Source organism: Pseudomonas sp. CP-1 (genome assembly GCF_021213715.1).
In the GTDB taxonomy this organism is placed as follows: domain Bacteria; phylum Pseudomonadota; class Gammaproteobacteria; order Pseudomonadales; family Pseudomonadaceae; genus Pseudomonas; species Pseudomonas aeruginosa.
Map to the genome: position 1 here is coordinate 1 of NZ_JAJQKY010000010.1, position 220,283 is coordinate 220,283.

Annotated in this window: 211 protein-coding genes, 2 tRNA genes and 11 pseudogenes; 106 read left to right on the forward strand and 118 right to left on the reverse strand. The window is 62.1% G+C overall.

Annotated elements, in window-relative coordinates; genetic code table 11:
- Nucleotides 1-249: 249 nt before the first annotated feature.
- The 13 genes from LT948_RS19610 to LT948_RS19670 form a co-directional block, all read right to left on the reverse strand.
- On the reverse strand, nt 250-570 hold the full coding sequence (locus LT948_RS19610) for a RebB family R body protein (protein ID WP_003108983.1): 321 nt from the start codon (nt 568-570) through the stop codon (nt 250-252).
- A gap of 62 nt (nt 571-632) precedes the next feature.
- Nucleotides 633-953: a RebB family R body protein gene (locus LT948_RS19615; protein WP_003108980.1), complete on the reverse strand. Its 321-nt coding sequence runs from the start codon at nt 951-953 to the stop codon at nt 633-635.
- Nucleotides 954-1,103: 150 nt separating this feature from the next.
- On the reverse strand, nt 1,104-1,649 hold the full coding sequence (locus tag LT948_RS19620) for a hypothetical protein (RefSeq protein WP_003090901.1): 546 nt from the start codon (nt 1,647-1,649) through the stop codon (nt 1,104-1,106).
- A 53-nt stretch (nt 1,650-1,702) separates the two neighbouring features.
- The gene (locus LT948_RS19625; protein ID WP_023097435.1) at nt 1,703-1,942 is read right to left on the reverse strand and encodes a hypothetical protein; all 240 of its coding nucleotides are present in this window, start codon (nt 1,940-1,942) and stop codon (nt 1,703-1,705) included.
- Nucleotides 1,943-1,965: 23 nt separating this feature from the next.
- A complete protein-coding gene (locus LT948_RS19630; protein WP_003090898.1) occupies nt 1,966-2,160 on the reverse strand; it encodes a hypothetical protein in 195 nt (64 codons plus the stop codon).
- Between the two features lie 10 nt (nt 2,161-2,170).
- The gene (locus LT948_RS19635; protein WP_034049159.1) at nt 2,171-4,312 is read right to left on the reverse strand and encodes a hypothetical protein; all 2,142 of its coding nucleotides are present in this window, start codon (nt 4,310-4,312) and stop codon (nt 2,171-2,173) included.
- 50 nt (nt 4,313-4,362) lie between these two features.
- A complete protein-coding gene (locus LT948_RS19640; protein WP_003108962.1) occupies nt 4,363-4,995 on the reverse strand; it encodes a hypothetical protein in 633 nt (210 codons plus the stop codon).
- Between the two features lie 30 nt (nt 4,996-5,025).
- Nucleotides 5,026-5,268, reverse strand: a complete 243-nt coding sequence (locus tag LT948_RS19645; protein ID WP_003090893.1) for a RebB family R body protein — start codon at nt 5,266-5,268, stop codon at nt 5,026-5,028.
- A gap of 68 nt (nt 5,269-5,336) precedes the next feature.
- Entirely contained in the window at nt 5,337-5,930 is a 594-nt protein-coding gene (locus LT948_RS19650; protein ID WP_003090892.1) for an RNA polymerase sigma factor, read from the reverse strand.
- Nucleotides 5,931-5,995: 65 nt separating this feature from the next.
- Nucleotides 5,996-6,721, reverse strand: a complete 726-nt coding sequence (locus LT948_RS19655) for a Crp/Fnr family transcriptional regulator (RefSeq protein ID WP_003108957.1) — start codon at nt 6,719-6,721, stop codon at nt 5,996-5,998.
- A 263-nt stretch (nt 6,722-6,984) separates the two neighbouring features.
- Nucleotides 6,985-7,395, reverse strand: coding sequence for a PA2817 family protein (locus tag LT948_RS19660; RefSeq protein ID WP_058150443.1), 411 nt, complete (start codon nt 7,393-7,395; stop codon nt 6,985-6,987).
- A 58-nt stretch (nt 7,396-7,453) separates the two neighbouring features.
- Entirely contained in the window at nt 7,454-7,834 is a 381-nt protein-coding gene (locus LT948_RS19665) for a PA2816 family glutamine-rich protein (RefSeq protein ID WP_003090889.1), read from the reverse strand.
- A 128-nt stretch (nt 7,835-7,962) separates the two neighbouring features.
- A complete protein-coding gene (locus LT948_RS19670) occupies nt 7,963-10,410 on the reverse strand; it encodes an acyl-CoA dehydrogenase (RefSeq protein WP_003108955.1) in 2,448 nt (815 codons plus the stop codon).
- A gap of 152 nt (nt 10,411-10,562) precedes the next feature.
- Between LT948_RS19670 and LT948_RS19675 the strand changes: the two genes are divergently transcribed.
- The 4 genes from LT948_RS19675 (at nt 10,563) to LT948_RS19690 (ending at nt 13,753) form a co-directional block, all read left to right on the forward strand.
- Nucleotides 10,563-11,234, forward strand: coding sequence for a transglutaminase-like domain-containing protein (locus tag LT948_RS19675; protein WP_015502725.1), 672 nt, complete (start codon nt 10,563-10,565; stop codon nt 11,232-11,234).
- 114 nt (nt 11,235-11,348) lie between these two features.
- The gene (locus LT948_RS19680) at nt 11,349-11,969 is read left to right on the forward strand and encodes a glutathione S-transferase family protein (RefSeq protein WP_023091619.1); all 621 of its coding nucleotides are present in this window, start codon (nt 11,349-11,351) and stop codon (nt 11,967-11,969) included.
- A gap of 75 nt (nt 11,970-12,044) precedes the next feature.
- Nucleotides 12,045-12,977, forward strand: coding sequence for an ABC transporter ATP-binding protein (locus LT948_RS19685; RefSeq protein ID WP_023875151.1), 933 nt, complete (start codon nt 12,045-12,047; stop codon nt 12,975-12,977).
- Nucleotides 12,974-13,753 carry an ABC transporter permease gene (locus LT948_RS19690; RefSeq protein WP_003119886.1) on the forward strand — a complete coding sequence of 260 codons (780 nt, stop codon included), beginning with the start codon at nt 12,974-12,976 and terminating at the stop codon, nt 13,751-13,753. The genes LT948_RS19685 and LT948_RS19690 overlap by 4 nt, the downstream gene beginning before the upstream one ends.
- A 50-nt stretch (nt 13,754-13,803) precedes the next feature.
- On the opposite strand, the gene LT948_RS19695 is transcribed toward LT948_RS19690, so the two are convergent.
- Both LT948_RS19695 and LT948_RS19700 read right to left on the reverse strand, forming a co-directional pair.
- Nucleotides 13,804-15,135, reverse strand: coding sequence for a sensor histidine kinase (locus LT948_RS19695; RefSeq protein ID WP_023099448.1), 1,332 nt, complete (start codon nt 15,133-15,135; stop codon nt 13,804-13,806).
- On the reverse strand, nt 15,132-15,812 hold the full coding sequence (locus LT948_RS19700; RefSeq protein WP_003098784.1) for a heavy metal response regulator transcription factor: 681 nt from the start codon (nt 15,810-15,812) through the stop codon (nt 15,132-15,134). Before LT948_RS19700 ends, LT948_RS19695 begins: the two co-directional genes overlap by 4 nt.
- Nucleotides 15,813-15,937: 125 nt before the next feature.
- Between LT948_RS19700 and ptrA the strand changes: the two genes are divergently transcribed.
- The 3 genes from ptrA to queF all read left to right on the forward strand — a co-directional run bounded on the left by ptrA (nt 15,938) and on the right by queF (nt 17,866).
- Entirely contained in the window at nt 15,938-16,129 is a 192-nt protein-coding gene (gene ptrA, locus LT948_RS19705; RefSeq protein WP_003090881.1) for a T3SS anti-activator PtrA, read from the forward strand.
- A 171-nt stretch (nt 16,130-16,300) separates the two neighbouring features.
- Nucleotides 16,301-16,918, forward strand: coding sequence for a copper-resistant cuproprotein CopI (copI, locus tag LT948_RS19710; RefSeq protein WP_073657460.1), 618 nt, complete (start codon nt 16,301-16,303; stop codon nt 16,916-16,918).
- Nucleotides 16,919-17,035: 117 nt separating this feature from the next.
- Nucleotides 17,036-17,866, forward strand: a complete 831-nt coding sequence (gene queF, locus LT948_RS19715) for an NADPH-dependent 7-cyano-7-deazaguanine reductase QueF (protein ID WP_003090879.1) — start codon at nt 17,036-17,038, stop codon at nt 17,864-17,866.
- A gap of 66 nt (nt 17,867-17,932) precedes the next feature.
- Here the strand turns inward: queF and LT948_RS19720 are convergent, their stop codons facing one another.
- The 3 genes from LT948_RS19720 to LT948_RS19730 all read right to left on the reverse strand — a co-directional run bounded on the left by LT948_RS19720 (nt 17,933) and on the right by LT948_RS19730 (nt 19,591).
- Nucleotides 17,933-18,196 (reverse strand): DUF4404 family protein, encoded by a 264-nt coding sequence (locus LT948_RS19720; protein ID WP_003090878.1) that lies wholly within the window; start codon nt 18,194-18,196, stop codon nt 17,933-17,935.
- Between the two features lie 73 nt (nt 18,197-18,269).
- Nucleotides 18,270-18,851 (reverse strand): phosphonate degradation HD-domain oxygenase, encoded by a 582-nt coding sequence (locus tag LT948_RS19725; RefSeq protein ID WP_103119320.1) that lies wholly within the window; start codon nt 18,849-18,851, stop codon nt 18,270-18,272.
- Nucleotides 18,848-19,591 (reverse strand): HAD family hydrolase, encoded by a 744-nt coding sequence (locus LT948_RS19730; protein ID WP_003108944.1) that lies wholly within the window; start codon nt 19,589-19,591, stop codon nt 18,848-18,850. Before LT948_RS19730 ends, LT948_RS19725 begins: the two co-directional genes overlap by 4 nt.
- 133 nt (nt 19,592-19,724) lie before the next feature.
- On the opposite strand from LT948_RS19730, the gene LT948_RS19735 reads away from it, so the two are divergent.
- Nucleotides 19,725-20,444, forward strand: coding sequence for a UTRA domain-containing protein (locus tag LT948_RS19735; protein WP_033994969.1), 720 nt, complete (start codon nt 19,725-19,727; stop codon nt 20,442-20,444).
- A 1-nt stretch (nt 20,445) separates the two neighbouring features.
- Here the strand turns inward: LT948_RS19735 and LT948_RS19740 are convergent, their stop codons facing one another.
- Nucleotides 20,446-20,850, reverse strand: coding sequence for an acyl-CoA thioesterase (locus LT948_RS19740; protein WP_003108942.1), 405 nt, complete (start codon nt 20,848-20,850; stop codon nt 20,446-20,448).
- 102 nt (nt 20,851-20,952) lie between these two features.
- On the opposite strand from LT948_RS19740, the gene LT948_RS19745 reads away from it, so the two are divergent.
- The gene (locus LT948_RS19745; RefSeq protein WP_003090872.1) at nt 20,953-21,657 is read left to right on the forward strand and encodes an MlaA family lipoprotein; all 705 of its coding nucleotides are present in this window, start codon (nt 20,953-20,955) and stop codon (nt 21,655-21,657) included.
- Between the two features lie 57 nt (nt 21,658-21,714).
- On the opposite strand, the gene pilZ is transcribed toward LT948_RS19745, so the two are convergent.
- Nucleotides 21,715-22,014: a cyclic di-GMP-binding protein PilZ gene (gene pilZ / locus LT948_RS19750; protein ID WP_003104055.1), complete on the reverse strand. Its 300-nt coding sequence runs from the start codon at nt 22,012-22,014 to the stop codon at nt 21,715-21,717.
- A 246-nt stretch (nt 22,015-22,260) separates the two neighbouring features.
- Between pilZ and rssB the strand changes: the two genes are divergently transcribed.
- Together rssB and rssC are read left to right on the forward strand one after the other, a co-directional pair.
- On the forward strand, nt 22,261-23,445 hold the full coding sequence (gene rssB / locus LT948_RS19755; protein ID WP_003090870.1) for a two-component system response regulator RssB: 1,185 nt from the start codon (nt 22,261-22,263) through the stop codon (nt 23,443-23,445).
- Nucleotides 23,442-23,924, forward strand: coding sequence for an anti-sigma factor antagonist RssC (gene rssC, locus LT948_RS19760; RefSeq protein ID WP_003104052.1), 483 nt, complete (start codon nt 23,442-23,444; stop codon nt 23,922-23,924). Before rssB ends, rssC begins: the two co-directional genes overlap by 4 nt.
- An 85-nt stretch (nt 23,925-24,009) precedes the next feature.
- Here the strand turns inward: rssC and tal are convergent, their stop codons facing one another.
- The 4 genes from tal to LT948_RS19780 form a co-directional block, all read right to left on the reverse strand.
- Entirely contained in the window at nt 24,010-24,933 is a 924-nt protein-coding gene (gene tal, locus LT948_RS19765) for a transaldolase (protein ID WP_003090868.1), read from the reverse strand.
- A gap of 79 nt (nt 24,934-25,012) precedes the next feature.
- On the reverse strand, nt 25,013-26,011 hold the full coding sequence (gene dusA / locus LT948_RS19770) for a tRNA dihydrouridine(20/20a) synthase DusA (RefSeq protein WP_003138780.1): 999 nt from the start codon (nt 26,009-26,011) through the stop codon (nt 25,013-25,015).
- A gap of 591 nt (nt 26,012-26,602) precedes the next feature.
- Nucleotides 26,603-27,196, reverse strand: coding sequence for a cysteine hydrolase family protein (locus LT948_RS19775; RefSeq protein WP_003104048.1), 594 nt, complete (start codon nt 27,194-27,196; stop codon nt 26,603-26,605).
- Between the two features lie 27 nt (nt 27,197-27,223).
- Nucleotides 27,224-28,438, reverse strand: a complete 1,215-nt coding sequence (locus LT948_RS19780; RefSeq protein ID WP_003090864.1) for an MFS transporter — start codon at nt 28,436-28,438, stop codon at nt 27,224-27,226.
- A 104-nt stretch (nt 28,439-28,542) separates the two neighbouring features.
- Between LT948_RS19780 and LT948_RS19785 the strand changes: the two genes are divergently transcribed.
- The 4 genes from LT948_RS19785 (at nt 28,543) to LT948_RS19800 (ending at nt 31,556) form a co-directional block, all read left to right on the forward strand.
- On the forward strand, nt 28,543-29,199 hold the full coding sequence (locus LT948_RS19785; RefSeq protein ID WP_003116580.1) for a GntR family transcriptional regulator: 657 nt from the start codon (nt 28,543-28,545) through the stop codon (nt 29,197-29,199).
- Between the two features lie 266 nt (nt 29,200-29,465).
- On the forward strand, nt 29,466-30,506 hold the full coding sequence (locus tag LT948_RS19790) for a hypothetical protein (protein ID WP_003138782.1): 1,041 nt from the start codon (nt 29,466-29,468) through the stop codon (nt 30,504-30,506).
- 69 nt (nt 30,507-30,575) lie between these two features.
- Nucleotides 30,576-31,172 carry a hypothetical protein gene (locus LT948_RS19795; protein ID WP_073657459.1) on the forward strand — a complete coding sequence of 199 codons (597 nt, stop codon included), beginning with the start codon at nt 30,576-30,578 and terminating at the stop codon, nt 31,170-31,172.
- A gap of 93 nt (nt 31,173-31,265) precedes the next feature.
- On the forward strand, nt 31,266-31,556 hold the full coding sequence (locus LT948_RS19800; protein WP_073657458.1) for a hypothetical protein: 291 nt from the start codon (nt 31,266-31,268) through the stop codon (nt 31,554-31,556).
- Nucleotides 31,557-31,644: 88 nt separating this feature from the next.
- Here the strand turns inward: LT948_RS19800 and LT948_RS19805 are convergent, their stop codons facing one another.
- Nucleotides 31,645-32,130, reverse strand: coding sequence for a hypothetical protein (locus LT948_RS19805; protein WP_073646331.1), 486 nt, complete (start codon nt 32,128-32,130; stop codon nt 31,645-31,647).
- Nucleotides 32,131-32,564: 434 nt separating this feature from the next.
- Nucleotides 32,565-33,644 (reverse strand): hypothetical protein, encoded by a 1,080-nt coding sequence (locus tag LT948_RS19810; RefSeq protein WP_015502729.1) that lies wholly within the window; start codon nt 33,642-33,644, stop codon nt 32,565-32,567.
- A gap of 243 nt (nt 33,645-33,887) precedes the next feature.
- On the opposite strand from LT948_RS19810, the gene mcpN reads away from it, so the two are divergent.
- Complete coding sequence (mcpN, locus tag LT948_RS19815) at nt 33,888-35,483, forward strand: nitrate chemoreceptor McpN (protein ID WP_003090853.1); 1,596 nt, start codon at nt 33,888-33,890, stop codon at nt 35,481-35,483.
- Between the two features lie 21 nt (nt 35,484-35,504).
- On the opposite strand, the gene LT948_RS19820 is transcribed toward mcpN, so the two are convergent.
- The 6 genes from LT948_RS19820 to bamI form a co-directional block, all read right to left on the reverse strand.
- Nucleotides 35,505-36,743, reverse strand: a complete 1,239-nt coding sequence (locus LT948_RS19820) for a M20/M25/M40 family metallo-hydrolase (protein ID WP_073657457.1) — start codon at nt 36,741-36,743, stop codon at nt 35,505-35,507.
- Nucleotides 36,744-36,809: 66 nt separating this feature from the next.
- A complete protein-coding gene (locus LT948_RS19825; protein ID WP_003130919.1) occupies nt 36,810-37,277 on the reverse strand; it encodes a GAF domain-containing protein in 468 nt (155 codons plus the stop codon).
- A 114-nt stretch (nt 37,278-37,391) separates the two neighbouring features.
- Nucleotides 37,392-37,610 (reverse strand): helix-turn-helix domain-containing protein, encoded by a 219-nt coding sequence (locus tag LT948_RS19830; protein WP_003108924.1) that lies wholly within the window; start codon nt 37,608-37,610, stop codon nt 37,392-37,394.
- Between the two features lie 8 nt (nt 37,611-37,618).
- A complete protein-coding gene (locus LT948_RS19835) occupies nt 37,619-38,176 on the reverse strand; it encodes a DUF2975 domain-containing protein (protein ID WP_073657456.1) in 558 nt (185 codons plus the stop codon).
- A gap of 171 nt (nt 38,177-38,347) precedes the next feature.
- Nucleotides 38,348-40,156 carry a metalloendopeptidase Mep72 gene (mep72, locus tag LT948_RS19840; RefSeq protein ID WP_073657455.1) on the reverse strand — a complete coding sequence of 603 codons (1,809 nt, stop codon included), beginning with the start codon at nt 40,154-40,156 and terminating at the stop codon, nt 38,348-38,350.
- A gap of 77 nt (nt 40,157-40,233) precedes the next feature.
- On the reverse strand, nt 40,234-40,893 hold the full coding sequence (gene bamI, locus LT948_RS19845; protein ID WP_011666614.1) for a biofilm-associated metzincin protease inhibitor BamI: 660 nt from the start codon (nt 40,891-40,893) through the stop codon (nt 40,234-40,236).
- 154 nt (nt 40,894-41,047) lie between these two features.
- On the opposite strand from bamI, the gene LT948_RS19850 reads away from it, so the two are divergent.
- Nucleotides 41,048-41,695 carry a flavodoxin family protein gene (locus tag LT948_RS19850; RefSeq protein WP_071534319.1) on the forward strand — a complete coding sequence of 216 codons (648 nt, stop codon included), beginning with the start codon at nt 41,048-41,050 and terminating at the stop codon, nt 41,693-41,695.
- Nucleotides 41,696-41,709: 14 nt separating this feature from the next.
- Here the strand turns inward: LT948_RS19850 and LT948_RS19855 are convergent, their stop codons facing one another.
- Nucleotides 41,710-42,054: a helix-turn-helix domain-containing protein gene (locus tag LT948_RS19855; protein ID WP_003115217.1), complete on the reverse strand. Its 345-nt coding sequence runs from the start codon at nt 42,052-42,054 to the stop codon at nt 41,710-41,712.
- Nucleotides 42,055-42,459: 405 nt separating this feature from the next.
- Between LT948_RS19855 and LT948_RS19860 the strand changes: the two genes are divergently transcribed.
- The 3 genes from LT948_RS19860 to LT948_RS19870 all read left to right on the forward strand — a co-directional run bounded on the left by LT948_RS19860 (nt 42,460) and on the right by LT948_RS19870 (nt 44,855).
- Nucleotides 42,460-42,855, forward strand: coding sequence for a PA2779 family protein (locus LT948_RS19860; RefSeq protein ID WP_023081419.1), 396 nt, complete (start codon nt 42,460-42,462; stop codon nt 42,853-42,855).
- A complete protein-coding gene (locus tag LT948_RS19865) occupies nt 42,840-43,817 on the forward strand; it encodes a PA2778 family cysteine peptidase (RefSeq protein WP_009313934.1) in 978 nt (325 codons plus the stop codon). Before LT948_RS19860 ends, LT948_RS19865 begins: the two co-directional genes overlap by 16 nt.
- A gap of 81 nt (nt 43,818-43,898) precedes the next feature.
- Nucleotides 43,899-44,855 (forward strand): formate/nitrite transporter family protein, encoded by a 957-nt coding sequence (locus tag LT948_RS19870; RefSeq protein ID WP_073657454.1) that lies wholly within the window; start codon nt 43,899-43,901, stop codon nt 44,853-44,855.
- A gap of 50 nt (nt 44,856-44,905) precedes the next feature.
- Here LT948_RS19870 and LT948_RS19875 read toward each other — a convergent pair whose 3' ends face one another.
- On the reverse strand, nt 44,906-46,189 hold the full coding sequence (locus LT948_RS19875; protein WP_034035426.1) for an NAD(P)/FAD-dependent oxidoreductase: 1,284 nt from the start codon (nt 46,187-46,189) through the stop codon (nt 44,906-44,908).
- Nucleotides 46,190-46,372: 183 nt separating this feature from the next.
- Here LT948_RS19875 and LT948_RS19880 point away from each other — a divergent pair.
- From LT948_RS19880 to LT948_RS19895, 4 genes are all read left to right on the forward strand, one after another.
- Nucleotides 46,373-46,449: transfer RNA gene (locus tag LT948_RS19880), tRNA-Val, on the forward strand.
- Nucleotides 46,450-46,640: 191 nt separating this feature from the next.
- The gene (tsi4, locus tag LT948_RS19885) at nt 46,641-47,078 is read left to right on the forward strand and encodes a type VI secretion system immunity protein Tsi4 (protein ID WP_003099162.1); all 438 of its coding nucleotides are present in this window, start codon (nt 46,641-46,643) and stop codon (nt 47,076-47,078) included.
- A gap of 4 nt (nt 47,079-47,082) precedes the next feature.
- Nucleotides 47,083-47,670, forward strand: a complete 588-nt coding sequence (gene tse4, locus LT948_RS19890) for a type IV secretion system toxin Tse4 (protein WP_003138819.1) — start codon at nt 47,083-47,085, stop codon at nt 47,668-47,670.
- Between the two features lie 267 nt (nt 47,671-47,937).
- Nucleotides 47,938-48,459 carry a hypothetical protein gene (locus LT948_RS19895; protein WP_003119901.1) on the forward strand — a complete coding sequence of 174 codons (522 nt, stop codon included), beginning with the start codon at nt 47,938-47,940 and terminating at the stop codon, nt 48,457-48,459.
- A gap of 92 nt (nt 48,460-48,551) precedes the next feature.
- On the opposite strand, the gene LT948_RS19900 is transcribed toward LT948_RS19895, so the two are convergent.
- Nucleotides 48,552-48,722 (reverse strand): hypothetical protein, encoded by a 171-nt coding sequence (locus LT948_RS19900; protein WP_003099153.1) that lies wholly within the window; start codon nt 48,720-48,722, stop codon nt 48,552-48,554.
- 263 nt (nt 48,723-48,985) lie between these two features.
- Between LT948_RS19900 and LT948_RS19905 the strand changes: the two genes are divergently transcribed.
- On the forward strand, nt 48,986-49,207 hold the full coding sequence (locus tag LT948_RS19905; RefSeq protein WP_024946937.1) for a hypothetical protein: 222 nt from the start codon (nt 48,986-48,988) through the stop codon (nt 49,205-49,207).
- Nucleotides 49,208-49,213: 6 nt separating this feature from the next.
- On the opposite strand, the gene LT948_RS19910 is transcribed toward LT948_RS19905, so the two are convergent.
- Nucleotides 49,214-50,239, reverse strand: a complete 1,026-nt coding sequence (locus LT948_RS19910) for a diguanylate cyclase (RefSeq protein WP_073657452.1) — start codon at nt 50,237-50,239, stop codon at nt 49,214-49,216.
- 330 nt (nt 50,240-50,569) lie between these two features.
- On the opposite strand from LT948_RS19910, the gene LT948_RS19915 reads away from it, so the two are divergent.
- The 3 genes from LT948_RS19915 (at nt 50,570) to LT948_RS19925 (ending at nt 52,122) form a co-directional block, all read left to right on the forward strand.
- Nucleotides 50,570-50,809 carry a hypothetical protein gene (locus LT948_RS19915; protein WP_003099145.1) on the forward strand — a complete coding sequence of 80 codons (240 nt, stop codon included), beginning with the start codon at nt 50,570-50,572 and terminating at the stop codon, nt 50,807-50,809.
- Between the two features lie 101 nt (nt 50,810-50,910).
- On the forward strand, nt 50,911-51,690 hold the full coding sequence (locus LT948_RS19920) for a PhzF family phenazine biosynthesis protein (protein WP_003108892.1): 780 nt from the start codon (nt 50,911-50,913) through the stop codon (nt 51,688-51,690).
- 21 nt (nt 51,691-51,711) lie between these two features.
- Nucleotides 51,712-52,122, forward strand: coding sequence for a nucleotide triphosphate diphosphatase NUDT15 (locus tag LT948_RS19925; RefSeq protein WP_021264938.1), 411 nt, complete (start codon nt 51,712-51,714; stop codon nt 52,120-52,122).
- A gap of 149 nt (nt 52,123-52,271) precedes the next feature.
- Here the strand turns inward: LT948_RS19925 and LT948_RS19930 are convergent, their stop codons facing one another.
- Together LT948_RS19930 and LT948_RS19935 are read right to left on the reverse strand one after the other, a co-directional pair.
- Nucleotides 52,272-52,754: a DUF6632 domain-containing protein gene (locus LT948_RS19930; protein ID WP_073657451.1), complete on the reverse strand. Its 483-nt coding sequence runs from the start codon at nt 52,752-52,754 to the stop codon at nt 52,272-52,274.
- A 5-nt stretch (nt 52,755-52,759) separates the two neighbouring features.
- Complete coding sequence (locus tag LT948_RS19935) at nt 52,760-53,728, reverse strand: enoyl-CoA hydratase/isomerase family protein (protein WP_033939294.1); 969 nt, start codon at nt 53,726-53,728, stop codon at nt 52,760-52,762.
- An 87-nt stretch (nt 53,729-53,815) separates the two neighbouring features.
- On the opposite strand from LT948_RS19935, the gene LT948_RS19940 reads away from it, so the two are divergent.
- Together LT948_RS19940 and LT948_RS19945 are read left to right on the forward strand one after the other, a co-directional pair.
- The gene (locus LT948_RS19940) at nt 53,816-54,397 is read left to right on the forward strand and encodes a TetR/AcrR family transcriptional regulator (RefSeq protein ID WP_003090825.1); all 582 of its coding nucleotides are present in this window, start codon (nt 53,816-53,818) and stop codon (nt 54,395-54,397) included.
- Between the two features lie 341 nt (nt 54,398-54,738).
- Complete coding sequence (locus LT948_RS19945) at nt 54,739-55,638, forward strand: Dyp-type peroxidase (protein WP_073657096.1); 900 nt, start codon at nt 54,739-54,741, stop codon at nt 55,636-55,638.
- A gap of 47 nt (nt 55,639-55,685) precedes the next feature.
- Here the strand turns inward: LT948_RS19945 and LT948_RS19950 are convergent, their stop codons facing one another.
- Nucleotides 55,686-56,381: an alpha/beta hydrolase gene (locus LT948_RS19950; protein ID WP_003090823.1), complete on the reverse strand. Its 696-nt coding sequence runs from the start codon at nt 56,379-56,381 to the stop codon at nt 55,686-55,688.
- Nucleotides 56,382-56,729: 348 nt separating this feature from the next.
- On the opposite strand from LT948_RS19950, the gene LT948_RS19955 reads away from it, so the two are divergent.
- Nucleotides 56,730-56,921 carry a hypothetical protein gene (locus LT948_RS19955; protein ID WP_003099127.1) on the forward strand — a complete coding sequence of 64 codons (192 nt, stop codon included), beginning with the start codon at nt 56,730-56,732 and terminating at the stop codon, nt 56,919-56,921.
- 14 nt (nt 56,922-56,935) lie between these two features.
- Here the strand turns inward: LT948_RS19955 and LT948_RS19960 are convergent, their stop codons facing one another.
- A complete protein-coding gene (locus tag LT948_RS19960; RefSeq protein ID WP_003090821.1) occupies nt 56,936-57,124 on the reverse strand; it encodes a hypothetical protein in 189 nt (62 codons plus the stop codon).
- 270 nt (nt 57,125-57,394) lie between these two features.
- Here LT948_RS19960 and LT948_RS19965 point away from each other — a divergent pair, with 270 nt between their 5' ends.
- Both LT948_RS19965 and LT948_RS19970 read left to right on the forward strand, forming a co-directional pair.
- Entirely contained in the window at nt 57,395-57,604 is a 210-nt protein-coding gene (locus tag LT948_RS19965) for a hypothetical protein (RefSeq protein WP_003090820.1), read from the forward strand.
- Nucleotides 57,605-57,715: 111 nt separating this feature from the next.
- Nucleotides 57,716-58,060, forward strand: a complete 345-nt coding sequence (locus LT948_RS19970) for a cupin domain-containing protein (protein ID WP_003090818.1) — start codon at nt 57,716-57,718, stop codon at nt 58,058-58,060.
- 42 nt (nt 58,061-58,102) lie between these two features.
- Here LT948_RS19970 and LT948_RS19975 read toward each other — a convergent pair whose 3' ends face one another.
- Together LT948_RS19975 and LT948_RS19980 are read right to left on the reverse strand one after the other, a co-directional pair.
- Nucleotides 58,103-58,474 carry a hypothetical protein gene (locus LT948_RS19975; protein ID WP_218035180.1) on the reverse strand — a complete coding sequence of 124 codons (372 nt, stop codon included), beginning with the start codon at nt 58,472-58,474 and terminating at the stop codon, nt 58,103-58,105.
- A gap of 156 nt (nt 58,475-58,630) precedes the next feature.
- Nucleotides 58,631-59,908: an OprD family porin gene (locus LT948_RS19980; protein ID WP_003099122.1), complete on the reverse strand. Its 1,278-nt coding sequence runs from the start codon at nt 59,906-59,908 to the stop codon at nt 58,631-58,633.
- A gap of 364 nt (nt 59,909-60,272) precedes the next feature.
- Here LT948_RS19980 and LT948_RS19985 point away from each other — a divergent pair, with 364 nt between their 5' ends.
- Nucleotides 60,273-60,587, forward strand: coding sequence for a hypothetical protein (locus tag LT948_RS19985; RefSeq protein ID WP_003090814.1), 315 nt, complete (start codon nt 60,273-60,275; stop codon nt 60,585-60,587).
- A gap of 210 nt (nt 60,588-60,797) precedes the next feature.
- Here the strand turns inward: LT948_RS19985 and LT948_RS19990 are convergent, their stop codons facing one another.
- On the reverse strand, nt 60,798-61,685 hold the full coding sequence (locus LT948_RS19990; RefSeq protein ID WP_073657094.1) for a LysR family transcriptional regulator: 888 nt from the start codon (nt 61,683-61,685) through the stop codon (nt 60,798-60,800).
- Between the two features lie 102 nt (nt 61,686-61,787).
- Between LT948_RS19990 and LT948_RS19995 the strand changes: the two genes are divergently transcribed.
- Nucleotides 61,788-62,231 (forward strand): PACE efflux transporter, encoded by a 444-nt coding sequence (locus LT948_RS19995; RefSeq protein ID WP_003090812.1) that lies wholly within the window; start codon nt 61,788-61,790, stop codon nt 62,229-62,231.
- Between the two features lie 186 nt (nt 62,232-62,417).
- The gene (locus LT948_RS20000; protein WP_003160516.1) at nt 62,418-62,804 is read left to right on the forward strand and encodes a hypothetical protein; all 387 of its coding nucleotides are present in this window, start codon (nt 62,418-62,420) and stop codon (nt 62,802-62,804) included.
- Nucleotides 62,805-62,856: 52 nt separating this feature from the next.
- Here LT948_RS20000 and eco read toward each other — a convergent pair whose 3' ends face one another.
- Nucleotides 62,857-63,327, reverse strand: coding sequence for a serine protease inhibitor ecotin (gene eco / locus LT948_RS20005; RefSeq protein ID WP_003090808.1), 471 nt, complete (start codon nt 63,325-63,327; stop codon nt 62,857-62,859).
- 348 nt (nt 63,328-63,675) lie between these two features.
- Nucleotides 63,676-63,906, reverse strand: coding sequence for a DUF2789 domain-containing protein (locus LT948_RS20010; RefSeq protein ID WP_003090806.1), 231 nt, complete (start codon nt 63,904-63,906; stop codon nt 63,676-63,678).
- A 178-nt stretch (nt 63,907-64,084) separates the two neighbouring features.
- On the opposite strand from LT948_RS20010, the gene LT948_RS20015 reads away from it, so the two are divergent.
- Nucleotides 64,085-64,282, forward strand: coding sequence for a hypothetical protein (locus tag LT948_RS20015; protein WP_003090804.1), 198 nt, complete (start codon nt 64,085-64,087; stop codon nt 64,280-64,282).
- Between the two features lie 65 nt (nt 64,283-64,347).
- On the opposite strand, the gene LT948_RS20020 is transcribed toward LT948_RS20015, so the two are convergent.
- The gene (locus LT948_RS20020; RefSeq protein WP_003090802.1) at nt 64,348-64,677 is read right to left on the reverse strand and encodes a DUF883 family protein; all 330 of its coding nucleotides are present in this window, start codon (nt 64,675-64,677) and stop codon (nt 64,348-64,350) included.
- A gap of 110 nt (nt 64,678-64,787) precedes the next feature.
- Nucleotides 64,788-65,162: a DUF5064 family protein gene (locus LT948_RS20025; RefSeq protein WP_003090800.1), complete on the reverse strand. Its 375-nt coding sequence runs from the start codon at nt 65,160-65,162 to the stop codon at nt 64,788-64,790.
- Nucleotides 65,163-65,297: 135 nt separating this feature from the next.
- Here LT948_RS20025 and LT948_RS20030 point away from each other — a divergent pair, with 135 nt between their 5' ends.
- Both LT948_RS20030 and LT948_RS20035 read left to right on the forward strand, forming a co-directional pair.
- Nucleotides 65,298-65,741, forward strand: a complete 444-nt coding sequence (locus tag LT948_RS20030) for a YqaA family protein (RefSeq protein ID WP_019485078.1) — start codon at nt 65,298-65,300, stop codon at nt 65,739-65,741.
- 155 nt (nt 65,742-65,896) lie between these two features.
- Nucleotides 65,897-66,214 carry a hypothetical protein gene (locus tag LT948_RS20035; protein ID WP_003108875.1) on the forward strand — a complete coding sequence of 106 codons (318 nt, stop codon included), beginning with the start codon at nt 65,897-65,899 and terminating at the stop codon, nt 66,212-66,214.
- On the opposite strand, the gene LT948_RS20040 is transcribed toward LT948_RS20035, so the two are convergent.
- Complete coding sequence (locus LT948_RS20040) at nt 66,204-67,103, reverse strand: YihY/virulence factor BrkB family protein (RefSeq protein ID WP_003090797.1); 900 nt, start codon at nt 67,101-67,103, stop codon at nt 66,204-66,206. The genes LT948_RS20035 and LT948_RS20040 overlap by 11 nt on opposite strands.
- Nucleotides 67,104-67,325: 222 nt before the next feature.
- Here LT948_RS20040 and LT948_RS20045 point away from each other — a divergent pair, with 222 nt between their 5' ends.
- Together LT948_RS20045 and LT948_RS20050 are read left to right on the forward strand one after the other, a co-directional pair.
- A complete protein-coding gene (locus LT948_RS20045) occupies nt 67,326-67,559 on the forward strand; it encodes a DUF3509 domain-containing protein (RefSeq protein WP_003090796.1) in 234 nt (77 codons plus the stop codon).
- Between the two features lie 65 nt (nt 67,560-67,624).
- Nucleotides 67,625-67,855, forward strand: a complete 231-nt coding sequence (locus LT948_RS20050) for a hypothetical protein (protein ID WP_073657093.1) — start codon at nt 67,625-67,627, stop codon at nt 67,853-67,855.
- Here LT948_RS20050 and LT948_RS20055 read toward each other — a convergent pair.
- Together LT948_RS20055 and LT948_RS20060 are read right to left on the reverse strand one after the other, a co-directional pair.
- Nucleotides 67,830-68,348, reverse strand: coding sequence for a thermonuclease family protein (locus LT948_RS20055; RefSeq protein ID WP_023099461.1), 519 nt, complete (start codon nt 68,346-68,348; stop codon nt 67,830-67,832). The genes LT948_RS20050 and LT948_RS20055 overlap by 26 nt on opposite strands.
- An 18-nt stretch (nt 68,349-68,366) precedes the next feature.
- On the reverse strand, nt 68,367-69,080 hold the full coding sequence (locus LT948_RS20060) for an endonuclease (RefSeq protein ID WP_003099106.1): 714 nt from the start codon (nt 69,078-69,080) through the stop codon (nt 68,367-68,369).
- A gap of 156 nt (nt 69,081-69,236) precedes the next feature.
- Here LT948_RS20060 and LT948_RS20065 point away from each other — a divergent pair, with 156 nt between their 5' ends.
- The 4 genes from LT948_RS20065 to LT948_RS20080 all read left to right on the forward strand — a co-directional run bounded on the left by LT948_RS20065 (nt 69,237) and on the right by LT948_RS20080 (nt 71,010).
- On the forward strand, nt 69,237-69,458 hold the full coding sequence (locus LT948_RS20065; protein ID WP_003114412.1) for a ParD-like family protein: 222 nt from the start codon (nt 69,237-69,239) through the stop codon (nt 69,456-69,458).
- Nucleotides 69,455-70,237 (forward strand): type I methionyl aminopeptidase, encoded by a 783-nt coding sequence (gene map, locus LT948_RS20070; protein ID WP_003108868.1) that lies wholly within the window; start codon nt 69,455-69,457, stop codon nt 70,235-70,237. The genes LT948_RS20065 and map overlap by 4 nt, the downstream gene beginning before the upstream one ends.
- A gap of 53 nt (nt 70,238-70,290) precedes the next feature.
- Nucleotides 70,291-70,524, forward strand: coding sequence for a hypothetical protein (locus LT948_RS20075; protein ID WP_033937582.1), 234 nt, complete (start codon nt 70,291-70,293; stop codon nt 70,522-70,524).
- 198 nt (nt 70,525-70,722) lie between these two features.
- On the forward strand, nt 70,723-71,010 hold the full coding sequence (locus LT948_RS20080) for a DUF3509 domain-containing protein (protein ID WP_003090684.1): 288 nt from the start codon (nt 70,723-70,725) through the stop codon (nt 71,008-71,010).
- 326 nt (nt 71,011-71,336) lie between these two features.
- Here the strand turns inward: LT948_RS20080 and LT948_RS20085 are convergent, their stop codons facing one another.
- On the reverse strand, nt 71,337-71,513 hold the full coding sequence (locus LT948_RS20085) for a hypothetical protein (RefSeq protein ID WP_003099098.1): 177 nt from the start codon (nt 71,511-71,513) through the stop codon (nt 71,337-71,339).
- Nucleotides 71,514-71,597: 84 nt separating this feature from the next.
- Entirely contained in the window at nt 71,598-71,924 is a 327-nt protein-coding gene (locus tag LT948_RS20090) for a hypothetical protein (RefSeq protein WP_003090681.1), read from the reverse strand.
- Nucleotides 71,925-72,115: 191 nt separating this feature from the next.
- On the opposite strand from LT948_RS20090, the gene LT948_RS20095 reads away from it, so the two are divergent.
- From LT948_RS20095 to istB, 13 genes are all read left to right on the forward strand, one after another.
- Nucleotides 72,116-72,979 carry an alpha/beta fold hydrolase gene (locus LT948_RS20095; protein ID WP_003090679.1) on the forward strand — a complete coding sequence of 288 codons (864 nt, stop codon included), beginning with the start codon at nt 72,116-72,118 and terminating at the stop codon, nt 72,977-72,979.
- Between the two features lie 249 nt (nt 72,980-73,228).
- Nucleotides 73,229-75,151 carry a threonine--tRNA ligase gene (gene thrS / locus LT948_RS20100; RefSeq protein ID WP_003090677.1) on the forward strand — a complete coding sequence of 641 codons (1,923 nt, stop codon included), beginning with the start codon at nt 73,229-73,231 and terminating at the stop codon, nt 75,149-75,151.
- Nucleotides 75,151-75,702, forward strand: a complete 552-nt coding sequence (gene infC, locus LT948_RS20105; protein WP_003119938.1) for a translation initiation factor IF-3 — start codon at nt 75,151-75,153, stop codon at nt 75,700-75,702. Before thrS ends, infC begins: the two co-directional genes overlap by 1 nt.
- A gap of 61 nt (nt 75,703-75,763) precedes the next feature.
- Nucleotides 75,764-75,958 carry a 50S ribosomal protein L35 gene (rpmI, locus tag LT948_RS20110; RefSeq protein WP_003090673.1) on the forward strand — a complete coding sequence of 65 codons (195 nt, stop codon included), beginning with the start codon at nt 75,764-75,766 and terminating at the stop codon, nt 75,956-75,958.
- A gap of 23 nt (nt 75,959-75,981) precedes the next feature.
- On the forward strand, nt 75,982-76,338 hold the full coding sequence (gene rplT, locus LT948_RS20115; RefSeq protein WP_003099086.1) for a 50S ribosomal protein L20: 357 nt from the start codon (nt 75,982-75,984) through the stop codon (nt 76,336-76,338).
- Nucleotides 76,339-76,435: 97 nt separating this feature from the next.
- Nucleotides 76,436-77,452 carry a phenylalanine--tRNA ligase subunit alpha gene (gene pheS / locus LT948_RS20120; RefSeq protein ID WP_003090666.1) on the forward strand — a complete coding sequence of 339 codons (1,017 nt, stop codon included), beginning with the start codon at nt 76,436-76,438 and terminating at the stop codon, nt 77,450-77,452.
- A 34-nt stretch (nt 77,453-77,486) separates the two neighbouring features.
- The gene (pheT, locus tag LT948_RS20125) at nt 77,487-79,865 is read left to right on the forward strand and encodes a phenylalanine--tRNA ligase subunit beta (protein WP_023118044.1); all 2,379 of its coding nucleotides are present in this window, start codon (nt 77,487-77,489) and stop codon (nt 79,863-79,865) included.
- A 3-nt stretch (nt 79,866-79,868) separates the two neighbouring features.
- Nucleotides 79,869-80,171 carry an integration host factor subunit alpha gene (gene ihfA, locus LT948_RS20130; protein WP_003090661.1) on the forward strand — a complete coding sequence of 101 codons (303 nt, stop codon included), beginning with the start codon at nt 79,869-79,871 and terminating at the stop codon, nt 80,169-80,171.
- Nucleotides 80,152-80,508, forward strand: a complete 357-nt coding sequence (locus LT948_RS20135) for a MerR family transcriptional regulator (RefSeq protein ID WP_003090655.1) — start codon at nt 80,152-80,154, stop codon at nt 80,506-80,508. The genes ihfA and LT948_RS20135 overlap by 20 nt, the downstream gene beginning before the upstream one ends.
- A gap of 89 nt (nt 80,509-80,597) precedes the next feature.
- Nucleotides 80,598-80,674 (forward strand) — tRNA-Pro (locus LT948_RS20140).
- Between the two features lie 370 nt (nt 80,675-81,044).
- Complete coding sequence (locus LT948_RS20145) at nt 81,045-82,190, forward strand: sigma 54-interacting transcriptional regulator (RefSeq protein ID WP_200928550.1); 1,146 nt, start codon at nt 81,045-81,047, stop codon at nt 82,188-82,190.
- A gap of 69 nt (nt 82,191-82,259) precedes the next feature.
- Nucleotides 82,260-83,759 carry an IS21 family transposase gene (istA, locus tag LT948_RS20150; protein ID WP_166525001.1) on the forward strand — a complete coding sequence of 500 codons (1,500 nt, stop codon included), beginning with the start codon at nt 82,260-82,262 and terminating at the stop codon, nt 83,757-83,759.
- The gene (istB, locus tag LT948_RS20155) at nt 83,752-84,552 is read left to right on the forward strand and encodes an IS21-like element helper ATPase IstB (RefSeq protein WP_200928549.1); all 801 of its coding nucleotides are present in this window, start codon (nt 83,752-83,754) and stop codon (nt 84,550-84,552) included. The genes istA and istB overlap by 8 nt, the downstream gene beginning before the upstream one ends.
- Nucleotides 84,553-84,706: 154 nt before the next feature.
- Here istB and LT948_RS20160 read toward each other — a convergent pair.
- The 8 genes and pseudogenes from LT948_RS20160 to LT948_RS20190 form a co-directional block, all read right to left on the reverse strand.
- Nucleotides 84,707-85,138: pseudogene (locus LT948_RS20160) on the reverse strand (IS5 family transposase); the annotation flags it as partial.
- 108 nt (nt 85,139-85,246) lie between these two features.
- Nucleotides 85,247-85,516 (reverse strand): hypothetical protein, encoded by a 270-nt coding sequence (locus LT948_RS20165; RefSeq protein WP_012274344.1) that lies wholly within the window; start codon nt 85,514-85,516, stop codon nt 85,247-85,249.
- 250 nt (nt 85,517-85,766) lie between these two features.
- Nucleotides 85,767-87,458, reverse strand: a complete 1,692-nt coding sequence (locus LT948_RS20170; RefSeq protein WP_232197113.1) for a putative bifunctional diguanylate cyclase/phosphodiesterase — start codon at nt 87,456-87,458, stop codon at nt 85,767-85,769.
- A gap of 36 nt (nt 87,459-87,494) precedes the next feature.
- Nucleotides 87,495-88,613 carry a methyl-accepting chemotaxis protein gene (locus LT948_RS20175; protein ID WP_371918259.1) on the reverse strand — a complete coding sequence of 373 codons (1,119 nt, stop codon included), beginning with the start codon at nt 88,611-88,613 and terminating at the stop codon, nt 87,495-87,497.
- A gap of 168 nt (nt 88,614-88,781) precedes the next feature.
- Nucleotides 88,782-88,964 (reverse strand): annotated as a pseudogene (locus LT948_RS33355) (PAS domain-containing protein); the annotation flags it as partial.
- A gap of 494 nt (nt 88,965-89,458) precedes the next feature.
- The gene (locus LT948_RS20180) at nt 89,459-90,262 is read right to left on the reverse strand and encodes a sulfite exporter TauE/SafE family protein (protein WP_041167218.1); all 804 of its coding nucleotides are present in this window, start codon (nt 90,260-90,262) and stop codon (nt 89,459-89,461) included.
- 27 nt (nt 90,263-90,289) lie between these two features.
- A complete protein-coding gene (locus tag LT948_RS20185; protein ID WP_232197114.1) occupies nt 90,290-91,960 on the reverse strand; it encodes a bifunctional protein tyrosine phosphatase family protein/NAD(P)/FAD-dependent oxidoreductase in 1,671 nt (556 codons plus the stop codon).
- Nucleotides 91,961-92,011: 51 nt separating this feature from the next.
- Complete coding sequence (locus LT948_RS20190) at nt 92,012-92,890, reverse strand: MBL fold metallo-hydrolase (protein ID WP_014753621.1); 879 nt, start codon at nt 92,888-92,890, stop codon at nt 92,012-92,014.
- Between the two features lie 235 nt (nt 92,891-93,125).
- On the opposite strand from LT948_RS20190, the gene LT948_RS20195 reads away from it, so the two are divergent.
- From LT948_RS20195 to LT948_RS20235, 9 genes and pseudogenes are all read left to right on the forward strand, one after another.
- The gene (locus LT948_RS20195; protein ID WP_070087346.1) at nt 93,126-94,451 is read left to right on the forward strand and encodes a sigma-54 interaction domain-containing protein; all 1,326 of its coding nucleotides are present in this window, start codon (nt 93,126-93,128) and stop codon (nt 94,449-94,451) included.
- Between the two features lie 67 nt (nt 94,452-94,518).
- Nucleotides 94,519-94,809, forward strand: coding sequence for a cytochrome oxidase putative small subunit CydP (cydP, locus tag LT948_RS20200; RefSeq protein WP_070087345.1), 291 nt, complete (start codon nt 94,519-94,521; stop codon nt 94,807-94,809).
- A complete protein-coding gene (locus LT948_RS20205) occupies nt 94,806-96,377 on the forward strand; it encodes a cytochrome ubiquinol oxidase subunit I (RefSeq protein WP_014753617.1) in 1,572 nt (523 codons plus the stop codon). The genes cydP and LT948_RS20205 overlap by 4 nt, the downstream gene beginning before the upstream one ends.
- Complete coding sequence (gene cydB, locus LT948_RS20210) at nt 96,370-97,506, forward strand: cytochrome d ubiquinol oxidase subunit II (protein WP_070087344.1); 1,137 nt, start codon at nt 96,370-96,372, stop codon at nt 97,504-97,506. The genes LT948_RS20205 and cydB overlap by 8 nt, the downstream gene beginning before the upstream one ends.
- Nucleotides 97,507-97,528: 22 nt before the next feature.
- On the forward strand, nt 97,529-97,651 hold the full coding sequence (gene cydX, locus LT948_RS20215) for a cytochrome bd-I oxidase subunit CydX (RefSeq protein WP_014753615.1): 123 nt from the start codon (nt 97,529-97,531) through the stop codon (nt 97,649-97,651).
- On the forward strand, nt 97,648-97,935 hold the full coding sequence (locus tag LT948_RS20220; RefSeq protein WP_070087343.1) for a cyd operon YbgE family protein: 288 nt from the start codon (nt 97,648-97,650) through the stop codon (nt 97,933-97,935). Before cydX ends, LT948_RS20220 begins: the two co-directional genes overlap by 4 nt.
- 138 nt (nt 97,936-98,073) lie before the next feature.
- A pseudogene (locus LT948_RS20225) lies at nt 98,074-98,577 on the forward strand (IS5 family transposase); the annotation flags it as partial.
- A 521-nt stretch (nt 98,578-99,098) separates the two neighbouring features.
- Nucleotides 99,099-100,366: pseudogene (gene ltrA / locus LT948_RS20230) on the forward strand (group II intron reverse transcriptase/maturase).
- A 59-nt stretch (nt 100,367-100,425) separates the two neighbouring features.
- Nucleotides 100,426-100,896, forward strand: a pseudogene (locus tag LT948_RS20235) (IS5 family transposase); the annotation flags it as partial.
- Between the two features lie 339 nt (nt 100,897-101,235).
- Here the strand turns inward: LT948_RS20235 and LT948_RS20240 are convergent.
- A complete protein-coding gene (locus LT948_RS20240; RefSeq protein WP_099774192.1) occupies nt 101,236-102,183 on the reverse strand; it encodes a YagK/YfjJ domain-containing protein in 948 nt (315 codons plus the stop codon).
- Nucleotides 102,184-102,664: 481 nt separating this feature from the next.
- Here LT948_RS20240 and tnpB point away from each other — a divergent pair, with 481 nt between their 5' ends.
- On the forward strand, nt 102,665-102,973 hold the full coding sequence (tnpB, locus tag LT948_RS20245; RefSeq protein WP_232197115.1) for an IS66 family insertion sequence element accessory protein TnpB: 309 nt from the start codon (nt 102,665-102,667) through the stop codon (nt 102,971-102,973).
- A gap of 182 nt (nt 102,974-103,155) precedes the next feature.
- Here the strand turns inward: tnpB and LT948_RS20250 are convergent, their stop codons facing one another.
- The 6 genes from LT948_RS20250 to LT948_RS20275 all read right to left on the reverse strand — a co-directional run bounded on the left by LT948_RS20250 (nt 103,156) and on the right by LT948_RS20275 (nt 109,220).
- Nucleotides 103,156-104,715, reverse strand: a complete 1,560-nt coding sequence (locus LT948_RS20250; RefSeq protein ID WP_070087264.1) for a GGDEF domain-containing protein — start codon at nt 104,713-104,715, stop codon at nt 103,156-103,158.
- Nucleotides 104,716-105,025: 310 nt separating this feature from the next.
- Entirely contained in the window at nt 105,026-105,523 is a 498-nt protein-coding gene (gene radC / locus LT948_RS20255) for a RadC family protein (protein WP_099774193.1), read from the reverse strand.
- A gap of 49 nt (nt 105,524-105,572) precedes the next feature.
- Complete coding sequence (locus LT948_RS20260; protein ID WP_099774194.1) at nt 105,573-106,487, reverse strand: recombination directionality factor; 915 nt, start codon at nt 106,485-106,487, stop codon at nt 105,573-105,575.
- A 77-nt stretch (nt 106,488-106,564) separates the two neighbouring features.
- On the reverse strand, nt 106,565-107,569 hold the full coding sequence (locus LT948_RS20265) for a YqaJ viral recombinase family nuclease (RefSeq protein WP_232197116.1): 1,005 nt from the start codon (nt 107,567-107,569) through the stop codon (nt 106,565-106,567).
- A 76-nt stretch (nt 107,570-107,645) separates the two neighbouring features.
- Nucleotides 107,646-108,614 (reverse strand): DUF932 domain-containing protein, encoded by a 969-nt coding sequence (locus LT948_RS20270; protein ID WP_232197117.1) that lies wholly within the window; start codon nt 108,612-108,614, stop codon nt 107,646-107,648.
- A gap of 129 nt (nt 108,615-108,743) precedes the next feature.
- Complete coding sequence (locus LT948_RS20275; RefSeq protein ID WP_315529983.1) at nt 108,744-109,220, reverse strand: hypothetical protein; 477 nt, start codon at nt 109,218-109,220, stop codon at nt 108,744-108,746.
- Between the two features lie 475 nt (nt 109,221-109,695).
- Between LT948_RS20275 and LT948_RS20280 the strand changes: the two genes are divergently transcribed.
- From LT948_RS20280 to LT948_RS20290, 3 genes are all read left to right on the forward strand, one after another.
- Nucleotides 109,696-109,905 (forward strand): helix-turn-helix domain-containing protein, encoded by a 210-nt coding sequence (locus LT948_RS20280; RefSeq protein ID WP_080634907.1) that lies wholly within the window; start codon nt 109,696-109,698, stop codon nt 109,903-109,905.
- Between the two features lie 313 nt (nt 109,906-110,218).
- Nucleotides 110,219-110,476 carry a helix-turn-helix transcriptional regulator gene (locus tag LT948_RS20285; RefSeq protein ID WP_232197118.1) on the forward strand — a complete coding sequence of 86 codons (258 nt, stop codon included), beginning with the start codon at nt 110,219-110,221 and terminating at the stop codon, nt 110,474-110,476.
- Nucleotides 110,477-110,479: 3 nt separating this feature from the next.
- The gene (locus LT948_RS20290) at nt 110,480-111,958 is read left to right on the forward strand and encodes a YfjI family protein (protein ID WP_232197119.1); all 1,479 of its coding nucleotides are present in this window, start codon (nt 110,480-110,482) and stop codon (nt 111,956-111,958) included.
- A gap of 194 nt (nt 111,959-112,152) precedes the next feature.
- Here the strand turns inward: LT948_RS20290 and LT948_RS20295 are convergent, their stop codons facing one another.
- The 5 genes from LT948_RS20295 to LT948_RS20315 form a co-directional block, all read right to left on the reverse strand.
- A complete protein-coding gene (locus LT948_RS20295) occupies nt 112,153-113,148 on the reverse strand; it encodes a DUF4351 domain-containing protein (RefSeq protein ID WP_232197120.1) in 996 nt (331 codons plus the stop codon).
- Between the two features lie 126 nt (nt 113,149-113,274).
- Nucleotides 113,275-114,639 carry a site-specific integrase gene (locus LT948_RS20300; RefSeq protein WP_200929464.1) on the reverse strand — a complete coding sequence of 455 codons (1,365 nt, stop codon included), beginning with the start codon at nt 114,637-114,639 and terminating at the stop codon, nt 113,275-113,277.
- A 726-nt stretch (nt 114,640-115,365) separates the two neighbouring features.
- Complete coding sequence (locus LT948_RS20305; protein WP_033866958.1) at nt 115,366-118,863, reverse strand: DEAD/DEAH box helicase; 3,498 nt, start codon at nt 118,861-118,863, stop codon at nt 115,366-115,368.
- Complete coding sequence (locus LT948_RS20310) at nt 118,850-119,632, reverse strand: HamA C-terminal domain-containing protein (protein WP_033866960.1); 783 nt, start codon at nt 119,630-119,632, stop codon at nt 118,850-118,852. The genes LT948_RS20305 and LT948_RS20310 overlap by 14 nt, the downstream gene beginning before the upstream one ends.
- 504 nt (nt 119,633-120,136) lie before the next feature.
- Nucleotides 120,137-120,901: a hypothetical protein gene (locus tag LT948_RS20315; RefSeq protein ID WP_124166492.1), complete on the reverse strand. Its 765-nt coding sequence runs from the start codon at nt 120,899-120,901 to the stop codon at nt 120,137-120,139.
- A gap of 572 nt (nt 120,902-121,473) precedes the next feature.
- On the opposite strand from LT948_RS20315, the gene LT948_RS20320 reads away from it, so the two are divergent.
- Together LT948_RS20320 and LT948_RS20325 are read left to right on the forward strand one after the other, a co-directional pair.
- Nucleotides 121,474-122,151 carry an inovirus Gp2 family protein gene (locus tag LT948_RS20320; protein WP_079380323.1) on the forward strand — a complete coding sequence of 226 codons (678 nt, stop codon included), beginning with the start codon at nt 121,474-121,476 and terminating at the stop codon, nt 122,149-122,151.
- Nucleotides 122,152-122,185: 34 nt separating this feature from the next.
- Nucleotides 122,186-122,377 (forward strand): AlpA family transcriptional regulator, encoded by a 192-nt coding sequence (locus LT948_RS20325; protein ID WP_033866961.1) that lies wholly within the window; start codon nt 122,186-122,188, stop codon nt 122,375-122,377.
- A gap of 186 nt (nt 122,378-122,563) precedes the next feature.
- Here LT948_RS20325 and radC (LT948_RS20330) read toward each other — a convergent pair whose 3' ends face one another.
- The 3 genes from radC (LT948_RS20330) to LT948_RS20340 all read right to left on the reverse strand — a co-directional run bounded on the left by radC (LT948_RS20330) (nt 122,564) and on the right by LT948_RS20340 (nt 124,666).
- Nucleotides 122,564-123,058: a RadC family protein gene (gene radC / locus LT948_RS20330; RefSeq protein WP_033866962.1), complete on the reverse strand. Its 495-nt coding sequence runs from the start codon at nt 123,056-123,058 to the stop codon at nt 122,564-122,566.
- A 119-nt stretch (nt 123,059-123,177) separates the two neighbouring features.
- Nucleotides 123,178-123,645, reverse strand: coding sequence for a hypothetical protein (locus tag LT948_RS20335; RefSeq protein ID WP_033866964.1), 468 nt, complete (start codon nt 123,643-123,645; stop codon nt 123,178-123,180).
- Between the two features lie 7 nt (nt 123,646-123,652).
- Nucleotides 123,653-124,666 carry a hypothetical protein gene (locus tag LT948_RS20340; RefSeq protein ID WP_033866965.1) on the reverse strand — a complete coding sequence of 338 codons (1,014 nt, stop codon included), beginning with the start codon at nt 124,664-124,666 and terminating at the stop codon, nt 123,653-123,655.
- Between the two features lie 175 nt (nt 124,667-124,841).
- Between LT948_RS20340 and LT948_RS20345 the strand changes: the two genes are divergently transcribed.
- Nucleotides 124,842-125,189, forward strand: coding sequence for a helix-turn-helix domain-containing protein (locus LT948_RS20345; protein WP_033866967.1), 348 nt, complete (start codon nt 124,842-124,844; stop codon nt 125,187-125,189).
- A gap of 345 nt (nt 125,190-125,534) precedes the next feature.
- Here the strand turns inward: LT948_RS20345 and LT948_RS20350 are convergent, their stop codons facing one another.
- The 9 genes and pseudogenes from LT948_RS20350 to LT948_RS20395 all read right to left on the reverse strand — a co-directional run bounded on the left by LT948_RS20350 (nt 125,535) and on the right by LT948_RS20395 (nt 138,059).
- Nucleotides 125,535-126,428, reverse strand: a complete 894-nt coding sequence (locus tag LT948_RS20350) for a recombination directionality factor (protein ID WP_033866968.1) — start codon at nt 126,426-126,428, stop codon at nt 125,535-125,537.
- Between the two features lie 92 nt (nt 126,429-126,520).
- Nucleotides 126,521-127,126: pseudogene (locus tag LT948_RS20355) on the reverse strand (YqaJ viral recombinase family nuclease); the annotation flags it as partial.
- An 11-nt stretch (nt 127,127-127,137) separates the two neighbouring features.
- Nucleotides 127,138-128,514 (reverse strand): IS30-like element ISPa37 family transposase, encoded by a 1,377-nt coding sequence (locus tag LT948_RS20360; RefSeq protein ID WP_076611796.1) that lies wholly within the window; start codon nt 128,512-128,514, stop codon nt 127,138-127,140.
- Nucleotides 128,492-128,980, reverse strand: a pseudogene (locus LT948_RS20365) (lambda-exonuclease family protein); the annotation flags it as partial. The pseudogene LT948_RS20365 and the gene LT948_RS20360, both read right to left, overlap by 23 nt.
- Nucleotides 128,981-129,055: 75 nt before the next feature.
- Entirely contained in the window at nt 129,056-130,024 is a 969-nt protein-coding gene (locus tag LT948_RS20370; RefSeq protein WP_033866971.1) for a DUF932 domain-containing protein, read from the reverse strand.
- Between the two features lie 550 nt (nt 130,025-130,574).
- Complete coding sequence (locus LT948_RS20380) at nt 130,575-130,766, reverse strand: hypothetical protein (protein WP_124166586.1); 192 nt, start codon at nt 130,764-130,766, stop codon at nt 130,575-130,577.
- 139 nt (nt 130,767-130,905) lie between these two features.
- Nucleotides 130,906-132,117 (reverse strand): phospholipase D family protein, encoded by a 1,212-nt coding sequence (locus LT948_RS20385; protein ID WP_033866972.1) that lies wholly within the window; start codon nt 132,115-132,117, stop codon nt 130,906-130,908.
- Nucleotides 132,118-132,171: 54 nt separating this feature from the next.
- Nucleotides 132,172-135,348, reverse strand: a complete 3,177-nt coding sequence (locus tag LT948_RS20390) for a UvrD-helicase domain-containing protein (protein WP_033866973.1) — start codon at nt 135,346-135,348, stop codon at nt 132,172-132,174.
- Nucleotides 135,345-138,059, reverse strand: coding sequence for a PD-(D/E)XK nuclease family protein (locus LT948_RS20395; RefSeq protein WP_224031595.1), 2,715 nt, complete (start codon nt 138,057-138,059; stop codon nt 135,345-135,347). The genes LT948_RS20390 and LT948_RS20395 overlap by 4 nt, the downstream gene beginning before the upstream one ends.
- Before the next feature lie 670 nt (nt 138,060-138,729).
- On the opposite strand from LT948_RS20395, the gene LT948_RS20400 reads away from it, so the two are divergent.
- Nucleotides 138,730-139,788 carry a hypothetical protein gene (locus tag LT948_RS20400; protein WP_058150871.1) on the forward strand — a complete coding sequence of 353 codons (1,059 nt, stop codon included), beginning with the start codon at nt 138,730-138,732 and terminating at the stop codon, nt 139,786-139,788.
- Here the strand turns inward: LT948_RS20400 and LT948_RS20405 are convergent.
- The gene (locus LT948_RS20405) at nt 139,782-140,657 is read right to left on the reverse strand and encodes a WYL domain-containing protein (RefSeq protein WP_033867015.1); all 876 of its coding nucleotides are present in this window, start codon (nt 140,655-140,657) and stop codon (nt 139,782-139,784) included. The two genes, LT948_RS20400 and LT948_RS20405, sit on opposite strands and share 7 nt — an antisense overlap.
- A 343-nt stretch (nt 140,658-141,000) precedes the next feature.
- Here LT948_RS20405 and LT948_RS20410 point away from each other — a divergent pair, with 343 nt between their 5' ends.
- From LT948_RS20410 to LT948_RS20435, 6 genes are all read left to right on the forward strand, one after another.
- Nucleotides 141,001-144,720, forward strand: a complete 3,720-nt coding sequence (locus LT948_RS20410) for an ATP-binding protein (RefSeq protein ID WP_058176956.1) — start codon at nt 141,001-141,003, stop codon at nt 144,718-144,720.
- Nucleotides 144,717-145,379: a hypothetical protein gene (locus LT948_RS20415; RefSeq protein ID WP_033867014.1), complete on the forward strand. Its 663-nt coding sequence runs from the start codon at nt 144,717-144,719 to the stop codon at nt 145,377-145,379. Before LT948_RS20410 ends, LT948_RS20415 begins: the two co-directional genes overlap by 4 nt.
- Nucleotides 145,376-146,620, forward strand: a complete 1,245-nt coding sequence (locus tag LT948_RS20420) for a hypothetical protein (RefSeq protein ID WP_033867013.1) — start codon at nt 145,376-145,378, stop codon at nt 146,618-146,620. The genes LT948_RS20415 and LT948_RS20420 overlap by 4 nt, the downstream gene beginning before the upstream one ends.
- Nucleotides 146,621-146,623: 3 nt before the next feature.
- Nucleotides 146,624-147,454 (forward strand): DUF7281 domain-containing protein, encoded by an 831-nt coding sequence (locus LT948_RS20425; RefSeq protein WP_218816331.1) that lies wholly within the window; start codon nt 146,624-146,626, stop codon nt 147,452-147,454.
- Nucleotides 147,455-147,878: 424 nt separating this feature from the next.
- Complete coding sequence (locus LT948_RS20430) at nt 147,879-148,931, forward strand: hypothetical protein (RefSeq protein ID WP_004350171.1); 1,053 nt, start codon at nt 147,879-147,881, stop codon at nt 148,929-148,931.
- Between the two features lie 55 nt (nt 148,932-148,986).
- On the forward strand, nt 148,987-150,363 hold the full coding sequence (locus tag LT948_RS20435; RefSeq protein WP_224031555.1) for a hypothetical protein: 1,377 nt from the start codon (nt 148,987-148,989) through the stop codon (nt 150,361-150,363).
- A gap of 312 nt (nt 150,364-150,675) precedes the next feature.
- Here the strand turns inward: LT948_RS20435 and LT948_RS33360 are convergent.
- Nucleotides 150,676-151,117 (reverse strand): annotated as a pseudogene (locus LT948_RS33360) (IS66 family transposase zinc-finger binding domain-containing protein); the annotation flags it as partial.
- 246 nt (nt 151,118-151,363) lie between these two features.
- Between LT948_RS33360 and LT948_RS20445 the strand changes: the two are divergent.
- The 6 genes from LT948_RS20445 to LT948_RS20470 all read left to right on the forward strand — a co-directional run bounded on the left by LT948_RS20445 (nt 151,364) and on the right by LT948_RS20470 (nt 163,730).
- A complete protein-coding gene (locus LT948_RS20445) occupies nt 151,364-154,459 on the forward strand; it encodes a BPTD_3080 family restriction endonuclease (protein WP_121498069.1) in 3,096 nt (1,031 codons plus the stop codon).
- Nucleotides 154,456-157,482 carry a site-specific DNA-methyltransferase gene (locus LT948_RS20450; protein WP_224049935.1) on the forward strand — a complete coding sequence of 1,009 codons (3,027 nt, stop codon included), beginning with the start codon at nt 154,456-154,458 and terminating at the stop codon, nt 157,480-157,482. Before LT948_RS20445 ends, LT948_RS20450 begins: the two co-directional genes overlap by 4 nt.
- A gap of 47 nt (nt 157,483-157,529) precedes the next feature.
- Nucleotides 157,530-159,599 (forward strand): 3'-5' exonuclease, encoded by a 2,070-nt coding sequence (locus LT948_RS20455; protein WP_033867001.1) that lies wholly within the window; start codon nt 157,530-157,532, stop codon nt 159,597-159,599.
- A gap of 291 nt (nt 159,600-159,890) precedes the next feature.
- Entirely contained in the window at nt 159,891-161,558 is a 1,668-nt protein-coding gene (locus tag LT948_RS20460) for an AAA family ATPase (protein WP_079380325.1), read from the forward strand.
- A complete protein-coding gene (locus LT948_RS20465; protein ID WP_124166587.1) occupies nt 161,551-162,417 on the forward strand; it encodes a hypothetical protein in 867 nt (288 codons plus the stop codon). The genes LT948_RS20460 and LT948_RS20465 overlap by 8 nt, the downstream gene beginning before the upstream one ends.
- Before the next feature lie 62 nt (nt 162,418-162,479).
- Nucleotides 162,480-163,730: a hypothetical protein gene (locus LT948_RS20470; RefSeq protein ID WP_209392489.1), complete on the forward strand. Its 1,251-nt coding sequence runs from the start codon at nt 162,480-162,482 to the stop codon at nt 163,728-163,730.
- Nucleotides 163,731-164,036: 306 nt separating this feature from the next.
- On the opposite strand, the gene LT948_RS20475 is transcribed toward LT948_RS20470, so the two are convergent.
- The 12 genes from LT948_RS20475 to LT948_RS20530 all read right to left on the reverse strand — a co-directional run bounded on the left by LT948_RS20475 (nt 164,037) and on the right by LT948_RS20530 (nt 180,827).
- A complete protein-coding gene (locus LT948_RS20475; protein WP_033867000.1) occupies nt 164,037-165,422 on the reverse strand; it encodes a tyrosine-type recombinase/integrase in 1,386 nt (461 codons plus the stop codon).
- A 270-nt stretch (nt 165,423-165,692) separates the two neighbouring features.
- Nucleotides 165,693-167,549, reverse strand: a complete 1,857-nt coding sequence (locus LT948_RS20480) for a DUF2075 domain-containing protein (protein ID WP_033866997.1) — start codon at nt 167,547-167,549, stop codon at nt 165,693-165,695.
- 27 nt (nt 167,550-167,576) lie between these two features.
- A complete protein-coding gene (locus LT948_RS20485) occupies nt 167,577-167,957 on the reverse strand; it encodes a nucleotide pyrophosphohydrolase (protein WP_003155927.1) in 381 nt (126 codons plus the stop codon).
- A gap of 395 nt (nt 167,958-168,352) precedes the next feature.
- Entirely contained in the window at nt 168,353-168,577 is a 225-nt protein-coding gene (locus tag LT948_RS20490; protein ID WP_042169143.1) for a SymE family type I addiction module toxin, read from the reverse strand.
- Between the two features lie 164 nt (nt 168,578-168,741).
- Nucleotides 168,742-170,091 carry a hypothetical protein gene (locus tag LT948_RS20495; RefSeq protein ID WP_209364701.1) on the reverse strand — a complete coding sequence of 450 codons (1,350 nt, stop codon included), beginning with the start codon at nt 170,089-170,091 and terminating at the stop codon, nt 168,742-168,744.
- The gene (locus LT948_RS20500; RefSeq protein WP_073657525.1) at nt 170,088-176,384 is read right to left on the reverse strand and encodes an AAA domain-containing protein; all 6,297 of its coding nucleotides are present in this window, start codon (nt 176,382-176,384) and stop codon (nt 170,088-170,090) included. Before LT948_RS20500 ends, LT948_RS20495 begins: the two co-directional genes overlap by 4 nt.
- A gap of 14 nt (nt 176,385-176,398) precedes the next feature.
- On the reverse strand, nt 176,399-177,037 hold the full coding sequence (locus LT948_RS20505) for a 4Fe-4S single cluster domain-containing protein (protein ID WP_012613975.1): 639 nt from the start codon (nt 177,035-177,037) through the stop codon (nt 176,399-176,401).
- A gap of 1 nt (nt 177,038) precedes the next feature.
- Nucleotides 177,039-178,922, reverse strand: coding sequence for an AAA family ATPase (locus LT948_RS20510; protein WP_004350147.1), 1,884 nt, complete (start codon nt 178,920-178,922; stop codon nt 177,039-177,041).
- Nucleotides 178,923-178,998: 76 nt separating this feature from the next.
- The gene (locus LT948_RS20515) at nt 178,999-179,541 is read right to left on the reverse strand and encodes a hypothetical protein (RefSeq protein WP_033951738.1); all 543 of its coding nucleotides are present in this window, start codon (nt 179,539-179,541) and stop codon (nt 178,999-179,001) included.
- A 74-nt stretch (nt 179,542-179,615) separates the two neighbouring features.
- Nucleotides 179,616-179,894: a hypothetical protein gene (locus LT948_RS20520; RefSeq protein WP_003119461.1), complete on the reverse strand. Its 279-nt coding sequence runs from the start codon at nt 179,892-179,894 to the stop codon at nt 179,616-179,618.
- Between the two features lie 29 nt (nt 179,895-179,923).
- Nucleotides 179,924-180,316, reverse strand: coding sequence for a GFA family protein (locus LT948_RS20525; protein ID WP_003090602.1), 393 nt, complete (start codon nt 180,314-180,316; stop codon nt 179,924-179,926).
- A 31-nt stretch (nt 180,317-180,347) separates the two neighbouring features.
- Nucleotides 180,348-180,827, reverse strand: coding sequence for a VOC family protein (locus tag LT948_RS20530; RefSeq protein ID WP_003090600.1), 480 nt, complete (start codon nt 180,825-180,827; stop codon nt 180,348-180,350).
- Between the two features lie 168 nt (nt 180,828-180,995).
- Here LT948_RS20530 and LT948_RS20535 point away from each other — a divergent pair, with 168 nt between their 5' ends.
- The 3 genes from LT948_RS20535 to LT948_RS20545 all read left to right on the forward strand — a co-directional run bounded on the left by LT948_RS20535 (nt 180,996) and on the right by LT948_RS20545 (nt 183,540).
- Nucleotides 180,996-181,535 (forward strand): sigma-70 family RNA polymerase sigma factor, encoded by a 540-nt coding sequence (locus tag LT948_RS20535; protein WP_003131039.1) that lies wholly within the window; start codon nt 180,996-180,998, stop codon nt 181,533-181,535.
- A 2-nt stretch (nt 181,536-181,537) separates the two neighbouring features.
- The gene (locus LT948_RS20540) at nt 181,538-182,473 is read left to right on the forward strand and encodes a FecR domain-containing protein (protein WP_023517743.1); all 936 of its coding nucleotides are present in this window, start codon (nt 181,538-181,540) and stop codon (nt 182,471-182,473) included.
- A 428-nt stretch (nt 182,474-182,901) separates the two neighbouring features.
- Nucleotides 182,902-183,540: a DUF6348 family protein gene (locus LT948_RS20545; RefSeq protein ID WP_003090593.1), complete on the forward strand. Its 639-nt coding sequence runs from the start codon at nt 182,902-182,904 to the stop codon at nt 183,538-183,540.
- 205 nt (nt 183,541-183,745) lie between these two features.
- Here the strand turns inward: LT948_RS20545 and LT948_RS20550 are convergent, their stop codons facing one another.
- Nucleotides 183,746-184,432 (reverse strand): type 1 glutamine amidotransferase domain-containing protein, encoded by a 687-nt coding sequence (locus LT948_RS20550; protein ID WP_003131041.1) that lies wholly within the window; start codon nt 184,430-184,432, stop codon nt 183,746-183,748.
- Nucleotides 184,433-184,531: 99 nt separating this feature from the next.
- On the reverse strand, nt 184,532-185,020 hold the full coding sequence (locus LT948_RS20555; protein WP_003110523.1) for a MerR family transcriptional regulator: 489 nt from the start codon (nt 185,018-185,020) through the stop codon (nt 184,532-184,534).
- 232 nt (nt 185,021-185,252) lie between these two features.
- On the opposite strand from LT948_RS20555, the gene LT948_RS20560 reads away from it, so the two are divergent.
- Together LT948_RS20560 and LT948_RS20565 are read left to right on the forward strand one after the other, a co-directional pair.
- Nucleotides 185,253-186,083 (forward strand): alpha/beta fold hydrolase, encoded by an 831-nt coding sequence (locus LT948_RS20560; RefSeq protein ID WP_003101542.1) that lies wholly within the window; start codon nt 185,253-185,255, stop codon nt 186,081-186,083.
- Between the two features lie 126 nt (nt 186,084-186,209).
- Nucleotides 186,210-187,445, forward strand: coding sequence for an NADH:flavin oxidoreductase/NADH oxidase family protein (locus LT948_RS20565; RefSeq protein ID WP_033995194.1), 1,236 nt, complete (start codon nt 186,210-186,212; stop codon nt 187,443-187,445).
- Nucleotides 187,446-187,459: 14 nt separating this feature from the next.
- On the opposite strand, the gene fdxA is transcribed toward LT948_RS20565, so the two are convergent.
- On the reverse strand, nt 187,460-187,798 hold the full coding sequence (gene fdxA, locus LT948_RS20570) for a ferredoxin FdxA (protein WP_003090580.1): 339 nt from the start codon (nt 187,796-187,798) through the stop codon (nt 187,460-187,462).
- 16 nt (nt 187,799-187,814) lie between these two features.
- Nucleotides 187,815-190,124 (reverse strand): molybdopterin oxidoreductase family protein, encoded by a 2,310-nt coding sequence (locus LT948_RS20575; protein WP_073657339.1) that lies wholly within the window; start codon nt 190,122-190,124, stop codon nt 187,815-187,817.
- Between the two features lie 353 nt (nt 190,125-190,477).
- Here LT948_RS20575 and LT948_RS20580 point away from each other — a divergent pair, with 353 nt between their 5' ends.
- Entirely contained in the window at nt 190,478-190,957 is a 480-nt protein-coding gene (locus LT948_RS20580) for a winged helix-turn-helix transcriptional regulator (RefSeq protein WP_003090577.1), read from the forward strand.
- Between the two features lie 47 nt (nt 190,958-191,004).
- Here the strand turns inward: LT948_RS20580 and LT948_RS20585 are convergent, their stop codons facing one another.
- The 4 genes from LT948_RS20585 to cysK all read right to left on the reverse strand — a co-directional run bounded on the left by LT948_RS20585 (nt 191,005) and on the right by cysK (nt 195,225).
- Nucleotides 191,005-191,868 carry a DMT family transporter gene (locus LT948_RS20585; RefSeq protein WP_003090576.1) on the reverse strand — a complete coding sequence of 288 codons (864 nt, stop codon included), beginning with the start codon at nt 191,866-191,868 and terminating at the stop codon, nt 191,005-191,007.
- A 419-nt stretch (nt 191,869-192,287) separates the two neighbouring features.
- A complete protein-coding gene (locus tag LT948_RS20590; protein ID WP_003090575.1) occupies nt 192,288-193,379 on the reverse strand; it encodes a polyamine ABC transporter substrate-binding protein in 1,092 nt (363 codons plus the stop codon).
- Nucleotides 193,380-193,577: 198 nt separating this feature from the next.
- Nucleotides 193,578-194,192, reverse strand: a complete 615-nt coding sequence (locus LT948_RS20595) for a LysE family translocator (protein WP_003090574.1) — start codon at nt 194,190-194,192, stop codon at nt 193,578-193,580.
- Nucleotides 194,193-194,250: 58 nt separating this feature from the next.
- Nucleotides 194,251-195,225: a cysteine synthase A gene (cysK, locus tag LT948_RS20600; protein ID WP_023091657.1), complete on the reverse strand. Its 975-nt coding sequence runs from the start codon at nt 195,223-195,225 to the stop codon at nt 194,251-194,253.
- A 120-nt stretch (nt 195,226-195,345) separates the two neighbouring features.
- On the opposite strand from cysK, the gene LT948_RS20605 reads away from it, so the two are divergent.
- The 5 genes from LT948_RS20605 (at nt 195,346) to LT948_RS20625 (ending at nt 200,262) form a co-directional block, all read left to right on the forward strand.
- Nucleotides 195,346-196,431, forward strand: coding sequence for a DUF748 domain-containing protein (locus tag LT948_RS20605; protein WP_003090572.1), 1,086 nt, complete (start codon nt 195,346-195,348; stop codon nt 196,429-196,431).
- A gap of 162 nt (nt 196,432-196,593) precedes the next feature.
- A complete protein-coding gene (locus LT948_RS20610; protein WP_003090571.1) occupies nt 196,594-197,439 on the forward strand; it encodes an AAA family ATPase in 846 nt (281 codons plus the stop codon).
- A 64-nt stretch (nt 197,440-197,503) separates the two neighbouring features.
- Nucleotides 197,504-197,899 carry a GFA family protein gene (locus tag LT948_RS20615; RefSeq protein WP_003131045.1) on the forward strand — a complete coding sequence of 132 codons (396 nt, stop codon included), beginning with the start codon at nt 197,504-197,506 and terminating at the stop codon, nt 197,897-197,899.
- 48 nt (nt 197,900-197,947) lie between these two features.
- On the forward strand, nt 197,948-199,129 hold the full coding sequence (locus LT948_RS20620; protein WP_003090569.1) for a vWA domain-containing protein: 1,182 nt from the start codon (nt 197,948-197,950) through the stop codon (nt 199,127-199,129).
- 113 nt (nt 199,130-199,242) lie between these two features.
- Nucleotides 199,243-200,262, forward strand: coding sequence for an AraC family transcriptional regulator (locus LT948_RS20625; protein ID WP_003101519.1), 1,020 nt, complete (start codon nt 199,243-199,245; stop codon nt 200,260-200,262).
- A gap of 39 nt (nt 200,263-200,301) precedes the next feature.
- Here LT948_RS20625 and LT948_RS33365 read toward each other — a convergent pair.
- The 6 genes and pseudogenes from LT948_RS33365 to LT948_RS20655 form a co-directional block, all read right to left on the reverse strand.
- A pseudogene (locus LT948_RS33365) lies at nt 200,302-200,412 on the reverse strand (DUF6434 domain-containing protein); the annotation flags it as partial.
- Between the two features lie 131 nt (nt 200,413-200,543).
- Nucleotides 200,544-200,777 (reverse strand): type IV secretion system immunity protein Tsi2, encoded by a 234-nt coding sequence (tsi2, locus tag LT948_RS20635; protein ID WP_015502771.1) that lies wholly within the window; start codon nt 200,775-200,777, stop codon nt 200,544-200,546.
- 9 nt (nt 200,778-200,786) lie between these two features.
- Nucleotides 200,787-201,263, reverse strand: a complete 477-nt coding sequence (tse2, locus tag LT948_RS20640) for a type VI secretion system effector Tse2 (RefSeq protein WP_003090565.1) — start codon at nt 201,261-201,263, stop codon at nt 200,787-200,789.
- Between the two features lie 146 nt (nt 201,264-201,409).
- Nucleotides 201,410-202,999: an MFS transporter gene (locus LT948_RS20645; protein ID WP_003101515.1), complete on the reverse strand. Its 1,590-nt coding sequence runs from the start codon at nt 202,997-202,999 to the stop codon at nt 201,410-201,412.
- Between the two features lie 2 nt (nt 203,000-203,001).
- A complete protein-coding gene (locus LT948_RS20650; protein WP_003090563.1) occupies nt 203,002-204,309 on the reverse strand; it encodes an OprD family porin in 1,308 nt (435 codons plus the stop codon).
- A 48-nt stretch (nt 204,310-204,357) separates the two neighbouring features.
- Entirely contained in the window at nt 204,358-206,196 is a 1,839-nt protein-coding gene (locus LT948_RS20655) for an amidohydrolase (RefSeq protein ID WP_003110530.1), read from the reverse strand.
- Between the two features lie 607 nt (nt 206,197-206,803).
- Here LT948_RS20655 and LT948_RS20660 point away from each other — a divergent pair.
- The 5 genes from LT948_RS20660 to LT948_RS20680 all read left to right on the forward strand — a co-directional run bounded on the left by LT948_RS20660 (nt 206,804) and on the right by LT948_RS20680 (nt 210,509).
- Nucleotides 206,804-207,484 (forward strand): hydrolase, encoded by a 681-nt coding sequence (locus LT948_RS20660; RefSeq protein WP_003090561.1) that lies wholly within the window; start codon nt 206,804-206,806, stop codon nt 207,482-207,484.
- Nucleotides 207,485-207,540: 56 nt separating this feature from the next.
- Entirely contained in the window at nt 207,541-207,822 is a 282-nt protein-coding gene (locus LT948_RS20665; protein ID WP_003090560.1) for a XapX domain-containing protein, read from the forward strand.
- A 169-nt stretch (nt 207,823-207,991) separates the two neighbouring features.
- Nucleotides 207,992-208,885 (forward strand): helix-turn-helix domain-containing protein, encoded by an 894-nt coding sequence (locus LT948_RS20670; RefSeq protein WP_073657337.1) that lies wholly within the window; start codon nt 207,992-207,994, stop codon nt 208,883-208,885.
- 113 nt (nt 208,886-208,998) lie between these two features.
- The gene (locus tag LT948_RS20675; protein WP_003119474.1) at nt 208,999-210,102 is read left to right on the forward strand and encodes a DUF1615 domain-containing protein; all 1,104 of its coding nucleotides are present in this window, start codon (nt 208,999-209,001) and stop codon (nt 210,100-210,102) included.
- A gap of 80 nt (nt 210,103-210,182) precedes the next feature.
- On the forward strand, nt 210,183-210,509 hold the full coding sequence (locus tag LT948_RS20680) for a thioredoxin family protein (protein ID WP_009313971.1): 327 nt from the start codon (nt 210,183-210,185) through the stop codon (nt 210,507-210,509).
- A 27-nt stretch (nt 210,510-210,536) separates the two neighbouring features.
- Here LT948_RS20680 and LT948_RS20685 read toward each other — a convergent pair whose 3' ends face one another.
- Both LT948_RS20685 and LT948_RS20690 read right to left on the reverse strand, forming a co-directional pair.
- Nucleotides 210,537-211,037 carry an acyl-CoA thioesterase gene (locus LT948_RS20685; RefSeq protein WP_003090555.1) on the reverse strand — a complete coding sequence of 167 codons (501 nt, stop codon included), beginning with the start codon at nt 211,035-211,037 and terminating at the stop codon, nt 210,537-210,539.
- A 170-nt stretch (nt 211,038-211,207) separates the two neighbouring features.
- Nucleotides 211,208-211,732: an RrF2 family transcriptional regulator gene (locus LT948_RS20690; protein WP_003090553.1), complete on the reverse strand. Its 525-nt coding sequence runs from the start codon at nt 211,730-211,732 to the stop codon at nt 211,208-211,210.
- Between the two features lie 268 nt (nt 211,733-212,000).
- Between LT948_RS20690 and LT948_RS20695 the strand changes: the two genes are divergently transcribed.
- Entirely contained in the window at nt 212,001-213,206 is a 1,206-nt protein-coding gene (locus tag LT948_RS20695) for an NAD(P)/FAD-dependent oxidoreductase (protein WP_003122579.1), read from the forward strand.
- A gap of 212 nt (nt 213,207-213,418) precedes the next feature.
- Here LT948_RS20695 and pfeE read toward each other — a convergent pair whose 3' ends face one another.
- The 4 genes from pfeE to LT948_RS20715 all read right to left on the reverse strand — a co-directional run bounded on the left by pfeE (nt 213,419) and on the right by LT948_RS20715 (nt 218,748).
- Nucleotides 213,419-214,333, reverse strand: a complete 915-nt coding sequence (pfeE, locus tag LT948_RS20700) for a ferric enterobactin esterase PfeE (protein ID WP_073657336.1) — start codon at nt 214,331-214,333, stop codon at nt 213,419-213,421.
- A 19-nt stretch (nt 214,334-214,352) separates the two neighbouring features.
- Entirely contained in the window at nt 214,353-216,593 is a 2,241-nt protein-coding gene (gene pfeA / locus LT948_RS20705; RefSeq protein ID WP_096068085.1) for a siderophore enterobactin receptor PfeA, read from the reverse strand.
- A gap of 98 nt (nt 216,594-216,691) precedes the next feature.
- Nucleotides 216,692-218,032, reverse strand: coding sequence for a two-component system sensor histidine kinase PfeS (gene pfeS / locus LT948_RS20710; RefSeq protein WP_073657334.1), 1,341 nt, complete (start codon nt 218,030-218,032; stop codon nt 216,692-216,694).
- Nucleotides 218,032-218,748, reverse strand: coding sequence for a response regulator transcription factor (locus tag LT948_RS20715; RefSeq protein ID WP_003101494.1), 717 nt, complete (start codon nt 218,746-218,748; stop codon nt 218,032-218,034). Before LT948_RS20715 ends, pfeS begins: the two co-directional genes overlap by 1 nt.
- A 264-nt stretch (nt 218,749-219,012) precedes the next feature.
- Here LT948_RS20715 and LT948_RS33190 point away from each other — a divergent pair.
- Nucleotides 219,013-219,627: pseudogene (locus LT948_RS33190) on the forward strand (type VI secretion system Vgr family protein); the annotation flags it as partial.
- Nucleotides 219,628-219,635: 8 nt separating this feature from the next.
- A pseudogene (gene vgrG, locus LT948_RS33195) lies at nt 219,636-220,283 on the forward strand (type VI secretion system tip protein VgrG); the annotation flags it as partial.

Sequence of the window (220,283 nt, forward strand, 5' to 3'; positions counted from 1 at the left end):
AAGGTCGGGGTCGCGAGTTCGAGTCTCGTTTCCCGCTCCAAACATGATCCAGGTTTCGGCATGGGTCGAAGAGAAAAGGGCCTTCGGGCCCTTTTTTCGTTTCTGCGATCCGCACCGCCCTGGTGCTTTTCCCGATTCCCCCCATGTTCCCCTCGGCAGGCCGCTGTCCCGCCGCATCTGCTCGCTCGATCGTCGAGACGAAAAAGGCCACTCGTGGAGTGGCCTTCTCTGGTGTAGCGACGGCGGCGATCAGGGCAGCGCTTTGAGCACCGTCAGCAGGCTGGTGAGGTTGTCGGCCACGCCCAGCTGGCCGATCTTCTCGGTGGCGCCGCCGGCGGCGCTGGTATCCAGACTGTAGATCTGCATCACGCCCATGTTGGAAGCGGCCAGGGCCAGGGCGTTCTGCTGTTGCTGGGCAGCTACCGAATTCTCGAACAGGATGCCGGTGGAGTGGGCCATGGTCTGGAAGATCGAACCCAGCGCCATGGCCGGGGCTTCACCGATCACCTTGACGTTGGACTGGGTGACGGCATCGGTGATCTGGTTGTTTACTGCGGTTGGGAAGCTCATGGTGATTCTCCTGAATCATTGCGAAGGATGTACGGCGATTGCTTGGACCCGGCGGGTCAGGCTCAGGTGAAGGATTTCAGTACGGTCAGCAGGCTGGTGAGGTTGTCGGCCACGCCCAACTGGCCGACTTTCTCGGTGGCTCCGGCATCGGCGGCGGTGTCGAGGCTGTAGATCTGCATCACGCCCATGTTGGAGGCGGCCAGGGCCAGGGCGTTCTGCTGTTGCTGGGCGCTCACCGCGTTCTCGAAGAGAATCCCGGTGGAGTGGGCCATGGTCTGGTAGATGGTGCCCAGCGCCATGGCTGGCGCCTCACCGACGACCTTGACGTTGGACTGGGTGACGGCATCGGTGATCTGGTCGTTGACTGCGGTCGGAAAACTCATGATGTGACTCCCTGTGAGTGAACGGCACGGCTCATGTCGTGCTGTCTTGATGAACGCTCCAGCCAGGGAGTTGTGAATCCGTCGGCGCCAGGCCTGGCGGGCGGCGAAAATGCAAGCGCCCCGCGAGGCGGGGCGCTTGTCGGTGCGGTCTCATGCGGCGGGCGGGTCGGGCTTGTCCGGCGGCGGTGCGGACGTGTTGTGGTTGCTCTGGTTGAAGATGGCGATAGCGTTCTCCAGTTGCTGCTTGAGCGAGCCGAAGTTCTGCTCGAAGCACAGGCGTACCTCGCTCTTCACTAGGTTGGCCAGGCGGTCGGCAATCTGCGACATCACCAACTGGTTGGCGCTTGCCTGGCCGCTCTGCAGGTGGCCGGGACGCAGTTCGGCCAGGCTGCCGGCGGCATTGACCGCCTCGAGAATCGCCTGCTCGCCGCTGTCCTGGGCGCGGAGGGCCTGGGTCGAGGCCTGCTGGACGTTCTGCAGGATCTGGCGGATGGAGCCTTCGGAACGCTGCCGGCCGTTCTCGATCACCTGTTCGGCCTGCTGTCGCGCGTGCACGGCCGGATCGCTGCTGGCGTCGTTGCCGAGGCCGAGCTGGAACTGTCTCAACTGCTCGTGTTCTTCGCTGGTGAGGGGGCGTTTCAGCCAGCGTTGCGCCAGCTGGACCAGATTCCTTCCCAATTCTTCCGAGATCGACATGCGCGGACTCCTCTGCGATGGACGCGCGGTGCGCGGGGTGTCGTGGCGAGGCTTCAGTACTGCGGCGTGCCGTCCGCCGAGGGGGCCTGCGCGCTGCTGCCAGTATCGCCGGGGTAGGCGGCGGCAGCGGCCTGCAGGGTGCTGTAGGCGGTGCTCAACTGCACCGCCAACTGTCCGAGGCTGGCCGGGTCGTCCACGCTGTCTCCCTGGGACAGGGCCTGGAGCCAGCCTTGCAGGCATTCGGTGAGGAGTGCCTTGACCTGGGTGACGAGGGTTTCGAGTTCTTCCTTCATGACGCTTCTCCTGGGGTGGGTGCTCATCCGAGCAGTTTCAGCACGGCCAAGAGCTTGGCCGCATCGCTGTCCGATATTTCCAGCAGGCGCTTTCCGCTCGCCGGCCTGCTGGGGGGCGGTTGGTCCCGTGCCTCCTCGCTGGCGTCCGGCGAACGCTGCGCCGGGCGGTCCGCGGCGGCGAGCGCGCGGCGTCTGATGTAGCGTGCGTAGGCGCTCATCGGTCGCTCCTCAACTGCTGCGGGTGGAGATGCGCACGACCGAGGCGGGGGCGGCGAATCCTTCGAAGCGCTGCAGCTCTCGGTCCCGATGGGGCGCGCCGGCCAAGTCGACGGCGCCGATGGTTTCCTCCCAGTAGGCGCTGCCCAGTTGCACCAGCAGGCGTTGGGCATTCTCCAGCGAAGCGGCCGGAACCCGGCCGTGGCGGTCCGCGGCGGCATAGTTGAGCAGGAGCGCCATGCGGATCGCTTCATCCTGTACGTTGGAGTGCTCGACACCCTGGCCGTCGGCGCCCAGCAGATAGGAGCGCCAGTTGAGGACCTGGGCGAAGAGGCGCCGGTAGGCTTCGAACTGGAAGTAGCGATCCTCCTCGGAGCGGTAGAGCGCGCACTGACTTGCGAAGAACTGTTCCAGCGCGGGTTTCGCCCAGCCGGGTGTACCCGGGAGGTGTTCGCCCAGTTCGTCGAAGCCGCTCTGGCTTTCCGCCAGGGCATGGACGTACTGCATCTGTTGTGGGTCCAGGCGCTGTTCGCCCTGGTAGGCGATGGCCAGACTGAGTTCCTTGAGCTGGTCGGTGCCGACGTATCCATCGAGATGGCGCAGGCCACGGTTCAGGCGGTATTCCTGCAGCGAGTCGAAGAGGCCGGAGGCGCCGGTAATGAAATTGCTTCCCAGGTTGGTGTCGAAGCACAGCTCGGGGAACTTGCTGGCTAGATAGTTGCGGTAGTAGTAGGCATGGCCGATGCGCAGGCTGAACAGATCGCTCTCCAGCAGGCGGCGGTAGTAGCTGTTGCCGTCGGCGTCGCGGCTGGCCAGCGCCTGGCAGAGGTTCACGACGTTGGTGCGGGCGTAATAGGCGACCAGGGCCTGGGTAGTCCCGCTGGTGATGTCGAAGCGGCGTAGCCGCAGGCCGGAGGCGGTCAGGCTGTTGCCGAAAAACAGTTCGTCGAAAAGGCCGGCGAGGGCGCTGGGCGCCTTGTCACGGTCCTGCAGGTTCTCCCGTTCGCGTAGCCGCGCCTTGCCCTGGCGGATGGTGTTGCCATAGCACTTCCAGGCATAGGCGGAGAGCGCTGCGTAGAAATCGTCCAGCGCGTTGGCGTTGCGCAGGAAGTAACCGCACAGCGACCGGTTGTCGTCGGACACCCCGGTCCCCTCTCCACAATGGATGTGCAGGACCACCTTGCGGGTTTCCGGCTTGCCGTCCAGGTAGCGGCGAAACACCGCGGCCTGTCCGAGGAGGAAGTCGAAGAACTGTCGGTACAGGCCGGTAGCAGTCTCCATGCCGAGCAGGTCGATGCCGACCAGCCGGGCCTGCGGTGGCTGCCCATGCTGTATTTCGAAATGACGGAGGATCCTGTGCAGCTCGGCATCGAAGGCGGCTTCGCTGGCATAGCCATGCGCGGTGTGGGCGAGCAGGCGGTAGGCGGTCTTCTCGGAGGCGTTGAATTGCTCGAACAGGGAATCGAGGACGGCCACCTCGTCTTCCCCCGTCGCCGTCTGGGTATGGCTGATTCCTTCGTGGAGGAGGAACCCCAGCGTCAGGCAGGCGAATTCGCCCGGATGGCGATCGCGGATGGCGCCGCGGGCCCAGTAGGCGTCGTCGAACGGCGTGTACTTGTTGCCGCTCCAGATCTTGCGGTTGAAGTAGCGGACGAACTGGTCCGTCTCGCTGTCGCGAACCGCGCTCGCACCGAGCAGTTCCAGGGTGCCGAGGTAGATCGCTGGCTGGTCGATGGCCGCTGGCGGCGAGGTCCGGCCAAAACGTTGCGCCAGGATGAGGCAGGCGAGATAGATGTTCTCCGCCGCGCATTCGCCGCGCAGGTAGCCCTGACGGTCGGTCGCGGCGAACGGATTGCGCCTGACCATCCGCTGCAGAGCCAGTTCGAACAGCTCATAGTGCGCGGCCTGGCGAGCCTCCTCCAGCGCCTTGCCGTCGACGTCCGGGGCGACGCCGCGGGCACTCATCAGCAGCCCGATCAGGGAAAGCTCCTGGCCTTTCTCCAGGCTCACTTGCCGCTCGCCGACGCGGAAGACCCGGCGGTCGCGCGTCCAGCGGCTGTTGCTTTCCACCGGCAGGATGCCGGCGAAGTGACTATGGAAGTCGAAGGGATAGCGATGGAACCTGACCGGTTCTTCCAGCTTGAAATAGGCCATGACGGCTCTCCTGTGCCAGGGCCGGACGCCGCCGGCCCCGCCGGTGGTGGCTACGATTGGGTGTCCTTGCCGCCGCGACTGGCGAGGGTCTCGCTGTACTTGGCGATGCTCTGGTCGATCTTGTCGATGGCGAAGCTGGCCGATTCCGCCTCGATCGCCCCGGCCGCCGCGGCTACCGCGGCGGCGGCGCCCATCAGCAGGTCGGTGGCGAGGGCGCCGAGCGCGTCCTCGGCAGCCTGGGCCAGCTTGTTTTCGGCGATGTTCTGGGTCATCTGCCGGAGCAGGATCGCCTGGCTGGCCAGGGCGATCTTGCTGACTCCGTCGAAGTAGCTGGCGGCGGATTGCGCCACCAGCCCGGAGGCCTGGCTGATCATCATGTTCGGCGCGATGGCGATCTGCGACGGCGCATAGCCGGCGGTTTCGCTGTTGCTCATCTGCACCGCCTGCACGACTTGACTGTTCAGGGCGCTGGTGTCCGGCGGCGGCGCCTCGGTCTGCTTGAGCAGGCGCTCGCTCATGCCGGCCAGCGGCGAAGGGCGCGACGGCAGCTTCACGTCGCCGTTGGCGGACGCCCTGCCGCCGCTGGCTGGCGTCTGCCGGCCGGCCTCGCCGGGGGCGGCGGCTTGCTCGCTGTCGCCGGATGGCGCGGGCGCGGGCGCGGATTTCTTGCCGAAGCCGAACATGTCTGGGCACTCCTGGGATCAAGGGGCGGGTCAGATACCTTTCTTGTCTTCTATCGCCATGATCATCGACACCGCCTTGGAAACCACCGCGGTGGAGATCTGGTTCAGGGCCTGCTGGCTGTAGACTGCGTTCTGCAGGGACAGGCCGGCGGAATGGCTGGCGATCTGGTAGAGCGCGGCGATGGCCTGGGCCGGGGCTTCGGCGACCACCTTGACGTTGGTCTGGGTGACGGCATCGGTGATCTGGGCATTCACAGCCGTGGGGTCAGCCATGGGACTCTCCTTGAATGGGCAGGTGCTCGTCGGGCAGGGGGCCGGTCGCACGGGCCTCGACTCGCTTGTCAGGAATGAACGCGGCTGCGTCTGTCTTGTGAAACGTCGCCGGCGAAAAAGTCGGCGCTCAGCCGCGAGCGCAGCAACTGCACGCGCTTGCGCACCAGCGGCGGGGCGATGCCGAGCTGGCTGGCGATGTCGGCATAGGGCAGTTCCTCGATGAAGCGCAGTTCGAAGAGCTGCTGCTGTTGGCGCGACAGCGAGGCCAGGGCCTTGTCCACCTGGTCGAGACGTTCCAACTGCTCCAGGCGTTCCAGCGGCGAGCCGACGGCGGCGAAGCGCTCCAACTGGCCATCGTGCAGGTCGATGCCGCGGTCGATGAGGCGGTCCTCGCGGATCTGGTGGCGCGCGCTGTCCAGGTAGACGTGTTCCAGGACCAGGAACAGGAAGCCCTGGGGGTCGCGTACCCGCTCCGGTGACTGGCGCAGGAACAGCAGCGCCTTGACCGCGGTGCTCGACAGCCATTCTTCGGCCCGATGGCTGTTGCCGCGCGCAAGGCGTTGTGCGCGTTTGCGCAGGCCAGCCTGCGCGGCACGCCAGCTTTCCTCGAACAGGCGATCGGAACCGGTTTCGTTGCCGCCTGGCTGATTCGGACGATCCATAACCGCTACCTCCCTGGTTGCTCGTGTCGGCGAGCAGTCTGTGAGGCGGGCGGTGGGCGAGGCTGTTACCTGGGTGACAGGGGCGCGGCTGGTAGTTCGGCCTTGCGTCGCAGGCGACCGAGGTCGTTGATCAGGATCCGGTCGTTGCGGCAGCTGATCAGCCCTTCGCGTTTCCATATTTGCAGTTGCGCGTTGAGCTTCGGCCGGCTGGCGTTGAGCATCGCTGCTAGGATGCTCTGGTTGGTCGGTAGCGTCGCGCAGGCTCCCTCGGGTTGTTCGCTCGCCAGGCTGGCCAGGAGATGGCGCGCCAGGCGCGACTCCAGGCGATGCAGGCAGACCCTCTCGACGAAACCGGAGGCTTCGCGCAGGCGCGAACAGAGGAGGGCCAGCGCGCGGTTGAGGAATTCCGTGTCGGCGATCAACGGGGCGAAGTGACGTCGGTGGAGGATCAGCACCGACGCCGCGCCGGAGGCGTAGGCAGAGGTCTCGCGGCGGTTCGGCTGGATCAGCGCGGTTTCTCCGATCACTTCGCCAGGACGGATATCATTGACGATCAGCTCCCGCCCGTCCGGCCCGTAGAGCACGGTATAGAGGTGTCCGCCGAGGACCAGGCCGATGAAGTCTTCAGGGTCGTGCTTGAGGAACAGGACGTCCTTGTCGCGCAACCGGCGCTCCGACGCATGGGTCGCCACGTGCCGCAGCAGATCGGGCAGCCCGTGCAGCAGCGGGCACCGTTGCAGCAGGGTGTAGTGGCGTGAACAGCGGTCTTCCGTTGACTCGTTCGAGTGCATGCCTGCGCCTTCGCCAGATTGATCGGCAGCTCCGGCGAGGTACGACATGCTCGCTGCAGAGCAATCAGTGGGGACGTGTGCGGCGAAGGGGTGTGAAGCTCCGGCTACCCGGCAGAACTGCTAGGTACGGACTCGGCGCGCTCCGGCAATCGGGCGGGCGGTCCGTTTTTTATTCGGAAAGGGTAGCGAGGTTTGGGCTGGCGGGAGGCGGCCCCGAGCGCACGGATGGCGGTCGGGGCGGGACGGCCGGTGGCCGTGGCGATTCAGTGCCGCGGGCTGTCCTCGGGCAGCGCGAGCAACTGCTTTTCGCGGTTCCAGTCGAACGTTTCGCCGCGCTCTTCGGCTTCGTAGCGGCGCTCGTCGAGGCGCTGGAACAGGTCGATCTCTTCGTCCGGCATGAAGTGCAGGCAATCGCCGCCGAAGAACCACAGCAGGTCGCGCGGTACCAGGTGGGCGATCTGCGGATAGCGGTGGAAGACCTGGGAAATCAGGTCCTGGCCGAGGTATTGGGCGCCTTCCGGGTCGCGCGGCAGTTCGTCCATCAGTTCGTCGAAACGCTCGAGGAACAGCCCGTGGTTTTCTTCCGGCACCTGCTCGGCCTCGCCCAGGGCGCCGAGGATGTTGCGCAGGTGCTGGAGCAGGGTGAGGTGGTGCTCGAGGTAGGAGTTGGCCATGACGGGTCCTCTGGAAAAAAGCTGGGCAGTATAAAGGGTTTCGCGGCGCCGGCCAGTTTCAGCGGATCGCCGGGGACTGGCTCTGGCGCCGGCGGTTTTCCAGTTGCCGGCGTTCGCTGTCGAGGCGCCGCTGGTCCTGCTCCAGGCGCCAGCGCTGCTGGTCCAGTTGCTGCTGGCGGATCAGGTTGTCCTGCATCTGTCGCTGCTGCCGTTGCCGCTGCAGGTTCTGCTGCTGGCGTTGCAGTTGATCCTGCTGCAGTTGCAGGCGTTGTTCGTCGAAGCGCTGGCGCTGTTCCTGGAGCTGGCGTTGGCGCTGTTCGCCAGCGCGCTGCACCGCCTGCTGGTGCGGCTGCACGCCATAGGGCGCAGGCGGTGCGGCCTGCGCCGGGGGCAGGAGGAGAAACGAGGCTGCCAGGCCGGTGGCAAATAGCTTGAGCATGATGGCCTCCCGTACGTCAGGGATGTGCCCGTCGATTCTAGCCAATCGCCCGGGTTTGGGTGGGTGAAGACGACAAAGGCGCCGGAAGGCGCCTTTGTCGGTTGCGACCGTCGCTTTACCGCGGAGTGTCAGCGGATCCTGCCGTCGGCCAGTTGCAGTTCCTCCTTGGCGAAGTCGTCGACGTCGATCACCTTGCGCCGTGCCGCTTCGGCCTGGTGCAGGGCTTGCGCCTGCTCGGCGCTCAGCACGCCGGCGGCGGCGCCGGCATCGATCGGGTTCTGCCCCGCTTGCGGCTGGACCCTGCCTTCCTTGATCGCCTTGTGCAGGGTTTTCTCCAGCGCGGCGCTTTCGCGTACCGCGTCGAAGGCGTGGGCGAGGGCACCGACCGGGTCCTGCGGGTCCTTCGGCAGGAACGCGCCGGCGAGGATCGCCTGCAACGCCGGGTCGTCGTCCGGACGGCCGAGGATTTCCGCGATCTCGGCGTCCAGTTCGTCGCCCGGCCCTTTGTGCCGGCGGCCGAACGGCAGTACCAGGACCTTCAGCGCGCAGCCGAAGAAGCGGCTGGGGAAGTTGTTCAGCAGGTCCTCCAGCGCCGCCTCGGCCTTGCCGAGGTTTTCCTCCATGGCCCAGCGCAGCAGCGGATGCAGGTAGTCCGGGTTGCCCAGGTCGTGGTAGCGCTTGAGCGCCGCCGAGCCCAGGTAGAGATAGCTGAGGACATCGCCGAGACGCGCGGAGAGGCGTTCCTTGCGCTTCAGTTCGCCGCCCAGCAGCATCATGCTGAAGTCGGCGAGCAGGGCGAAGGACGCCGCCAGGCGGTTCAGCGCGCGGAAGTAGGGACGGCTGATGCGGTCGCCGGGCGCGTTGCCGAGGTGGCCGCAGCTGAGACTGAGGAGGAAGCTGCTGGCGGCGTTGCCGACGGCGAAGCCGATGTGCTTCACCAGCAGCGCGTCGAACTCGCGGGCGGCCTGGTCCTTGTCCTCGCGCTGGGCCAGTTCCATTTCCTTGAGTACGTACGGATGGCAGCGGATCGCGCCCTGGCCGAAGATCATCAGGTTGCGCGAGAGGATGTTCGCGCCTTCCACCGTGATGAAGATCGGCGCGCCCTGCCAGGAACGACCCAGGTAGTTGTTCGGGCCCATGATGATGCCCTTGCCGCCATGGATGTCCATGGCATGGGCGATGCACTCGCGGCCGCGCTCGGTGAGGTGGTACTTGAGGATCGCCGAAAGCACCGAGGGCTTCTCGCCGAGGTCCACCGCGTTGGCGGTGAGGATTCGCGCGCTGTCCATTAGCCAGGCGTTGCCGCCGATGCGGGCGAGCGCCTCCTGGATGCCTTCGAAGGCGGCGATCGGCACGTTGAACTGCTCGCGGACCTGAGCGTAGCGACCGCTGACGTAGCTGCTGGCCTTGCCAGCGCTGGTGCCCACCGCCGGCAGCGAGATGGAGCGTCCGACCGACAGGCAGTTCATTAGCATCATCCAGCCTTTGCCGATCATTTCCTGCCCGCCGATGATGTACTCCAGCGGCACGAACACGTCCTTGCCGGAGTTCGGACCGTTCATGAAGGCGGCGCCCAGCGGCACGTGGCGGCGGCCGATCTCGACCCCGGGGGTGTCGGTGGGAATCAGCGCCAGGGTGATGCCCAGGTCCTCCTCGTCGCCCAGCAGATGGTCCGGGTCGTGGCACTTGAAGGCCAGGCCGAGGAGGGTGGCCACCGGGCCGAGGGTGATGTAGCGCTTTTCCCAGGTCAGGCGCAGGCCGAGCACCTCGCGACCTTCCCATTCGCCCTTGCAGACGATGCCGACGTCGGTCATTCCGCCGGCATCGGAGCCCGCGTAGGGGCCGGTGAGGGCGAAGCAGGGGATGTCGTCGCCCTTGGCCAGGCTCGGCAGGTAGCGCTGGCGCTGCTCGTCGGTGCCGTAGTGGAGCAGCAGCTCGGCCGGGCCGAGGGAGTTCGGCACCATCACCGTCGAGGCCAGGTCGCCGCTACGGGTGGCGAGCTTCATCACCACCTGCGAGTGGGCGAAGGCGGAGAAGCCCTTGCCGCCGTACTCCTTGGGAATGATCAGGCCGAAGAAGCCGTGCTGCTTGATGAAGGCCCAGGCTTCTTCCGGCAGGTCCATGCGCTGGCCGATGTCCCAGTCGCTGACCATGGCGCAGAGTTCTTCGGTCGGGCCGTCGACGAAGGCCTGCTCTTCTTCGGTGAGTTGCGCCTTGGGGTAGTCGAGCAGTTTCTGCCAGTCCGGGCGGCCGCTGAACAATTCGCCATCCCACCACACGGTGCCCGCCTCGATGGCCTCGCGCTCGGTGTCGGACATCGGCGGCAGGACTTTCTGGAACCAGGCGAACAGCGGACCGCTAAGCACGCGCCGGCGCAGGTCGGGCAGGGCGAGGGGAAGCGCCACCGCCAGCCAGAGCAGCCAGAAGACCAGCAGCAGCCAGCCGGGCGCGTGGCTGAACACGCCCATCAGGATCAGGTAGGCGGCGCTGATGCCGAGCGCGGGAGCGGGTGGGGTACGCCGATGGGCGAGGTAAGCGACACCGAGTACCAGTACGACTAACCAGAGCAACAACATGCGGAATCCTCCATGAAGACGCCAGGCGGCGTCTCGAGCTTAGCCCGTTTGCCGCCGTTTGGCGGCAGGGCCGGTCAGCTTGGCCGGTTTGTCACGTTATAGGCGAAAACTTCCCGTTTAGACTGGGACAAATTGCCCGCCGGGAGCCCGCCATGCAGTCCTACCTACAATCCGGCCGCTTCGTGGATAGTGACCACCCCGTGGTGGTGGAGTTCGCGGAAAAATCCCGGGGGAATTCGGCGAAACCGCGTGACCAGGCGGTCGCGCTGTACTACGCGGTACGCGACGGGGTGCGCTACAACCCCTACGTGTTCAGCCGCGATCCGCAGACCCTGAAGGCCAGCCACGCGCTGCAGCAGTGCGAGTCCTATTGCGTGCCCAAGGCCATCCTGCTCGCCGCCTGCGCCCGGCATTGCCGGATTCCGGCGCGGATCGGCCTGGCCGACGTGCGCAACCACCTGGCCACGCCGCGCCTGCTGGAAGCGCTGCGCAGCGAGGTGTTCGCCATGCACGGCTATACCGAGCTGTACCTCGAGGGCCGCTGGGTGAAGGCCACCCCGGCGTTCAACCGTGCCTTGTGCCGCGCCTTCGACGTCGCTCCGCTGGAGTTCGACGGCGTCGCCGACAGCGTCTTCCATCCGTTCAACCGCCAGGGCGAGCGCTACATGGAATACCTGGCCGATCACGGCCAGTTCGCCGACCTGCCGGAGGAACTGTTCTTCTCTCACCTGCAGCAGCACTATCCGCACCTGTTCTCCGGCCGCCCGCTGGCCCTGGGCGGCGATTTCCAGGCCGAGGCCGGACAAGATGAAGGGCGTCGATAGTCACCATCAGCCGGCGCGTCTTCCTTCTTCGGTCCATCCTCGGTAGGGTGCGGCATGTCGTCCGGGCGCTCCGGCGACCCATCCGCCGCATCAACCGAAGAGGGAACGCAGAGTATGTTGACCATCTGGGGCCGGAAGAACTCGAGCAATGTGCGCAAGGCGCTGTGGTGCGCCGAGGAGGCTGGCCTGGAGTACCGGACGGTGGATGCCGGCGGGGCGTTCGGCCTGGTGGATGAGCCGGCGTTCCGCGCGATGAACCCGAACGGTCGGGTACCGGTGATCGAGGACGACGGCTTCGTCCTCTGGGAGTCCAACGCCATCGTCCGCTACCTGGCCGCCCGCTATGCGCCGGGCGACCTCTATCCGCAGGACCCGGTGCGCCGCGCCGACGCCGACAAGTGGATGGACTGGACCACCTCGACTCTCGCCGGGCCGTTCCGCGACCTGTTCTGGGGAACGCTGCGTACGCCGCCGGAGCAACGCGACGAGGCCCTGATCGCAAAGGCGCTGCAGGCCTGCGGCGAGTTGCTGCGGGTGCCGGACCAGACCCTGGCCGGCCAACCCTGGCTGTCCGGCGAACGCTTCGGCATGGGTGACATTCCGCTGGGCTGTTTCATCTACGCCTGGTTCGAGATGCCCATCGAGCGCCCGCCGCTGCCCCACCTCGAGGCCTGGTACCTGCGCTTGCGCGAGCGCCCGGCGTTCCGCACCGCGGTAATGACCGAACTGACCTGAGCCGGCTACTGTTGCATTTTGTTACCCGTAGCCTTATCTAGCTCTTCCTCTTTACCTTCCGACACGGGAAGCCTAATGAGTTCCGCCCTGTCCATCCGTCAATTGACGAAAACCTACGGCAACGGTTTCCAGGCCCTCAAGGGCATCGACCTGGACGTCGCCGAAGGTGATTTCTTCGCCTTGCTCGGCCCCAACGGCGCGGGCAAGTCCACCACCATCGGGATTCTCTCGACCCTGGTGAACAAGACCGGCGGTTCGGTCTCGGTGTTCGGCCACGACCTCGACAAGGACCCGTCCGGCCTCAAGCGTTGCCTCGGCGTGGTGCCGCAGGAGTTCAACTTCAACCAGTTCGAGAAGGTCTTCGACATCGTCGTGACCCAGGCCGGCTACTACGGCATCCCGGCGAAGATCGCCAAGGAGCGCGCCGAGCGCTACCTGACCCAGCTGGGGCTGTGGGACAAGCGCAACGAAGCCTCGCGGATGCTCTCCGGCGGCATGAAGCGACGCCTGATGATCGCCCGCGCGCTGGTCCACCAGCCGCGCCTGCTGATCCTCGACGAGCCCACCGCCGGGGTCGACATCGAGTTGCGCCGTTCGATGTGGAGCTTCCTCACCGAACTCAACCAGGAAGGCATCAGCATCATCCTCACCACCCACTACCTGGAAGAGGCGGAGCAGCTCTGCCGCAACATCGCCATCATCGACCACGGCGAGATCGTGCAGAACACCAGCATGCGCGACCTGCTGATGACCCTGCATTCGGAAACCTTCCTGCTCGACCTGAAGAACGTCCAGGCCCTGCCGCCGACCCTCGACGGCTATCCGACGCGGCTGGTCGACGACCACACTCTCGAAGTGCAGGTGGAGAAGAGCCAGGGCATCAACGACCTGTTCGCCCAACTGGGTGCACAAGGCATCGAGGTACTGAGCCTGCGCAACAAGACCAATCGCCTGGAGGAGCTGTTCGTGTCGCTGGTGGAGAAGAACCTGACGAGGATCGCCCGATGAGCAGCGAACTGAGCGCCAACCTGGTCGCCCTGAACACCATCGTCTACCGCGAGGTGCGCCGCTTCACCCGGATCTGGCCGCAGACCCTGCTGCCGCCGGCGATCACCATGGTCCTGTACTTCGTGATCTTCGGCAATTTGATCGGCCGGCAGATCGGCGACATGGGCGGCTTCACCTACATGGAATACATCGTGCCCGGCCTGATCATGATGTCGGTGATCACCAACGCCTACGGCAACGTGGTGTCGAGCTTCTTCGGCAGCAAGTTCCAGCGCTCGGTGGAGGAACTGCTGGTGTCGCCGGTGTCGCCGCACACCATCCTCCTCGGCTACACCATCGGCGGCGTGCTGCGCGGCCTGGCGGTGGGGGTGATCGTGACCCTGCTGTCGCTGTTCTTCACCAAGCTGCAGGTGCACCACCTGGGCATCACGGTACTGGTGGTGGTGCTTACCGCGACCATTTTCTCCCTGGGCGGTTTCATCAACGCGGTGTTCGCGCGCAACTTCGACGACATCTCGATCATCCCGACCTTCGTGCTGACGCCGCTGACCTACCTGGGCGGGGTGTTCTACTCGATCAACCTGCTGCCGCCGTTCTGGCAGACCGTGTCGCTGGCCAACCCGATCCTGCACATGGTCAACGCCTTCCGCTACGGCATCCTCGGCGTCTCCGACATTCGCATCGGCGTGGCCATCGGCTTCATGCTGCTGGCCACCGCGGTGCTCTATCTCGGCTGCGTAAGGCTGCTGGTGAGCGGGCGCGGCATGCGCCAATGAAACGCTCGAAGGCATGAAGCACGAAGCCCCCGTCATGGGGGCTTCGCGTTTCATCGGCGCGGGCGAGCGAAATCGATGACGAAACGGGTCCAGCCGTCGGCAGACTCGCAGCGGATCTCGCCGCCGTGGGCCTGGACGATGGAGCGGCAGATCGCCAGGCCGAGCCCGGCGTGTTCACCCTGGCCTTCGCGGCGCGCCGGATCGGCACGATAGAACCGGTCGAACAGGCGCGGCAAGCGCTCGGGAGGAATCGCCGGACCCTGGTTCTCCACGCTCAGGCGTCGGTCGCCGAGACGGATACGTATCTCGCCGCCATCGGCGGTGAAGCGCAGGGCGTTGTCCAGCAGGTTGGCCAGCACCCGCCGCAGCATGCCGCGGTCGCCGGGCAGGCTCAGGCTGCCTTCGCGCAGCAGGCGGATATCGTGGTCTTCCGCCAGCGGCTGGTAGAACTCCAGCAGCGAGTCGACTTCCGCGCCCAGGTCCAGGGCCTGGCGGCTGGGCGCCAGCAGGCCGTGGTCGGCCTTGGCCAGCAACAGCATGTCGTTGACCATCGCGGTGAGCCGTTCCAGCTCCTCGAGGTTGCCGTGCAGGGCCTCGCGATAGTCCTCCAGCGAGCGCGGGCGGGACAATACCACCTGGGTCTGGGTCAGCAGACTGGTGAGCGGGGTGCGCAACTCGTGGGCGATGTCGGCGGAGAACGCCGAGAGGCGCTGGAAGGCTTCTTCCAGGCGCGCCAGCATGGCGTTCAGCTCGCCGGCCAGGCCGCGCAGCTCCTCCGGCATCCGGCTGGCGTCGAGGCGGGTGGTGAGGGAGTTGGCGGAAACCCGCGCGGCGACCTCGCGCATCCGTCGCAGCGGCGCCAGGCTGGCGCCGGTGGCCCAGGCGCCGAGCAGCGCGGTGGCCAGCGCCGACAGGCTCATGGTCAGCCAGATCAACTGGCGCATGCGTTGCAGGAAGTGCTGGTGATGACTGATGTCGAGGATCACGGTAAGTCGCGGCGAAGCGTCGTTGCCGGGCTCCAGCGGGGCGCCGAGTTCGCGGTTGGCGGGCAGGCCGGGATGCGCAGGCTGCGGCAGGCGCTCGAACCAGAGGTTGCCATCCGGGCCGTTCAGGCGCAGGCCGAGGTCGGGGTGGCGTGCCAGTTCGCGCAGCAGTTCCGCTTCGCGGCGGCGCATCTGCTGTTCCGAGCCGAGGCCGCGCAGCTCATCGCGAAACACCGCGAGCTTGGCGGACATCGCCATATGGTCGAGCTCGACGAAATGCTCGTCGATGGCCCTGCTGAAGATCAATCCGGCGATCAGCGAGACCGCCGCCGTGCAGGCGGCGAACAGCAGGCTCAGGCGGACGCCGAGGGACATCCGCGAGCCGAACCCGGCGCTCATTCGTCGCGCTCTTCGAGAACGTAGCCCATGCCGCGCACGGTATGGATCAGGCGCTGCGGGTAGTCGTCGTCGACCTTGGCGCGCAGGCGGCGGATGGCCACCTCGATGACGTTGGTATCGCTGTCGAAGTTCATGTCCCAGACCTGCGAGGCGATCAGCGACTTGGGCAGCACCTCGCCGCTGCGCCGCAGCAGCAGTTCGAGCAGGGCGAACTCCTTGGCGGTGAGGTCGATCCGCTTGCCCTGGCGTTGCACCCGGCGGCGCAGCAAATCGAGTTCGAGGTCGGCCAGTTGCAGGGTGGTCTCCTGCAACTGCTGGCTGCCCCGGCGCAGCAGGGTGCGCACCCGGGCGAGCAGTTCGACGAAGGCGAACGGCTTCACCAGGTAATCGTCGGCGCCTTGTTCGAGGCCGCGCACGCGGTCCTCTACGGCATCGCGGGCGGTCAGGAACAGCACCGGTACGGTCATCCCGGCGTCGCGCACGCTGCGCAGGATCTGCCAGCCGTCACGGCCGGGCAGCATGACGTCGAGGATCAGCAGGTCGTAGTCGCCGCCCAGGGCCAGTTGCTCGCCCTCGTTGCCATCGTCGCTCAGGTCGACGGCGAAGCCTGCCTCGGCGAGCCCCTGGCGCAGGTACTGGCCGATGCGCGGTTCGTCTTCGACGATCAGCAGTTTCATGTTCATCCCTCGTTACATTTGCCGGCCATGCCGACCTGTTTCTGACAGCATCGTAATCAGTGGGTAACGGGGGCGACAGTGGCCCCCGCGCAGACTACAGGGGAACTCATTCGAGGAGACTTCCCATGCGTACCTTCACTGCCTCCACCCTCGCTTTCCTGCTGGTCCTCGCCCCGACCGTTCCGGCCATGGCCGACAGCGGCGGCGACATCGTCTTCGAGCGCATGCAGGCCCAGGCCGCCAAGGCTCGTGCCGCGCACCAGGAAAAACTGGCGAAGCAGGCCGAAGCGACGAAGAAGGACAAGGAAAACTGCTGATCGCCAGTTCTTCCACCCCCGGCTCCACACGGGATGACGGAGGGCTCCGATCCCGTCTTCACCCGCCACCGGTTCCCTGGTTTCCGGTCGGCGGGTTTTTTATGCCCGTCGGTGGCGCTGGGCGATCTTAGCCTTCGCGGTCCGCAACGGCGGCAAGCTGACAAAGATGTAATGCTCCCGACAGCCAGCCGGCAGGCGCAGCGACACAGGATAGGCGACATCAACCCGATGGAGATTCCCCGTATGTTTCCGCGCCGCCTGCTTCCCGCTTCCCTGATCGTCCTCGGCGTGCTTTTCGGTGCCAGCGCCCAGGCTTCACCGGCCCACGGCCAGGCCTTCGGCAAGCCGGCCCAGGCCGCGCAGGCCAGCCGCAGCATCGAGGTGGCGCTCGGCGACATGTACTTCAAGCCGCGGGTGATCGAGGTCAAGGCCGGCGAGACGGTCCGCTTCGTGCTGAAGAACGAAGGCAAGCTGTTGCACGAGTTCAACCTGGGAGACGCGGCGATGCATGCCGAGCACCAGAAGGAGATGCTGGAGATGCAGCAGTCCGGGATGCTCACCCCGACCGGCATGGCGTCGATGGACCATAGTCAGATGGGCCACGGCATGGCCGGCATGGACCATGGCCGGATGATGAAGCACGACGACCCCAACAGCGTGCTGGTCGAGCCGGGCAAGAGCGCCGAGCTGACCTGGACCTTCGCCAAAGCCACCCGGCTGGAGTTCGCCTGCAACATCCCCGGCCACTACCAGGCCGGGATGGTCGGTCAACTGACCGTGCAGCCCTGAGCCGGCGGACGGCCGGCGTGAAGATGCCGGCCGATCCGTATACACTTGCCGCCGCCCGCCAGTGCGGCGCGGCGCGCGGGGAAGGGCCCTGCGCGATTCATCCAGCAGGTTTCCCGCATGCAGCATCCCGCCGAACATTCGCCGCTGGGCAAGACCAGCGAATACGTCTCCAGCTACACGCCGTCGCTGCTGTTCCCCATTTCACGCACGGCGAAATGGGCCGAGCTTGGCCTGAGCGCCGAGACTCTGCCTTATCGCGGCGTGGATATCTGGAATTGCTACGAGCTGTCCTGGCTGACCCCGGCCGGCAAGCCGGTGGTGGCGATCGGTGAGTTCTCGATCCCGGCGGACTCGCCGAACATCATCGAGTCGAAGTCGTTCAAGCTCTACCTCAATTCCCTCAACCAGTCCGCCTTCGACAGTCGCGAGGCGCTCCGTACGGTGTTGGAGAAAGATCTCTCGTCCGCTGCCGGGGCGCCCGTGGGCGTGCGCCTGCGCAGCCTCGACGAGGTGGCCGAGGAGGGCATCGGGCGTCTGCCGGGGCGCTGCATCGACGAGCTGGACATCGCCGTCGACGGCTACGAGCAGCCGCGCCCGGAACTGCTGCGCTGCGACGCCGGGCGGATCGTCGAGGAGCAGCTCTACAGCCACCTGCTCAAGTCCAACTGCCCGGTCACCGGCCAGCCCGACTGGGGCACCCTGGTGGTCGACTACCAGGGCCCGGCGCTGGACCCGGCCAGCCTGCTGGCCTACCTGGTTTCCTTCCGCCAGCACCAGGACTTCCACGAACAGTGCGTCGAACGCATCTTCCTCGACCTGCAGCGCCTGTTGCAGCCGCAGGCGCTCAGCGTCTACGCGCGCTACGTACGCCGTGGCGGCCTGGATATCAATCCCTACCGCAGCCTGGCGGAGGTCGCACCGGACAACCGACGCCTGGTGCGCCAGTAACGCCTCGCAACACGCGGATACGAAAAAGCCCCGGCCATGCCGGGGCTTTTCATTTCGGCAAGTCGTTCAGATACCCATGTTGGCCAGGCTCTGCACGATGGAGCGGAGCGTGCCGGCGAGGGTCGGGTGGCTGACCTCGAAGCGCTCGACGGCGAGGTTGACCCCATCGACCAGGCTGCCTTCGTTGAGGGCGTCCTCGTTGGCCAGTTTCAGTTCGATGTCCCTGATCAGGAGTTCCAGTTCGGCGCGCTGCTCTTCGTTCAGCGGCGGTTGTTGCTCCAGTTGCTCGCGCAGGGCGGACAGTTCGCGCAGCAGACTCTCTTTCGGCATGGTATTTCCCTCGACGTACAAGTCTTCGGTGGACCTCCGGCGGGCGCCGAAAGGTCCGTCCATGCCGAACAGATTAACCTGTCGGGCGCAGATGTGCGCGATCCGGATCAATCCGCAGCAGGCGTTCCAGCAGCGGGAAGAAGTGCGTCAGTTCGGGGGTGCGCATGGCCGGGTCCTTGGCCAGGTCGTCGAGGCGGCGCAGGGTCAGGCCGTCCTGGGCATAGGGCGCCTTGATATAGGCCGCGGCGGCACGCTCGTCGAACGACCCGCCTTGCAGCACCAGGCTGTGCCGGGAGGCCGGCGACAGGCTGGCGTGGTAGCTCGGGTCCACCGCGCAGAGGAAGCGCTTGGCCGATACGTGCAGGCGCACCGGCTGCCAGACCGACTCTGGGAACAGCTCGCGCAGCAGGCGTGCGCCGAATTCCTCGTGGCGCAGGTCCTCCTCGTCGATCTGCGCCGGGTCTTCGTAGAGGTGGCCGATATCGTGCAGCAGGGCGGCGACTACAAGGCTGTCCGAGCAGCCGGCGCGCTCGGCCAGGGTCGCACACTGCAGCGCGTGCTCGGCCTGGCTGACTGCCTCGCCATAGGGCTCGGCGCCATGGCTGGCGAAGCGTTCGGCCAGTTCGTCGAGAAAGCGGTGACGGGCGCGGCTCATGGTTTTTCTCCTTTCAGGCGGCGGACGGCGAGGTCGTGCAGGCAGGGTTGCAGCTCGCCCAGGTGATCGATCACGGAATGCACGCCCAGGCGGTACAGTTCCAGGGTGGCGTCGGCGCGCAAGCGGTCGCGCTCGGTGTGTCCGAGAGCGTCCCAGTCGGCCGGCGAGAGGCCGCACGACGGCCCGCTGGCGGCCAGGCCGATGGTCCATAGCCCGGCATTGAGTCCGGCCTGGAGTTGACGCGGTTGGGCGCTGACCAGCACGCAGCCGTCGAGGCGCTCGATGCCCAGCCGGGCGAGGGCCTGCCAGCAGCCATCGGGGGCCGGCCAGGGGCGCGCGCCGGCGAGGGGGATCAGGGCGTCCGCTCGGCCGAGCGGCGCGGCAAGGCGCTGGCAGACCGATTCCGGTAGCTCGTCCTGCCAGGCGTAGGGAATCCGTTGTTCGTCCAGGCTCTCCAACAGGGCCACGGCACCGGCGATAGCTTCGGCCTGTTCCCCGGCGGCTTCGTCGAGGGCTTGCTCCAGGCGCTGGCGCTCGCTCTTGTTCGGTTTGCGCCGCAACAGGAAGCTTTGTGCCTCGGCGAAGGGCAGCAGACTGGCGTCGCGGAGGTGTTCGGCAGGGCTATGCGGATGGCTGCGCAGCAGCGCCAGGGACAGGGTCCGGGCGCCGAAATCCACCAGGCCGCCGGAGAGTCCGAAGAGCAGGGCGGTGAAGCGCGGGAGTTGGTCGGAGCTGGGCATGCGAAAGGCGTCTGGCAAATGGTCTAGGCCAGCCTAGAGGGGTTTTGTGACGCCGCCGTGACGTTTTCGTGGCAGTGGCGATAGGCCGACGGGCTGCCGTTATAATCGGCCGGTCTGAATCAGCGAGGCCGTCATGCCGGTCGATCAATCTCGTCAGTACCTGCGCATCCGCGACCAGCTCGCCGCGGATATCGCCCAGGGCGTGCTGCAGGTGAAACTTCCCCCCGAGCGGGAGTTGGCCGAGCGCTTCCTGTGTACCCGCATCACCCTTCGCGAAGCCCTGCAGCAACTGGAAACCGAAGGCCTGGTCTATCGCGAGAACCGCCGCGGCTGGTTCGTCGCGCCGCCGCGGATCCGCTACAACCCGACCCGTACCACCGGCTTCATGGAATACGTCAGCGCCCAGGGACGCCAGCCGCGTACCGAGACGTTGCACGCCGAGCGGCGAGCAGCCGGCGCCTGGCTGGCCAAGCGGATGGGGCTGGAGGACAGCGCGCCGGTGTATTTCCTGCAACGGCGCCGCTGGGTGGACGAGCGTCCGGTGCTGATCGAACTGATCGCCCTGGATGCCGGGTGGTGCCCAGGCCTGCTGGACCACGACCTCGATACTTCGCTGATGAGCCTGCTGCGCGAGCGTTTCGGCCTGCAGCCGACGCGCTGCCAACTGGCGATGCACCCGACCGCGCTGAACGCGGCCCAGGCCGAGCCGCTGCAACTGGCGCCGGGTTCGCCGGCGCTGTACCTGGAGCGACTGAGTTACGCGGAGGGGCAGAGGGTGGTCGAGTTCGACCAGGAGTTCTGGCGCCCGGACGCCCTGGAGATCGTGCTCGACGCGGCCTATCCGGGCGCCTGAGTCAGGCGATCGCGGCGCGTATGCTGTCCGGCACGGGCGTCGAGCGGTTTTCCGCGTGGCGCACCCAGACCAGCTTGCAGTGGCCTTCGCCATAGGTGCCTTGCGGATCTTCCAGGGTGCTCAGGCGATGTTCCAGTACCAGGCTGCTGGTGCCCAGCTTGCCGGCGTACAGTTCCACCACCACGGTGGCCGGATGCACCACCGGCTTCAGGTAGGTGTGCAGGCTTTGCAGCACCACCGGCCCCTCGGCAGCGCCTTCCAGGTCGATGCCAAGGGTTTCGAACCAGGCCACCCGGGCTTCTTCCAGGTACTGGAAATAAAGGGTGTTGTTGACGTGCCCGTAGCTGTCCATGTCGCCCCAGCGCACCGGGATATGGGCCGTGTGTAGCAATTGTCTGTCAGCCATCTCGTAACTCTTCTAGTCTCAAAATCAATGCGAGCCTATATACTGCGCGCACGCTGAAGCCGCGCTGGCGGCCAAGACTAGTCATGCAAAGGAGATACAGCAATGCGCGCCCGCGGCGTGAACTGGATCGAACGTAGTGCCCGAATCCTGGCTTGCGCCAGCCTCGCATTGGCACCCACGCTGTCCCTGGCGGCCAGTGAAGAAGACCCTTGGGAAAGCATCAACCGTCCCATCTTCACCTTCAACGACACCCTGGACACCTATGCGCTGAAACCGCTGGCCCAGGGTTACCAGAAGGTCACCCCGAACTTCGTTCAGGACGGCGTGCACAACTTCTTCAACAACCTCGGCGACGTGAAGAACCTGGCCAACAACCTGTTGCAGGCCAAGTTCCACAATGCCGGTGTGGACACCAGCCGCCTGCTGTTCAACAGCACCTTCGGTCTGGCCGGCTTGATCGACGTGGCGACCCCGATGGGCCTGCAGCGCAACGACGAGGACTTCGGCCAGACCCTGGGCTACTGGGGCGTCGGCAGCGGCCCGTACGTGATGCTGCCGTTCCTCGGCCCGAGCACGCTGCGCGATGCCCCGGCGAAGATCCCGGACATCTATGTCGGTCCCTACCACTACATGGACGACGTACGCGCGCGCAACGTGATGTTCGGCATCAACACCGTCGACACCCGTGCCAACCTGCTGAAGTCGGAAAAACTGATCAGCGGCGACAAGTACATCTTCATCCGCAACGCCTACCTGCAGAACCGCGAATTCAAGGTCAAGGACGGCGAGGTGGAGGACGACTTCTAAGTCGACCCGCTTCGTGCGACACCTGGAAAGGCGGCCCTTGGGTCGCCTTTCGTCGTTTCAGTGGATCGCGACGATGCTCAGCCCCAGGCTATGCCGCCCCGGGCCGAGCCGTTCGCAGCGCACCACGCGGGCTTCCAGTTCCAGGCCGGTGAGGGTCTCGTGGGTGGACGGGATGCTCACCCGCAGGTGGTCGCCCGGAGCCAGCTCGCTTTGCGCTTCCAGCAGCAGCCCGCTGGCGGACAGGTCCCGGCACAGGGCCACCGACTCGCGGCCTTCGCAGCGGATGGTGACCGGGGTGTCGAGCTTCATGCGGATGAAGTCGCGCTTCTCGCTGTAGTTGTGCTCGATGGGCTGCATGGGCTGATCCTCATGGTCGGGGCGATGGGGGGGCGACTGGCAATCCTGGCGATTATCGTCAAAGTTTATACCGTGCGGACGGGATCGGACGGACAAAGGCGGATTTTCCGGCAAAGGTCAACGGCTTGAACTGCTCAACGGATGGGAGTACCGTCTGCGCCTTGTCGAACCCCGTAGCCGCGCTGTTGTCACTTACAATAAGCGCCTAGGACCCACTGTTTCCGGCGCCGTTTGCCTGGATGACCCATGCATAAAGTCAGTGCCACGCTGCTGATCATCGATGACGACGAGGTGGTGCGCGAAAGCCTCGCTGCCTACTTGGAAGACAGCAACTTCAAGGTGTTGCAGGCCCTCAACGGTCTGCAGGGCCTGCAGATCTTCGAAAGCGAACAGCCGGACCTGGTCATTTGCGATTTGCGCATGCCGCAGATCGACGGCCTCGAACTGATCCGCCGCATCCGCCAGACCGCTTCGGAAACGCCGATCATCGTGCTTTCCGGAGCCGGCGTGATGAGCGATGCGGTGGAAGCCTTGCGCCTGGGCGCCGCCGACTACCTGATCAAGCCCCTGGAAGACCTCGCGGTGCTCGAGCATTCGGTGCGCCGGGCCCTGGATCGCGCCTACCTGCGGGTCGAGAACCAGCGCTACCGCGACAAGCTGGAAGCCGCCAACCGCGAATTGCAGGCCAGCCTGAACCTGCTCCAGGAGGACCAGAACGCTGGACGCCAGGTGCAGATGAACATGCTTCCGGTGACGCCGTGGAGCATCGAGGGGCTGGAGTTTTCCCACCGGATCATTCCGTCGCTGTATCTCTCTGGCGACTTCGTCGACTACTTCCGGGTCGACGAGCGACGCGTGGCGTTCTACCTGGCCGACGTTTCCGGCCATGGCGCTTCCTCGGCCTTCGTCACGGTGCTGCTGAAGTTCATGACCACGCGTCTGCTCTACGAGTCACGGCGCAACGGCACGCTCCCGGAGTTCAAGCCGTCCGAGGTGCTGGCGCACATCAACCGCGGCCTGATCAATACCAAGCTGGGCAAGCACGTGACCATGCTCGGCGGGGTCATCGACCTGGAGAAGAACTGCCTGACCTACAGCATCGGCGGCCACCTGCCGCTCCCGGTACTGTTCGTCGACGGGCAGGCGAGCTACCTGGAAGGCCGTGGCCTGCCGGTGGGCCTGTTCGACGATGCGAGCTATGACGACCGGGTCATGGAGTTGCCCCCTTCCTTCAGCCTGTCGCTGTTTTCCGATGGCATCCTCGATGTGCTGCCAGGAGCTACGCTGAAGGAGAAAGAGGCTTTGCTACCGGAGCAGGTGGCAGCCGCCGGAGGCACCCTCGACGGGCTGCGCCAGGTCTTCGGGCTGGCCAACCTGGCGGAGATGCCGGATGATATCGCCTTGCTGGTGTTGAGCAGGAACCTTGCATGAGTACCGGTAAAATCCAGTTTGCCGAACAGAACGGCTCCTTCGTTCTGAAATTCGTCGGTGAGGTCCGCCTCACCCTGTGCTCGGCCCTGGATTCCACCATCGAAAAGATCTTCGCTGCGCTGAATTTCTCGGCGATCATCATCGATCTTACGGAAACCCAGAGCATCGATAGCACCACGCTCGGCCTGCTGGCCAAGCTGTCCATCCTGTCGCGGCAGAAAATCGGCCTGTTGCCCACGCTGGTGACCACCAATCCGGACATTACCCGTCTGTTGCAGTCGATGGGTTTCGATCAGGTGTTCAATATCGTCGATCGTCCGATTCCGTGTCCGGAGTGCCTGTCCGACCTGCCGCCGCAGGACCAGTCGGAAGATGTGGTGCGCGACAAGGTCCTGGAGGCGCACCGCATCCTGATGGGCCTCAACGAATCCAACCGCGAAGCCTTCCACGACCTGGTCAGCGCCCTGGAGCGCCATTAACCGGTCGATCCCTTCCCTAACTCCTGCTGAATTCCGCAGCGCCGGAACGGGACGCCCTGCATGCGCGTCCCGCCGGCAGCGGCGATCAGTGGCGGGTCGCCAACTGGTATTCGAGCTTTTCCTGGTCGCGTGCGAACAGGCGGATGCCTTCGGCCAGCTTTTCGGTGGCCATGGCGTCCTCGTTCATCTGCCAACGGAAAGCGCTCTCGTCGAGCACCTGGCGCGGCTCGCCTTCGCCCGGCAGCAGCAGGCGCGGCAGCTCGCCCTGGGCGTCAGCCAGTTGTTGCAGCAGGTCGGGACTGATGGTCAGGCGGTCGCAGCCGGCCAGTTGCTCGATCTGGCCGAGATTGCGGAAGCTGGCGCCCATCACCACCGTCTTGTAGCCGTTGGCCTTGTAGTAGCGATAGATGCGCGAGACCGACTGCACGCCGGGATCCTCGGCGCCGGCGTAGTCGCGGTTCTCGCTCTTCTTGTACCAGTCGTAGATGCGCCCGACGAACGGCGAGATGAGGAACACCCCGGCGTCGGCGCAGGCCACCGCCTGGGCGAAGGAGAACAGCAGGGTCAGGTTGGTCTGGATGCCTTCGCGTTCCAGAATCTCGGCGGCGCGGATTCCTTCCCAGGTGGAGGCGATCTTGATCAGCACCCGCTCGCGGTCGATGCCCTGTTCGTCGTACAGCTCGATCAGGCGGTGGGCGCGGGCGAGGGTGGCCTCGCTGTCGAACGACAGGCGCGCGTCGACTTCGGTGGAAATACGTCCGGGAATGACTCCGAGGATGTCCTTGCCGACTGCCACGGCGAAGCGGTCGCAAGCCAGTCCGGCGTCACCGCCGCTACCCGCGGTAGCCTGTCGAAGGTGCTCGGCGTAGCGCGGCAGGGCAGCAGCCTTGAGCAGCAGCGACGGGTTGGTGGTGGCGTCCACCGGCTTCAGGCGGGCAATGGCATCGAAGTCGCCGGTGTCGGCGACCACCGTGGTGTATTGCTTGAGTTGTTCCAGCTTCGAAGTCATGGCGAGGTCTTGTCAGGTGGGTTCTTGGGAAGAAGAATCCCCCGACCTTACCCGAGCCGCAGGCGCGGCTCAATGGGAGCTATCGCCCCGCCAGAAGTTCCAGCGCCTGGTCGAAAACCCGCAGCGGATCGGCGGCCTTGTGCACGTCCACCGAGAGCAACTGGCGGAATCGCCGGGAGCCGGGGAAGCCCTGGGCCAGGCCGAGGATATGGCGGGTCACGTGATGCATCGCGCCGCCTTCCGCCTGGTGTCGCTCGATGTACGGACGCAGACGGAGCAAGGCCTCGCTGCGACTGAGCGGCGGCGCTTCGCTGCCGAACAACTGGCTGTCCACCGCGGCCAGCAGGTAGGGGTTGTGGTAGGCCTCGCGACCGAGCATCACGCCGTCGAAGGTCTGCAGGTGCTCGCGGCAGGCCTCAAGGGTCTTGATGCCGCCGTTGAGGACGATCTCCAGGTCCGGGAAGTCCTTCTTCAATTGCGCCGCGACCTCGTAGCGCAGCGGCGGCACCTCGCGGTTTTCCTTGGGCGAGAGCCCTTCGAGGATGGCGATCCGCGCATGCACGGTGAAGCTCCGGCAGCCGGCCTCGCGCACCTGGCCGACGAAATCGCAGAGCTCGGCATAGCTGTCGCGCCCGTTGATACCGATGCGGTGCTTCACCGTCACCGCTATCTCCACCGCATCCAGCATCGCCTTCACGCAGTCCGCCACCAGCGCCGGATGCCCCATCAGGCAGGCGCCGATCATGTTGTGCTGGACCCGGTCGCTGGGGCAACCGACGTTGAGGTTGACCTCGTCGTAGCCGGCCTCTTCCGCCAGCCGCGCGCAGGCCGCCAATTCCGCCGGCACGCTGCCGCCCAGCTGCAGCGCCAGCGGGTGCTCGCATTCGTCGTAGCGGAGGAAGCGCTGGCGATCGCCGTGCAGCAACGCGCCGGTAGTGACCATCTCGGTGTAGAGCAAGGTGTGACGGGACAACTGGCGCAGGAAGAAGCGGCAGTGGCGATCGGTCCAGTCCATCATCGGCGCAACGGAAAAGCGGCGTGAGAGGGTGGCGGGGGTGGTAGTCGGTTCTGGGCGCATCGGGACTTCGGTAGGGGGAGCGGAGCAGGGCGGGGATTTTATCAGGGATGGGGCCTTTGCCATATCGTCGGTAATGAGCAGTTCCACCCGCCCAGCGTCGGTGTCCGATAACCCGAGGCTTTCCAGCACGGCTGGTAGGCTGTCACCAGTACTTCGATTCGGATGATGTCTCCATCAGCCTCTCGACCTGGGCCGCCACCGTTTTTCAGTCACTGACCAGAATCTCCGCCCCTGGTACATCTTTCGTGGGGATGGACTCGATCGCCATTTTCTGGGGCGCTGCCAGGCAAAATGGTTGCCAGACCCGAGGAGGTAGTCGTTACCCTCCACTGGGCCTCTCTACATGCGCTCGACGATAGTATCGAGCTCCCGGATCTTGAAAGCCTTTTGGCAGGGAGGCGGGTTCCAGCCCAAAGAAGCGTTCCCGGTGAGTGGCCTTGACGCTACTGATGGTCAGCTTCGATAGCCCCGAGGAGTCGCCGAGCACATCGCCGATGCTTTTATCGGAGGTGGGATCGAGCGAGGGAAGTTGCCAAGGGTCTGGGCGGCGGTACTCGGGAACGACCGTTGCTTCTGTATGGCTGGCGCACTCTACATGCGTAGAGTTTTCGCCACTTCATCGATTTCGGTGATCGTGGCGTGGTCGGAAATGACTCTGGCCATGAGGTAGTCATGCAACTCTGCATCGCCATCGACACAGCCGTCTCTGAGCACAACCAACTGGTAGTCCAGATCGAACGCCTGGCGAACCGTCGTCAGCACTACGCCTGAGGTAGTGGCTCCAGCGATGAGCAATGTTTCAATATCATGCGCCCAGAGAAGCTCGTCCAGTTCCGTACCCGTGAAGGCGCCGACGCGACTCTTCGTAATGACCGGTTCGCTTTCGATCGGCTGCAAGGCGGCGGTGATCGCCAACCCGGGGCTTCCCGGTTCGATCAAGCCACTTTCACGTAGCTCGCGGAATAGCCTGTTGCGCCTGTCCATTGGCGGACCATCGGGCGGGCAGCCCACCGTTACATGAACTACAAGCATATCGGTTTGCCGTACCCTGGAAAGAAATCTGGAGGTGCGGGCCACTACCTCGGCTGCGCGAGGTGCGGGCACGAAGTTGTTCAGCACGAATTCCTGGAAATCCATCAGCAGCAGGGCGGAATTAAAGGGAGATTCAAGCACGAGCTCAGTCATGACGACCTCTGGGTGGTGGAAAACCGTCTAGCGGGTGGAGTGCCCAAGGGCTCGCCAGTTGAATAGCGCCCCTGCCAGCATCAACAGGCTGGTTACCAGGAAAACGCTGCGCATCCCGAACTGGCCACCGACGAACCCTCCGATTACCGGCCCGATTACCTGGCCGGCGAATTGCGCGGATAGCGACCAGCCCATTGCCGAGCCGACGAATCGCTCCGGGACGCTATGGCGGATTACAGCGGCCATGCACGGAAGCAGGCCGCCAAGCGCCATGCCCATCAGGAAGCGCAGGGCGATGAGTTGCCACCCCGCATATACGAAAGCCTGGGGAATCAGCAGGACGGCCGCGACGCTCAGCGCGGCTATCATGATGACGCCGTAGCCAATCCGGTCGGCCACCTTACCCAGATAGGTCGCGGAGATGATGCTTCCGAGCGCTGCCGCCGACATGGCCAGACCCGCCACAGACGTCACCCGCCTCGAGTCCTCGAGCAGCGTTTCGATATAGACGGTGATAATCGGTTCGACCGACATGTTGGCAATCATCAGCAGCAGGCCTGTCGCCAGCATGGCGAGGATCACCGCCTTGTTGGGCATATTCGACCAACCGACCTTGGGAGGTTCTTCGACGGCGGGGACGGAGGGGCGTGCAGTCTCGCGCAACATGAAGGTCGTGAAGACAAACGCAATGAAGATCAATCCACTGGCGCCCCAGAATGTGGCTCGTATGCCGATCAGAGGAGGCAGGAAGCCGCCAACCAGCGGCCCTAACAGATTGCCGGCCATCACGCCCGAGGAAAGAAGACCCAATGCCCATGCCGAACGGGATTTCGGAGCTTGCACCGCGACCAGGATCGTTGCCCCCGACGAGTACCCGCCGGCGATTCCCGCCAACAAGCGCAAGCCGATGAATTGCCAGATATCGGAGGCCAGCCCCATCAGCAACATGGTGATCGCCATTCCCAGGCTAGCTCGGACCAGCATGGGCTTGCGACCGTAGCGGTCGCCAAGCATCCCCCAAAGCGGTGCTACCAACCCGGCGGTGACGAAAGTGGCGGCGTAGGCGATACCCGACCACTGCACGATTGCAGCGTGGCCCGATACCCCGAGTTGACCTATGTAGACCGGGAGGAACGGCAGGATAAGTGTCATGGCGAAGACGGTGGTGAAGGCTCCGAACAAGCACACGGCGAGGTTGCGTTGCCAGCAGTCGATAGCGGGTTCGTTCATGTTGCCTTGCATCAGCAGACTCCGATCAGAGACACTCGATACCACACAGTCAATTTGGTATACCAATTTGGTATACATTGACGTTGGCCAATGGATCTGTCAATCGGAGGCACCTAATGACGGTCATTCAGCAGGCTGAAGAGCGGCTGCGCCGCTTGATTCTGGATATGGAGATCGGCCCTGGAGAGCGCCTGACGGAGCGCTGGCTCGAAGGGCAGACAGGGGCCTCGCGAAGCTCTATCCGCACGGCACTGGTTCGTCTTGAGGCTGAAGGTCTCGTTGCGAGGGAGGGCCGGGGATGGCTGGTGCCGCCCATCGATCTTCAGGAAATAGAACAATTGTTCGTATACCGGGAGATGCTTGAGGTAACGGCAGTTCGCCTCGGTGGAAAAGAGGCGGAAGAAAGCTATCTCCGGGAGGGGGAGGCCATACTGGATGCGGTGCCGATAAATGCCTCGGCAGAAGAGACCGAGTCTGCCGGACGCCAATTCCACCTTTGGATTGCCGGTTTGGCCCGCAATGAATTCATCAGTCGGGGGCTCGGCGAGGCCCTGACGCGCCTCCAGCGTGTCAGATGGTTGGAGAGCCAACCGGAACATCACGGCTGGGCCGAGCATCGCGCCATCATCGCCGCCTTGAGGGCATGCGATATCGAACGCGCCGCGGGGATGGTCGAATCGCACGTCCGGGAGACAAGGGACCGGTTGCTGGAAACTCTCCGAAAAGACCGGCGCAGTCTCAGGGCACGCGGAATCACCATTCTTCCTGAGTGATGCCGGCCGGGCAGGGCGATTCGGTCTCGTTTCCCGAGGAAGGGCATGCCAGGCGGCGCCGATTCCGACGCCTGAAGGTCTGCAGCCGGTTGTGGGCAGTCTGATCGGGAGGAGCCGAACCAACGAGGGCCGGCGGGCCGTGGCAGCTCCTGGCCCTGCCGGTGTGCCCCTGCCGACCTAGTTCATTTGAAATATTGCGATCCAGGCTGGGGCCAGTAAGATGGGCCGTTCGACGACCCGCACCAGCCTCTATCAAGGATCGATACATGAGACTGTCCCGCCCGCGTTTTACCCTTTCCGCCGCCTTGCTGCTTTCTCTTTCCCTTTCCGGTTGCGTGTCGGAACTCGATTCGGGCGCCTATGGCAGCATGGACGATCCGCGCAACGCGCAGATGTTGGACCTGGTGGACCAGGCGCTGAAAGGGAACATGGCCGTGGTACTGGTGGCCGACGTGATGCCGCACAAGTCCCTGAGCGATGCGCTGACCATGACCCAGTGGACGCCAACGGCGATCTGGGAGTACGAGAAGGACCCGAAGGTGACCTTCGGTCGCAAGTTCCAGACCAACGCGCTGCAGCGGAAGCCCGACGAGACCTATCTGTTCAAGGCCTTCGAGGTGCATATCCTGCCGCCCGGCAAGTACCTGCTGACCGGCGGCGACGACTACCAGATCCATGGCTTGCTCGACCAGGTTGGCGCCCGCGGCGGTCCGCCCGGTTCGGGCCATGGCGCCAACGGCACCGCGTACCTGTCCCCCGAGCTGTATCGCGAGTACTACCGGGAAGAAGTCTGGAAAGATGCCACCTATGGCAGCGAGATCAAGACCGAGAAGGTCTGCACCGCCGTGCATGTGGCCTCGGGCGCCTGCGTGAGCTGGGGCGAGCAGCAATACACGCAAACGACCCAGGGCTCCCAGGCCGGCTATTACCAGCAGACCGACTCCCGCGACGTACCTTCGATCAAGATCCAGGCACGCTTGCCGGTCGACAAGGCGCTGGCCAGCTTCAGCGTGCAGGGCGGGCAATTGCTGCTGGCCCCGCGCATGCACCTCAAGACCCCCGGCTACAAGTACCAACAGTCGAAGTGCCGGGCGATCGATCCGAAGAAGATCGAATGCCCATTGGAAAACCTGACCGTCTACACCTGGCCGGCGCCGATGGACTTCAGCCAGTCCCTGATCGCCCAGCGGGCCCTGAGCGACAAGCACCGGCAACTGCTGTCCAGGCTGCAGCCCCTGCAGATCACACCGCTGCGCAAGCAGGGCATGGAAGACCCGGTCTGGGGCGTGCCGCTGTCATTGAAATAGCGGGTGTTCGCTCAGGGGCGCCGGGTGTCGCCCTTATCCACGGAAGCATTTCCCCACAAGGAAGGTGACATGAACGTCTATCGCAAGGTTTCCCGCAGTGCCGCGACTTGGCTGTGCTCCGCGCTGCTGGCCGCATCCGGCCATGCCTGGGCCGAAGACTGGTGGGTGGTACACAAGGGCGACGACCCTGCCGAGCTTGACGTGTTCCTGGCCGATGCCGATTCGCTGGCACCGGTGCCGGGTATCGAAAACGCCTGGCAGGTGCAGATCGCCATGCTGTTCGACTCCTTCCATCTGCTCAGCGCGCACCAGTACCGCTGCGATACGCGAGAGGTGAAGGTGGTCAACGCCAAGACCTTCTCCAACAACGGGCAACCCACGAACCTCCAGTTCACCTTCGCCAAGGGCTGGACCCCGCTGCCCAACGAAAGCCATGAGGCTGTCCTCCAGTTCATCTGCGCGCCGCAGCAACGCGAACGCAACGGCATGCGCTCCACCGGCAGGGGCGTGCCATTGCAGGCGGTGATCACCGCCGTCGGCATGGTCGAGATGGAGCGCGCCCAGGCCAATCTCGCCGAGGCCCGGCGCAAGCTCGAAGAGGCCAAGAGCGATCGCGTCATGGGCGAGCTCGATCGTCTGCTCGGCAACGAGCCCCGGAAGCCCTGAGCCGCTCTGACTGAAGCAGGGTGAGGCGAGGCGGTTCGGGCTGTTTTCCGGAACGATCGGCGTAGGTCCGGAAGGCGCGCCGGGAGGGTATCGATGAAGTGGTATAGCCGCATCAGCCTGGGACTCAGCCTCGCGGTCGCGAGCACTTTCCTGGTGGCGTACTGGCGATCGCTCGTCAGCCATAGCTATCCCAATATGAATGCGCCTGGGCTGTTCGCCTACCTGCTGGTCTTTCCTGCCTGCGCCCTGTTGCTGCATTCCACTGCGTTGGCATTCGTGCTCCAGCAGCGAAAGCTGGGGAGCGCTCGCGAAAGAGCGCTGCAATGGACGATCAACCTGGCGCTGTGGATGGCGCCGCTTTGTTTCATATTTTCCAGTCTTTAATCAGGCACTCGCGGTTGTGTAGCTCGAGTAAGCGGCCTGCTTTGACATCTCCTGCTGCGGCGGAATACAGGTGCGTCCTTTGAGTCGCTCAGCGCTTCGGCGCAAAGACCATCTTCACCGGCGCATCGTGCTTCAGGCGCGAGCCGTCCGCTTGGTTTCCGGGCTCGAAGCTAGGGTGCCAGGCCCTGAGTTCCGTATCGGACAGCCACTCCAGTTGCAATTGGTCCGCGGATGCGCGCAGGTCGAATTGCGCCAGCGACTGCACGACTGAATGGCACTTTTCCGATTTCCCGGTTTCGAGGAGGGAGACCTGTATTTCTTCGCCCCAGGTGATCGAACCTTTCTCCGGGCATTTCCGAACCTCGACGTGGTATTGCCCGTTCGGCGACGGCAGGTCGGAAATCAGCTTGTCGGGGCCGCAGGCGGCGAGGAGTACGCTCAGTATCAGCAGGGGGCTTTTTTTCATCCATGACCTCTGTGGAAATCTCGGAAAGGAATTCCTTTCTTTTCCTGGCGGAAAATGGGCAGGAAGCGTGCCTGCCCATCCTACGCGCGGACTGCTCGATCTGCCCATGGGCATCCACAGCTTCGTAGATGAGCGATATCAGATGGCACTGAGCGATTTCAGGATCAGATAGGTGCAGATGAGCACCCCTGCCATGGACAACAGGCCCAGGGCGACAATGCTGAGTTTCATCGGGTTTCCTCGTTGAACTGCGATGGGCTGCTGTATCAAGGAGGGGAGAGGCAGCAGGTGAGAGGGAAAGCCCCGGGGGGATGAGCGGCCCCCGGGGCTTTGGTGACCACCATAGGAGAAAGTCACCTTGATAAGACTAGCCCTGTTTCGCTGTGCGGCAAGCGAAGCGGCATCGCTTTTCCCGCGGGATCGGGAAAATGCCTAGCCATACCGCAGTGATGGCCACGGAGGGTCCATGCGCCTCGTCCATTTCCTGATTGCCCTTCCCGCCGCGCTGCCGGCTGAGCCTCAGATAACCGCGAGGCGCGGGTTCAGCGGTCGTCGCCGATCTCCAGTTCGATGAAGTCGATGACTCCTGCCGCGCGGTTGTCGAGGCGCTCGAGTTCCTGGCCGTCCAGCGTCTGCAACAGCGAGGTGCCGTGTTCCAGGCGCTCGCCGGAGGCATGCGAAGCGGCTTCGCGGGTAGGACTGAACAGCCAGGCGTGCGGATGTTGCGCGCGCCAGGCGGCGCGGGGCGAAAGGCTGACCTCGGTACCCGCCGGGTAGTGCCAGGCGCCCAGTTGCAAGGCCTCGGCGAGGACCGTGCCGCCGAGGCCGTACAGGCGGCGGTCGCGGTCGAAGGCCAGGGCGCCGCCGCTCAGCGCGATGCCGCGCACCGACACCTGTTGCCCGGTTTCCGGCATTACCCGCCAGCGCTCGGCGTCGCGGTAGCCGTCGGTGTAGGCCATGCCGTCGCTGGCGAACAATCGCGCACCGGCGGGGAAGTCGATCTCGTCGGCGCGGTTGCCGGTCGCCAGGCTACAGCCTTCGAAGGCGGCGGGACGCCCGTCGCGCTCGCTGGCGAAGGCGATTTCCTGGCTGGCGTCGCAACGCCAGCCTTCGATCTCGGCGACGCCCTCGCCACGCAGGCGCAGCGAAGTGGGATGGACGCCGGTGGTTTTCCATGGGTCCTGCGGGTCGTCCTGCTCGCTCTGCAGCCAGCGTTGCAGGTGGCGGGTGGCGACGCCGCGGATCGTCACCGGGGTGGGGAATTCGGCTTCGCGGAAGCTTTCTGGCTGGTGCTTGAGTTCCAGCTTCAGCCGGGTGCCGGCAGGCATCTCGATGCCTCCGAGGCGCGAGGGGCGCTCGAGCACGGCGCTGTGCGCGGCTTCCTCGCGCGCGCGTTCGCGCTCGTACTGCCAGAGACCGATCTCCAGCCAGGCGCGCAGTCCCAACGGGATCAGCAGGAGCAGCATCAGCAGGCCGCGGCTCGGCCAGCGACGGCGCAAGCGCTGGCGCGCGCGCGGGCTGAAGGCCAGGAGCGATAGCCAGACCAGCAGCCAGATGCCGGCGACGAACGACGACAGGTAGATAAGCGGGACGATCAGGGGAAGAGGGGCGACGGGGATCACGCGGGCGTCCTTGCGGGCTGGGTTCCATGACGTCTCCGGCGCGGCGTGCCGGGTACCTGCCAGAGTTTACAGGGCGCGTCCCGATGCCGCAGCGGCAAACTGTCTTCAGGCCTTGCCCGCCGGGGGCCACGCTCTGGAGAGGGAGGCGCTCGGGGACGGAATCGGCGAAGTGACGATTCAAGCCCAGGCGCGACGGGCCGATGGGGTGGTTATCGGTTTCTGCAGTCCAGTGGGGAAAAGCCAATGAACGAAAGCGTCGCCAGGGTGTTCGATCGGATTCTGCGGGGGCTCGGGTTGAAGACCCTGAACGCCCAGTTCCTACTGTCCTATGCACTGATGTTCGGCCTGGCCGCCTGCGCCTCGGTGGCGTTGTACCTGAGCATGTCGATCTCGCCGGAAACCATCAACGTGGCCGGTGCGCAGCGCATGCTCAGCCAGAAGATGGCCCGCGAGGCGCTGCAATTGCGACTCGGCGCCGGAGACCCAAAGGCCCTGGCCGCGACCATCGCCCAGTACGAGCGCTCGGCCGCCGACCTGGATGCGGGCAATGCCGAGCGCAACGTGAGCCGGATGGGCGCGCCGGAGATCGCCGCCCAGCGGCAGAAGGTGGCGCAGATCTGGGGCCGCTATCGGGCCATGCTCGACCAGGTGGCACAGCCTGCCAGCCAGGTCGACCTGCGCGGCTTCTCGCAGTATTCCACCGAGCTGTTGGGCGAGCTGAACAAACTGGTCTCGCTGATGAGCGCGCGCGCCGACAGTGTCCAGCACACCCAGATGTGGATCGCCTTCGGTTGCCTGTTGGCGATCCTGGTGCTGGTGGTGCTCGGCCGGCAGTTCGGCCTGGCGCCGCTGATGCGGCAGTTGCGCGGGTTGGAGGTGGCGCTGACCGAGGTCGGTGCGGCTAACTTCACCCATGCCCTGGCGGCGGGCCATGCGGACAACGAGATCGGCCGCATCGTCGCCGGCTACGAGCGGATGCGCCAGGACGTCAGCGGTCTGCTGGCGAACGTCAAGCGCAGCGCGGCAGAGACCGACAAGGACGTGGCCGAGGCCCTGGAGCAGGCGCTCGGTGCCGGCGACCAGGTGGCGCGCCAGCACCAGGACCTGGACCAGGTGGCCACCGCGATGAACGAGATGAGCGCCACCGTGGCCGAGGTCGCCCGCCACGCCAACCATGCGGCGCATTCCACCCGCGACGCCGCGGCCCTGGCCCACGAGGGACGCCGTCTGGTGGAGCACGCCAGCAGCCAGACCGGTGCCTTGGCGGAGGAACTGGAACAGACCGCCCTGGCGCTGAACACCCTGCACCAGCACGCCGGCAGCGTCGGCCAGGTGCTTACGGTGATCAGCAGCATCGCCGAGCAGACCAACCTGCTGGCGCTCAATGCCGCCATCGAGGCGGCGCGGGCCGGGGAGGCCGGGCGCGGCTTCGCCGTGGTGGCGGACGAGGTGCGTTCGCTGGCCAACCGTACCCAGCAGTCGACCCAGGAGATCCAGGGGCTGATCGAGCAGTTGCAGGACGGCGCCAACGATGCGGTAGCCGCCATGCGCGGTAGCGCCAGCCATGCCCAGAGCAACCTCGCCGAGGCCGACAGCGCGGCCCAGGCGCTGGGGCGCATCGTCGCCACGGTGGAAGAGCTGGACGGCCTCAACCAGCAGATCGCGACCGCCGCCGAGGAACAGAGCCAGGTGGCCCAGGACATCGACCGCAACATCACCAACGTCTCCGGACTCTCCGAGCAGGCCCACGAAGGGACCGCCGCAGTGCTTTCGGCCAACCAGAGGGTCAAGGAGCACATGGCTGGCTTGCGCGTGGTGCTCGGTCGCTTCCGCACCTGAGGCTGGCTGCGGGCGTCGGCGCTAGTCGGCGGACAGGTTGCGGATTAGCGCCACTGTCAGGTACAGGCGCGGGGCGATGCTGGACAGTTCGAGGTATTCCGCCTCGCTGTGCAGGCCGGCGCCGACCACGCCGAGGGTTTCCAGCACCGCCGGCTTGTCGCTGCCGGGCACGTAGGCGTAGCCGGCGTCCGTGCCGAAGCGCATGGCGATCGGCTCGATGCGCTTGCCGATTCGACCGTAGAGCGTCTGCGCGGTTTCCGCCAGGCGCTGCGAGGCGGGGTTCTTCACCAGGGGTGGACGACCCTTGTCGAGACGCAGACTGACTTCGGTATCGGCGATCAGGCGTTCGCCGGTCAGCTTCCGGGCGTCGGCCAGTACCCGCTCGCTCTCGGCCGGGTCCGAGTAGCGCATGTCGGCTTCCGCCGAAGCCTCGGCGGGAATGATGTTGCGCTTCTCGCCGCCCCTGGCGAGGGTCCAGTTCAGCGTGGTGCCTTTCGCCGGATCGCCGAGGTCCTTGAGACGCAGCAACTGGTGCGACAGTTCGAGAATGGCGTTGCGGCCTTGCTCGGGTGCCGAGCCGGCATGGGACGAGCGACCCTTCACCTCGAGCAGCAGGCCGTCGATGCCATTGGTGGCTACCGTTACTGCGTCCCGGTCCGGCGGCTCGTAGGAGAAGACGTAGTCCTGCTGCCGGGCCAGCTCGGCGATCAGTTGCTTCGAGCCGGCGGAGCCGGTTTCTTCGTCGGGATTGAACAGCACGGTGATCCGTCCGTAGTCCCTGAAGCCTTGCTGCCTGAGCAGCGCCAGGGCATGCAGCACCATCGCCACGCCGCCCTTGGCGTCGGCCACGCCGGGTCCGTAGGCGCGCTCCGCGTCCTCGCGGAACGGACGCTTCGCCGCGCTGCCGGCGGCGAACACGGTGTCGTAGTGAATCATCAGCAGGAAGCGCTTGCTGCCGGTGCCATCGAGGGTGGCCACCAGGTTGTCGCCGGCCGAGGGCGTCGCCGGTGCGCTGCGGACTTGCGCGCCGAGCGCCTGCAGGCGTTCGGCGAGCAGCGCGGACAACTGGCCGAGGCCTTCGGCCTGGCCGGTACCGCTGTCCACCGCGACCAGTTGCCGGAGCGTGTCGAGGTAAGCCGGGCGTTCGGCTTCGGCCTGGCGCAGCAGCTCGGTGGCTGGCGTGTCGGCAGCGAAGGCGGCGGGCGAAAGCAGGAAGGCGAGGGCGAGCGGCAAGAGGTGGGGCAGGCGGCGGGCGTGCACGGAAGGTCCTCGTCTGGTGGGCGGAGGCGGCGCGGTTGTGCGCCGCGGTATCCGATTGACCTTAGGTCATGAGACGGTTTCCGCCAGCAGCGCCTCGACCTTGCGCCGCAATTCTTCCAGCAGGGCCCGTTCCTCGGCCGAATAGTCGCGCGGTCGGCTGTCGAGTACGCAGACGGTGCCGTACGGGGTGCCGTCGGGCGTATGAACCGGATAGCCAAGGTAGTTGCTCAGGCCGAACTCGACTTCATCCTCGTTGCCGGCCCATTCCGTCTCCTGGCGCGAGTCGCGCACATGCAACGGGGCGTCGCGGTCGACCACGCGTTCGCAGTAGAGGGGTTGGGCGCCGTCTTCATGGACGCTCTTGCGGCCTTCGGCGCCGATCGGGTAGGTGTCCTCCAGGCGTCCGGCGGAGGCCTCGACGCGCATGTGCCGGGGCAGGGAACGCATGATCAGCACCGACGGCACGTCGAGCCGGCGGGCCAGTGCGTCGATATCCCGGCGCAGGGATTCGAATCGTTCGGAGGATTTCGCCATGCCCGGCCTAGCCCATGTCTGGTGGATAAACGGCGACTGTAGTGGCGAAAGGGGGCTTGGCCTAAATACCCTTTGGTGCGCTCCCCCTCGCTCGAGCGCATAAGCGCCCGGCTGTCACTCCTCGGTCGGGCCGGGCAGGTACTCCAGCAGGTCTCCCGGCTGGCACGCCAGGTAGGCGCAGATGGCCTCCAGGGTAGCGAGGCGAATGCCCTTTACCTTGCCCTGCTTGAGCAGCGACAGGTTCTGTTCGGTGATGCCGATGGCCTGGGCCAGGTCCTTGGACCTGGCCTTGCGCAGGGCGAGCATGACGTCCAGCCTGATTTCGATGGGCATGGCGGACCTCAGACGAACTGGCGGTTTTCCTCGGCGAGCAGGGCGGCCTTGCGCTGGATGCGCGCGATCACCATCACCGAGGCGGCGGCGAACAGGCTGACCAGTTCCGCCGAACCGAAGCTGAGACTGACGATGCGTTGCCCCTGGGGTTGGAGGAAGGTGACCCAGACCGTCAGCAGCGGCTCCAGCAGGAAGTTCGCCAGCACCCAGCAAGCCAGGCACAGGCTGACCTTGCCGAGCAGCGCCGCGGCCTCTTCGCAGAAATACTCGCCGCGCCCGTAGTGCTGGAACAGCCGCCGCAGCGCTTGCAGTCCGCTGGCCAGGACCAGTAGCGGCAGGCTCGACAGGAGGATGCCGCCGAGGGCCTGCCAGAGCGGCATGTCCCGCGCCACAACGCCGAGGTCGCCGGCGACACCGGTGGCGGTGAGAGCGAAGCCGAGGCCGTGCTCGCTGGCGAGGTCGGGGAAGATCCAGCACGCGGCGTTGAGCAGCAGCATGCCGGCGATCAACAGCAGGGTCAGAGTAGCCATCAGGCGGCTGTAGCCGGCCAGGCGGTCGCTTGTCATCGGGGGTACTCCTGGGAAGGTGGGCAGGCCCCTCGGAAACGAGGGAAGCCGGAATGATCATAGTTTAATAATAAATTATCGTAAAACGATAATTTCTTGATCGCTGCATCCGGCCTGGAGCGCTCCGCAAAATCCCCTCCGTGCCCGCCGGGGGCATGGAGGGGAAGCGTCCTACTTCTGCAGCAACTGGACGTTGTCGATGAACATCGACTCCTGCTGGTTACCGCTGAGGATCATCAGTTCAGCACGCTTGATCGGCCCCTTCGGCAATTGCACCTGGCCGCGCAGGCTGGCCCAGCGGCCATTCTCGACCACCTTGTAGCCCAGGGGCAGGTATTCGCCGGGCCGACCCTGGCTTTCCAGGTAGAGGTAGGCATAGGTCATGGCCTGCGAGCCGCGACCGTCGCCGACCCGTACGTCCGCGCTGAACGCGTAGGTCCGGCCTGCTTCCAGGTTGCCCAGCAGGCTGGTGCTGGCGCCGGTGCCGGCGTAGCGCCGCTGGTAGGCTTCCAGGGCCAGCCGCCCGGCGCTGGCGACGCGCGTGGCGCGGGCGCTGGCATGCACGCCGCTCCAGCCGCCGATGCCGCTCTCGAAGTCGTAGGCGATGCGTTTCGGCGCCGGCGGTACGCTCGGCGGCGCGGCCTGGGCTTCCTGCAGGTTCATCTCGTCGACCAGCAGGCTGGCGCCGCTGTCGCTCCAGACCGCCACGTAGAGGTTGCGCTGGTCGGCGGCGGGACGGTAGTCGAAGGTCTTCTCCAGGCGACTGAACTCGTTGCCGCTGACCGACAGTTCGACGCTCTGCGCCGGGTTGTAGGCCAGGGCGCCATCGGCGCGTTCGCTGAGCAGCGCCATGCGCACGGTTTCACGGGTATTGGCGGCCTTGAGCATGACCTTGCCGCTCAGCCGGTAGCCGCTGCCGGCGCGCAGGGGGGCAATGGGGCGGACCAGCAGATCGAAGCCACGCACGTCGACCAGCAAGGCATTGTCGCGGCAGCCCTTGGCGACGTTCACCAGGCTCAGCTGGGCGTTGCCGGACCATGCGCGCCAGCCTTCCATGCTGGCGAACTCGCCATCGCCGAGCAGGCCGCCGAGCTTGGCTTTCGTGCACCATGGCAGGTCCGGCGGGGTCGGCGTGTCGCCGCCGGAGCCCGGGTTGAGCGTGCCGGGTACCTTGGTCGGGCGAAAGTCGGCGATCTGCGTGGCCATGCTGTTCAGCGCGCGTACGGCGTCGGCGTGTTCTTCGCGGCCGCAGGGCTGGTTGGCGCATTCGGCATTGACCAGGCGCGGGTTGGCGAAGAACGGTGCCTGCTTGTTGGTGCCGAAGGCATGCGGGTAGGCCATCACGGTGGCGAAGCGCCCCTGCACGCCGTAGCCGCGGCTCCATTCGTAGGTGCCGCTGTGGGCGTAGCGCGGATCGTAGTAGCTGGACTCCAGGTCCTGCTCGTAGGAGTGGCGCAGGCCCATGTTGTGGCCGGCTTCATGGGCGAAGGTGTTGAGCCCGCAGTCGACCCCGGTGAGGTTGTAGGCAATGTCCTTGGCATTGCCGTGGAAGCGCCCGCTGTTCTTATCGGCCGAGCCCATGTAGCCGATGCCGCAGGTGATGTAGCCGTTGCCGCTGTTCTGCGAGCGGTTGACCAGGCTGACCAGGTCGGCGCCGTACTGCTCGCGCAGGCGCTGCACCTGCGGGTCGCGCATGAAGCGATCGAGGTTGGTGCCGGTCACCGTCGGGTAGTCGGCCCAGTCCAGGCGCTGCTTGTGCACCAGACGCAGGCGCAGGTTGACGCCGCTCTTCTCGTAGGCGGTGTTGGCGAACTCGATGTAGCTGGCGATCCGCGCATCGATGTCGCGGCCATTTGCGGTCTGGGTCGCCGCGGGGGTGTAGAGGACCATGATGTCGACGGTCTTCGGTGCGGCCTGGGCGGCCTGGGCGGCAGAGGCTACCGCCAGGGCTAGGGTGGAGCAGAGCAGGGATTTCTTCATGGGTTGCCTGTGTTCGGACAATAGGAAGCCATGGCGCCCCGAGGGCACCGCTGGGGAAACATGCTGGGAAGGTGGGCTCAGCCCTGGGCGGGTGGCGGCATCGGTGGCAGCTCGGCGAGCGGCGCGTCGACATGATCGCCATGCGGGTCGCTACGCGCGGCGATGTCGTTCTCGTCGATCACGCGGGTCTTGCCGCTGCGGTTGTCGACGATGATCGAGTAGCTGCCGTCGAGGGTGGCGACATTGATGTGGGTTTCCAGGCTGCCGCGCACCACGGTCAGGCTTTCCGCCTCGTCGCCGTCCACCAGGCCGCCGCGCCAGACCGGCAGGCCGGCGCTGTTATGGGTGCTGGCGAGGCGTGCCTGCAAGGGCCGCTCGCGACCCGGCAGGCTCATTTCCAGCACCTGGCCGAGCGCCAGCGTGTCGAGCAGGGCGGGTTCGACCTGCGCCAGGTATTCGGGAATGCCCTGGGCGCCTTCGCGGCTGCGCAGTTCGCCTTGCCAGAGTGTCACCCGCTCACGTGGCGCGGGCGCTGCGACGGGGGCCGGGGCGAGCATGTGGGTAGCGTCCGCCGTCGGCGCCGCGAGCGCCGCTGCCGGGGCGGCGACTGCCTGGGCGGCGGGGGACTGGCGGGCCTGCGGCGGTGCCTCGGGCGGAGCCGGGTCGAGCAGCCAGCCGCCGATCAGCGCACCGCCGATGGCGGCGGCCGAGGCTGCGTAGATCCATGTCTTGGCCACGTTGTTTCTCCTCTGAGTGAACGTGGCGCGGAGTCTAGGAAGAAGCCTCTCCCGGCGTGGCGGCAACCGTTCACATTTGCGCCAGGCCGCGCGCCGGCGTGACGAAACTGCGAATCAGGCCGGAGCGCTGCGGGCGCCAGGTCACGTGCGCTCTGTGCGCTGCGGCAAGGCTGGCGTTCGGCCGCCACGCTGTTCGCGGCGGAAGGCTTCGGCGCACCTGGCCGACCTCGCGCTTGAAGAACTGGACGAAGTTGCTCGGCTCGTCGAAGCCGATGCCATCGTCTTCGGCAGCCCCACCTATATGGGCGGACCGGCCTGGCAGTTCAAGAAGTTCGCCGATGCCACCTCAAAGCCCTGGTTCGTCCAACTGGCTTCGCTGACGCCTCGCGCTGGCTATGGGGTGTCGACATCCCGGCCGACGCTGGCATGTTCGCTCATCTCCAGGCAACCCGGTACGGCCTCTAGCCGCGCTGGGGCCTCAGCCTCGCGCCAGTTGCAGGAGACGGGCGCGCTCCTGCATCAGCGGCCGGCAACTGCGGATGCCTTCGACGATGCTGTAGAGGCTTTCGATCTGCTGCTGGCTGAGGCTGTTGTTCTGGGCCCAGCCGAGCAACTGCAGCCAGGTCCAGCGGGCGATGGTCTCGCTCTGCGTCTCGGCCTTCCTGCGGTCGTCCCCGTCGCTCTGTCCGACCAGGGTCTCCACCAGCCCCGAGGCGCACAACGGCAGCAGCTCCCGGTACTGCTCCGGGTGCGTGTCGCGCAGGCGACGCAGGGCCATTATGGCGGTGGTTATCGAGTCTGAATCCAAGCTTTTGTTCACAGTTCACTCCTTGTGCGTACAGGCTGGCGGCTGGTGGATCCCTGGGCCGCGAGCAACTGTTCGATGAAACGCGTCAGCTCTTTCTTGAACTCGGGTGTCAGGCTGGACACCTTGAGGATGAGCTCGGCCAGCTCGTCCTCGGGGCAATAGAGGTAGGCCATGGGGACCTGGAGGACCATGGCCAGCTGTTCGGAAGTCCGCATGTTGGGGGAGTGCCGTTCGCGTTCGTATTGGTTCATCCGTGCGCTGGCGGAAAACTCGTCCATTCCCACCAACATGCCCAACTGCTTCTGCGAGTATCCCGCTCTGATTCTTGCGGCTTTTAGCCGGGTACCTAGCATCCATACAACTCCCGTCCCGTTGGCCCGCTCGCTCAAGGTTGGGCAAATCTGGACAAGATGGAAGCTCAGGAATCCTTAGTTTTCGCCGTGCTGGAGGCTCTGTCGTCCGGGGCGGCGCGCGGTTTCGACGCCGTGTACGAGGCTGCGGCGGGGATATGCGTCGATGTCGCCGAGATCGCGCATGCTCCGGTTTTCTCGCGGCGAGCCGGAGTATATGCGAATTGCATAAAGACGAATGCCGCTTCGTCGGCTGGGCGCGGCGGGTCGTCGTGCCGCCTGGGGCGGGCATCGGCGCCGAGGCGGCGGAAAACGGCGATCGGGACGATACTCAGGGGAGGTCGGCGACGCGGAACCAAGCTTCGCCTCCCAGGGCTGATAGTCGGGTTTCACGCAGAGGTCATTCCCATGAGAACAACAAGCATTCGCCGTGTCGCTGCCGTCCTGGCAGCGCTGCACCTGCTCACCTTCGCCGAGGTTCCGCTCGCCCAGGCGGCGATGATCGGCACCGCCGAGGTCATGCAGCAACAGCAGCACAACCTCGATCGCCAGCAACTGCTGAAGATGCTCGACGACCAGGGTGTACAGAAGAAACTGGAGGCCATGGGCGTGCCCCGCGACCAGGTGGCGAGCCGCATCAACAGCCTGACCAACGCCGAGCTGGCACAGTTCAACCAGCAACTGGACCAGGCACCGGCGGGCGGCATCATCGGCATCATCGTGCTGTTCCTGGTGATCTTCATCATCACCGACATGCTTTGCGCCACGGACATCTTCAGCTTCATCAAATGCATCAATCGGTGAGGCGGCTGGCAGGGGCGCTGCTGCTCGCCGCATTGCTCGGCGGCTGCGCGCAGCCGCCGAGGCTACCGCCGGAAAGCGCGGCGCTGCCCGCACGGGTGGAGCTGCGCGACGTGCCGTTCTTCCCTCAGGAAGCCTACCAGTGCGGTCCCGCCGCGCTGGCCACGATGCTCGGCCAGCGCGGCCTGGCGTTGACGCCGGGACAATTGAAGGACGAGGTGTTCATTCCCGGTCGCGAGGGCAGCTTGCAGTTGGAGATGGTCGCCGCGGCGCGCCGCCACGGCATGCTGGTCTATCCGCTGCAAGGCGGACTGGAGAGCGTGCTCGAGGAGGTCGCGGCGGGCAACCCGGTGCTGGTGCTACAGAACCAGGCTTTCTCCTGGTGGCCGCGCTGGCACTTCGCGGTGGTGGTCGGCTTCGATCGGGAGCGCCGCGAACTGGTGCTGCGCTCGGGCATCACCCGGCGCTGGGTCACCGACTTCACCAGCTTCGAATCGACCTGGAAGCGTTCGGGACGCTGGGCGGTGCTGACCCTGCCGGGTGACCGCCTGCCGGCCACGGCAGCGGCGGTCCCGTGGCTCAAGGCCGCCAGTGACAGCGAGGAAACCGGCCACCCCAAGGTTGCCCGGCGCGCCTACGAAGAAGCCGTGCGACGCTGGCCTGAGGACGCCTTCGCCTGGTTCGCCCTGGGCAACAGTCGCTACGCCGCAGGCGATTCCGCCGCTGCCGAACAGGCCATGCTCACCAGCGTCGAGCGTCGCGCGGATTTCGCCGCGGGTTGGTTCAACCTGTCCCAGTTGCTGGCGGAACGCGGTTGTGCGGCGCCGGCGCGCCAGGCGCAGGCCTGCGCGCGGGCATTGCAGCCTGGGGAAGCCCGCTTCGCTGCGGCCTTGCCGCAGGCCGTCGCACCCGCGGCTCGGTGCGCCGAGCTGCCGGCCTGTCCCGTTGGCGCACCGCCCCGCTGAGGCGGCCCAGCCGAAGGTTGTCGGAACCCCGTTCCAGCGAGACGGCTCTATACCTGGGTGGACCCCACTCAGGTGCAGAGCATGGCCAACGACAAGCAGACTTCGACTCCCGGCCCCCGACAACCGGCCAAGGGCGGCGCGGCGGGCAAGCGCCAGGGGCGTGCAGCGGAGGGCGCGCGCAAGCCGCGTGCGCGCGGCGAGGAGCGGAAAGAGAAACCGGCCGACGGACGTTCGGCCACGGCGCTGACCGCCAACGAGCGGCGGGAGATCGACGACAAGCAGCCACCGCGCGCCGCTGTCCTGCACGAGGTGATTCGCGTCCAGGGCGAACACGAGTTGCAGCGCACGGTGGCGGCACTCTGGTGGTCGGCGGTGGCGGCGGGACTGACCATCGGCCTCTCGTTGATGGGCATGGGCCTGTTCCGCGCGGCCCTGCCCGAGCAGGAATGGGCGATCATCGTCAGCAGCTTCGGCTATCCCATGGGCTTCCTGGCAGTGATCCTCGCCCGCCAGCAACTGTTCACCGAAAACACCCTGACCGCCGTGTTGCCGGTGATGACCGAGCCGACCCTGGAAAAGGCCTGGCAACTGTTGCGTCTCTGGAGCGTGGTGCTGTTCGGCAATATCGTCGGTACGCTGCTGTTCGCCTGGGCGGTGCTGCATCTGCCGATCTTCAATGAAGCGGCCGACGCGGCGTTCCTCGAGATCGGCCGCGAGGTGATGCACAACGACCTGGCGCAGATGTTCGCCAAGGGCATCGTTTCCGGCTGGATGATCGCCACCATGGTCTGGCTGATCCCGGCGGCGGAGGGCGCGAAGGTCTGGATCATCGCGATGGTCACCTACCTGATGGCGCTGGGCAGCTTCACCCACATCGTGGTGGGTTCGGCGGAGGTAGGCTACCTGGCGTTCGCCGGGGAAATCGACTGGTCCGAGTTCCTGCTGAAGTTCGCCCTGCCTACCCTGGGCGGCAACATCGTCGGCGGTAGCCTGATCTTCGCCCTGATCAGTCATGCGCAGATCCGTAGCGAAGGTTGAGGCGCGGATGGAAAAAACGGCACCCCGGGGTGCCGTTCTGTCGACGCGGACTAGACCCCGAGCTTGTCGCGCAGGCTGTAGTACCAGGCGCCGATGGCGGTGAACGGTACGCGGAACAGCTTGCCGCCGGGGAAGGGGTAGTGCGGCAGGCCGGCGAAAGCGTCGAAGCGCTCGGCCTGGCCGCGCAGGGCTTCGGCCAGGACCTTGCCGGCGACGTGGGTGTAGGTCACGCCGTGGCCGCTGCAACCCTGGGAATAGTAGATGTTGTCGCCGATGCGGCCGACCTGGGGCAGGCGCGAGAGGGTCAGCAGGAAGTTGCCGGTCCAGGCGAAGTCGATCTTCACGTCCTTCAGTTGCGGGAAGGTCTTGAGCATCTTCGGCCGGATGATCGCCTCGATGTCCGCCGGATCGCGAGCGCCATAGATCACGCCGCCACCGTAGATCAGGCGCTTGTCGCCGGAGAGGCGATAGTAGTCGAGCAGGTAATTGCAGTCTTCCACGCAGTAGTCCTGCGGCAGCAGGCTGTGGGCCAGTTCCTCGTTCAGCGGCTCGGTGGTGATCACCTGGGTGCCGCAGGGCATCGACTTGGCCGCCAGTTCCGGGACCAGACCGTTGAGGTAGGCGTTACCGGCGACCACGATGAACTTCGCCTTCACCTTGCCTTGCGGGGTATGCACCACCGGGCTGGCGCCGCGCTCGATGCGGGTCGCCGGGCTCTGCTCGTAGATTCTGCCGCCGAGTGACTCCACTGCCGCCGCTTCGCCGAGGGCGAGGTTCAGCGGATGGATGTGGCCGCCGCTCATGTCGAGCATGCCGCCTATATAGTTGTCGGTCGCCACCACCTCGCGGATGCGCTTGGCGTCCATGACCTCCAATTGGTTGTGGCCGTAGCGTTCCCACAACTGTTTCTGTGCGCGCAGGTGATCCATCTGCTTCTCGGTGAAGGCGGCGAACACCCCGCCGTCCTTCAGGTCGCACTGGATACCGTAGCGGGCCACGCGCTCGCGGATGATGCGCCCGCCTTCGAAGGCCATCTCGCCGAGCAACTGCGCTTCGCGCTTGCCGACGGTGCGCTCGATCACGTCGATGTCGCGGCTGTAGCTGTTGACGATCTGGCCGCCGTTGCGCCCGGAAGCGCCGAAGCCGACCTTGGCGGCTTCCAGTACGGTGACCTTGAAACCATTCTCCAGCAGGAACAGGGCGGTGGAGAGGCCGGTATAGCCGGCACCGATCACGCAGACGTCGGTTTCGACCTCGCCCTGGAGTTCCGGGCGGGGCGGCGCGGGATTGGCCGACGCGGCGTAATAGGAGGAGGGGTAGGGGGTGTGCGGCATCTTGCACCTCTGTTTTTTATTTTTTACGGATGCCCGGATGCTACCCGAGTCGAAATCGGCCGGCTAGCCTCCGTGCAAAATTTTCAACGGACCCCCTGAAAATAAAAATTCCACTTTTTCAGAGAGTTAGCGAAAAAAAAGCTTGACGGTGTTTTTGGGGTCTGTAGAATGCGCGCCATCAGCAGGCACGTAGCTCAGTTGGTTAGAGCACCACCTTGACATGGTGGGGGTCGTTGGTTCGAATCCAATCGTGCCTACCAAACAAATCCCGCACTGCTGGCGGGACAAGAAAGGCGATCCGAAAGGGTCGCCTTTTTTCGTTTGCGCCCCGAAAAAGGCCGCTCGGCCCGTGCTCGCCTGGGCTCGCGCTTCATCGCATAGCCGCTATTGACAGCGGGGGCGGTCTTTTCCGACCCTAGCGCCTTCACGGATGATTCAGGCGACAAGGCTCATGACGACCTCTTCCGGTTCGCGTATCGGCGGACTTCTTCACGCTTCCCTTTTTTCCCTGCTCGGACTCGGCCTCCTGCTCGCCGGCGGTTTCAAGACCGTCGAGCGGTACCATTTCCTGCGTACTGCGCAGGAAGCCCAGGGGACGGTCAGCGCCTTGAATGCCGGCGGTTCGCATCCGCAGATCGATTTCACCAGCGTTTCCGGCGAGCGGATTTCCTATCCCCAGGGCGGCTTCATCTTCGGCTACCAGGTGGGCGAGCCGGTTCGCGTCCTCTACGAGGCTGGGCGGCCGGCGGCCAGCGCGATAGTCGACGATGCCGGCGCGCTCTGGGGAACCAGCGCTTTCCTCTGCGGCTTCGGCGCACTCTTCGGTATTGTCGGGTTCAGGGGATTGCTGGGCCTGCGTTCTTCCCAACCGACCTCAAAAGGACATTGAAGTCATGTCGCAACTTCCCATTCCCTTGCCCCTCAACGAGAGTCGCTGGCGCTATGTGACGGCCAGCGGCGGAGGTGTGACCGTGGCCTTCCTGGCGGGCAGCGGCGGCTCCATCACGTTGCTCTCGCCGGAGGGTGAGAACGTGTCCTTCCGCTATGGCGGGGTGGGCGGCGGGATCGGACTGGGCATGCGCCTGCCGCGCTTCGGCAAGGTCAACCTCAATGTCAAGGGCAAGAGCGTTGGCGGGGCCGGTGCGCTGGAGGCGTTGCCGAGCACCGGAACCGTCTTGGTCGCGGACGGCCTGGTGGGGCGCGACCTGTCCCGCGGCGACTTCACCGGGCCCTGCATGTATGTCGAACTCGGCGCGGGAGTCATCGCCGGCGGTTCGGGCACGGCGATCCTCTTCGGCCTCGATCCCAAGCTGCTGGCGGCGGTGGCGCTGGCGAGCGCCTCGCCATTGACCGCCGCGCTGGGCGCCAGCATGTCGCGGCAATTGCTGCAATCGTCCCGTGGCGCCCTGTTGATGGCCGGGGTCAACGTCGGTGCACAGTTCGGCGGCGGCGCGGCGGCTTACCTGGGGGCGTTGTTCTGATGCAGGAGGGCGATCCGGGAGGATCGCCCTTTTTACTTTGCGCAGGCGTGCGGCGGCCAGAGCTTCGTTGAGTTCCATGGCCAGCGGGGCGGTGGCGGAAATCGTTACCGGCGTGGTGATCGTCAGTGTGCCGATCACGGGCATGCTGCGTTCCTCGCTTCGGTGCGCTCGGACGTCCGGCGCGGGGAACGGTCGTCGGAGATTCCGAACCGGCGTGGATCGGTTCTTTCCAAACAAGCCCATCCACTCGTTCGAGGTGTCGTGCTTGTGTCCAGGTTGATCATGCCCGGAGGGCCGTTGTCGCAAGAATCCGATGTCCGGATCTTCTGTTCAGCCAAGGAGCGGCTGGACTTCTACCGGCGGGAAATCCACTACGAGACGGGCCAGCTATCCAGTCGGACCAACGCCTACCTGACGGCACAGTCGTTCCTGGTCATCGCCTACGCCTCGTCGATGGCCAACCTGAACCCGGCCTGGGGCGAGCTGTTCACCCTGGTGGTGCCGGCGCTCCTGGCACTGCTCGGGATCGTCAATTCCCTGCATGCCTGGCCGGGCATCCAGGCATCCTCGGAGATCATCTGCCACTGGCAGTTCAAGCAGTCCTGCCTGCTGCACAGCGATCCGGAAATCGGCCTGGCCTACGATGATTCGCCATTGTTCAGCGAACGCGAGGTCAACCGCGGCAGCTTCGAGAAAACCTTGCTGTTCTCGCGACGCGTGCCGTTTCTGTTCGCCGGCTTCTGGTGTGCGCTGGGCGTGTTTTCGCTCTGGTTGCAACTGGCCGGTTAGCGCTGGTGGCCCATCGCTTCGGCAAGGCTTGGTGTTGGCGGAGGCTTGCCGGCTCGATAGGCGGGCGCCGTCGGATCCGGGAACGCTCGGCGTCAGGGCGCTGCCTGCTCGCAGAGATCGTTGCCGAGGAGGCGCGCGCCCAGGCCGCGAAGCAGGTAGGTCTCGACATGGCTGCCGTCCGGGCAGTCGACTCGGTAGCCGAGCGCCAGGCCGGCGGAAAGAAGAACGAACAGGAACAGGCCGATATGTTGCAGTTTGCTCATGGTGTTTTCTACGAAAGAGGCTTGAGGGCGCAGGCGCTGCGCCGGGCGATTCTAGTGCAATGAGGCAGGGGGAGGAGCCGATTTGCATGCCTAAGCGTTCTACATGGTCCAGGGCGCCCAGCGATTCGACAGTCGCCCTGCGCCGATCGACGGCGAGCCGGAGCGAATCCGGCCGCAACTGCGTCTGTACCTGGGTTGAGCCGTTGACGGGCGCTGTCGCTGCCTTTATAAGACCGCCTCACGCAGCCGGCAGGCAGTCGAAGATGAGCGACGAAGACGATATTCACGAACCCGAACACGATCACCTGCTGGATAACGATTACCTCGAGGACGTGCGTGACGAAGATACGTTCGGCGCGCTCGACGAGCCCGATGCCTGCGGAACCGCCAGGCGACGTTCCTGCGAATATTGCGACGCGGTCCAGGTGCCAGTCGATAGCGAGGGTTTCTCTATCTGCGCCGATTGCGCAGGGCTGGAGGACTAGCCCTGGTCAGACGCTGACCACCCGGTTGCGTCCGGCACGCTTGGCGTCGTACAGCGCGGCATCCGCCCGAGCGAGTGCCCGTTCCGGTTCTTCGCCGCTGCCGGCCAGGGTACAGCCGGCACTGATGGTCACCGGCACGGACGTGCCGGCACAGTCGATCGGGGTCGCTTCCATCAGTTCGCGGATGCGATTGGCGATCATGGTCAGTTCCGCGGTCTCGCGGACCCGGACTATCGCCACGAACTCCTCGCCGCCGAAACGCGCCAGGAGATCTTCCGGCCGCAGCGCCGCGCGCAGTCGCGAAGCCGCCTCGCGGAGGACGCTGTCGCCGGCCCGGTGCCCCAGGGTGTCGTTGATACGTTTGAAATGGTCGATATCGCTGTAGATGATGCCGATGCGCTGGTCGCTGGCCCGCGCCAACTCCAGTTCATGCTGGTGCAGCGCGTGGAAGCCGGCCCGGTTCCACAATTGGGTGAGGGGGTCGAGCAGTGACTTGCGCTGCTCCCGGTCGATCTCCTGGCGCAGGAAGCGGGTGTGCTCGGTGAGGCTGCGTAGCTGGAGATATCCTTCGGCCAGGATCGACAGTCGATTGAGCTGGCGTCCTTCCCGGAGATCCAGCAGCCGCGGGCTCGGGTCGATCAGGCAGAGCGTGCCGATGGCCTGGCCATTGCTGGCGTGCAGGGGCTCGCCGGCGTAGAAGCGGATGAAGGGCGGCCCGGTGACCAGCGGATTGTCGTGAAAACGCGGATCCCTGGAGGCGTCCGTCACGATCAGCGGTTCGCTGGCCAGGATGGCGTGGCCGCAGAAGGACAGGTCGCGCGGCGTCTGTTCGGCATCCAGGCCGATACGGGCCTTGAACCATTGGCGGTCGTGGTCGATCAGACTGATCAGCACGGTCTTCACCCCGAAGGTTTCCCGCGCCAGTTCCACCAGGGCGTCCAGGTAGTGTTCGGCGGGGGTGTCGACCAGCGCCATGTCGTCCAGGGCCTGCTGGCGCAGGGCTTCGTCGGGAGGGAGGGGGCAGGCGAGCATACTGGATCCTGATCACGGTGGAGACTTTCGGTATAGCTGCCGGACAGGCTGAAGGCCAGCCTGGCGTCCGCAGTCGGCGCAAGGGTGAAGGGCAAAAAAAAATCCCGGCCGCGTGGAGCAGGCCGGGAAAGGATCCAGGGATGTACAGCGCCCACAGCTTATGTCGGCGGCGGTTTCGATGAAGCTGCCGGATCTGGTAGGCGCGATTTTCGCGTCGATGTGTGACCCGCTTCGCCGACTATCCTGGCAAGTGGGGTCGCGAACCAATAGGATTTGCGGGTTTTATTCAATCTGGGTGAATGCGTGCAGGAAATCTACTCTGAAGAACAGATGCGCAAGGCGCTGGGCCTTGCCGAAACACGACCGAAAAAGGCCCGGACCGAGGCTAGCCAGCCGGTCCGCTACACCATCGTCGAACTGAGCGTGCGCAAGGACGGGGCGGGATTGCCGCTGCGTTTCGAACATCGCTCGCGCTCCATCAGCAAGGTCACCGCGCAACTGGAGGCGGAGAAGGAAGCCAAGCGCCAGGGGTACCAGGTCTGGGCGCTGCTGGATATCCGGCAGATCTGAGCGAGGCGCCTGCGCTGGCGCAACCGCGCGGGGGCGCGGCATTGTCCTGGTCGAGGTCCGGCTGCTAAGGTGCGCAGCCCATCGACACAGGAGTCCGGAACATGGAGCTGACGATCTTCCAGGTCGACGCATTCGCCGACAGTCCCTTCCAGGGCAATCCGGCGGCGGTCTGCCCCCTCGATGCCTGGCTGGACGACGAGCGCCTGCAGGCCATCGCGGAAGAGAACAATCTTTCGGAAACCGCCTTTGTCGTCGGCCGCGACGGCGACTATCGATTGCGCTGGTTCACGCCGCAGGTCGAGGTGGACCTGTGCGGCCATGCGACCCTGGCGACGGCCTGGGTGCTGATCCACAAGCTCGACGACGCTTCCCCGGTACTGCGTTTCGCCACCCGCAGCGGCGAGCTGAGCGTACGGCGCGAGGGCGACTCGCTGGCGATGGACTTCCCGGCCAAGCGTCCGGAACCTTGCGCGACACCGGACGGACTGCTGGAGGCGCTGGGCATTGTCGAGGCGGAAGTGCTGAAGACCGACGATTACCTCGTGGTGGTCGACGACGAAAAGACGATCGCTGCCCTGGCGCCTGACTTCGCCCGGCTGAAGGGCCTGCCGTGTCGCGGGGTGGCGGTGACCGCGCGCAGCCAGCGCTTCGATTTCGTGTCGCGCTGGTTCGGGCCCAACGTCGGCGTCAACGAAGACCCGGTGACCGGTTCCGCGCATACCTCCCTGGCGCCGTACTGGGCGCAGCGCCTGGGCAAGACCCGGCTGAGCGCCGAGCAGGGCGGGGCGCGCAAGGGGCGCCTGGAATGCGACGTGCGCGGCGAGCGGGTGGTCATCTCCGGCAAGGCGGCGTTGTACATGAGCGGTACGCTCCATCTCTGATCCCGAAGCAGGAGTACGACGATGCCGGTACCGCAGGTAGGCGTGGGCGTCCTGATCTTGCGGGACGGCAAGGTATTGCTGGGGCGCCGCAAGGGCAGCCACGGCGCTGGCTGCTGGTCGGCGCCCGGCGGCCATCTCGAGTTCGGCGAGGCGGTGGAGGACTGCGCCCTGCGCGAAGCCCTGGAAGAGACCGGCCTGGCGCTGAGCGAACTGCGCCACGGCCCGTTCAGCAATGACGTCTTCGAGGGGCGCCACTACCTCACCGCGTTCATCCTGGCCGGTTGCGCGGAGGATGCCGAGGCGCGCCTCATGGAGCCGGGCAAGTGCGACGGCTGGGCCTGGTTCGATTGGGCCGATCTGCCGGAGCCGCTGTTCGCGCCCCTGGCGAGCCTGCGCCGGCGGGGCTATTCGCCCTTCGATCCGGTGCGCTGAGCGACAGGCAAAAAAAATCCCGACCGCGGGGGAGCTGGTCGGGAAATACCCTTGGGGTTCGCACACACCGTGAGCATAGGCCAGTCCGCAACGGCATCAAGAGGAGCCTGTTCGAACTGCTAGGCCCCTTTGAGGCCGTTGCACCGTCGTCATCTCCGCTCGACGGTGAGCGAAGGGGCTGCCCGCTTGCGTTGCGGTATCCAGAACAGCATCAGCGGCAGCAGCGAGGCCCAGCCCAGCAGGACATCGCCGGCCAGGTGGATGTGTTCGCCGGGCATCAACAGTCCCTGCAGGAGCATCAGGCCGAAGTGCGCGGCATCGGCCGCCACGGTGAAGTCGATGAACAGCCGGTGGCGGAAGGGCTGGCTGGCGGCGCGCCAGAGGAATGCGCCCCAGACCAGGTAGATCGTCGAGATCATCAGCTCATAGTGCTGTCCGCCGCCTTGCTGGTCGCCCCAGCGAACCAGGCGGAGCAGCAGGCGCCCGGCGTCGGAGTCGAGCAGCGACTGGTCGAGCCGCAGGAGCAGCGTGGCCAGGGCCAGGCCGAAGAACAGCAGGAAGCCGCCGGCCATCAGGCGAATGCTCAGGGTCAGCCAGGGCGTGGCGGAAACCGGGGAAGAGGAGGCAGTCATGCAGATCACCTGTAGGCCATGTCGATGGCGTTGCCTTCGGTCAGGTCGTCGAAATCCGCACGGCGGAAAGGACGCTCTTCACGGGTGATGGTGCGCACCCGTTCGATGTATTCGCGCATGGCGCGGCGGGTATTGCCCTGGGAGGCGGCGGAGAGGAAGCCGGCCTTTTCGCTGGCCATACCCTCCGTCCAGTCGCGTGAAGCCGCCTGGTAGATCGAACGCTTGATCAGATGCACCGCCTGCGGCGAGCGCCGGGACAGGCGTTGCGCCAGCGCGTCGGCGGCCTCCAGTAGCTCCTCCGCTGGCGCCAGCCCGTTGACCAGGCCCAGCGCAAGAGCCTGGCGCGGCTCCAGCAGTTGTCCTTCCAGGCACAACTCCAGGGCTTTGGCCACGCCCAGGCTGCGCGCCAGCATCTGGGTGCCGCCGCCTCCCGGTATCAGGCCGATGAGTACTTCCGGTTGGCCGAGGAAGCGTTCCACCTGGTCGTCCTCGGCCATCAGGCGCAGGTCGCAGGCCAGCGCCAGCTCGCAGCCGCCGCCCAGGGCCAGGCCGTTGATCGCGGCGATGAACACCTTGTCCATGCGGCGCATGTGCGCGGTGACCTCATGGAACAGGTTCATGTCGGCGACGCCGGCCAGCAGGGTGCGCCGCAGCAGCTTCCTCGCTCCAGGCAGGTGGCGCAGGAGGCTTTCGCTTTCCAGCAGCAGGCGTGTCAGCCAGGCCGGCATGGAGAAGGTGATGGGGGCGACGGCGCGCTCGATCTCGTCGACGTCGAAGTGGGTCAGGAAGACCCCATCCGCCGCTCCGGAAAGGATGACGGCTCCGATGTCCTGGCGCTGCTCCAGGTCGTCCAGCAGGTCGGCCAGTTCCTGCATCACCGCCGTGGTGAGGAAGTTCGCCGGGGGATTGTCGAGCAGGACTTGCAGGACGCGTCCTCGTTGTTCTATGCGCAGGTGTCGCGGTGCTAGAGTCATTGCGGCTTCCTCATTGGATAACGAGCGTTATATAACGATCATTATCCAATGTGACGACATCGTCTCCCCAACCAACGGATAGTCGGCATGCGCTACAAACCGGAACAGAAACAGGCCACCCGCGCCCTGCTGTTGAGCAAGGCCGCTCCGCTGGTGAAGCGCCAGGGCTTCGCCAGCACCGGCCTGGACACCTTGATGAAGGCGGCTGGTCTTACCACCGGGGCGTTCTACTCGCAGTTCTCCAGCAAGGCGGAGTTGCTCGAAGCGATCCTGCAGCGCGAGCTGAGCGCCCAGCACGATGCCTTTCCGCTGGACAGCCTGGAGCAACTGGCCGGCGCCACCCGTCTCTACCTCAGTCGCGGTCATGCGCAGCATGCCGACATGGGCTGCCCGATTCCGGCGCTGGCCGCCGAGGTGGGCCGGGCAGGGCCCGAGGTGCGGGAAACCTTCGAACGCGCCCTGGAACAACGGCAACGGCGGCTGGCCGAACTGATGGGCGACGAGAACCGGGCCTGGGTGCTCACCTGCCTGTCGGTCGGCGCGGTGCTTCTCGCGCGTGCCCAGGCGAGCGAGGTGGCGCGCGACAAGGTCCTGGATGCGGCGCTGGAGCATGCGCTGGGCCTGCTTTCGGCGAGCGGAGCGGTTTCGCCGCAAGCGGACCGGGACTGATTGCACAACTGCAATGTTCGGCGTCTAGCGTCAGGCTTTCCCTCCGACAGGTAAGCCCATGAACGCCCATCATCTCGAACTCGCCAAGGCCCTGCTGGTGTTTGCCCTTGCCGTCGCCGGCCTGGTGGTCGGTCTCATGCCGATGGAGTTCTGAGCGACGCAGGTCCGGCTTCGCGCTTTTCCCTCGTCTTCGAGTGGTCTCTGGCGTTGCACCGGTTTAGGATGCGCGGGTATTTCGGAGCCGCTTCGCTTGGCGTCGCCCGCCGCTGCGCTCCGAGACCGAGCATTGCTCGAACCAGAACGAGATCGAAGGTGCATCGCCACGAGCGGCGCACGGCCTGATGATAGATGGAGGCAACATGAGCGCGGCTCAGCCAGGCATTCTCACCCCGATTCCGGTGGTGGGTCGCTACCTGTTTTTCAGTATTTCCCAACCCGAGCAGGTGGCCGCGACCTTGGCCAGCCTGGCCGCGGCCACCGATGGTTACCAGCTGGTGGTGGGTATCGGCCATTCGCTGATGCTCAGCCTCGGCAAGACCGTCGAGGGCATGAAGGACTATCCGGTGCTCGCCGCGCCCGGCATCGACCTGCCGTCCACGCCCTCCGCGCTGTGGTGCTGGCTGCGCGGCGAGGATCGCGGCGAGGTGACGCTGCGTTCGCACGCGCTGGAACGGTCGCTGGCGCCGGCCTTCCAGCGGACCGGCGCGGTGGATGCGTTCCTCTACGGCGAGGACCGCGACCTGTCCGGCTACAAGGACGGCACCGAGAACCCCAAGGGCGATGCGGCGCTCGAAGCCGCGCTGGTCTCCGGGCGCGGTGCGGGCCTGGATGGCGGCAGTTTCGTTGCTGTCCAGCAGTGGCTGCATGACTTCGACCGGATGCAGGCGATCCCCGGCGAGGAGATGGACAACATCATCGGCCGCCGCAAGTCCGACGATGAAGAACTGGAAGACGCGCCGGCCTACGCCCACGTCAAGCGCACCGAGCAGGAAAGCTTCGAGCCCGCCGCGTTCCTCCTGCGGCGCGGCGCGCCCTGGTCCGACGAGCACCGCGCGGGGCTGTTGTTCGCCGCCTTCGGCCGCTCGTTCGAGGCCTTCGAGGTCCAGTGGCTACGGATGATCGGCGTGGAAGACGGGGTGCTCGATGGCCTGTTCCGTTTCACCCGGCCGATCAGCGGCAGCTACTTCTGGTGTCCGCCCATGGCCGACGGCCGCCTCGACCTGTCCGTCCTCGGCCTCTGAGCCCGCCGCGGCAGCAGGCCAGGCCTGCTGCCGCGTCCTGCGCGGCGCTAGTGGGCGGTGGCCACGGCGGCCTCGTCGATCAGCGCCGCTACTTCCTTCGCTCGCGAGGCCAGTGACGCGTGGCTGGCATCGAGGGTGACGATCTTCCTCGGTGCGATCCGCGCGGCCATCCGCTCCTGGTTCTCCGGCGCAATCATGCGATCGGCGCTGGAAATCTGGTACCAGGAGGGCTTGCTCTTCCAGGCCGGGCTGCCGATGGCATCGCCAAAAGTGCTGGCCAGCGGAGCCTTCTGGGTGATGCCCATGACCAGCCCTTCGTCCGCAGCGAGATCCTGGCAGAAGCTTTCGTGGAACCTGTCCGCCTTCACCCAGAGATAGCCATCGCTGTCCGGCGCCAGGTTCGCTGCGGCCAGGGGCAAGTGCTCCTGGGTGATGCCACCGGGACTTTCGCCGCTGTCGGGGGCGAAGGCGGCGATATAGACCAGCCCGACCACATTCGGCTGGTTGCCGGCCTCGGTGATCACCGCGCCGCCATAGGAGTGTCCGACCAGCAGGACCGGCCCCTGTTGCTGCGCGATCATCTTGCGCGTCCGCTCGGCATCGTCCGCCAGCGAGGTCAACGGTAGTTCGACGGCATGCAGGTTGTCGTGGCCGAGGCGTTTCAGTTCGAGAATGACCTTGCTCCAGTGGGCGGCGCCGCCCCAGAAGCCGTGGACCAGGATGATCGCAGGCAGGTTGCTCATCGTGTTGCTCCCTTGTGGGTGAGGGTTGCTGGCATGAGGCATCGCCCGGCGAGCATACGAGGTCGCGATGGGCGGGCGATAGCGGGAGGCGAGGACGTTCGTCGAAAAGAACAACTCCTTGTTCCGGTAGGCGACGTGATATCGGCACGGCGGTATGTTGCAAGTCCGGACCCGACCGATCGGGTTGTCGCGACGGGCATGGAGGGGTGATCGGTCGGTCGGGTTCGCGTCTTTTCGGGGCACCCGAATCTGAAAAAATCTTGCTTCTCGCCATACCGGGGGAGCGGGGCGGGTAGATTTTCTTCCGAATCCTTCACTTTCTACCCGGTCATGGAAAAAGCTCTGAAATTGGCGTCATGCCTCTACGGCCTGCTGATCCTGCTCAGCCTGGCGATGGTCGCCTTCCTCAGCCAGTTTCCGTTTCTCCTCAGCTCGGGAGCGGAAAACCTCTCGATGTCGATCCTGCCGCTGCTGATCCCGCTGATGGTCGGGCTGGTCGTCTGCGAGGCGGTGCGGGCGGTGGTGCCGAAGAAGCGCTAGGCGCGGCGCCGGGATCAGCGGCCGAGAATGCGCTGGCGGCGCAGCCGGTACTGCTCGTAGGGAAGGCCCTGGCGGTTCAGCTCTTCCAGCTGGCGTTCGCTGGCGCTGCGGGAAAACGATTCCTCGACTATCGAGTCCGGCGTGACAGGCTGTGCGCAGGCGCTGACCAGCAGCACACCCAGGACCAGGGCAATGCGTGGCATGCGATCTCCATGGACTACGGCAGAAGGGAAAAAAAAGGCCATTACCAAGCGGGGGGAGGGTTGGTAATGGCCTGTACAAGGGACATTTGCCAGGCCTTGGGGATCTGGCGAAAAAGACGATATCAAGGGGGAATTTGATTAGCCAGCTAACAAAGTGGAATGAAGTTTTGCGGCAGGCGTAACAATTCTGTCCGAATCGTCATTCTTGCGTCACCGCCGGGACAGAGCGGTTTCGGCAGACTGCGGGGGAGTCGCCGAAGGAGATTCGTCGTGGACGATACGCTCAGGTTCGCCTCGCGCTTGTGCAAGTTCATCGTCGCCGCCAGCTTCCTGCTCGTGGCGGTCGCCAGCCTTTGCCTGTGGTGGACGGGCCAGGCCTACGAATACGCGGCGCTGGCGTTCTTTCCGTTCGCCGTACCCATGCTGCTGCTGATCATGGTCTGCGACCTGCTGGCAGCGCTGAATGGCAGGCGTCGCTGAGCGCCCGGGCTGCCTAGCGCTTTCAGCTAGGCCGATGTCGAACCCAGACAACCGGCGCCCCGCGCGTGGCCCTATGGTGAGGCATTCATCCACTGCCTTCCTGGAGCGACCATGTCAGATTTCATCACCGTACTGCGCGATACCTGTCCCGTACCCGTGCTGGACGCCACCAAGTGGAAGCGGATCGACGGCGATCCGCATACCGTCAACCTCAACGCATACGCCTCGGCGGACGGCAGCAAGCTGATGGGCACCTGGATCTGCACGCCGGGCAAGTGGGAGGTGAACTACGAACGCTGGGAGTTCTGCCACTTCCTCGACGGCTACTGCATCATCACCCCGGAAGGCGAGCAACCGGTGCACCTGAGGGCGGGCGACGTGTTCGTCATCGAGCCGGGCCTGCGTGGTACCTGGGAGGTAGTGGAGACGGTGCGCAAGTACTTCGTCTTCGCCTGACGGTATTGCCGCACGTCCGGGATGCCTGCCGGACGTCGCGCCTCAGTCCTGGTGGACGATGCGGCGGATGGTGCCGCCGCAGGACTGGTAGCAACTGCGGTACTCGTCCTGGCAGTCGTCGCCGAAATCGAAGTTGCGCTGCGGGTAGGGGCAGGACTTGCGCTTCTTCTTGTCGCTGTTCTGCATGCAGTAGTTGTAGGCCGTGCTCTGCACCTGGTAGAGCGCCTCGTCCTGGCGCTGCTGCAGCTTGGCGAGGGTCTTGCACTGGCGCTTCTCGGCATTGCACTGGCTCACGCAGTGCAGGCCGGCATCGCTGGTCGGCGGAATGTAGGAGTAGCTGACGCTAGGGCCGCAACCGCCGAGCAGCAAGGCAAGACCGAGGAGGGGGAGCAGAAGGTGTTTCCGGAACGGCATTGTCGATATCGATAAGCAATGGCAAGCGAGAGCGAATGCTATCACTGGCTTTCCGAAGCTGTACGGCTCTACCCGATAAGGTTGAACTGGCGCACGAAACGCAAAAAAGAAAACCCCGGGACTGGCCCGGGGTTCTCGTCGCGCTCGCAGGTTCGATCAGAACACGCTGAACGGGTACTCGACGAAGGCACGGATTTCGTTGCCGTCGTCGTTGTACGAGCGGGCGTCGTTGGAGACACGCAGGAACGAGCTGCGCAGACGCAGGGTGAGGTCCTTGGCCGGACCGCTCTGCACCACGTACTGGACCTGGTTGAAGATCTCGCGCTCCTTGCCGTTGCTGGTCTCGGCGGTCTTGATGTTGTCGCCGCGCACGTAGGCTACGCGGTAGGTCAGGCCGGGCACGCCGTACTTGGCGAAGTCCAGGGCGTAGCTGACCTGCCAGGAACGCTCGTCCTCGGCGTTGAAGTCCGACCAGTAGGAGTTGGCCAGCCAGATGGTGGTGCCGCCGTCGCCGATGCCGCCGGCGTTCTGGTACCAGCCGTAGTTGTAGCCGGTGTCGCCGGTGTTGCGCTGGTGGGCGATCATGAAGGTGTGGGCGTCGATGGTGTAGGACGCCGCCAGGCTCCAGATCTTGTTGTCGCGGTTACCGTTGAAGTTCTGGTCGGCGAAGTCGCTGTCCAGCTTGGTGCGATAGCCGTTGAAGTCGAAGTTCAGCGACTGGTCGGCCTGCAGCGGGATGGTGTAGTTCAGGTTGATGTACTGCTTCTTCAGTACGTCCTCGACGTCGGAAGCGTACAGCGAGGCGTTGAAGTGATCGGTGAAGGCGTACTTGCCGCCGAACACGTTGATGCTCTTCAGGCCGCCGCTGTCGCGCCCTTCGGCGCTCTTGCGGGATTCCGCGGTGAAGCGACCGGCGTTCAGCTCCAGGCCCTCGATCTCCTTGGAGGTGATCAGGGTGCCGCTGTAGCTTTCCGGGAGCAGGCGCGAGTTGTCGTAGCTGAGCACCGGCAGGCTGGGCATCTGGTCGCCGTACTTGAGCACGGTGTTGGAGATGCGGAACTTCACCGCCGCGCCGCCCTTGGACAGATCGTCCGCCGCGGAGCCGCTGTCGCCCTGCTTGAAGAAGTCGATACCGGCGGCGCCGCTACGACCCTTGCCGCCGTCCAGGCGTACCGCGTACAGGCCGAACGCGTCGACACCGACGCCCACCGTCCCCTGGGTGAAGCCGGAGGTGAAGGTGGCAGTGGCGGCCTGGCCCCATTCGGCCTTGTCCTGCCGGCCATGTTTGTAGTCACGGCTGATGTAGCCATTGCGGAAGAACAGATCGAGGTGGCTGTCCTCGACAAACCCCTTTGCTGCTTCTTGGTCATTGGCCATCGCCTGGCTTGCAGTCGCGATGCCCAGTGCCAGCAGGCAAATCCTTTTCTTCAACATCTTATTGTTCCTGGTTGTTGGCTTGATGTGCGCTGAAATTGAAGGAAGCGCAAGGTTCGAAGTGCACGGGAGTCATTTGTCCCATTTACCGTGCGTGGCGGTTCTGGTTTCTTGTTTCTCCCGTTGGCGGCGCAACAATACCAGAACATTGTTCGATCCAAGAAAGCTTCGAGTCATTTGCTAATAACCAAAGTGCAAGGAAAGCCCCTTCCATAGGCTCTGAATCGGGCGTTGCCGGATCGCTTCGTCATGCGCCTGCAATATCAACCTTATCGATAAGTACCATGCCGCGAAGTCGCTGCAGTTCTCGCTTTGGGCGGTGATACCGTCGAATCGTGAACGGATCGACAAAGAGGGACGTGACATGAAGATTCTTATCGCTGTATTCGCCGCCCTGGCCCTGTCCGCCTGTGCCTCGCCTCCCGCTTCGAACGCCCCGGCGCTGGCCGCCAGCACCAGCAAGGCTCCCTACGATTACGCGATGTGCGTCTTGCCCAAGTGGCAACGCCAGGCGCCCGGCGTGGCGCTGGTGGAGGAAGGCCGCGGCTATCGCCTGGCGGACGCTGGGCAGTGGCTGGAGGTGCAGCCGGCGAGGGGTGGCAGCCTGGTGCGAATCCATGATCAGCAGCCCTGGGTCACCCGCGGGGCCTTCATCGATGCGGCCAGGACCTGTTCCTGAGCCGCGAGGAAGAGGGAAGAGCTCCGGCCCCCCTAGCATGAAGTGTCCGGAGCTCTACGGCCGCAAACGGAGGATGGCCGCAGAACGATCATCTGCCTATGGCCGGCGCTGCGCTTGATCGAGATCAAGTACTGGAGGCCGGGGAGCCGGCGTGTGCGGCGATTCGCGTGACGGGTCTCGCTTTTTCTGTGAAGTGCATTGCATAACGCTTCAATCGGGACGGGTGGCCAGCATGCCAACCAGTTCCTGGGCGGCCTTGCGCAATGGCTGGTTTTTCAGCCAGATAGCGTGGACAGGCAGTTTCAGCTCGTTCTTGGTATTCCTGAAGTCCAGGCGTACCAGCCTTCCCGTTGCCAGCAGCGGCGCGACCCGGGACAACGGGAAATTGCCCCAGCCGATCCCCGCCTCGACCATTTCCAGCGCCGTGCCCAGGCTGTCGGTGCGCCAGCAGGCGCCGGCAATCAGCGAACGGGTGTCGGCCAACGGCAGGTCGCAACTGGCGACCAGGATCTGCCGCACGTTCACCAGCTCTTCCAGGTACAGCGCCTGCCCCGGCTTCTGCAGGGCGGGATGGTGCGGCGAGATGGTCGCGACCAGCGATTCCGCGCCGACATACTGGAAGCGCTCCTGCGGGTTCACGCTGATGCCGGCGAATCCGAAGCACAGGCTGATGCGGCCGCCATGGAGCAGGGCGAGGGCATCGTCCTGCGCCGCGCTGAGCACCTCGACATCGAGCAGCGGGTAGCGCTCGGAAAGGGTGCGGAGGGCGCCGAACAGCCGCCCGCTGTCGATGTCCGCAACCACGCCGAGCGACAGGCGGCTTTCCAATCCCTGGGAGAGTTCCAGCGCATGCACCTGCAACTGGGCGAGCTGCTCGGCGATCATCCGCGCTTGCGGTGCCAGGGCCCTGGCCAGCGCCGTAGGACGGGCTTCGCGGTGGGTTCGCTCGAAAAGGGCGAAACCCAGCTCCGCCTCCAGGTTGGCGATGCCCATGCTCACCGCCGAAGGCACTCGACCCAAGGCACGGGCGGCGCCGGAAAAGGAGCCGCGGTCGAGGACGGCGAGGAACAGCTCGATGGTATCGCTGGAAAAGTTCATGGCAATTCTCCTATCAGCAGATCTGAAAGCTGCTGACTTTTTCTGTCAAGAAAATTGATCCAACCTTGCCCGCCTTTCCGCTATCACGCCCGAGAGGTCCACGTGCAAGGCATCAAGCGCAAATTGGTCTACGTGACCGCCTACGAATTGATCGGGATGAGTATCTCGACCCTGGGGCTGGCCCTGCTCGCCGGTTCCACGCCCACTACCACCGGCCCCCTGGCGGTGGTGATCACCACCGTCGCGGTGACCTGGAACTTCATCTACAACTGCCTGTTCGAGTTCTGGGAGCGGCGCCAGGCCGTGCGCGGACGCAGCATTGCGCGGCGGGTGGCGCACGCCATCGGCTTCCAGCTGACCCTGGTGGTCTACCTGATCCCGCTGATCGCCTGGTGGATGGGGATTTCCCTGCTGGAGGCGTTCTGGCTGGACCTGGCGCTGATCGTCCTGATCCCGTGCTACACCTTCCTCTTCAACTGGGCCTTCGATCGCCTGTTCGGCCTCCCGACTTCCGCGTTGCCGGCCGGCGAGGCGGCCTCCGTCTGAGGATTTTTTTTCTTCAGCGCCATTCGCGCTCGCCTTGGCCGGGGCAAATCGCCTACCTTAGACGGACGTGCGCTGTGGTGCCGGTTCAGGGAGGAAGTACGACCGCAAGCCATGAAGGTCTGCCCCGGCGAGGATGGGGTGCGGCATTTCGATGAACGGATTGGGGTCACTATGCGGATTTTGGGGATGCTACTGGGGGCCGTCTTGCTGGCGGGTTGTTCGACATCGACGCCCTCGCTCGACGAGACGGACCAGGTACCGAAGGAGCGTTTGTACAACTACCAGTTCCGTGACGACGGCGACGCCTTCCTGGTGGTTTCCCGGGACCGCGAGTTCCTCGGCAGCGTCTGCAATACCCGCTTGATCATCGATAGCCGCCTGGCCGCCGAGATCCAGGCCGGCGAGAGCGCGCGTTTCCGTCTTCCGGCGGGGCTGCGGGTGGTATCCGTGCAGGGCGATGGGATCTGCCGCGGCGAGGCGCCCAAGCAGGTGGTGCATGTGCAGAACGGGCAGACCACGCATTACCGGATCACCGTGGACTCCGGCCTGAACATCGGCCTGGTGCCGGGCTGAAGCCGGCGCAACGAAAAAAGCCGCCCGTGGGCGGCTTTTTCATGCGCGGCGTTTATTCGCTGACCGCTTTCTCGACCTTTTCGGACGCCGACCAGATCCGATAGCGGACCTCCACGTCCTTCGGCGCATAGACCACGATCGGCAGCTTGCTGTTGTAGCGCAGCAGGAAGCCTTCGCCGACCACCGGGATGAAGCGCTGCTCCTTCTTCTGGCCGGGGCAGGCCATCATCGTGCTCATCGGCCCGCTGACCTTGTCCAGGCGGTAGTAGGAGTAGCCCCAGCCTTCCAGGGTGTGTTCTTCCAGCTCGCCGCCCAGGCGCTGCTGGTTGCAGTCGGCCTCGAGGGTCTTGCCGGCGATGATCTCGACCTTGAATGCGTCTTCCGCGTCCTGTTTCGGCAGGTGGATGACCTGGCGGGTGAAGCCGGCATCTGCCTTCGGGTAGGGAACCTTTTCATCCAGTTTGGCGGCCATGGCGGTGCTGGAAAGAGCGGCAACGCCGGCGGCGATCAGTAGTGCTTTCATGTCCTTGAGGTTCTCCTTACGTGGTAACGCGAGCAGGGTAAGACACCGAGGCACGGGTGAAAAGTTCAGTGGGGGACGTAACGGAATGTTCCATGTCCTGGGCCAGCCGGTCGGGGCACGGCCGAATCGCGGGCAAAAAAAAGACCATCTGCGGGGGGAGGGCGATGGTCTTCAAAGGAGCGTCGGGGACTTGGGGTTCTCCCGACGCCGCTACGATCTCACGCCGCTCCGCTGGGGAAAAATGCTTTGGGCTGATAGTGGCTATCGATGCCGGTGACTTGAAATTCCCCGCCAACTCATAGCAAGTTCCGCACGATAGAGCCGTCAGCGCATCAGTTTGCGTTTTTTTCAGCGGGTCAGTTGCAAGGCCAGTTCATCGACCTGTTCGGCCCAGTCGGAGTCCTCGGCCAGGGCCTCGCGCAGGAAGCTGGCCTGGGCAGGGTTCCAGAATGGCGCATCGGGCAGCGCCGTGCCCTCCTCGAGGTGGTGCCGGGCGAGAAAGGCGACGATGTCGTCCCGCCCAGCGGGGAGCCCCAACTGGCGGAACAGGTTGGAAAAGGTGTGCGGGCTGGTGTCCATGACGGTTCCTCCTAGACTCGCTGTTTTTCCACTATAGCCGGCGGAACGGCAGGGCCGCCGTGGGAGCCGGGGGTGGGTAATTTTGTCGCAGATGAAAAAGACTGTTGTGCGCGGCGCGCTTCATGGCGAAGGGGCGGGCGCTTATTATTAGCAAGCTAATGATAACCGGAGTCAGCCTATGTCCAGAATCGAAGTCGCCGTGCTGGTGGGGACGTCCGTTCCCGAATCGCTGCGCAGCAAGGGATTGCTGGCCTGTTGGATCCTGATGGTGGACGGCGCCATGTGGGCCGGACCCTTCACCAGTCGTGACGAGGCGGAAGCCTTGAAGGGAACCTGGGAACTGAGTTGGCCGCTGGAGGCGGCGATCTCCGCCTGAGCCAAGGCCCTTGCCTTGCCGAAAAGCCCGCCGAGCGCGGGCTTTCTGTTGCCTGCGGAAACGCCCTAGCGGCGGCCCACCAGCAAGCCGAGGAGGAAGCCGGCGCCGGCCGAGACGGCGATGGTCTGCCAGGGGTGGTCCTCGACGTATTCCTCGGTCGCTTCGGCGGCCGCCTGGCTGCGTTGCACCACGCCGCGGCGGGTGCGCTCGATGGCGTCGCGACCACGATGCAGCACGGAATTGATCTGTTCACGCAGGTTCGCGCCCTCCTTGCCGGCCAGGCTGCCGGTGCCGCTCATCAACTGGTCCACCTCGGCGATCAGGTCCTGCAGTTCGGCCATGGCCTGGTCCTGGATAGCCTGCTTGGCGCGAGCGGAGCGGGTTTTCAGAGTCATGTCGGTCTCCTTGACGAGGATGGTTACCTAGGTATGGAGTCGCCCGCTTCGCTGAAAGTTGCACGGCATGGCCTGCGTCGGGGGCTTCCGTAGCATGCGGGAGAGCCGTTTCAGGATGCCCCGGCCTCGCCGCGCAGGTAGCGGTCGAGGTCGATCGCTTCGCCGCTCTTGAGTTTCAGGCGTCGGCGCAGGTCGTCGAACATAGCGTCGTACTCGCGGCGCTGGCGCACGATCGGTCCCTGCCGCAAGCGCAGGCCGTGGCGCCGGGCCAGGCGACTGGCACGGCTGGCGAAATGCACGGCGGCGTCGCGCGGCAGTTCGAAGCTTTCGCTGAAAGGCTGGCCGTCGATCCGGCCCTCCATGTCGAAGTGTACGGCCACCGGGCGGGCCTCGGCCTCCAGGACCCGGTAGCGCAGGTGGATATCGAATGCCTGGCGGTCGACTTCGCTGGCCGAGGCGAGATGCAGATGGCCGGGAATGAACATGGCCTGCCTCCTTTTCGGATAACCGGGGAAATGCCCTTGCCTGCCAGGGTATGCTTCGCCGGCCTCGGGACGGCTGTCCCAGGTCAGTTTTTTCCGGATTGGAGTGGGGATGCGAATGGCGCTGGGAGCGTTCGGGTGTTGACTGACTGGGCCGCGTACGCCGGGCTGTTCCTCTCGGCGTTCGGTTCGGCGACCCTGCTGCCGTTGCAGTCGGAAACCGTGCTGGCCGCCTTGCTGCTGCGCGGCGGCCAGTCGGTCGCGTGGCTGCTGGCGTTGGCCATCGTCGGCAATGTACTGGGTTCCTGGGTCAACTGGTGGCTGGGTCGCTACCTCGAGCATTTCCGCGGTCGCCGCTGGTTTCCCGTGGGCGAGGCGCAGTTGCTCAGGGCGCAGCGACACTATCGCCGCTACGGCCGCTGGACCCTGCTGCTCAGTTGGGTGCCGGTCATCGGCGATCCGCTGACGCTGGTGGCCGGCATCATGCGTGAGCCCTGCTGGAGTTTCCTGCTGATCGTCGGCCTGGCCAAGACGCTCCGCTACCTCGTCCTGGCTGCGCTGGTGCTGGGCTGGGCCGGCTGAGCGCTTCGTCGGCGAGCGTAGAACTATTTTTCGCGGGGCAATGTCCATTGCTGCGAGGTGTAACTGCCGCCTCATCGCCCCCGGGGCCTTTAGTTGCCGCTGTGGTCCCGGGGGCTTCTCTTTTCCTGCCTGTTTCCGGCGATGCGAGGTGCGCAATGTCGAGGGTGGTTGCGGGATCGCTGGTCTGCCTGCTGCTCGGTTCGGCGCCGGCCTGGGCTTCCACGGCCGAGGCGTGGCAGGCGCACGACGCCATGGTGCGTGCCGCCTGCCTGAAAGCCAGCGGCTTGCGCCAGGTACGCGCGGTGGGGCAGGTACTGCCCTTCGACGATGAGGTGGGCTATTCGGCGCTGCTCCTGCAGGGCCGCTATCCGCAGCCGCACATGCAGGGCCGCCAGGGCCGCGAGCTGTGTCTGTACCGGCGCGCCACCGGCAAGGCCAGCGTCAGCGAGGCCGACGCCCTGCTCAAGCCTTGAGTTCGGGGTCGTCGTTGTCCGGAAGTTCGCGCTCGCCAGGATCCTTGCCGTCTTCCGAATGGTGCTCGATCACCGCGTTCAGCTCGGCGCCGAACAGCACCACTGCCGCCGACAGGTAGAAGTACAGCAGGAGGATGATGATCGCCCCGATGCTGCCGTACATGGCGTTGTAGTTGGCGAAGTTCTTCACGTAGAAGCCGTAGGCGAGGGACGCGGCGATCCAGGCGATCACCGAGAGCACCGAGCCGGGAGTGATGAAGCGGAAACGCTGCTCGACATCCGGCACCAGGTAGTAGAACAGCGCCACCGCGAGCATCAGCAGGAACACCGCAAGAGGCCAGCGCAGCCAGGTCCAGAGCGTCACCAGGTACTGTTCCAGACCGACCAGGCCGGCGATCCAGGCGATCACCTGCGGCCCGGTGACCATCAGGCCGGCCGCCACCAGCAACAACAGGGCGATGCCGAGGGTGTAGAGGATCGACAGGGAGAAGCGCTTCCATACCGGGCGGCTCTCCTTCACGTCGTAGGCGGCGTTGAGCGCGATCATCATCGAGCGGATGCCCGCCGAGGAGGTCCACAGCGCCACCGCGATACCGATCGACAGCAGGCCGCCTTTCTGCTGCTGCAACTGGTCGATCACCGGGTTGACCTGATCCATCGCCTCGGGCGGCAGCAGCAACGCCGCCTGCTCGCGCAGCCAGGCGAAGAACTCCGGTAGGTGCAGGTAGCCTACGAGGGTGATCAGCACCAGCAGGAACGGAAACAGCGAGAACAGCATCTGATAGGCGAGGGCCGAGGCGTAGGTCGGCATGTCGTCCTCGAGGAACTCATTCACGGTGCGCTTGACCAGGCCGAACAGGCCTATTTCCCGATAAGCCGTACGGAACATTCCATCTCCTTGCTGTGTGCGTGCCGATGACGATCGACCACCGATGGCCGCTTGCCGCCAGGCATTTTCCGTTGGGTGAAATTCGTCGCGTCCTTTCTGGGACGCCACGGCGGGCGAATTGGTTCTTCGCCGGCGTCATCATTCGGTCGCATCCGTTAGCCAGACTGCGCCTGCCCGCCGCGCGGCGGGCCTCCGTCCAACTTCTCAGAAATGGAGCGCACCATGTCTGTCGACCTGAAGAAAATCGCCGCTGCCTTTCCCGAGTTCCAGTTGTCCAGCAAGAGCCGCCACGACGGCGCGCTGTTGTTGCAGTTGCAGGCCGCCGACGGCCGCTACGTGGCTCGCACCATACCCTCGCCGCAGCTCAGCGCGCCGCCGGAGACCGAATGGCTGATCCGCAGCATCCGCCGGGAACTGGCCGTGCCGGGCATGGAAATGGCGATGGCGGCACGCTGAGTTTTTTCGCCGCGGGAACCGATGATGCGATAATTCCGCCTTTCCACACAGCTGACGGGAAGGCAATGAAGCGCGAGAAGGTTCGGGACAGGCAGGCGGCAGGGAAGATCTCGGCGACCCACATCATCGCCAATCCCACCCTGGCCAGGGAATGGATCGTGTTCTTCAAGAAGGACGGCGGGCGCAGCTATTTCCTGGTCGACGAGGGCGACGAGGTGATGTCGTTCCGCCGGCTCGACGACGCGGTCAAGGAGCTGCGCGGGCTGGGCATCAAGTTCGCGGAGATCCATCTGTAGGAGCGGCGTCGCGCGGTCCCCACTGGCCAGCCTTGCGCGCCCGTGCTTCTTCCTCGGCGAACCGGTACTGGCCGCGCGCCTCGGCCGTCTGGCCGCTGTCCGGCGCGTCGCGCCAACTGGCCAGGCCAATGGTCAGCAGGGCCAGCCCGGCATCCAGGGTATGTTCGCAGGTGGGGCAGTCGGCCGGGGTCACCCAGGCCGCACCGAGGATGCGGAAGCGCGCGTCGCGGCCTTGCTCGCGGATGGTCGCCGATTTGCCGAGCAGCATGTCTTCCAGGGCTTCCCGGGCGCGCCGACGCCAGGGCTCGGCGGCCGGTAGCTCGACGGCATTGAGCTGGATGCGTAGCGCCTTGTTCGCCCCGGGCAGGCGGCAGCCCAGGCTGGCGTCGTCGTGTATCGCCACCACCGTGCAGTCGAAGCGGCGCTCCCCGGCGTCGGCGGCGAACGCCAGGGCGGCGCAGAGCGGCAGCAGGGCGAGGGTGCGGAAGATCATGGGCTACTCCGGCGGAGGTCAGCGTCGACGCGAGGATAGGTTGCTGCAGGTCGCCAGGTCCACCGGGCCGACATAGGGATTGCCCCAGCCCATCACGCAACCGACCATGTGGTTGCGCTGGCGCTCCCAGGTCTGTGGCGGGTACTGCTTGTGCCAGGCGTTGTAGAGCTGGCGATCCTGCTTCGACAGGCGCAGGCCGTAGCGGTCGCTCATGTAGAAGTAGGTGCGGGCGATCATCCCGCGGATCTGCGGGCGTGGCATCGCCTTGCGCGCCTTGAAGTCCACCACCATCGGGCAGGCGCCGTATTGCTGGGGTTTCTGCGGCAGCCAGCCGAAGCCGAAGTTGCTGCGGTCGCCATTGACCTCGCCGATGCTCGGCACCAGGTTGTGCAGGTCGGCCTCGGCGCGCTGGTAGGTGCTGTCGTGCCTCGCGCAGTTGCTCCGCCCGCCGTTCTGCCAGCAGCGCCGCTGGTGACCGATCACCCAGGCCGGAACGATGTGTTCCCACTCGATGCGCCGCGCGCGGTTGGCGTTCTTCCTCGGCTTGTAGCCGCAACTGGCGAGGTCGACGCGATTTCCCGAGTAGCGGCAGCCGCAGTAGAACTCCACGGATTGCCGGGCGTAGAGCTTCCAGCCGATTTTCTTCGCTTCGGAGAACGTGCGCGGGGCGTTGGCCTGGCCGGCGCTGGCGAGGAGGAGGGCGAAAAGGCCTACAAACAAACGGGAAAGCATGCGGCAACTTCCAAAAAAATCCGCATGTTACTGATTTTGCAGGAGATGCCAATCGTGGCCAGTCCATGGCCAGGCGAGGGCGGACCTTCCCGTTTGCGCCGCGTCCATGCGATGGTTAGTATGCGTTACGTATATGTTTTGTAGTCGAGGTGTAGTGTGGGCCTGGTGAAGATTTCCGAGCAATTGCACGAAGAGGCGCGCATCGCCTGCAAGGCCATGTCGCGCTCGATCAATGCCCAGGCCGAGCACTGGATGCGCATCGGCATGCTGATCGAAGCCAATCCCGGCCTGACCTATGCGCAGGTGCTACGCCAATTGATGGACGAAGCGCGCGAAAGCGACCGCCGCGAGCAGGGCGCGGCGAGGATCTCGGGATGATCAAGAGCGCGGAGGAAATCCAGCGCATGAGCGTGGCCGGCGCGCTCACCGCGAAAGTCCTCGAAGCCCTCGACGAGGTGGTGCGGCCAGGCATCAGCACGGCAGAGATCGACCGCTTCTGCGAGCGCTACATCGTCGACACCCTCGCGGCGATTCCCGGCAGCAAGGGGCAGTACGGCTATCCGTTCACGGTGAACACCTCGGTCAACGAGGTGGTCTGTCATGGCTGGCCGTCGGCGCAGCAGATCCTCCGCGACGGCGATATCGTCAACGTCGACGTCACGGTGATCAAGGACGGCTATTTCGGCGACAGCAGCAAGATGTACCGGGTCGGCGCCATCGACCGCAAGGCGCAGAAGCTGCTCGACGTCACCCGCGAATGCCTGTACCGGGCGATCCGCGTGGTGCGCCCGGACGCCACCCTCGGCGATATCGGGCATGCCATCCAGAGTCACGCCGAAGCCAACGGTTATTCGGTGGTCCGCGAATACTGCGGGCATGGCATCGGCCGCAAGATGCACGAGGCGCCGCAGGTCCTGCACTTCGGTCGCGCTGGCGCGGGTGCGCGGCTGAAGGCCGGGATGACCTTCACCATCGAACCGATGATCAACCAGGGCGGCCACGCGGTGAAGCTGCACAAGGACGGCTGGACCGTGACCACCCGCGACCGCCGCCTGTCGGCCCAGTACGAGCACACCGTGCTGGTCACCGAGCGGGGTTGCCGGGTCCTGACCCTGCGCGACGAGGAGCGCGAGGCGCTGGCCGACCTGGCTGGCTGATCGACGCCCGGCCTGGTTACACTGCGACGACTTTTCCGAAGGGAGGCTGGCGGGTGTCCGGTAGGCGTTTTGGCGAGTTCGAACTGCGCGCCACCTGGTTGCGCGAGAACAGCGGCTATCTGGCCGAGATCGAGATAACCAGCATCGACGACGGACGCACCGAATGGCTGGTGCTGCCGGGCCAGCCGCCGTGCGAGAGTCCGGCGGCCGCGCTGTCGCTGGCGGAAGCGGCGCTGTGCCGGGTGCGCGGCTTCGATGCGCGGGGCCGGCCGCTGTTTTCCGACTGAGCCTGCTGGCAAATCGCATGATGCATTTCGCACGATCTTGCAGTTTGCACGGGCCGCTTTGCTGGGTGCTTTTGTAAGTTATTGATTTTAAATGGTTTTAATTTTCCATGTGGCTGGCATGAAAGCTGCCACCTTTCCCCGTGTTGCGGCTGCGCTGAAGTTCGCGGTCGGTTTTCATGCAAGAGGGGATAAACGATCATGGAAAAGTCCATCAAGATGCTGTTCGATGCCTTCCAGGCCACCTTTGCCGTATCCACCCAGATGCGTCCGGACGGCGGCGCCCTGCTGACCCTGCGCAACGGCGAAGAGATCGTGACCCGTCGCGTGGTGTCCGCCGCCCAGTTGGCCGACGAGAAGCGCATGTACTGGTTCATCAACGCCGTGCGCCGCGACCTGGCCCTGGAGGCGGGGAGCCTGCCGGTGGATGTGGTCGGCACCCTGCGTCGTCTGCAGGAGCGCGGCCTGCCGAGCTACATGGCGGGCTGAACGGTTCGTCCGGAATCCTGGCGGAGACCTCCGGCAGGGCGGGCGAGAGTGCTAGAGTGAAGCTTCGAGGGGGCTGGGCGAGGATCGACCGGCCCCCGCTCGTGTCGGAAGGGAAGGCCAGGGCTGGCCTGCCCGTTCGGCGCTTCGGCAGGCTGGCGCAGAACGATGCAAGGTCGTTCGGGTCAGCATCAGGGATGAAATGACTGACAGGAGTCGGGATGCTGCGTTACGTCGTGGGTTTTCTCGCGTTCACCGTGCTGGCGGCCTATCTGTTGCTGGGGGTTTCCCAGCACGCCTTCCTGCCGTGACCGGTCGGCATGGCGGCTTCAGCTGCGTTGCGGAAGAGGCTGTGGCGGCCGCGCGGGATGCCGGTTTTCGGCTTGCCGTGCCTTGCGTTGCAGGCGTGCGCGCCGACGCGGCACGCGCAGGAAGGCCCACAGGGTGACGCCGGCGAGGCCCAGCCAGGCGACGATCAGCAATGTGACGAAGGATTCGGGAGTCATGGTTCGTCCTCCTCTTACCCAAGGATAGACCCTGCGGAAAGGGGAATTACTGCAATCGGTCTTCGACCATGGTCTGAAACGCGGTCACTCGGGGCCGGCGCCGACCAGGGCCAGGCAGCCGGTCAGGCTGGTCAGCAGGGGCAGGGCGAGCAGGAAAGCCAGCCAGATGGCCTCCATGCGCAACAGCGTGGCGCCGAGGAACAGCGCGACCAGGAGGATGGTCATGAGCAGGGCGGTCCAGCCGAAGTACATGGCGAAGTTGTCGATGCCCAGGCCGATGCCCCAGCCCAGCAGCAGGGCCCATACCCCGGCCAGCGCCAGGCCGAGGGCCAGCATGCTCGCCAGGGTCCGGGCGGACGGGGCATGCAACGGGTGGTTGCGGAATAGCTCGTAGAAGATCGGCGTATTCATCGGCGTCACCTCCGCAGGGGAACTTCCAGCCTAGTCCCGCGGGCGAGACGGCCCTAGACCTATTTGTCATTACGGGGCGTGACCTCAGGCCGTTAACATCCATCTTTTCCAGGCGATGCCGTGCATCGGGCTGCGGGCCCGATCACCGTTCGTCGCGCTGAGTCGAAAAAGAAACCGAAAGGGTTGCGTGCATGAGTGGCGAACTCGCCTCGTTCGAGGTGGATGGGTATCAACTGGTCTATCAGGACCTGGGCGAGGGCACGCCGGTGCTACTGGTCCACGGTTCGCTGTGCGACTACCGCTACTGGCAATGGCAGTTGCGCAGCCTCGGCGAGCGCCACCGGCTAATCGTGCCGAGCCTGCGTCACTACTACCCCGAGCGCTGGGACGGGCAGGGTGCGGACTTCACCAGCGCCCGCCACGTCGCCGACCTGCTGGCGCTGGTCGAGCGGCTCGGCGAGCCGGTACACCTGCTCGGTCATTCCCGTGGCGGCAACCTGGCGTTGCGCCTGGCGCTGGCCGCTCCGGACGCCCTGCGTTCGCTGAGCCTGGCCGATCCCGGCGGCGACTATGCCGCCGAGGTCTACGCCCACGCCGGCCTGCCTGCGCCCGAGGAGCCATTGGAACGCAACCAGTTCCGGCGCCAGGCGCTCGAATTGATCCGTGGCGGCGAGGCGGAACGGGGACTGGAACTGTTCGTCGATACGGTGAGCGGCGCCGGGGTATGGAAACGCTCGTCGGCGACGTTCCGCCGAATGACCCTGGACAACGCCATGACCCTGGTCGGGCAGGTGGCCGACCAGCCGCCGGCGCTGGCGCTGTCGGAACTGCGCTCGATCGACCTGCCGAGCCTGATCCTCAACGGCGAACGCAGTCCGCAACCGTTCCCGGCCACCGCCGAGGCGCTGGCGGCGGCCCTGCCGCGCGCCAAGCTGCAACGCATCCAAGGTGCGTCCCATGGCCTCAATGCCACCCGTCCGGCGGCTTTCAACCGGTCGGTACTGGAGTTCCTGGCGCGCGTCGATGGCGTTGCGCCGGACGTGGAAACGTCCTGAAGCGAGGCCGGGCGAACTGACCGCTCGTCAGCTCGCCACGGATGCTTTACCATGGGCGCTTCGCGCCGGATCAGCTCCGGCGTTTTTCGTCAGTATCCATTCCCAGTGATCTCCGTCCGCGCGCTTCGGCGCAGGGGTGCCGCAAGGCGCCTGCCACTGTGAGGCAGGCCGGCCCGGCGGGCGACGCTTACTGGCACATCCCAACCCACGTGGCCTTTGGTAGGGGTCACCACTAGGAGAGGAGGCGCCATGCCCATCATTACTCTTCCCGACGGCAGTCAACGTTCCTTCGATCACCCGGTCTCCGTGGCCGAGGTGGCCCAATCCATTGGCGCGGGCCTGGCCAAGGCGACCCTCGCCGGCAAGGTCGACGGCCGCCTGGTCGACGCCTGCGACACCATCGATCGCGACGCGACCCTGCAGATCATCACGCCCAAGGACGAGGAAGGACTGGAGATCATCCGCCACTCCTGTGCCCACCTGGTCGGCCATGCGGTCAAGCAGCTCTATCCGACCGCGAAGATGGTCATCGGCCCGGTGATCGAGGAAGGCTTCTACTACGACATCTTCTTCGAGCGCCCCTTCACCCCCGAGGACATGGCGGCGATCCAGCAGCGCATGCGCGAGCTGATCGACAAGGACTACGACGTGATCAAGAAGATGACCCCGCGCGCCGAGGTCATCGAGCTGTTCAAGTCCCGTGGCGAAGACTACAAGCTGCGCTTGATCGACGACATGCCGGACGAGAAGGCCATGGGCCTGTACTTCCATGAGGAGTATGTGGACATGTGCCGCGGCCCGCACGTGCCGAACACCCGCTTCCTCAAGGCGTTCCAGCTGACCAAGATTTCCGGCGCCTACTGGCGCGGCGACTCGAAGAACGAGCAGTTGCAACGTATCTACGGCACCGCCTGGGCCGACAAGAAGCAACTGGCGGCCTACATCCAGCGCATCGAAGAGGCCGAGAAGCGCGACCATCGCCGCATCGGCAAGCAGCTCGACCTGTTCCACCTGCAGGAAGAGGCGCCGGGCATGGTGTTCTGGCACCCGAACGGCTGGAGCGTCTACCAGGTGCTCGAGCAGTACATGCGCAAGGTCCAGCGCGACCATGGCTATGTCGAAGTGCGTACCCCGCAGGTGGTCGACCGCATCCTCTGGGAGCGTTCGGGCCACTGGTCGAACTACGCCGAGAACATGTTCACCACCTCCTCGGAAAGCCGCGACTACGCGGTCAAGCCGATGAACTGCCCGTGCCACGTGCAGATCTTCAACCAGGGCCTGAAGTCCTACCGCGACCTGCCGCTGCGCCTCGCCGAGTTCGGCGCCTGCCACCGCAACGAGCCGTCCGGCGCGCTGCACGGGATCATGCGCGTACGCGGCTTCACCCAGGACGACGCGCATATCTTCTGCACCGAAGAGCAGGTGAAGAAGGAAGCGGCCGATTTCATCAAGCTGACCCTGCAGGTCTACCGCGACTTCGGTTTCACCGACATCGCCATGAAGCTGTCGACCCGTCCGGCCAAGCGCGTCGGTTCCGACGAGCTGTGGGATCGCGCCGAAGGCGCGCTGGCCGATGCGCTGAACGAATCCGGCCTGGCCTGGGAATACCAGCCAGGCGAGGGCGCGTTCTACGGGCCGAAGATCGAGTTCACCCTGAAGGACTGCCTCGGCCGTAACTGGCAGTGCGGCACCCTGCAGTACGACCCGAACCTGCCGGAGCGCCTGGACGCCAGCTACATCGCCGAGGACAACAACCGCAAGCGCCCGGTGATGCTGCACCGCGCGATCCTCGGGTCCTTCGAGCGCTTCATCGGCATGCTCATCGAGCACTACGCCGGAGCCTTCCCGGCCTGGCTGGCGCCGACCCAGGCAGTGGTGATGAACATCACCGACAAGCAGGCCGATTTCGCCGCCGAGGTGGTGCGGATCCTCGGGGAAAGCGGATTCCGTGCCAAGTCCGACTTGAGAAACGAGAAGATCGGCTTTAAAATCCGCGAGCATACTTTGCTCAAGGTTCCCTATCTCTTGGTTATTGGAGATCGGGAAGTTGAATCGAAGGCCGTCGCGGTGCGTACGCGCGAAGGGGAAGACCTGGGCTCCATGCCCGTCACCCAGTTCGCTGAGCTGTTGGCACAGGCGGTTTCCCGGCGTGGTCGCCAAGACTCGGAGTAATCATTATTAAGCGTGAAATGAGACAGGATAAGCGAGCTCAACCGAAACCCCCGATCAACGAGAACATCTCGGCTCGTGAGGTACGGTTGATTGGAGCTGATGGCCAGCAGGTTGGTGTTGTTTCGATCGATGAGGCGATCCGCCTAGCCGAAGAGGCGAAGCTGGACCTGGTTGAGATTTCGGCCGACGCGGTGCCTCCTGTCTGCCGCATCATGGACTACGGCAAGCACCTGTTCGAGAAGAAGAAGCAGGCTGCGGTCGCCAAGAAGAACCAGAAGCAGGCGCAGGTCAAAGAAATCAAGTTTCGTCCAGGGACGGAAGAAGGGGATTACCAGGTAAAACTACGCAACCTGGTACGTTTCCTTAGTGAAGGGGACAAGGCCAAGGTATCCCTGCGATTCCGCGGCCGTGAGATGGCTCACCAGGAGCTGGGGATGGAGCTGTTGAAGCGGGTCGAAGCCGACCTCGTGGAGTACGGCACCGTCGAGCAGCATCCTAAGCTGGAAGGACGCCAGCTGATGATGGTCATCGCTCCCAAGAAGAAAAAGTAACCACCAGGGCACTGGCAGGCCTTGCGGTTATGCGTAATCACTCAATGCGGAGTATCCGAACATGCCAAAGATGAAGACCAAAAGTGGCGCGGCCAAGCGCTTCAAGAAGACTGCTGGTGGCCTCAAGCACAAGCACGCCTTCAAGAGCCACATCCTGACCAAGATGACCACCAAGCGTAAGCGTCAACTGCGCGGCACCTCGATGCTGAACAAGTCTGACGTTGCGCGCGTAGAACGCTCCCTGCGTCTGCGCTGATTATTAAGGTAGAGGATTAATTCATGGCTCGTGTTAAGCGTGGCGTTATCGCCCGTCGTCGTCACAAGAAAATTCTGAAGCTCGCCAAGGGCTACTACGGTGCACGCTCGCGCGTGTTCCGCGTTGCCAAGCAGGCGGTGATCAAGGCTGGCCAATACGCCTACCGTGACCGTCGTCAGCGCAAGCGTCAGTTCCGCGCACTGTGGATCGCCCGTATCAACGCTGGTGCTCGTCAGAACGGTCTGTCCTACAGCCGCCTGATCGCCGGCCTGAAAAAGGCGGCCATCGAGATCGACCGTAAGGTCCTGGCCGATCTGGCAGTGAACGAAAAAGCGGCGTTTACCGCGATTGTCGAGAAAGCGAAGGCAAGCTTGGCTTAAGCCCTACGACAATCACCGGACTTCGGTCCGGACGTAACGTCACCGATAGGGGAAGAGCCTTACCGCTCTTCCCCTATTTTGTATCTGGAGTCCATACATGGAAAACCTGGATGCGCTGGTCTCTCAAGCATTGGAGGCTGTGCGACACACCGAAGACGTCAATGCCCTGGAGCAGATCCGGGTTCACTACCTCGGCAAGAAAGGCGAACTGACCCAGGTGATGAAGACCCTGGGCGACCTGCCGGCCGAAGAGCGGCCGAAGGTCGGCGCGCTGATCAACGTGGCCAAGGAAAAGGTCCAGGATGCGCTGAACGCGCGTAAGACCGAGCTGGAAGGGGCCGCGCTGGCCGCCCGGCTGGCCGCGGAGCGCATCGATGTCACCCTGCCCGGTCGTGGCCAGCTGAGCGGCGGCCTGCATCCGGTCACCCGCACGCTGGAGCGCATCGAGCAGTGCTTCAGCCGCATCGGCTATGAAGTCGCCGAAGGCCCGGAAGTCGAAGACGACTACCACAACTTCGAAGCGCTCAACATTCCGGGCCACCACCCGGCGCGTGCCATGCACGACACTTTCTATTTCAATGCGAACATGCTGCTGCGTACCCACACCTCACCGGTGCAGGTGCGGACCATGGAGTCCCAGCAGCCGCCGATCCGCATTGTCTGCCCGGGGCGCGTCTACCGCTGCGACTCCGACCTGACCCACTCGCCGATGTTCCACCAGGTGGAAGGCCTGCTGGTGGACGAGGGCGTCAGCTTCGCCGACCTCAAGGGCACCATCGAGGAATTCCTCCGCGCCTTCTTCGAGAAGCAGCTCGAAGTGCGCTTCCGTCCGTCCTTCTTCCCCTTCACCGAGCCCTCGGCCGAAGTGGACATCCAGTGCGTGATCTGCAGCGGCAACGGCTGCCGCGTGTGCAAGCAGACCGGCTGGCTGGAAGTCATGGGTTGCGGCATGGTGCACCCGAACGTGCTGCGCATGTCCAACATCGATCCCGAGAAATTCCAGGGCTTCGCCTTCGGCATGGGCGCCGAGCGCCTGGCCATGCTGCGCTACGGGGTGAACGACCTGCGTCTGTTCTTCGATAACGATCTGCGCTTCCTCGGACAATTCCGCTAGGCCAGAACGCAACCGGATTCCTTAGGAGAACAGGATGAAATTCAGTGAAAAGTGGCTGCGGAGCTGGGCAAATCCGCAGGTTTCCCATGACGAGCTGGTCGCTCGCCTGTCCATGGTCGGCCTCGAGGTCGACGCCGACCTGCCGGTCGCCGGCGCCTTCAGCGGCGTGGTGGTCGGCGAGGTGCTCTCGACCGAACAGCATCCGGACGCCGACAAGCTGCGCGTCTGCCAGGTCAGCAACGGCAGCGAGACCTTCCAGGTCGTCTGCGGCGCGCCCAACGTGCGCGCGGGCCTGAAGATTCCCTTCGCCATGATCGGCGCCGAACTGCCGGGCGACTTCAAGATCAAGAAAGCCAAGCTGCGTGGCGTCGAGTCCTTCGGCATGCTCTGCTCGGCCAAGGAATTGCAGATCAGCGAAGAGAACGCCGGTCTGCTCGAGCTGCCGGCCGACGCGCCGGTCGGCCAGGACGTCCGCACCTACCTGGAGCTGGACGACTACACCATCGAGGTCGGCCTGACCCCGAACCGCGGTGACTGCCTGTCGCTCGCCGGCCTGGCCCGCGAAGTCAGCGCCATCTACGACGTACCGCTGGCGCCGGTGGCGGTGGATGCGGTCGCCGCGCAGCACGACGAGACCCGTCCGGTCGAACTCGACGCGCCGGCCGCCTGCCCGCGCTATCTCGGACGGGTGATCCGCAACGTCGACCTGAGCCGGCCGACCCCGTTGTGGATGGTCGAGCGCCTGCGCCGTTCCGACATTCGCAGTATCGACCCGGTGGTCGACGTCACCAACTACGTGATGATCGAACTGGGCCAGCCGATGCATGCCTTCGACCTTGCCGAGATCAACGGCGGCGTGCGCGTGCGCATGGCCGAGGACGGCGAGAAGCTGGTCCTGCTCGACGGCCAGGAAATCACCCTGCGCGCCGACACCCTGGTGATCGCCGACCACCAGCGCGCCCTGGCCATCGCCGGGGTGATGGGCGGCGAGCACAGCGGCGTCAGCGACAGCACTCGCGACCTGTTCCTCGAAGCCGCGTTCTTCGACACCATCGCCCTGGCCGGCAAGGCCCGCTCCTATGGCCTGCACACCGACTCCTCGCACCGCTTCGAGCGCGGCGTCGACAGCCAGTTGGCGCGCAAGGCCATGGAGCGCGCGACGCGCCTGATCCTCGACATCGTCGGCGGCGAGCCGGGGCCGATCGTCGAGCAGGTCAGCGAAGCGCACCTGCCGAAGGTCGCGCCGATCACCCTGCGCGCCGAGCGTGTGACCCAGATGCTCGGCATGCCGCTGGACGCCGCCGAGATCGTGCGCCTGCTGCAAGCCCTGGAGCTGACGGTGGTAGCCGACGGGGAAGGGCAGTGGTCAGTCGGCGTACCGAGCCATCGCTTCGACATTTCCCTGGAAGTCGACCTGATCGAGGAACTGGCCCGTCTCTACGGCTACAACCGCCTGCCGGTGCGCTACCCGCAGGCGCGCCTGGCGCCGAACAACAAGCCGGAAGCGCGCGCCGCGCTGCCGCTGCTGCGTCGCCTGCTGGTCGCCCGCGGCTACCAGGAAGCGATCACCTTCAGCTTCATCGATCCGGCCCTGTTCGAACTGTTCGATCCGGGCACCCAGCCGCTGACCCTGGCCAACCCGATCTCCGCCGACATGGCGGCGATGCGTTCCAGCCTCTGGCCGGGCCTGGTCAAGGCGCTGCAGCACAACCTCAACCGCCAGCAGTCGCGGGTCCGCCTGTTTGAAAGTGGCCTGCGCTTCGTCGGTCAACTGGAAGGCCTGAAGCAGGAAGCCATGCTCGCCGGCGCCGTCTGCGGCAAGCGCCTGCCGGAAGGCTGGGCCAATGGCCGTGACGGCGTGGACTTCTTCGACGCCAAAGCCGATGTCGAGGCAGTGCTGGCCAGTGCCGGCGCCCTCGGCGACTTCAGCTTCGTGCCCGGCGAGCACCCGGCGCTGCACCCAGGGCAGACCGCGCGCATCGAGCGGGAAGGGCGGCTGGTCGGCTACCTGGGCGCGCTGCATCCGGAACTGGCGAAGAAACTCGACCTCGAGCAGCCGGTGTTCCTCTTCGAGCTGCTGTTGGCCGAAGTGGTCGACGGCCACCTGCCGAAGTTCCGCGAGCTGTCGCGCTTCCCCGAAGTGCGCCGTGACCTGGCGCTGCTGGTGGATCAGGACGTGCCGGCACAAGACATCCTGACACAAATCCGTGCGGCGGCCGGCGAATGGCTGACGGACCTCAGGCTGTTTGATGTGTATCACGGTAAAGGCATTGATCCGCATAGAAAAAGCCTTGCCGTCGGCTTGACCTGGCAGCATCCATCGCGCACTCTTAATGACGATGAAGTCAATAGCACGACGCAGAACATCGTCACGTCGTTGGAAGAAAGGTTCAATGCCACGTTAAGGAAATAGCGTATGGGGGCTCTGACGAAAGCTGAAATTGCGGAACGTCTGTACGAAGAGCTGGGCCTGAACAAACGGGAAGCCAAGGAGTTGGTGGAGCTGTTCTTCGAAGAGATCCGCCAGGCGCTGGAGCATAACGAGCAGGTCAAGTTGTCCGGTTTCGGCAACTTCGACCTGCGCGACAAGCGCCAGCGCCCCGGACGCAACCCGAAGACCGGCGAAGAAATCCCGATCACGGCCCGCCGCGTTGTCACCTTTCGTCCAGGGCAGAAACTGAAGGCCAGGGTTGAGGCATATGCTGGAACCAAGTCATAACGACGAGCTGCCACCGATTCCCGGCAAGCGCTACTTCACCATCGGCGAAGTCAGCGACTTGTGCGCGGTCAAGCCCCACGTGCTGCGCTACTGGGAGCAGGAGTTCCCGCAGCTCAACCCGGTGAAGCGCCGCGGAAATCGCCGCTATTATCAGCGCCAGGACGTGCTGATGATCCGCCAGATCCGCGCGCTCCTCTACGACCAGGGCTTCACCATCGGCGGGGCGCGCCAGCGCCTTTCCGGCGACGAGGCCAAGGACGACGTCACCCAGTACAAGCAGCTCATCCGCCAGATGATCGCCGAGCTGGAGGAAGTCCTGCTGGTCCTGAAGAAGTGACGGAAGCAAAAAAAACTTCCACTTATCAGAAGCTTAGTATATAGTGCGGTTCACTTCGGAAGCACAGCCACTGAGCTTGGAAGTACAGTCGGGGCGTAGCGCAGCCTGGTAGCGCACTTGCATGGGGTGCAAGGGGTCGAGTGTTCGAATCACTCCGTCCCGACCAAAATACTCCAAGAAATCCAAGCACTTACGAGTGCTTGGATTTTTTTATGCCCGCTGTTTTTTATGGCTGATCAAAAATGATCGTTCTGGTTGCCAATTGGTTGCCAATTGAGATTGGCTTGCAAGCGGTGGAGGATTAGTATCGGTTAGGAGGCGCAGTGCTATCAGCTTCATGCGCGCTGCGTGGATGACGGCGCTGGTCAATAGGGCGGGGAGTGCCTATGGAGCTGATTCGCTGCTTGGCGAGAGCCTCAAGGGTCCGCTCAAGTCTGACGCCAGATTGAGGTTTACTGTCCAGAAAACTGTGAGGCAAAGCACGGTGCTGGTAAGTCGCGCATGTGGAAGCGAATAAAAAATAGAGGGTTAGGTGCGTGGCTAAAAAGCAGAATGTGCTGCTCTGCTGGGTGGGTGGCAACGACCTCAAGGCACTATCAGGAACTGATGCTGGGCCTGTACTTTCGACGCTGAGAGCAGAGTCTTTCGATCAGGTTGAATTGCTTTCTTCTTACCCGGCTGAGCAGGTTGAGCCCTACCTGGCCTGGCTGCGTGAGCAGGTAAATTCGCAGGTCAATCTCAGCTATGAATCGCTCACGTCCCCAGTGCATTTCGGAGATATCTACCAGGCTGCCAATGCACACCTAAAGCGGCTGCATGTCCCTGGCACACAGCTATCCATTCTGCTCAGCCCCGGCACCCCAGCCATGCAGGCGGTTTGGATTCTGCTAGGCAAGACCCGCTATTCAGTCACCTTCTACCAGTCCTCGTTAGAGCAGGGTGTGCAGAAGGTCGAGGTGCCATTCGAGATCGCGGCGGAATATGTGCCGGCAGCCAACACCATTACGGGTGACAAGCTGCTTCAGCTTGCTGACGGCCAGGCCCCAGTCAACGCGGCCTTTGACAGCATCGTTACTCAGAGTGAGCGCATGCTCAGGCTCAAGGCGCAGGCGCAGGTTCTTGCTCAAAAGCAGGTGCCTGTCCTGATCTATGGCGAAACGGGCACTGGCAAGGAGTTATTTGCCAGAGCGATTCACAATGCCAGTCCTCGTTCATCGGGGCCATTTGTTGCGGTCAATTGCGGCGCTATCCCCCCGGAGCTGATTGACTCCACATTGTTTGGTCACCGCAAAGGCGCATTCACGGGCGCTGTTGAGAGCCGTGCCGGTGTTTTCCAACAGGCTGATGGTGGAACCCTGTTCCTGGACGAGTTTGGTGAGCTGACTCCTGATGCCCAGGTGCGTTTGCTGCGGGTGCTGCAAGAGGGTGTGGTGACTCCGGTAGGGGATAGCCAGGAAGTCAGAGTGAATGTGCGATTTGTTACCGCTACTCACCGCAACCTGATGCAAACCGTCGCAGAAGGTGGTTTCCGGGAGGACCTTTTCTATCGCGTTGCCATCGGAGTCCTGCATCTACCGCCATTACGCGAGCGCGAGGGTGATCTGCTGATGTTGGCCGATTCTCTGTTGAGTAAGGTTGTTGCCGCTGACCGAAAACTGACCCAGTTTCGCCCATTGTGCTGACTGAAAACTGACCCAGGTGTTCCACTGTACCTGCTCAATTTTTGAGCAGGAGAACACAGGGTGATCAGCATGGAAATGATGGGCAAAATTCGGCGGATGTATTTCCGCGACAAGCTGTCGTTGCATGAGATAGCCAAGCGCACCGGCCTGTCGCGCAACACCATCCGAAAATGGGTCAGAGCGTCGGAGTCCAAGCAGCCGGTTTATCAGCGTCGAGCCGTGTTCAACAAGCTCAGTCCCTTTCACGAGATGTTGGAGCAGGCGCTGCGGGCTGATGCCTTGAGGGCCAAGCAACATCGTCGCAGTGCCAAGGCGCTGCTGGCCATGATCCGCGCTGAAGGCTATGACGGCGGCTACAGCCAGCTCACTGCCTTCGTTCGTCATTGGCGCGGAGAGCAAGGCAAGGCGGTACGGGCATTTGTGCCGTTGGCGTTCGCATTGGGCGAGGCCTTCCAGTTCGATTGGAGCGAGGAAGGCCTGCTGATTGGCGGTGTTTTCCGACGTGTCCAGGTCGCGCACATGAAGCTATGTGCCAGCCGAGCCTTCTGGCTAGTGGCCTATCCCAGCCAAGGGCATGAAATGCTGTTCGATGCCCATACCCGCTCATTCGCCGCCATGGGCGGCGTGCCGCGTCGCGGCATCTACGACAACATGAAAACGGCGGTCGACAAGGTCTCCAAGGGTAAAGGCCGCACGGTCAACGCTCGCTTCATGGTGATGTGCTCGCACTACCTGTTCGACCCGGACTTCTGCAACGTAGCGTCCGGCTGGGAAAAAGGTATCGTCGAAAAGAATGTCCAAGATAGTCGGCGCCGCATCTGGCTGTCTGCCTGCGACAATACCTTCCATAGCTTCGAAGAGTTGAATGCCTGGCTTGCCCAGCGCTGTCGGGCTCTGTGGCACGAGCTGATCCATCCGCAGTACAACGGCCTCACCGTTGCAGAAGTCTTAGAACTGGAGCGCGTCGAAATGATGCCGATGCCGACGCCTTTCGACGGTTATGTAGAGCGCACGGTTCGCGTTTCCAGCACCTGTCTGATCAACGTGGCCCGCAACCGCTATTCAGTACCCTGTGAGCGTGTTGGCCAGTGGGTCAGCAGTCGGCTCTATCCCTCGCGAATCGTCGTGATTGCCGATGATGGTGTGATTGCCAGCCACGAGCGCCTGTTTGATCGCGATCAGGTCAGCTACGACTGGCAACACTATATCCCCCTCATTGAGCGTAAACCGGGAGCCCTACGCAATGGTGCCCCGTTTGCCGACCTACCCAAGCCACTACGCCTGCTCAGGCGCGAGCTGCGGCGGCATCTACAGGGTGATCGGGTCATGACCCAGGTCTTGGCCGCCGTGCCCGTCGCTGGCCTGGATGCTGTCCTCGTAGCGGTTGAGCTGGTTTTGGAATCTGGCAGCCTGAGCGCTGACCACATCCTCAATATCGTGGCCCGTCTGACCGCCCGTGAAGCACCACCCTCGGTCGAAACCAACCTGCAACTGAAAGTTACCCCTATCGCCAATACCGCGCGCTATGACCGGTTGCGCAGCACAGATGAGGAGGTGCGCAATGCGTGATCTTACAGAGGAACTCAAAGACTTACGCCTGCACGGCATGGCCACTGCCTGGGCAGATCTGGCCGCACAAGGTGAATCCACCACCGCCTCATCGAAATGGCTGATCGAGAATCTCCTCGATCAGGAACACGCCGACCGGGCAGTGCGCTCGGTACATCATCAGATGAATATGGCGAAACTGCCCATGCACCGCGATCTTGCTGGCTTCGACTTCGGTGTATCCAGCGCTGATGCCCGGCTGATCAAGGAACTGTCCACTCTGACCTTCACCGACACAGCTCAAAATGTGGTGTTCATCGGCGGCCCTGGCACCGGTAAAACGCACCTCGCCACCGCCCTGGCGGTGGCCAGCATCACCCAACACAACAAGCGTGTACGCTTCCACTCCACGGTCGATCTGGTCAACCTGCTGGAGCGTGAGAAGCACGAGGGTAAGACAGGGCGTATCGCCCGAGGACTACTGCGTGCAGATCTGGTAATCCTTGATGAGCTTGGCTACCTACCTTTCAGCCAGAGCGGCGGGGCCTTGCTGTTCCACTTGCTCTCTAAGCTTTACGAGCACACCAGTGTGATCATCACCACCAACCTCAGCTTCGCCGAATGGTCGAGCGTATTTGGCGACGCCAAGATGACCACGGCCTTGCTCGACCGATTGACCCACCACTGCCACATCGTCGAGACGGGGAATGAATCGTACCGCCTGCAAAACAGCACCTTAGTGGCCAAGACCAAGATCCAGGCGAGGGAGCGCAGGCGACAGGATATCGAGGAGGCGGAGGACGACCCGTTTTGACCTCTTTGGGCTGGCCTTGCTGAGTGCAGGGTCAGCACTTTTACGACGCTGTCGACTGCTAGGCTTATCCACAATTGCCGGGGTCTAAATCGGCAAGCAGCCCTGGGTCATTTTTCAATCGGCAGGGTGGGTCAATTTTCAATCAGCGCCGACAGGTGGCATCGACGATGGTGCCCTGGCGCAACGACAGGCCCTTGTCGCGCAGGTAATTGTTGATGGTTTCCAGAATCCCCGAGGCCAGTTCGTGCTTCTCCAGCAGGTGCCGGAAATTCATGATTGTCGTGTCTTCGGGGATCGGAGCACTGAGCGTCAGACGAGCGAACTGGCGCATCGAAGTGATCTCGTACAGCGCCTCTTCCATGGCGGGATCGCTCAAAGAGAACCAATTCTGCAGCAGGTGAATGCGCAGCATGGTTTCCAGAGGATAAGGCTTGCGGCCACCGCCAGCCTTTGGGTAGTGAGGCTCGATCAACGCCACCAGTCCACTCCACGGTACCACCTGTTCCATCTCGGCCAGGAAACGCTCGCGACGGGTTTGCTTGCGCTTGCCGGCGTACTCGAAATCGGAAAAGCTCATCTGACTCATGGGATGGCGGACTTGTAGAAGGCAGTTGGACGGAGGGCTATTTCAGCACAGGTCAGATGGCCTGTGCTGACTTGATCGGAGAATCCCTAATTCGCCCAGTCTAGGGGGCTATAGATCGCCAGTCATCAGTAGCTCTCTCAGTATGCTGAGATTTTTCCTGATTTCAGCTTCTACCTTTCCAGAATAATCAAGTGCCTCAAGCGTATTCTTTGTTTGGTTCATTGCCTCTGCTATTATATCAATGGCAGTTTTTCTTGATGCTGCCATATTTTCTAGAGTCTGTTCCCCTGCATTTAGCATTGTTACGATATCTTGTTTGCTTAACTTATCATAATTCACGTTACGGAGTTGCTCTAGTATTAACTCTTGATCCGACATATATGATCCTCTTTATTATTATCGATTTGTTGTTTATGATAATATTAATTATTTCATTGTTCCAGAAAAAAACAGCTGGGATAGTGTATCATAAAAAATATATTTCGAGCGAATGGGGAAAGTCGGTCGAGCCATGCGCATAACCAATCCATGGCATTGGACGCACAGTATATCGTTACCGGTGGATAAATGAATTAACCGCTCAATCCACTAGGTTGCGACGACGCAATCAGTTCGTGGACGGTGCGGTTTATCTATTACCCCCTCTAGATAAATGAGCAGGGACAAACTTCGCCACCCAAGATAGCACTTTTTCTACCGGCATGGGTTTCGCAATACCATAGCCTTGCGCTACATCACAACCTAGGTTCATCAGCAACACTTCGTGCTCAACCGTTTCCACCCCTTCAGCAATAACCTCGCGGTTAAACGATTTCGCTAGGCCGATGATCGCCTTAGTCAGCCCCAAGCTGTCTTTATCGATGAGTATGTCGCGTATAAAAGATTTGTCTATCTTGATTGACTGCGTGGGCAGTTGTTTAAGGTAGCTCAGCGATGAATACCCGGTTCCAAAGTCGTCCAACGAAAATGTCACACCCAGATCCTGGCAAGCAATGAGGCACTGAGTGACATGTGGTAAGTGTTCTATCGCCACTGATTCGGTAATCTCAATATCCAACATCTGCGGCAAAACATTAGGGTGGCTGTCCAGCAAAAACTTTAGGGACTTTACAAAGTTTTCTTTTTTCAAATGTAATGCTGCAATGTTTACACTCACAGACCACGAATGACCCAAGTCCGCCCATTGTTCTATTTGACTGAGCGCCTGATCTATGACCCACTCGCCGATCTCCACGATCAGATCGCTCTGCTCAATCAACGGTATAAAATACTGCGGTAATATAAGTCCATCTCGCGGATGCTGCCAACGCAATAGTGCTTCAAAACCAATCACTGCCCCACTGCCCAAACTTATTTTTGGTTGATAATGCAAGCATAACTCACCATCATGTAACGCTTGGCGAACCCGTATTACGGTATCAAAAGCTGATTTATCCATCTTATCTTTTGATACATCAAACAAATGGAAACAGTTACGGCCACTTTGTTTGGCCTTAAACATAGCCTGATCGGCATGACGTAGCAGTGTATCGGCATTCTCATTATCGTTTGGATAGAGCGTCACACCGATACTGACGGAAATATTAATGCCTATGCCATCGATGATGTAGACCGCGGAAAGGGCAGCTAAAAGCCTCTGCAGGGCGCTTTCCAACACCTTGGGATCCCGCACACCCAAAATCAGCACGAACTCATCGCCTCCCAAACGGGCTACGGTATCTTCGATACGCATACTATGTTTCAGGCGATCAGCCACCGCCACTAACAGACGATCACCTATCTCGTGGCCATAGCGGTCGTTAATCTGCTTAAACCCATCGAGATCAAGCACGCCCACGGCAACCGTGCTGGGCTGGCTCTTTGCTTTGACAATAGCCTGATCAAGCGCTTTGGACAGCAAAAAACGATTTGGAAGACCCGTCAGCTCGTCGTGCTCAGCCTGCCATTGCAAGGTTTCCAGAAACTTCCGCTTTTCGGTCACATCGAAACGAATGGAAACGTATTTCTGCACCCGCTGGCTGGCATCATCGTACATGGGTACAATGGTGCTCTCTACCCAATACAGGCTGCCATCCTTTTTACGGTTGCAAATTTCACCTTTCCATACCTGCCCACGTGAAACTTTTTTCCACATATCAATAAAGAACTCAGGGGGATGCTGCCCTGAGTTTAGTATGCGGTGGTTTTGCCCAATCAACTCCTGTGCGCTATAGCCAGAAATATCACAGAACTGTTCATTGACATAGGTGATTATTCCGGATTTATCGGTTTCCGAGAAAATTGCTGCCGCATCCACCGCTGCACGGTATCTTGCACTCATATATAAACCTAATTCACCAAAATAGTCATAAGGTCACTACCTGTTGAACCGTTCAACCAACGAGTTTAAACCACGGGATGTACTTTCAAGTTCGCGGCCACGAATCACGGCGGAGTTAGCATTCTTCGCTGTTCTCTCAACCGTTCCCGCTACGTTATTAATCTGCCGAGCAATATCTTCAGCGACACTAGCCTGCTCTTCTGAAGCGGCTGCCATTTGCTGGCTCATACCACTGATCCGTTCAACAGCATCGCGAATGCCTTGGAGAGCACACTGCGCCTCTATAACTTGCTGTACACCGTGGTCGGCCTCGCGAATACCGAGTTTGGCAATGCTCACAGCCTCATCTGCGCCTTTTTTAAGGGTTTCAATGACGCTTTGAATTTGTTGAGTCGATACGCGGGTTTTAGCGGCCAAGGCCCGGACTTCATCAGCTACTACCGCAAAACCACGACCCTGCTCACCAGCCCTAGCCGCTTCAATTGCAGCGTTGAGAGCGAGTAGGTTGGTTTGATCAGCAATGGCTTGAATCACCCCCGCAGCAGCCATAATTTGCTGGGTTTCATTGGCAAGGTAATCCACAGCAGTGCTGATATTCGTGACGGTACTGGCCAGCAACTGAATGGCCTCACGGGAAGTACCGGCGACTTTATCACCTTGTTCAGCCAGTTCATTTGCTGCTTGCGCTTCCATGGCGGTTTTTTGAACATGCCCTGCCACTTCGTTGATTGAGGCCGCCATCTCCGTCATGGCGGCTGCCGTCATGTCCGTTTCCGCTCGCTGCTCCAGCAAGGCATTTTCAGTTTGGTTCGAGAGTAAGGAGGAATGCGCAGCGGCTTCAGCCACTTGGCTGGCCAGATCGCTTAGCCGAGTCAGTGCGGTTTTAAGGCGTGCATCCTCACTAATCAATATCATTTCCAACTGCGCTGAAGGGCCATACGTATCGCTGTAAGTGATGGCGCTAATCGGATCTGAAAAAGCGTCAGGGGCGCATTTCATGATATGACTCAACTGATGTTCCAGCCGCGTATAGGACCACCATCCTGTAACGAGAAAGAGCACGGCAGTTACCGCTTGTGCTGCCAGGCTTGGCAGCACGCTAGCCGCACCTATTGCCAACGCAGCCGCAGTTGCAGGTAAGACCATCCTCCTCATGAATGCCGCATAATGACGATTTTGGGGAATGGAATTTTTACCTGCACGCAACCGGTCATACAGCTTTTGTGCGCGATCAATTTGCTCCCGAGTCGGCTTGACTCTAACGGACTCGTAGCCTGTTAAGCGGCCATCTTCGAGAATAGGTGTCACATACGCACTGACCCAATAGAAGTCACCATTCTTGCAGCGATTCTTGATGATACCCATCCAGCTTTTGCCAGCCTTCAGATAGCCCCACATCAGCCCGAAAACAGCTGGAGGCATGTCGGGATGACGAACCAAATTGTGCGGACTGCCCAACAACTCTTCACGAGAATAGCCACTTATTCTCATAAACTCGTCATTCACATAGGAAATATTCCCATTCGTATCCGTGGCAGAGATCAATCGCTGCTGGATTGGAAATATTTGTTCAACGGTTGTGACAGGCAGGTTCGAGCGCAAGATGAGTCTCCATGAGTAATAATGGTATTATGCCATAAGGCGTGACTAAGGAAACTCCGAACAAGTTGCTCATCAGTCGGAAATGGGCGGCTTAGGGATGCCGAAAAGCCCGATTTCAGACGCTGATTATTGGATAACCAAGGCAAAGCCTTGGTTATCCGGACTCACGGGCGCACCTCTCCCGCACCAGACAATAATTGGCGGCGTGCCATCCACAGAGTCGACATTTGACGCCAGGTTCAATCCAGCTCCGCAGCAGCGGATCAGGAAGCGGATCAACGGGGCGGCCAAGATAAATACCAGCAGAAGCACCATCGCAGCCGGATCTGGCAATCATGGATTAGCTGAAGGCGTTCAGGACAGCCGGCACAGGCGGGTAAGTCGTCTGCCCACTTGATCTACCGAATAGCTTTTACCAGCAAGGCCACCGCAACCACTGCAGATACGATGGCAAACCCTTTTTGTAAGTTTGGCCCCGACAGCTTGGCAGCGACCAAGCGCCCGCAGATCATGCCGGCTAATGCTCCAATGGAAAATGGGATGGCAACTGCCCACTGCAAATGCCCAGTTGCCGAGCTTGCAGCAACGCCGGAAATTGAAACCAGCGCAATAACGGCTAGAGACGTTGCAAGCACTGACTGTGCTGTCAAATTGGTGTATCGCTGGAGCGCCGGCACCATCACAAAGCCGCCGCCCACGCCGAGCAAGCCAGAGAGCCCACCCGCGACAATGCCGGAAACGGTGAGAGCCCATGCACAAGGCCTCGTCCAGTTAAGCTTTCCTCGGTTCACGTCCAACTGACAAGGCGGTGGTTTGGATGTGACGGGGGGCTTCGACTCCGAGGAGCATGCGAGCGATCGTTGATAGACCCGGAACGCAACGTACATCAGCACGATGGCAAACATGATCGTCAACGGACGGTTAGGCGTGCGCTGCGCCAGCCAGAGACCAAGTGGAGAACAGACGATCCCCGCACCTGCAATTAAAAGCGCCGCTTTATAGCGGACGGTGCCATTTTTGAGTCCCATCACGGCACCCAGGGTCGCGGCTAAACCGACAGCCAGTAAACCAATTGGCCCAGCCTCCGCCATGCTCAACCCCACTCCAAACACCAGCAATGGAACAGCCAGTATTCCTCCGCCAGCGCCGGTCAGCGCCAGAATAACGCCAACAGTAAGCCCGAGCAGTAAGACGATGATCATCTCAGTCTCCTTGCTTTCAGATCTGATTCACAGGTCAGCCAACTCGGGTTTCGCCATCCACTCACGGCCCTTGAGCATTCCCTTCCAGTACAGGGGAGGAAGAAGTCGCTCCTTGAGCAGCCACGCCAGCCTCGTTGGCCGTGTACCGTCAATCAGCCAGGACGGGAAGCTGGGAGCGACCTTTCCACCATAGGTGAACTCAGCCAATACGATCTTGCCGCGCTCAACCGTCAGCGGGCAGGAGCCATAACCGTCGTAATGGGCGCCACCTTTCGCTTTGCCCATTGCAGCCAACACATTGTGGGCAACGACTGGCGCCTGCTTGCGGGCTGCTGCAGCGGTTTTTGCGTTGCTGGAGTTGGCGGCGTCTCCCAGCGCGTGAATATTTACCCAGGTTTTATGGCGCAGAGTGGCGGGGTCGACATCAATCCAACCAGCTGCGTCAGCTAGAGGGCTGACCCGAACGAAATCCGGCGCAATCTGCGGTGGCACTACATGAAGCAGATCGAAGTCTCGAGTAACAAGATGGGCGCTGCCATCCGGGTTGACGCAGTTGAACGTCGCAGTCCGCGCAGGCCCATTCACGCTGGTGAGGGTGTTGCCGAAATTCAGGTCGATACCATAGGCCTTGATGTATTCCATCAGTGCGGGCACGTAGTCGGGAACGCCGAACAGCACCGCGCCGGCGCTGCAAAACTCGATCTCGACTTTGTCCAATACACCGGTACGTTTCCAGTGATCAGCAGAGAGGTACATGGCTTTTTGCGGAGCCCCGGCACATTTGATCGGCATGGGCGGTTGCGTGAAAATGCCTCGGCCACCCCGCAGTTGCTGCACCAGTTCCCACGTATAGGGGGCAAGCTGATACAGGTAGTTTGAAGTCACGCCGTTGCGGCCAAGGGTGTCCGACAAACCTTCGATTGCATGCCAATTGAGCTTGAGGCCAGGGCACACGATCAGTTGCTCGTATTTGACGACCCTGCACCCTTCAAGAACGACGGCATTTCTCTCGGGTTCGAAAGCGGCGACCGCCGACTTGATCCAATGCACACCGCGAGGGATGGTCGAGGCCATCGTGCGGGCAGTTTGTGGCGCATCGAAGACACCACCGCCGACAAGTGTCCAGCCAGGCTGGTAGTAGTGCACATCGGCCGGGTCGATGATGGCAACGTCGAGTCCAGGTTCTCGTGCAAGCAAACTGGAAGCAGCCGCGATACCTGCCGCACCGCCTCCGATGATGACCACGGCATGCTGCGCCTCGGCCAGTTCGACCGGCGTGCGCCCCTGATTCGCGATCCGGCGAATGACGCCTTTCATATCGAACCCGGCTTTTTTGGCCGTCTCAACGATGTATGGCAGGGGTTGTCGACCCGCTTGTGACAGTGCCCACATCGTTGTCGAGCGCATACCGGAACGGCAATAGGCCAATACCGGTTTTGGAAGCGTTTCAAAGAGCTTGCCGAAGGCAATACCTTGCTCATCGGTCACTTTGCCTGATTCAGCAGGAAGGTAGTGCGCCTCAATACCGATCGCTTGGGCCGAACGTTTGATTTCGGCAAACAAGGGCTGATCGCTGCTTTCACCATCGGGCCGGTTACATATAATGGCGCGAAAACCAGCTTCTTTCAGTCCAGCCAATTGGTCGGGAAAAATTTGCTCTGATACAGACAGTCCAGGCACAAGGCAACGAATGTCCATGAGGGTCTCCGTTATAGGTATGTTTCTTATCGGTTGTTCGGGGATGCAACGTCAGGCGACGTTGAGCGGGATTTTCAGGTAACGCGTCCCGTTCGATTCGGGCTCAGGAAAGTGCCCGGCTCGCATGTTTACCTGAACCGATGGCAGGATCAGAGTAGGCATGTCCATCGAGGCATCTCGCTTAGTGCGCATCGCCACAAACTCCTCCTCACTGATCCCGTTACGCACATGAACGTTGTGCGCGCGTTGGTCTGCAACGGTGCTGACGAATTGCACCTCGCGGCCCCCTGGCTGATAGTCGTGGCACATATAGAGCAACGTATTGGCCGGCAGGCTCAGCACCTTGTTGATTGACTGGAACAGCGTGCGCGCGTTTCCACCGGGAAAGTCACAGCGTGCAGTACCGTAGTCGGGCATAAACAAGGTATCGCCAACAAATGCGGCCGTTTCGGTGCCGTCGCTGATCACATAAGTCATACAGGCCGGCGTATGGCCGGGTGTATGGAGAGCCTGGCATTGCAGCGTGCCGATGGTGAACGGTTCGTCATTGACGAACAGGTGATCGAACTGACTTCCGTCACGGGGCATCTCGCCAGCGGTATTGAACAGCGTGCCGAACACCTCCTGCACCGTCGAAATCTGGCTGCCGATCCCTATTTTCCCGCCAAGTTTCTCCTTCAGGTATGGTGCTGCCGTCAGGTGGTCTGCGTGGACGTGAGTCTCGAGAATCCAGTCGACTCTCGCACTGAGTTCTTTCACCCTTGCAATCAATTTGTCGGCAGAGGTTGTGCCGGTATGGCCGGACTTAGGGTCGTAGTCCAGTACGCTATCGATCAACGCGCAGTGGCGGGTCGCCTCATCCAACACAAGATAACTGACGGTATTGGTAGCAGGATCGAAGAATCCTTCGACGTGAAGTTTTACACTCATTGGCCTGTCTCCTTAGGGGCTTTTACCAAGCCGCTCACACTGAGGACTGACATAGCAATAAGCCTGCCAGACTCAAACGGAGCCAAGATATGGTCATATCTACTTGATTTTATTGATTTTATTTTTCAGTACGGTTTTGTTTTTTCTGTATTCACCTGGATTCACTGCCATTGGCAGTGCCTGTTGACAGAGGTGGCAGTGCCAGAACAGGATGAATGGACTGTCAGGAGCCACGATGAAGACTTACTTGCCCACCCCGACCCACCTACTCCCGCACTCGGATCAAGTGCAATCATTGGTTTCGTTCCTTGAGCACGAACCACAGCCGATGATCGTGCTTGATCCGAACTACAACATCCTGGCTGCCAACACGGCCTATCAGCGGCAGTTTGGCAGCGCTGACAAGCCCTTTATCGGCCATAAGTGCTATCAAATCTCACACCACTACGACGTTCCTTGTGATCAGGCGGGCGAGAACTGCCCGATGAAAAAAGCGCAGGAAATGCGCGGACCGGATCGTGTCCTGCACATTCACCACACGCCTCGCGGCCCGGAGCACGTCGACGTCGAACTACGCCCGATTCTGGACGACCACGGTGTTATCACTGCCTATGTGGAGCGTCTCACGCAGGTTCGCAGCGCCTCAGCGCGCCCCAGCAACGAAGGCCTGGTTGGCCGCTCGCCGGCCTTTAACCTTGCCCTGTCGGAACTGCAGCGGGTGGCCCCATCCATGCTGCCGGTACTGCTACTGGGCGAGTCCGGTACGGGCAAAGAGCTGTTCGCCCGCGCCGTACATGAAAACAGCGATCGAGCCACGGGGCCCTTCGTCGTCGTCGATTGCTCGGGATTGCCCGAAACGCTGTTTGAGAGCGAACTATTCGGCCATGAAAAAGGGGCATTCACCGGGGCCACCACGCGCAAGCCCGGACTGGTTGAAACGGCCCAGGGCGGCACCTTGTTTCTCGATGAGATTGGTGACGTTCCACTCGCCATGCAGGTGAAACTGCTGCGCCTGATCGAATCGGGCACCTATCGCCGTGTCGGCAGTGTCGAGACCCTTCACGCCAACTTCAGGTTAATTGCCGCGACCCACAAACCCCTTGAAAAGATGATGGAGAACGGAGAATTCAGGCAGGACCTGTACTACCGCATCAGCGCCTTCCCCATTCAGTTGCCCCCCTTGCGCAACCGGGTTGAAGACATTGGTTTGCTTGCGAATTCATTTCTACAACGTGCCAGTACCGGCAAGCGCCGGCTGACAATAGAGGCGGAGGCTCTGACACAACTACAGCGGCACTCCTGGCCCGGCAATATCCGCGAATTACGCAATGTGCTGGAAAGAGCCAGTCTGTTCGCTGACGATGGAGTGATCCGCTCCACACATTTGCCCCAGGCATCGGTGGCGATATCGCCTCAGCCCCCCGCCTCAACGCCTTTCGACGGCAGCTCGCTGGCGCAGATACTGGCCACCTTCAAAGGTACCCGCAGTGAACTGGCCAGGCACATGGGTGTTAGCGAACGCACGTTGTACAGACGACTGAAAGAGCAAGGTTTGGCCTGATCAATCGCCCTCACGCCCCACGACTGCCAACGACTGCCAATCGCTGCCACCCTGGCAGGTTGGCAGCGTGCTCACCCGGCAAGGCCTGCCGCACCTGCCAGAAATCACCGCTAAGCCACTGTTTTTAAAAGATAAAAAAGTAAAACAACCCCTTGGCATGCCGTGTGCATATTGGCAAGTCATGACCATTTTCGACAAACGACTTCGACGCCATCTGCTCACGGCAGTAGTGATCAAACTACTGGTGCTGACAGTGCTGTGGTGGCTGTTCATCCGGGATTCGCACGTCAGTGTCGACCCGAACATTATCGGCAACCGTTTCGGAGTACCCACCTTGACTCAAGGGGCAAGCAAGTGATTTCAGAACACCTGGTAGATTTGTCTCGGCTGCAATTCGCAGCCACTGCGCTTTACCACTTTCTTTTCGTACCGCTCACGGTTGGCATGGTGTGGCTGTTGGTCATCATGGAAAGCGTCTATGTGATGACCGGCAACGTCATTTGGAAAGACATGACGCGTTTTTGGGGCAAGCTGTTCGGCATCAACTTCGCCCTGGGGGTGACAACCGGTATCACCCTGGAATTTCAGTTCGGTACCAACTGGGCGTATTACTCGCACTACGTGGGCGATATCTTCGGTGCGCCGCTGGCCATTGAAGGCCTGATGGCGTTCTTCCTTGAGTCGACCATGATCGGTCTGTTCTTCTTTGGCTGGGATCGCCTGAAGAAAGAGCACCACTTGCTTGTCACGCTGCTGATGGCCATCGGTACCAACCTGTCGGCACTGTGGATTCTGATCGCCAATGGCTGGATGCAGAACCCGGTGGGTTCAGAGTTCAGTTACATCACCATGCGCATGGAGATGGTCGATTTCTGGGCAGTGGTGTTCAACCCGGTGGCCCAGGCCAAGTTTGTGCACACGGTGTCCGCCGGTTATGTCACCGGTTCGATGTTCGTGTTGTCAATTTCCAGCTGGTACCTGCTCAAGCGTCGTGATGTCGAGTTCGCCAAGCGCAGTTTTCGGGTGGCGGCGGCTTTCGGCCTGGCCTCGGTGCTCAGCGTCATCGTGCTTGGGGATGAGTCGGGGTACACGGTGGGTGAGGCGCAGCAAACCAAGCTGGCGGCCATGGAAGCCATGTGGGAAACCAAACCCGCACCGGCAGGCTTAACCTTGCTGGCCAGCATAAATGAAGCCGAGTCCAGAAATAACTGGGAAGTCGACGTGCCATGGGTAATGGGCTTGATCGGCACGCGCTCGGTCAGCAAGCAGATCCCGGGCATTCATGACATCAAAGAGAAAAACCGCGAGCGCATTCTGCGTGGCATTACTGCCGTCAATGCGCTTGAAGCCCTGCGGGCCGATCGCACCGACAAGGCGGCGTTCGACACCTTCGAAGCCTACAAGACGGACCTGGGCTTTGGCCTGCTGCTGAAAAAGTACGTCGAGGATGTCAACCAGGCCACACCGGCGATTATCGACAAGGCAGTGAACGATACCGTACCGCGCGTGACGCCGATGTTCTGGGGATTCCGGATCATGGTCGCCCTTGGTTTTGCCATGCTCCTGCTGTTCGGGGTGGCCTTCTGGAGCACCTTGCAATCGGCCTGTACACGCCGCCGCTGGCTGCTGCGCTGGGCACTCTGCATGCTGCCTGCGCCCTGGATTGCCTGCGAGCTGGGCTGGTTCGTCGCTGAATACGGCCGTCAACCCTGGACCATCTATGGCGTACTGCCCACCCACATGAGCGTCTCCACCCTGAGCATCAATAACCTCTATGGCTCGCTGGCTGGATTCGTGGCTTTCTACACCGTGCTGCTGGTGGTTGAAATGTTCCTGATGGTCAAGTTCGCCCGTCAAGGGCCCGGCAGCCTCAGAACCGGCCGTTATGCTCACGATGCCAACCTGAAGGAACTCCACCATGCTTGATTACGTCACCCTGAAAATTATCTGGTGGGCACTGGTCGGCGTACTGCTGATCGGCTTCGCCATCATGGACGGTCATGACATGGGGGTCGGCACCTTGCTGCCCTTTGTAGGCCGCTCGGACCTGGAACGACGCGTAGCGATCAACACCGTAGGGCCGCACTGGGACGGCAACCAAGTGTGGTTCATCACTGCCGGCGGCGCACTGTTCGCGGCGTGGCCGGTGGTGTATGCCACCGCGTTCAGCGGGTTTTACTGGGCGATGATTCTGGTCCTGTGGGCCTTGTTCTTCCGCCCGGTGGGCTTCGACTATCGCAGCAAGATCCACAATGCCAAATGGCGCAGCATCTGGGATTGGGGCCTGTTCGTCGGCGGGGCCGTGCCGCCACTGGTGTTCGGGATCGCCTTCGGCAACCTGCTGCAAGGCGTACCGTTCCACTTCAATGACATGCTGGTATCGACGTACACCGGGAGTTTCTGGCAATTGCTGAACCCCTTCGCACTGCTGACCGGTGTGGTGAGCAGTGCAATGATCACCTTGCAAGGCAGTACCTACCTGGCGCACCGCACTGAAGGCGTTATCCAGGCCCGCGCCATCAAGGGCGGGGTCGGCGCAGCGCTGGTGCTGCTGTGCACATTCATCATTGCTGGCGTGTGGTTGCAGTCGATCGAAGGCTATCGCATTACCTCGGTAGTGGACATCGCCGGGCTGCCGGACATTCTCAACAAGACCGTGGTACGCGACGCCGGGGCCTGGATGGCCAACTATGACCATTATCCAGCGTTGTGGCTGCTGCCCGCGCTGGGCATGGCCGGCGCCGTCGGTGCCACGCTTTTGCTGCTGATGCGCCGTACACTCGCCGCGTTTGTCGCCTCGTCGCTGGCGGTGGTCGGGGTGATCAGCACCGCCGGTGTGTCCATGTTCCCGTTCGTCATGCCGTCATCAACCGTGCCGGCGGCCAGCCTGACCGTGTGGGACAGCGTGTCCAGCCATCTAAGCCTGGCAATCATGTTCTGGGCAACGTTGATTTTCATGCCGCTGATCGTGATCTACACCTCGTGGGCCTATCGCGTCATGCGCGGCAAGGTCACCGTGGCACAGATCAAAGCCAACGAACATTCTGCCTACTAAGGCCCTCAGAGGAGCAAGGACCATGTGGTATTTCGCCTGGATGCTGGGAGTCGGTTTTGCCTTACTGCTGGCCATATTGAATGCGATGTGGGGCGAGACCGAAGCCGGTCGTGCCCAGAGTGACCGTGACGAGGCACAGCCATGATGACGCGGGTCGCCGACGCCTCGGCGTCCTCACGCCTCCACCCGCTGAGCCTGCTTATCGCGATCGCGATCATGCTCGTGTGTACGCTCTATCCGCCGCTGATGGCGGCCCCGGACGGGAAAGCTGATCACGGGCTGGCAACGGCCATGTTCGTGGCGATGAGTGTGGCCTTTGTCAGGGGCGTGGGCTTCGTGCCGCGAGCGTGCGTTTGGCGCTGGCTGTTCTCGGGCTGGACCTGCTGTGTTGCGCTGGCACTGGCTTGCTGGGTAAAGTTTGCAAATTGAGGGCTGATGACTGAACTCTTGAGTTCTCAACATAAAGACAGTAGCACTACCTATTTCCAGTTAGGGAAATCCTGAAGAAGACTTCCCGATTTTGCCAAAATGCCTGGACTCCACCTGCCGAGTTTTCCGATGTAGTAACTGACCTTCGCCCATGCCGAATACGCCGGCAAGAGTAAGCAGACCCGCAAAGAGCTGTTTCTGATCGAGATGGTTCAGGTGGTGCCGTGGAAGGGTTTGATTCCGTTGATCGGGCCGCATTACCCGAAGGGCGAAGGTGGTCGTCCGGCGTATCCGCTGATGGCGATGCTGCGCGTACATTTGATGCAGAACTGGTTTGGCTACAGCGACTCGGCGATGGAGGAAGCGCTGTACGAGACGACCATCCTGCGCCAGTTTGCCGGACTGAGCCTGGAGCGCATTCCGGATGAAACCACCATCCTCAACTTCCGCCGCTTGCTGGAGAAACACGAACTGGCTGCCGGCATCCTGGCTGTGATCAATGGCTACCTGGGAGACCGAGGTTTGTCGTTGCGCCAAGGCACTATCGTCGATGCCACGCTGATCAATGCGCCAAGTTCGACCAAGAACAAGGACGGCAAGCGTGACCCGGAAATGCACCAGACCAAGAAGGGTAACCAGTACTGTGTGTCACGAACACAGGTCGTATGACCTGTGATGCTGTACCGAAGATGGAAGTAGGCCTTCCGAAGTCGGCTTGCAGGAGCAGGCTTCAAACCACCCGGTGCTGCTGCATCCAAAAGGTGCGGTGGTGAGCGACCGAGGAAAAGTCATCCCATGATGATGGCAGGTGAGTATGGAGAAGATGAGCGAGAGCAAACCGTCCGATGACGCATCGTTATTCCCTAAAGTGCTGTCGAAACTGAGGTTGAGTATTGGCTTCAGGACGAGTTGGGGCGTTACCTGCTTACGGCCCCAGTGGCAGCCGGTGTAAAGGCGGCATGATCTTCATACAGGCTTGGGTACGGAACGTGAGAACCTTGTTCCAGATGCAAAGGAAAATGACAAATGGCTAAAACCATGAGGAAGAATACCAATGCTGGAATAAGGGGCGGAGCCTCCTGTAGTAGTGATGAAGGCTTTGTAATGAAGCTGGAGCGAAGGGGAGGCGTTATCCTGTCAACGAACGCCGCCAACCTCAGGGGATGAGCGGTGTGAGTTCGAACAAACCTTACAACATAGCGAAGCGCGTGATATGGGAGGCCTATCAGCAGGTCAGAACCAACCGGGGAGCTGCTGGAATCGACGATGAGACCATTGCCGATTTTGAGCGGAACCTGCCGAAGAATCTTTACAAGCTATGGAATCGAATGTCGTCGGGGTCTTATTTCCCGCCGCCGGTCAAGGCTGTTGAGATACCGAAGGCATCGGGGGGTATACGCAGGTTGGGAGTGCCGACGGTCAGCGACCGTATCGCACAAACTGTAGTCAAACTCCTCATCGAGCCAAAGCTGGATGCGCTTTTCCATCCGGACTCATATGGATACCGACCAGGACGTTCAGCCAAACAGGCCATAGCGATCACACGCGAACGCTGCTGGCGATACGACTGGGTGGTGGAGTTTGATATCAAGGCGGCTTTCGATCACATTGATCATGAACTGCTGATGAAAGCGGTGCGAACCCATATCAAAGAGGATTGGATACTGCTGTACATCGAACGATGGCTGGTTGCTCCATTCGAGGCAGCAGATGGCGTTCGCATTCAACGCGAACGTGGCACCCCGCAAGGCGGCGTGATCAGTCCCATGTTGATGAATCTGTTCATGCATTACGCCTTTGACGCATGGATGCAACGAAATAGCCCAAACTGTCCTTTTGCCCGGTATGCCGATGATGCGGTAGTGCATTGTCGTAGCCAGAGGCAAGCAGAACACGTGATGCGTTCAATCGCTTCACGTCTAGCGGTTTGTGGCCTCACGATGCATCCCGAGAAATCGAAAATCGTGTACTGCAAGGACAGCAATCGACGCGCAGGGTATCCGCATGTGAGCTTTACCTTCCTTGGTTTCACTTTTAGACCTAGGAAGGCAATCGGCCAGCAGAACAAGCTTTTCACCAGCTTCCTTCCGGGAGTCAGTGCGCAAGCGTTGAAGCGGATGCGGCGAGCAGTGCGCGAGTGGCGGGTCAGCCGCCAAACTCATGTGACGCTGGCTGCTGTGGCTCGGCTTTACAACCCAGTGATACAAGGTTGGTGGCAGTACTATGGCGCGTTCTATCGGACGGCCATGCTTGGTATCTTTCGACATATCGATAGCGCGCTCAAGCGTTGGGCCGGTCGTAAGTACAAAATACTTCACGGGCGCAAGCGGCGTATATCTGAATGGTTGGACACGGTGCATAAGGCTGCCCCTCGACTGTTTTATCACTGGCAAGTAACCGAGCAACAGGTTGGATAACGGGAGCCGTATGACGCGAGAGTGTCACGTACGGTTCTGCGAGCGGCTACGGGGGCAGTTCCTGTGGCCGACTCACCACTTCGGCATGAAGGCCCACATCGGTGTGGATGACGAGTCGGGGCTGGTGCATAGCGTGGTTGGCACGGCGGCCAACGTGGCGGACGTCACCCAGGTCGACAAACTGCTGCATGGCGTGGAGAACGTCGTCTGCGCCGATGCCGGTTACACCGGGGTCGAAAAGCGCTCAGAACATGCGGGCCGCGAAGTGATCTGGCAGGTCGCGGCGCGTCGCAGCACATACAGAAAACTCGGCAAGAACAGCCCGCTCTACAAAGCCAAGCGCAAGATCGAAAAGGCCAAGGCGCAGGTGCGGGCCAAGGTCGAGCACCCATTCCGGGTGATCAAGCGCCAGTTCGGTTACGTGAAGGTACGCTTCCGCGGCCTGGCCAAGAACACCGCGCAGCTGATGACACTGTTCGCACTGTCGAACCTGTGGATGGCACGTCGACATTTGATTGCCACCGCAGGAGAGGTGCGCCTGTAATATGGGAAATGGCCATTGCGAGATGCTCGCGACGGCCAAAAAAGGAGGATTGAGTGGGCTATCTGTCCGGTTTTTGATCGATTGTCCGCTTTCAAAATCGGCAAGGGCTGAAGTTGGCGCGAAATATCCGGCTACTTCAGACCTTCCCTCGGTGATATTGGTTCTGCTTTTAACGATATGCCATTGTCGTGCCCGGTAGAAGGTAATTAGGGATTAAGCTGTACGATGGTGTGAGTATTCGGCGGTCACCCAGCCGAATACTTGATTATGTACGTGCCCTACAGCCTACGGAAGGCTGTTCTCTTATGTTGATCTTATTTGATGGATGCTTGAATATCGTCAGTACGGGAAGTGTCCCATGCCGAAGGTTCGTGCTCTGGTTGGCTTTATACGCAGATATTGCTCCTCCTTGGCTAGATAGCGCATTGTGTTTATGACGTTTTCGCAAGCCTGCGTATCGGCTCGCTTAATGGTGCCGATTCCGAGTTTTGTATATTTTTGTTTGTCTGCGTTGCAGTTGAAAAAGTAACCCCGTCCACCCGTTATTTTCTCCCAGAGAGCGCCTATCTCCTGCGCCTTGTGCCAGTCACTATAAACGTGCGCGCTGTTAAAGAAGAAGGCAGTATGGATGTGGAAGCCTTTGTTCTTGCCTTGCTCTACAGACCAAATATAGCCAGTTTCATATTCGAAGATCGGATTGCGTTCGCGAGATCTAATCAGAGTTGCTAAGTCTTTGAATAGATCTTCGATACGTAGTAAAGGGTCAACTATTTCCAAATAATGAAGGTCTACTCGAACGACGACAGTACGTGAGTAGCGGTTAAGTACTGCGCGGGTGTAGGTTTCCACGTCCGCTTCGCGCTGTCGTGCTTGGTAACTACGGTCACTCGCTTTGCGCCTGTATCCAGGCTCGCGCGTTAGCTGCCTGACTCTGTTTACTAACTTGTTCATAGAACTGTGAAAGCTGAGGTAATAAAGGCCCGTAGGGTCTAGGCATACGGGACCAACTGGGCTGCGCTCAAGACCGACTTCACTACAAGCTCTCCAAAATAATTTGAGGTGCTCACTATATTCGTAGTGGTCCGTGTGGATGCTGAGCAGATGCTGAATGTTGAAGAAAAGCCCAGACAGGCTGCTGAGCTCTATGTGCTCATAACCAGTGGTGCTCTCGGTAATATGAAAGGCTGGTTCGCTAGTGTTCTCAATCATCTTGACGATATTTTCGATCTGAATCGAAGCTCGTGATTGCGAAGTGTTGAATGGTGCTTTTGGGGTTTTGTTGTTCATGAAAGTTACTGATATGTTGTGAAGACATATCAGTAACTTGTTGTGTAGGATTTTACTGGCTCCAGTGCTTTGCATGTGAGTGCGTGCTATTTTTTAAGTTATTGTTTCTTCTGGTAAGCTGTATTGTTAGATTGATGTGGATCAAAAGCTGGCCCAATATAAATAAAACCAAGTTACATTTTATTTTTTTATCGTGATGTTGGGGTGTCGGCCTGTGAGTTTGTCGTGTTTCTTTGGGGGATTACAAGTTTATTTGTGTGGGAGTTATCTGAGATCGCGATCGACAATCAGAGGTGACAAAAAATCGTGGAGGAGCCAGTATCGACAGCCGTTGATCTGTCCAAGCAGGGATATACTAATCGGCACCAACCAGAGCCAAAGGGCGTACCTCCAACCGTAAGCGCGCCATGAACCCCACATTCAAGACGCTTGGCTGATCCCGGATGCTGTGCTCCCGATTTCTTTCTGGAGCCCGCCCGCCATGATGCGCCCCGACGCCAAAGTGGAAAAAGCCTACCTCTACCCCAAGCCCGTAGACTTTCGAAAATCCATCGACGGCTTGGCCGCCCTGGTCGAACTGGACATCAAGGTGGCCGTGTTCGACCCTGTGCTCTTCGTCTTTCTGAATCGCCACCGTAATCGAGTGAAAATACTTTATTGGGGTGTGTCACGAACGCTGGCGTCAGCCAGCGATGCTGTATCAAAGATGGGAGTAGGTCTCCCGAAGTCTGCTTGCAGGAGCTGGCTTCAAACCACCCGGTGCTGCTGCGTCCAAAAGGCGTGGTGGTGAGCGACCGTTGGAAAAGGCGCCAATGAAGGCGTCAGGTACGTATTGAGAACCCGAAGCCATTTCGGTGGCACAAGAAGGCCGAGGACATCCTTGCCTCAGTCGCTCGCGCGGCGCGAGCGCTGGGCAAATGATTTTCAGTGGTATTTCTGAAACACCACACTAGCATCACAGCCAATGGCAGTCTATTGGACATTGTTAGTGCTCAAGGCAATCCCTTCCCGCCCCAGTTGTTTGACGCTGTACATGGCCTGGTCCGCCGCCTTGAGCAACGTATCGAGGCTCTGGCCATGGATCGGGCATAGCGAGACTCCGATACTGCAGGAGACGAACAGTTCTCCTGCGGTTGTCACGATAGGCTTCCCGATAGCCTCCAGCATCCTCTCCGCCATGATCGCCGCATCCTTGGGGCTGGCAAGATCCGTCATCAGAACAACCAATTCATCCCCCCCGTAGCGCGCTACGGTGTCACACGAACGTACTTCCTGAAGCATGCGATCAGCCACAGCACGGAGAACCTGGTCGCCGAGCTCATGGCCGTACTTGTCGTTGATTTCCTTGAAATGATCCAGGTCGATCACCATCACGGCAAACGAAACCCCATGTCTTTTCCAACGCGAGAATGCCTGATCGAAGCGATCGGCAAAAAGGTAGCGGTTGGGCAGTTGGGTGAGCACATCGTGGGTTGCGAGATAGGCCGAGCGCTCGTGCTCACGCTCGGCAATTTTAATAGCCTTGAAATGCCGAATCAGTACAATCGGCATGAGAACGAGGGCCACGGCTAAAGCCGCCAAGATCATCAGCGTTTCCTTAGTAAGGACATCCGTTAGACGCAACTGGCGCTCAAACAACAAGGTCATGGGTTGCGAAGCACTCCTGATCTCGACTCGGTCGTTCAGACTCGGTAGGAATAGACGGTCCAAGAAGTCAACCTGCTCGGTCTCCGTTGAAAACACATTGTTTTCAGAACCGGCAGCGGTCTTCAGGACGGCACTGATGCCAACCAAGGGGTCTACATTCGCATGATTCACGGCCTCCAGTAACGAGCCCGTCTTGATTAATAGCAACGCCACCATGGTACTGCCGAAAAAATTGGGCCGAGAATGCTCTCGCGCCTGTTCCGGTCGACTGACTGATTGCATCAGAATGTAGGCGTTCCCGCCTTCATACATCGAGAACACCGGCGATACGACAGGCTTCAGATTATTCTGGGTCTGGGCCAGCGCGTAGGACAGATAGCCGACGGTTTCCAGTTTTACGCCGTATATCGCATTGGCTTCCGAGCGTACCGGATACATGAACAGCACAGGCCAAGTCTTGCCGAGATATACCTGGCGCTGGGCAGGTTGGTGGGTAAGACTCGGGAAATCCTTAAACTCAAAGTCCGGTCGCCAGGTGCGGCGCAACAGCGCTGCAAAGGCCGTCTGCTCGGACATGGGCATCCCCCGTGCTACCTCAAGCATGTAAATATGAGGGTACGCGGCCAAAACGGTTGCGGCATAGTGGGCCGCAGCATCCGCGTCACTCTGATCGACAGCCTGGAGAAATGCTGAGAAGCCCGCCAAGACAGCTTCATTGCTATCCAGTTGATTGCGCACGTCACTGGAAATATTCTGCACGTATTCGGAGAAGCGCGTTTCCCAGCGGTGAATCTCGGATTTCAACAGCAACTGGGCCGAGAAACCAATGAGGCCGACGGCCAAGATGATCAATCCCACGAGAGAACGCCGGTGATTAGTCAGCATCATTCCTATCCCACAACGCGTAAATGGCACATCGTGCCTTGGCCAGTTTCTATCAAGTCTATTGGAACTGAGACTGGATGCCTCGGATGCTGGTGATTGCTTGGGAGCATTGGGCTCACCGAAAAATTAAGTCGGCAGAACCTCTGCTTCTGGTTGATTGAAGCCATCTCATTACTCATTGCCAAGATGCATGTGGGTATCCAGTCGTTAGCTGGACTTAACGCAAAAAAATAAAGTGCCTCGTCAGCCGCCTCGGTGGCGGCCTTTGGACTCAGCCAAAGGCAACCATAGAGGCGGTTAGCCATTTTTTTTACAAATATCCTCGTTCGGCCAACGACACGCAACCTTCATGGCCAACCACCACATGATCCAATAGGCAGGTGCCGACCATGTTCAGAGCGTTCTTGAGGGTGATGGTCAGGGTCCGATCGGCTTGGCTGGGTTCTGGGTCACCGGAGGGATGATTGTGAACCATAATGACGGCCGCAGCATTGTGCTCCAAGGCGATCTTGACCACCTCTCTCGGGTATACGCTCGCGCCATCCAGAGTGCCTCTGAACAGTTCTCTAAAGCTTATGACCCGATGTTTTGAGTCGAGCAGCAGCAGGGCAAAGACTTCATACTCGTGGTACTGCAGCAGGGTTTGTAGGTGACTGAACACCTGCTTCGGCTCAGTCAATGCCCGGCCTTTAGACAGACGACTCATGGCCAGTTGTTGCGCCATCTGCAGGATGTCGGCCTCGGTGACGGGTGATTCCATGACGTAGGTGCCACTCGCTTCTCCGACTTTGAGCTTGTGATATTTCATGACGGTATTCCTGTAAGAATGGGGAAGGCTGGGGAGGTTGAGCAGAGCGTTACTGGACGGAAGGCCTAGTGCTGTGCTCGATAGCCTGAGCCTCCAGCTTCTGAGCCAGTGAGGGCTTTGACGGCGCTGCCGGTTGGGCCTCTGCCTTGCTGGGTGGGGTTTCAGCAGTGGGAAAGAACTCCTCGACAATGGCGCCACTGTCCTCCTCGCTGTCTTCAAAAGCGCCATTGTTAAAACCTTGCCGGGCTGCGTGATCCAAGGCGCTCTGGTCAAAGCCCGAGGCTTGCCTGGTTTCCTCCAGTTGCTTGGCGGCCAATAGGGCGTCTTCTAAACTCAGTCCACTGCGCACCGTGATATCGACGTAGAAGATCGGCGTGCCGTGGCTCTGACGGGTGGATTTGCCACGCAGACGCAGCTCCAATGGCAGGCAGGCCAGGCGATTGCCAGAGATGGCTTGCAGGTAATGCAGGCGCGCTGCCAAGGTGCGGATGCTATTGAATCCAGTGGTGCGGAAGACAAAGCTGCCCAGTGGGTCGTCATCACCAATCACCACGTTTAGCCGACCGTAAGGCTTGCAGGCATTGCCTTGGGCCAGTGGGCAGCCATCGGGTGAAGGGCAGGGCAGCGACTGGATACCGTCCTTGGTCAAACGCTTGCAAGTTTCACCATTGCCGACGCACAACGGCCTGCCGGTAGTACGGTCGAACAGGCTGTAGTCCGCGCGGAAGTTGAGGTCCGGTTCGTTGAACAGCAAACGAATCGGAATGCTGCGCAGCTTGCCGTCCTGGCCATTGCGCAGTTCCTCATTGAGTGGGTGCAGCAGCCAGCCGTCTCGGCTTTGGACTTGCGAGGTGATGGTGAACTGATCGTCCTTCTCCGGCAGGCGCTTGCCGTTTTTCTCGACGACTTTGCCGATGGAAATGCGACCGAGCACCGGCGGGGTGATGGCAAAACCTTTGAGCATGGCGGTTATCCTTGATCTGAAAATAAAAAAGCCACCGGGACATGAGCGGTCCGGGTGGCTAGGGTGAGCAGGTTGTTTCAGGCGATCAGGAAGCGACGAGTGCCTGCTTTGGCCTTGGGGTAGCGAGCCTGCAGGTAGGGTTTGTCTTTGAGCATTTGTTCGACATCCAGACCGATGCTGTCCTTGGACTTCTTCCAGCTGATGTAGCCTTCAGCAAATTCGGCACGGGTGGATTCCCCCATGGCCTGCTGCAGAACCTGCTTGAGCTGCGCTTCACGTGTCTCCTGCTGGGCAATGGTTTGGCGAATAGACTTGAGTTCCAGGAAGGTGCTGGTCAGTTCCATGTGCTGGCTGAAGTCCAGGGTCTGCCCGTTATCCTCGGGGTAGAGGCAGCGCAACGCCGCTTCCGCAGACGCTGTGCCATCGGCCGGTGGCGGGGTGTCACTGACGACGTAATCCCAGAACAGCCGTTCTAGGTCAATCAGCCGCGTAATCAGCGCCTCGTCGCGTGTGATGCGATGGATTTCCAGATGCTGGCCACCGAGCAGCACCGCCACATCAGCGGCCTGCTTGCCAGTGACTGCAAGCTGGTGCATGACTTGCAATTGCACATAATCGGGTACGCCCTCTTTCCAGAGGCGTGCCCCGTTTATGCCGGCAGTCTTGCACTCTAGGATCTGCACATCGTCGGTACCGATCACCTCGCGGTCGATATTGGCGAGCATCCAGGGCAGCGCCGGATCGGGATGCTGCAGCACCGCGTTGATCCGTCGGACCTTGTGCTGGCTGCGCTTGCTGTAATGCCAGGCCACGATAGGCTCCAGCACATTGCCCCAGTACAGCGGGCTTTCCTCATCGTGAGGATCGACCTTGGGCATGCTGGCATCGCGACCGGTCTTCTCCAACCACAGCTCAAGCTGCGACTTGTAGGGATTCAGACCCACCGCAGCGGCAGCATCCGAACTGCCGATGCCTTGCTTGCGGATCTGCAACCAGTCCTCGCGGGGCAGCTCCTTGGTGCTGACCAGGCGCAGGGCGGGGCGTTTCTGGCGGGTGCTGCTATTCAATGACGTTGCTTTCATCGTCTTTACCTGCTGGTATAAAAAACGCCCGACCAGCACATGGCTGACCGGGCGCAAGGGGTGAGGTAAGTAAGGGTTAGGCGGCGAGTTGCAGAGCGGCATCCAGGGCGCGTTGTTTGATCTGTGCTCCCTGACCGAACCATGCCGAGTCCAGGCGGTACTCGTTACTGCGGGCACGGCGCTCGTGGTCGACGTACTCGGTCACGGCATTGAGCAGGCCCCAGGCAGTGCCGCGTGCTGAGTCCAGTTGGCTGCCACGACCACGGCCCTCGTACAGTTCCTGGACCTTGCGTAGGGCGCGCTCGTTGGGCAGTTGCTCCGGCAGAGCGCCGGTCGGGCTGGTCTCACACATCACGGTCATGAAGTAACCCAATGCTTCATGCCATTGCACTTTGCGTTCGGCCAGTGCTCGCATGCGGTACATGAAGTCGTCCCATTGCGAAACGGCGATACCGAGTTGCTTCTTCACTATCTTCGGATCGAAGCGGGTGTTGTGTGGCACCTTGATCGCCCGGCTGCTGCCATCGAGGGCGATGGTCAGGGTGTTATTGCAGACTACCCGCACGGTGGTTGGTGTTGCCGTGGTGGCCAGGGTGCCATCGCAGGAGGTCGCCAACAGCAGATAGCCATTCACCTGATCGTTACCCCTGAGTTCTGTGCCTTGCCCGGTACGTGCCAGCGCCCAGAACTTGCGCCCACCCTTGAGTACGCCGGCCGTTTCCAGCTCGTATCCGGAGGCCTCGGTCAAGTCGCGATAAAACTCCAACACTTCACGCGGCTGTACGGTGTGATAGCGCTGGGAGACCACCGACAGCGGAGCTTTGGTGTCGGAACGGTAGAGCACTTTCTGTTCGGGGAAGGAGTGAATCGTGCCAAGGTGACCGACAGTATCTGACTTGAAGTGCACCGGGCTTTCCTGGATCTGCCAGTCCATGCCGGCTTCACGTTGCCAGACTTCGATAGGCTGTTTACGGGGGAGTTGATTGCCCAGGCCATGCCACGGCGTAGCGCCGGCGTAGGCCATGGTTTCGATGAGATGTGCCATTAGAGAGCTCCTTGTCGGAACGCGCAGCATTCAGCATAGCGCCCGGCCCTTGTGGGATGGGTGCTATGCCATGCGGCTATTTGATAAGGGGAGGGGATCGGATGATGCGATTAGGCGAGGCGTGCAGGATCAGTGCTCGGCTTGGGAGAAAGCCTGGCGGCAGTTAAGGCATTCGTAGTTGTCGAGAACTCGGGCATCAATCTCTTCGCCCATTTTGGCTCCGGCCAAGCCTCCAGCCGTACCGCCTGCCAAACCACCGAGAATCGCACCTGCCAAGCCACCGAGGGTCATTCCTATCGGACCAGCAATAGCTCCCAGTGCAGCGCCAGATTGTGCGCCGGTCATGGCGCCTGCAACACCGCTTGCAGTGCCTCCGACCGTACCGGCGATGCCGCCGAGCTTACGAGCATGGTTGCGAGCGAAAACGCGCAGAGAACCACATGAGGGGCAGCAAATGGGCATAATTCGGACTCCTGTAAAACTTAAAGTTAAATAGAAAGCGCAAGCGCTAATTGCTTGCTCTCCATTACGTAATACAGGTTTGAAATTATTTTGATTAAGATTTTTATGATGGCAGCTACGGCAGAGTCGTAGCTGTGTGATCAAGGCCTTGCATATGCCTGGTTTTTACGGCGCTGCCGTATAAATTAAATTGTAAATTTCCTGTTTTTGTTTTGGATTTGCTTTTGTTGGCCTCATGGTCCGTATAGCAGAAGCTGGTGGTGAAGGATAGCTGGCGGCGGTTTTCGCAATTTATTGATTAGATGCTTTTAAGCCCGGCTTCCATTGCAATGGTATGGTACGGCGTTGCCGTGCCTCATTTCAACAGCATGGGGTTAGTTAAATGAGCTATAGCGATTATTGGCGTCGTAAATTTCTCGCCGAACATCCTGAGTATGAGCAACAGTCTCAGGAGCTTCGGTATGAGTCGGTGGAGTCATCTCTATCTGTACGGGCTGCTCCGCTCCCATGGCATGCGAGGGTAAATACAGCGCCGGAGTCAAATTGCACATTACCTTTACCTGGAGCTGCTTCGTCTAATTTCGAGGTCTCGGAGATCTTCCCGCATAAACGACCAAAGATGTGTCACGGCGTCACGCCAGACTCAAGCATCATCAGGCTTGCATGTTGCTTGCGCCAACGCTTGAAGCTAACCCAGCAAGAGCTCGCTGCGCATTTGGGGGTCAGCGCTCGCACGCTGCAGGACTGGGAGCAGGGGCGACGTCAGCCCACTGGGCCTGGAAAAGCCTTACTGCAGTTGTGGATCGACCGGCAATCAGTGGCCCCCTGAGTCGTTCTGACTGAGAGTCAACGTTTTTCCTGGCTATGGGGCGACTGGGTTCCGAAGGACGGAAGGGATCTGAACGGCAAGCAAGACTGCTATTCCTGCTATTAGTAGCAGGAATAGCAGCTGCAGTGGTCCCGGCTAAATCCGGTGGGGCGGGGACAAGCTGCTAGGATGACAATTTCTAGATCGCAATTTTTCTAAAATGTCAATACATCTGCTTAGCGTTGGAAAACCCATTTAGCACCCCTGACGACTCTGAGTGGCACGGGCTGTAGAGTCCTTCCCTATTGAGTTCGCAACTGAAGAGGGCGTGGTGATGTGCAACGAAAGTAGTGGTAAATCAACATTAAGAATTTTACGCATTCGGCAGTTGCGAGAGTGCATTGGGCTGAGTAGATCGACAATTTATGACCGACTAAATCCAATGTCACCTAGATACGATAGTACATTCCCAAAGCCAATTAAGTTAGGGAGGTTTGCGGTGGGTTGGGTTGAGGAAGATATATATCGGTGGATTGGATCTAGGCCTCGAAGAGGCCAGGAAGATTTTGTCGTGATCTCTGAAGGTGTTTAATTTATGAGTTTCTCTAGCTTTGGGTCTTGGGGGGGCTCTGCTTTGGAGGGGGGCTTTCCAAGGTATATGTCTTTACCGGTGATAGTGAGTGCGGTGGATGAGGCGGAAGGGCATATAAAGGCCCCGAGGGCACTCGTTTTTTCATCTGCTCTGACGGCGATCGCTACAGCTGCTCAAGGTTTAATTGATGTTTGTAAGCCGAATGGACAAATAGTTCCAGCATCGCTGATGCTGCTGACGATTGCGAACTCTGGAGAGAGGAAGTCTACGGCGGAGAATATATTTCTTAGAGGAGTTCGCAATTTTCAGGATGAAAAGGATTTGATTTATCTTAAGAAGCTTTCTGATTGGAATGCGAAATGGTCAGTCTGGGAGGCTCGCCGGAAGGGCATGTTGAAGGAAATACTTCGTTCAGGTGATGAAGAGGAAGGTGAGGAATATCAGATATTTATGGCGCATATGGGTAATGAGCCGGTCAAGCCTAGACGTTTTAAGTTAATTTACGAAGATGCTACTTCAGAGGCTTTGTTTTTTGGATTATACCAGAATATTCCTGCAGCAGGGCTCATTTCTAGCGAGGGTGGGGGAGTGTTGACTGGCAAGGCATTTAATGATTTGTCGAAGCAGAATGCCTTGTGGAGTGGGGATGCGATAACTGTTGATCGAGTATCGTCTGAAAGCTACGAGCTAAGAGCTCGTCTGACGGTATCGATAATGGTTCAAGAAAAAACTTTCTTGAGTTATATGGCAAAGAATGGAGAGATATCACGGGGATCTGGTTTGTGGGCTAGGTTTTTGGTTTGCAATCCAAGATCGACCCAGGGAACTAGATTGATTGGTGGAGGGGTGGCCACTTGGAATTGTTGCGAGAAATTCTCTGAGCGCATTGGGGAGATACTTAAAGAAAGTGTTGGATTCTTGATGGATCCGGCTAGGTCAAGGTTAGTGATTAGGTTTTCTCAGGCGGCGGCTCAAAAATGGATAGAAATTTTCAATGCGATTGAGTCGGGCATTGGGCCGGGAGGAAGGTTTTTTGGTATGGGTGATCATGCGTCAAAGTTGGCAGACAATATTGCAAGGGTGGCTGCCCTGTTTCATTTCTTTGAGAGAGGGAGTGGTGATATAGCTCTGGAGACCTTGGATGCTGCTGCTGATGTGTGCTTTTGGTACTCTGGCGAGTTTCTGCGTCTGTTTACATCGCTGCCTCAGGAAGAGATCGACGCACAAGAGTTGGATGACTGGCTACAAGTAAGGCGTGAGGCAGGTGATAGATTTGTAGCAAAGAATATCATACTGCAAAAGGGGCCTGGGAAGTTGCGAAAAGTAAAGCGGTTAGATTCGGCCATTGAGGTACTCTCGACGCAGGGTAAGGTTTTGCTGTCAAAGCTTGGAAATGTTACATGTCTCGATATTTTTCCTGAGTATTCGATGAGTAACTTTTCTCCTAGAACTATTATCTCTCCTTACAAGTCTTCAATTTAGGGGGGGTATGGGTCCTTCGTGATGTTGTGTCGAGATCAGGATAGGTGTCGAGGTATAGGTTTGTTTTGAGGTCTCGATTATGATGAATAGCCTGAAAGGCTCGGTTTCTTGCAGGTGTGTTGTAAGTTTTGCCGTTTCGTGTAAGTCGAGAGCGCCACCCGTTAGGATGGCGTTTCATTATAGGTGAATATCGTTCACTGGAGTTTCTGGATGACGTCATCCAGCGATCGGGCCTCTGCTAGCTGCTCTGCGCAGGTTTGCAGTTGATCCATGTCGTTTGTAGCCTCCAGCTTTTCAATTGCTGATTTCGGCAACTCCCCAAAGCGCTGCTTAAGTTGCAGAGCTAATGTTGCTCGCACGCCTTCAATACGCCCCAGGGTGCGTGCGGCATCTAGATCCATCTGGCGTGACTCTTCCGTATCCTGCTTGGGAAACGAATGGCGCAGCGAGTATCCTAATTGTTCTCGATCAGCTTGTCGCTGACTGCCTCGGGTGACAGTGCGAGTAATATCAAACAGGATATTGCGAACCTGGAATTTTAAGTCTTCGAGGTTGGTGATGTCTAACATTTGGTATTCTTTGTTGGCTTTGAAAATGCGTGTTGCCATTTCGTCGGCAGCTACGGTTTTATCCAATTGTTTAAACTTAGGGTCGTTATATATCATGCCTCGGATCATGGATTCAAGAAGCAGTGATTTCATGCTATTAGAGGGCTGCTGATTCTTGCCCTGTCCCCCGACGCTTGCTCGATTGCTGTAGTGCTTGTTTTCCAGATTTTTGAGTGCGTCGAGCATCGCCAAGTGGCGATTGGATAGCATAAGGGCATTGATCATATTCTGCAGAATATGATCAGTTGCAGCGGCTTCTAGGGAGCTAATTGGGATGAAATGATTTTTATAAATATATTTCACATAGACTGCTTGGCGTAAAGCTATCTCTGAATGCTTGGATAGTTGCTCGTCAATCGCATGTTTACCTTGTCGGATAGTCAGCTCGATTTGTTGATCTTGCGAAGGTTGGATCTCTAGGCTTTCCATCCTTTCATACAACCACTGCGTGTGTTGTTGGTGTGCAGGCAAAGCGATCTTCTGCAGATCACGTACCTGCTTTTCGACGTTTTCAGCTTGGGCGAGTAATATCGTCGCTGTACGCATATCTGGCTTTGGTCCACGCTCATTCCGGAAAGACAAGCTTATACTCCTCATTGTTCGAATGGGGCCTCAGTGTAGTGGGGCCAGCATGAGAGGTGAGATCGAACGTCTGTTGCTAAAGTCGTCTCTCGCAGGTTCTGTGGGCTATACGGGTGCAACAATATCTTATAAAGATGCGGTGACGAGAGTCTCTGAGACGATTTGGTCCAAATGTAGTCCAAGCTTGTGCCAAGCGTCAGCCATCTCTTTTGTATAGCTATGACGCTGATAGGTGCGTTTAACCTTGTTTTCTTCAGTGTGATTCAGGCACCGTTCTGCTACTTCAGGAAGTACTCCCAAGGCAGTCATGATAGTGGCGCCGGTGCGCCTCAGATCATGCGGGGTCCATTTCCCTCCGCTCAACAAGAGGGCTTGTGCTTTGGCGCTACGATTACTCATCACTCCCTGATCAGGCTGGCGCTGCCTGTCGCCAAGTTGCTTGGTTACGGTCTTGGAACAGACCGGGCCGCTGTCTTCCGTGTTGGGGTAGCACCAAGCGGAGTGACTGTTAAGTACGCTGATTTTTTTGAACTGCCGGATGGCAAATGAAGAGAGCGTGATGCTGTGGGCTTTTCCGTTTTTGCTGTTCTCTGCCGGTATGAGCCAAATGCCTCTGGCGAGATCAAGGTGCTCCCAGCGTGCATTGAGCAGTTCACCAATGCGGCAGCAGGTGGAGAGGGCAACCCAGATTGCAGCTTCGGTGGACGGGAGTAGGCCGGCTTCAGGAGTGAGCAGGGCTAGGGCGCGGATCTCATCATCGCTCAGCACTCGGTCGCGTTCGACTTCCTTGCCGCCAATCTTGGCCTTGCGGATGCTGGCAGTCGGATCGTGCTCAATCAGGTCTCGATCCACTGCGAACCGAAACATTTGTCGCATCAGGCTAAGGATCAGCTTGGCCATACGGTTGACGCCGCGAGCGAGAAGGGCATCGGTCACTTCGGTGATTTGCCCTTTTTTTACGTCAGCTACGGCTATTTTGCCTAACAATGGCAAAACGTCCTTTTCAAACATGCGGCGAACCTCTGCTCCACCATCCTTGCGGTTGATCAGGTCGACGGTGGCCCAGTGTTCGAATAGCTCGGAGACGCTTTTTCTTGCGGCCTGTCGGGCTTGCTCCGCATCTGCGGCTGCTTTTTCTGCTGCTAGGCGAGCGAGCTCGGCGTCCCGGGTGGCCACGCGCGCCGCCTCTTCAGCTTCAAAATGCTCCCGGATATCCCGAATTCCTGCCTTGTGCAGGCCAGCAAGTTCCTTCGCACGTTGGCCAGCTTCGGCCAGGGTCATGGTTCCCTCAAGCCCCTCACGGCTGTAGGTGCCGATGGGATAGGTGATACGTTCACCGATGCTGTTCGCGTAACGGAAATAAAAGAGGCGTTCTCCGCTAGTGGTGATGCGAGCGACCAGGCTGCCATGCCCCCAGATGGCAACTTCACTGAGCCACTTGTCACTGGCGCCGGGTTTGGCGGTCATTTGTCGGTCTGTAATCTTGGCCATTTGGTTGGTTTTCCCGTTGCCAATTGGTTGCCAATTGAGATTCTCTGGTTGCCAATTCGTTGCCAATTGAGATCGGCTTTCCTCGAACAGCTGTGGGCTATTTTGGACAGTAGAATGGATAAAATCCAGTAAAACCAGGGGTTTGAGCATTATGCTTCGGATGAGGTTGAATCAGATAGGATGGGTATTTACCTTTATGGGGTGCAAGGGGTCGAGTGTTCGAATCACTCCGTCCCGACCAAAAAACCCTAAAAAATCCAGTCACTTAGCGGTGACTGGATTTTTTTATGCCTAGTGGTTTTGAGGTGCCTTAGATTTTTGTGCCACTTTTTGTGCCACCGGGATTTTGTGCTGCTATCGAGCGAAAGGCTGGTTTGTTATCCGCCGCCTTTATCCAGTGGTCGAAGGCTCAGCTTCTCTTCTGTGCTGCCAGAGGGAGCTCCGGGTTTGTGCATCTCTACAGCATTCAGTTTCCGCTTCGTATGCGCATTTCTTGCTTCTAGTTTGATGCAGTAAACGCTGGGCTAGGTTGCGACTGCCGATTACGGTGTCACGATACCGGCAATCGGTCAGTTTCAGAAATCGGCCAAAAGCGGTCACTAGCCAACGGTCGCTTCCGCCCCATAGCGGACATACATTGGCAGAGTATCTCATCGCATAGTCGATCCACTTAAGCCCCCCGCCCACTAACTGACCGATAGCTGCCGGCTAACTAACCTGTCCCTTTTACGCATCTGCGGGCGGCCAGCGCAGTTTTCCGCGGCCGACGCGCAAGGCTTCCACGAGCCTAGTTTTGCCCGGTAGCCGGCCCGAGAAGAGGCTGGGTTTGGGATCGACCGCCGGCTTCTTGAAGGCGGCGACTCGCTGGTAGTCCGGGGTTGCCAGCCAGGTCCGTCCGTCCCCCTCGTCGGTGACGATCCGATAGAGGCCGGCGGGCGGGGCGGCCTCGATATCGAGCAGGCGCTTGTAGCGTTCGACCGACCACTTCTGGATACCGTCGTTGAGAGCCTCGGTTCGGAAGCGCGCCCATAGCGCGGCGGTGACGGGCGTCGGCCAGTCGCCGGCGTCGGTGTAGGCCGTGATCTCGTCGGATTCGAGCCAGGCCCGCATTTCCGCCGGGGTGACGAAGACCGGCTCGGCGTCCTCGATGGCTACCATAGCCGCGCGCCGTGACGGCAGGCCCGCGCGGATCAGCATTGCCATCATGAATCGCGGGACGCCGGTTTCGACTGCCGCCGCTGCGCCGCCCGCCACCGTCTCCGGCGACCAGCCGAGGGACATGCGGCGGGTGCGGACGGCTTCCAGCGCCCAGACCAAGCGATAGGTGAAAGCCTCTTCAACCGCGCGCATGTTCTGCGGTCCGATCTTGGATACCTCCTCGCCGGACACCCAGCTGCGCAGGATGGCCTTCCAGTTCGCCGGCAGCGCGTTCGCCTTGTCGGGGATGAAGGGCCGCATGAACAGCAGGCGTTCGCCGAGACCGCAGAGCGCGCCGACGAGTTCGTCGATGTCGCCGCTCAGCGCCGCCTCGTCTGCCCGGTCGAGCAGTTCGGCCAGCTCGTCGGCCATGGCGTCGATAGTGAGACCCGCTTCGAGCCCGACGCCCATGGCGAAATGCCCGCGCCGCGCTTGCGCCGTGGTGGTCTTCCAGATGAGGTCGGCGCGCGCTTCGAACACTTTCTTGTGCAGAGGGGCGACGTCCTCACCCTCACGGGCAATCTGGCGGGCCCAGAGCGATCCCTTAAGCGCCTCGTCCAGAAGCTTGGGTAGATCGGCGCGATCGGCGTCAAGCGCTTCGATTAGGCCGAACACGGTCGCGTCGAGGCGTTCGACGAGCTGAGACAGCGGCTCCTCGTCGATGGGTTCCTCCTCGTCGTCTTCATCGGCGTCATCGGCGTCAGCGTCGTATTTCACGGCGGCTGCCAGCCGCTCGGCCACCTCGACTTCTTCGTCGGGTGATCTCCAGGCCTCGCGGGCGTTGGCGAGATATTCCCAGGCGTCGGCGCGATCCAGGACGCCCTCGCGCGAAAGGCGCTCAAGGATCTCGGTGACGATCTGGATGAGGCCGCTCTTCAGGGTTCGGGCCTTGGCGGAGGCGACCAGCCTGCGCCATTCGCGCTTTCGCCAGTCGATCTGGTCGAACATGATATGGACGATCAACCCTTCGACGTCGACGAAGGCGCGCCCCGCGCGGCCGGCAACGTTGGCGAACTCTTCGCCTTTGATCTTCTCCCCCGCCCGATAGAGCGTGGGCACCAGCAGGACGGCGGCGTTGAGGTTGAGGCCCTGCGAGAGCGTAGGCGAGGCGACGATCACCTTCAGCACGCCCTCGGACAGGAGAATTTCCAGCTCACGCAGGAACGGGCTCGGCAGCCGGCCATGGTGGATGGCGACGCCCGCCTTCAAGCTGGCCACGGCGGGATGATCCTCGCCGAGCCATTCCTTGCCGACCTCGAGGGCGCGGGCGATCGACGCCTCGTCATCTAGCAGCGGGTCCAGATAGCCACGCTTGCAGAGGTCCACGACCTGTTTGCCGTAGCTCTCGACCCAGTTCGCCTGGGTGGAGAAGATCAAGGTGCGCTTGCCCTGGCTCGCGAACTCCCACGCCGCGAACAAAACGAGGTGCGAGTTCTTGCGTGGATAGGGCTTCGTCTCCCTCCCGAGCGCTGGTTTCTCCACGACGAACTTGTCGAGGAAGGGGCCATCGTCATCAAGGTCAAGCCGCAGCAGCGCGTCTTTGCCGCGCCAGGTGAGTGCGCCGAAGCGCTGGCGCGTGGGGCGCCAGTCGGAACGCACCGGCTCACCCGGTTCGTCGGAACGAATCCAGGCGGTGAGATCGTCGAGTTCGTCGCCGCTCGGCAGGATAGCGGAAAGACAGACGATTCGGCGTTCGGCCGCGTCCGCGCGCCTAAGCAGGCGCTGCACGAGCGTCTCGTAGCGGATTTCGCGCTCACTCGGACCGATCATGTGGCCCTCGTCGAGGACGATCAGGCCAACATCGTCGATCAGCGACGGGTCGCTTCTCAGCGCGAAGTCGAGTTTTTCGGGCGTCGCAATGATGATCTCGCGGGTGCGCAGGGCGTCTTCATCACCGGCCGAAAGACCGCTGACGCCGTAGAGCGAGGAGACGCTGAAGCCGAGGGGCGCGAAGGTCTTCCTGAAGGACCTCTCGGTCTGAGCGGACAAGGCGCGCAGCGGTGTGACGATCAGCACCCGGCGCACCGAGGACAGGGTCATCAGTGTTGCGATCTCGGCTACCCGCGTCTTGCCCGCGCTGGTGGGCAGAGCGACAACCAAGTCGTCCCTGACGTCCGTGGAGCGCTGGGCGGCTTCGCGCTGCGAGGGCCATAGCTCTACCTCCGAGGTCTTGCGGGCATAGAGCGAGGAGATGAACAGCCGCCGCAGGTCTGGATATTTTTCCTCCGTACCCTCGGGCGGCTCGGTCGGCAGGTTCTGGTGCAAAGAGTGCTGCCACAGGTCGTCGATCAGGTGGTGACAGAGGTTCGATATCCACCACAGCGGAACATTCTCGGCGTTGCCTGCCAGGCTGACTGCCGTGGCGAGCAAGGCCCGTGCGCTTTCAATCGGCTCGGGCTCGCCCGTCTCAAGCGCGAAGTCGAAAAACGCCAGGGCCCGGCAGATCGTCGTATTGAGGATGGTCGACAGAACCTCGTCGACGTCAGGGTCTTCGCCTCGTAGCGCCTCGGCGATCTGCTCGTCGCCATGAGCCGCGTCGCCGAGCCATTCGCGAACGAAGCCGCGCAACTGGTCGAGATCTCGAAGAATCAGATGGCGGATCGCCGTTTCGCCCGGCGAGGTGTTGAGGTCGTCCGCCGTCTCGTTGAAGAGCGAATAGGCGACGGCCGAGAAGCCGGCCAGATGGTAGGCAGCGGCGGCGATGGTGCGGCGGAAACCGCGATCAGGCGCCTCGGGGTCACCGTTGCGCACTAGGGCTTCAAATGCGTTGGCGGCGCGCTCGAAGGCCTTGCTGGTCAGCGCCGAAGCGCCAGCCTGAGCGCGCAGGGCCATCGCGCCTCGGAGCAGGGCGAAGCCGTGTTCGGCGAGATCGGTTTCAATTGTCGCGCCAAGGGGCGGTGCGTTCGGTGGCAGCACGCCCTCGTCGCGCATGAGCGACCAGGCCGCGCCGCGATAGAGGAGGCGCCCAAGGATGCCGTCGACGGTCGCGGTCGTCAGGAACGCGGTCAGTTCGTCAATCGTCTCCAAGGTTTTCTGCCTCCAGGTACATATCCGCGATGAAGTCTTGGTGGTCTTCGACGTGGATGTTCACGACGTAATGGTCCCGATTGGTCCCGGTGGCGTCGAGGTCCTCCTTCAGCGAGGCGTGGGGGCCGTTGCCCGAAACTGTGAAAAGCATGTGGTCGATGCGATCGGCGCGCAGTGACTTCAGGCCGACCTCGTCGCGCAGGCTGCGACCCAGTACGTTGTCGTCAGGGTCGTTGCTCTCCAGTAGACGGTTGGCGACGAACAGCAGAGAGTCGGGCGTGCAACGGCCGTTATCGCGGTTAAGCACCTTGCGGGCGCTCGTGACCGTGGCCTTGCCGAGTACCTTGTTGCTCTTGGCTTCGCCTTTCAGAAGCCAGAGCTTCTCGCCGGCCCCATCGTATCCGGCGCCGATGAAGTCATCGCCGCGCATGGCCATGTTGCGGTCGTCCTTGTAGCGAAGTCGACGCACGGGGACGCGAAGGCCGATCTCTTCCTCGACCAGCTCGGTCGCGAGAATCTCGCCGAGATCGCCGGAGCGGCCCTTGGCCGTTTGAGGCATTTTGGCGCTGAGAATTTCACTGGCGACTTCGTATCCCAGTCGCTTCACGTCTTCGGCGATGAGTTCGAGTCGATCGTAGTGAGAGCGGATGGTCTTGGCGAGGTCATCGCGGATCTCGTCGCGGCCACCATCCTTCTCGACATAGGTCCAGTAATGCTTGCGCTTGTCCTTTTCTTTGGTGGACTTGCACCACCTCTTATACAGCCCCACGGCGTTCCCTCGATCAATCAGCCCCGATCCTGATAGCGATCATGCGCGTTGGCGAACGCACCGTGACGACTATGATTATCCAGTATGCACGCCTCGTGCAGTTTCAGAAAATATCGCGTGTTGAGGAGCACACTATCTGAACGCAGCTGACGTCGAAATCGAAGTACCCGAGCGGAGTGACTGCTTCTGACCGGTTCCTGCCTATTACCGTCGTCAACTTTCGACCGAAAGCGGGTGCCGCGCGCCTAGTTTGTGCTACTACCGGCCTTGACCCCTTAGTCTCAGCTTGGCCAATAGGTCGTGGACGTGATCACATCTCAGTCGTTGCCTACATACCTGAATGTGGCAAAGCATTGACGTTGCTCGTCGCCGGCCGCGATCTAAGTGCTTGATAACGTCAGTCTGGCGCTAGAACACTCTCCATGATTCGGAAGGCTGTTTTGGGCGGGCCTAAGATCAGCGACATAGTTTCAGCCTAATTACCGTGATATTTCCGGTGGAGGCTTATTCCTCAATGTGCATGATTTTTAACGCTTGCTTGAGGTAGAGGTTTTGCTCTGTTTCTAGTTTGAGTAATAGCTCTATTACTTTATTACGCTTAATGCCATGTTTCTTAGATAGCAATTTTAGTCGTGATATTGCTTTTTCCGATAGCACAAGATTCTGTTGCTTTTTTCCTTTTAGGTTTTCTCTATAGGTTTTTTGATACCAACGATTTTTTGCGTATTTTTTTATAGCTTCCAGTTCGTATTCGCTGGTCGAAACTTGATTAAAATGCTGCATCACCTCTTCGAGGCTTTTGAATGCTGTTTGTAGAGGTTGGATATGGGTGTTGTTATTTTTTATCCAGTCCCATATGCATGTGGATATATAGCTTTCGTCTGCATTTAAGGCCCAGCTAAAGTGGTTATATGGGTTTCTTTTGGATTGCCATTCGTTTTTAAGATTTGTGACGATATCGTTTTTCTCGGATAGCTCGATGCTCCATGTGTCAATTGTTGCTATCAAGAAATCTTTGCTTGTAATTTTTGTTGGCGCTATTCCGTGGAGGTTTCTTGGTTTAATGTTTTTGCTTGTTAATGTCTTGTCTATTTTGTTTTTAATCCAGTCATGTTGGATTTTGTCTTCGGTTATCCAGGCTAATGCCTTTTCTTCTAAAAGCTCTCTGCAAAGGCCTGAATTAATCAATGGTAAAATGCTAGGGGCTGCCACAATCATGCTGGATATTGCTTGGTCTAAATTTGGTAGGCCTATAATTTCGCTGTTCATGGAGGAGGGTTTTTTTGATTTAAAAAAGACTAATATCCAAATTATCTCCCTCTTGCTTAGTTTCGATCTGCGAAGTCGGCTCATAAGTTCATTAATGGTTTCCTTTTTTATTCCAAAATGGTCTGATTTCAATTTTTTATGCTCCTTGAGGTTATATAATTTTTGCTTACTAGTAATATTTATAGCATTTTTCTAGACTATTTTTTTTGCTTAGCAGCCCAAAGAGAAGGCTTTTTCGCGGCTCATGCCTAGCTCTTGCTAGCCATCCTAAATCTACTCAGTGCTTGTGGATGCTAAAGGTCAAATGTGGACGCGTGAAACACCAGCCAGAGATCGCTCTGCTGAGGTAGGCGGCGTCATTCATTCGGAATAAGTTCGGAGCGCTGTCGGAAGATGAGTGAGATGCCGGAGCCTAGCCCAGCCTTCAGCTGCCTTAGGAGAGTGGATGTATTTTCACGTTGGTTAGTTATTATTGATTAGGTTTTATGTTTGCTGGTGTAACGAGTATATTTCAGTGTGTGTGGATATTTACTGATCAGAGAGCTCCTATGAACCCATCATAGGAGCTAATCATGTACCGCCAACCACCACCTAGCGCAGCTGAATGGCAAGGCTTTCCTGTTCAGTTAACACCCAGTGACCTTAACTCAGACTATCTGAAGAATATCTGCCTTTTACTGCTAGATGGCTTGCTCATGCATTCGCGCTGGACGGTTATTCGGTTTGACCTAAAAGCACCCAGAGGATTCATATTGCCTCAAGGGGCAATAACTGGCTTCATCGAATCACTTAAGCGCCAGCTTGAGCATGACCAGTCCATTAAGCCAACGTTAGGGGGTAGAGCCTACGATCCGATGCTTCGCTATGTTTGGGTGCGCGAGTGGAACGACGCGAGCCAGCCGCATTATCACCTAGCGCTAATGCTGAATCGCGATGCCTACTTCACCTTGGGCGATTACTCTAAATTGCATCCTGCTGGCTGCAACTATGATGAAATGCTTGCGGGTCGTATCTACAAAGCCTGGGGTGTGGCACTGGGCTTGGACTGGTTCGTCGCAAGGAGTGGAGTTCACTTCCCACAGCAGCCTGTATCGCCGTTGAAGATTCAGCATCAGCTGTTCGAGCGGCAGTATCGGGCGGTCTTCTACCGCCTGAGCTACTTCGCCAAAAAGAGAACCAAGGTATATGGGGACGGCCAGCGAAACTTTGGCATGAGTCAGCTGAGTCGTTTTAAAACCGAACGCCCCTGAGCCATCTCATGGACTAACTACCGGAGCGCTGACCATGAGACTGATTCGACTGAAAGAAGTGATGCGACTGACCGGCCTTGGTCGCTCTACCGTCTACAAGGTCATGAAGGACGGGAGCTTCCCTGGCTCAGTTGCTTTGGGGGGTAAGGCTGTAGCGTGGGTTGAGTCCGAGGTGCAGGAATGGATCCTGGCTCGGCTTCGGGAACGAGACCAGCCATCTCTGTAGCCTTGCGAAACAACCGCAGGACGTCATCACGTCCGTCTGCAGACGTAATGAAACCTCTTAGCTTTGGTCTCTCAAGGCAAAAAAAGTATCGGGCATGGATTGGCGTGGGCAGCTGCTATGCTGCCCACGCTGGATCTATCCCGTGCTGGTCGATATCGACGTGTGTCTTCATGGACCCGCACGGTTTCACAGATATCCCTGTTCGGCGAGCGATACGCAGCCTTCAGCCCCCACGATGATGTGGTCGAGCGTGCGTACGCCCACCATTTCGAGTGCGTGCTTGAGCCTGCTGGTCAGGACACGGTCTGCATGGCTTGGCTCCGGATCACCGGAAGGGTGGTTATGCACCAACACTATTGCTGCTGCATTGTGTTCCAGCGCTACTTTGACGACTTCGCGGGGATAGACACTGGCACTGTCCAGGGTGCCGCGAAACAGCTCCTCAAATCGAATGACACGGTGTTTGCTGTCCAGCAGTAGCAGTGCAAATACCTCATGCTCATAGTCCTGCAGCAGGAGCTGCAGGTAGCCAAAGACCTCCTTGGGTTGATGCAAGGCCTGGCCTTTACGCAGCCGCTTGCTGGCCAGATGTTGAGCCATTTCCACGATATCGGCTTCGGTCACCGGTGCATCGGCGATGTAGGTGCCAGCGGACTCGCCGGCCTTGAATTTGGCAGTCATAGGACCTCCATACGGCTGTGTTTGTAGGGGCATAAAAAAACCGCCGGACCATCGAGTGATCTGGCGGTTTGAGGGGGATCAGCTGACCTGAAATACCGGTCAGCTGTGTCAGTGGGGCATCAGGGCAAGCGGCCTTCGCTACACCATTGCTGCCACTCGGTGATTTGGTCGTGGGTGATCGCGACTTCGTCTCCTTCATCTTGGCGATAGGCAGCGATCCAGGCATCCAGGCACGCTTCGGCATCCATTGCGGAGGGGGCTGGATCTGCTTTCATTCGACCCAGCTGAAGCAGCCGGCCCTGGAACTGATATTCAACACAAGCGTAGTTCTGGCAGTTGGTCTGGACGCTCTGCTCCCAAACGTGTTGCTCCTCCTGAACACGCTGCTTGGTTGCTTCGCTGTAGTGACGACTGTTCATGATTTTATTGAAGCCCTTGTCGACAGCTCGTTTGAGCGCCGTCAGGGATTGCCGATAGCAGATCTCAACCTCTTGGGTAGACCGCCTGGAATCACAGTAGGAATTGGCCTGGACGTTGATCGAGGTCGCCAGCAGCAATATCGGAACAAGTGCAGTCAGTCGCTTCATGGGACACCTACAGCAGCGGCGCTTTTTGGCGTAGGTCGGAATAGGTCTTCACGTTATTGCGGTAGACGTCCTGAAGGCTGCTGAGCCGATCGATGTGGCCAAACCTCTTGATCTGCCCGTCGCTGTAAGTACCCTCCAGCCCCGACCACACGAGTTCGATTTCGTCATCCTTGACGACCCACTCAAAGATTTCGGCAACTGATTCTATGGTGGCGGCATTGTCCAATTGCTCCAGCTTGACGGCGTGCTGGGCATCCAGCTCCTCAAGCTTGGCAGCAACGGAGTTCTGCAGGTTTTCATAAAGCTCCGTTGCCCGGTTCAGGCGCTGCTGAGCGTGAGCCACCGATTCTTGCCCGCGAGCGTTCTGGACCTCGCTCAGGCGAGCACGTTCCTCAGCAATCTGGGCTTGAACCTTTTCGCGTTCAGTTGCCATGGCCCGAAGCAGCTCCTGTTCGTTCTGCTTGTGCGCAGCGAACTGAGGGGAGGCCGGGTCTCGCACGTAGCTCAAGAAGTAACGCTGTGCAGCTGACGCAACCTCTGGGCTGCCGGAGTAGTTTTGAAGCGAGCGTGAGGGGGCGTTTTCGGAGAGCAACTCCTCCCTGGCCAGAAGGTCGGTGAGCCGATCACTGTTTAAGGTGGCGTTGTTGGTCGGCCTCGGTTTATTCAGTGCGTTCTCGGCGGCTTCCACCTCCATGCGCGCTGGTTCAAGGTGGACTTGGGCAGCACTTCGTTGCATGTCGAAGCCGCTCAGCAAGTTCTCCCGGATACGTTGTTTTTCCTGTTCGTAGTACGACTCGATGCCGGTGATACGGCACTTGTACTGAACAAGCTCTCTGTCTCTGTCATCGGTAATGACGTCCCAATCGACACTGTCGCAGATGCTCCGATTGCTGAACGCCTGGTCGACGGTGTATTGCTCGTTGATTTTCATTCGACCGTTCTTGACGGTATCGATGGCTTCGTTGCAGCCGGCCAGCGCCAGGGGCAGAAGCGGCGCGAGAATGATCGTTCGCAGGTTCATGTGATCCTCGAATGGTTTGAAAATGAAAGGGAGGGGTTTGAAGCGGGCTGCATCCTGCAGGGGGATTCCTGAGTGTTTAGGTTGTCTATGGACTTTAAAGGTTGAAGTTCAACTTTTTGAGTCCTTCATGTCAATAAGTGGTTAGCCAACCATCCAGGTCGAGATGGGAGGCGACATGTCCGAGATTGATCAGAAGCACCTGGCCGAAGCTGTAGGTCGAGCGATTGCCAAGCAGCGTGTCCGCGTCGGTATGACGCAAGAGCATGTGGCGGAGCGGCTTGGCATTGGCAGCGAGGCGATTTCCCGCATTGAGCGGGGTATCGTCATCCCCAACATTTCTCGGTTGCTGGAGTTCGCCGCCATCTTTGAGTGCGAGGCCGCGGACCTGCTGACAGAAGCAAGCCCGCGAACCGACGATCAGGCGCAACGGATCAGTCGTATGCTGGCTACGGTCTCACCTGCGGATCGTCAGTTGATCCTGGGGCTGGTCGAGCAGTTGGCGGATCGCCTGGCTGAGGCGTAAGGGTGTCGCTAGGCTGCTGGTCGAAACGTGCACCACAGCGCAGGCAAAGGCACTCGAATTCCCCGAAGTGAAAACGCTGAATGTCCTGGGCAAATTCCCAGCCCTGGGCGCATCCAGAGGTTGCGCTTTCTACGGCGCATGTAAGCCGTTCTAGACCCATTTGAAACATGTCGCCGATATCGCGGTTTCGGTGCATGTTGCTCTGCACGCGCATCTTTGAACAGCCGTCCAGGAAGCCGCCTAGCGTTCCCAGCAGCAGGGAGCAGGCTTGCGCCTGTGCCTTGGTGACCACGAGCATCGACTCGCAAATCAGGCATCGTGTTTCCATGAAGAACCTCCTGAGACTTAGGGCCTCGCTTCGCTGCTGAGCGATTCCAGCTTGGCGGCCAGGGCTGTGCGTTGTGGGGGTGAAGGCTCGCTGGTGGTGGGCGCTGGTTCGGTGAGCGGGAAGAACTCATCGACAATCGCGCCGCTGTCCTCTTCGTTGTCTTCGAAGGCCCCATTGCCCAGCCCTTGCTGCGCGGCGCTATCGAGCGCGTGCTGGTCGAAGCCGGCCGCTTGACGGGCCTCATCCAGTTGCTTGGCGGCCAGCAGGTTCTCCTCCACACTCATGCCGCTACGCAGCGTGATGTCCACGTAGAAGATTGGCGTGCCATGGCTTTGCCGGGTGGATTTACCGCGCAGGCGCAGCTCCAATGCCAGGCAAGCCAGACGATTGCCTGAGATCGCCTGGAAGTATTTCAGGCGTGCTGCGAGGGTGCGGATGCTGTTGAAGCCGGTGGTACGGAACACAAAGCTGCCAAGCGGATCCTCATCGCCGATAACCACGTTTAGTCGGCCATACGGCTTGCAGGCGCCCCCTTTGGCCAGTGGGCAGGCATCGGGCGAGGGACACGGCAGTGTCTGGATTCCATCCTGGCCGATGCGCTTGCAGGTTTCCCCATTGCCCACACAAACCGGGCGTCCGGTTTGCCGATCGAACAGGGTGTAGTCGGCGCGGAAGTTGAGCTCGGGTTCGTTGAACATCAGACGGATAGGGATGCTGCGCAGCTTGTCCTCTTTGCCTTGGCGCAGCTGGTCGTTTAGTGGATGCAGTAACCAGCCATCCTTACCTTGCACCTGGGAGGTGATGGTGAATTGATCGTCTTTCTCCGGCAGACGTTTGCCGTTTCTCTCGACGACCTTGCCGATCGAGATGCGCCCAATCACTGGGGGCGTCAGAGCCAGACCTTTCAACATGGATGTTCTCCTGGAAACGAAAAAAGGCCAGCCGTGCAGCGCGAACTGCATGGACTGGCCAAGGGGGAGGGAACGGATGGAAACAGCCGGATTCAGCCGACCAAGAAGCGCCGCGCGCCGGGCTTCAGCAGCGGGTACTTGGCCTGTAGGTAAGGTTTGTCCTTGAGTAGCTGAGTGACGTCCAAGCCAAGACTGTCTTTGGCCTTGCGCCAACTGAGGTAACCGCTGGCGAACTCAGCCCGGCTGGCGTCACCCATGGCTTGCTGCAACATCTGCTTGAGCTCGGCTTCTCGCTTCTCCTTGTCGGCAATCGACTGGCGAACGGCTTTCAGCTCGATGAAGGCTGCGGTCAGTCCGGCATGGCTGCTGAAGTCGACGACCTGGCCGTTGTCTTCCGGGTAGAGGCAACGTAGGGCCATTTCAGCGGATGCCGAGCCATCGGCCGGTGGCGGTGTGTCCGTTTCCACGTACTGCCAGAACCTGCGCTCCAGATCGACGAGCCGCGCGATCATCTGCTCGTCCCGCTCGATTCGGTGAATCTCCAGCGTCTGACCGCCGAGCAGTACAGCCACATCAGCCGCCTGCTTGCCGGTGACGGCGAGCTGGTGCATGACCTGCAGTTGCACGTACTCGGGCACGCCTTCTTTCCAGAGGCGTGCCCCGTTTATGCCAGCGGTCTTGCATTCGAGGATCTGCACATCGGGTGGATTCAATCGGCCGTCGCAACACTGGGTTGCTGAATAGATGTTAGATAGTCGTTCAGTACCTCGGCAGGTGTTTTCCAGCCGAGCGTTTTCCTGGGTCTAGTGTTCAGCGTATGGGCTACGGCTTGGATCTCTTGGTAACTCCAACGAGACAGGTCGGTGCCTTTCGGGAAATATTGCCGTAGAAGACCGTTTGTATTCTCGTTCGTACCGCGCTGCCATGGACTGTGAGGGTCGGCAAAGAAGACTTTTACTCCAGACTCAATGGTAAAGCGGACGTGATCCGATAACTCCTTTCCACGATCCCAAGTCAATGATCGCCACAGCTGAACGGGTAAGCCAGTCACGGCCCTCTTCAATGCATTGGTCATGGTGACAGCACCGTAGCCAGCAAGAGCGGGGCCGTTCTTCGTCCGGGGAGTCAGCCCGTAACCTTCCTCGCGAGGCAGATGAACGAGCATGGTAAATCGGCTTGAGCGCTCGACCAGCGTCCCGATGGCGGATCGGTTCAGGCCAATGATCAGATCACCCTCCCAATGCCCTGGTAAGGCACGATCCTCCACCTCAGCAGGACGGCTGGAAATCATGACATCCTCGCTGACATGTGCCCATGCTTTGGCCTGCGCCCTGGCTCTTGGTACGCGCAACGCCCGCCCAGTACGCAGGCAACTCACCAGTTCATGCTTGAGAGCGCCTCGCCCTTGAATGTAGAGAGCCTGATATATGGCTTCGTGAGAAATACGCATGGACTTGTCATCCGGGAAGTCGATTTGCAGCCGGTTGGCAATCTGTTCGGGTGACCAACCATTGACCCATTTACGGTCACCACGATGTGGTTTATTTCGTCCCTTGAATGGTGCCTGTAGAGGACCGGCAATCTCACGGCCATTAGCGTTATGAACCTTGCCTTCCAAGCGCTCTTGCACGTAATGGCGCAGTTGCGGGTTGGTCACCAATCTCGCCGGCTTCGGTCTCTTGGCAACCAATTCCGCCTTCCACTGCGCGACTGAAGCGCGATACTCGAGCCGGCCGCTACGAGTTGCTGCGTTACGAGTCAGCTCCCGTGAAATGGTCGACGGACTTCGTCCAAGACGGCGAGCAATCTCACGCACACCAACACTTTGCGCCCGGAGCAGCCCGATCTCTTCTCGCTCAGCGAACGACAAGTACCTTCCTGATATGTGGTTCGACATGAATAATGGCATTCCGCCGCGATGACGGAACCAGCGTGTGCCTACCGCTGACGATACGCTAATAGCCTCTGCTGCCCTTTCGCTTGTGATCCCGGTTGCGATCTGTTCCCAAAATAGCCGCTCGATCTCTCGGCGAAGTGACGGGGCACCTGGCGAGCGCATTGCCCCTCGCCCCGTCAACTCCTGCATCCACCCTGCAGGTCGCCCCATAAACACCTCCACGATCAAAGGTGTTGCAACGACCGGTTGAATCCACCTCGTTAGCGCCGATCACCTCACGGTCGATGTTGGCCAACATCCAGGACATTTCCGGATCCGGATGCTGGAGCACGGCGTTGATGCGCCGCACGCGGTTCTTTGTGCGTTTGCTGTAGTGCCAGGCCACGATAGGCTCGAGTACGTTGCCCCAGTAGGCTGGGCTTTCCTCGTCATGCGGATCGGTCTTCGGCACTTTGGTGTCGCGGCCGGTTTTCTCCAGCCACAGTTCCAGCTGCGATTTGTAGGGATTGAGGCCGACTGCTGCCGCTGCATCCGAACTACCGATACCTTGCTTGCGGATTTGCAGCCAGTCCTCGCGCGGCAGTTCCTTGGTGCTGACCAGGCGCAGGGCAGGGCGTTTCTTGCGGGTGCTGCTGTTCAGTGACGTTGCTTTCATGATGCTCACCTGCAGACATAAAAACGCCCGGCCAGCACTGGGCTGACCGGGCGCGAGGGTTGATGTGATAGAGGCTTAAGCGGCGAGCAGCAGCGCGGCATTCAAGGCGCGCTGCTTGATCTGCGCCCCTTGGCCGAACCAGGCCGAGTCCATGCGGTACTCGTTGCTACGTGCACGGCGCTCGTGGTCGACGTACTCGGTGACGGCATTGAGCAGGCCCCAGGCGGTGCCGCGGGCCGAGTCCAGCTGGCTGCCACGACCACGACCTTCATACAGTTCCTGTACCTTGCGCAGGGCGCGCTCGTTGGGCAGTTGTTCGGGGAGCGCACCGGTCGGGCTGGTCTCGCACATGACGTTCATGAAGAAGCCCAGTGCCTCATGCCATTGCACCTTACGCTTGGCCAGCGCGCGCATGCGGTACATGAAGTCGTCCCATTGCGAGACGGCGATACCGAGCTGCTTTTTCACCGCTTGGGGATCGAAGCGAGTGTTGTGCGGCACCTTGATCGCGCGACTGGTTCCGTCCAGGGCGATGGTCAGGGTGTTGTTGCATACCACGCGCACGGTGGTAGGCGTTGCCGTGGTGGCCAGGGTGCCGTCGCAGGACGTCGCCAACAGCAGGTAACCGTTGACCTGGTCGTTGCCCTTGAGCGCGAAGCCTTGCCCGGTACGTGCCAGCGCCCAGAACTTGCGCCCGCCCTTGAGCACGCCGGCGGTTTCCAGCTCGTAGCCGGAGACCTCGGTCAGGTCCCTGTAGAACTCCAGCACTTCGCGGGGTTGCACGGTGTGGTAGCGCTTGGAGACCACCGACAGCGGCGCCTTGGTATCCGAACGGAACAATACCTTCTGCTCGGGGAACGAGTGGATCGTGCCGAGATGGCCGATCGCGTCTGACTTGAAATGCACGGGGCTTTCCAAGATCTGCCAGTCCATACCGGCTTCGCGCTGCCAGACTTCCAGGGGCTGCTTTTGCGTGAGTTGATTACCTAGGCCGTGCCAAGGGGTGGCTCCGACGTAGGCCATTTGCTCGATTTGATGAGCCATAAAGATCTCCTTGCCAGAGGGACTGGCTATCAACCGGCAGTCCGAGTGCCGGGTGGGTGGGAATCGGATTGAATGAAGACGCGTCGCGCGCCTTGTAGGAGGGCTACTGGTCGAGGGAAAAGACGTGGCCGCAGGCGTGGCACTCGAAGTTATCGAGCACGCGGGCATCGATTTCTTCACCCATGCGTGCACCGGCGAGGCTGCCTACTGCGCCGCCAGCCAAGCCGCCTAGAATGGCACCAGCCAGGCCACCCAAGGCCGCTCCGATGGGGCCCGCGACTGCGCCCAGGGCAGCACCACTTTGTGCGCCGGCGGCAGCGCTCGCCGCGCCGGTCGCGGCTCCACCTACAGCACCGGCTGCACCACCGATTTTGCGGGCATGGTTGCGCGCTGTGACGCGCGCAGAGTTACAGGAAGGGCAGTTAATCGACATCGTTCAGACTCCTGAAAAGGGAAGGGCTGAAGAGGGCAATACGCACCCGTCTTCCCTTAAATGATTCAGGTCTGAAATTTCGTTATATCTGGCCGCTGCAGTCAGTAGTGGGGCTCGTCACTGCGGAGAAAACATCAGCAGTTTCATTTTGCACCCTTCATGCAGATCCGTGAGATGAAGCACTGGGGCGACTTCACACCCCAGTACTTCCGCCAGACGGCCGACTATCTGTGCGTATTCGCCGAGCGTAAGCGTTGGCGTGTTTTCAACGACCAGCAGTGCCTGCTGTGCAGGATCTGACTGGTGCATTCGCATGCGGTTTCATAAATACTGCAATGCTTGAAGGGTGGAGTTCGCTTGCGCTGAGACGTATCTGTCGATCAGTTGTTGCGGATTTCCGGAGCGATGGAAGTGTTCTGTGTTCGCTGGATGTCGAAGAAAAGCATGCTCAGCGGGGTGTGTAGTAGATGGCGTCCAGGAGCGCTGCGCGCCCCAGCCAGATTTCGGCGTCAGCCGCATTGCTCGGCTGCGGATGCCTCCACCACGCATCGCCGTGCATCGGCTCGATGATGCGCTGCCAATAATTCTCCAGATTCGTTGTGCTCGGGCTGACACCGAAGTTCTCGCATAAGTCCTTTCGATTGGCCGAATCGATGCACACGAACGTGTCAGGCCGCTTCATCGCCAAGAGCCTGGTCGCGGTCGGCAGTCCGCCGACTCGCCCGTTCTGGTCGAAGGCTGCTATGAACGCTTTGCCATAGCGGTCGTAGTCGTCCTGCGTGACCGCGCCCATCAACGGGATGAAATCGAGGGCGTCGGAGAGACCTATGGGGGCTTCGATGACTAGGTTCGCGAACGTCCCGCTTGCGCCCATGCTCCCGAAAAGCCCGTAGTCCACGCCTGGCTGCTGGGACTTCTTGCGCCCGAGAGTGCCGGCGACCAGCTTGCGGTCGTCCTCGCTCCACTTCGCGTAGGGTATGCCAGTCGCGAAAAGGGCGCGTGCCTTTGCCAAGACTCCCAAGCGCTCCTTGAACAGGTGCGCAGACGGGTGTGATGAGCTTCGGACCTGCACGAGGTAGTCCGCCCAGCTCATGTCATGTGGCGCGCGCTTGGTATTCGGCTTAGAAGGTGGCCGAACGTCAGCGAACTTAGTCAGTTCCTCTCGTGCTGCCGCCTTGGCTGCGTATTGGTGGCGGTACCGATAGATAAACTCGTGCGAGATGTCTTCCGCGCCCCTCCACGCGTCTGCGACGAAGCGACTGAGCTCTGCTAGCGCCGCATCGTTTGAAGAGCCATCCAGCAGAACGCTTGCCTCGACGTTACGGCTCATAGCGGCGTTCGTGAGATTTGGACTACCGACTACACAGCGGATGCGTCGCCCGTTGCGAAACATGTAGACCTTCGGATGGAACAGGTCGCCAGTAGGTGGAACGACGGCTGCGGCCGCTAGCCTTGCTGCCCGATCAAGAACCTCGGGCTGCGTCTGGAACATGTGAGTGCCGACGACGAACTGCTCGAACTTCGAGCTGTTTTTCATCGCTGCCTCGAAGACCGCGTTCTCGGTAGCCCAGGCCACTGCCCATTGCATCGACTCGCAGCTATCGACCAGCTCTATGAGAGTTGCCTGCGTCTGCGAAGCTGACAGGAACTTCACATCCATCCCTGCTTCTCCTCGTGTTTCTGTTGAACTACGTCTGGCGCGCTGCTGGGGACGTCAGGACAGGCGAACTGCTCGCGCAGCGACCGGCAGGTACAGCCATCGCTGGCTCACGGGTTTGCCGGTCGCGCGGAGAAGCGCATGACCATAGGACTCTATCTGTGGGCCATGCTCGGCCACCAAGTCCTCGTCTCTGGCAGCAACGCCGGGGTTCGACTTGTGGTCCAGCAGAATCCAGCCATTTGGCTCCTCCACCAACAGGTCGATGCGGCCACGGATTCGCGTGCCTTTCGGGCCATCCGCTTCGATGGGCACTTCGACGTGAACGGGACAGCCAGGCCAGCGCTTGGCTATCCAAGCCAGGAACGCTTCGACCTGGAAGCAAACGGCATCCGTGTCCACAGAATGAGCCACAGCCCAGGTCTTCAGGATGCGTTCGATGTCTGGGGCCGGGACGCTACCAAGAACCGCGGCGCGCGCAATGCACAGGTGGAGCGCCGAGCCCAGCGACGCCATGTCGGGCTTGCCTGCCAAGCTCAGCCTGACGCCTACGGCGTCGGTCTCGACGACCTTGAACGTGCCGCCTGAGGCAGAACTCGGTCGATGCCACAACGGCTCGGCCTGCACGCGTGGGCGAGGGGTGAACCAGTGGCAGTCCTCAGATGCCTTGGCAGGTGGCTCCACAGCACAGTCGTCCTTGCTCCAAGACTTTGACTGCCTGGAGAGCTGCCGGCCGTCCGGAAGCGCCACAGCTCCTGAGTCGCCGAACAACAGCGCGACTGCGCCTTGAATCTCGCCAACCCAAGCGCGCCCCGGTCCGCGAGGACGAATGAACGACACTGCGACGTTCATATCGCGTGCGCGAGTCAGGCCGACATAGAGCAGGCGCTTGTTCTCCGCCAGGGCTTCGGCCTGCATGGCTTGACCAGTGGCGCTGGCCTCAGCGTTGAGGGCAGCCTGGGGTTGGGACCGTTTGCCCCAAGTCTTCAGCCAGCAGTGGACGAAGCGGTTGGCAAGTGGCTGCTGCGGCTCGAAGCCTCCAACAGTCCTGGCGCGGACGCTCCAAAGTGAACTGCGTGCCGTCGCATCTAGGCTTGTCAGCACGGCGACTGGCCACTCCAGGCCCTTGGCGCCGTGATACGTGAGGACCGAGACGGAGTTATCTGATGACGTGGCCCGATTGTCGTCCTCTTCGCTGGCGAGCTCGTCCAGCCATCGAAGCATGCCGCTGACAGTCGCCGGCTGCTTCGCGGCAACACTCTCGTCCTCGAATGTCTTGCCGAACTCGACCAGCGCCTCGACATTGGCCAGTCGGTTACGGCCTTCATGAGGGGAGGCAGACCATTGGCCAACTAAGCGCGCAACCTGGGATTCGGCAGCGGCAAGTCGCAGTGCTTCCTGTGGTGTCATTGCATTGAGCGTTGGACGCAGCTCTTCCAATCGGGCCAACAGCGGATGGGCGCTGTCGCCCTTTATCTTCCACTCGTAGGACTTTGCACCATCGGTGGCAAGGTGCTGCAGTCTGTCTTGGAGCCATGTCTCGATCGGAGTACCCTCAGTCAGGGTGAGAACCAGTGCCGTCGCGACCGTGTCGGTCGGGTCGTTCATGCGCCTCAGGCAGGCCATTACATAGATGGCTTCGGCAGTCCCCAACAGGCCAGAACGCGGGCTGGCCGACGGGATACCCCAGCGTGTGAGCGACGTGACGGCAAACTCGACCTGCTCGTTGTAGCGACACAGCACTCCGACATCGCCCGCCTGAATCGGACGGAGCTCCTTGGTTTCCTTGTCTTCGACCTTGACCCCGGATCCCAGCAACTCGCGGACGGCCTGCCCAAGGCCCAAGTAGTCCGCGTCGTTTCGGCTGCTCTCGAAGTTCCAGTTCAGGAGAGCGGCCTGGTCCGGGATGTCCTTCCGCAGCGGCTGCAATTGCACCTGCGCGGGCGTTAGGTCGGGCTCGAACGCAGAGCCGAACACGCCGTTGGTGAGCGAGACGAGGCTATCGATGGAACGCCTGGAGATGTCCAAGGCCTTCCCAATGGTTCCGCCCCAGTCCTTGAGGGCGCCGAGGACGCCGGCAATGAGGTTCGCGTCCGTTCCGCGGAACCCGTAGATGGCCTGCTTGGGGTCGCCGACCCAGACCGACCGCTTGGCGAGCTTGGCCAACTCTACGAAGAGCGCCAGCTGAAGAGGGCTGGTGTCCTGGAACTCATCGACCATGATGAGGTCCAGCTCTGCCGACAAGGCTTCGCGGACGGTTGGTTTTGTCCTCAGTGCACGCAGTAGCAGCACCTCTTGGTCGCTGAAGTCAACGGCGCCCAGGGCCTTCTTGGCCTGCTCGTAGGCGTCGAGAACGTCGGCTGCCAGGTTGAACACCAGGTCAAGGTACCGACGGACCTCGGCATGAAAGGCTGGGTGAGCCTCGTGGGCCTGAGCAGCGGCCTTGACTGGTACCAGGATGTCCCTGACCTTGGCGCCTGCGTCAATCCCGGCCGCGCCAAGCCAGTCGGGCCAGCACCAGCGGCCTTCACGGAAGAGCCGGTCCAGTTTCTGCAGCCCTTCGAGTCCCTTAAGGAGGTTGTCCGCAACTTTGGCACCGGCAGCCTGTTGTTGTTCGACATAGGCAGCTACCTTCTGGTGCGCTTCGCCCAGCGCGGCCGCCAGTGCCACGGTCGGATCCTGACCTGTGCTTGGGGCAGGCCAGTTCGCAAGCATCGCGTCCGCGTTCTGGGCACCCATTGCGCGAAGCGCCGCTGGCGCTATGTCGTTGTCGAGTGCGGCCTTGACGACGGTCTCGACAGTCTTGGACCAGTCGGCCTGCTCGATGCCAAACCGCTCGGTAAGCCGAACCAGTTCCGCTTGTGCGGAGGCGTCCATTGACTCGGCTAGGGTGGCTTTGAGCAGTCGCTTGGATTGACCTTCGCTCAGGACAGTCTGGTCGGGAGACAGACCAAGCTCGAAGCAGAACCGCTTGAGCATCTGGCCGCAGACGCTGTTGACGGTACCCAAGCGGGCCTGGCCGATGGCTGTAGCCAGGTCGATGCGTCCCTTCTCAAGAAGCCAGGAGCGGGCGCGTTCGCGCAGCTCGGTGGCGGCCTTCACCGTGAAGGTTGTGGCCAGGATGGCTTGAGGCCGCGCTGCGCCGGACTCGAGCGCTTGGGCGAGCGTTTCGGTCAGCTTGTAGGTCTTGCCGCTGCCGGCGCCTGCGCTGATGAACTCGATGTTGCACATCATTGCCAGCCTCCCAGCAAAACGAGGTGGTCACGGTCCCATTTACTTGGGCCATTGATCGGAAGGGTTCCGTCAGGGCCTTGGAACTCGTCGGGTGGGCCTTCCGGAACGACGTCGATGATTCCGGCGTCTAGCTGCTGCTTGCGCCAGTTCCAGGTGGCGCGTGCGCGCTCCAATAGGGTTGCGATGGTTACGCCGTCTGGCGGCCTTCTGACCTGCGCTTTAGGAAAGGCGTCTGCAGCGGTGACGAACAGTGCGCCGCTTTCCAGGATGAAGTAGCCAAGCGCGGAGGGTGCGACACCTTTCTTTTGTTCGATGAGGCTGGAGTAGAGCGCCAGCTGCAAGTGCTCGCCGGAGCGAAGCAAGCCTGCGTAGTAGTTGTCGCTTCGCCACTTCATGTCCAAGGCGACAGTTCGCTTGTCGCCAAGCGTGACAAGGAGGTCAATCTTGCCAACCAGCGGGATTGCACCCAGGGTTCCGGCGAACTCGACTTCAGTTTGCACCTGTATTGCGCCAGCGGACCTCAGGTGGTCGAGGAGACTGCAGATGGCTCCTTCGCAGACCTTGCGGAAGTGCTGCTGGCTCACACCTGCGCCCTGCATGAGCAGTACTGCGCCCTCGGTCTGCAGGAGCATGTCGACCTCAGTGTGGAACCAGGCGACTGCAGCGTGGTTCGACCAGGTCAAGGCATCGGTGTGAGCGAAGAGCTTCTCGAACACACGGTGCGCAAGGATGCCCAGCAGGCGGTTGTCTTCCTCCACCGCCAGGACGGAGCTGGGCTCCAGGTCAGCCACCCGCTTCAGGACGAAGAGGGCGGGGTCGCTGAAGAGTTCGTTGAGCGTGGTGAACGACTGCGCGGAGTCCCCGAGCGGCACAGGATTCGGGAGTTGGATTTGCCTTGGGGTCGCGGGAAGTTGCTGAGGCGGAAGTACTTCGGCCATTGTCCCGAGAAGTGTGGAGCCAAGGGCGGTGTCCAGGTCGAACGCGGCAGATTCGATGTGCGGTACGAGCTTCTTCAGAAGCTGGCGAATCGGATGCACTTCTGCATGAGGGGGTGGGCAGACGAGAACAAATCTTTTCCTCGCGGCAAGTAGTGGCCGCAGCCACTGCTGTGCTAACGACACGAGCTCGCGCGACGGGTCTCGCAGCTGGACACCCTGCTGAGTGAGAGCCTCCACCTCCGAGGGGGACCAGGGCAGAGGGGAGGGCAGAACAGGCGTGGACGGCATCCACCAGACAACCTCGTCGGCTGCTTCGACGCACGCGGCTGCCGTGCTCGCCGAACGCATGCAGCCTACATGGGGCACCGCGGCGGGGTTGGTTGCCCCGGCAGCTGTGGCGTGGGCGACCAACTGCTCGATTTGCCGAGGCAGCACGCTGGTCAGGCCTTGCCGAGCCAGCTCGGTCAGTGCGTCATGGACGGCCGCACATTGGCGATGCGCCGCCGAAAAGCTCGCCACGTCGGCGGATTCACCTGTGAGGCGACGCCGCATCGCTTCCTTCAGCCGGTCGACCCGAGCGATGAGTGCATCGATGGGTACTCCGTTGGTGCGAGACCAGCGTTCGGATTCCAGCCAGAAGGCAATTTCATCTGCGATTTCCTGGGTGTCGTCACCCGCGGCGAGCTTGGCCTTAGCCGCAGTCCAGGCCTCGCCGCCAATCCCGGGCTGTTTGGCGACAGCGCGGGCGAGCGTGCTTCTCGCGCGACGGCTGAACGGGCCGACCGGGTGGGTCAAGAAGTCCAGCAGTCGGTTGATGTCGAGAGGTGCCCAGCACATCTCCACGGCAAGGGGTAATGCCTGAAGCGCTGGACGAAGCTGATTCGGGCGCTCGAACCCACAGTTGACCCCGCCTGTTGCGGACAGCGATACGTCCAGCGAGTCGCCGGCGTCTTCGGCCAGGACCAGACGGTCGCCGGGCGCGTGCGAGTGTTGTGCGCTCAACCAGTTTTCGGCGGTCGTGGCCGTGAGGGCGTGCACCAGCAAGACGCTCCCATCAGTCGGCGCGGCCAAACTGCCTGCAGCGCCGCCGGCCAGGACGGTCATGGCTCGCTCTTGCAACGCACGGAGTTGGCCTTCGCCCTGTGGTTCAGGAAGGCGGACCTTCACTGCAGGCAAGCGGTCGAGTACTAGTTGCCAGAGGAGCGGGAAGTCCTCGGGCGGGTCAACCAGGGCAACTGTCTTGATGGGGCCGGGGCCGGACTCGCGTAGAGCTTGCATCACCAGGTGCAAGCGCTCGGCCTCTCCAGGCGGCAGCGCTTCGAAGGCCGCTTGCTCGATGGCGGCAAGCTCCTGGAGCCGCAAAGGGTGTGTTTGCTGTGCGCTGCCGTCCCAGCCGCCGAGTCGCCACTCGTCTCGCCAGGCCAGTAGGCGCGCGGCCGTACCGATGCTGTCGGCCTTCAGGGATTCACTGTAGAAGCGCGAGTCGTTGTCATGGGCTCGAAGCAGGCCGGAGTAGACCGCCACGCGTTTGGCCGTGGACGCTTCCGGCGCGCTCAGACCGAGGTAGGTTTCCAGCAGGGACAGGAAGCCGAGGCGGCCGACTACTGGGGCGTTGAAGAAGTTTGTCGGAGACGGACCCTGGCGGGCGTCCAGGAACAGGCCAAAAGTGACGTGCATGCTGAAGTTGACTCCCCTGAAGGCAATCGAATGCAGGCGTTCTATTGCGTCTTGTTCATCTGCTTCGAGTCGACAAGGGTAATCGACAGTAACCATCTACGTACAACGGCATATTGCCGCTAGTTGCTCAAGGCTTCTGCCTGCCCGTAGCAGAGCTTTTCAGGCCGTTGCATTTTATGGAGTGGGGAGATGAGGTCGATCATTCTGGAGATGTCAAACGCAGACGCCGGAGCTCTGCTGCGCTTTGTGCGGGAAAGTTATCGCTCGGGAACAGTGCCCCTCCGTCCCACGGGAGACATCCCGTTTGGAGCCTGCGCTGGAAGCGCTGGAGGGGGCTCTAGAAACTGATGTGGGGTGACCCGCTAGCGTCAGCCTGCGGAGATGTATGAGGTTCATCTCGATCAGATGAAACTCGACGAGCCCGTAACCTTTCTGCTGCGTGGCGGAATTATGTGCCGAATGTTTACAGTTCAAAAGTTTACGTATCGCCTATTAGGTTAGCGAGGTTTATGGTTGTCTCAGCAGAACTGAAGGAACCACCTATGATCACGTTAACTTCGCTGATTAAACAACTTTTCTTGATAGTTACTTTGATCCTGATGCTGGGGTTGGCTCGTTTGGCTTATGGCGGACAGATAGACTGATACCCTCGATTCCAACTTGCTTGGCTGCGTGAGTTGGTTTTCCTACAGGCCTATCTGCGGATACACCATCTACTGGGTAGGTTTAACTGTTGCGCTGCTTTTGAATTGTAGGGAGGAACACTATGAGTGTTGATACGTATCGTCGTCAGGTTGCCAGCGCTCGTGATGCCTTGGCAAAGCTAGCCAGCCTGAAGGCTAGGGAGTCCCAAAAGGCGGCTGATGCTGGGAAAAAGTCTCATGCCGCTGGAATTGCTGCCAGCAAAACGAAGCAATTATCTACAGCTACTTCCAAGCTTAAAGAAGCAAGCCGATATGCTGATTTGCAATCTAAGCATTTGGTTGAGGTTGCCAAGCTGGAGAAGAAAATTGCTGCAGAGCAGAAAAAACTAGCGACAGCTGAGCAGCGTTTAGAAAGCGAAGAAGCGAAGGTGCTGAAGAAAAGAAATGCGGAGCAGAAAAAGTTGCAGGAGGTGCAGGCAAGGCAATTCCGAGAGGTTGAATCCAGCCTAAAAACGCATGATTCTCTGCACCGGCAGGCTGCAGCACGGATTGATAAGTTGGCTGCGTTGCCCGAAGAAATTAAGGTTGCGTTCTTCGCGACCGATCCAGCGACAGCCTCTGATCGCAGGTTACTGCTGGATGAAGAAGTCCGAGAGATTCACCAAAAAATTCGACTTTCAGATCATCGTGATGCGGTTAAGCTCGAGTCGAGATGGGCGCTACGTCCAGGAGATATCTTGCAGTACATGAACGAGCTAAAGCCCACGATTGTGCATTTTAGTGGACATGGCAGCGATCAGGATGAGCTCGTTTTGCAGGATCGAAATGGTGACGCTGCATTTGTGCCGATGGCGAGCATTGTCGCTACTTTCGAACTCTATGACTCGGTTCGGTTGGTGTTTTTTAATACGTGCCACTCATTTAACCAAGCGGCCGCATGTACGCAGTATGTTGATGCGGCAATTGGCATGAATCAGTCGATTGGCGACGAAGCTGCCCGCGTGTTTTCAGCGCAGTTTTACTCAGCTATTGGCTTCGGCTGCTCAATTCCGACCGCTTTCAAGCAAGCCAAGAATGCGCTGATGCTGGAAGGCATTTCAGAAGAGTCCACACCGGAGCTATACCTTCGCGATGGTGTAGATGAGAGCGACCTCATATTGGTTAAGCCCAGGGCTCAGTGATAAAGCCACCCCTGTAACGCATCCAAGTTCTCCACCACAATCTGCTGTGCTGTTGGCTTGGTATGCACTTTGGTCGTGTCGATCTGATAGCGCTGCAGCACGTACTGAACCAGCGAGCCGCGGGTCTCGATAATCAGACGCCCATCGCGCATGCCGTAGTCTGTTTCGATGATGGCTTGTTGCTCGGGTTTCAGGCGCGAGTCCGGCGCAATGATTACCTGCACCTCAGTGCTCCAACCTTGATCGTGCTCGCGGGTGTGTTCCGTTCCGTCGTCCATTAACTCGGGCACGCCGCGGAAGCGACTCAATACGAAGTCCCGATAATCGCGATTCTTCTCGCAGTAAGCGCGTACGTGCCAGCGCATGCCGGTGTAAATCAGCGTATGCGGAGCGATCAAGCGTGTCTCTGCATCCGGCGTAGTAAAGGACACGTACTCACACTCCAGGCGTAGCCCTTCGCGGCAGGCCCGAAGAAGCGGGCGCAGTAGTTCCGGGCGAACCGTGCGATCCGGCACCTGCAGCACCTCGGTGTGCGCATAGGCCAATGCTAGTCCCTCGATATGCGGGGCACGGTCATGGTTCTGGTTGAGCAGGTGCAGATAGGCGCTGGCGCTGTCATCGATGAACAGCGGCTTGAAGTGCCTGCTGGGTACATACCCCTTTAGATGCTTGTCGTATTCAAGATTCTTCGGCGCGTAATCGGTGATGTAGGAGTTGATGTCTTTCGACGCCTGTTGGCGGCTGATGCCGAAGCTCTGAATCAGGTGATTTGTGGTCAGACGGCCTTCCCACCAGGCCACCGTCTCAATCAGGCGGTAGCGCAACGCCAGATCCCAGCGTACGGACTCGATTGATTGCTTGCGCTTCATGGCCTCTCCATCTGCTCGAAAACTTTACCTGTACACGTAAACACTCTAGATGCGTCGTCTAGATTTACATACCTTGGCGCTGTCATCCAAACCTCCTTCTGAGCTGGCGGATACAGGGGGTGTCAAAGCATGATTGGGTTGTCGTGGATGGTGACTAGCGGCAGTTTGTCGCTGGTGGTGCTGCCGGCTGTTGCAGTCTACTGGCAGGTAGTGCGCCGTAGTGAAGCGGTTAAGCCTTGCAGAGCTTGACGGGGGAGGGACTGTTGTAGCTTTGGCGCTTGTTAGCGCCAAAAAAAAAACAGCCGACTATCTATGTGTCGATACCATCTGAAAGGAATCAACGATGTCTCAGTTGCTCAAGATTGTTCTTATCGACTCGCTATGCGCAGGGGCTAAAGCTGAGATAGCGATCAGCGGGAACACCAGCGTCAACGGTACAAATGGCATCGGTAAGTCGTCGTTCCTGAAGCTCATACCCGTTTTTTATGGGGCGGCGCCTGGGCAGTTGGTCAAGGCAGGGAGTAACCGGGAAAGCTTTGCTAACTGGTACCTGCCCAATGCCTCCAGCTATATCGTCTTCGAGTACACCAACTCCATGAATGCGCCGCGGTGCGCGATCATGCACCGCAGTGGTGACAGCTACGCCTATCGCCTCGTGGCACGCGCCTGGGGGCCAGACCTGCTTTACCGAGACTATGAGTCCGGCGAGCTGGTCAGGGCAGGGGAACTGATACGCCATCTGGCAGTGAAAGGTATCGACTGCAGTCCTGAGCTTCAGCCCATTCACTACCGGCACATCATCCAGTTCAACAGCGGCTACTCCCACATGGAGAAGCTGACGGATCCCCATAAGCGAAAGCTGGTTCTGGCCCTCCGTCCCTCGTTCTCGCTGGCGCCAAAGCGGACTGACTTCAACGGTATCGACAACGTGGCGCTCGCGCTCCTGGCCAGCGCCGGTACGTTCGACACCATGAAGACCACTATGGCCGAGATCCTCGAACAGGATAACTCCGACCTCGGCCGCACCCTTGAAACCCTGAACGCTGCTCCGTTCAACAAGGTGCTGGAGAACCGAGCTGGTTATCTCCTCATGGACGAGTTGAGACCTAAGGTGGTGTCACTGTCCCAACTTCGAATTGACCACCAGGCAATCATGCGCCAGCTCGGTATCCAAAAGGCCCGAGCAAACCACATCGTGACTCGGCTGAGCGAGTTCGAAGCTGCACGAATGGAAGCTCTGAGTGGGCTTACTGATCGAGAGACGCGCATAAACGATGACGCCTACGCTCGGCGCCAGGAGCTGGCGGTAAAACGTGGCCACCTACAGGCAAACTTTACTGAGGCCACGGACTCGGTAAGTAAAATTGAGTCGGCCAAGGAAAAGTACGAACAGGCGGGAATGGCAGACCTTCTGGCGAGAGCGGACAACCTCGGCGAGGTGATCGCTCACCGCGATCTGAAGCAGGATCACCTGACCAAGCTCAACACTAAGGGCCTAGACATACGACAGGTCTACGACGCGCGGGCTCAGAAAGCCAAGGACGCTGCGTCAGCGCAGCGAGAGGAGGCTCACTCTCGTCACAATCTTGCGCTGGAGGCTATCCAGAAGCGGCAGGATGAGCTTGAGGACGATTTACGCCGTCGTAAGGAAGAGACCGAAAGGGAGCAGCGCACTGAACTCGAGGAGCATGAACAGCAACGCAATTTGCTAGCCTCCGCCGCTGCTCGCGCCTCAGCCGAGCTTGAGCACCTGAAGAAAACGAAGGTTCTTCCTAGCTCCCAAGACGCCCTTGACGCAGCTCAGCACGCGATAGACGAGCAAGCTGCTCTGCTGGCCGCTTTCCAGGCCGAATTAGCAGTTGTCCGTGGAGAGGAAAAGAGCCTGCAGGATGAGCAATCCAGGCTGGTGTCTGCGTTCCAGGGGCTTGATAAGCAGCGTAGCGAAACAGCGAAGCTGCGCGACGCGCTGAAGGAGCAACTTAACGCTGGTGCAGAGACGATGCTTGGGTACCTGCGAAAGAATCATCCAAGCTGGAAAGACAATATCGCCAGGCTGGTTCCGGTAGAGACGCTCCTGCGAACTGATCTGAACCCTGCAATGCTGGAGTCCCCCCAACAATCTCTCTATGGACTTGAGCTGGCGCTTCAAGGGCTATCAGTTCCAGCGTTCGCCAGCGATGAAGCGCTGGAACAAGAAATTGCGTCGCTGACGCTCCGGCTTGAGGGTATCCAGGCCGAGTTTGAGAGCCTGGATAAGCAGAATCGTGTTCTGGAAGAGCGCTTCCGGAAGCATACCGCTCGGTTGAGCAAGTGCCAGAACGATGAGAGCCAGGCCGGAATTGAACTCGCATCGCGGCGTGAACAGCGCAAGGCGCTGTACGAACGAGCGCAGGATGAGCACAGTGCCTACGTCGAAGTGCAGGGTGCGCGCGCTGCTGAGGCGCAACGGGCCTTGGCCGAGAAAGACGGAAGTATTACGCAGCTGAAGTCGGTTCACGGACGGTACTTGCTGGAGCTGACCACGAATGAAAAGACTGCACGTGAGGACCTTGCTGAAGAGCGTGTGCGACTGACCGAGGGGCACAAGGCTGCATTGCAGCGAATCACCGAAGGGCTGAACGCAGAGCTTCAGACCATCGAGAACGACAAGTCGGTCAAGCTCCGCAGTGAGGGCATTGATGACAGGGAAAATCGCCGGCTCGAGCAAGAGATAAACCAGCTTGACTCACAAATTAAGGAGATCACTGATCAGCGATCGATTATCGAGAGCTACCGCCACTGGGTGGAGAACGTGCTACCGCAGCTCCCGATACGAATCGCCGAGATGTCTGACCTGGAAGGTCAGGTAGCCAGGGTAGACAGGCAGATCGCTGACTACAACGAAGAGGTCAAAGCCCGGCTGAGAGAGATTGTCGACCAGCGCAAGGCACTAACGCTGGAAGGGCAGCAGGATGAGGCCCAGGCCAGGTTGCTCAACGGTGTACTCAACCGCCTTACTCAAGTCGACGCTGTTGATCCCGGCACCTTGTCAGACGGATTTGCAGCGCAGGACATCGACGAGGATGTGACCAGGTTGACGCGCCAGCGTGGAGTGCTCCAGAAGTCCGCCTCTGAAGCCTATCGCCAGATCCTGTCCCAGTTCAGGACACGTCAACTCCTGCACACACCGCAGGGCGCCGCTATCGAGCAGATCGCTAGTCAGGCCAGCAATGCAGCAGCAGAACCTGACTTGGCTTGGCTGGAAGCGGCACCGAGCCTGCAGGAATACATCGACGTTTCGCATCCTGACCAGAAGACGAAGCTCATCATGCAGGCGAAGAACCTTTCTGATGAGCTATGTGACCGCCGTACCAAGCTACTGGAGCTGCATCGGAGCATCCAGCAGCTTGGTCGAGATGCGACGCAGAAAGCTCGGGAGGTGCTTGGCGCATTTGCCCAGATCAAACAGTTCGAGTTCAGGGTTACATCTCGCATCCAAGAAATGTCCTTCTGGTCTGATCTATCCATCTACGATCAGCACTATCGCCGCTGGCAGGCCATGGGGGATGGCGTCATGCCTACCGAAAACTTCGTCGAGGCCCTGGAGAATGTGGCCAGGCAGATCAATGAGGGCAAGTTCACCTCTGACCTGGAGCAGTGCTTTGACGTGAGTGTGTCGTGCAATGACCAGGGCCGGACGAAGATTGCTACCAACAACTCAGAGCTGATTGAGCTCAGCAGCACCGGTCTGACCAAAATCATCGTTGCAATGATCTACGTCTCCCTGTTCGAGCTGCTGCGTAAAGACGCTGATTTCCTAATGTCGATCCCCATTGATGAGGCTCTGGAGCTTTCGCCGGAGAACTATGTTGCCTTGGTCAACTACTTCAACCAGCGGGGAATCTCCATGCTGGCATGCTTCCCAGGTGGTGCGCCGGAGTTGCTTCGGCAGTTCACCAACCGCTACTTCCTGGAGAGGCAGGCTGATACCGGCACGATCGTCGTCAAGGAGTACGGCCTGGACGTGCACGAGGAGCTGGATGAACTGAATGAGGCTTTGGCTGCAGAGGAGTACCTATCGTGAGCGAGATTCGCGATGTCCTCGAAACCCTGCTCTCTGGTGGCTTCATCTGCCAATATGCCTATCCAGAGCTCCATCGTCAGCTTCGCGCACCTGGTGTTGAGGCAGAGGTCAGGGCGGCGCTGGCGCCTCTCGGCCGGGAGCTGGGCACCATCGGTGAAGAAACTGCCCCGGACACGTACTTTTCGCGGTATGCCGATCTGTCTGACTCCAAGGATAGAGCTGCAGCGGCTATGCAACTTGTGCAGATGCGCGATCAGCTCAAGCCCTGCCTGGAGTTCATCCGCCTCTTCAATCGCTCTGGGCGCACCGATGCGTGCCTAGCGCCCGGCGACACGGTGTCCTTTTCGGATCTGCTCGAGGCCATCGAGAACAATCCCACCTACAGGGATCAGCTGCGAGACCTGAGTGGCCACGAGTTCTTCAGCAAGTCCAAGAGCGCCAAGGACAACAAAGAACGATTGGCGATGGTGTTGCGGCCCCTGGCCGACGCGGGTTATCTGGTGAAGCGCAGTAGTGAGTCCGCGAACTACGTGGCCACTGGCAAGATGGGGTACTTCTACATGATTCTGGCCTGGGTGGCTGAGTTCAGCAGCCTAAGCCTGGATCCGGAGCCGGATCCATCTTCGACTCAGTTGGAGCAAAGAGGCCTCGAACTGTGAAGGCAGAAGACTGGGTAAGGCTAGGCGAGCACCTGAAAGCGAACGCTGATCTGCTGGAAGCCATGGCCTTGGCCGACGAAACAGGCATCACGCCCCCGGAGCGTATGACCAAGGGCCTCTCGTGGCTCATGTCCAAAGGCCTGGTGGAGGAGGACAGCGACCTGTTGCATCTCAGTGGCCTACTGCTCGACGTGGGCGCACAAATTTCTATCCAAGGGTTTGATCGCGTAGCGCCTGACCTCAAGGAGATCCTAATCAGCATTGAGGAGGGGTGCGAGGCCTACCATGGCGCCAAGGCAGCTGGCGATCCGGCCGAGACCGAGCGCCACCTGCGGCGTGTCACCAATACCACCCGCCAGGTGGTGCAGCACCTGAGAAACGAGCAGAACGTCACCAGAGCATTCATTGAGGGAGGATATGGATTCTCCGTCCGGCTCACCGACAGGATCCGCGACATCAAAAATGCGATCGACCGGCTCAAGCGACTGCACGAGAAGTTGGGCCTGTTTACACACACGGGCCTATTGCAGCTGACAAGAAGCGACCGGGCGCTGCGGGGCAAGCTTATCGACGGTCTGCTAGGTGCGGTGTCCCGCAACCGCTTCGCTCTCGATGAGATGATTGGCCGACTTGATCGGCTCAGTCTGACAGTACGTAAGCGCAGCAAGATGCGCCAGGTTGCCCAGGCCGTCGACGCTCACCTGCAGGCCGGCGGCGTAATCGATCTTGAGCCACTTCTTGAACGACTTGATGCTGCGGTTTGGGCTGCTGCTGCTCCACTTTCACTGGGCGGCAATGCGTTCTGCGACGTCCACGCCGGCGAGAACCTTGAGCAACTGGAGTTGCTGATAGCCTCACTGCCGGCACCGAAGGTCAAAGCGGCGCCAGCGGCAGCCGCCCAGGAGCGTGAATCGAAAATTGTCCCCTCAGGAGCCAATCAGGAAAAGGAGCTGGAAAAGCCCTTCGTGCGTGCCCACTTGGAGGCCATGCTTCGGGAGCTGATTGCCACTGGTAAACCTCAATCGGCTACCGCTTACTGGCAAGACTGTGGTGATCCCGACATCCCTGACGGGATATGGCTCTATGCCCTGGATGGCTATGCCCAGTTGCAGGCGGCATTCGCGAAAGCCAACGGTAAGAAACTGAACTACCGCCTTGTACCGACGCTTGCACCACATAGTCGGTTTTCGGCGAACCGTCGCGTCCTGGATTTGACGCTGGATAGGGTACCGAGGCGATAGCGCATGCTGACCAATAAGCGCCACCTGACGGCGATCATGAATGCGGTGCGGCGCAACAAGGACAAAATCTCCCTTACGGATACCTGGCGGCAGATCCACCAGCTTTATGGCGTAGGGACGAAGCACGGTACATCGGCGTTGGTGCTGACCGCAGAGGATCACCAGACACTGCTGGCGCTGGTGAGAAAGGTCATGTCTCTGGATCCGCTGGAGCACAGCACGGCGGCGCTCGAGGGGGACAGGCTGGCTCTGGCGGCGATCTCCAGAAACGAAAAGATCAGTGGCCGGGCGGTAGGCGAGGGCCTGGTGCTGGTCGCTCATCCATCGGGCAGGGTTCTACTGCCATCAGGTGAATACCAGCACCCCCGCGGCGGCACGTTGAACGTCCAGGCCATCGATTTGCATGGAGTCGAGAAGGTGCTGCTGGTAGAGAACCTGAGCGTTATGATTGCGGCCCACCGTTACCAACTGCCGGCAGAGCTTCAGGACGTACCTATGTTATTCCGGGGCGATCGACAGTGGTCGCCGAGGGCTGTTTCTGCTGCGAGGGAGGGGATTTCCGATTTAATCAGCTTTCCAGACTACGACCCGCAGGGCCTGATGAACTCGCTGACTGCTGGGGCTTCGGCGGTGGTGGTGCCAGCGCCGGCGACGATCGCACGCATTCTTGAGGCACGCCTCAACAAACCTGCTGATTTCGATAGGCAGTCTGCCGCGGTGGAGTGGCTAGAAAGGAGAGGGGGCGCCATCGTGGCCAATATGCTCCGCCGCCGCTTGGCGATTTCTCAGGAGTCGATGGCAGGCCAGGTTCTGGAACTCATTGCGTTGAGATGAGTGTGATCACTTATGCCCATTCCTGCGACTAAGCGGCAGAATTCAAGATGTGATAGATACAGCTTCCTAGGGCTCAACTCCCGCAGTTCAATATCCTCCCTAAACTACCTCCGTAGATACTGGCATCCAGCGGTGCATCTCAAAGTCCATTTTTCTGCCCTGAATGGACTTCATGCAGAGTCTCCAGACCCTCCCCGCCGTTCGTGCAATGCCAGACTACTCGACCATGCAGCACGCTGCCTTGACGTACTGGCTGCTTGCCAGTGTTTACGGATATGCTCCGACCACAGCATTACGTCTAATCCCATGATTTTGGGTGGCACCAGCCTCAACAGGCTGCAACTGATGCCATCGCCGCCAAGGCGCCTGCCGAGACGAGTGGTTTCTCTTTCCGTGCAGGAGGGCATGCCTATATGGAGATCGCATGAGCTTTTTTTCGGACGAAGAGACAGATTCACTCAAGATCACCCGGATGATCCTGCACGTGGTGGGTACCAAGCACTTTGAGGCCATGCCGGAGCGGGCTTTGGAGGAGGAGGCATTCTTTATCGGTAAAATTGTGGACATGGCTGCTGCGCCGGTCTTCATGTTTAAAGCTGTGTCCACGACCCGGAAAGAAATTGAAGCTATTGCAGCCGGAGACACATCGTTTGTTGATGGTGCACAGAGCCTGGCCGCCAGCTTCAACCGGCAACACGTGGTCGGCAGTGCTGATGGGGTTCTGTTGATGTTCGAACTAGCGGTCAAAGACCCCGATGTGAAGATCTATAGCCTGATCAAATACGACTACAAGCTGGCCTTGGAACAGAACGACGGAGCTCCTGGGAAGAAGCTGCGCCGTATCGTGAATGCCTTGGTGGATGAAAAGAGGGCCATTCAGAAAACTGCACTCGTCCGTGTGGTCGGCGGTGTTGCAGACCAGAACATTTCGGCTACTGATCGGACGAAACAGGGCGTAGACCTCACGGACTACTTCGCTGACTTCCTGGCTGTGAGCAGGGCGGTCTCTGACACGGAACTGAGCGAGATCACCCGCAAGGTGCTCAAAGCGGCGCTCCAGAGTTGCATAGCTCATCTGCCAGGCCAGGATGTGGCCAAAGCGCTGAAGAAAGCCCAGGCCAATCTCGGAACCCGTAGACGGATCGATGAAGAGGCGATCGTTGAGGCAGTGATGCTGGCTGCTGGGCATCCTGAAGATGAGAAAGTAGCCAATCGTCTGGAGCGTGAGACGCGTAGCCGTGTCAGGAAAAGCAAGCTACACGAGCTCAGCTTCAAGCCCGATCGGCGGATCCTTCGGCAGCCATACATGCGCAAGATCGTCACGACCGAAGGCGTCACAATCTTGTTTCCCGACAGGGCAGAGAACCCCAATGTGACGGTGGTAGATCTGAAGGGGGATAAGAAGCAAATCATCGTAGATACAGACAGGGTCACGGAGGACAGCGTTGTCACACCAAAGACTGGCCTGCCTTCTTAACGACTTGTCACGGAAGCGCCAGGCGCTGATTACTGAGGGAAAGACAACCCTCATCGTGTCTGACCTACAAGCGGAGGCCGCCCGGGCAATTGCTCAGGCAGCCTCCGCTGCTACCTGGTCGATCACGATCTTTGACAGCGCGGGTATCGAAACCGAAGTCGAAGACGGTGACGAAGACTTCGGGCCCTTTCGTGCTGAGCTGGAAAAGCCTCTTCTGGGGGCGCATGTTCGGGCTGAGGTTTTGTATGTGGCGACAGAGGAGGGTTTCAAGGGCTTTCTCGACAAGGGATATTCTGCGCAGCATTGGCATGTGCTCGGCCTGACCAAGCCCTTCAACACTCGTGCAAGGTCGTATAGCGATTGGGGTGAAGTAGAGGCTTTCGTCGAGTCTCCGCTGACTAAATCACCCCGGCTTCTGGTGAAGGAGTCGGCTAATGTCCGGACTGTGCCAGAGGATGTGCGCCATTGGTTGCTCGCAGAAGGGCATGGCCTGGATGGTGATGATTCTTTGCACATGGTTTGGGCAATGTATGCCTTCGATGCTTTGAGTCGGTGTTTTGCGAACGAGATCGACACTACCGGGAGCAATCTCAGTTTCAAAGGGCCGCCCAAGCTGAATCTGACGATCAAAGAAGCGGTCGAAGGCGACACCCAGATGTCTCTGAAAGACTTCGATGTCGTCCAGGACGCCGCAGTTTGGGTGTTCGAGAATGCACGGGAAGCCGAGGTTAAGCATATTCTGCTTTCTGCAGAGATTGCCCGATCTGGTAGGGCAGATGGAGAGGTGCAGCAGTACTTCAAGGAGAATCTTTCTGCTGCGTTGGATTGCGCGAAGATCGCTTATCAGATGTCGGTTTCAGAGATCACCAAAGATACCCTCAAATCTTTGGGAGACCTTCGCAAGGCTGTTACTGAGGAAACTTCGAAGGCGACAGATGCGACCCGCCAGGCGATCACGGCGATCTCTACGGCGCTGACTGTGGGCATGGGCTTGATCGTCGCGCGACTAACATTGCAAATCAACCCATACCTCATTTCGCTCGTAATGGCAGTTGCATTTGGATATACGACGCTCAATGTGATGTCGGGTCGGAAATTCATAAACATTCAGCGACAGCTGCGCCATGATTGGCAGCCGAAGTTATATCGCTTTCTCTCCGAGGCTGAGTTCAAAAAAATGGTTGATGACCCCATTGAGCAAGCGGAGGGATTCTTCTACAGGGTCAGTTGCCAAGGCTTGACGATGCTCGGTGCCGCTGCGCTGGGAATTGCAACTTTCGCCTTCGTGTATAGCGCTCCGACTATGGTTACACCGCCAGCCTCTTCTTTGCCCCCCGCCCCAGCCTCTGCGAGCCCGCAGCCTTCTTCCAGCGATCCGGCGCCCCAGTCGAGGTGGATACCCCAACGGAGAACTCCGGCGAAGCCGTCGTAAAAAGCGGAAGCCCCCTTTTTTGTACATTGTGGCCAAGATATCTTTGCTTTCGCATAGGGGCGAAGTTTCACCATTGGGCCATTTGATTGCGGTGAGCTGTTTTACTCGGTCGCGGGTATCCAATCTGCTGTACAGTGGACTTCGGTACCCTCAGTCCTTTGGCAGCATCTGCTTGGCCCTTTAGATTTTACTCTTCAGTGGTTGTGCACATAGCGGTTTGCTTGACATAAGAGGGGTGAGCGCGGGATCCCATGTCGATTGCGCGGTCACCGGCGCTTGGATCAGCGCTTCGTATGCCTCGCAGAAGCACTAGCCACGGATATGCCGTTCGACGGTGAAGGTGCCTGGGGGGTAGTCGAGTTTTTCACTGACATCTTCGCCGGTGCGCTTGAGCTGGCAGCCACAGGCGCATTGCGTGTTGTTCGGCTCGTGATAGATCAGCGTACTCGGCAGCTCTGCCGGCAGAGTCGTCGGCTTAGGTTGCTGGCGTACCGCCTACTTGGCAGGGGCCGATCGTGCACCCTCAAGCTCCGACTCGATGGCGGCGATATCGGCATCGATCATCTCGTCCAGCAGGTTGAGCTAGTCGACATTGAGCTGTTCTCTAGGCAGGGCAAAGCGGTGGCGCCGCAGGACGGCGACCTCATGGCTCAACCGCTGGTTGAGTGTTTCCAGGCGGTCAAGTCGCTGGTGCAGGCGCGGTCAGTTGAGGCAATTGTTTAGGCTTTAGGTGATCGAAAGCAGCAGGATTTATGGCACCGAGGGTGAGGATTCCCGGCGCGATAGGCCATTGGCCTAATTGCGCTTCGGCTACAGGAGCCGTCCGCTGCGCAAATTCAGATCGCCACCAATTCGGCATCACAAACAGTTATCCTTTGTTTTTTCGGCAATGGGACGCGGAAGGCTTAATCCCAAGCATGTGCCGATACGGTTGGAACGCATCGTGTGACTAGTACGTTGCTCAGCCGCACGACACGACCAAGGAGCGCAGGTTTTATCTATGTCGAATCCGTTTTTCGATCACCCAATCCTCAATTCACCATACCAGAGGCCTAGCCGCCACTGGGAGCTAGATGAAACCGGTCAGCCGACACAGAAGATTGTTGAAGACCGGCGCAAAGCACAGTTCATCACGCCAATTCCAAAGCCCAAGAAGCAGAAAGCGACTCTGAAGCAGGAGGGCTTTCTCTTTGACGAAGGTAAAGGGCTTTCTAGCGGCAAGCAGCAATACGACCCTACCTCGATCATCAATAAGGTGCGCGGCCATGTAGATACATGGCGTGCGCTGCCAGCCAGCCAATGGCAGGTTACCCCCGAAACGGCACGCTTGCTCCAGCATTGGCGGCATCACGACTTTCATGGCGTGCGCCCGTTCTTTTGCCAGGTCGAAGCAGTTGAAACGGCGATTTGGCTTACCGAGGTCGCCCCCTTATCCAAGTCTGGAAAGGAACTGCTGGAACACCTCGCGGCTGCCAACAAGGACGCCAACCCTGAGTTGTTACGACTGGCGCTAAAGCTCGCTACTGGTGCGGGAAAGACGACAGTTATGGCGATGATTATTGCCTGGCAGACCGTCAACGCGGTGCGTAGCCCTGCCAGCAAGAGCTTCACGCGCGGATTTCTACTCTGTGCGCCGGGCCTGACCATCAAGGATCGTCTGCGCGTGCTGCAGCCCAACGATCCGGATAGCTACTACAAGGAACGCGAGCTTGTTCCGAGTGACATGCTTGACGACATTGCCCGGGCCAAGATCGTCATTACCAACTATCACGCCTTCAAGCTGCGTGAGCGTATTGAGATTTCAAAGGGCGGCAGACAACTGCTCAAAGGGCGAACTGGTGATGATCCCCAAACGCTTGAAACTGAAGGGCAGATGATTCAGCGCGTGATGTCGGATCTGATGGGCTTGAAGAACATCATGGTCATCAACGACGAAGCGCATCACTGCTACCGGGAAAAGCCTGCGTCGGATGACGACTACATTGATGACAAGGGTAATCCGCTTACAGGGGAAGCCCTGAAAGAAGCCAAGGCGCACGCCAAAGACGAGAACGAAGCAGCTCGCCTCTGGATTTCCGGGCTGGAAGCGGTAAATCGCAAGCTGGGAATCAACCGTGTCATCGACCTCTCGGCTACACCGTTCTTCCTGGCCGGTTCTGGCTATGTTGAAGGCACCTTGTTCCCGTGGACGATGAGCGACTTTTCACTGATGGACGCCATCGAGTGCGGCATCGTCAAGCTGCCACGCGTCCCTGTTGCTGAAAACATCACTGGCGATGAGATGCCGATGTTTCGCAACCTGTGGGAAAACATCCGCAAGGACATGCCTAAGAAAGGGCGTGGCTCCAATCAGGATCTCGATCCACTCAAACTTCCGACAAGGCTACAGACAGCCCTGCAAGCCCTCTACGGGCACTACGAGAAGACCTACGCAAGATGGCAGGATGCTGGGATCAGTGTTCCGCCTTGCTTCATCATCGTTTGCCAGAACACCGCTATCTCCAAGCTGGTGTATGACTACATTTCAGGTTTCACTCGCAAGAACGACGACGGAACATCGACACCGGTAAATGGCCGCCTTGCCTTGTTTCGCAACTTCGATGAACACGGCAATCCGTTACCGCGCCCAAACACATTGCTTATCGACAGCGAACAGCTCGAAGCTGGTGATGCGTTGGACGATAACTTCCGCAACATGGCTGCAGATGAAATTGAGCGTTTCCGCCGTGAGATCGTTGAACGCAGCGGAGACGCGCGCGCGGCTGACAATGTCACGGATCAGGAGCTCCTTCGCGAGGTCATGAACACAGTCGGTAAGGCAGGGCAGCTCGGAGGCTCGATCCGTTGCGTTGTGTCGGTATCAATGCTCACAGAAGGTTGGGATGCCAATACCGTTACCCACGTACTAGGCATCCGCGCTTTTGGCACTCAGCTTTTGTGTGAGCAGGTAATTGGCCGCGCTCTGCGCCGTCAATCCTACGAGCTGAATGACGAGGGCTTGTTCAACGTCGAATATGCCGATGTGTTCGGAATCCCCTTCGACTTCACCGCCAAACCAGTAATCGCAACGCCTTCCACACCGCGCGAAACTGTGCAGGTCAAAGCGATGCGCCCTGAACGCGATGCGTTGGAGATTATCTTTCCGCGTGTCGAAGGCTATCGAGTTGAGCTGCCTGAGGAGCGATTAGCTGCTGACTTCAACGATGAGTCCAAGCTCGTGCTTACGCCCGCGCTGGTAGGCCCATCGCAAACGCAAAATGCCGGCATCATTGGCGAGTCGGCAGATATGACGCTCCAGCATCTTGGGGACATGCGCCCCTCCAGCCTGGTTTTCAACCTGACACAGCATTTGCTCTACACCAAGTGGCGAGACCCCGGCGAAGAACCCAAGCTGCACCTCTTCGGCCAGCTCAAACGCATCACCAAGGAATGGCTGGAGACCTGTCTCATTTGCAAAGGCGATACCTATCCCGCCTTGCTGATGTATCAGGAACTGGCCGACATGGCCTGCAACAAGATCACCGCGGCCATTACTCGTCACTTTCTCGGTGACCGCCCCATCAAGGCGCTGCTTGATCCATACAACCCCAGTGGATCAACACGGAATGTGCGCTTTAACACCTCCAAGACCAGCCGTTGGGAAACCAGCTCTAAGTACAGCCACATCAACTGGGTGGTCCTCGATAGCGACTGGGAGGCTGAGTTTTGCCGTGTCGCCGAGCGGCACCCGCAAGTGCGGGCCTACGTGAAGAACCACGGTCTCGGTTTCGAAGTGCCTTACCGCTTCGGCTCGGAAACGCGAAAATATCTGCCGGACTTCATCGTACGTGTCGACGATGGCCGCGGCCCTGACGATCTGCTCAACCTCGTTGTTGAGATCAAGGGCTATCGCGGCGAAGACGCGGTGGAAAAGAAGTCCACTATGGATACCTACTGGGTGCCCGGCGTGAATCACCTCGGCAGCTACGGCCGCTGGGCCTTTGCTGAGCTCACCGACGTATTCCAGATGCAGCACGACTTTGCTGAAAAAATCGAAAGCGAATTCAACAAAATGATCGAGTCCGCCACCGTGCTGGCCGACAGCGAGAAAGCATGACCATGGCGAAGCAACCCGAACTCAAGACTGTCGAAACCATCAAGCACGACGACGCTAAGCGCAAAAACATCCCTTCCGCCGAGCAGCAATCCTTTGTCCAGGAGCCTTCAACGCCAAAGCAGATTCGTTATCCGCGAAACGCCGATCTCGATCCTCAGCTCGTTTGGCGTGGTAAAGATGAACAGGACTGGAGCGATCTCGTTGTCAACGCCCCGCCGCTCTACATTCAGGAAAAAGTGCATCCCAAGGCGCTGATTGACGAGCTGCTGCGCGAGACACGAGAGCGTGAGCACGGTGCTGGGCAGGCCACGGCTGACCTGTTTTCAGACTTCAACGGCATCCCCAAGGGGGCGGACAAGACCGAGTTCTACCAGCACGACCAGAACTGGACCAACCGCATGATCTTGGGAGATAGCCTGCAGGTTATGGCCAGCCTCGCCGAGCGCGAAGGCCTGCGTGGAAAGGTGCAGTGCATTTATTTTGACCCACCCTACGGCATCAAATTCAACAGCAACTTCCAGTGGTCCACCACAAGCCGCGAAGTGAAAGATGGCAAGGCAGACCACATCACAAGGGAGCCCGAGCAGGTCAAAGCCTTTCGCGACACTTGGCGCGATGGCATTAACTCCTACCTTACCTACCTGCGCGACCGGCTCACCGTAGCGAGGGATCTGCTGACGGACTCAGGATCTATTTTCGTCCAAATTAGCGACGAGAATGTTCACCGGGTTCGTGCTGTAATGGATGAGGTCTTTGGAGAGGATAACTTTGCGGGACTAATTACCTTCTCGAAAACCACCGGGCAATCCGGAGGGGCGATACCATCGGTGACGGATTACCTAGTCTGGTATGCGAAGAGTCTTGGGAGTCTGAAGAAGCGGAAAGTCGTGATTCAGAAGCCTGCCATTGATAATCCAAACGAACGTTACGTATGTGTCGAAACAGAGTCAGGAGAAGTAATCGATCTGTCTGTAAAGCAAAAGACAGGAGAGGCACCTAGGCCTCAGGGAAGAATCCTTAAGTTAACAGATACGAGCTCGCAGACTGGCTCCGAAAACTCCCGAGTGCCTTTTGTCTTCCAAGGTAGGCAACATATCCCCTCTGGAAGTCGGGGGTGGTCAACAAGTAATGATGGTTTGGCCCGTGTCTCGCGCGCTGGATATCTTTATTCTGTTGGGAAGAGTTTGCTTTGGAAGAACTACCGAGAAGAGGGGCGCGCCAGTCCGGTTAATAATTCTTGGCTCGACCTCAGGCCATCTGGTTTTGGGGGGCAGAAAGTTTATGTGGTGGAAACAGAGAATGCTGTTGTTGAGCGTTGCCTCCTTATGGCCACTGACCCCGGTGACCTTGTCCTTGATCCAACCTGTGGTTCCGGTACTACCGCCACTGTAGCCGAGCAATGGGGGCGTCGCTGGATCACCATTGACACTTCACGCGTGGCGTTAGCCCTAGCACGTGCCCGTATCATGGGGGCTCGCTATCCCTATTACCTGCTTGCTGATTCTCGCGATGGTCAGTTGAAAGAGGCTGAGGTCACTCGTACACCGCCGAGCAGTCAACCGGTGCATAACAACATCCGTCATGGTTTCGTCTACGAGCGCGTGCCACACGTCTCCTTGAAATCTATCTCGAACAATTCAGAGATCGATGTGATCTGGGAGCAGTGGGAAAAGATACTAGAACCACTGCGCGCGCAACTGAACGAGTTGCTACAGACATCCTGGCAGGAATGGGAGATTCCTCGCGAAGCGGGCAAGGAGTGGCCGGTGCAGGCCGAGAAAATTCTTGCCGACTGGTGGCGGGCACGTATTGCGCGGCAAAAAGAAATGGATGCCTCCATTAGCGCCAAGGCTGCGTTCGAGTATCTCTACCACAAGCCCTATGAGAACAAGAAAGCGGTGCGTGTTGCTGGCCCCTTCACGGTGGAAAGCCTTAGTCCGCACCGCACGCTGGGAGTAGGTGAGGATGACGAGTTGATTGACTCGCTGCAGGTTTCTGAGCCGGGGGCCGACTATGCGGCAAAGCAATCCTTTCCTCAGATGATTCTGGCGAACCTGAAAACTGCCGGGGTACAGCAAGCGCATAAGGAAGACCGCATCAGCTTCACCACGCTCACACCCTGGCCTGGTGAACTGGTGTGTGCGGAAGGTCGCTATCTGGAAAGCGAGGATGAAAAGCGCGCGGCTATCTTCATCGGCCCCGAATTCGGCACGGTGCAGCGCGCTGATTTGGTGGCAGCTGCACGTGAAGCTGCAGACGCGGGTTTCGATGTTCTTATTGCCTGCGCCTTCAACTTCGAGGCTCACACCACTGAGTTCGCCAAACTCGGCAAGTTGCCAGTGCTTAAGGCTCGCATGAACGCCGACCTTCACATGGCTGAAGACTTGAAGAACACCGGCAAGGGCAATCTCTTCGTGATCTTCGGTGAGCCTGATGTGATGATTTGGGAGGGAGGAAGCAAAGCAGTTAGCGATGAGCTGGTTGCGATTGCGAATCGCACTCCTCAGTTGAATGAGAAAATTCATGAGTTGAGAGATAGGCTCACAGCTCTGAAGAAGGAATCTAAAGTAAGTAAAGAGAGACCGACGAAAGATGACGGCGCTGACACGATCAAACTCAAGATTGATGATGCGGAGAGAGCGCTTGCTCGTGACTTGAAGTTCAAGGAGTACGCACCGGAAATACCTCCTGCAAACTATGTCGTGGAGGTAAGAGGTGTAGATGTATTTAAACCTCAGACTGGAGAAGTCATCAGCGATGGTGCCGACGGCATCGCATGCTGGTTCATCGACACCGATTACAACGAAGAAAGTTTCTTCGTCCGCCATGCTTACTTCCTGGGTGCGAATGATCCATACAGCTCTCTAAAGACCACGCTCAAGGCCGAGATCGACGCTGAAGCTTGGGCTTCGCTCAACCGTGATACCTCCCGTCCTTTTCCCAAGCCGAAGTCCGGTCGGATTGCCGTAAAGGTGATCAATCACCTGGGCGATGAAGTGATGAAGGTATTCAAGGTCAACTGAGCATTCCATGGACACGGTTTGGCCTTTAGGAGACAAGCGGAGTGGGTATGGATTTCCGGATCGCGGACACATTTACCGATAGCCTGGCTCGCCTGACGGGTGAAGAGCAGAAGGCCGTAAAAACGACGGCCTTCGATTTGCAGCTGAACCCCGCCAACCCTGGCATGAGCTTCCACAAGCTCGACAAGGCGAAGGACAAGAGTTTCTGGTCGGTGCGGGTCAGTAGTGACATTCGTATCATCGTCCATCGCAGTGATTCCAGTTTGTTGCTGTGCTACGTCGATCATCATGACAAGGCATACGCCTGGGCCGAACGTAGAAAGCTTGAAACGCACCCCAAGACGGGCGCTGCGCAGCTAGTCGAAATCCGCGAGACGGTTCAGGAAATCCTGGTTCCGGTATACGTGCAACAAAAGCCGGACGCTGTGCTTTTGTTTTCTGGAACGTCCGATGATGAGCTCTTGAGCTACGGCGTCCCTCCGGAATGGCTGGCGGATGTAAGACAGGTCACAGAAAACTCTCTGCTGACTTTGGCGGATCACCTGCCTGCCGAGGCAGCTGAGGCATTGCTCGAACTCGCGACTGGCGGCAAGCCGCGAATTCTGGACTTCCTTGCAGAACAGAAAAGCCCCTTCGATCACCCGGACGCGCAGCGCCGCTTCCGTGTGATGGCGGATGTTGAGGAGCTGCAGCGTGCGCTCGACTGCCCTTGGGAAAAATGGACGGTATTCCTGCACCCAGAGCAGCGGCAACTTGTTGAACGCGATTATTCCGGGCCTGCGCGAGTTTCCGGTTCTGCAGGTACAGGTAAGACAGTGGTGGCGTTGCACCGTGCAGCGGTGCTAGTGCGAGCTAACCCCGAAGCACGCGTATTACTGACTACCTTCTCCGACACACTGGCGAAAGCACTGCAGGCAAAATTGAAATGGTTGCTGAGCAATGAGCCCCGCTTGGCTGAGCGCATCGACGTTTACTCGCTTGAGGCGATAGGTCTGCGGCTTTACAAGTCTCGTATTGGAGCGGTTTCCGTGGCGAGTCGCGAGCAGATCCGTTCTTTGATCGATGCGGCCAGCCAGGTTGTAGGTGGCCATAAATTCAGCCCGCACTTCTTGCTGACCGAATGGGAGCAGGTGGTCGACTCTTGGCAACTGAAGAGGTGGGAAGCTTATCGCGATGTAGCACGCCTTGGCCGTAAGACACGCCTCCCAGAGGCTCAGCGCAAGGTGCTGTGGAGCATCTTTGAACGCGTGCAGGTCGAGTTGAGGGCACTCAACCTACTGACGATGTCGGAGGTCTTCACGACTTTGGCCGCGAAGGTTGCTGAGAATGGCAAGGTAATCTTTGATCACGCCATCGTTGATGAGGCGCAGGATATTGGTATCGCACACCTCAGGTTTCTCGCTGCAATTGGTAGCGGCCGCCCGAATGCGTTGTTTTTTGCTGGCGACTTGGGGCAACGCATCTTCCAACAGCCTTTCTCATGGAAATCGTTGGGTGTCGATGTGAGGGGGCGCTCGCGAACCCTGCGCATCAATTACCGCACCTCGCACCAGATTCGACTGCAGGCTGACCGTCTGCTTGGCCCGACGGTGACTGATGTGGACGGATTCATCGAAGATCGGAGTGACACGGTATCAGTGTTCAATGGCCCACAGCCAACCGTTCATGTGCTGAAAACGATACACGACGAGATCGAAAGCGTTGCCAATTGGCTTCGGGCACGGACTCAGGCTGGGTTTTTGGCCCATGAGTTTGGGGTTTTCGTTCGTTCAGAGGCCCAGGTGGATCGAGCATCGCAGGCTGTGGCGGCAGCGGGCTTGCCATTCAAGGTACTGGACGAGCATGTGGATACAGAGAGCGGCTACGTATCTATTGGCACTATGCATTTGGCAAAAGGCCTGGAGTTTCGGGCAGTGGTTGTCATGGCCTGTGATGACGAAGTGATCCCGCTGCAGGAGCGGATCGAAACGGTGGGCGATGATGCTGACCTGCAAGAGGTCTATGACACTGAGCGTCATCTCCTGTACGTCGCCTGTACACGAGCAAGAGATGAACTCCTAGTTACAAGTGTGAGCCCTGCTTCGGAGTTCTTGGACGATCTAGTGAAGCCTCGGTAATCATGACCAGATATAAAAGAGTGCATCCGCAGTTTCTCCCTGCTAGAGCTGACCCTTGACGATAGAGTGAGATCAGAGCATGCCGTAAAATGGCTGATCTCAGGAAGTAAGTCGAAGTTAATTAGATTTTTTTACTGATTTTAGTAGATTACTGATAGCAAATACTCGATTTGGGTAGGTAATTTCCTATCAGGTAGCTACGATAGCGGGAACTGTGTCGAACGACTCAGGTTCGTCAAGGTTAGGCGGTATGCATGAAGCTGATAATTATCAGTAGGGAACAGAGAGGCTATGGTTTCTAGTAGTGGCAAGCAGGCAGGGTTGGGCAAAGAAAAGATTACTGTTACATTTGGAGCTCAAGCGTCATTGCGGACGCAACTTCCTGCCTACACGGTACTTATTGTTCCTAGCGAGGACAATTGGAATGATTTTGGTTATCGCACTAGGGTTGAGGTCCGCATCCGTTTGGCAGAGGACGAGGCTGAACACTCTACGGTAGCTTTCATTGGCTTCATTACTACCTCTCCAGATGATCCAAATGGTGTGGTTCCACTGGAGAAGATACTTCGGGGCGTAGACAATCTAGCGATACCTGCAACCGACTCGCACCGGTTTTACACTATGTTGCCGAGCATGGACGCGTACCGCAGCATAGTGAAAAAATTCGGCGCGAGTCGATCAGCTGAAGTTTTGAAGGCAATGAGGGATCTCGTTGCTCTGAATGAGTTTAAAACTAACGCTAATTGGCTAGACTTAGCTGCCAAGGCTGATGTTTTCTTGAAGTCGTTCGTTCGAAATTCGGAGTCTTATTTTGCGTATAAAAATGCAGGTTCGATTCTGCGGGGGCTTGAGTTTGAAGAGTTCCACCGATTGTCCAAGTCAATATCTATTAAATTCCATTTGCCAGGTCGGCAGAGCGCGCATGATCTGACATTCCGATTTGATCATGAGGCAGATCTACCGAAGCGGATTGCGGTAATAATTGGCAAGAACGGTGTCGGAAAGAGTCAAACTCTTGGGCGTATAGTTCGTGCTGCGTTGGAAGGAGATGAGTCTCTTGTGGATGGAGGGGCGGGAGGGCGTATTTTGGTTAATCGTATTCTCGCTTTCGCACCAACCAATGAGGCAGGCTCTGTCTTCCCAAGTGATAGGCGCAAGCGCCCTCGAGTTTGGTATCGCCGTTTCTCGCTCAATCGCATGGGGACTTTGCGGAAAGGGGCTGGTGTGGCTGACCAGGTGCTCCAAGTTGCTCGCTCGGAGGAGTACATCGGGGAATCGTCTCGATGGGATATCTTTCTGGAAGCACTGGAAGCAATCGATAACTGGGAGCAGATCTGTTTGCCAGTCAGAGAGAGCGAACCTATACCGTTGGGCAAGCTGAGGCTTGGGGGCGAGCAAAGGGTCCTCGAAAAATTTGCTGCGGTCGATACTCGAAAAGAACCGATTCGTGTGGTTGGCGGCGTTGGCTATCCTCTGAGTAGTGGCGAGATTTCCTTTTTGCGATTTGCTGCCCAGGCGAGTCTTAGTGTGGAAAATGGTTCTTTGTTGCTGCTGGACGAGCCAGAAACTCACTTGCATCCTAACTTCATCAGCCAGTTTGTTTCTTTGTTAGATAGTCTGCTCCGCCAAACAGGGTCCGCTGCGATAATCGCAACCCACTCCGCTTACTTTGTTCGGGAGGTGTTCCAGGAGCAGGTAGCGGTATTGCGTAATGATCAGGACGGTTACGTAAGAGTCGAGCAGCCCGCGCTACGGACATTCGGGGCGGATGTCGGAGCTATCTCATATTTTGTTTTTGGTGAGGACGAGCCTTCACGACTAGCCATGAGGGTGGAGGAGCGCCTGTGTGCAAGATTTAATACTTGGGAAGATTTATATGCACGGTATAAGGACGAGCTCTCTTTAGAGGTATTAGGTTCGTTAAGGGAGTCGATGGAGATAGGGGCGGCCGATGAATAAGATTCCGCGGCCAGTTTTAAATGACGGAGTGGCGCTGCAGAATTTATCTAATAATGAGCGGGTTGCAAGTTATCCGAGCCTAAAGAATGTTGTCACGAATATTCAGCAGGCTTATGTGCAGTACGAGGGGGCGCGTGGTAACGCCTTTGCTGTCGCAAGGGTGAATATACCACCTGAGGTGGAGGCTCATCTGAAGGCTCACTACAAGGCACCACCGAGCGAGTTAAAGCACATCACGACGATGCGCGAGGCGACGGAGCATCTAACCTGTCCAATGTGCGGCTCATTTCACCGTGGAACTCTTGATCACTTGCTTCCACAAAATGGTTACGGTGCATTCGCAGTCTTTTCCCTAAACCTAGTGCCTGCGTGTAAATGCAACAGTAAGCGAAAAGAGCTCCTGGTAGGACCAAATTTAAGCGAGCGCATTCTGCATCCTTATTTTGACGATTGCCTTGCCGAACGACTAATTGCGGCGCATTTCGAAGATCTTGGAGCAGTGCCTCGAGTGGGGCTACGGCTGTGTGTTGATAATACGCATCCAGATTATGCGGCGATCGACTTCCATTTTCGATCAATTGTCAAACGGACGGCGATCGTTGGATATATTCGTGATAGATGGATAGATTTATGCCGAAAGCCGAGTTTGATTGTGAGAGAGCTAAAGCATAATCCGCAAACTCTTAAAGAGCTTCAGGACGTGCTTCAGGATGAGCTCGATATGCTCGACGATGTGCATCGGGGTAAGAATAACTGGAATTCCATATTTGTGGGCGGCTTGCTTGATCAGCATGTATTGGACTGGCTATTTCAGAAGATACATGCTCCCGGGCGTTCGGCGAATGGTCCACTAGTTTGATAATAGTGGCGATTCTGTTTTGTGTTGGTGCCGTTTTTTGCATTTTTAGAAATAAGGGAGGTGTGTTTGTGGTGCAGCATGCGGCAATTGATATTATGTATCGGGCGATTGTATATAACGATCAATCTGCATGGTCAGAAATGGAAGGCGATCGTGCGGCAGAGTATGCTGATATGCGCGCAGTTATATGCTCTGGCCATTCTGGATGTATTAATCTTGATATGGGGTTGGGTATTAACTCGTGTGAATATGTAACTTCTATTTTTGAGGGGCCGAGGGCATCATTCGTTTCTCGGCATACGGGGGTCCAGGCAATACTAACTGGTGGTCGATCTAATGTTCGAATAGATTACTCACTGAGCTTTGACTCAAATTTTGCTGAGCGTATGAGGGCATTAGTATTCAGGGAGACATCGGGCGGTATCAATCACGAGCGTGTGCTGGAGGTGCTGCGCCTGAAGGCGCGTAATCCTTACGTGCAATTTGATGTGCTGCCTTTCCTTTACGAAAATGTGAGATTGTCTCGCGATAATTCAGAAAATCAGCGGCCAGTTAACACGCTCATTGCATTTCGTATGCTAGATGAAATGGATTGGGAGGAGTTTGGTGATACTGGTAAATTAAGATTCAATCTTGATGAAGATCGTCTGAGGGAGGATCTTCGTATCGATGCTGAGCAATTTATCAGCAGCCTCTATACCAGTGACGCGATAATACAACACGAGGCAGGTGCTCTTGGAGTGCAGGCGTTGCTGCTACGGTTTGCCAACCTATGGCATGAGTCTCAGAAGAAGGAACCAAGTCGTATTTTGACAGGTCTTCTGGATTTTTGTGTCTCCGACTTAGGGTACGTGCCGATGACAGAGCTAAGTCTGATTTGGCGGGGCATATCCAGTAAGGTTGTTGCTCCTTTCTTTGGTCCAATTACTGGGGCGTCTAAGGATGTTCTAACCAAGGTCAGATCAATGGCTTGGGATATAATGCACCTTCGACTTATGGAGCGACTGGCTACCCAGAGTAATCTTGGCTCGTTTTATATTCCTTATTTCGTTTCATTGGACGCTAAATGGCGTGAGTTGCTGCGTATAAATCCCATTCGAGTTATGCTGCTTGACGACTCGCAACGTAGAATGTTATGTGCGCGTTCCGGGGAGCTTGAGTTTCAAGCGGCATTTTCTAATTATGTAAATCAATTTCCAAATGAATTCTCGCCGGAGAAGGTTTCTGCCAGGCGTAAAATTGCATCGGCACCCAGCATGCAGAGAATGAAACAGCTAATTGCTCTGGAGGAGCAGCGCTGGCTCGATAGTTGATTGAGATTTCAGCGGATAGTTAAAAGCTGTCGAATTTAGTGATTGGAAATTGGACCTTAAATGTAAGTGTGTGGTTATGCGCCTGAATGGAAGGCTGGCTCCTTGAATGGTTGAGGCAGAAAGCTGCAAATGGCTGTTTATTGAGTGTGCCCACTCCACCAGATCAGTTCGAGGTTCAAAATGGCGCCAGCTATAGAGCGCTCGATATAGCCGGCCAGGCCCCTTCAGGGTGAGGAACGATGCTTATGGGTTTCCAGGTAGGCGATCATGTAAGCGACCAAGTAGCAGTTTTAGCCACTAATTCTTTCATGTGGGTAGCATGAGCATTTTTAACTTCTCTCCAAGTAGCTGCCAGGCCTCGGTTTTCTCCTTCGCATAGTCGTGATGTAGGTAATGCCGACGTACCTTGGAGCCACCCAGCAGGTGGTTTTGGCAGCGGTCGATGATTTCCAGTGTCACACCCAGCTCCTGCATCATGGTCGCGCCAGTACGACGCAGATCATGTGGCGTCCACTCCCCCTTGGCTCCCTTGCTCAGTACAAGTGAGTCGTCATGATGCCGGCCGGCCAGAGGTTTGCTGCGGTTCTTGAAACGGCACTGCCGGTCTCCGATGAGCTTGCTGACCGTTTTGGTATCAACGTGGCGTTGGCCGTCCTTGCTAGGGAAGCAGAACGGTGTATCGCTGGTTTCTTTGTGAAGCTGCTTGAACTGCTCCAGAGCAAAGGCTGAAAGAAAGACATGGTGGTCCTGGCGCTTACCCTTGCGGCCTTTGGTCGCTTCGGCTGGAATGAACCAGGTACCTTTATCCAGATCCACATGCCGCCATTCAGATTTGAGTAGCTCACCGATACGGCAAAGCGTGCTTAAGCAGATCCACACAGCGCACTGAACGCGCGGGTTGACCGGACGAATGCCGGAGTACTTTTGGCCGGCAGGTAAGTCCTCATAATCGCGCTCCAGGCGCTCGAAGATATCGCGCAGCTCACGAATCTCATCTGGCGAAAGCAGGCGGTCGCGCTGTTCTTCGTAGTCGTGATCGAGCAGCTTGTTGACGTCGATCAGGTCGGCGGGATTGCCGTCCGCCATCAGGGCGCGCCACGGCTTACGTTTTTCTCCCCAGCGCAGCATCTGGCCGATGTCCTTGCTACGGATCACGACGGTACGGTTCAGGCCGCGTGCCTTGACTGAGCGTAGGACGGTGAGTAGATCTTTCTCTGTCAGGCTGCGAAGCGGCTTCTTGCCAATGAGGGGGAGTACGTCTTTTTTGAAGCTGCGGATCAGTTCAGTATTGCCATCCTGACGGGAGACGCCATCCCGTATCCATTCGTCAAATAGGTCTGCCACTGTTTTGTTTTCGGCTGCTTCACGTTCGGCCTCAGCAATCGTAGCGACAATGGCCGCTTGTGCCTCGATCCGTGCTGCTTTGGCGGCAAGGGTAGGGTGCAAACCTTTCGTGACGAGTGCCCGCGCTTCGTCGCGCTCAGATCGGATTTGCGCCAAGCTTTTCTTCGGCCAGCTGCCCAGCCTCTTTCGAGTTCGGGAGCCATCTAGTTTGAATTCATAGCTGAACTGAACCGTGACTCCGCGCACTCCAGCTCGCACCTCGGCAACCAGTCCACCATCCTCTCGGAAGACCTTTCCATGATCTTCAGCAGTGAAAGCCTCCAGTTGTTTGATCGTCAGCTTGGCCACTCTCTACCCCTAGTAAATTTTTTTGCGCCCGAATTTTGTGCCACTTTTGTGCCACCGAAACGCTTGGCTGGTGGTGGACGATGGTAGACGCTGCAGGAAGGTAAAATAGCCTGAAAGCCCCGTGAATACTAGGGTTTACGTTGTTTGTGGTTGTCCATGGTGATCTATGGAAATCCACCAAATAAGCGCATGGGGTACAAGGGGTAGAATATTAAAACTCCTCGTCCCCATCTCTTTGCATGACGCGTCCACGATGCTCTGGAAGCTGTCCTACCTTCCGCCACGCCCCCGAAAATACCTCGCCGTCTCCTCATCCGTACAAAACACGTAGCACCCCTTCATCCCCCGGGTCATCAGCGTCCGGTAGGTGTTCTTGATGATCAGGTCGGTCTCCTTGCGCGCCAGTTCCGGCTTTTCCTTCATCAGCTTCTTGTAGCCGCGGATGGACTTGTCGTAGCGGTCGCGTTGTTCGGGGGCGGTGATGATCTTGCCGTCGCGGACGATCAGGTCCGGGCCGATGATGACGCCGATGTAGTCGACCTCCAGGCCCTGGCAGGTGTGGATGCAGCCGACCTGTTCGATGGAGTTCTCGGCGATGATCCAGAGGCTGCCGTCCTGGTCGAGGTTCCATTGGCGCTGGTAGTCGCCGATGACGATGTCCTGTTGCCGGGGATCCTTCTTGCTGCGCCACGGCCAGCAGTAGCCGGCCACGACGCGGGCCTTGTTGTCCTGGTTCCGGGCGGCGATGGCGGCGTGCAGGGCCTCGGGGGTGTCGAAGACCTTGAATTCGTACTGGCTGGCGTCGAGTTGCTGGTTGGCGGTCGGGCGGATGTCGAGCACGTCGTCGAGCCAGGCGAGGTAGCCGTCCGAGCCATTGCAGCGGAACTGCGAGGCGAGGCTGTATTCCTCGACCGTGGCGCCTTTCGCCTTGGCGAACTCGCGGATGGCTTGCTTGCTGCCGATGTCGCTGAGGGTGACGCGTTGGTCTTCGTCGATGAAGAAGATGGCGCACTTGGAGGCTTCGATCAGTTCCTTGATCTGGTTTTCGCCGAGGTTGCCGTAGAGCCCGCTCTTCTCGTTCAGGCGGTGGGCCTCGTCGACGATCAGCATGTCGAAGGTGTTGGGCTCGGTCTCGATGAAGCCGCCGGAGCCGGTGAACATGTGGGAGAAGCGGCTGCGGGTGATGGAACCCACCAGCCTGGATTCGTAGACCTTGCGTGGCGCGGCATTCTTGGATACGTACTTGCCGACCAGGCCGAGTCCGGTGAGGTGGACCAGCAGGTTGATCGCGACCACCGTCTTGCCGGTGCCCGGGCCGCCCTCGATGATCAGTACACGGGGATGCGTCTCGGAGGCTGACCTGGCTGCGGCGATGGCGGACTCGTAGATTTCCTTCTGGTCGTCGATCAGTACGAACTCCGGTTGGGCGGCGAGCAGGCCCCTGAGCGAGTCGGCCAGGGCCTTGGACGGACGGATCCGGCCGTTGGCCAGTTCATAGAGCACTTCCTTGGCGTCGCCGGTCCTGATGTGCTGCTTGATGAAGCTGCGCAGGCGCGCCAGTTCGTCCTTGCCCTTGAGGAACAGCGGGGCCTTTTCCATGTAGTCGCGGTAGTGCGGGGAGTCGATCACACCGTCGCGCGGGTAGTTGTGCAGGTAGGCGCAGGGGCGGACGGAAATGCTTGCCTCGTAGACCGCCTCGTTGAAGCCCTCCAGCAGGGTAGCGTAGGACCAGGCCTGGTAGGAGGGGTGGACGACCTCGCGCAGGCCATTGCCCAGGGCGGTGCGGACGATGGCGTCCTTGCCGGTGGCGCTGGCCTTGCTCCACTGCTTCAGTTCGACCAGCACCGCGTTCTTGGCTCCCGACTCGTCGCGCCCGGTGAGGGTGATGTCGATGCGCTTGGAGGTCTGGGGGATATGCAACTCGATGGCCAGGCCGGTGTCGTCGGGCATTTCCTCGTCGCGCAGTACCTTGGCCATGTAGCCGAGGGAGCCTTTCCACGAGTTGATTTCCGAGTTTCCGACGCTTTTGCCGGTGACTGCCTTGAAATGCTGGAGGATCACCTCTTCGATATCGTCGTTGTCGCTGTCTTGCAGGAACTGCTTCTTGGTCGCTTCGTAAACGATCACGTCGATCTTCCCTGATATGGCCTTTCTTCAGAACTGGTCGTATTTCTTGCTGCTATTCCGGGCTTTCTCTACCGGGTATTTCCGGTTGTTCTGCTCCAGCTTCTGCCGGGCGGCGGCATCCAGGTCGACGCCGAGGACCGAGGCCAGGCGCACCAGGTACATGAGTACGTCGGCCAGTTCGTCCTGCACCGCCTGGGCGGTATCGGGATGGCGCGCGGCGTCTTTCGACTGCTCCTCGTCCATCCATTGGAAGATCTCGCTGAGTTCGCCAACCTCGCCGGTCAGGGCCATGACCAGGTTTTTCGGCGAGTGGAACTGGGCCCAGTTGCGCTCGGCGGCGAAACGTTCGAGGGCGGCGGCGAGCTGGCCGACGTCTACCAGGGAGGAGGGGGGCGATGCGTTTGTCACGGCGATATCCAGGAATCTTTTCGGGCTGGCGACGAGGCGGGGCCTCGGGCGTCTGCGACGCCATTGCCCGCCACCATACTTCCTTCAGACGAAGGGAGAAAGATCGTAGGGATTCTTCATGGGATAGGGGGGCTACAAGCTGTCGGATATGCTCCCGGCGAATCGTCAGCCACCCATAGGTTTTTTGCTGCTTCCTGCGGTCCAGGAGTTCGCTCCCTGCTGAGCTTGCTCTCCCATGCTGGCTTCAGCTCGAGGAGACAACGCTGTCTGAGCGACGTTTTCCTACGATGCCTGGTGCGCGAGCGCAGGGCGAGATGCGGCAGGAATGGGATGAAGGTTCACAGATAAACCAGCGCCCCCTGAGCAGATACCCTCTGCCCGAGGGGCGCTTGGCCTCAATCCTCAACCACTTGCATGACAAGGCGCCGCCTGGAGACCTGAATGCTCACCTTGCAGCCAACCTCAAAGCCCGCAGTCTCCAGCCAGTCGCCACTCAAGCGCAGGTAGGGAATTTGCCGTGGCTTGCCACGACGTTCCCAATCGCTATGACGGCTTTCATAGAGCTGGTAGCCGATCGTTAGAAGTCGAGAATTCGAAAGAGGGGATTTCTGGGTAGCCATGATTTTTTCCTGTGTAGGTAAAAAACCGCTTGGCTTTCGGGAGCGGCTAACCGCCTAGAGAAGGTGTGTTCAGCACCTGGCCGGCAGGGTAGCGAGGGGGCATCCAGGGGTCAAGCGATGGGCTGCCCGGATCGAATGCCTCGCCGAGGCGCCAGCCGGTCTCTTCACAACCCCCTCTGCCGTACCACCCCCATCTCCCGCTGCTGCTCCTCGCCAATCTCCTTCAACGCCACTTCCCCCACCCCCAGCGCGCGTTCCACGCTGAGTTCGCCGCCCTGGGCGGCGAGCAGGGCCTGGAGGCGTTGGAATTCGCCGCACCAGAGGGTTTCGATGTCGCGGTCGCGCTGGCTGTCGCGGTTGGCGTTGAGGGCGACGGCGCGCAGTTGCAGGCGGCCGTTGTCGGCCTTGCCGCCGACTTCCAGGCCGTAGCCGGGGGTGGCGGGTTTGCGCAGGACGACCCTGCCGGTCTGCGCCCAGGCGGTGGCCATGCCTTCGCGGACTTCGTAGCCGAGGCTGGCGAGGCCCTGGAGCACGGCCTGGCGGCGGGCGAGGGCGGCCTGTTGCTGGAGGTGGGCGGTGAGGATGGCGTTGCATCGCTCGGTGAGTTCGGCGAGTTGCTGCGGATCGCTGTCGGGCTGGCAGGCGGCGGCGCGCTGGAGCAGTTCGGCGTGTTCGGCGGCGCCGAGGGCGGCGACTTCGCTGGCGAGGTCTTGCAGGTGTTCCAGGCGCTGGCGTTGCTGCTGGTGTTCGCGGGCGGCCTGGGCGAGGTCGAGGACCAGGCTGTCGAGCAGCAGGTTGCGGCGCTCCGGGCGCTGTTCGGCTTCGGCGCGTGCCAGTCGCTCGAGGAACGCTTGGGCGCTGGCCTCGCCTTGCAGCAGTTGCAGTTCGGCGATGTGCCGGTCGATGCGCGCCAGGCGCTGTTCGCGCGGGGCGTCCTGTTGCTGGCGGGCGCGCCACTGTTCCAGGGTGATGGGCGTTTCGTCGGTCTTCAGGCGCTGGGCGAGTTCGTGCTGGGCTGCGCTGAGGCGTTCCTCGGCGGGGGCGCTGGCGAGGGCGGCGAAGCCTTGGGCGAGCAGGGCTTCCGCGTCGTCGCGGAGGGCGCCGTCGGCCAGCGCTTGCAGGGTTTGCCGGAGTGCCGCGCTGGCGGCATCGGGCTTGGCGTCGAGGGCCTGGAGCAGGGCGCTGGCGTTTTCCTGGAGGCGGCGGTGTTGCTGGCGTGATTCCGCGGCCTGGCGGATGGCGCGCTCTTCGCGTTCGGCGAGGTCGCGCTTGAGGAATTCGCTTTCGATCTTCACCTGTAGTTGCACGTCCAGCCAGCGTTCCTGTTCGAGCAGGGCGTGCAGGCTGGCGCGGCGGGCGTGGGCGGCGGCGCGCTCGGCGTCGCTGATCTGGGCGAGCCGGCTGGCCTGGTTTTCCCAGCGCGCGAGGGCCTTGTCCAGGCGTTGCAGGTCGCGCTCGCAGGTGGCGATGGCTTCTTCCCGGGTGACGATTCTTACAACTTTCGGTCCGCTCATTGGGAGGCCTCCGCTGCTGCCGTGGGATGGGTTTCCGCGCTGGGCGCCAGGGCCTTCTCGATGGCGGCGCGCAGTCGCGCGCGTTCGTTGTCGCCGTCGTGGTACCAGCCCTGGGAGGAAACCCGGTGGAGGTGCGGGATCGCCCGCCGCAGCACCGAGGGTCGCCAGATTTCCCGGGCGCGGGCGCGTTCCAGCAGCGGGTGGCAGGGGGCGTCGCATTCGATGCCGATGGCGTAGAGGCCGGTGGCCGGGTTCTCGATGGCGAAGTCGAGGCCGAAGGCGTCGCCTTCGCTGGCGGGTGCGGCGGACCAGCCCAGCGAGCGGATGTACTCGCCGACGATCTCGCTGAAGCCGTCGTGCCGCTGGTAGTGCTGGCGGCGCTGGTCGCTGCGGTCGGTGTGCAGGCGCTCGAGCAGTTGGCCGGTACCGGCGAACTCGCCGGCGGACAGTGCGCGGGCGTATTCCAGGTAGCCTTGCAGGTAGTCGCGCGGGCTGCTCGGCGAGCGCTGGGTGCCGAGCATGTCGGAGATGTCGCCGATCGGCATCGAGGTTATCATCACCACCTTGCGCCGCGCGCGGGTCACCGCCACGTTGAGGCGGCGCTCGCCGCCGGTCTGCCCGAGCACGCCGAAGTTGCGTCGGAAGCTGCCCTGGCCGTTGCGGCCGAAGGTGGAGGAGAAGACGATCACGTCGCGCTCGTCGCCCTGCACGTTCTCCACGTTCTTCACGAACACGCCCATGTCCTCGCCGTCTTCGCTGCGCTCGCGCTCCTCGCTGTAGGCGGCGCGGAACGCCTCGTCCTGCTCGGCGCGCAGTTCCAGGCGCTCCTCGATGAGGTCGGCTTGCTTGCGGTTGAAGGTGACCACGCCCACCGATGGCCGCGCCGCGTAGGGTTGGCGCCAGAGTTCGGCGAGGTAGTCGACGACTCGCTCGGCCTCGCGCTCGTTGCTCTGGTTCTGGTACAGGCCGTTCACCTGGATCAGTTCCAGCGGCTTGATGCGCAGTATGTTGGCCTGCGGATGGCGTACCGGCACGCTCAGGCGGTTGCCGTAGAACGAGGCGTTGGAAAAGCCGATCAGCTCGCGGTAGGCCGAGCGGTAGTGGATCTGCAGGGTGGTGCTGGGCAGGGCGTTGCGCGCCAGTTGCAGGAGGTCCGGGCAGTCCTTGATCTCGCGGCGGTTCCAGGTGTCCTCGTAGGCTTCGCGCTGCTCCTCGTCGGCGTCCTCGTCGGGCGCTTCGCCGTCGAACAGTTCGGCCTCGTCGCTTTCCACGCGGCTGGAGAAGAACGCGGTCGGCGGCATCTGCTTCTCGTCGCCGCTGACCACCGTGACCCGCCCGCGATAGAGGGTCGGCAGGGCGAACTCCACCGGCATCTGCGAGGCTTCGTCGTAGATCACCATGTCGAACAGCCCGGCCTTGAGCGGCAGCACGCGGCTGGCCAGGTCGGGGTTCATCAGCCAGACCGGGCGCAGGCTCATCAGGCCGAGTTCGGCGCCCAGCTCGATGAACTCGCGCAGGCGCCGCGAGCGCTTGCCGGTCAGGCGGGTGACGTCTTCCCACTGCTTGCGGCTGCCCAGGCGCGCGGCGTCGATGCCCTTGCCGAGCAGTTCGCGGTTCAGCGCGCGCATCTGCACATCGGCTTCGGCGAGGCTGGCGACCCTGGCCCTGGCTTCGTCCTGGCTGAACAGCAGTTCCGGATTGTCTTGTTCCAGGCGCTGCTTCCAGCCCAGCCGCGCTTCGCGATTGAGCATGCGGCGCACCGTGGCTTCGAGTGCTTCGGCGGGAATCGCGCCGAGTCGTTCCTGGCGCTGGCGCAGCAGGGCCAGGAATTCCAGGTCGGTGGCTTCGAGCTGGTTGGCGCGGCCACGGAAGCGCTGGTAGGCGACCAGTTGCGGCAGCGCCTCGCGCAGGCGGCCGAGGGCCGGCAGGTTGCTCTGGTTGCCGGCGATGGCGCGGTGCAGCTGTTCCAGCAGTTCGTCGCCGAGCCAGTCGGCGAGCACCTTGAGTTTGTCCAGGCTGAGCTGGCGAGCGGCCTGGCGGATCAGCGCGGCGTCGAGGTCGCCGAGCAGCGCTTCGAAGCGCTGTTTCTCGCCGGTGAGGATCACTGCGTCGAGCTGTTCGGCGCGCGGCGCTTGGGCCAGGCTGCGAGCCAGGGTCTGGATCTCGCGCAGTTGCTGGCTGGCGCTGCCGGCCAGGCCGGTCAGTTCCGGACCGGCATCGGTGGCGACTGTCGCCAGCCCCAGGCTCTGTTGCAGCGCCGCCAGTTGCCGGCGCAGCGGCCGCCACTGGCGCTCCAGGTCGCAGGCGCCGAGGAGGGCGGCCAGGCGGCTGTCGTCGTCGGCCACGCCGTGCTCGCGCAGGAAGCGCCGCAGGCGGCCGCGCCGCAGCAGGCGCAGCGGGTTGAGCCGGGCCAGCCAGGCGCGTGCCTCGAGTACCTGGCGGGCGTGGGCCTGGAGGCGTTCGAGGTTTTTCTCTTCGAGCATGGCGAGGGCAGGAGACAGCAGCGGCGCGTGCCGTTCGAGGTCGAGCTGGCGCAGTTGCCGTTCGATCTGCTCGGCCTCCGCCAACAGGCCGTCGCCACGGCTCGGCTGTCCTGGCGCGGCGTCGCGGAACAGCGGCAGCCAGTGGGCCAGGCGCTGGCGTTGCTCCTCGCGCAAATTCAGCAGGGTACCGACCTGGCTTGCCAGCCAGGCGCGGTAGGGCGTCGGGTCGTCGACCTCGAAGCTCGCCGGGTGTTCGTCGAGGGCTTTCTGCCGGGCGTTCTCCGCTTCGCCGAAGGCGCGCAGGCTGTCGGCGAAGGCTTGCAGGGTGGCCTGGTCGGTGGCGAAGGCGCGCAGTTGCGCCAGCGGGCTGCCTTCGTAGTGGGCCGGTAGCCAGAGGCGGACCAGCGGCGCGCAGTTTTCCTCCAGGCGCGCCAGGCTGCCGATGTCCAGCGCCGCCAGGCGCTGGCGCAGGGCCGGGAAGTCCAGCGGCGGCGAGCCTTTCTCCAGCTCGATCAGTTCGCCGAGCAGGCGCCGGTAGCTCAGCCCGGTGGCCTCGTCCACGCGGTGCAGGCTCTGGTGGTAGCGGTCCAGTTCGCCTTCCAGCGCCTCGATACGCGCCGCCAGGCGCTCGCGCTGGCGCTCCCAGCCCTGGGCGCCGCCGGCGTCGGCGAACAGCGCTTCGAGTTGCTCGCGGATGTTGCGGATCACCGGTTCGCGGTCGCGGTTGACGTCGTTGAGCATGACGATGCGCTGGCCCAGGCCCTCGGCCACCAGGCGCTTGTGCACCACTTCCAGGGCGGCGTGCTTCTGGCAGACGATCAACAGGCTGCGCTGGCGGCCGATGGCGTCGGCGACCATGTTGACGATGGTCTGGCTCTTGCCGGTACCGGGCGGGCCTTCCACCAGCAGCCCCGGGCTCTGCCGGGCCTGCAACACGGCGGCCTCCTGGGACGGGTCGCTGGCCACGGTGAAGTAGCGCTGCAACTCCGGCGGGCTCTCGCGGGCTTCCGGCTCGCCGTTCTCGCGCAGGCGCAGCGCGGTCTCCAGGCCGGTGCCGGAGGGCGGCAGGCTCTTCAACTGGCGCAGGTCCTCGCCGATCGCCTGGCCCATGAAGGTGACGTGGAACAGCACCGCGGCGCAGGCCAGTTGGTCCTGGTAGGGCGTGACCTCGGTGGAACTCGGCGGCAATCCTTCCAGCACCCGAGCACGCGGGGTGGCGAGCAGGCCGAAGGCATCCATCACGTCGGCGGCGCGCAGCGCGGAGCGGCCGAGCAATTCGTCGGCGACCTTGCGCCAGCGCTGGCACGGCTCGGGGCCGAGCAGGCTTTCCAGGGCCGGGTTGAGGCGCACTTCCTCGCGTTCGCCGTCGAAGGCCAGCGCCACCTGGCCGCGGCTGCCGACTTCCAGTTGCAGCTTCAGCGGCCACAGCAGCAGCGGCACGATGCGCGTGCGGGTGGTGCCGCGCGGGTCGCGGTTGAGCAGGAAGGGGAAGCCCAGGTAGAGGCCGTCGATGCCGGTGTCGCGCTTGTACAGCGAGCTTTGCCGGGACAGCGCGTTGAGCCGCACTTCCAGTTGCGGGCTGGCGAGGAAGCTGTCCGGGTCGAGGCTCACCGCGCGGGCGTTGCGTTGCAGCAGATGGTCGAGCAGGGCGGCGGCGGGGCGTCGCGCGCTGTGCAGTTCGTTGAGGTCGATGCGTGGAGTGCTCTTGCCGATGCTCATGCGCACCAGCGGCCCGCGCATCACCGCGGCGACCACTTTCTTCTCGAAGAAATCGAGGATCTGCGACACGTACTGCTGCTTCTGCGGTTCCAGCCACTGTTCCGGCGGGATCGCCAGCAGCACCAGGACCCTCGCCAACGGCATGCGCCGCTCCAGGCGGAACTGCTCGGCCCATTCGTCGACCCTGGGCACGCCGCTGCGGGCGAAGCCGCTGATGCGTTCGTCGACGCGGCGGTACAGCTCCTGCCGCGAGTGCTGCAACAGGCCGCGCGCGGTCTCCGCGTCGAACAGGTGCACATCGGCGTCGCGGGCCAGGCCGGCGGCTTCCTCGACGATCGCCTCGGCGGCACGGAACTGGCCGATGTTGGCGCTGAGCAGGACGATCAGGTCTTCCTCGGCGATCACCCGGCGCTCGGCCAGGGCCAGCAGGCCGGGGTGCTCGGTGTCCGGCAGGAGGCGCTGGCGCTCCTGCCACTGCGCGGCGAGGCGCGCCCGCGAGGTCGACAGCAGGTAGATGCGCAACTGTTCTTCGGCGAGTTCGATGTGCTGGTGCAGGGCGCGCTGGCGGACCTTCTCGGCGCGGGTCTTGAGCCGCGACAGCCAGCTTTCGGTGTGCAACTGTTCGAGCAGGTCGGGCACCGAGCCGCTGATCAGCCGGTAGCCCTCCAGTGGATGCTCCAGCAGCCAGCCGGGGGTGACGATCTCGCCGCGCTGGATCAGCGGGATTTCCGGGTTCAGCAGCTTGAGCGCCAGCATCAGCCGGAAGTCGTCCTCCAGCCCCTCGTGCTGGGCCACCTGGCGCAGGCCGGCGAGCAGCCTGGGCGACAGGCCGATGTGCTCGGCCCAGGTGACGATCGCCCCGCGCAGCAGGTGGTCGAGGGCCTCCGCCCAGTGCTCGGCCTGGGCCGCGGCCAGGGCGAAGACCGTCGGCTTGCGGAAGCGCCGTGCGCCGAGGGCGATGCTGGCGCCTTCGGCGTCGTCCTTTTCGCTGTCCGCCGAGGCCGGCGCGTCCACCGCCTCGCCGTTCAGCCAGGCCTGTACCTGCGGCCACTGCCAGCGCTGGTGGCGGTCGCGTGCAAGCAGGCCGCGCAGCAGCAGGTGCAACTGCGGGTCGAGGTCGTCGGGCAGCGCCACGCCGTTGGCCAGCACGTGGATCAGGAAGGCGTTGGCGTTGACTCCTTCGAAGCAGGCGCCGCGGGTCAACTGCTCCAGCAGGATCATGCCCAGGCTCCACCAGTCGGAAGCCGCCGCCACGCCGCCGGCGATCGCCTCGGGGGCCATGTAGCGGCTGGTCTCCAGCGGCGAGACGATATCCAGGTCGAACTCCGACAGGCGCGCCGAGCCGAAGCCGCTGATCACCAGGTCCAGTGGCTCGTGGCTGCGCACCAGCAGGCTGGCCGGGCGCAGGTCGCGGTGGCGCAGGCCGGCTTCGTTGAACACGTGCAGGGCGTGGCCCAGCTCGCGGACCACGTGGCGCACCGCCTCGCGGTCCTCCAGCACGGTGCCGAGGTCGGCGAGGCTGCCGCCGGTGAGCTCCTCGACCACTTCGTAGGCGCGCTCGTCCCAGCGGCCGGTGGCGAGGATTTCCGGTACGTGTTCGCGCGGCAGGCGGCGGATCACGTCGTAGATCGCCGGGTCCGGCTCGGCGCCCGGGCGATACAGGGTGAGCACCGCCTGGCGGGCGCCTTCCGCGTGTTCGGCCAGGTAGCGCTCGCGCACGCCGTCGCTGCTGGCGATCTGCCGCAGCAGACGCCAGCCGTCGATCAGGGTTTCCGTGACGGCGGGCTGCGGCGTGGCCTCGGCCTGCATCGGCAGCGGGCCTTCGGCCGGCGCGGCGCCGCACTCCAGGCACATCAGGTCGCCGGGTTGCAGCGGGTGGCCGTTGGCGCAGAGCGGGGCGGACGCCGCTGGCGGCTCGCTGGCGGGCGGCGCGATGGCTTCCTGGGTCAGCACCGGCTGTGGTCGCCAGCCGGCGGGATGGATGGCTTCGGCGGAAAGGTCCCAGCCGCAGGGCTGGCCCTGGATCGAGCCTTCGCAGAAGATTTCCGAAAGCGAGCGTTCGCTCTGGCAGTTGGGGCAGAAACGTATCATCGGTATCGATCCATTCAGCGCGGCCGATGGGCGCTGACGCTAAGTTGGTGGCCCTGTTCGCGCAGCAGGTCCTGTAGCCGCAGCAGGTCGTCGCGGCGCGGGATGCCGGCCATCCACACGCTGCCGTCATGGTCGAGCATCAGGTCGAGGGCCTTGTCGTCTTCGCGCAGTGGCCGCTGGTAGCCGCCGAGGCGCGCGCGGCCGAGTTCGGTGAGCAGGCTCAGGCGCTGGTTGTCGCTGCCGCGCAGGGCCAGGCTCTGTTCGGCGTGCTGTTGGTAGGGGTCGCTGATCAGCGCGTCGATCAGCCCGGCGGCCTGTTCCAGTTGCGCGTGCAAATGCTCCAGCGGGTAGCCGCTGTAGACCAGGATGTCGGCGCGGCTGCGCTGGCGCAGTTCGCCGAGCAGGGCGAGGAGGGCAGCGAACTGCTCGAAGGGTTCGCCGCCGGAGACGGTGATGCCCTCGGCCTGCTCCAGCCATGGCTGGATGTCGGCGAGCAGGCGTGCCAGGGCGATGCGCCGCCGTCCCGGCCCCCAGGTATCGGCGGAGATGCAGCCGGGGCAGCGGATGCTACAGCCCTGGAACCAGATGCCCAGGCGCCGTCCCGGGCCCAGGGTGGTCACCGGGAAATGCACCCGCGACAGGCTCAGTTCCATCTCAGCGGCGTTCCAGGGTCAGGCCGTCGGCGTCCAGGGCGCTGATCAGGAAGCGCTCGCCCGGCTGCGCGTCCTGGTCGAACAGTGCCCGCGACAACGGGTTGAGCAGGCGCGCTTCGAGCTGGTTGCGGATGCCGCGGCCGCCGTTGGACAGGTCGCCCAGGCAGAGGTCGTGCAGCGCCTGGCGCGGCGCCTCGGCCAGTTCGATGACGAGGCGCTGCTCGCGGAGGTCGGCGAAGGTGCCGTCGACCATCTGGGTGAAGATCTGCTCGGCGACGTCGGCGCGGATGAAGTCGAAGACGATGATGTTCTCGCCGATCCGGTTGAGGATTTCCGGGCGGTTGAGAACCAGCTTGAAGTAGCGCTCGATCTCGCCGTGGACCTTGCCCTGCACCGCCTCGAAGGGCTCGCCGGGGAGCACGTTGGCGACCCGTTCGCCGTTCTCCCCCTGGCGGTAGATGCCCAGGTTCGAGGTGAACACGATCAGCGCCTCGGAGAAGTACACGCGATCGCCGCGCCCGGAGGTGAGCACGCCGTCGTCGAGGATCTGCAGGAACTTGTCGAGGATCCGGGGGTGGGCTTTCTCGATCTCGTCGAAGAGCACCACGCTGAAGGGTTTTTCGCGGATCGCGTTGGTCAGTTCGCCGCCGACGTCGTAGCCGACGTAGCCGGGCGGCGCGCCGATCAGGCGCTGGTCGGCATGCTCGGCGCTGAACTCGGACATGTCGAAGCGGATGTAGGCGCTCTCGTCGCCGAACAGCAGGCTGGTGACGGTCTTCGCCAGCTCGGTCTTGCCGACCCCGGTGGGCCCGGCGAGGAAGGCCACGCCGCGCGGGCGGTTGCCCTTGCGGCTGGCGCCGACCCCGGTCATCGCGCGCTTGACGATGTCCAGCATGTGGGTCACCGCGTGCTGCTGGCCCTTGACCCGGCGGCGGACGATCTCGTCGGCCTGGCGGATGCGCTGGCGGTCGATCTTCAACCAGGGGTCTTCGGTGACGCCGACCTTGTAGCGGCGCACGGCGTCGGCGATGCGTTCCATGGCCAGGCCTTCCACGCGCGCCAGCTGGACGATGGCGTTGAGATCGAGGAGCAGCAGGCCTTCGGTGTTCTCGACGAAGGTCGCGGCGGCCTGTTGCAGGGCCTCCTCGGCGACGCCCGCGCCGCCGAGCCCGCGGAGCAGCGCCGGGGCCAGGGCCCGGCGCGCCGCCTGGTCGGGCTTCGACACCGGGATATGGCGCAGGCGCGGGTTGTCCACCAGCAGCCAGTCGGGCAGGTCGCCTTCCTTTTCCACCACCCACAGCACGCTGTTGAAGAACGGTTTGCGCTGTTCCCCGGCGGGACGGCTGCGGGCCTGGTGGGAGAGCACCAGGGCCTGGGTGAACAACTGATGCTCGGCGGCGCTCAGGGCGTCGTTGCGCACCGCCAGGCGCGAGGCGAAGTCGACGATCAGGGCGATCGGCTCGCCGCTACGGTTGACCAGGCGTTGCAGGGTCGCGCCGAGCAGGTCGATGCCGGCCGGCGCGGCGCCGTCCACCGGGGTCAGGCCGAGGTCGAGAAGCACCTGCGGAGTGGCCCCCGCCTCGCTGCCCGGCCGGCCGAGCACGCGGAACCCGGCCAGCGGATCCCAGGCCAGCACCTGGGCGTAGCCGGCGTCCAGCAAGGCGTCGCAGAGGGTCTGGTTGAAGCTCTGCGCGGTGACCGTACCCGGCACCACTTCGCAGGCTTGCAGGTCGCGGATGTTCCCGGAGAGGACGAATTGGCTCTTGAGGGGCAGGAAGCGCAGGAGGTCGCGCAACCAGCGTGGCTTTTCGAACAGTGCAGTCCCTGGCATCGATAGTCGCTCACAGCGTGTGTCGTGGCCACAGCATATTGCCCCGAGGGCCATGTCTCCAACCCTGACCTCGCCGGAGGCGACGAAAACCGCTACGAGTTCCGGGTGCCAGGCTTGGCGGAGCGCCTGCTCAACCGTCGTAGCTCCGGCAGCCCCAGCGGAACGCCTGCGCCGCCGCCTCGATCCCGCGGCCGATCACCAGGCGCGGCGGGCTTTCGTCGAGGCCGGGACGCGGCGACAGCGGCCGGCTGTAGAGCACCTCCAGCTCGCCGAAACCATCCAGCGCGGCGCGTTCCGCCGGGTGCGGCGTCGCGCCCTGGCGCCGGGCGAAGTCTTCGAGGTCGCCCTCGGCGTAGGCCATCACCAGCACGCCGCTGTCGCCGCGTACCCGCACCGCGTTCACCAGGCTGCCGTCGATGCGCAGCGGGGTGGCGAAGCGGTAGAGCAGGTCGAGGGTCTCGCCGGGCGCGCGATCCAGCACTTCGACGCCCTCGGCGCGCAGGCGCTCGGCGGTTGCGCGGTCGCGGCCGTCGGGGAAGTCGCCGCGGCAGTGCAGGGCGTCGGCGAACAGCGCGGTCAGGTTCGGTGCTGGCGGGGCAGGGGACGTGCAGGCGGCCGGCAGGAGTAGCGCCAGGCCGGCGGCGAGACGGAGCAGGTAGGGGTGGGCGGTCATGTAGCCTTCCGTTGGCGGACAGTGCGGTGGGAGGAATTGCCAGCAGATGCTTCCGCGATACTGGCGGCCTGCGCTCAGAGCAGTACGGGCAGCGCGTCTTCGCCCAGCCCCGCTTCTCTCAGTCGCGCCCTGGCCCTGGCGGTCGCGCGCACGGCGTCGAGGTCGCAGCCGCGAGGAATATAGACCGGATCGAAGCCTTCGAGCACCAGGTAGGTGGAGGCCTGGCCGCGGGCATTCAGGTAGGCGTTGAAAGCCTGGTCGGCCGGGCGCAGAAAGACATCGCACCAGTACGGCAAGCGCTGCGCGAACAGCGCCTTGGCGATCTCCAGGTGCTCTTCGAACAGTTCGTCCATGCTGCCTCCCTTCTCCTGGCGGAATAACGTCACTCTTCGCTACGGCCGTCGCCTTCGCGATCCCTTTCATAGTGCCGTGCCAGCGGAAACGCCGGCAACCAGCCCTCGCGGCGGATGGTCCAGAGTTCGTAGGTGGGCTGGAACTGGTCGGGAGCGTCGAGGGCGCCGAGGCTGACCTCGATCTCGTCGGCGCTGCGCGAGAACACCGACGAACCGCACTGCGGACAGAAGAAACGCCCGGCGTAGTCGCGGGTCTCGCCCTCGATGCTCACCGCCTCCTCGGGGAAGATCGCCGAAGCGTGGAACAACGCGCCGTGGTGCTTGCGGCAGTCGAGGCAGTGGCAGAGGCCGACCCGATAGGGCTGGCCGCTCGCCACCAGGCGGACCTTGCCGCAGAGGCAGCCGCCGGTGAATCGATCCATTTCGGTACTCCTCTGCAAGGCGTTGGGGCGTTCAGCCCTTGAAGGCTTTCTCTATGGTGGCGATGTCGATCCTGCCCATCGTCATCATCGCCTCGAAGGCGCGCCTGGCCGCCGCGCGGTCGGGGCTGGCGATGGCTTCGCTGAGAACGCGCGGGGTGATCTGCCAGGAGATGCCCCATTTGTCGCGGCACCAGCCGCAGGCGCTTTCCTCGCCGCCATTGTCGACGATGGCGTTCCACAGGCGGTCGGTCTCGGCCTGGTCGTCGGTGGCGACCTGGAAGGAGAACGCTTCGCTGTGGCGGAAGGCCGGGCCGCCGTTGAGGCCGAGGCAGGGAATGCCCATCACCCGGAACTCCACCGTCAGCACGTCACCCTCCTTGCCGGAAGGGTAGTCGCCGGGCGCACGATGGACAGCCAGCACGGCGCTGTCAGGAAATGTCTCGGCGTAGAAGGTCGCGGCCTCCAGGGCGGCACTGTCGTACCAGAGGCAGATGGTGTTCTTGCTGATCATGGCTGGGTCTCCATGGGCGGGGGCGACCGTGGAAGTCTAGACCTGCGGGCGTTTCGAGCCGTGCTGGGCGCCGAACGGTGGCGCTGCCGGGCGATCGCATGCGCAGTTGCAGTTCCGCTTCGGGCGTAAATAGAATGAGACTCATTATCATAAGTGTCGTGAACTGCCATGCTCCCTCCCGCCAGCCCCCATCCACCGCAAGAAGAACGGCCAGCGTGCCCGACGGCCTCGATAGGCAAACCCCGCGTCGAGCATGGAAGCCGGCTCCGGCAATGGCTTCGCCTGTGCCTGGGCAATGCCCAGGATGCCGCCGATTTCGCCCACGGCACCTTCGTGCGCGTGTTCGCCTCGCGTAGCGCCGAGGCCCTCCGCGAACCGCGCTGCTACCTGAGCGCGAGCGTCCGGGCGCTGATGAGCGACAGCTTCCGCCGCTGCGCCACCGAGCAGGCCTATCTGGACAGCCTGGCCGCGCGGCCGGAGCCGCTGGACATTCCAGCGCAAACGCGACTGTCGATCCTGGAGACCCTGACTGCCATCGACCTCGCCCTCGACGGCATGGGCGAGCGTACCCGCCAGGTGTTCCTCGCGGTACAGCTCGAAGGGCTTACCTACAGGTCGGCCGGCGAGCGCCTGGGCGTCTCGATGACCACCGTGGAGAACCACATGGTTCGCGCCATGACCCGCTGCCTGTTGCTCTGCAAGGACTGACCATGGAACTGGAGATCGAGGTGCTGGAGGCCGCCGCCACCTGGTACGTGCGCTTCGGCGCGGAACCGCCGAACGATGGCGAGCGCCAGGCCTGGCGCGAATGGCTGGAGGCCGACCCGCGACACCGTCGGGCCTGGGAGCGTATCGAGCGCTTGCAGGGCCAATGGGCGGTGCTGCCGGTGGAGACCTCCCTGCACACGCTGGCAGGCGTGCGTGCGCGGCGCCGAGCGCTGCTCAAGACGCTCGCCCTGCTGGCCTGCGCCGCGGGTAGCGGCTGGCTGGCGAGCGGCGGCCTGTCTTACCGTGCGCTCCTCGCCGGGGAGCGCACGGGCGTCGGCGAACGCCGCCAACTGCGCCTGGCGGACGGTACCCGGGTCGACCTGAGCAGCGCCACCGCGCTGGACCTGGCCTACGACGAAAGCCTGCGCCAGGCGTACCTGTGGCGGGGCGAGATCCTCGTGGAAAGCGCGCAGAGCGCTCGCCCGTTCCTCGTGCACACCGCACAAGGCAGCGTGCGCGCGCTGGGAACCCGTTTCAGCGTGCGTTGCGAGGGGCCGCGCACGCGCGTTTGTGTCCTCAGCCATGCAGTGGAGCTACGCCCGTTGCAAACGCCGACCCGGCCGATGCGCCTGCCAGCCGGCCAGCAGGCTCTCTTCGACGAGCGACGCGGCTACTCGTCGACGCCCTTGCGCGAAGGCGAAGGCAGTTGGACGCAGGGCGTGCTGACGGTGGTGGACTGGCCGCTGGGCGAGTTCATCGCCGAGCTGTCCCGCTATCGCGCCGGGGTGTTGCGCTGCGCCGCCGAGGTGGCGGAGCTGCGCCTTTCCGGCACCTACCGCCTGGACCGGATCGACGCGGTCCTGCAAAACCTGGGCAAGTCGCTGCCCGTGCGCGTGCGCTACCTGACGCGTTACTGGGTCACCGTCGAGTCGGTCTGAAGGACAGACGCAGAACAACGTCGCGGGCTTGCCGATGGTCATTCTTGTTCGGCCAACACATGAAGCAGCCGCGGACGTTGCCAAACAGGAAAATCTGATGTCGCATTTCCTTCCGGGTTCCTGCGCACTACGTCCGGCTCATCGTTACCGATGCGTTTCCCTGCCTATGCACCCGAGTTCTCGGCCAGGGCCTGGGAGGGGGCTTCGGCCCGTCCTGTCCCACGCCTGCGCCAGACCAGCCAGGTGGACGAGGCCCCGCTCGCAGCAGCGACGGCAGGAGGGCTCTTGGCTGTCGCTGCGCCAGCGTGGCGAAGCTGGCGGCGCCGAGGATTCCGATCTGCGCTACCCTATGCCGCGTTTCGCCCGGCCTCGCCGGGCTTTCCGGGCAGCGCCTCGGCGGCGCGCCCTCGACCATGCAAGGACAACCCATGGAAGCGGTCTCCGTCTCGCAGCATCTGGCTGCTCTGTTCGAATCCCACCGGATCGAGTGCGTCGTGCACGGCGAATGGGTGGCGCCAGCCGGGCGGCTACCGGCGATCCGCGCCACCTGGTATGCGGGGGAGAAGACCGGGCGGCTGGATGTCGACGTGCTGCTGGAGGACGAGCGCCAGTTGCAGGAAGCCTTCGCCGGCATCGGCAGCGGCGAGGACGGCTTGCAGGACGCGTTGCGTAACTTCGCCTCCAACTCTTTCCACGTGCTGCTTTCCGCGCTCTGGGGCCAGGCCGAGGAGGACCAGGTGATGGTGGAGACCTGGGAGATCGGCGAGCGGCGTTTCGAGGTGCATATCGGCAACCTCGGCCTGCGCGGCGCCGAGGGCAAGGCGCCGCCGCTGCCGGCCGGGCTGTTCCCGAGCATCGAGCGGGCGATTCGCGCCGAGCCGCTGGACGCGCGCCTGCACTGGTTCCGGCATTTCTTCTGTGCCTTCGGCAACCAGCGCACGGTGGAGGCGCTGTTCGACAACCAGCCGTGGGAGGCCGGCATGCAGAACCTGGCCGCTCTCGACTGGCAGGATTCGCAGGGTTACTACAGCGTGCGCAACTTCCTCATGCTCAAGCCGCTGGCGTAGGCCGCCGCGTCGCGCAGCCCGCAAGGCGTCGATGGCGGCTCCATTCCTGTCAGGTCGCCCTTCGACGAGTTCGACCCCTACCACACGACCAGCACTGCGACGATCCTGCGGCCCCTGGCCGACGGCACGATGCAGATGTCGTTCTTCATCGGCAAGCGGCGCCACGACTTCCAGATGAGGCGCGCGCAGGACTGACGCGCCGCGTTCAGCCGAGCAGGGCGGCCACCTGCTCGGCCGTGGCCTTGGCCGACTGCGGGTTCTGCCCGGTGACCAGGCGGCCGTCGACCACCACCTTGCTGGTGAACGGCAGCAGGCTTCTTTCGTAGAGCGCGCCGCGTCGTTTCATTTCTTCCTCGACGTTGTACGGCACCTTGCGGGCGACCCCGGCGAGCACTTCCTCGATCCAGGAGTAGCCGGTCAGGCGGCGCCCGGCGACCAGCAGGCGGCCATCGTCCAGGCGTGTGTTGAGCAGGCCGCAATAGCCGTGGCAGACCGACGAGACGATGCCGCCGCGCTGGTAGATCTCGCGGGTCAGGCGCTGCAGCCCGGCGTCGTCGGGGAAGTCCCACATCACGCCGTGGCCGCCGGTGAAATAGATGGCGTCGAACGCCTCCGCGTCGACCTGTTCGGGGGCGGCGGTGTCGGCCAGCAGCGCCAGGCGCGCCTCGTCGGCCAGCCAGGCCTTGGCGCTGGCGTCGGCGTGGGGCCAGCCGAGGGCGCGCGGCTCCAGCGGCGACTCGCCGCCGCGGGGGCTGACCAGGCGTTGCTGGTAGCCCCGGGCGGCGAAGATCTCGTAGGCATGGGTCAACTCCGACAGCCACAGCCCGGTGGGCTGGGTCGGATCGGCATAGTGGGCGACGTTGGTGACGACGTGCAGGATGCGCTTGGTCATTGCGTTGACCTTCCTCGGTGAGTGATCCCTTCGGCAGCCGGTTTCGGCAGGCTGTCCGGGTGGGTTGGCGTCACTCTAAGATTCAAGTCGACTTCAAGGTCAAGCGTCGGAAAGCCGCTGCTCCGCCGGCGTGGAAGAGGCCCCCCGCGAGCGGGTTTGCCGTGGACGCCCGACCGTCTGTGGAGGGCCTTCCTCGCGCAGGCGCTCCAGCACGCGCTGGGTGTTTTCCGTGCACTGCAGGCCGTCCGGCTTGTTCTCGATGCTTTCGATGGCCACCAGCAATTGTGCCTTGTTCTGTTCCAGGCGTCGTTGCAGGGCCTCGATCTCGGCCACCTTGCGGCGCAAGCCTTCGAGCAGCTCGCCGTGCTGCCAGGCGCCGTCGCCGCTCGGCAGCAGGCGAGCGATCTCCTCCAGGGAGAAGCCGGCGCCCTGGGCGCCGGTGACCAACTCCAGGATCCACACGGTATCTGCCGCATAGTCGCGGTAGCCGTTGGCCTTGCGCTGCGAGCGGATCAGGCCGCTGGCCTCGTAGAAGCGGATGCGCGATGTCGCCAGGCCGGTGAGCTTGGCCAGTTCGCCGATTTTCATGTCGCACCTCGAAACGCGTTGACCTTCAAGCCTACTTCAAGCCTAGGGTGGTTTCACGGCCGGGCGACGAACTCGCCTCCATCGACGGGTTCGCCAGGCCGCATGGGCGCTACCGCCGGTCGCGTTTTCCTCGTCCAGGCGGCGCAACGCAGGCGGCTTTCTACTCTACACAGGGGACGGCGGCCGCAGGGTGGCGCCGTTGCCTGCATCCACACCGATCGGGAGAAGCGACATGGGTTACGTGACAACGAAGGATGGCGTCGAACTCTTCTACAAGGACTGGGGGCCGCGCGACGCCCAGGTGATCTACTTCCATCATGGCTGGCCACTGAGTTCCGACGACTGGGATGCGCAGATGCTGTTCTTCCTCGCCGAGGGCTTTCGCGTAGTGGCCCACGACCGCCGTGGCCACGGTCGTTCCAGCCAGGTCTGGGACGGCCATGACATGGACCACTACGCCGACGACGTGGCGGCGGTGGTCGAGCGCCTCGGGGTGCGCGGGGCGATCCATGTCGGCCATTCCACCGGCGGCGGCGAGGTCGTCCACTACATCGCCCGCTATCCCGACGACCCGGTGCCGAAGGCGGCGATCATCAGCGCGGTACCGCCGCTGATGGTGAAGACCGAGGGCAATCCGGGCGGCCTGCCGAAGAGCGTCTTCGACGATCTCCAGGCGCAGCTCGCGGCCAATCGCGCGCAGTTCTACCAGGACATTCCCGCCGGCCCGTTCTATGGCTACAACCGTCCCGGGGCGCAGCCCTCGGAAGGGATCGTCCGCAACTGGTGGCGGCAGGGCATGATGGGCGGCGCCAAGGCCCACTACGACGGGATCGTGGCCTTTTCCCAGACCGACTTCAGCGATGACCTGAAGCGCATCGACATCCCGGTGCTGGTGATGCATGGCGACGACGACCAGATCGTGCCCTACGAGAATTCCGGCGTACTCTCGGCGAAGCTGCTGCGCAACGGCACGCTGAAGACCTATCCGGGGTTCCCGCACGGCATGCCGACCACCCAGGCCGAGGTGATCAACGCCGACCTGCTGGCCTTCATCCGCGGCTGAGCGCGCCGGGTGCCGGGGCGCGCTCCCGGCACCCGGTCGGGGCTCAGGCGGCGCGGAAAAAAAAGCGTTGACCTTGAAGTCGACTTCAATCTTATCGTCGGGCCACTGTCCTCATGAGGTAGGCCCATGAACCTGTTCGACACGCTGACGCTTCCCAACGGCTCGACCATTCCCAATCGCCTCGCCAAGGCCGCCATGGAGGAGAACATGGCCGATGCCGCGCAGGCCCCCTCCGAACGCCTGATGCGCCTCTACCAGGCCTGGGCCGACGGCGGCGCCGGGCTGCTGATCAGCGGTAACGTGATGGTCGACAGCCGTGCCATGACCGGCCCCGGCGGGGTGGTCCTGGAAGACGACGCGCAACTGGAGAAGTTCCGCCGCTGGGCGCGCATCGGGCGTTCCGCCGGCGCGCAGTTCTGGTTGCAGATCAACCATCCCGGCCGGCAGATGCAGGCCAATCTCGGCCAGCAGGCCTGGGCGCCCTCGGCGGTGCCGCTGGAACTGGGCGGGATGTCCAGACACTTCGCTACGCCGAAGGCGATGGACGAGGCGATGATCGCCGAGGTGATCCAGCGGTTCGCCCGCAGCGCCGTCCTGGCCGAGCGGGCCGGCTTCAGCGGGGTGGAGATCCATGCCGCCCACGGTTACCTGCTCAGCCAGTTCCTCTCGCCGCTGAGCAACCGCCGCAGCGACGCCTGGGGCGGCTCCCTGGAGAATCGCGCGCGCCTGCTGTTGGAGATCGTCCGGGCGGTGCGCGCCGAGGTTGCCCCTGGCTTCGCGGTGGCGGTGAAGCTGAATTCCGCCGATTTCCAGCGCGGCGGCTTCAGCGCCGACGATGCCCGCGAGGTGGTACGGATGCTCGATGGCCTGGGCATCGACCTGGTCGAGCTGTCGGGCGGCAGCTACGAGGCGCCGGCCATGCAGGGCGAAGCGCGCGACGGGCGGACCCTGGCCCGCGAGGCCTACTTCGTCGAGTTCGCCCGCGACATCCGCGCGGCGGCGCGGATGCCGGTAATGGTCACGGGCGGCATCCGCCGGCGGCCGGTGGCCGAGCAGGTGCTGGCCAGCGGGGTGGACATGGTCGGCATCGGCACGGCGCTGGCGATCGAGCCGAACCTGCCGCGCGACTGGCGCGCCGGCAAGGACTCGGCGCCGCAGTTGCGGCCGATAACTTGGAGGAACAAACCCCTGGCCTCGCTGGCGAACATGGCCGCGGTGAAGTTCCAGTTGCGCAAGCTGAGCCGGGGCAGGGCGACCAACCCACGGGTGTCGCCGCTGTGCGCGTTGCTCGCGCAGCAGGCCGGCGCGCTCCTGCAGACCCGCCGTTACCGGCGGCTCATGCGTTCGCGCGCCGAAGCCTGAGCACCGTCAGCGCCTCAGGCGCCGTTGCGGTCGAGTTCGGCCAGCTTGCCCGGCAGGCCGAACCAGGCGTCGTGGTCGTCGGGCGCCGGCTTCTTGCGGGTGATCTGCGTCCAGTTGGGATGCGCGGCGAGTTCGCCATTGAGGGCGATGAACTGCCGTTGCCCGAGCGGCACCTCGTCCTCGGCGCGAATCGCGGCGACCGGGCATTCCGGCTCGCAGAGCGCGCAGTCGATGCATTCATCGGGGTGGATGACGAGGAAGTTGGGGCCTTCGTAGAAGCAGTCCACGGGACAGACTTCCACGCAGTCGGTGTGTTTGCAGCGGATGCATTCTTCCAGCACGACGAAGGTCATGATCGTCCTCCCTGGCTCAGGCGTTCGTAGCGGCGGGCGTCGCCAGCCGTTCCAGGCGCGCCGGCACGTACTTGTGCCAGGGCGTGCCGGCGAGGAAGTCGCGCTGGGTGCAGTCGGTCACCTCGTTGGGCGCCACGCCCCGGCGCACCACCTCGCCCTCGGCGTTGCGGTAGTCCAGGCCCTGGCCGTTGGGCAGGGAAATATTGCCCGGCTGCATCATGTCGCTGATCTCCACTTCCGCCTCGACGTCGCCGCGGCGGGTCACCACGCGCAGCACCTCGCCGTCGGCGCAGCCCAGCGCCTCGGCGTCCTGCGGGCTGATGCGCAGGGTGCCGTAGCGCCCGCGGCGGTGCCAGCCGGTGTCGCGCACGGCGGTATTGCTGGTGTCGCTGCGCCGCTCGCCGGCGGCGAGGATGAACGGGTAGGCCGGATCGTGGGGTGGCGCGCTGTGGGCGAGCTTGGCCAGTTCCGGCAACAGTTCGGGGATGTGCAGGTTGATCCGCTGTTCGGGACGGGCGACGGCCTGCCAGCTTTCGGCGTAGGTGGTTTCGGCGAAGACCACCCCGGACGAGTTGTCGAGCATGGCCTGGAACAGGCGGTCGGCGGCCAGCGGCGGCAAGCCGTCGAAGCCGGCGCGGGCAGCGGTCTTGCGGTTGTTCAGCACGTGCAGTTGGCAGATGCCCCAGATCGCCGCGGCCGCTTCCATGCCGGCGGGCAGGGTCGGGCCGAGGGTACGGTAGAGCAGGACCGGCGCGTATTTCATGACCTTGGGGCGGGTCGCCGCGGCGGCGAGGAAAGCCGCCGAGAACGCCTTGCGCCCGAGCTTCAGGGCCAGGCGCAACGGCCGGTAGTCTTTCTCGCCGAGCACGCCCATGGCTTCCAGCAGGCGGGCGTGGATCTCCGCTTCCGGCAGGGTGCCGGGGCGCGCCGGGAACAGCGGCGCGCGCAGATGGAAGGCGTTGCGCGGGAATTCCAGGTTGAAGAAGGTCGCCTCGGCCTTTTCGAACTGGCTCGCCGCCGGCAACACATAGTCGGCGTGGCGCGCGGTCTCGGTCATGGCCACGTCGATCACCACCGACAACTCCAGGGCGCGCATGGCTTCGCGCATGCGCTGGCTATCGGCCAGCGAATGCAGCGGGTTGCCGGTCTCCACCAGCATGGCGCGATAGCGCTTGGGATGGTCGGTGAGGATTTCCTCTGGAATCACGTTGCAGGGAATCAGGCCGATGATGATCTTGGCATTGGCCACCGGGCTGCGCTTCTCGACGCGTGGCGCGCCCCTCTTGCCCATCGAGGTATCGCCCTTGCTCGCCTTGGACAGCGAGAGGAAGGGCACGAAGGCGTTGCTGGTGCCGGGGCGCCCGTAATGGCCGGTGAGCAACCAGACCAGGCGTTGCAGGTAGCTGCCGAGGGTCGAGTGCAGGTTCATCTGCATGCCCAGGTCTTCCAGCGCCGATACGCTGCTGGCGCTGGCGATCCGCCGGGCGGCGGCGCGCAGCTTGTCTTCCGCCACCCCGCAGGTCTCGGCGCAGTAGGCCACCGGGATGGCGTTCAGTTCGTCGACGATGTGCTCGTAGCCGCTGGTGTGCTCGGCCAGCCAGTCGCGCGCCAGCATCCCGTCCTGGACGATGATCCCGACCAGCGCCGCCAGGCACCAGGCGTCGGTGCCCGGACGGATCTGCAGGTGGAAGTCGGCCAGGGCGGCGGTTTCGCTCAGGCGCGGGTCGATCACGATGATCGAGCGCGCGGGGTCCTTGGCCATGGCGTTGAGCAGCACGCGGGCGCGGGCGAAACCATGGGATTGCCAGGGATTCTTGCCGATCAGGATGGCCACCTCGCAATGCTCGAAGTCGCCGTGCACGCCGGTACCGAACATCTTGCCCTGGACCCAGAACTCGCCGGTCTTTTCCTGGGCCAGGGCGTTGGAGCGGTACTTCACCCCGAGGGCCTTCAGCGTGCTGTCGCCGTAGGCGCCGCCGAGGTGGTTGCCCTGCGCGCCGCCGCCGTAGTAGAGGATGCTTTCGCCGCCATGCCTGCGCTTGATGGCGAGGAACTTCTCCGCCACCTCGCGGATCGCCGTGTCCCAGTCGATGGCTTCGTAGCTGCCATCGGGGCGCCGGCGCATCGGCGTGTCCAGGCGGTCGGCGCCGTTCTGGTAGTAGTCCATGCGCTGCGATTTCTCGCAGACGTAGCCCTGCGAGGCGGGGTGGTCGTCATCGCCGCGGATCTTGCTGATGCGGCCATTCTCGGTCTGCACTTCCAGCCCGCAGTTGAGGCTGCAGAGGATACAGGCGGTCTTCTTCCATTGCGGGGACGGCGTAGTCACGGTGTGTTCCTCGTTGTTGTCGTTGCCGGCGCAACCTGGGGCGCACCCCAGCCGTGCGGGCTTCGTTCTTTCGGGACTGCCTGACGCTGTGCTGCAAGGACGACGCGCGGGCGGCACACGGAACCCCGTCGTATCGGCCTTTCCCTCTCATGCTCGACGCTTCTACAGTTCCGAATTGGAACTTACTACGCGGACACTGATATGGGACCCGTCCGTAGTGCTGGTTTGTCCGATCCTGCCAGGAGCGCGCCGGGTCCATGACCTTTTCGGCCGGATACTAAGTTCCAATTTGGAACTGGTCAAGCTCCGAAGCGGCCCCCTAGAATGGACGGAGGTTTTTCCGGGAGAACCCCATGAAATGGCAAGAAGTCGGCGAAACGCCCTGTTCGATGGCGCGCAGCCTGGCGATCCTCGGCGATCGCTGGACGCTGCTGATCCTGCGCAACTGCTTTCTCGGCATGCGCCGCTTCGATGAGTTCCAGGCCAGCCTCGGGGTCACCCGCCAGGTACTGGCCGACCGCCTGAGCCGGCTGGTGGAGGCGGGCGCGCTGAAGAAGGTGCCTTACCAGGAGCGACCGCCGCGCTACGAATACCGCCTCACCGAGATGGGCCACGACCTGCATCCGGTGCTGCTGGCCCTGGCCAACTGGGGCGACCGCTGGCTCGACGAGGGCCGCGGCGCTCCGGTGGAGTATGTGCACAAGGCCTGTGGCCACAAGTTCCGGCCGACCATGGTCTGCCCGGAGTGCGGCGAGCCGGTGGGATCGCGCGATGTGACGGCGGTGCCGGGGCCGGGGTTCGCGGCGATGGCTGGCAAGCTCGCGCAGAACTGAATCCGCGCGCGCTCTGCCATGGGCGGGCCGCGACCCGCTCGGTTCGCTCAGCCGGCCTTGCGGAAGACGAACATCAGACCCACCACGATCAGCCCCATGCCCAGCAGGCTGAGCCAGCCGAGGCGGTTGCCGAAGACCATGAAGTCCATGATCGCGGTCACCGCCGGCACCAGGTAGAACAGGCTGGTGACGTTGACCAGGTTGCCCTGGGCGATCAGCCGGTAGAGCAGCAGGGTCGCGCCCACCGAGACCACGACGCCCATCCACAGTGCGGGGACCAGGAAGCCGGCGTTCCATTCGAACTCGAACGGCTGGAAGGGCACGAACGCCAGGCACAGGCCGAGGCCGGCGAGGTACTGCAGGGGCAGGGTGCCCAGCGGGTTCTCGCGGATGCCCTTCTGCATGATCGAGCCGCCGGTGACGCCGGCCAGCGCCAGCAGTGCGCAGAGGATGCCGGCCGTGGACATCCCGGCCAGGCCGATGCCCTGGTAGACCACCAGCACCAGGCCGGCCAGGCCCAGCAGCAGGCCGAACAGGCGCGCCGGCGACTGCCGGCGTTCGAGGATGACGGCGGTGAGGATCGGTTGCACGCCGAGGATGGTCGCCATCATGCCGGGAGTGACCTGCAGCTTCAGCGAGAAGATATAGAAGATCGGATAGATCCCCAGCATCACCAGGCCGGTGAGCAGGGCCTTGCCGCGCTCACGCGCGCTGCGCGGCGTGCGCAGCCTGAGCAGCGGGGCGAGCGGCAGCAGGCAGGCCAGGGCGATGCCGAAGCGGAACACCAGGAAGGCGAACGGCGAGGAATGCGCCAGGCCCCATTTCGAGGCGATGGCCCCGCTGCTCCAGAGCAGGACGAAGAGGCTGGTGCTGGCCAGGCCGGCCAGTGCGGATTTGTTCAGTGCAAACATGGATCTGCCACCTTGTAGTCGGGCATGCCGCGGGCTCGGGCCGGCGGCGGACGGCACGCTTCGGCAGCGGATGGCGCTGCTTGCGGCGGGCTGTGGAAGGGCGTTGGGGCGCTACCGCGCTCGTCAGGGACTGACGCCCGGCGGCGGGCAGGCGGCCGAACCGGGAGGGGGAGGCGGCGGCGAGGCGACTACAGGAGGGGAAACGCAGCCCAGGCTGGCGCACGGCTGGAGCGCGCCGACCTCGCCGGTGGCTACCGGAAGGGCGGGGAGCGAGCTGTGCGAGCGCTGGTTCATGGAGGCTATCCGGTCGATGAAGACAACGAGAGGGACTATAGCGGGCCGTCCGGGATTTGACGAGCCTGTGGGCGAGCCTTGCGCTAAAACGCCAGCCCGGCGACAAACCGGGCCGGCGCCGGGCTTCACTTGCCGGTCTTCACCGTGTTCCAGGTGCGCGTGCGCACGCGGTCGATCTTCTGCGGCATGGACTCGAGGGCGAACAGCTTGGCCATCTTCTCCTGCGGCGGGTAGATCGCCGGGTCGGCCTTGATCTCGGCGTCCACCAGCGGGTCGGCGGCCAGGTTGCCGTTGGCGTAGTGCACATGGTTGCTGATCGCGGCCATCACCTCGGGACGCAGCAGGTAGTTCATGAAGGCGTAGCCGGCCTTCTCGTCGGGCGCGTCGACCGGCATCGAGACCATGTCGAACCACAGCGGCGAGCCTTCCTTCGGCGTCGAGTAGCGCACTTCCACGCCGTTGTTGGCCTCCTTGGCGCGGGTCGCGGCCTGCAGGATGTCGCCGGAGAAACCGACCACCATGCAGATCTCGCCGTTGGCCAGGTCGCTGACGTACTTCGAGGAGTGGAAGTAGCGGATGTACGGGCGCACCTTCAGCAGCGCCGCCTGGGCCTGCTTGTAGTCGTCGGCCTTCTGGCTGTGGTGTGGCAGGCCGAGGTAGTTGAGGGTGATGGGCAGCAGCTCGGGGCCGTTGTCCAGCACCGCCACCCCGCACTTGCTCAGTTTCTGCATGTATTCGGGCTTGAAGAATATATCCCAGGAGTCCAGCGGCGCGTCGTCGCCGAGCACCGCCTTGATCTTCGCCGGGTTGTAGCCGATGCCGGTGGTGCCCCAGAGGTAGGGGAAGCCGTACTGGTTGCCCGGATCGTTGACCTCCAGGGCCTTGAGCAGCACCGGGTTGAGGTTCTTCCAGTTGGGCAGCTGGGACTTGTCCAGCTTCTTCAGGGCGCCGGCCTGGATCTGCTTGGCCATGAAGTGGTTCGACGGGAATACCACGTCGTAGCCGGATTGGCCGGTCATCAGCTTGCCGTCGAGGGTCTCGTTGCTGTCGTAGACGTCGTAGGTGGCCTGGATGCCGGTTTCCTTGGCGAAGTTCGCCACGGTTTCGGGAGCGATGTATTCGGACCAGTTGTAGATCTTCAGGTTGTCCGCGGCGAGGGTTGCGCCGCTGCCGCAAGCGAGGGCGAGGAGGGTGAGGGAAGCGATGCGGGTCTTCATTGTTGTAGGTGTCCTGTCGGCTGACGACAGCGTCGGCGACGGACTGGTTCGCCGCCGGCGCTCAGGGGGCGCCGGCAACGCTGGCCGGCACCCGGGTTTTATCCCGCGTTGCCGGAAGCGAGGAAAGGGGCGGCTTTTACCTGCGGGCCCGCAGACAGGCGCCGGCACCGCAGCGGGGCGTCGCTCCGCCCGCCTGCCTCAACTCAGGGCGACCTTGACCCCGAGGGCGATCAGCAGGCCGCCGAGCAGCTTGTCCACCACCCCCTGGGCCCTGGCCAGGCCGCGGCGCACCACCGCGCTCTGGATCAGCACCACCAGCAGCGGCCACCAGAGTGCGGCGAGGCCGACGATGATGCCGGCGTACCAGAGCTTCTCGGCGAAGCTGGAGTCCAGGCTCAGCACCTGGGTGAACACGGCGAGGAAGAACAGCGTGGCCTTGGGGTTGAGCAGGTTGCACAGGTAGCCCTGGAGGAACGCGCTCCAGTGGCCGACGCGCTGCACGCCGCCGACCGCCAGGTCGAGCGTGCCGCCGCCGCGCGAGCGCAGGGCCTGGATGCCGATCCAGATCAGGTAGACCGCGCCGGTGTACTTCAGCGCGTTGAACAGCCACGGCGTGGTGGTGATCAGCACCGCCAGGCCGGCGACGCAGTAGGCCATGTGGGTGGCCACGCCGAGGATCACCCCCAGCGAGGTCATCATCGCCGCCGAGCGCTGGTAGCGCGCCGCGTTGCGGATGATCAGGAAGAAGTCCGGGCCGGGCGAGAGCATGCCCAGGGTGGCGAGGGTGGCTACGAAGAGCGAGGTTTCCAGCATGATTCGATACGCCTGGCGCAAGGCGGCGCCGGTTCGCTGCGGCGCCGCGGGTCGGTGGTTACTGGGTCAGTTCCTGTTCGCTGAACAGGCCGTCGAAGAGCATGCTCGAAAGATAGCGCTCGCCGGAATCGGGGAGGATCACCACGATGGTCTTGCCCTGCATGTTCGGCTCCTCGGCCAGGCGCACCGCGGCGGCCATCGCCGCGCCGGAGGAGATGCCGCAGAGGATGCCTTCTTCCTGCATCAGGCGCAGCGCCATGCTCTTCGCTTCGTCGTCGCCGATCTTCTCGACCCGGTCGACCAGCGACAGGTCGAGGTTCTTCGGCACGAAGCCGGCGCCGATGCCCTGGATCTTGTGCGGGGCGGGCTTGACCTCCTCGCCGGCGAGGGTCTGGCTGATCACCGGCGAGGTCACCGGCTCCACCGCCACGGCGAGGATCGGCTTGCCCCGGGTGTTCTTGATGTAGCGCGAGACGCCGGTGAGGGTGCCGCCGGTGCCGACCCCGGAAACCAGCACGTCCACCGCGCCCTCGGTATCGTTCCAGATCTCCGGGCCGGTGGTCTTCTCATGGATCGCCGGGTTGGCCGGGTTGTCGAACTGCTGCGGCATGAAGTACTTCCCGGGATCCCCCGCGACCAGTTCCTCGGCCTTCTGGATCGCACCCTTCATGCCCTTCGCCGGTTCGGTCAGGACCAGCTCCGCGCCCAGCGCCTTGAGCACCTTGCGTCGCTCCAGGCTCATCGACGCCGGCATGGTCAGGATCAGTTTGTAGCCACGCGCGGCGGCGACGAAGGCGAGGCCGATGCCGGTGTTGCCGGAGGTCGGCTCGACCAGGGTCATGCCGGACTTCAGTCTGCCGCTGGCTTCGGCATCCCAGATCATGTTCGCGCCGATCCGGCACTTCACCGAATAGCCGGGGTTGCGCCCTTCGATCTTGGCCAGGATGGTGACGCCGCGCGGGGCGATGCGGTTGATCTGGACCAGCGGCGTGTTGCCGATGGACTGCGCGTTGTCTGCGAAGATGCGGCTCATGATGGTGTCCTTGTCGCATGGAGAAAGATCAATCAGCCTATTCCGCCCCCGCCCGCGCGTCCAGACGCGTTCGAACCAGCGGCGCGCCGCGCGTGTCCACTGTCCAGGAGGGCCGTACCGATGAAGAAACGCTATGCCATTCCCCTGGGCAGCCTGGCGGCGCTGCTTCTGTTGTTGCTGGCGCTGCACCTGGCGCTGCCGTACCTGGTGCGCGACTACCTGAACGGCAAGCTGGCCGACATGGGCGACTACCGTGGGCACATCGCCGACGTCGACCTGGCGCTCTGGCGCGGCGCGTATCGGATCGACGGGCTGAGCATCGTCAAGGACAACGGCAAGGTGCCGGTGCCGTTCCTCGACGCGCCGAGCATCGACCTGTCGGTGAGCTGGCAGGCGCTCTGGGATGATCACGCAGTAGTGGCGCGGGTGGTCTTCGAGCGTCCGCAGCTCAACTTCGTCGATGCCGGCGGCGACCGCGACGCCTCGCAGACCGGTGCCGGCACCGACTGGCGCGAGCAACTGGACAAGCTGCTGCCGATCACCCTCAACGAGGTGCGGGTGGTGGACGGCACCCTGCGTTTCCGCAACTTCACTTCGAAGCCGCCGGTAAACCTGCACGCCTCGGCGCTCAACGCCAGCATCTATAACCTGACCAACGTGGCCGACGCCCGGGGCGAGCGGCCGGCGCGTCTCGAAGGCACGGCGCGGATACTCGGCCAGGCGCCGCTGGAAGTGGCGGCGCATTTCGACCCGCTGAGCGACTTCGAGGACTTCGACCTGCGCCTGCGGGTCACCCGGGTCGAGCTGAAGCGGCTCAACGACTTCGCCAGCGCCTATGGCAAGTTCGACTTCAATGCCGGCACCGGCGACCTGGTGCTGGAGGCCCAGGCTAAGCGCGGCCAGTTGGATGGCTACATCAAGCCGCTGCTGCGCGACGTGGACGTGTTCAACTGGCGGCAGGACGTGGAGGATGGCGACAAGAACCTGTTCCGCTCGGTGTGGGAGGCGCTGGTCGGCGGGGGCGAGACGGTGCTGAAGAACCAGCGCAAAGACCAGTTCGCAACCCGTGTGAGCCTGAGCGGTAATATCCACCAGCGGGACGTCAGCGCGTTCCAGGCGTTCCTCGGGATTCTCCGCAACGCGTTCGTCGAGGCGTTCAACGCTCGTTTCGAGCGTTCCCCGGCGACGCGCGACGACGACGGCTGAAGACGCGGGCGGAACGGCGGGTCGCGAGGTGGCCGGGCATTCAGTGACTGAATGACCCGTCTGCGTTCACAGTGCGCTTGTCCCCGCGTTATAGTCGGGTTTTCAAACAATACTGAACTGCCCGGTTTTCCAGCCAGGGCGTTACCGTTCGAGGATTTCCTGATGAAGTTCGAAGGCACCCAGTCCTACGTCGCCACCGACGACCTCAAGCTCGCGGTCAACGCCGCCATCACCCTGCAGCGGCCGCTGCTGGTGAAGGGCGAACCGGGCACCGGCAAGACCATGCTCGCCGAGCAGTTGGCCGAGTCCTTCGGCGCCAAGCTGATCACCTGGCACATCAAGTCCACCACCAAGGCCCACCAGGGCCTCTACGAGTACGATGCGGTAAGCCGCCTGCGCGATTCGCAGCTGGGCGTGGACAAGGTCCACGACGTGCGCAACTACATCAAGAAGGGCAAGCTCTGGGAGGCCTTCGAGGCCGAGGAGCGGGTGATCCTGCTGATCGACGAGATCGACAAGGCCGACATCGAGTTCCCCAACGACCTGTTGCAGGAACTCGACAAGATGGAGTTCTACGTCTACGAGACCAACGAAACCATCAAGGCGAAGCAGCGCCCGATCATCATCATCACCTCGAACAACGAGAAGGAACTGCCCGACGCCTTCCTGCGCCGCTGTTTCTTCCACTACATCGCCTTCCCCGACCGCGAGACGTTGCAGAAGATCGTCGACGTGCACTACCCGAACATCAAGCAGTCGCTGGTCAGCGAGGCGCTGGACATCTTCTTCGACGTGCGCAAGGTGCCCGGCCTGAAAAAGAAACCTTCGACTTCCGAGCTGGTCGACTGGCTGAAGCTGCTGATGGCCGACGAGATCGGCGAAGCGGTGCTGCGCGAACGCGATCCGACCAAGGCGATCCCGCCGCTGGCCGGCGCCCTGGTGAAGAACGAGCAGGACGTGCAGCTTCTCGAGCGCCTGGCGTTCATGAGCCGCCGCGCCAGCCGCTGAGTGCGGCGGCCCTTTCCGGGGAAAGGGCCGCGGGGCGGCACGCCAGACAGCGGAGGAACATCCCATGCTCAGCGGAAGTTGCCTGTGCGGCGCGGTACGTTACGAGATCGACGCGCCCATCGAATCGGCCAGCCATTGTCATTGCAGCCAGTGCCGCAAGGCCCACGGCGCGGCGTTCGCCACCTACGGCAAGGTGCGCCGCGAGGCGTTCCGCTATGTCGCCGGGGCGGACGCGGTGGCCGAATACCACTCGTCGCCAGGCGTCACCCGTACCTTCTGCCGCCACTGCGGATCGAACCTGCAGTGGCTTGGTGGCAACGAGGACCCGACGTACACCTCTATCGCCCTCGGCACCCTCGACTCGCCGCTGCCATCGGTAGCGCAGCGGCACATCTACGTGGGTTCGAAAGCCGACTGGTACGTCATCGCCGACGACCTGCCGCAGGAACACCAATACTGACCGGCGCTCGCGCGCCGGGATCAACGGACAACAGACGAGGTCGCAGCCATGCTGCTCAACCTGTTCAACGAAATGCGCGCAGCCAAGGTGCCTGTGTCGGTGCGCGAGCTGCTCGACCTGATCGACGCCCTGAAGCACCGCGTGGTGTTCGCCGACATGGACGAGTTCTACTACCTGGCGCGCACCATCATGGTCAAGGACGAGCGCCACTTCGACAAGTTCGACCGGGCCTTCGGCGCCTACTTCAAGGGCCTGGAGAAGCTCGACGACCACCTCAAGGCGCTGATCCCCGAGGAATGGCTGCGCAAGGAGTTCGAGCGCCTGCTGACCGACGAGGAAAAGGCGCAGATCCAGTCCCTCGGCGGCCTGGACAAGCTGATCGAGGAGTTCAAGAAACGCCTCGAGGAACAGAAGGAGCGCCATGCCGGTGGTAACAAGTGGATCGGTACCGGCGGTACCAGTCCGTTCGGCTCCGGCGGCTTCAACCCGGAGGGCGTCCGCGTCGGCGACGCCGGCAAGCGCCAGGGCAAGGCGGCCAAGGTCTGGGACCAGCGCGAATACAAGAACCTCGACGACCAGGTCGAACTGGGTACGCGCAACATCAAGATCGCCCTGCGGCGCCTGCGCAAGTTCGCCCGTGAGGGCGCGGCGGAGGAGCTGGACATCGACGGCACCATCGACCACACCGCGAAGGACGCCGGGCTGCTCAACATCCAGATGCGCCCGGAGCGGCGCAACACGGTGAAGCTGTTGCTGCTGCTGGACATCGGCGGCTCGATGGACGCCCACGTCAAGGTCTGCGAGGAGCTGTTCTCGGCCTGCAAGACCGAGTTCAAGCACCTGGAGTATTTCTACTTCCACAACTTCATCTACGAGTCGGTGTGGAAGAACAACCTGCGCCGCAGCAGCGAACGCACCGCCACCTTCGACCTGCTGCACAAGTACGGTCCGGACTACAAGGTGGTGTTCGTCGGCGACGCGGCGATGGCGCCCTACGAGATCACCCAGGCCGGTGGCAGCGTCGAGCACTGGAACGAGGAAGCCGGTTACGTCTGGATGCAGCGCTTCATGGAGAAGTACAAGAAGCTCATCTGGATCAACCCCTATCCGAAGGACACCTGGAACTACACGGCGTCCACCGGCCTGGTCCGCGAACTGGTCAAGGAACAGATGTATCCGTTGACCCTGAGCGGCCTGGAGGAGGGCATGCGCTTCCTCTCGCGCGGTTGAGCCAACTGCCTGCGGGACCGGCGACAGGCGCGGCGGCACGCAACTTGCCTACCCTGTGTATCCCGTCCGCGCGGTAACAGCGCGGCGCGGCCACCGGTAACGATGGGCACGCCATGATCGACTCGACCTTCTCCCGCGCCACCTGGCTCAACTCGCTGCACATGTCGACCCTCACTCTCTCGCTGTTGGAGAAGGAAGGGTTCGCCCGCGAGCAACTGCTCGAAGGCAGTGGCATCACCCCCGCCGACCTGCTCGACCTGCGGCGCCTGATCAGCCCCTGGCAGGAGCAGCAGGTGTTCGCCAACGCCTGCCGGCTCAGCGACGAGCCGGCCCTCGGCCTGCGCCTGGGGCTGCGCACGCGGATTTCCGCCTACGGCCTGCTCGGCTACGCGCTGCTCTCCGCGCCGACCCTCGGCGAGGCGCTGCGCATCGGCCTCAGCTATCCGGTCTTGCTCGGCACCTACTTCCACCTGTCGCTGGAGGTCGCCGACGGCCGCGCCTGGCTGGTGGCCACCGGCTACGGCGAGGACGAGGCGCTGCGGCCATTCAACACCGAGCTTTGCCTGGGCTCGTTGAAGGTCACCTGCGCCGACCTGCTCGGCCAGCCGCTGCCCTTGCTGGAAGCGGCCTTCGACTATGCCGGCGACGAGGCGATGGCGCGGGCCTACGCCGAGGGTTTCGCCTGCGAGTTGCACTTCGAACGCGAGCGCAGCGCCATCGGCTTCGCCGCCGAATGGCTGGAGCGCCCGTTGCCGCTGGCCGACCCGGTGACCCACCGGGAGATGCTGGAACAGTGCCGGCGGCAGAACATCGACCTGGCCGCGCGCCGCGCCTGGCTGGACAAGGTCCGGGCGATCCTCGCCGAGCGCCTGCAGGACCCGCCGGGCCTGGAGGAACTGGCGCGGCGCCTGAACTGTTCGTCGCGCAGCCTGCGCCGGCACTTGCAGCAGCAGCGCACCAGCTACCAGCAACTGCTCGACGAGCTGCGCTTCGCCCGCGCCAAGGAGCTGTTGCAGAGCGGCGACATGCCGATCTACCGGATCGCCGAGGAACTCGGCTTCAGCGAGACCGCCAGCCTGCGCCATGCCTTCCAGCGCTGGAGCGGCCAGCCGCCGAGCCATTTTCGCGCCTGAGCGTTCGCTCAGGCGGAGGGGCTGGCGCCGCCGCCGTTCGTCCGCCACCTCGCCCAGGGTCTTTGTCGCGCCGTCGCCAATCCCGGCCATGAAGGCACGATCGAAGCGGAAGTCGGCGCCGCACAGCCCGACGAGGAAGCGCCGTACGTCCTGGGCGTTGCGCTAGTCGCGGCACACTGCGGTGTCGCGGGTGATGGTGTCGCCGTGCCAGCCGAAGACCATCTGTCGTTTCTCTGCGCGCGCTGGAGCGGGCAGGCCAACGATGGCCCGCCCACGGGTCGTCAGGACGCCGGGTCTTCGATCAGCCGGTCATAGGGCGGCAGGCCGCTGTATTGGCCCAGGGCTTGCTCGTAGGCGTTCTTCAGGTCGTCGGCGGCGAGGTCGTAGCCGACCAGCAACTGTTCGAGTTCAGCGGCGTTCTGCGGGTCGTCGTTCTGCAACTGAGCGTCGAGTTCGCGGGTGCGCGCGGCGACGCACTGGATCGCCACCATCAGGGTCTGGGGTTTCAGGTTCATGGTTCACTCCTAGAGCCCGCGGGCTTTTTCCCATTGGCGGCGGATGGCGTTGCGCACGAAGTTGTCCAGTTGGCCCATGAGGACCTCCCGGTACATCGGCTTGGCCGGCATGATGGTGTAGTGGGTGGCTTGCAGGCGCTTGTTGTAGCTGTCCTGTTTCACCTTAAGGTCCGGCGGGATGTCGGTGCCGTCGGGTATCACGAAGTCGCCGTCGGCGCGGCGCAGCACGCCGGCGCGGTCGAACACCGAGGTGCCGCCGGTGTCCGGGGCGTAGAGGCCGTCGCGGCCGGCGACGATGTCCGGCGCGCGGGCGGGGACGCCAGGGGTGTTGGGGCTGTCGAAGGTCGGATGCAGCAGCGGGGCGACTTCCGCAGCCTCGGCGAGTTCCTGGTCGGGGCGCAGGTAGCGACCGACGTCGCCGTCGTAGTTGGCCTTGAATACCGCCCGGTAGAGGGTGAGGCTGGTTTTCTCGTAGTCGTAGGACATGCGTGGACTTCCCTGTGGGTTGCGTTCGCGGCGCCGCGGGTGCGCGGCATCGCTGCCGGCCACCGTCCTTGTGGCGCCATTGGCGAGCAGGATAACAGCCGTGGGCGGATCCGCCAGGGGCAGGCGACGACCGTCGCCCGGGAGGCTCAAGGCCTGGCCGCGCCGTGCAGGTAATGGCGGATGCGCACCTCCACGCCGGCGCTCTGGAAGCGCCGGGCGGCGGCCTCGACCCGCAACTCGCCGCGGGTCACCCGCTGGTGGTGGCGCAGGTGCTCCAGCCAGGATTCGTCGATGAAGAACTCCAGCCACAGGCGACGGTTGCCGCTGTCCTGGACCAGCCCCCAGGACACCGCGCCGTTGCGCCGACGCATGGCGCGCACCTCGACCATCGCCGCCTGGAATGCCGCGGCGTCCTGCGGGTCGATGTCGTACTCGAGGGTGACCATCACCGGGCCGCGTTCCTGGTCCACCTCTTCGTCGACCAGTGGCGCCGGCCAGTGCAACGACGGCGCGAGGTCCTCGGCCTCGGTGACCGGCAGCCGGCAGCGCAGCGACGCGAACAGGCCGAGCAGCAGCGCGGCGCTGGCGCAGAGCAGGGCGAAGGTGATCGACAGGTGGCTGGCGACCAGACCCCACAGGGCGCCGCCGGCGGCCATGCTGCCGAAGAACACCAGGATGTAGACCGCCAGCGCGCGGGCGCGGACCCAGGCCGGCACGGAGGTCTGCGCGGCGACCTGCAGGCTGGAGAGCACGGCGATCCATGCCGCGCCGCTGAGCAGCATCACCGGCACCAGCAAATAGAGGTTGCGCAGCAGCGCCAGGGCCACTAGCACCAGTGCGTAGAGCACGCTGGAGAGCAGCACCAGGCGGTCGCTGCCGAGGCGTTCGCGCAGGCGCGGCAGGAACGCGGCGCCGAGCACCGCGCCGACGCCGACGCTGCCCAGCAGCAGGCCGAAGTCCATGGCGTTGCCATGCAGTTCGCCGCGCACGATCAGGGGCAGCAGCGACATGCCGGCGCTGGCGCCGAGGAAGAACGCCACCGCGCGCACCAGCACCGATTGCAGCGGCCTCGAGCTGCGGCTGTAGCGCCAGCCGGCGCGCAGGGCGCCGAACAGGCGTTCCGCCGGCAGCACCGAGGGCACGGCCTCGCGTTTCCAGGCCAGCAGCACGGCGATCACCGCGAAGAAGGAGAGGGCGTTGAGGGCGAAGGTCAGCCAGGGGCCGACCAGGCTCACCAGCACCCCGGCGATGGCCGGTCCGACCGCCCGCGCCAGGTTGACCCCGACACTGGACAGCGCCACCGCCGCCGGCAGTTCGTCCTTGCCCACCAGTTCCGGAGTGGTGGCGCTCCAGGCCGGCATCATCAGCGCGGTGCCGATGCCCATGCACAGGGTCAGGCCGAGCAGCAGCCAGACGCTGGTCAACTGGAGCAGGGTGAGGCTGGCCAGCAGGGTGGCCACCAAGGCCATCCACAATTGCACGCCGAGCAGGTAGCGGCGCTTGTCGACGATATCGGCGAGGGCGCCGGCCGGCAGGGCCAGGAAGAACATCGGCAGCGATCCGGCGACCTGCACCAGGGCCACGTTCAGCGGGCTGGCGGAGAGCGAGGTCATCAGCCAGCCGGCGCCCACCTCGTGCATCCAGGTGCCGATGTTCGAGGCGATGCTGGCCAGCCATAGCCAGCGGAAGGTGGCTTGGCGCAGGGGACTCCAGGGTGAGGCGGCGGGTGCGGTCATGGTCAGAGCGAGCCTTTGAGTGGGTATTCGACGATCAGGTAGAGGCGGTCGATGTCGTCGCCGGCCTGGGCCGCGTTGGCCCGGTGGCTGAGGTGCGAGACGTTCAGCGAGAGATCCTTGAGCGGGCCCGAGGCGAACACGTAGCGCAGGTCGAGGTCGCGCTCCCAGTGCTTGCCGCCGCTGCCCTGCAAGGGCCGGTAGCGGCCATCGGCGCCCAGCGGGTTGTAGGCGCCGCCGGCCGGCGCATGGCTGCCGTCGATGGCGCGGCCGCTGACGTAACGCGCCATGAAGCTCAGCCCCGGCAGGCCGAACGGGGCCAGGTCGAGGTCGTAGCGGGCCTGCCAGGAGCGTTCTCCGGGACCGTTGAAATCGGCGTACTTGATCGAGTTGGCGAGGTAGATGGAGTCACCTCCGACGAAGTCGAACGGCGTATCCCCATGGACACGCTGGTAGGCCAGGGAGAAACCCTGCGCGCCGACGCGGTACTTCAGTTGCAGGCTGTAGGCCAGGGTGTCGATCGCGCCGGCCCGGCTGCGGCCCTGGTCGCGCGTGCGATAGAGGTTGCCATCCAGGCTGAACGCGGCACGTTGCAGGTTCATGTTGAGATAGACCTGGCGCCAGACGTTGTCCAGTTGCGCGGCGAACAGCGAGCCGCTCAGGTTGTCGCTGGCCGCCAGGCTGGCGCCGGCGAAGCCGATGGCGCTGCCGGCGGTGCTCGCGCCGTAGCCGTCGAAGTCGCCATGGCCGGAGCTGGAGGCCTGTTCCTTGAAGGCGGTGAAGCGCCCGGCCTGGATCCGCACGCGGTCGAGGTCGTCGCTCTGCAGGAAGAAGCCCCTGGCGTACTGGGGTTGCAGGCGCTTGTCGCTGGTATCGAAGACCGGGGTCTCGACGGTCATCTCGCCGACCTTGAGCAGACTCTCGCCGAGCCGCAGCTTGAGTGCGGCGCCGGCGTCGGAATACTCGCTGGCGTTATCGCCGGATGAGTCCAGCGGCAACAGGCCGGTGCCGGCATGGCCACGTCCGCCGTCGAGCTTGAAGCCGGCGAAGCCGTGGAGATCGAGGCCGAAACCGACGCGGCCGGGAGTATAGGCCGACTCCAGGTCGGCGATCAGGCCGTGTGCCCATTCCTTGCGGTAGCCGCGCCCGGCGTCCGCGCGGCGATAGTCGTTGTAGAGGAAGTAGTTGCGGTTGAGCAGGCGCCACTCCAGGTAGTCGGGTGCCTTGGCTTCCTCTGTCGCGGCGTGGCACGGCGAGGTGCCGCCCAGCGCCAGGAAAAGGGCCAGGCGGCCGACCGGTCGAACGCGGATCATCGGGAAAACTCCGGGCGAGGCGGGCCGCGAAGGGCCCGCCCGGGTACGTCAGAAAGCGAAGCAGGAACAGCCGAATGCGCCCCAGAAACCCTGGAAGTCGCTCACCGGTACGTTGGAGTGGCGCGCGCGGTTGTGCTCGTGGGCGTGTACCGCGCAGGCACCGACGCACTGGTGGACCTGGGCGGTCAGCGGCGCGCCTTGCCGCCAGTGGCCGGGTACCTTGGCCACCGGCGACCAGTCCGGCAGCACCGGCGGCGCCGGCGGACCGAGCTTGTCGAACTCGGCGGCGGCATAGACGATCTTGCCGTCGACCACCGTGAGCACCGACTCGATCCACTTGATGGCCTCTTCCTCGACGCCGAAGAAGTCCGCCGACAGCGCCGCCAGGTCGGCGAGCTGGCCAACCTTGATCTGTCCTTTCTTGCCCTGCTCGCTGGAGAACCAGGCGCTGCCGTGGGTGAACAGCTGCAACGCGGTTTCCCGCGGCAGGCCCTGCGGATACAGGGCCATGCCGCCGACGGTGCGGCCGCTGACCAGCCAGTACAGCGAGGTCCAGGGGTTGTAGCTGGAGACCCGGGTGGCGTCGGTGCCGGCACCCACCGGCACGCCCTCGGCGAGCATGCGCTGGATCGGCGGCGTGGCCTCGGCGGCCTTGGCACCGTAGCGGTCGACGAAGTACTCGCCCTGGAAGGCCATGCGGTCCTGGATCGCGATGCCGCCGCCGAGTGCCCGCACCCGCTCGATGTTGCGCGGGGTGATGGTCTCGGCGTGGTCGAAGAACCAGGGCAGGCCGTTGAACGGAATGTCGCGGTCGACCTTCTCGAACACGTCGAGCATCCGCGAGATCGATTCGTCGTAGGTGGCGTGCAGGCGGAACGGCCAGCGCTGCTCCACCAGGTGGCGGACCACCGGCTCCAGCTCCTGCTCCATGGTCTGCGGCAGGTCCGGGCGCGGTTCGAGGAAGTCCTCGAAGTCGGCGGCGGAGAACACCAGCATCTCGCCGGCGCCGTTGTGGCGGAAGAAATCGCTGCCCTGGCCGTACTTGACGCTGCCGGTCCAGTTCTTGAAGTCGGCGAGTTCTTCCTTCGGTTTCTGGGTGAACAGGTTGTAGGCGATGCGTACGGTGAGCTGGCCCTGGTCGGCCAGTTCGCGAATCACCTGGTAGTCGTCCGGGTAGTTCTGGAAGCCGCCGCCGGCGTCGATCGCGCTGGTCAGGCCGAGGCGGTTGAGTTCGCGCATGAACTGGCGGGTGGAGTTGACCTGGTATTCCAGCGGCAGCTTCGGTCCCTTGGCCAGGGTGGCGTAGAGAATCATCGCGTTGGGCCGGGCGATCAGCATGCCGGTGGGTTCGCCGCTGCTGTCGCGGACGATCTCGCCGCCGGGCGGGTTGGGCGTGTCCTTGGTGTAGCCGACCACGCGCAGGGCGGCGCGGTTGAGCAGGGCGCGATCGTACAGGTGGAGGACGAACACCGGGGTGTCCGGCGCGGCCTTGTTCAATTCCTCCAGGGTCGGCATGCGCTTCTCGGCGAACTGGAACTCGTTCCAGCCGCCGACCACCCGCACCCACTGGGGGCTGGGCGTGCGTTCGGCCTGGTTCTTGAGCATGCGCAAGGCGTCGGCCAGGGAGGGCACGCCTTCCCAGCGCAGCTCCAGGTTGTAGTTGAGGCCACCGCGGATCAGGTGCAGGTGCGAGTCGTTGAGACCGGGGATCACGGTGCGCTTCTGCAGGTCGATCACCTGGGTGGCGCTGCCGCGATGGAGCATCGCCTCGGCGTCGTTGCCGACGGCAAGGAACTTGCCGTCCTTGATCGCCACGGCGGTGGCGGTGGGGTTGTCGCGGTCCACGGTGTGGAAGCGGCCGTTGTGCAGGATCAGGTCGGCGGTCATGGAACCTCCTGGGTTGCTTGCGGGAGAAAGGCTGGCGGCGTTGGCGAAGGGCAGGGCGGACCACAGGACTCCGGCGGCGCCCAGCACCGAACTGGTAGTGAGGAAATGGCGGCGGTCCTTGCTCGGCGGATCGTGGCTCATGGCGTGCTCCTGGCAGCGGGGCGGAATCGGTCAGCGAGGGCGGCGGCGAGAGAGGCCACCGGACAGGATAGGTGCGGCGGGAAACGTACGGGACGAAAGAGCGGTTTTCCCGAATGACGCATCCTCCTGCAAGCGCAACTTGCTGGTGGTCGATAGCAAGTAAGGCGCGAGACATGTCCTGAACTTCATGGGGGCTTTTTCTTATAGGGCGGACTGTCGATTCTGCTAGCTGGTAATCCTTATTTTATTGTCTCTGTGTGCGCTTTTTGTATGGATGTGTCGAATATTTTGAATATCGCCATTCAACTTTATCCGGGGCCGCAGTTCAGTGATTTATTTTCTCGAAAAGTTTGTTTTTTCCAATATTCATGCTTCATAGTCTGGCCGGCCACGGGAAGTTATCTGTTGGCCCGCGTGCTGTTGTGCGCAACAGCTGGAATTCATCGTTCGTTGTCAGGAAACAATCATGAGCCACTATCTCGAAGTTCTAACTCCGCAGAACAGCCAGATCATCTTCATCGACCAGCAGCCACAGATGGCATTCGGCGTACAGTCCATCGATCGCCAGACGCTGAAGAACAACGTAGTGGGCCTGGCCAAGGCGGCGAAGGTATTCGACATCCCGGTCACCATCACCACGGTGGAAACCGACAGCTTCTCCGGACCGACCTATCCGGAGCTGCTGGCGGTGTTCCCCGAGCAGAAGATCCTCGAACGCACCTCGATGAACTCCTGGGACGACCAGAACGTGCGCGACTCGCTGGCCGCCGCGGGCCGCAAGAAGGTCGTGGTCGCCGGGCTGTGGACGGAGGTCTGCAACACCACCTTCGCCCTCTGCGCCATGCTCGAGGGCGGCTACGAGATCTACATGGTGGCCGATGCCTCGGGCGGCACCTCCAGCGACGCCCACAAGTACGCCATGGACCGCATGGTCCAGGCCGGCGTGGTACCGGTGACCTGGCAGCAGGTCCTGCTGGAGTGGCAGCGCGACTGGGCCCGCCGGGATACCTACGACGCCGTGATGGCCATCGCCAAGGAGCATTCCGGGGCCTACGGCATGGGCGTGGACTACGCCTACACCATGGTGCACAAGGCGCCCGAGCGGGTGACCCACGGCGAACGCATCGGCCCGAATCCGGCCAAGTGAATGCCGGCCGTGCCGCTCCGGCCCGCCGGGCGGCACGGCCGCGAAGGAGAACGAAGATGAAGCTCTACGTATTGTCGCTGGGCGCCGGACTGTTGGTGGGGATCGTCTACAGCCTGCTGCAGGTGCGTTCGCCGGCTCCGCCGCTGGTGGCGCTGGTGGGGTTGCTCGGCATCCTGCTCGGCGAGCAGGTCATCCCGGTCGGCAAGCAATTGCTCGGCGGTTGCGCGTTCGCCTCGGCCTGCGACAAGGCGGGTTCGGTCGGCCATGTGCTGGGGCAACTACCGGGTCGGCATCGCCTCGACCAGGCCGCTGGCCCGTCGGAACAGGAAAAGGGTTGAGCGTTATATCATCGAGTAACAGCGCAGTAATCTGGTAGTTATCTTCGTCGGTTAGATTTCCCCGGAACGGCTCCCTCGGATTAATCTCTGGGGGAGCTTTCGTGCGTCGTTTTTCGCGTCGAGAGAAAAGTGTCACGAGATCATCAGGCGCATGGAATCAGGGGGAGTCATGACTGTTGCCATAGACAGAACAAAGGGCGACCAATCCACGCCAGGGAACATCATAAGGGGAGAAGGGTACGCCTTGATTCGCAATAGTGAGGCGACTCCCGATCCGGACAAGGTGATCCATATTCCTTGTGCCGATTCGTTTTCCGTCATCGTGCAGTTGCGCGATTTCAATTCCCATCGTCTCTGGAATGGAAACAAACTGGTTTTCGATGGCGGACATCCACGGAAAAGTATCTCCATCGCCTATCTTGGCGATGAAATAAAGTGCCAGCATCGGACAACTTACGACAATGTCCGCTTCATGTTGCCGCGCGCTTCGATAAAGGAGTTTCTCTACGAAGAAGGGCAACGCGCGTCCGCCGAGCCGGAGCGGATCATCGGTGTCGACGATCCGGTGGTCTATCACCTGGCGCTGGCGTTGCTGCCCAGTTTCGCCAGGGCGGGCGAGCGCAACGAGCTGTTCATCGAACAGGTCATGCTGGCGCTGTTGACCCACGTCCAGGATCGCTTCGCTTCGACCCAGGTCCCGGCCTGCACCGGCAAGGGCCTGGCGCCCTGGCAATTGCGCAGGGCCAAGGAGCTGATCGCCGGGCATCTGGCCGAGGGCGTATCGGTGGCGCGCCTGGCCGAGGAGTGCGGGCTCTCGCGCAGCTATTTCACCAAGGCCTTCAAGTGCAGCACCGGTGTTTCGCCCCACGAATGGCTGATGCGCTTGCGCGTCGACCGGGCCAAGGAGCTGATGCTGGGCAGCGACGAACCGCTTTCGCAGATCGGCGTCGCCTGCGGCTTTTCCGACCAGCCGCATTTCTCGCGGATCTTTCTCCGGCTGGCCGGCGCCTCGCCCTCGACCTGGCGTCGGGTCAAGCGGCAGCGCACCGACGCAGCGCTCTGAACCGCGACCGTGCGTGACGGACGGTACGGAAGCCGCCGGATGCTCGGCTAGAATGCCCTGGCTTCGGCGGTCGCCACCGGCCGCCCACTTCGCAACGGAACAGGGAATCGCAGATGAAAGCAGTACGCCAGGGTCGCGGCGTAACGGGGTTGCTCATGCTCCTGGCGCTGGCCGGGTGCAGTTCGCGGTCGGCGGAGCCGCCGCCGCCCAACCCCGACGAAGTACGGGCGAAGATCGTCCGCCTGATGCCGGCCACGGTGCGCGATCGCCAAGGGTGGGCCAGCGATATCTACGCGGCCTTTTCCGCCCAGCAGATCTACCCCAGCGACGAGAATCTCTGTGCGGTGCTGGCGGTGACCGAGCAGGAGTCCACCTACCAGGTCGACCCGCCGGTGGCCGGCCTGGGCAGGATCGCCACCCGCGAGGTCGAGCGTCGTGCCGGCAAGCTGCACGTGCCGGCGTTCCTGGTCAGCTCGGCGCTGAATATCAAGTCGCCCGATGGCCGCACCTACAGCCAGCGCCTGGCCGCGGCGCGCACGGAGAAGGAACTGAGCGAGACATTCGACGATTTCATCGCCATCGTGCCCATGGGCGGCAAGCTGTTCGGCGGCTTCAACCCGGTACACACCGGCGGGCCGATGCAGGTCAGCATCGCTTTCGCCGAGCAGCACGCGGACGGCTATCCCTATCCGCTGGACGGCAGCATCCGCCGCGAGGTGTTCAGCCGACGCGGCGGCATGTATTTCGGCATCGCCCACCTGCTTGGCTATCCGGCGGACTACCCGGCGCCGCTGTACCGCTTCGCCGACTTCAACGCCGGCTGGTATGCCAGTCGCAACGCCGCGTTCCAGAGCGCGGTGAGTCGCGTCTCGGGAATTCCGCTGGCGCTGGATGGCGATCTGATCCGCTACGGCACGCGCACGCCGGGCTCCACCGAACTGGCCGTGCGCAGCCTCGGCAAGCGCCTGGACATGAGCGACGCGGCGATCCGCCGGGCGCTGGAGCAGGGCGACAGCCCGGAGTTCGCCGACAGCGCGCTGTACCGCAAGGTCTTCGCCCTGGCCGAAAGCGCCACCGGCAAGACGCTGCCCCGCGCCGTGCTGCCGGGGATCGCCCTGGAGAGCCCGAAGATCACCCGCAAGCTGACCACCGCCTGGTTCGCCAAGCGCGTCGACGAACGCTACCAGCGCTGCATGGCGCGCGTGCGGAAACGCTGAGTCCATCGTCGCGCGGGTCGAACCTGGCGCCGCCGCGGGAGTCTGCCGTCCTGTCAGCCAAGCTCATGGAGAAGCAGCGTATGAAGACCCGATACAGCGCCGAGGCACCGGCGCGCGACGAACTGGACCGGCTCGCCGGTCCGACGCTGGTGGAGTTCGGTACCGACTGGTGCGGCCATTGCCAGGCCGCCCAGCCGCTGCTGGCGGAAGTATTCGACGACTATCCGGAGGTCGGCCACCTGAAGGTCGAGGACGGTCCCGGGCGCCGCCTGGGGCGCTCGTTCCAGGTCAAGCTGTGGCCGACCTTCGTCTTTCTTCGCGACGGCCGGGAGGTGGCGCGGGTAGTCCGCCCCGGCAGCGCCAGCGTGCTGGAAGAAGCGTTCGAGAGCCTGGTCGGCGAGGGCTGAGGACCCGGCCCGCGGGCCGGGCGGCGTTCAGGCCGGCATCGCGTGATCCACCTGTTCGCGGATCTCCTGGTAGCGCAGTTCCATCAGCTTGCGCTGCTCGCGCCGGGCCAGGGCCTGGGCGTAGCGGCGTTTCTCGATCGCGGTCTCCGGTTCCAGCGGACGCACCGCCACCGGCCGGCGCTGGTCGTCCATCGCCACCATGGTGAAGAAGCAACTGTTGGTATGGCGCACGGTGCGCTCGTGGATGTTCTCGGTCATCACCTTCACCCCGACCTCCATCGAAGTGCGCCCGGTGTAGTTCACCGAGGCGAGGAAGGTCACCAGTTCGCCGACATGGATCGGCTCGCGGAAGATCACCTGATCCACCGACAGGGTCACCACGTAGCGTCCGGCGTAGCGCTTGGCGCAGGCAAAGGCCACTTCGTCGAGGAGCTTGAGCAGCGCGCCGCCGTGGACGTTGCCGGAGAAGTTCGCCTTGTCGGGGGTCATGAGCACGCTCATGGTCAGTTGGTAGCTGCCAGGTTCCATCGTTCACCTATCACGCAAGTTGGTCACGGGCCATTGCAGTGGGCCGGCGGCCGCTCTGCGGCGGCCTCTGGCGATAGGGTAGGGAGAAACGCCGGCGCGATTAGCACCGCAGTCGACAATGGTGTTTTCCGCGAAACGGGCTTGCGGCGCCGCTCCGTATGCGCCAAGGGCTAGTCGCGGGAGCCGCCGCGTCCTTCCCGGCTGGCATCCATCCAGCGCAGCACTTCTTCGCCGAACTCCGGTGGCGCGATACGCCCCACCCGGCGTACCAGGTCGAGGATGGTCTGCTGGGCCAGCGCTTCTTCCATGCGCTTCTGCGCGGTGAGCATCACCGCGTGGATAGAGCAGGTGTTGCGGGTCGCCCAGGAAGGCGGGTTGCCTTCGAAGATCGCGCAGCGCTCGCGGACCTCGCGGCATTCGAAGATCGATTTGTCGCCGTCGATGGCGCGGACCACGTCGAGCACGCTGATTTCGTTGGCCGGCCGTGCCAGGCGGAAGCCACCGCGCACGCCTTCGGTGGCAGCCACCAGGCCGGCCTTGGCCAGGCGGGTGAAGACCTTGGCCAGCAGTTCCGGCGGCACGCCCTGCAACTCGGCGAGGGTGCGTACGCTGGACTCGCGGCTGTCGCCTTTCTCGTCGGCGAGGAACAACAGGCAGTGGATGCCGTATTCGACGCCGGCGCTATAGAGAGCCATCACTAACTCCGACAGAAATATTCGCAATATTCTGCGCGGTTTTCAGGTCGCTCACAAGGACAGGTCGTTCGCTGTCTTCCGCCTCGAAGCGCTCTATCTCCGATCCTTTTCGTATGTTTTCGACGTCTTTTCCTCTCTTTCACGGCGAGGGGCGATTGCCTCTCGGAACGCTTTTCGGGGATTGATCTTCTTAACTACGACAAATATAGTCGTAGTTACGGAGAGGCTTTTCTCCGGATATCCCGTCCTTTCCCTCCAGGAGCCCCCAATGAAACAACGTATCCTGATCGTCGGTGCCGGATTCGCCGGCATGTGGAGCGCGCTGAGCGCAGTGCGCCAGCTCGACCGCCAGGGCCGCGACGACGTCGAGGTCGCGGTGCTCGCGCCGCAGCCCGAGCTGCGCATCCGCCCGCGTTTCTACGAGCCTGACGTGCAGCGCATGGCGGCGCCGCTGGGCGAATTGTTCGCCGCGGTCGGCGTGCGTTTCGTGCAGGGCAGCGCGCAGCGCATCGACGTGGCCGGCAAGTGGGTGGAGTACCGCGATGCCGAGGGCACGCTGGCGCAACTGGACTACGACCGCCTGGTGCTGGCGGCCGGCAGCGGCGTGTGGCGTCCGGCGAGTGTCGTCGGCATCGACGCTGCCTTCGATGTCGACCAGTTGGAAGACGCCCTGCGCCTGGAGGCACACCTGCATGCCCTGCGCGACTTGCCGGATTCGCCGGCACGCAACACCGTGGTGGTCGCCGGCGGCGGCTTCACCGGCATCGAGACCGCCACCGAGATGCCGGCGCGCCTGCGGGCGATCCTCGGCGAGAAAGCGGCGCTGCGAGTGATCGTGGTCGACCGCGGCGCCGCCATCGGCGCATCGATGGGCGCGGACCTGAGCGGCTTGATCGCCGAGGCCTCGGCGGAACTGGGCGTGGAGTGGTGCCTGGGGCGTTCGGTGGCGGCGGTGGATGCCGAGGGCGTGACGCTCGACGACGGCCAGCGGATCGAGGCGAAGACCGTGGTCTGGACCGTGGGCGTGCGGGCCAGCACCCTGACCGGGCAGATTCCGGGCGAGCGCGATGCCCAGGGTCGCCTGCATGTCGACCGCAACCTCAAGGTGCTCGGTCTCGACGATGTCTACGCCACCGGCGACGTGGCCCGCGCGGCTACCGACGACCTCGGCAACCATGCCCTGATGACCTGCCAGCACGCCATCGCTCTGGGTCGCTCGGCCGGCAATAACGTGGCCGCCGACCTGCTCGGCGTCGAGCCGATTCCCTACAGCCAGGTGAAGTACGTGACCTGTCTCGACCTCGGCGGCTGGGGCGCGGTGTTCACCGAGGGCTGGGACCGCCAGGTACGGTTCGTGCGCGAGGAGGGCAAGAAGATCAAGACCGAGATCAATGGCGTGTGGATCTACCCGCCGGCGGCGGACCGCGCCGTGGCGCTGGCGGCGGCTGACCCGCTGATTCCGGTGGTGGCGTAGGGCGATTTTCCCTCACCCCAACCCTTTCCCGCAGGCGGGAGAGGATGCCGTGCGGCGTAGAGGGATGCAGCGGCGCGCGGATGCCTGGCTTCCAGTAGGGCGAATAACCGCGAAGCGGTTATCCGCCGTTGCGTCGGTCTTCCTTACAGCCCGACCTTCTCCCGCGGGCGGAAGAAAGGGACGGCGTAAAGGGCTCCTGGGAGCGTGCGCCTTCAGCGCTGGCGTTCCACCGCCGGACGGGCGAGCAGAAGGCGCAACGAGGCCCCCAGCGTTTCGCCATGACCCAGGCCGTCGAGCGGCTGGAAGTCCAGCGTGAGCCCGGCAACCCGGCGCAGGTCATCTACCAGCCGCGCCATCGCCTGGCCCGGCTCGGCTTTCAGCGAGCCGCGCGGGCTGGCCGGTTCGGCGCTGCCGCGCCAGAGCAGGAGTTCCGCGCGCTTTCCGCGCAGGCGCTGTTCGAGCCCCGCTCGCTCGCCGAGGATCGCCCCGTCGCGCCACCACAGCGACGGGCTGGCCGCGGCGTAGCGGGCGAACTCGCCGGGACGGGTGAACAGTGCGTGGAGCACCAGCAAGCCGCCGTAGGAGTGTCCCCAGAGGGTTTGTCGCGCAGTGTCCAGGGGCGCCTGCGCCGCCACGGCCGGGCGCATGCCGTCGCGCAGCAGGTCGAGGAAGGCGTCGGCGCCGCCGCTGGGCAGGCCGTTGAGCGGGTCGCGCTGATCGGCCTGGCCGGGACTCGTCGGGGTGTAGTCGAAGGTACGCCCGGCGCGGTCGATGCGCAGCGGCGTGCGGTAGCCGATGGCGACCAGCAGCGGTGCGTCGCCGTCGGCCAGGCGTCTCAGGGTGGACGCGTCGAGGGCGCCGACGGCGGCGTTGCCGTCGAGCATCCAGACCACCGGGTAGCCGGCGGCGGGCGGTGCCTGCAGCGGTCGGCCGAGCCACAGCCGGTAATGCCGCTGGCCATCGACGGAGTCCAGGTCCACGGCGCTGAAGCGATAGGGCAGGTCCTGGCGTTGCAGCAGGCTGCGGTCCATGGTCGCCTCGGGGTCCGGTTGCGCCAGCGGCGCGCCGCCGGGCAGGGCCGCCGCCAGGGCGAGGCCCAGGGCGGCGACGAGCAGGGAGGTTCTCATCAGGCTTTCTCGTTATGGCTCAGAACGACGCGGTCAGGCTGGTATAGAAGGTCCGTCCGGGCTCGTTGTAGGTCGCCGCGCCGGCCCCGTCGATGCCGACCACGCCCTGGGCATTGCCGGCGCGGAACAGGCGCTTGTCGAACAGGTTGTCGACGCCGGCGCCGAGGCTCAGGTTCTTGCTCAACCGATAGGTGCCGCCGAGGCCGGCGATGGCGTAGGGCGAGAGCTGGTCGTTGGCGCTGCCGGTGACACGGTCGCCGTGATAGTCGTATTTCTTCGGCTTCTGCTTGCCGTACCAGGTGACCGTGGCTTGCAGCGAGAGGTCGTCGGTGGCCTGCCAGTCGAGCATCGAGTTGAGGGTGTAGCGCGGCGTCACCGAGAGCACGTCGCCGGTTTCCTTGTTCTTCGATTGCAGCATGTAGGTGAAGTTGTTGCTCCACTTCAGGCCGTCGGCCAGGGGCAGGGTCAGGGTGCCTTCGAGGCCCTCGACCACCGCCTTGGGCACGTTCTCCCACTGGTAGATCGCCGCGTTGGCGTAGTCGCCCTTGCCGCCGCTGGCGTGGTCGACCGGTGACAGGCCGGATTCGATCTTGTACTTGTAGTCGTTGCGGAAGTAGGTCAGCCCCGCTACCAGGCCGTCGTGGCTGTACTCGATGCCCAGTTCCTTGTTCACGCTGGTCTCGGCCTTGAGGCCGTCGTTGCCGCGCAGGTAGCAACTGGTGCTTTGCCCGTAGCAACCCTGGCCACGGCTGTAGAGCAGGTAGTCGGGGTTCAGTTGGTACAGGTTGGGGGCCTTGTAGGCGCGGGCGATACCGGCCTTCAGGGTGACCCGCTCGGTGAGCGCGTGGGACAGGTTCAGCGATGGGCTCCAGTTGTCGCCGACGATGTCGTGGTGGTCCCAACGCAGGCCTGGGGTGAGCATGGTGCCGGGCATCAGCTCGATGTTGTCCTCGGCGAACAGCGAGAAGATCCGCGCCGAGGAACTGCTGCTGCGGTTCTTTCCGGCGAGACCGGGGATCGAGCCGCCTTCTTCGGTGTTCTGGGTGTTGGAGCTGGGGTCGTCGAGCTTCTGCTCGGTCCACTCGCTGCCGAGGGTCAGGGTCTGCTCGTAGCCCAGGTGCAGCGGCAGGTTGACCTCGCCGTGGGCGGTCAGGTCGCGCAGGGTAGCGGTGTAGAAGCCGGCGTTGTTGGGGTCGAAGATGCCTTCGGTGCCGCCGGCCAGGCCTTCGTTGATCCGGCTGTTGCGGGTCTTCTCGTACTGCAGGTAGGCCAGCGAGCTGCCGAAGTCCCATTCGCCGCGATGGGTGACCGAGTAGGTCTCGCGGTACATGCGGTTGGTCTCGTGGCCGAGCATCTGCTTCACGTAGTTGTTGCTGTTGGTGTTCTGCGTGTCGCCGGTGTAGATGTTGCCCTGGCGGCTGAAGCCGGCCTCGAACTCGAGGGTCTGCTCGGGCGTCAGGCGCCAGCTGAGCAGCCCGTCGATGTCCTTGTTGCGCACGCCTTCGCGACCGGCGGGGAGGGTGCCGGCCTGCTTGCCGGTGCGGTTGGATTCGTGGCCGGCGTTGATGTCCCAGTCGTCCGAGTCGGTCTTGGCGATGTTGCCGTAGACGCGGTAGCTGAGGTTTTCCGTGAGCGGCCCGTTGAGACCGAAGCTCATCCGTTCGCTGGCGCCTTCGGCCTTGTGTTGCGGGAAATTGCTGTAGACGCTGAGATTACCGTGGGTTTCCGCGCCGGCCTGCTTGGTGATGATGTTCACCACGCCGCCCGCCGCGCCGTTGCCGTAGCGCGCCGCCGCCGGGCCGCGGATCACTTCGATGCGCTCGACCTGGTCGGCCGGCACCCAGTTGGTGTCGCCGCGGCTGTCGCGCTCGCCGCGCCAGCCGTAGCGCACCGAGTTGCGCGAGCTGACCGGCTTGCCGTCGACCAGGATCAGGGTGTTCTCCGGGCCCATGCCGCGGATGTCGATCTGCCGGTTGTTGCCACGCTGGCCGCTGGAGCTGTTGCCGGTCAAGTTGACCCCCGGCATGGTCCGGATGATCTGCGACAGGTCGTTGCTCGGCGGTCGCTTGGCGATGTCCTCGGCGGTGATGATGGAAACTCCCGGCGCCTGCTTGGTTTCCTCCTGGGCGGTGGCGACCACGGTCTGCTCGCCCAGCTCGATGACGGAGCCGTCGCCCTGGCCGGCGGCGTGTACGGCGTTGGCGAGCAGGCAACTGGACAGCAGCAGGAAGGGAACGGCGGGAAGGGCGCGTGAGGACATCGGTGATCTCCGGGCAATGCAGCGAAATGCAAGAGATCACGAATGATATTGATTGTTATTTGAGAGTAAAGCGCATTAACTTTCTAAACACTTCGCCCTCAGGCGGCCGCCGGCAGCCACAGGTGCAGGCACAATCCGGGCTTGCCGTTGCTGGCCCAGAGCCGGCCGCCCTGTAGCTCGATGGCGCGCCGGGCGATCGCCAGGCCGAGGCCGAAACCTTCGCTGGCGCTATCGTCCAGGCGCTGGTAGGGGAGGAAGATGCGTTCCAACTGGTCTTCCGCCACGCCAGGGCCTTGGTCCTGCAGGCGCAGGTGCCAGAAGTCGCCCTCGCGCTCGCCGTCGAGGCTGACCGTGCCGTCCTCGGGCGAGTGACGGATGGCGTTGCGCAGGAGGTTCTCCATGGCCTGGGCCAGGCTGTCCAGGTGGACCTCGACGCGACAGTCGACGCCCAAGCGGCAGGGTAGCCGCGCCGGGTCCCAGCCGCTTTCGAAACAGGCGTCATCGCGCAGCGCTTCCCACACCGACAGCGCCAGCACCGGCTCGGTGGGCAGTTGCGGGCGCTCGGTGTCCATCCAGGCGAGGTCGAGGGTGTCTTCCAGCAGTCGTTGCATGTCGCCGATTTCGCGATCCAGGCGCTGGCGCAACTGTTCCGGCGGTAGCTCGCTGTCGTGGGCGATGCGCAGGCGCGCCAGCGGCGTGCGCAGTTCGTGGGACAGGGTGCGCAGCAGCAGGCGCTGCTGGGCGAGACTCAGGCGCAGGCGCTCGGCCATGTGCTCCAGGGCCTGGGCCAGCTCGCCCAGTTCGTCGCGGCGGGCCGCCAGCGGTGCGGCGAGGGGAGTGCTTTCCAGTTCGTCGGCGCGCAGGGCGTCGGCGCGATCGCGCAAGCGGTTCAGCGGCACCACCAGGTGGCGATAGAGCAGCAGGCCGAGCAGGGCGGCCAGCAAGGTCGGGACTATGCCGTGGGTGACCAGGTGGGTCCAGGGGGTCAGCCCGCCGGGCAGCAGGCGCTCCGGTAACTGGATTACCAGCCGGCCCTGCTCGGGATGTCCGGGGAACTCGATGCTGACGTACGGCAGTTCGTCCTGCAGGCGTCGGCTCATCGGCCAGTCGAGCTTGCGCATGAAGGTGAGGTGGCTCGACTCCTCGGCGCTTAGCGGCGTGCTGCCGAGGCTTTCCAGGTACGGTCCGACCAGCGCCACCCAGGTATCTTCCTTCGCCGACAGTTCCTTGCGGAAGCGTTCGGCGCCCGCGGCGCCCTCGCTGCGCCAGGCATCCTCCGCCTGCCGCGCGTAGTCCGCCAGGTAGCTGCGGTCGGCCGGGGCGAGGAAGTAGGTGCTGCGCTCCACCGACAGGCCCCAGGTGTAGATCAGCCAGGTCAGCAGCAGGCAGAAGCCGACCTGCAACAGCGCCAGTTTCCATAACAGCGGGTGCCTGCGCATCAGGGGTGTTCCGTCTCCACCAGTAGGTAGCCCTGGCCGCGTACCGCCTGGATCTGCAGGTGACGGACGGCGACCGCGGCGAGTTTGCGCCGCAGGTTGCAGACGTGCACGTCGAGACCGCGGTCGAGGCGCGTGTAGCTGCGGTGCAGCACGCTCCGGTAGAGGAACGGCTTGCTCAGCGCCTCGCCAGCGTGTTCGCGGAGCGTCGCCAGGAGGCGGTACTCGGATGGCGTCAGCCCCGCCGGAAGGCCCTGGTGGAGCACATCCTGGGCCTGGTCGTCGAACACCAGCCGGGTATCCCGCCGCTGCGCCGACGGTAGGCGGTCCAGTCGTACGCGGCGCAGCAGGGCGTCGGTGCGGGCATCCAGCTCGGCCAGGCTGAACGGCTTCGGCAGGTAGTCGTCGGCGCCGCGGGTGAAGCCGCTGATGCGATCCTGTTCGGCGCCCAGGGCCGACATCAGCATCACCGGCGTGGCCTGCTCGCGGCGCAGCGACTCCAGCAGGGCCAGGCCGTCGAGGCCGGGTAGCATGATGTCCAGCAACACCAGGTCGAACGCTTCGCGCCCGGCGGCTTCCAGTCCGTGCGAGCCATCGCCGCAGACGGTTACGCGGAAGCCGCGCCGGCGGAAATGCGCGTCGAGATCCTCGCGTAGGCGCGGGTCGTCTTCGACCAGCAGCAGGCGGGGAGATGGGATTGAAATATGAGAATGATTCACGTTCGTGAATATCTCATTTTGCCGGGGATCGGGCAATGGGCCAATGCGACGCATCGCGCACGGAGCGGAAATACTTTTCGACAAAGCCGTCGTTGCTTCGGTTTTTTTTCTGGCTTAGGGTCGGCGGGTCCGCAGGAGGCGGGCAGGAGTGTCGTGGCTATTGGCCAGCCTTTCGCGACGGCACGGGGTTGTACGATCATCTTGCGCGCTGCTGGCGCGTTGTTCGGGCCGCCCGCCGCAGGTGACTATCAAGGAAGATTCCCCATGCTGTTCTCCCAACACACCCGCCTGGTACACGTGGACTCCCCGCTGGGCCCCGAGGTCCTGCAACTGCAACGGCTGGAAGGCCGCGAGGAGCTGGGCCGGCTGTTCAGCCACGAGCTCGAACTGGTCTCGAGCAATCCCGCCTTGCCTCTGGATGCCCTGTTGGGCAAGCCGATGAGCCTCGCGCTGGAACTCCCCGGCGGTAGCCGGCGGTATTTCCACGGCATCGTCGCGCGCTGTAGCCAGGGCGCCGGCGCCGGCCAGTTCGCCAGCTACCAGGTCACCCTGCGGCCCTGGCTGTGGCTGCTGACGCGCACTTCGGACTGCCGCATCTTCCAGAACCAGAAGGTCCCGGACATCATCAAGCAGGTGTTCCGCGACCTCGGCTTCTCCGACTTCGAGGACGCCCTGAGCCGCTCCTACCGCGAGTGGGAATACTGTGTGCAATACCGCGAGACCAGCTTCGATTTCGTCAGCCGGCTGATGGAGCAGGAAGGCATCTACTACTGGTTCCGCCACGAAAAGAAGCGCCACATCCTGGTGCTCTCCGATGCCTACGGCGCGCACCACAGCCCGGCCGGCTACACCAGCGTGCCCTATTACCCGCCGAGCCTCGGCCATCGCGAGNCGAAAAGAAGCGCCACATCCTGGTGCTCTCCGATGCCTACGGCGCGCACCACAGCCCGGCCGGCTACACCAGCGTGCCCTATTACCCGCCGAGCCTCGGCCATCGCGAGCGCGACCACTTCTTCGACTGGCACATGGCGCGCGAGGTCCAGCCCGGCTCGCTGAGCCTCAACGACTACGACTTCCAGCGTCCCGGTACCCGCCTGGAAGTGCGCTCCAATGTCGGGCGCGCCCATGCCGCGGCCGACTACCCGCTCTACGACTACCCTGGCGAGTATGTGCAGAGCCAGGACGGCGAACACTATGCACGGACCCGCATCGAGGCGATCCAGACCCAGTACGAGCGAGTTCGCCTGCGGGGATGCGCCAGGGGTATCGGGGCGGGCCATCTGTTCCACCTGAGCAACTACCCGCGCCTGGACCAGAACCGCGAATACCTGGTGGTTGGCGCCGAGTACCGGGTAGTCCAGGAACTCTACGAGACCGGTAATGGCGGGGGCGGCGCGCAGTTCGAGAGCGAGCTGGACTGTATCGACGCCGGCCAGGCTTTCCGCCCCTTGCCGTCGACCCCGGTGCCGGTGGTGCGCGGCCCGCAGACCGCGGTGGTGGTCGGGCCCAAGGGCGAGGAGATCTGGACCGACCAG

Bases quoted from the DNA above. Each gene is read 5' to 3' on its own strand.
- tnpB (WP_232197115.1), top strand. From the start codon at position 102,665: ATGATGCGCCCCGACGCCAAAGTGGAAAAAGCCTACCTCTACCCCAAG.
- map (WP_003108868.1), top strand. From the start codon at position 69,455: ATGATCAAGAGCGCGGAGGAAATCCAGCGCATGAGCGTGGCCGGCGCG.
- LT948_RS20055 (WP_023099461.1), bottom strand. From the start codon at position 68,348: ATGATCTTCCGCACCCTCGCCCTGCTGCCGCTCTGCGCCGCCCTGGCG.
- LT948_RS20010 (WP_003090806.1), bottom strand. From the start codon at position 63,906: ATGGACACCAGCCCGCACACCTTTTCCAACCTGTTCCGCCAGTTGGGG.
- LT948_RS20545 (WP_003090593.1), top strand. From the start codon at position 182,902: ATGGAAGCGGTCTCCGTCTCGCAGCATCTGGCTGCTCTGTTCGAATCC.
- LT948_RS20530 (WP_003090600.1), bottom strand. From the start codon at position 180,827: ATGATCAGCAAGAACACCATCTGCCTCTGGTACGACAGTGCCGCCCTG.
- LT948_RS20185 (WP_232197114.1), bottom strand. From the start codon at position 91,960: ATGGACATTCGTTGCCTTGTGCCTGGACTGTCTGTATCAGAGCAAATT.
- LT948_RS20515 (WP_033951738.1), bottom strand. From the start codon at position 179,541: ATGACCGCCCACCCCTACCTGCTCCGTCTCGCCGCCGGCCTGGCGCTA.
- LT948_RS20465 (WP_124166587.1), top strand. From the start codon at position 161,551: ATGAATAAGATTCCGCGGCCAGTTTTAAATGACGGAGTGGCGCTGCAG.
- LT948_RS20260 (WP_099774194.1), bottom strand. From the start codon at position 106,487: ATGCTCAAAGGTTTTGCCATCACCCCGCCGGTGCTCGGTCGCATTTCC.
- LT948_RS19905 (WP_024946937.1), top strand. From the start codon at position 48,986: ATGAGCGACGAAGACGATATTCACGAACCCGAACACGATCACCTGCTG.
- LT948_RS19650 (WP_003090892.1), bottom strand. From the start codon at position 5,930: ATGGATCGTCCGAATCAGCCAGGCGGCAACGAAACCGGTTCCGATCGC.
- eco (WP_003090808.1), bottom strand. From the start codon at position 63,327: ATGAAAGCACTACTGATCGCCGCCGGCGTTGCCGCTCTTTCCAGCACC.
- LT948_RS20495 (WP_209364701.1), bottom strand. From the start codon at position 170,091: ATGAGCGGACCGAAAGTTGTAAGAATCGTCACCCGGGAAGAAGCCATC.
- LT948_RS20060 (WP_003099106.1), bottom strand. From the start codon at position 69,080: ATGCTTTCCCGTTTGTTTGTAGGCCTTTTCGCCCTCCTCCTCGCCAGC.
- LT948_RS20020 (WP_003090802.1), bottom strand. From the start codon at position 64,677: ATGACTCTGAAAACCCGCTCCGCTCGCGCCAAGCAGGCTATCCAGGAC.
- LT948_RS19940 (WP_003090825.1), top strand. From the start codon at position 53,816: ATGCGCTACAAACCGGAACAGAAACAGGCCACCCGCGCCCTGCTGTTG.
- LT948_RS19675 (WP_015502725.1), top strand. From the start codon at position 10,563: ATGCAGTCCTACCTACAATCCGGCCGCTTCGTGGATAGTGACCACCCC.
- pilZ (WP_003104055.1), bottom strand. From the start codon at position 22,014: ATGCAGCCCATCGAGCACAACTACAGCGAGAAGCGCGACTTCATCCGC.
- LT948_RS19990 (WP_073657094.1), bottom strand. From the start codon at position 61,685: ATGAACTTTTCCAGCGATACCATCGAGCTGTTCCTCGCCGTCCTCGAC.
- LT948_RS20195 (WP_070087346.1), top strand. From the start codon at position 93,126: ATGAAGACTTACTTGCCCACCCCGACCCACCTACTCCCGCACTCGGAT.
- LT948_RS19915 (WP_003099145.1), top strand. From the start codon at position 50,570: ATGCGCAAGGCGCTGGGCCTTGCCGAAACACGACCGAAAAAGGCCCGG.
- LT948_RS20315 (WP_124166492.1), bottom strand. From the start codon at position 120,901: ATGAACAGCGAAATTATAGGCCTACCAAATTTAGACCAAGCAATATCC.
- LT948_RS20680 (WP_009313971.1), top strand. From the start codon at position 210,183: ATGAAGACCCGATACAGCGCCGAGGCACCGGCGCGCGACGAACTGGAC.
- LT948_RS20240 (WP_099774192.1), bottom strand. From the start codon at position 102,183: ATGAACAACAAAACCCCAAAAGCACCATTCAACACTTCGCAATCACGA.
- LT948_RS19860 (WP_023081419.1), top strand. From the start codon at position 42,460: ATGAGAACAACAAGCATTCGCCGTGTCGCTGCCGTCCTGGCAGCGCTG.
- thrS (WP_003090677.1), top strand. From the start codon at position 73,229: ATGCCCATCATTACTCTTCCCGACGGCAGTCAACGTTCCTTCGATCAC.
- LT948_RS20590 (WP_003090575.1), bottom strand. From the start codon at position 193,379: ATGAAGACCCGCATCGCTTCCCTCACCCTCCTCGCCCTCGCTTGCGGC.
- LT948_RS19700 (WP_003098784.1), bottom strand. From the start codon at position 15,812: ATGAAACTGCTGATCGTCGAAGACGAACCGCGCATCGGCCAGTACCTG.
- LT948_RS19615 (WP_003108980.1), bottom strand. From the start codon at position 953: ATGAGTTTTCCGACCGCAGTCAACGACCAGATCACCGATGCCGTCACC.
- LT948_RS20540 (WP_023517743.1), top strand. From the start codon at position 181,538: ATGGAACTGGAGATCGAGGTGCTGGAGGCCGCCGCCACCTGGTACGTG.
- LT948_RS19910 (WP_073657452.1), bottom strand. From the start codon at position 50,239: ATGCTCGCCTGCCCCCTCCCTCCCGACGAAGCCCTGCGCCAGCAGGCC.
- radC (WP_099774193.1), bottom strand. From the start codon at position 105,523: ATGAAATATCACAAGCTCAAAGTCGGAGAAGCGAGTGGCACCTACGTC.
- LT948_RS20460 (WP_079380325.1), top strand. From the start codon at position 159,891: ATGGTTTCTAGTAGTGGCAAGCAGGCAGGGTTGGGCAAAGAAAAGATT.
- LT948_RS20380 (WP_124166586.1), bottom strand. From the start codon at position 130,766: ATGCACCAGTCAGATCCTGCACAGCAGGCACTGCTGGTCGTTGAAAAC.
- dusA (WP_003138780.1), bottom strand. From the start codon at position 26,011: ATGCGCCCAGAACCGACTACCACCCCCGCCACCCTCTCACGCCGCTTT.
- pheT (WP_023118044.1), top strand. From the start codon at position 77,487: ATGAAATTCAGTGAAAAGTGGCTGCGGAGCTGGGCAAATCCGCAGGTT.
- LT948_RS19620 (WP_003090901.1), bottom strand. From the start codon at position 1,649: ATGTCGATCTCGGAAGAATTGGGAAGGAATCTGGTCCAGCTGGCGCAA.
- LT948_RS19900 (WP_003099153.1), bottom strand. From the start codon at position 48,722: ATGAGCAAACTGCAACATATCGGCCTGTTCCTGTTCGTTCTTCTTTCC.
- rssB (WP_003090870.1), top strand. From the start codon at position 22,261: ATGCATAAAGTCAGTGCCACGCTGCTGATCATCGATGACGACGAGGTG.
- LT948_RS20650 (WP_003090563.1), bottom strand. From the start codon at position 204,309: ATGATCCGCGTTCGACCGGTCGGCCGCCTGGCCCTTTTCCTGGCGCTG.
- LT948_RS20035 (WP_003108875.1), top strand. From the start codon at position 65,897: ATGTCGAGGGTGGTTGCGGGATCGCTGGTCTGCCTGCTGCTCGGTTCG.
- LT948_RS19725 (WP_103119320.1), bottom strand. From the start codon at position 18,851: ATGAGCCGCGCCCGTCACCGCTTTCTCGACGAACTGGCCGAACGCTTC.
- LT948_RS20405 (WP_033867015.1), bottom strand. From the start codon at position 140,657: ATGAAGCGCAAGCAATCAATCGAGTCCGTACGCTGGGATCTGGCGTTG.
- LT948_RS20025 (WP_003090800.1), bottom strand. From the start codon at position 65,162: ATGTTCATTCCCGGCCATCTGCATCTCGCCTCGGCCAGCGAAGTCGAC.
- LT948_RS19790 (WP_003138782.1), top strand. From the start codon at position 29,466: ATGAGACTGTCCCGCCCGCGTTTTACCCTTTCCGCCGCCTTGCTGCTT.
- LT948_RS20000 (WP_003160516.1), top strand. From the start codon at position 62,418: ATGCTACTGGGGGCCGTCTTGCTGGCGGGTTGTTCGACATCGACGCCC.
- LT948_RS20610 (WP_003090571.1), top strand. From the start codon at position 196,594: ATGAAGTTCGAAGGCACCCAGTCCTACGTCGCCACCGACGACCTCAAG.
- LT948_RS20320 (WP_079380323.1), top strand. From the start codon at position 121,474: ATGTACCGCCAACCACCACCTAGCGCAGCTGAATGGCAAGGCTTTCCT.
- LT948_RS19960 (WP_003090821.1), bottom strand. From the start codon at position 57,124: ATGCCACGCATTGCCCTGGTCCTGGGTGTGCTGCTGGTCAGCGCCTGC.
- LT948_RS19630 (WP_003090898.1), bottom strand. From the start codon at position 2,160: ATGAGCGCCTACGCACGCTACATCAGACGCCGCGCGCTCGCCGCCGCG.
- LT948_RS20050 (WP_073657093.1), top strand. From the start codon at position 67,625: ATGAAGCGCGAGAAGGTTCGGGACAGGCAGGCGGCAGGGAAGATCTCG.
- LT948_RS19920 (WP_003108892.1), top strand. From the start codon at position 50,911: ATGGAGCTGACGATCTTCCAGGTCGACGCATTCGCCGACAGTCCCTTC.
- LT948_RS20665 (WP_003090560.1), top strand. From the start codon at position 207,541: ATGAAGCTCTACGTATTGTCGCTGGGCGCCGGACTGTTGGTGGGGATC.
- LT948_RS20335 (WP_033866964.1), bottom strand. From the start codon at position 123,645: ATGAAGCGACTGACTGCACTTGTTCCGATATTGCTGCTGGCGACCTCG.
- LT948_RS20250 (WP_070087264.1), bottom strand. From the start codon at position 104,715: ATGCTGACTAATCACCGGCGTTCTCTCGTGGGATTGATCATCTTGGCC.
- cysK (WP_023091657.1), bottom strand. From the start codon at position 195,225: ATGAGCCGCATCTTCGCAGACAACGCGCAGTCCATCGGCAACACGCCG.
- istA (WP_166525001.1), top strand. From the start codon at position 82,260: ATGGAAATGATGGGCAAAATTCGGCGGATGTATTTCCGCGACAAGCTG.
- LT948_RS19975 (WP_218035180.1), bottom strand. From the start codon at position 58,474: ATGCCGTTCCGGAAACACCTTCTGCTCCCCCTCCTCGGTCTTGCCTTG.
- LT948_RS20565 (WP_033995194.1), top strand. From the start codon at position 186,210: ATGAACCTGTTCGACACGCTGACGCTTCCCAACGGCTCGACCATTCCC.
- LT948_RS19690 (WP_003119886.1), top strand. From the start codon at position 12,974: ATGAGCAGCGAACTGAGCGCCAACCTGGTCGCCCTGAACACCATCGTC.
- LT948_RS20685 (WP_003090555.1), bottom strand. From the start codon at position 211,037: ATGGAACCTGGCAGCTACCAACTGACCATGAGCGTGCTCATGACCCCC.
- LT948_RS19635 (WP_034049159.1), bottom strand. From the start codon at position 4,312: ATGGCCTATTTCAAGCTGGAAGAACCGGTCAGGTTCCATCGCTATCCC.
- LT948_RS20350 (WP_033866968.1), bottom strand. From the start codon at position 126,428: ATGTTGAAAGGTCTGGCTCTGACGCCCCCAGTGATTGGGCGCATCTCG.
- LT948_RS20370 (WP_033866971.1), bottom strand. From the start codon at position 130,024: ATGGCTCATCAAATCGAGCAAATGGCCTACGTCGGAGCCACCCCTTGG.
- LT948_RS20270 (WP_232197117.1), bottom strand. From the start codon at position 108,614: ATGGCACATCTCATCGAAACCATGGCCTACGCCGGCGCTACGCCGTGG.
- LT948_RS20085 (WP_003099098.1), bottom strand. From the start codon at position 71,513: ATGACTCCCGAATCCTTCGTCACATTGCTGATCGTCGCCTGGCTGGGC.
- LT948_RS20505 (WP_012613975.1), bottom strand. From the start codon at position 177,037: ATGGAACTGAGCCTGTCGCGGGTGCATTTCCCGGTGACCACCCTGGGC.
- mep72 (WP_073657455.1), bottom strand. From the start codon at position 40,156: ATGAAGAAATCCCTGCTCTGCTCCACCCTAGCCCTGGCGGTAGCCTCT.
- LT948_RS20395 (WP_224031595.1), bottom strand. From the start codon at position 138,059: ATGGTTACTGTCGATTACCCTTGTCGACTCGAAGCAGATGAACAAGAC.
- rplT (WP_003099086.1), top strand. From the start codon at position 75,982: ATGGCTCGTGTTAAGCGTGGCGTTATCGCCCGTCGTCGTCACAAGAAA.
- LT948_RS20280 (WP_080634907.1), top strand. From the start codon at position 109,696: ATGTGTCACGGCGTCACGCCAGACTCAAGCATCATCAGGCTTGCATGT.
- LT948_RS19780 (WP_003090864.1), bottom strand. From the start codon at position 28,438: ATGCAAGGCAACATGAACGAACCCGCTATCGACTGCTGGCAACGCAAC.
- LT948_RS20595 (WP_003090574.1), bottom strand. From the start codon at position 194,192: ATGCTGGAAACCTCGCTCTTCGTAGCCACCCTCGCCACCCTGGGCATG.
- LT948_RS19640 (WP_003108962.1), bottom strand. From the start codon at position 4,995: ATGTTCGGCTTCGGCAAGAAATCCGCGCCCGCGCCCGCGCCATCCGGC.
- LT948_RS20645 (WP_003101515.1), bottom strand. From the start codon at position 202,999: ATGACCGCACCCGCCGCCTCACCCTGGAGTCCCCTGCGCCAAGCCACC.
- LT948_RS19685 (WP_023875151.1), top strand. From the start codon at position 12,045: ATGAGTTCCGCCCTGTCCATCCGTCAATTGACGAAAACCTACGGCAAC.
- LT948_RS19835 (WP_073657456.1), bottom strand. From the start codon at position 38,176: ATGACAAGCGACCGCCTGGCCGGCTACAGCCGCCTGATGGCTACTCTG.
- LT948_RS20015 (WP_003090804.1), top strand. From the start codon at position 64,085: ATGTCCAGAATCGAAGTCGCCGTGCTGGTGGGGACGTCCGTTCCCGAA.
- LT948_RS19660 (WP_058150443.1), bottom strand. From the start codon at position 7,395: ATGGCCAACTCCTACCTCGAGCACCACCTCACCCTGCTCCAGCACCTG.
- LT948_RS20135 (WP_003090655.1), top strand. From the start codon at position 80,152: ATGCTGGAACCAAGTCATAACGACGAGCTGCCACCGATTCCCGGCAAG.
- mcpN (WP_003090853.1), top strand. From the start codon at position 33,888: ATGAACGAAAGCGTCGCCAGGGTGTTCGATCGGATTCTGCGGGGGCTC.
- LT948_RS19950 (WP_003090823.1), bottom strand. From the start codon at position 56,381: ATGAGCAACCTGCCTGCGATCATCCTGGTCCACGGCTTCTGGGGCGGC.
- pfeE (WP_073657336.1), bottom strand. From the start codon at position 214,333: ATGAGAACCTCCCTGCTCGTCGCCGCCCTGGGCCTCGCCCTGGCGGCG.
- ihfA (WP_003090661.1), top strand. From the start codon at position 79,869: ATGGGGGCTCTGACGAAAGCTGAAATTGCGGAACGTCTGTACGAAGAG.
- LT948_RS20410 (WP_058176956.1), top strand. From the start codon at position 141,001: ATGTCTCAGTTGCTCAAGATTGTTCTTATCGACTCGCTATGCGCAGGG.
- LT948_RS19825 (WP_003130919.1), bottom strand. From the start codon at position 37,277: ATGGCGAAATCCTCCGAACGATTCGAATCCCTGCGCCGGGATATCGAC.
- LT948_RS20040 (WP_003090797.1), bottom strand. From the start codon at position 67,103: ATGTTCCGTACGGCTTATCGGGAAATAGGCCTGTTCGGCCTGGTCAAG.
- LT948_RS19670 (WP_003108955.1), bottom strand. From the start codon at position 10,410: ATGTTGTTGCTCTGGTTAGTCGTACTGGTACTCGGTGTCGCTTACCTC.
- LT948_RS20430 (WP_004350171.1), top strand. From the start codon at position 147,879: ATGAGCTTTTTTTCGGACGAAGAGACAGATTCACTCAAGATCACCCGG.
- LT948_RS20560 (WP_003101542.1), top strand. From the start codon at position 185,253: ATGGGTTACGTGACAACGAAGGATGGCGTCGAACTCTTCTACAAGGAC.
- LT948_RS20535 (WP_003131039.1), top strand. From the start codon at position 180,996: ATGCTCCCTCCCGCCAGCCCCCATCCACCGCAAGAAGAACGGCCAGCG.
- ptrA (WP_003090881.1), top strand. From the start codon at position 15,938: ATGCGTACCTTCACTGCCTCCACCCTCGCTTTCCTGCTGGTCCTCGCC.
- LT948_RS20325 (WP_033866961.1), top strand. From the start codon at position 122,186: ATGAGACTGATTCGACTGAAAGAAGTGATGCGACTGACCGGCCTTGGT.
- rssC (WP_003104052.1), top strand. From the start codon at position 23,442: ATGAGTACCGGTAAAATCCAGTTTGCCGAACAGAACGGCTCCTTCGTT.
- fdxA (WP_003090580.1), bottom strand. From the start codon at position 187,798: ATGACCTTCGTCGTGCTGGAAGAATGCATCCGCTGCAAACACACCGAC.
- tsi4 (WP_003099162.1), top strand. From the start codon at position 46,641: ATGACGACCTCTTCCGGTTCGCGTATCGGCGGACTTCTTCACGCTTCC.
- LT948_RS19610 (WP_003108983.1), bottom strand. From the start codon at position 570: ATGAGCTTCCCAACCGCAGTAAACAACCAGATCACCGATGCCGTCACC.
- LT948_RS19730 (WP_003108944.1), bottom strand. From the start codon at position 19,591: ATGCCCAGCTCCGACCAACTCCCGCGCTTCACCGCCCTGCTCTTCGGA.
- LT948_RS20500 (WP_073657525.1), bottom strand. From the start codon at position 176,384: ATGATACGTTTCTGCCCCAACTGCCAGAGCGAACGCTCGCTTTCGGAA.
- pfeS (WP_073657334.1), bottom strand. From the start codon at position 218,032: ATGCGCAGGCACCCGCTGTTATGGAAACTGGCGCTGTTGCAGGTCGGC.
- LT948_RS19735 (WP_033994969.1), top strand. From the start codon at position 19,725: ATGCCGGTCGATCAATCTCGTCAGTACCTGCGCATCCGCGACCAGCTC.
- LT948_RS20580 (WP_003090577.1), top strand. From the start codon at position 190,478: ATGAAATGGCAAGAAGTCGGCGAAACGCCCTGTTCGATGGCGCGCAGC.
- LT948_RS19855 (WP_003115217.1), bottom strand. From the start codon at position 42,054: ATGCTAGGTACCCGGCTAAAAGCCGCAAGAATCAGAGCGGGATACTCG.
- LT948_RS20190 (WP_014753621.1), bottom strand. From the start codon at position 92,890: ATGAGTGTAAAACTTCACGTCGAAGGATTCTTCGATCCTGCTACCAAT.
- LT948_RS20180 (WP_041167218.1), bottom strand. From the start codon at position 90,262: ATGATCATCGTCTTACTGCTCGGGCTTACTGTTGGCGTTATTCTGGCG.
- tal (WP_003090868.1), bottom strand. From the start codon at position 24,933: ATGACTTCGAAGCTGGAACAACTCAAGCAATACACCACGGTGGTCGCC.
- queF (WP_003090879.1), top strand. From the start codon at position 17,036: ATGCAGCATCCCGCCGAACATTCGCCGCTGGGCAAGACCAGCGAATAC.
- LT948_RS19720 (WP_003090878.1), bottom strand. From the start codon at position 18,196: ATGCCGAAAGAGAGTCTGCTGCGCGAACTGTCCGCCCTGCGCGAGCAA.
- LT948_RS20220 (WP_070087343.1), top strand. From the start codon at position 97,648: ATGATGACGCGGGTCGCCGACGCCTCGGCGTCCTCACGCCTCCACCCG.
- LT948_RS20265 (WP_232197116.1), bottom strand. From the start codon at position 107,569: ATGAAAGCAACGTCATTGAATAGCAGCACCCGCCAGAAACGCCCCGCC.
- LT948_RS20360 (WP_076611796.1), bottom strand. From the start codon at position 128,514: ATGCAGGAGTTGACGGGGCGAGGGGCAATGCGCTCGCCAGGTGCCCCG.
- LT948_RS19785 (WP_003116580.1), top strand. From the start codon at position 28,543: ATGACGGTCATTCAGCAGGCTGAAGAGCGGCTGCGCCGCTTGATTCTG.
- LT948_RS19625 (WP_023097435.1), bottom strand. From the start codon at position 1,942: ATGAAGGAAGAACTCGAAACCCTCGTCACCCAGGTCAAGGCACTCCTC.
- LT948_RS19695 (WP_023099448.1), bottom strand. From the start codon at position 15,135: ATGAGCGCCGGGTTCGGCTCGCGGATGTCCCTCGGCGTCCGCCTGAGC.
- LT948_RS19985 (WP_003090814.1), top strand. From the start codon at position 60,273: ATGAAGATTCTTATCGCTGTATTCGCCGCCCTGGCCCTGTCCGCCTGT.
- pheS (WP_003090666.1), top strand. From the start codon at position 76,436: ATGGAAAACCTGGATGCGCTGGTCTCTCAAGCATTGGAGGCTGTGCGA.
- LT948_RS20390 (WP_033866973.1), bottom strand. From the start codon at position 135,348: ATGATGTGCAACATCGAGTTCATCAGCGCAGGCGCCGGCAGCGGCAAG.
- LT948_RS20660 (WP_003090561.1), top strand. From the start codon at position 206,804: ATGAGCCACTATCTCGAAGTTCTAACTCCGCAGAACAGCCAGATCATC.
- LT948_RS20525 (WP_003090602.1), bottom strand. From the start codon at position 180,316: ATGGATCGATTCACCGGCGGCTGCCTCTGCGGCAAGGTCCGCCTGGTG.
- LT948_RS19795 (WP_073657459.1), top strand. From the start codon at position 30,576: ATGAACGTCTATCGCAAGGTTTCCCGCAGTGCCGCGACTTGGCTGTGC.
- LT948_RS20690 (WP_003090553.1), bottom strand. From the start codon at position 211,732: ATGGCTCTCTATAGCGCCGGCGTCGAATACGGCATCCACTGCCTGTTG.
- LT948_RS20385 (WP_033866972.1), bottom strand. From the start codon at position 132,117: ATGGATGTGAAGTTCCTGTCAGCTTCGCAGACGCAGGCAACTCTCATA.
- LT948_RS20605 (WP_003090572.1), top strand. From the start codon at position 195,346: ATGAAGAAACGCTATGCCATTCCCCTGGGCAGCCTGGCGGCGCTGCTT.
- LT948_RS19970 (WP_003090818.1), top strand. From the start codon at position 57,716: ATGTCAGATTTCATCACCGTACTGCGCGATACCTGTCCCGTACCCGTG.
- LT948_RS20455 (WP_033867001.1), top strand. From the start codon at position 157,530: ATGGATTTCCGGATCGCGGACACATTTACCGATAGCCTGGCTCGCCTG.
- tsi2 (WP_015502771.1), bottom strand. From the start codon at position 200,777: ATGAACCTGAAACCCCAGACCCTGATGGTGGCGATCCAGTGCGTCGCC.
- LT948_RS20675 (WP_003119474.1), top strand. From the start codon at position 208,999: ATGAAAGCAGTACGCCAGGGTCGCGGCGTAACGGGGTTGCTCATGCTC.
- LT948_RS20345 (WP_033866967.1), top strand. From the start codon at position 124,842: ATGTCCGAGATTGATCAGAAGCACCTGGCCGAAGCTGTAGGTCGAGCG.
- LT948_RS19980 (WP_003099122.1), bottom strand. From the start codon at position 59,908: ATGTTGAAGAAAAGGATTTGCCTGCTGGCACTGGGCATCGCGACTGCA.
- LT948_RS20450 (WP_224049935.1), top strand. From the start codon at position 154,456: ATGACCATGGCGAAGCAACCCGAACTCAAGACTGTCGAAACCATCAAG.
- LT948_RS20175 (WP_371918259.1), bottom strand. From the start codon at position 88,613: ATGAGGAGGATGGTCTTACCTGCAACTGCGGCTGCGTTGGCAATAGGT.
- istB (WP_200928549.1), top strand. From the start codon at position 83,752: ATGCGTGATCTTACAGAGGAACTCAAAGACTTACGCCTGCACGGCATG.
- LT948_RS20290 (WP_232197119.1), top strand. From the start codon at position 110,480: ATGAGTTTCTCTAGCTTTGGGTCTTGGGGGGGCTCTGCTTTGGAGGGG.
- LT948_RS20585 (WP_003090576.1), bottom strand. From the start codon at position 191,868: ATGTTTGCACTGAACAAATCCGCACTGGCCGGCCTGGCCAGCACCAGC.
- LT948_RS19655 (WP_003108957.1), bottom strand. From the start codon at position 6,721: ATGCACTCGAACGAGTCAACGGAAGACCGCTGTTCACGCCACTACACC.
- LT948_RS20620 (WP_003090569.1), top strand. From the start codon at position 197,948: ATGCTGCTCAACCTGTTCAACGAAATGCGCGCAGCCAAGGTGCCTGTG.
- radC (WP_033866962.1), bottom strand. From the start codon at position 123,058: ATGACTGCCAAATTCAAGGCCGGCGAGTCCGCTGGCACCTACATCGCC.
- LT948_RS19745 (WP_003090872.1), top strand. From the start codon at position 20,953: ATGCGCGCCCGCGGCGTGAACTGGATCGAACGTAGTGCCCGAATCCTG.
- LT948_RS19870 (WP_073657454.1), top strand. From the start codon at position 43,899: ATGGCCAACGACAAGCAGACTTCGACTCCCGGCCCCCGACAACCGGCC.
- copI (WP_073657460.1), top strand. From the start codon at position 16,301: ATGCTCCCGACAGCCAGCCGGCAGGCGCAGCGACACAGGATAGGCGAC.
- cydB (WP_070087344.1), top strand. From the start codon at position 96,370: ATGCTTGATTACGTCACCCTGAAAATTATCTGGTGGGCACTGGTCGGC.
- LT948_RS20300 (WP_200929464.1), bottom strand. From the start codon at position 114,639: ATGGCCAAGATTACAGACCGACAAATGACCGCCAAACCCGGCGCCAGT.
- LT948_RS19680 (WP_023091619.1), top strand. From the start codon at position 11,349: ATGTTGACCATCTGGGGCCGGAAGAACTCGAGCAATGTGCGCAAGGCG.
- LT948_RS20425 (WP_218816331.1), top strand. From the start codon at position 146,624: ATGCTGACCAATAAGCGCCACCTGACGGCGATCATGAATGCGGTGCGG.
- LT948_RS19800 (WP_073657458.1), top strand. From the start codon at position 31,266: ATGAAGTGGTATAGCCGCATCAGCCTGGGACTCAGCCTCGCGGTCGCG.
- LT948_RS20340 (WP_033866965.1), bottom strand. From the start codon at position 124,666: ATGAACCTGCGAACGATCATTCTCGCGCCGCTTCTGCCCCTGGCGCTG.
- pfeA (WP_096068085.1), bottom strand. From the start codon at position 216,593: ATGTCCTCACGCGCCCTTCCCGCCGTTCCCTTCCTGCTGCTGTCCAGT.
- LT948_RS20520 (WP_003119461.1), bottom strand. From the start codon at position 179,894: ATGGACGAACTGTTCGAAGAGCACCTGGAGATCGCCAAGGCGCTGTTC.
- LT948_RS19930 (WP_073657451.1), bottom strand. From the start codon at position 52,754: ATGACTGCCTCCTCTTCCCCGGTTTCCGCCACGCCCTGGCTGACCCTG.
- LT948_RS20165 (WP_012274344.1), bottom strand. From the start codon at position 85,516: ATGTCGGATCAAGAGTTAATACTAGAGCAACTCCGTAACGTGAATTAT.
- tse4 (WP_003138819.1), top strand. From the start codon at position 47,083: ATGTCGCAACTTCCCATTCCCTTGCCCCTCAACGAGAGTCGCTGGCGC.
- LT948_RS20445 (WP_121498069.1), top strand. From the start codon at position 151,364: ATGTCGAATCCGTTTTTCGATCACCCAATCCTCAATTCACCATACCAG.
- LT948_RS20045 (WP_003090796.1), top strand. From the start codon at position 67,326: ATGTCTGTCGACCTGAAGAAAATCGCCGCTGCCTTTCCCGAGTTCCAG.
- LT948_RS19935 (WP_033939294.1), bottom strand. From the start codon at position 53,728: ATGACTCTAGCACCGCGACACCTGCGCATAGAACAACGAGGACGCGTC.
- rpmI (WP_003090673.1), top strand. From the start codon at position 75,764: ATGCCAAAGATGAAGACCAAAAGTGGCGCGGCCAAGCGCTTCAAGAAG.
- LT948_RS20615 (WP_003131045.1), top strand. From the start codon at position 197,504: ATGCTCAGCGGAAGTTGCCTGTGCGGCGCGGTACGTTACGAGATCGAC.
- LT948_RS20625 (WP_003101519.1), top strand. From the start codon at position 199,243: ATGATCGACTCGACCTTCTCCCGCGCCACCTGGCTCAACTCGCTGCAC.
- LT948_RS20670 (WP_073657337.1), top strand. From the start codon at position 207,992: ATGACTGTTGCCATAGACAGAACAAAGGGCGACCAATCCACGCCAGGG.
- LT948_RS20655 (WP_003110530.1), bottom strand. From the start codon at position 206,196: ATGACCGCCGACCTGATCCTGCACAACGGCCGCTTCCACACCGTGGAC.
- cydX (WP_014753615.1), top strand. From the start codon at position 97,529: ATGTGGTATTTCGCCTGGATGCTGGGAGTCGGTTTTGCCTTACTGCTG.
- LT948_RS20490 (WP_042169143.1), bottom strand. From the start codon at position 168,577: ATGGCTACCCAGAAATCCCCTCTTTCGAATTCTCGACTTCTAACGATC.
- LT948_RS20285 (WP_232197118.1), top strand. From the start codon at position 110,219: ATGTGCAACGAAAGTAGTGGTAAATCAACATTAAGAATTTTACGCATT.
- tse2 (WP_003090565.1), bottom strand. From the start codon at position 201,263: ATGTCCTACGACTACGAGAAAACCAGCCTCACCCTCTACCGGGCGGTA.
- LT948_RS19945 (WP_073657096.1), top strand. From the start codon at position 54,739: ATGATAGATGGAGGCAACATGAGCGCGGCTCAGCCAGGCATTCTCACC.
- LT948_RS20080 (WP_003090684.1), top strand. From the start codon at position 70,723: ATGGAAAAGTCCATCAAGATGCTGTTCGATGCCTTCCAGGCCACCTTT.
- LT948_RS20550 (WP_003131041.1), bottom strand. From the start codon at position 184,432: ATGACCAAGCGCATCCTGCACGTCGTCACCAACGTCGCCCACTATGCC.
- LT948_RS19665 (WP_003090889.1), bottom strand. From the start codon at position 7,834: ATGCTCAAGCTATTTGCCACCGGCCTGGCAGCCTCGTTTCTCCTCCTG.
- LT948_RS20090 (WP_003090681.1), bottom strand. From the start codon at position 71,924: ATGAATACGCCGATCTTCTACGAGCTATTCCGCAACCACCCGTTGCAT.
- LT948_RS20095 (WP_003090679.1), top strand. From the start codon at position 72,116: ATGAGTGGCGAACTCGCCTCGTTCGAGGTGGATGGGTATCAACTGGTC.
- LT948_RS19805 (WP_073646331.1), bottom strand. From the start codon at position 32,130: ATGGGCAGATCGAGCAGTCCGCGCGTAGGATGGGCAGGCACGCTTCCT.
- LT948_RS19740 (WP_003108942.1), bottom strand. From the start codon at position 20,850: ATGGCTGACAGACAATTGCTACACACGGCCCATATCCCGGTGCGCTGG.
- LT948_RS20695 (WP_003122579.1), top strand. From the start codon at position 212,001: ATGAAACAACGTATCCTGATCGTCGGTGCCGGATTCGCCGGCATGTGG.
- LT948_RS20170 (WP_232197113.1), bottom strand. From the start codon at position 87,458: ATGAGTGCAAGATACCGTGCAGCGGTGGATGCGGCAGCAATTTTCTCG.
- LT948_RS19865 (WP_009313934.1), top strand. From the start codon at position 42,840: ATGCATCAATCGGTGAGGCGGCTGGCAGGGGCGCTGCTGCTCGCCGCA.
- LT948_RS20400 (WP_058150871.1), top strand. From the start codon at position 138,730: ATGAGTGTTGATACGTATCGTCGTCAGGTTGCCAGCGCTCGTGATGCC.
- LT948_RS19925 (WP_021264938.1), top strand. From the start codon at position 51,712: ATGCCGGTACCGCAGGTAGGCGTGGGCGTCCTGATCTTGCGGGACGGC.
- LT948_RS20510 (WP_004350147.1), bottom strand. From the start codon at position 178,922: ATGGCCCTCGGGGCAATATGCTGTGGCCACGACACACGCTGTGAGCGA.
- LT948_RS19875 (WP_034035426.1), bottom strand. From the start codon at position 46,189: ATGCCGCACACCCCCTACCCCTCCTCCTATTACGCCGCGTCGGCCAAT.
- LT948_RS20555 (WP_003110523.1), bottom strand. From the start codon at position 185,020: ATGAAAATCGGCGAACTGGCCAAGCTCACCGGCCTGGCGACATCGCGC.
- LT948_RS19775 (WP_003104048.1), bottom strand. From the start codon at position 27,196: ATGACTGAGCTCGTGCTTGAATCTCCCTTTAATTCCGCCCTGCTGCTG.
- LT948_RS19645 (WP_003090893.1), bottom strand. From the start codon at position 5,268: ATGGCTGACCCCACGGCTGTGAATGCCCAGATCACCGATGCCGTCACC.
- LT948_RS19830 (WP_003108924.1), bottom strand. From the start codon at position 37,610: ATGCCCATCGAAATCAGGCTGGACGTCATGCTCGCCCTGCGCAAGGCC.